Origin of the sequence: Nitrosospira sp. Nsp2, from assembly GCF_003050965.1 — a bacterium.
Classification (GTDB): Bacteria; Pseudomonadota; Gammaproteobacteria; order Burkholderiales; family Nitrosomonadaceae; genus Nitrosospira.
Genome location: NZ_QAOU01000002.1, coordinates 1 through 230,686, shown reverse-complemented (window position 1 = coordinate 230,686; position 230,686 = coordinate 1). Strand labels below are relative to the sequence as shown.

General features: G+C 56.7%; 197 protein-coding genes and 1 pseudogene (1 of these 198 cut by a window edge). 107 read left to right on the top strand and 91 right to left on the bottom strand.

Features of this window, described 5'->3' with window-relative positions:
- Window positions 1–376: the 5' portion of an MgtC/SapB family protein gene (locus tag C8R31_RS05215; RefSeq protein ID WP_258192555.1), read on the bottom strand. 209 nt of this gene lie to the left of the window's left edge; 376 of the gene's 585 nt are visible here — the first part of the coding sequence; the start codon lies at window positions 374–376; its stop codon lies off the left edge, out of view.
- Window positions 377–628: 252 nt separating this feature from the next.
- Between C8R31_RS05215 and C8R31_RS05210 the strand changes: the two genes are divergently transcribed.
- Window positions 629–2,353, top strand: a complete 1,725-nt coding sequence (locus C8R31_RS05210; RefSeq protein ID WP_219907455.1) for a di-heme-cytochrome C peroxidase — start codon at window positions 629–631, stop codon at window positions 2,351–2,353.
- A 136-nt stretch (window positions 2,354–2,489) separates the two neighbouring features.
- On the opposite strand, the gene C8R31_RS05205 is transcribed toward C8R31_RS05210, so the two are convergent.
- Complete coding sequence (locus tag C8R31_RS05205) at window positions 2,490–4,223, bottom strand: YdiU family protein (RefSeq protein WP_107693008.1); 1,734 nt, start codon at window positions 4,221–4,223, stop codon at window positions 2,490–2,492.
- Window positions 4,224–4,313: 90 nt separating this feature from the next.
- Between C8R31_RS05205 and C8R31_RS05200 the strand changes: the two genes are divergently transcribed.
- Entirely contained in the window at window positions 4,314–4,583 is a 270-nt protein-coding gene (locus C8R31_RS05200; RefSeq protein ID WP_107693007.1) for a hypothetical protein, read from the top strand.
- 186 nt (window positions 4,584–4,769) lie between these two features.
- On the opposite strand, the gene C8R31_RS05195 is transcribed toward C8R31_RS05200, so the two are convergent.
- Both C8R31_RS05195 and C8R31_RS05190 read right to left on the bottom strand, forming a co-directional pair.
- Entirely contained in the window at window positions 4,770–5,339 is a 570-nt protein-coding gene (locus C8R31_RS05195; protein WP_107693006.1) for a glycine zipper family protein, read from the bottom strand.
- 13 nt (window positions 5,340–5,352) lie between these two features.
- Window positions 5,353–5,943, bottom strand: a complete 591-nt coding sequence (locus C8R31_RS05190; protein ID WP_258192554.1) for a hypothetical protein — start codon at window positions 5,941–5,943, stop codon at window positions 5,353–5,355.
- Between the two features lie 293 nt (window positions 5,944–6,236).
- Here C8R31_RS05190 and C8R31_RS05185 point away from each other — a divergent pair, with 293 nt between their 5' ends.
- Both C8R31_RS05185 and egtB read left to right on the top strand, forming a co-directional pair.
- The gene (locus tag C8R31_RS05185; protein WP_107693004.1) at window positions 6,237–6,545 is read left to right on the top strand and encodes a hypothetical protein; all 309 of its coding nucleotides are present in this window, start codon (window positions 6,237–6,239) and stop codon (window positions 6,543–6,545) included.
- 66 nt (window positions 6,546–6,611) lie between these two features.
- A complete protein-coding gene (gene egtB, locus C8R31_RS05180; RefSeq protein WP_107693003.1) occupies window positions 6,612–8,000 on the top strand; it encodes an ergothioneine biosynthesis protein EgtB in 1,389 nt (462 codons plus the stop codon).
- Window positions 8,001–8,143: 143 nt separating this feature from the next.
- Here the strand turns inward: egtB and C8R31_RS05175 are convergent, their stop codons facing one another.
- On the bottom strand, window positions 8,144–8,734 hold the full coding sequence (locus tag C8R31_RS05175; protein WP_107693002.1) for a hypothetical protein: 591 nt from the start codon (window positions 8,732–8,734) through the stop codon (window positions 8,144–8,146).
- 116 nt (window positions 8,735–8,850) lie between these two features.
- On the bottom strand, window positions 8,851–11,334 hold the full coding sequence (locus tag C8R31_RS05170; protein ID WP_181320444.1) for a mechanosensitive ion channel domain-containing protein: 2,484 nt from the start codon (window positions 11,332–11,334) through the stop codon (window positions 8,851–8,853).
- Between the two features lie 150 nt (window positions 11,335–11,484).
- Here C8R31_RS05170 and C8R31_RS16000 point away from each other — a divergent pair, with 150 nt between their 5' ends.
- From C8R31_RS16000 to C8R31_RS05155, 4 genes are all read left to right on the top strand, one after another.
- Window positions 11,485–11,637: a hypothetical protein gene (locus tag C8R31_RS16000; RefSeq protein ID WP_181320442.1), complete on the top strand. Its 153-nt coding sequence runs from the start codon at window positions 11,485–11,487 to the stop codon at window positions 11,635–11,637.
- Window positions 11,638–11,798: 161 nt separating this feature from the next.
- A complete protein-coding gene (gene treS, locus C8R31_RS05165) occupies window positions 11,799–15,095 on the top strand; it encodes a maltose alpha-D-glucosyltransferase (protein WP_107693000.1) in 3,297 nt (1,098 codons plus the stop codon).
- 29 nt (window positions 15,096–15,124) lie between these two features.
- Complete coding sequence (treZ, locus tag C8R31_RS05160) at window positions 15,125–17,053, top strand: malto-oligosyltrehalose trehalohydrolase (protein ID WP_107692999.1); 1,929 nt, start codon at window positions 15,125–15,127, stop codon at window positions 17,051–17,053.
- A 72-nt stretch (window positions 17,054–17,125) separates the two neighbouring features.
- Window positions 17,126–22,345: a malto-oligosyltrehalose synthase gene (locus C8R31_RS05155; protein WP_107692998.1), complete on the top strand. Its 5,220-nt coding sequence runs from the start codon at window positions 17,126–17,128 to the stop codon at window positions 22,343–22,345.
- 475 nt (window positions 22,346–22,820) lie between these two features.
- Here C8R31_RS05155 and glgX read toward each other — a convergent pair whose 3' ends face one another.
- Entirely contained in the window at window positions 22,821–24,920 is a 2,100-nt protein-coding gene (glgX, locus tag C8R31_RS05145; RefSeq protein ID WP_107692996.1) for a glycogen debranching protein GlgX, read from the bottom strand.
- Window positions 24,921–25,296: 376 nt separating this feature from the next.
- Window positions 25,297–27,666, bottom strand: coding sequence for a catalase (locus C8R31_RS05140; RefSeq protein ID WP_107692995.1), 2,370 nt, complete (start codon window positions 27,664–27,666; stop codon window positions 25,297–25,299).
- A gap of 368 nt (window positions 27,667–28,034) precedes the next feature.
- Here C8R31_RS05140 and C8R31_RS05135 point away from each other — a divergent pair, with 368 nt between their 5' ends.
- Entirely contained in the window at window positions 28,035–29,045 is a 1,011-nt protein-coding gene (locus C8R31_RS05135; protein ID WP_107692994.1) for an NAD(P)/FAD-dependent oxidoreductase, read from the top strand.
- Between the two features lie 99 nt (window positions 29,046–29,144).
- On the opposite strand, the gene C8R31_RS05130 is transcribed toward C8R31_RS05135, so the two are convergent.
- Together C8R31_RS05130 and C8R31_RS05125 are read right to left on the bottom strand one after the other, a co-directional pair.
- Entirely contained in the window at window positions 29,145–29,633 is a 489-nt protein-coding gene (locus C8R31_RS05130; protein ID WP_258192553.1) for a carboxypeptidase-like regulatory domain-containing protein, read from the bottom strand.
- Between the two features lie 126 nt (window positions 29,634–29,759).
- Window positions 29,760–30,119 (bottom strand): hypothetical protein, encoded by a 360-nt coding sequence (locus tag C8R31_RS05125; protein WP_107692993.1) that lies wholly within the window; start codon window positions 30,117–30,119, stop codon window positions 29,760–29,762.
- A gap of 189 nt (window positions 30,120–30,308) precedes the next feature.
- On the opposite strand from C8R31_RS05125, the gene C8R31_RS05120 reads away from it, so the two are divergent.
- From C8R31_RS05120 to C8R31_RS05075, 10 genes are all read left to right on the top strand, one after another.
- Window positions 30,309–30,884 carry an HdeD family acid-resistance protein gene (locus tag C8R31_RS05120; protein WP_107692992.1) on the top strand — a complete coding sequence of 192 codons (576 nt, stop codon included), beginning with the start codon at window positions 30,309–30,311 and terminating at the stop codon, window positions 30,882–30,884.
- A gap of 207 nt (window positions 30,885–31,091) precedes the next feature.
- Window positions 31,092–31,583, top strand: coding sequence for a PRC-barrel domain-containing protein (locus tag C8R31_RS05115; protein WP_219907454.1), 492 nt, complete (start codon window positions 31,092–31,094; stop codon window positions 31,581–31,583).
- 136 nt (window positions 31,584–31,719) lie between these two features.
- Complete coding sequence (locus C8R31_RS05110; RefSeq protein WP_107692991.1) at window positions 31,720–32,373, top strand: BON domain-containing protein; 654 nt, start codon at window positions 31,720–31,722, stop codon at window positions 32,371–32,373.
- 40 nt (window positions 32,374–32,413) lie between these two features.
- Window positions 32,414–32,971: a redoxin domain-containing protein gene (locus C8R31_RS05105; protein WP_219907453.1), complete on the top strand. Its 558-nt coding sequence runs from the start codon at window positions 32,414–32,416 to the stop codon at window positions 32,969–32,971.
- Window positions 32,968–33,492 (top strand): thioredoxin domain-containing protein, encoded by a 525-nt coding sequence (locus C8R31_RS05100; RefSeq protein ID WP_107692989.1) that lies wholly within the window; start codon window positions 32,968–32,970, stop codon window positions 33,490–33,492. Before C8R31_RS05105 ends, C8R31_RS05100 begins: the two co-directional genes overlap by 4 nt.
- A gap of 145 nt (window positions 33,493–33,637) precedes the next feature.
- A complete protein-coding gene (locus tag C8R31_RS05095) occupies window positions 33,638–34,066 on the top strand; it encodes a PRC-barrel domain-containing protein (RefSeq protein WP_107692988.1) in 429 nt (142 codons plus the stop codon).
- A gap of 283 nt (window positions 34,067–34,349) precedes the next feature.
- A complete protein-coding gene (locus C8R31_RS05090; protein ID WP_107692987.1) occupies window positions 34,350–35,339 on the top strand; it encodes a DnaJ C-terminal domain-containing protein in 990 nt (329 codons plus the stop codon).
- Complete coding sequence (locus C8R31_RS05085; protein ID WP_258192552.1) at window positions 35,336–35,713, top strand: chaperone modulator CbpM; 378 nt, start codon at window positions 35,336–35,338, stop codon at window positions 35,711–35,713. The genes C8R31_RS05090 and C8R31_RS05085 overlap by 4 nt, the downstream gene beginning before the upstream one ends.
- 247 nt (window positions 35,714–35,960) lie before the next feature.
- Window positions 35,961–36,167, top strand: coding sequence for a hypothetical protein (locus tag C8R31_RS05080; RefSeq protein WP_107692986.1), 207 nt, complete (start codon window positions 35,961–35,963; stop codon window positions 36,165–36,167).
- 30 nt (window positions 36,168–36,197) lie between these two features.
- Window positions 36,198–37,070 (top strand): hypothetical protein, encoded by an 873-nt coding sequence (locus tag C8R31_RS05075; protein ID WP_107692985.1) that lies wholly within the window; start codon window positions 36,198–36,200, stop codon window positions 37,068–37,070.
- Between the two features lie 50 nt (window positions 37,071–37,120).
- On the opposite strand, the gene C8R31_RS05070 is transcribed toward C8R31_RS05075, so the two are convergent.
- Window positions 37,121–37,933 (bottom strand): calcium-binding protein, encoded by an 813-nt coding sequence (locus tag C8R31_RS05070; protein WP_146164557.1) that lies wholly within the window; start codon window positions 37,931–37,933, stop codon window positions 37,121–37,123.
- A gap of 648 nt (window positions 37,934–38,581) precedes the next feature.
- Here C8R31_RS05070 and C8R31_RS05065 point away from each other — a divergent pair.
- The 3 genes from C8R31_RS05065 to C8R31_RS05055 all read left to right on the top strand — a co-directional run bounded on the left by C8R31_RS05065 (window position 38,582) and on the right by C8R31_RS05055 (window position 42,496).
- Complete coding sequence (locus C8R31_RS05065; protein ID WP_107692983.1) at window positions 38,582–38,944, top strand: hypothetical protein; 363 nt, start codon at window positions 38,582–38,584, stop codon at window positions 38,942–38,944.
- A 58-nt stretch (window positions 38,945–39,002) separates the two neighbouring features.
- Window positions 39,003–39,521, top strand: coding sequence for a DUF4142 domain-containing protein (locus C8R31_RS05060; RefSeq protein WP_107692982.1), 519 nt, complete (start codon window positions 39,003–39,005; stop codon window positions 39,519–39,521).
- Window positions 39,522–39,595: 74 nt separating this feature from the next.
- Complete coding sequence (locus C8R31_RS05055) at window positions 39,596–42,496, top strand: cation-translocating P-type ATPase (protein ID WP_107692981.1); 2,901 nt, start codon at window positions 39,596–39,598, stop codon at window positions 42,494–42,496.
- A 55-nt stretch (window positions 42,497–42,551) separates the two neighbouring features.
- Here the strand turns inward: C8R31_RS05055 and C8R31_RS15815 are convergent, their stop codons facing one another.
- Complete coding sequence (locus C8R31_RS15815) at window positions 42,552–42,962, bottom strand: hypothetical protein (RefSeq protein WP_146164556.1); 411 nt, start codon at window positions 42,960–42,962, stop codon at window positions 42,552–42,554.
- A 598-nt stretch (window positions 42,963–43,560) separates the two neighbouring features.
- Between C8R31_RS15815 and C8R31_RS15995 the strand changes: the two genes are divergently transcribed.
- Window positions 43,561–44,130: a hypothetical protein gene (locus tag C8R31_RS15995; RefSeq protein WP_181320440.1), complete on the top strand. Its 570-nt coding sequence runs from the start codon at window positions 43,561–43,563 to the stop codon at window positions 44,128–44,130.
- A 502-nt stretch (window positions 44,131–44,632) separates the two neighbouring features.
- Window positions 44,633–45,232, top strand: a complete 600-nt coding sequence (locus C8R31_RS05030) for a DUF1579 domain-containing protein (protein ID WP_107693458.1) — start codon at window positions 44,633–44,635, stop codon at window positions 45,230–45,232.
- Window positions 45,233–45,476: 244 nt separating this feature from the next.
- Here C8R31_RS05030 and C8R31_RS05025 read toward each other — a convergent pair whose 3' ends face one another.
- Window positions 45,477–46,766: a ribonuclease H-like domain-containing protein gene (locus C8R31_RS05025; RefSeq protein ID WP_107692977.1), complete on the bottom strand. Its 1,290-nt coding sequence runs from the start codon at window positions 46,764–46,766 to the stop codon at window positions 45,477–45,479.
- The gene (locus C8R31_RS05020; RefSeq protein WP_219907452.1) at window positions 46,763–49,258 is read right to left on the bottom strand and encodes a DEAD/DEAH box helicase; all 2,496 of its coding nucleotides are present in this window, start codon (window positions 49,256–49,258) and stop codon (window positions 46,763–46,765) included. Before C8R31_RS05020 ends, C8R31_RS05025 begins: the two co-directional genes overlap by 4 nt.
- A gap of 289 nt (window positions 49,259–49,547) precedes the next feature.
- Between C8R31_RS05020 and C8R31_RS05015 the strand changes: the two genes are divergently transcribed.
- Window positions 49,548–49,946 carry a hypothetical protein gene (locus C8R31_RS05015; protein ID WP_107692975.1) on the top strand — a complete coding sequence of 133 codons (399 nt, stop codon included), beginning with the start codon at window positions 49,548–49,550 and terminating at the stop codon, window positions 49,944–49,946.
- A 338-nt stretch (window positions 49,947–50,284) separates the two neighbouring features.
- Here the strand turns inward: C8R31_RS05015 and C8R31_RS05010 are convergent, their stop codons facing one another.
- The 3 genes from C8R31_RS05010 to C8R31_RS05000 form a co-directional block, all read right to left on the bottom strand.
- Window positions 50,285–50,719, bottom strand: coding sequence for an SRPBCC family protein (locus tag C8R31_RS05010; RefSeq protein ID WP_107693457.1), 435 nt, complete (start codon window positions 50,717–50,719; stop codon window positions 50,285–50,287).
- A 148-nt stretch (window positions 50,720–50,867) separates the two neighbouring features.
- Window positions 50,868–51,689, bottom strand: a complete 822-nt coding sequence (locus C8R31_RS05005; protein WP_258192551.1) for an aminoglycoside phosphotransferase family protein — start codon at window positions 51,687–51,689, stop codon at window positions 50,868–50,870.
- An 87-nt stretch (window positions 51,690–51,776) separates the two neighbouring features.
- Window positions 51,777–52,265 carry a DUF4385 domain-containing protein gene (locus C8R31_RS05000; RefSeq protein ID WP_107692974.1) on the bottom strand — a complete coding sequence of 163 codons (489 nt, stop codon included), beginning with the start codon at window positions 52,263–52,265 and terminating at the stop codon, window positions 51,777–51,779.
- A 271-nt stretch (window positions 52,266–52,536) separates the two neighbouring features.
- On the opposite strand from C8R31_RS05000, the gene C8R31_RS04995 reads away from it, so the two are divergent.
- Window positions 52,537–52,935, top strand: coding sequence for a hypothetical protein (locus tag C8R31_RS04995; protein ID WP_107692973.1), 399 nt, complete (start codon window positions 52,537–52,539; stop codon window positions 52,933–52,935).
- A 215-nt stretch (window positions 52,936–53,150) separates the two neighbouring features.
- Here C8R31_RS04995 and C8R31_RS04990 read toward each other — a convergent pair whose 3' ends face one another.
- Window positions 53,151–55,715, bottom strand: coding sequence for a hypothetical protein (locus tag C8R31_RS04990; protein WP_107692972.1), 2,565 nt, complete (start codon window positions 55,713–55,715; stop codon window positions 53,151–53,153).
- Window positions 55,716–56,374: 659 nt separating this feature from the next.
- On the opposite strand from C8R31_RS04990, the gene C8R31_RS04985 reads away from it, so the two are divergent.
- Window positions 56,375–56,791 (top strand): hypothetical protein, encoded by a 417-nt coding sequence (locus tag C8R31_RS04985; RefSeq protein ID WP_107692971.1) that lies wholly within the window; start codon window positions 56,375–56,377, stop codon window positions 56,789–56,791.
- 93 nt (window positions 56,792–56,884) lie between these two features.
- On the opposite strand, the gene C8R31_RS04980 is transcribed toward C8R31_RS04985, so the two are convergent.
- From C8R31_RS04980 to C8R31_RS04970, 3 genes are all read right to left on the bottom strand, one after another.
- Entirely contained in the window at window positions 56,885–58,066 is a 1,182-nt protein-coding gene (locus tag C8R31_RS04980) for an HAF repeat-containing PEP-CTERM protein (protein WP_107692970.1), read from the bottom strand.
- Between the two features lie 698 nt (window positions 58,067–58,764).
- Complete coding sequence (locus tag C8R31_RS04975) at window positions 58,765–59,265, bottom strand: VOC family protein (protein ID WP_107692969.1); 501 nt, start codon at window positions 59,263–59,265, stop codon at window positions 58,765–58,767.
- A gap of 297 nt (window positions 59,266–59,562) precedes the next feature.
- Window positions 59,563–60,615 (bottom strand): SDR family oxidoreductase, encoded by a 1,053-nt coding sequence (locus C8R31_RS04970; RefSeq protein WP_107692968.1) that lies wholly within the window; start codon window positions 60,613–60,615, stop codon window positions 59,563–59,565.
- 645 nt (window positions 60,616–61,260) lie between these two features.
- Between C8R31_RS04970 and C8R31_RS04960 the strand changes: the two genes are divergently transcribed.
- Complete coding sequence (locus C8R31_RS04960) at window positions 61,261–62,034, top strand: hypothetical protein (RefSeq protein WP_107692966.1); 774 nt, start codon at window positions 61,261–61,263, stop codon at window positions 62,032–62,034.
- A 127-nt stretch (window positions 62,035–62,161) separates the two neighbouring features.
- Here the strand turns inward: C8R31_RS04960 and C8R31_RS04955 are convergent, their stop codons facing one another.
- Both C8R31_RS04955 and C8R31_RS04950 read right to left on the bottom strand, forming a co-directional pair.
- Window positions 62,162–62,386: a hypothetical protein gene (locus C8R31_RS04955; RefSeq protein ID WP_107693455.1), complete on the bottom strand. Its 225-nt coding sequence runs from the start codon at window positions 62,384–62,386 to the stop codon at window positions 62,162–62,164.
- Between the two features lie 58 nt (window positions 62,387–62,444).
- Window positions 62,445–63,230: an SGNH/GDSL hydrolase family protein gene (locus C8R31_RS04950; protein ID WP_107692965.1), complete on the bottom strand. Its 786-nt coding sequence runs from the start codon at window positions 63,228–63,230 to the stop codon at window positions 62,445–62,447.
- A gap of 257 nt (window positions 63,231–63,487) precedes the next feature.
- On the opposite strand from C8R31_RS04950, the gene C8R31_RS04945 reads away from it, so the two are divergent.
- Together C8R31_RS04945 and C8R31_RS04940 are read left to right on the top strand one after the other, a co-directional pair.
- Entirely contained in the window at window positions 63,488–63,814 is a 327-nt protein-coding gene (locus C8R31_RS04945; protein ID WP_107692964.1) for a hypothetical protein, read from the top strand.
- A gap of 198 nt (window positions 63,815–64,012) precedes the next feature.
- Window positions 64,013–64,351 carry a hypothetical protein gene (locus C8R31_RS04940; protein WP_146164555.1) on the top strand — a complete coding sequence of 113 codons (339 nt, stop codon included), beginning with the start codon at window positions 64,013–64,015 and terminating at the stop codon, window positions 64,349–64,351.
- A 691-nt stretch (window positions 64,352–65,042) separates the two neighbouring features.
- On the opposite strand, the gene C8R31_RS04935 is transcribed toward C8R31_RS04940, so the two are convergent.
- On the bottom strand, window positions 65,043–65,279 hold the full coding sequence (locus tag C8R31_RS04935) for a hypothetical protein (protein WP_107693454.1): 237 nt from the start codon (window positions 65,277–65,279) through the stop codon (window positions 65,043–65,045).
- Between the two features lie 535 nt (window positions 65,280–65,814).
- Between C8R31_RS04935 and C8R31_RS04930 the strand changes: the two genes are divergently transcribed.
- Window positions 65,815–66,411, top strand: coding sequence for a phosphatidylcholine/phosphatidylserine synthase (locus C8R31_RS04930; RefSeq protein ID WP_258192550.1), 597 nt, complete (start codon window positions 65,815–65,817; stop codon window positions 66,409–66,411).
- Window positions 66,412–66,435: 24 nt separating this feature from the next.
- Here C8R31_RS04930 and C8R31_RS04925 read toward each other — a convergent pair whose 3' ends face one another.
- Complete coding sequence (locus tag C8R31_RS04925; protein WP_107692961.1) at window positions 66,436–67,236, bottom strand: hypothetical protein; 801 nt, start codon at window positions 67,234–67,236, stop codon at window positions 66,436–66,438.
- A 96-nt stretch (window positions 67,237–67,332) separates the two neighbouring features.
- Window positions 67,333–67,728, bottom strand: coding sequence for a surface-adhesin E family protein (locus C8R31_RS04920; protein WP_146164554.1), 396 nt, complete (start codon window positions 67,726–67,728; stop codon window positions 67,333–67,335).
- Window positions 67,729–68,023: 295 nt separating this feature from the next.
- Between C8R31_RS04920 and C8R31_RS16475 the strand changes: the two genes are divergently transcribed.
- A complete protein-coding gene (locus C8R31_RS16475; RefSeq protein WP_107692959.1) occupies window positions 68,024–69,664 on the top strand; it encodes an NYN domain-containing protein in 1,641 nt (546 codons plus the stop codon).
- Between the two features lie 54 nt (window positions 69,665–69,718).
- Here C8R31_RS16475 and C8R31_RS04910 read toward each other — a convergent pair whose 3' ends face one another.
- The gene (locus C8R31_RS04910) at window positions 69,719–70,153 is read right to left on the bottom strand and encodes a GFA family protein (protein ID WP_107693453.1); all 435 of its coding nucleotides are present in this window, start codon (window positions 70,151–70,153) and stop codon (window positions 69,719–69,721) included.
- A 403-nt stretch (window positions 70,154–70,556) separates the two neighbouring features.
- On the opposite strand from C8R31_RS04910, the gene C8R31_RS04905 reads away from it, so the two are divergent.
- Window positions 70,557–71,186: a PEP-CTERM sorting domain-containing protein gene (locus tag C8R31_RS04905; RefSeq protein WP_107692958.1), complete on the top strand. Its 630-nt coding sequence runs from the start codon at window positions 70,557–70,559 to the stop codon at window positions 71,184–71,186.
- Window positions 71,187–71,628: 442 nt separating this feature from the next.
- The gene (locus tag C8R31_RS04900; RefSeq protein ID WP_107692957.1) at window positions 71,629–72,255 is read left to right on the top strand and encodes a PEP-CTERM sorting domain-containing protein; all 627 of its coding nucleotides are present in this window, start codon (window positions 71,629–71,631) and stop codon (window positions 72,253–72,255) included.
- A 245-nt stretch (window positions 72,256–72,500) separates the two neighbouring features.
- On the opposite strand, the gene C8R31_RS04895 is transcribed toward C8R31_RS04900, so the two are convergent.
- Window positions 72,501–72,794 (bottom strand): EexN family lipoprotein, encoded by a 294-nt coding sequence (locus C8R31_RS04895; protein ID WP_107692956.1) that lies wholly within the window; start codon window positions 72,792–72,794, stop codon window positions 72,501–72,503.
- 443 nt (window positions 72,795–73,237) lie between these two features.
- On the opposite strand from C8R31_RS04895, the gene C8R31_RS04890 reads away from it, so the two are divergent.
- Window positions 73,238–74,359 (top strand): PEP-CTERM sorting domain-containing protein, encoded by a 1,122-nt coding sequence (locus tag C8R31_RS04890; protein WP_107692955.1) that lies wholly within the window; start codon window positions 73,238–73,240, stop codon window positions 74,357–74,359.
- A 143-nt stretch (window positions 74,360–74,502) separates the two neighbouring features.
- Here the strand turns inward: C8R31_RS04890 and C8R31_RS04885 are convergent, their stop codons facing one another.
- The 4 genes from C8R31_RS04885 to C8R31_RS04870 form a co-directional block, all read right to left on the bottom strand.
- Window positions 74,503–75,189, bottom strand: a complete 687-nt coding sequence (locus C8R31_RS04885; RefSeq protein WP_258192549.1) for a hypothetical protein — start codon at window positions 75,187–75,189, stop codon at window positions 74,503–74,505.
- Entirely contained in the window at window positions 75,190–75,810 is a 621-nt protein-coding gene (locus tag C8R31_RS04880) for a hypothetical protein (protein WP_107692954.1), read from the bottom strand. It abuts the gene before it with no gap.
- Window positions 75,811–75,909: 99 nt separating this feature from the next.
- Window positions 75,910–76,590 (bottom strand): DUF6475 domain-containing protein, encoded by a 681-nt coding sequence (locus C8R31_RS04875; RefSeq protein ID WP_107692953.1) that lies wholly within the window; start codon window positions 76,588–76,590, stop codon window positions 75,910–75,912.
- Window positions 76,580–77,659: a YdaU family protein gene (locus C8R31_RS04870; protein ID WP_107692952.1), complete on the bottom strand. Its 1,080-nt coding sequence runs from the start codon at window positions 77,657–77,659 to the stop codon at window positions 76,580–76,582. The genes C8R31_RS04875 and C8R31_RS04870 overlap by 11 nt, the downstream gene beginning before the upstream one ends.
- Before the next feature lie 192 nt (window positions 77,660–77,851).
- On the opposite strand from C8R31_RS04870, the gene C8R31_RS04865 reads away from it, so the two are divergent.
- From C8R31_RS04865 to C8R31_RS04850, 4 genes are all read left to right on the top strand, one after another.
- Window positions 77,852–78,388, top strand: a complete 537-nt coding sequence (locus tag C8R31_RS04865; protein ID WP_107692951.1) for a helix-turn-helix transcriptional regulator — start codon at window positions 77,852–77,854, stop codon at window positions 78,386–78,388.
- A 185-nt stretch (window positions 78,389–78,573) separates the two neighbouring features.
- A complete protein-coding gene (locus C8R31_RS04860; RefSeq protein ID WP_107693451.1) occupies window positions 78,574–78,813 on the top strand; it encodes a hypothetical protein in 240 nt (79 codons plus the stop codon).
- A gap of 129 nt (window positions 78,814–78,942) precedes the next feature.
- On the top strand, window positions 78,943–79,269 hold the full coding sequence (locus C8R31_RS04855) for a hypothetical protein (protein WP_107692950.1): 327 nt from the start codon (window positions 78,943–78,945) through the stop codon (window positions 79,267–79,269).
- Window positions 79,270–79,609: 340 nt separating this feature from the next.
- A complete protein-coding gene (locus C8R31_RS04850; protein ID WP_258192548.1) occupies window positions 79,610–79,843 on the top strand; it encodes a hypothetical protein in 234 nt (77 codons plus the stop codon).
- A 63-nt stretch (window positions 79,844–79,906) separates the two neighbouring features.
- On the opposite strand, the gene C8R31_RS04845 is transcribed toward C8R31_RS04850, so the two are convergent.
- The 5 genes from C8R31_RS04845 to C8R31_RS04820 form a co-directional block, all read right to left on the bottom strand.
- The gene (locus C8R31_RS04845; RefSeq protein WP_107692948.1) at window positions 79,907–80,290 is read right to left on the bottom strand and encodes a glyoxalase superfamily protein; all 384 of its coding nucleotides are present in this window, start codon (window positions 80,288–80,290) and stop codon (window positions 79,907–79,909) included.
- 191 nt (window positions 80,291–80,481) lie between these two features.
- Entirely contained in the window at window positions 80,482–81,009 is a 528-nt protein-coding gene (locus tag C8R31_RS04840) for a DUF4142 domain-containing protein (protein WP_107692947.1), read from the bottom strand.
- A 297-nt stretch (window positions 81,010–81,306) separates the two neighbouring features.
- The gene (locus C8R31_RS04835) at window positions 81,307–82,857 is read right to left on the bottom strand and encodes a hypothetical protein (RefSeq protein ID WP_107692946.1); all 1,551 of its coding nucleotides are present in this window, start codon (window positions 82,855–82,857) and stop codon (window positions 81,307–81,309) included.
- 9 nt (window positions 82,858–82,866) lie between these two features.
- Complete coding sequence (locus tag C8R31_RS04830; RefSeq protein ID WP_107692945.1) at window positions 82,867–84,348, bottom strand: MBOAT family protein; 1,482 nt, start codon at window positions 84,346–84,348, stop codon at window positions 82,867–82,869.
- A gap of 1,040 nt (window positions 84,349–85,388) precedes the next feature.
- Window positions 85,389–86,168 (bottom strand): calcium-binding protein, encoded by a 780-nt coding sequence (locus tag C8R31_RS04820; RefSeq protein ID WP_181320438.1) that lies wholly within the window; start codon window positions 86,166–86,168, stop codon window positions 85,389–85,391.
- Between the two features lie 359 nt (window positions 86,169–86,527).
- On the opposite strand from C8R31_RS04820, the gene C8R31_RS04815 reads away from it, so the two are divergent.
- The 3 genes from C8R31_RS04815 to C8R31_RS16465 all read left to right on the top strand — a co-directional run bounded on the left by C8R31_RS04815 (window position 86,528) and on the right by C8R31_RS16465 (window position 87,691).
- Window positions 86,528–86,959 carry a hypothetical protein gene (locus tag C8R31_RS04815; RefSeq protein ID WP_107692942.1) on the top strand — a complete coding sequence of 144 codons (432 nt, stop codon included), beginning with the start codon at window positions 86,528–86,530 and terminating at the stop codon, window positions 86,957–86,959.
- Window positions 86,960–86,963: 4 nt separating this feature from the next.
- Entirely contained in the window at window positions 86,964–87,221 is a 258-nt protein-coding gene (locus C8R31_RS16470) for a hypothetical protein (RefSeq protein WP_181320436.1), read from the top strand.
- 65 nt (window positions 87,222–87,286) lie between these two features.
- The gene (locus C8R31_RS16465) at window positions 87,287–87,691 is read left to right on the top strand and encodes a PEP-CTERM sorting domain-containing protein (RefSeq protein WP_146164553.1); all 405 of its coding nucleotides are present in this window, start codon (window positions 87,287–87,289) and stop codon (window positions 87,689–87,691) included.
- A gap of 15 nt (window positions 87,692–87,706) precedes the next feature.
- Here C8R31_RS16465 and C8R31_RS04800 read toward each other — a convergent pair whose 3' ends face one another.
- Entirely contained in the window at window positions 87,707–88,195 is a 489-nt protein-coding gene (locus C8R31_RS04800; RefSeq protein WP_107692939.1) for a hypothetical protein, read from the bottom strand.
- Between the two features lie 376 nt (window positions 88,196–88,571).
- Here C8R31_RS04800 and C8R31_RS04795 point away from each other — a divergent pair, with 376 nt between their 5' ends.
- The 3 genes from C8R31_RS04795 to C8R31_RS04785 all read left to right on the top strand — a co-directional run bounded on the left by C8R31_RS04795 (window position 88,572) and on the right by C8R31_RS04785 (window position 91,006).
- A complete protein-coding gene (locus C8R31_RS04795; protein ID WP_107692938.1) occupies window positions 88,572–89,759 on the top strand; it encodes a DUF1624 domain-containing protein in 1,188 nt (395 codons plus the stop codon).
- Window positions 89,760–90,025: 266 nt separating this feature from the next.
- Entirely contained in the window at window positions 90,026–90,292 is a 267-nt protein-coding gene (locus C8R31_RS04790) for a hypothetical protein (RefSeq protein WP_107692937.1), read from the top strand.
- 282 nt (window positions 90,293–90,574) lie between these two features.
- Complete coding sequence (locus C8R31_RS04785) at window positions 90,575–91,006, top strand: OsmC family protein (protein WP_375136121.1); 432 nt, start codon at window positions 90,575–90,577, stop codon at window positions 91,004–91,006.
- A gap of 193 nt (window positions 91,007–91,199) precedes the next feature.
- Here the strand turns inward: C8R31_RS04785 and C8R31_RS04780 are convergent, their stop codons facing one another.
- The 4 genes from C8R31_RS04780 to dapA form a co-directional block, all read right to left on the bottom strand.
- Complete coding sequence (locus tag C8R31_RS04780) at window positions 91,200–92,582, bottom strand: DASS family sodium-coupled anion symporter (protein ID WP_107692935.1); 1,383 nt, start codon at window positions 92,580–92,582, stop codon at window positions 91,200–91,202.
- A 412-nt stretch (window positions 92,583–92,994) separates the two neighbouring features.
- Complete coding sequence (locus C8R31_RS04775; RefSeq protein ID WP_107692934.1) at window positions 92,995–93,942, bottom strand: F0F1 ATP synthase subunit gamma; 948 nt, start codon at window positions 93,940–93,942, stop codon at window positions 92,995–92,997.
- A gap of 82 nt (window positions 93,943–94,024) precedes the next feature.
- Entirely contained in the window at window positions 94,025–95,137 is a 1,113-nt protein-coding gene (gene bamC, locus C8R31_RS04770; RefSeq protein ID WP_107693450.1) for an outer membrane protein assembly factor BamC, read from the bottom strand.
- 38 nt (window positions 95,138–95,175) lie between these two features.
- Complete coding sequence (dapA, locus tag C8R31_RS04765; protein ID WP_107693449.1) at window positions 95,176–96,084, bottom strand: 4-hydroxy-tetrahydrodipicolinate synthase; 909 nt, start codon at window positions 96,082–96,084, stop codon at window positions 95,176–95,178.
- Between the two features lie 442 nt (window positions 96,085–96,526).
- Here dapA and C8R31_RS04760 point away from each other — a divergent pair, with 442 nt between their 5' ends.
- The 16 genes and pseudogenes from C8R31_RS04760 to C8R31_RS15810 all read left to right on the top strand — a co-directional run bounded on the left by C8R31_RS04760 (window position 96,527) and on the right by C8R31_RS15810 (window position 110,157).
- Entirely contained in the window at window positions 96,527–97,693 is a 1,167-nt protein-coding gene (locus C8R31_RS04760; RefSeq protein WP_107692933.1) for an ABC transporter permease, read from the top strand.
- On the top strand, window positions 97,687–98,613 hold the full coding sequence (locus tag C8R31_RS04755) for an ABC transporter ATP-binding protein (RefSeq protein WP_258192547.1): 927 nt from the start codon (window positions 97,687–97,689) through the stop codon (window positions 98,611–98,613). The genes C8R31_RS04760 and C8R31_RS04755 overlap by 7 nt, the downstream gene beginning before the upstream one ends.
- Entirely contained in the window at window positions 98,613–99,551 is a 939-nt protein-coding gene (locus C8R31_RS04750) for an MlaD family protein (RefSeq protein ID WP_107692932.1), read from the top strand. The genes C8R31_RS04755 and C8R31_RS04750 overlap by 1 nt, the downstream gene beginning before the upstream one ends.
- Window positions 99,548–100,243, top strand: coding sequence for an ABC-type transport auxiliary lipoprotein family protein (locus tag C8R31_RS04745; RefSeq protein ID WP_107692931.1), 696 nt, complete (start codon window positions 99,548–99,550; stop codon window positions 100,241–100,243). Before C8R31_RS04750 ends, C8R31_RS04745 begins: the two co-directional genes overlap by 4 nt.
- Window positions 100,244–100,429: 186 nt before the next feature.
- A complete protein-coding gene (locus tag C8R31_RS04740; RefSeq protein ID WP_107692930.1) occupies window positions 100,430–100,870 on the top strand; it encodes a hypothetical protein in 441 nt (146 codons plus the stop codon).
- Between the two features lie 384 nt (window positions 100,871–101,254).
- On the top strand, window positions 101,255–102,442 hold the full coding sequence (locus C8R31_RS04735; RefSeq protein ID WP_258192546.1) for a sensor histidine kinase KdpD: 1,188 nt from the start codon (window positions 101,255–101,257) through the stop codon (window positions 102,440–102,442).
- Window positions 102,443–102,517: 75 nt separating this feature from the next.
- Entirely contained in the window at window positions 102,518–103,804 is a 1,287-nt protein-coding gene (locus C8R31_RS04730; protein ID WP_107692929.1) for an RNA polymerase sigma factor, read from the top strand.
- A 176-nt stretch (window positions 103,805–103,980) separates the two neighbouring features.
- A complete protein-coding gene (locus C8R31_RS04725; RefSeq protein WP_107692928.1) occupies window positions 103,981–104,361 on the top strand; it encodes a YciI family protein in 381 nt (126 codons plus the stop codon).
- Between the two features lie 59 nt (window positions 104,362–104,420).
- A complete protein-coding gene (locus C8R31_RS04720; RefSeq protein ID WP_107692927.1) occupies window positions 104,421–104,810 on the top strand; it encodes a YciI family protein in 390 nt (129 codons plus the stop codon).
- Between the two features lie 183 nt (window positions 104,811–104,993).
- Entirely contained in the window at window positions 104,994–105,446 is a 453-nt protein-coding gene (locus tag C8R31_RS04715) for a VOC family protein (protein ID WP_107692926.1), read from the top strand.
- 1 nt (window position 105,447) lies between these two features.
- A complete protein-coding gene (locus tag C8R31_RS04710) occupies window positions 105,448–105,861 on the top strand; it encodes a YciI family protein (RefSeq protein ID WP_107692925.1) in 414 nt (137 codons plus the stop codon).
- 110 nt (window positions 105,862–105,971) lie between these two features.
- Window positions 105,972–106,328, top strand: a complete 357-nt coding sequence (locus tag C8R31_RS04705) for a DUF1428 domain-containing protein (protein WP_219907450.1) — start codon at window positions 105,972–105,974, stop codon at window positions 106,326–106,328.
- A 268-nt stretch (window positions 106,329–106,596) separates the two neighbouring features.
- Window positions 106,597–107,250: a glutathione S-transferase family protein gene (locus C8R31_RS04700; RefSeq protein WP_107692923.1), complete on the top strand. Its 654-nt coding sequence runs from the start codon at window positions 106,597–106,599 to the stop codon at window positions 107,248–107,250.
- Between the two features lie 229 nt (window positions 107,251–107,479).
- Entirely contained in the window at window positions 107,480–108,169 is a 690-nt protein-coding gene (locus C8R31_RS04695) for a glutathione S-transferase family protein (protein ID WP_107692922.1), read from the top strand.
- 453 nt (window positions 108,170–108,622) lie between these two features.
- A pseudogene (locus C8R31_RS04690) lies at window positions 108,623–109,913 on the top strand (arsenic transporter).
- Window positions 109,914–109,989: 76 nt separating this feature from the next.
- A complete protein-coding gene (locus C8R31_RS15810; protein ID WP_146164552.1) occupies window positions 109,990–110,157 on the top strand; it encodes a glutathione S-transferase C-terminal domain-containing protein in 168 nt (55 codons plus the stop codon).
- A gap of 145 nt (window positions 110,158–110,302) precedes the next feature.
- Here the strand turns inward: C8R31_RS15810 and C8R31_RS04685 are convergent, their stop codons facing one another.
- From C8R31_RS04685 to C8R31_RS04675, 3 genes are all read right to left on the bottom strand, one after another.
- Window positions 110,303–110,863, bottom strand: coding sequence for a DUF4142 domain-containing protein (locus C8R31_RS04685; RefSeq protein ID WP_107692921.1), 561 nt, complete (start codon window positions 110,861–110,863; stop codon window positions 110,303–110,305).
- A 484-nt stretch (window positions 110,864–111,347) separates the two neighbouring features.
- Window positions 111,348–112,757: a carotenoid oxygenase family protein gene (locus C8R31_RS04680; RefSeq protein WP_107692920.1), complete on the bottom strand. Its 1,410-nt coding sequence runs from the start codon at window positions 112,755–112,757 to the stop codon at window positions 111,348–111,350.
- Between the two features lie 136 nt (window positions 112,758–112,893).
- Window positions 112,894–113,292, bottom strand: coding sequence for a hypothetical protein (locus tag C8R31_RS04675; RefSeq protein WP_107692919.1), 399 nt, complete (start codon window positions 113,290–113,292; stop codon window positions 112,894–112,896).
- A 455-nt stretch (window positions 113,293–113,747) separates the two neighbouring features.
- Here C8R31_RS04675 and C8R31_RS04670 point away from each other — a divergent pair, with 455 nt between their 5' ends.
- Window positions 113,748–114,977: a hypothetical protein gene (locus tag C8R31_RS04670; RefSeq protein WP_146164551.1), complete on the top strand. Its 1,230-nt coding sequence runs from the start codon at window positions 113,748–113,750 to the stop codon at window positions 114,975–114,977.
- Between the two features lie 130 nt (window positions 114,978–115,107).
- Here the strand turns inward: C8R31_RS04670 and C8R31_RS04665 are convergent, their stop codons facing one another.
- Entirely contained in the window at window positions 115,108–116,040 is a 933-nt protein-coding gene (locus C8R31_RS04665) for a hypothetical protein (RefSeq protein WP_107692917.1), read from the bottom strand.
- A 396-nt stretch (window positions 116,041–116,436) separates the two neighbouring features.
- On the opposite strand from C8R31_RS04665, the gene C8R31_RS04660 reads away from it, so the two are divergent.
- Together C8R31_RS04660 and C8R31_RS04650 are read left to right on the top strand one after the other, a co-directional pair.
- Window positions 116,437–117,630 carry a hypothetical protein gene (locus tag C8R31_RS04660; protein WP_107692916.1) on the top strand — a complete coding sequence of 398 codons (1,194 nt, stop codon included), beginning with the start codon at window positions 116,437–116,439 and terminating at the stop codon, window positions 117,628–117,630.
- Between the two features lie 774 nt (window positions 117,631–118,404).
- Complete coding sequence (locus C8R31_RS04650) at window positions 118,405–118,626, top strand: hypothetical protein (RefSeq protein ID WP_107692914.1); 222 nt, start codon at window positions 118,405–118,407, stop codon at window positions 118,624–118,626.
- Window positions 118,627–119,204: 578 nt separating this feature from the next.
- On the opposite strand, the gene C8R31_RS16460 is transcribed toward C8R31_RS04650, so the two are convergent.
- Together C8R31_RS16460 and C8R31_RS04645 are read right to left on the bottom strand one after the other, a co-directional pair.
- Complete coding sequence (locus C8R31_RS16460) at window positions 119,205–119,348, bottom strand: hypothetical protein (RefSeq protein ID WP_258192616.1); 144 nt, start codon at window positions 119,346–119,348, stop codon at window positions 119,205–119,207.
- Window positions 119,323–120,591: a bifunctional diguanylate cyclase/phosphodiesterase gene (locus C8R31_RS04645; protein WP_258192545.1), complete on the bottom strand. Its 1,269-nt coding sequence runs from the start codon at window positions 120,589–120,591 to the stop codon at window positions 119,323–119,325. The genes C8R31_RS16460 and C8R31_RS04645 overlap by 26 nt, the downstream gene beginning before the upstream one ends.
- Before the next feature lie 413 nt (window positions 120,592–121,004).
- On the opposite strand from C8R31_RS04645, the gene C8R31_RS04640 reads away from it, so the two are divergent.
- The 10 genes from C8R31_RS04640 to C8R31_RS04600 all read left to right on the top strand — a co-directional run bounded on the left by C8R31_RS04640 (window position 121,005) and on the right by C8R31_RS04600 (window position 129,939).
- The gene (locus tag C8R31_RS04640) at window positions 121,005–121,223 is read left to right on the top strand and encodes a hypothetical protein (RefSeq protein ID WP_107692913.1); all 219 of its coding nucleotides are present in this window, start codon (window positions 121,005–121,007) and stop codon (window positions 121,221–121,223) included.
- Window positions 121,224–121,838: 615 nt separating this feature from the next.
- Window positions 121,839–122,360: a hypothetical protein gene (locus tag C8R31_RS16175; protein WP_219907449.1), complete on the top strand. Its 522-nt coding sequence runs from the start codon at window positions 121,839–121,841 to the stop codon at window positions 122,358–122,360.
- 92 nt (window positions 122,361–122,452) lie between these two features.
- Window positions 122,453–122,764 (top strand): hypothetical protein, encoded by a 312-nt coding sequence (locus C8R31_RS16170; RefSeq protein ID WP_219907448.1) that lies wholly within the window; start codon window positions 122,453–122,455, stop codon window positions 122,762–122,764.
- Window positions 122,757–123,218: a hypothetical protein gene (locus C8R31_RS04630; RefSeq protein ID WP_107692912.1), complete on the top strand. Its 462-nt coding sequence runs from the start codon at window positions 122,757–122,759 to the stop codon at window positions 123,216–123,218. Before C8R31_RS16170 ends, C8R31_RS04630 begins: the two co-directional genes overlap by 8 nt.
- Window positions 123,215–125,266 (top strand): AAA family ATPase, encoded by a 2,052-nt coding sequence (locus C8R31_RS04625; RefSeq protein ID WP_107692911.1) that lies wholly within the window; start codon window positions 123,215–123,217, stop codon window positions 125,264–125,266. Before C8R31_RS04630 ends, C8R31_RS04625 begins: the two co-directional genes overlap by 4 nt.
- 323 nt (window positions 125,267–125,589) lie before the next feature.
- Window positions 125,590–126,255 carry a hypothetical protein gene (locus tag C8R31_RS04620; RefSeq protein WP_107692910.1) on the top strand — a complete coding sequence of 222 codons (666 nt, stop codon included), beginning with the start codon at window positions 125,590–125,592 and terminating at the stop codon, window positions 126,253–126,255.
- Window positions 126,256–126,672: 417 nt separating this feature from the next.
- Window positions 126,673–127,482, top strand: a complete 810-nt coding sequence (locus C8R31_RS04615) for an SLATT domain-containing protein (RefSeq protein WP_219907447.1) — start codon at window positions 126,673–126,675, stop codon at window positions 127,480–127,482.
- Window positions 127,483–127,880: 398 nt separating this feature from the next.
- Window positions 127,881–128,333: a carboxymuconolactone decarboxylase family protein gene (locus tag C8R31_RS04610; protein WP_107692909.1), complete on the top strand. Its 453-nt coding sequence runs from the start codon at window positions 127,881–127,883 to the stop codon at window positions 128,331–128,333.
- 501 nt (window positions 128,334–128,834) lie between these two features.
- Complete coding sequence (locus tag C8R31_RS04605) at window positions 128,835–129,395, top strand: cytochrome P460 family protein (protein WP_107692908.1); 561 nt, start codon at window positions 128,835–128,837, stop codon at window positions 129,393–129,395.
- A 79-nt stretch (window positions 129,396–129,474) separates the two neighbouring features.
- The gene (locus C8R31_RS04600) at window positions 129,475–129,939 is read left to right on the top strand and encodes a cupin domain-containing protein (protein ID WP_258192544.1); all 465 of its coding nucleotides are present in this window, start codon (window positions 129,475–129,477) and stop codon (window positions 129,937–129,939) included.
- Between the two features lie 144 nt (window positions 129,940–130,083).
- Here the strand turns inward: C8R31_RS04600 and C8R31_RS16455 are convergent, their stop codons facing one another.
- From C8R31_RS16455 to C8R31_RS04585, 3 genes are all read right to left on the bottom strand, one after another.
- Entirely contained in the window at window positions 130,084–130,428 is a 345-nt protein-coding gene (locus C8R31_RS16455; protein ID WP_107692907.1) for a PEP-CTERM sorting domain-containing protein, read from the bottom strand.
- A gap of 790 nt (window positions 130,429–131,218) precedes the next feature.
- On the bottom strand, window positions 131,219–132,334 hold the full coding sequence (locus C8R31_RS04590; RefSeq protein ID WP_107692906.1) for an HAF repeat-containing PEP-CTERM protein: 1,116 nt from the start codon (window positions 132,332–132,334) through the stop codon (window positions 131,219–131,221).
- A gap of 483 nt (window positions 132,335–132,817) precedes the next feature.
- On the bottom strand, window positions 132,818–133,966 hold the full coding sequence (locus C8R31_RS04585) for an HAF repeat-containing PEP-CTERM protein (RefSeq protein ID WP_107692905.1): 1,149 nt from the start codon (window positions 133,964–133,966) through the stop codon (window positions 132,818–132,820).
- Here C8R31_RS04585 and C8R31_RS04580 point away from each other — a divergent pair.
- The 3 genes from C8R31_RS04580 to C8R31_RS04570 all read left to right on the top strand — a co-directional run bounded on the left by C8R31_RS04580 (window position 133,965) and on the right by C8R31_RS04570 (window position 137,045).
- Entirely contained in the window at window positions 133,965–134,234 is a 270-nt protein-coding gene (locus tag C8R31_RS04580; RefSeq protein ID WP_107692904.1) for a hypothetical protein, read from the top strand. The two genes, C8R31_RS04585 and C8R31_RS04580, sit on opposite strands and share 2 nt — an antisense overlap.
- 310 nt (window positions 134,235–134,544) lie before the next feature.
- On the top strand, window positions 134,545–135,705 hold the full coding sequence (locus C8R31_RS04575) for an HAF repeat-containing PEP-CTERM protein (RefSeq protein ID WP_107692903.1): 1,161 nt from the start codon (window positions 134,545–134,547) through the stop codon (window positions 135,703–135,705).
- A gap of 116 nt (window positions 135,706–135,821) precedes the next feature.
- Window positions 135,822–137,045, top strand: coding sequence for an HAF repeat-containing PEP-CTERM protein (locus C8R31_RS04570; protein WP_107692902.1), 1,224 nt, complete (start codon window positions 135,822–135,824; stop codon window positions 137,043–137,045).
- 57 nt (window positions 137,046–137,102) lie between these two features.
- Here the strand turns inward: C8R31_RS04570 and clpB are convergent, their stop codons facing one another.
- Complete coding sequence (gene clpB, locus C8R31_RS04565) at window positions 137,103–139,700, bottom strand: ATP-dependent chaperone ClpB (protein ID WP_107692901.1); 2,598 nt, start codon at window positions 139,698–139,700, stop codon at window positions 137,103–137,105.
- Window positions 139,701–139,925: 225 nt separating this feature from the next.
- Between clpB and nadC the strand changes: the two genes are divergently transcribed.
- Window positions 139,926–140,777, top strand: a complete 852-nt coding sequence (gene nadC / locus C8R31_RS04560; RefSeq protein WP_107692900.1) for a carboxylating nicotinate-nucleotide diphosphorylase — start codon at window positions 139,926–139,928, stop codon at window positions 140,775–140,777.
- On the opposite strand, the gene C8R31_RS04555 is transcribed toward nadC, so the two are convergent.
- Window positions 140,763–141,200: a DUF1810 domain-containing protein gene (locus C8R31_RS04555; RefSeq protein WP_107692899.1), complete on the bottom strand. Its 438-nt coding sequence runs from the start codon at window positions 141,198–141,200 to the stop codon at window positions 140,763–140,765. The genes nadC and C8R31_RS04555 overlap by 15 nt on opposite strands.
- 403 nt (window positions 141,201–141,603) lie before the next feature.
- Between C8R31_RS04555 and C8R31_RS04545 the strand changes: the two genes are divergently transcribed.
- From C8R31_RS04545 to C8R31_RS04535, 3 genes are read left to right on the top strand one after another with little or no spacing between them, the layout of a single operon-like run.
- A complete protein-coding gene (locus C8R31_RS04545; RefSeq protein WP_107692897.1) occupies window positions 141,604–142,812 on the top strand; it encodes a cation:proton antiporter in 1,209 nt (402 codons plus the stop codon).
- Window positions 142,809–143,924 carry a YbdK family carboxylate-amine ligase gene (locus tag C8R31_RS04540; protein WP_107692896.1) on the top strand — a complete coding sequence of 372 codons (1,116 nt, stop codon included), beginning with the start codon at window positions 142,809–142,811 and terminating at the stop codon, window positions 143,922–143,924. Before C8R31_RS04545 ends, C8R31_RS04540 begins: the two co-directional genes overlap by 4 nt.
- Window positions 143,925–143,948: 24 nt before the next feature.
- Window positions 143,949–144,725 carry a gamma-glutamyl-gamma-aminobutyrate hydrolase family protein gene (locus tag C8R31_RS04535; protein WP_107692895.1) on the top strand — a complete coding sequence of 259 codons (777 nt, stop codon included), beginning with the start codon at window positions 143,949–143,951 and terminating at the stop codon, window positions 144,723–144,725.
- Between the two features lie 1,076 nt (window positions 144,726–145,801).
- On the opposite strand, the gene C8R31_RS04530 is transcribed toward C8R31_RS04535, so the two are convergent.
- From C8R31_RS04530 to C8R31_RS04515, 4 genes are all read right to left on the bottom strand, one after another.
- Entirely contained in the window at window positions 145,802–146,110 is a 309-nt protein-coding gene (locus C8R31_RS04530) for an HU family DNA-binding protein (protein WP_107692894.1), read from the bottom strand.
- A gap of 387 nt (window positions 146,111–146,497) precedes the next feature.
- Window positions 146,498–147,913: a threonine synthase gene (thrC, locus tag C8R31_RS04525; RefSeq protein ID WP_107692893.1), complete on the bottom strand. Its 1,416-nt coding sequence runs from the start codon at window positions 147,911–147,913 to the stop codon at window positions 146,498–146,500.
- Window positions 147,914–148,109: 196 nt separating this feature from the next.
- Window positions 148,110–149,426 carry a homoserine dehydrogenase gene (locus tag C8R31_RS04520; protein WP_107692892.1) on the bottom strand — a complete coding sequence of 439 codons (1,317 nt, stop codon included), beginning with the start codon at window positions 149,424–149,426 and terminating at the stop codon, window positions 148,110–148,112.
- Between the two features lie 115 nt (window positions 149,427–149,541).
- Window positions 149,542–150,768 carry a pyridoxal phosphate-dependent aminotransferase gene (locus C8R31_RS04515; RefSeq protein ID WP_107692891.1) on the bottom strand — a complete coding sequence of 409 codons (1,227 nt, stop codon included), beginning with the start codon at window positions 150,766–150,768 and terminating at the stop codon, window positions 149,542–149,544.
- 253 nt (window positions 150,769–151,021) lie between these two features.
- Between C8R31_RS04515 and C8R31_RS04510 the strand changes: the two genes are divergently transcribed.
- A complete protein-coding gene (locus tag C8R31_RS04510) occupies window positions 151,022–151,390 on the top strand; it encodes an Mth938-like domain-containing protein (protein ID WP_107692890.1) in 369 nt (122 codons plus the stop codon).
- Between the two features lie 68 nt (window positions 151,391–151,458).
- On the opposite strand, the gene C8R31_RS04505 is transcribed toward C8R31_RS04510, so the two are convergent.
- The 5 genes from C8R31_RS04505 to C8R31_RS04485 form a co-directional block, all read right to left on the bottom strand.
- A complete protein-coding gene (locus C8R31_RS04505; protein WP_107692889.1) occupies window positions 151,459–152,703 on the bottom strand; it encodes an EAL domain-containing protein in 1,245 nt (414 codons plus the stop codon).
- Window positions 152,704–152,759: 56 nt separating this feature from the next.
- Window positions 152,760–153,155 carry a VOC family protein gene (locus C8R31_RS04500; protein WP_107692888.1) on the bottom strand — a complete coding sequence of 132 codons (396 nt, stop codon included), beginning with the start codon at window positions 153,153–153,155 and terminating at the stop codon, window positions 152,760–152,762.
- Between the two features lie 120 nt (window positions 153,156–153,275).
- Window positions 153,276–157,391: a PAS domain S-box protein gene (locus tag C8R31_RS04495; protein ID WP_107692887.1), complete on the bottom strand. Its 4,116-nt coding sequence runs from the start codon at window positions 157,389–157,391 to the stop codon at window positions 153,276–153,278.
- Window positions 157,388–158,659, bottom strand: coding sequence for an ABC transporter substrate-binding protein (locus C8R31_RS04490; protein WP_107692886.1), 1,272 nt, complete (start codon window positions 158,657–158,659; stop codon window positions 157,388–157,390). Before C8R31_RS04490 ends, C8R31_RS04495 begins: the two co-directional genes overlap by 4 nt.
- A gap of 404 nt (window positions 158,660–159,063) precedes the next feature.
- Window positions 159,064–159,996, bottom strand: coding sequence for a histone deacetylase family protein (locus tag C8R31_RS04485; protein ID WP_107692885.1), 933 nt, complete (start codon window positions 159,994–159,996; stop codon window positions 159,064–159,066).
- Between the two features lie 380 nt (window positions 159,997–160,376).
- Here C8R31_RS04485 and C8R31_RS04480 point away from each other — a divergent pair, with 380 nt between their 5' ends.
- The 4 genes from C8R31_RS04480 (at window position 160,377) to C8R31_RS04465 (ending at window position 166,560) form a co-directional block, all read left to right on the top strand.
- Window positions 160,377–162,518, top strand: a complete 2,142-nt coding sequence (locus C8R31_RS04480) for an EAL domain-containing protein (protein ID WP_107693445.1) — start codon at window positions 160,377–160,379, stop codon at window positions 162,516–162,518.
- A 263-nt stretch (window positions 162,519–162,781) separates the two neighbouring features.
- Window positions 162,782–164,944, top strand: a complete 2,163-nt coding sequence (locus C8R31_RS04475; protein WP_107692884.1) for a hypothetical protein — start codon at window positions 162,782–162,784, stop codon at window positions 164,942–164,944.
- 232 nt (window positions 164,945–165,176) lie between these two features.
- Window positions 165,177–166,196 (top strand): class I fructose-bisphosphate aldolase, encoded by a 1,020-nt coding sequence (locus C8R31_RS04470; RefSeq protein ID WP_107693444.1) that lies wholly within the window; start codon window positions 165,177–165,179, stop codon window positions 166,194–166,196.
- Between the two features lie 37 nt (window positions 166,197–166,233).
- Entirely contained in the window at window positions 166,234–166,560 is a 327-nt protein-coding gene (locus C8R31_RS04465) for a DUF190 domain-containing protein (protein ID WP_107693443.1), read from the top strand.
- 94 nt (window positions 166,561–166,654) lie between these two features.
- Here C8R31_RS04465 and C8R31_RS04460 read toward each other — a convergent pair whose 3' ends face one another.
- The 11 genes from C8R31_RS04460 to C8R31_RS04405 form a co-directional block, all read right to left on the bottom strand.
- The gene (locus tag C8R31_RS04460) at window positions 166,655–167,761 is read right to left on the bottom strand and encodes an HAF repeat-containing protein (protein ID WP_107692883.1); all 1,107 of its coding nucleotides are present in this window, start codon (window positions 167,759–167,761) and stop codon (window positions 166,655–166,657) included.
- 269 nt (window positions 167,762–168,030) lie between these two features.
- A complete protein-coding gene (locus C8R31_RS04455) occupies window positions 168,031–169,146 on the bottom strand; it encodes an HAF repeat-containing PEP-CTERM protein (protein WP_107692882.1) in 1,116 nt (371 codons plus the stop codon).
- 674 nt (window positions 169,147–169,820) lie between these two features.
- Window positions 169,821–170,975, bottom strand: coding sequence for an HAF repeat-containing PEP-CTERM protein (locus C8R31_RS04450; RefSeq protein WP_107692881.1), 1,155 nt, complete (start codon window positions 170,973–170,975; stop codon window positions 169,821–169,823).
- A gap of 270 nt (window positions 170,976–171,245) precedes the next feature.
- Window positions 171,246–172,352 (bottom strand): HAF repeat-containing protein, encoded by a 1,107-nt coding sequence (locus tag C8R31_RS04440; protein ID WP_107692879.1) that lies wholly within the window; start codon window positions 172,350–172,352, stop codon window positions 171,246–171,248.
- Between the two features lie 343 nt (window positions 172,353–172,695).
- On the bottom strand, window positions 172,696–173,802 hold the full coding sequence (locus tag C8R31_RS04435) for an HAF repeat-containing PEP-CTERM protein (RefSeq protein WP_107692878.1): 1,107 nt from the start codon (window positions 173,800–173,802) through the stop codon (window positions 172,696–172,698).
- 66 nt (window positions 173,803–173,868) lie between these two features.
- The gene (locus C8R31_RS04430; protein ID WP_258192543.1) at window positions 173,869–174,984 is read right to left on the bottom strand and encodes a PEP-CTERM sorting domain-containing protein; all 1,116 of its coding nucleotides are present in this window, start codon (window positions 174,982–174,984) and stop codon (window positions 173,869–173,871) included.
- A 134-nt stretch (window positions 174,985–175,118) separates the two neighbouring features.
- Entirely contained in the window at window positions 175,119–176,279 is a 1,161-nt protein-coding gene (locus C8R31_RS04425; RefSeq protein ID WP_107692877.1) for an HAF repeat-containing PEP-CTERM protein, read from the bottom strand.
- A 165-nt stretch (window positions 176,280–176,444) separates the two neighbouring features.
- Window positions 176,445–177,563 (bottom strand): HAF repeat-containing PEP-CTERM protein, encoded by a 1,119-nt coding sequence (locus C8R31_RS04420; protein ID WP_107693441.1) that lies wholly within the window; start codon window positions 177,561–177,563, stop codon window positions 176,445–176,447.
- A gap of 186 nt (window positions 177,564–177,749) precedes the next feature.
- A complete protein-coding gene (locus tag C8R31_RS04415; RefSeq protein WP_181320434.1) occupies window positions 177,750–178,148 on the bottom strand; it encodes a PEP-CTERM sorting domain-containing protein in 399 nt (132 codons plus the stop codon).
- Entirely contained in the window at window positions 178,126–178,878 is a 753-nt protein-coding gene (locus C8R31_RS04410; RefSeq protein ID WP_107692875.1) for an HAF repeat/PEP-CTERM domain-containing protein, read from the bottom strand. Before C8R31_RS04410 ends, C8R31_RS04415 begins: the two co-directional genes overlap by 23 nt.
- 170 nt (window positions 178,879–179,048) lie before the next feature.
- Window positions 179,049–179,783 (bottom strand): PEP-CTERM sorting domain-containing protein, encoded by a 735-nt coding sequence (locus C8R31_RS04405; RefSeq protein ID WP_107692874.1) that lies wholly within the window; start codon window positions 179,781–179,783, stop codon window positions 179,049–179,051.
- Window positions 179,784–179,866: 83 nt separating this feature from the next.
- Between C8R31_RS04405 and C8R31_RS15990 the strand changes: the two genes are divergently transcribed.
- Window positions 179,867–180,004 carry a hypothetical protein gene (locus C8R31_RS15990; RefSeq protein WP_181320432.1) on the top strand — a complete coding sequence of 46 codons (138 nt, stop codon included), beginning with the start codon at window positions 179,867–179,869 and terminating at the stop codon, window positions 180,002–180,004.
- 539 nt (window positions 180,005–180,543) lie between these two features.
- Complete coding sequence (locus tag C8R31_RS04400) at window positions 180,544–180,738, top strand: hypothetical protein (RefSeq protein WP_107692873.1); 195 nt, start codon at window positions 180,544–180,546, stop codon at window positions 180,736–180,738.
- 185 nt (window positions 180,739–180,923) lie between these two features.
- On the opposite strand, the gene C8R31_RS04395 is transcribed toward C8R31_RS04400, so the two are convergent.
- Together C8R31_RS04395 and C8R31_RS04390 are read right to left on the bottom strand one after the other, a co-directional pair.
- Window positions 180,924–181,586, bottom strand: a complete 663-nt coding sequence (locus C8R31_RS04395) for a hypothetical protein (RefSeq protein WP_107692872.1) — start codon at window positions 181,584–181,586, stop codon at window positions 180,924–180,926.
- A gap of 361 nt (window positions 181,587–181,947) precedes the next feature.
- Window positions 181,948–182,442, bottom strand: coding sequence for a Spy/CpxP family protein refolding chaperone (locus C8R31_RS04390; RefSeq protein ID WP_107692871.1), 495 nt, complete (start codon window positions 182,440–182,442; stop codon window positions 181,948–181,950).
- A gap of 215 nt (window positions 182,443–182,657) precedes the next feature.
- Between C8R31_RS04390 and C8R31_RS04385 the strand changes: the two genes are divergently transcribed.
- From C8R31_RS04385 to C8R31_RS04370, 3 genes are all read left to right on the top strand, one after another.
- Window positions 182,658–183,356: a response regulator gene (locus tag C8R31_RS04385; RefSeq protein ID WP_107692870.1), complete on the top strand. Its 699-nt coding sequence runs from the start codon at window positions 182,658–182,660 to the stop codon at window positions 183,354–183,356.
- 1 nt (window position 183,357) lies between these two features.
- Window positions 183,358–184,725, top strand: a complete 1,368-nt coding sequence (locus C8R31_RS04380) for an ATP-binding protein (protein ID WP_107692869.1) — start codon at window positions 183,358–183,360, stop codon at window positions 184,723–184,725.
- Between the two features lie 443 nt (window positions 184,726–185,168).
- The gene (locus C8R31_RS04370) at window positions 185,169–185,369 is read left to right on the top strand and encodes a hypothetical protein (RefSeq protein ID WP_107692867.1); all 201 of its coding nucleotides are present in this window, start codon (window positions 185,169–185,171) and stop codon (window positions 185,367–185,369) included.
- A gap of 127 nt (window positions 185,370–185,496) precedes the next feature.
- Here C8R31_RS04370 and C8R31_RS04365 read toward each other — a convergent pair whose 3' ends face one another.
- A complete protein-coding gene (locus C8R31_RS04365) occupies window positions 185,497–185,991 on the bottom strand; it encodes a VOC family protein (protein WP_258192542.1) in 495 nt (164 codons plus the stop codon).
- Window positions 185,992–186,347: 356 nt separating this feature from the next.
- On the opposite strand from C8R31_RS04365, the gene C8R31_RS04360 reads away from it, so the two are divergent.
- Window positions 186,348–187,670, top strand: a complete 1,323-nt coding sequence (locus tag C8R31_RS04360; RefSeq protein ID WP_107692866.1) for a hemolysin family protein — start codon at window positions 186,348–186,350, stop codon at window positions 187,668–187,670.
- Between the two features lie 595 nt (window positions 187,671–188,265).
- The gene (locus C8R31_RS04355; protein WP_181320431.1) at window positions 188,266–191,523 is read left to right on the top strand and encodes a hypothetical protein; all 3,258 of its coding nucleotides are present in this window, start codon (window positions 188,266–188,268) and stop codon (window positions 191,521–191,523) included.
- Window positions 191,524–191,773: 250 nt separating this feature from the next.
- Here C8R31_RS04355 and C8R31_RS04350 read toward each other — a convergent pair whose 3' ends face one another.
- Window positions 191,774–192,760, bottom strand: coding sequence for an NAD-dependent epimerase/dehydratase family protein (locus C8R31_RS04350; protein ID WP_107692865.1), 987 nt, complete (start codon window positions 192,758–192,760; stop codon window positions 191,774–191,776).
- Complete coding sequence (locus C8R31_RS04345; RefSeq protein WP_107692864.1) at window positions 192,757–193,761, bottom strand: ketopantoate reductase family protein; 1,005 nt, start codon at window positions 193,759–193,761, stop codon at window positions 192,757–192,759. Before C8R31_RS04345 ends, C8R31_RS04350 begins: the two co-directional genes overlap by 4 nt.
- A 966-nt stretch (window positions 193,762–194,727) precedes the next feature.
- Here C8R31_RS04345 and C8R31_RS04340 point away from each other — a divergent pair.
- A complete protein-coding gene (locus tag C8R31_RS04340; protein WP_107692863.1) occupies window positions 194,728–195,942 on the top strand; it encodes a DUF2252 family protein in 1,215 nt (404 codons plus the stop codon).
- Between the two features lie 547 nt (window positions 195,943–196,489).
- Here C8R31_RS04340 and C8R31_RS04335 read toward each other — a convergent pair.
- Window positions 196,490–196,702: a hypothetical protein gene (locus C8R31_RS04335; RefSeq protein WP_107692862.1), complete on the bottom strand. Its 213-nt coding sequence runs from the start codon at window positions 196,700–196,702 to the stop codon at window positions 196,490–196,492.
- Window positions 196,703–197,425: 723 nt separating this feature from the next.
- On the opposite strand from C8R31_RS04335, the gene chrA reads away from it, so the two are divergent.
- From chrA to C8R31_RS04320, 3 genes are all read left to right on the top strand, one after another.
- Window positions 197,426–198,817, top strand: a complete 1,392-nt coding sequence (gene chrA / locus C8R31_RS04330) for a chromate efflux transporter (protein ID WP_375136114.1) — start codon at window positions 197,426–197,428, stop codon at window positions 198,815–198,817.
- A 324-nt stretch (window positions 198,818–199,141) separates the two neighbouring features.
- Entirely contained in the window at window positions 199,142–200,470 is a 1,329-nt protein-coding gene (gene msrA, locus C8R31_RS04325; RefSeq protein ID WP_258192541.1) for a peptide-methionine (S)-S-oxide reductase MsrA, read from the top strand.
- Between the two features lie 93 nt (window positions 200,471–200,563).
- Window positions 200,564–200,824 (top strand): DUF3309 family protein, encoded by a 261-nt coding sequence (locus tag C8R31_RS04320; protein WP_107692860.1) that lies wholly within the window; start codon window positions 200,564–200,566, stop codon window positions 200,822–200,824.
- Here C8R31_RS04320 and C8R31_RS04315 read toward each other — a convergent pair.
- The 3 genes from C8R31_RS04315 to C8R31_RS04305 form a co-directional block, all read right to left on the bottom strand.
- The gene (locus tag C8R31_RS04315; RefSeq protein ID WP_107692859.1) at window positions 200,770–201,174 is read right to left on the bottom strand and encodes a hypothetical protein; all 405 of its coding nucleotides are present in this window, start codon (window positions 201,172–201,174) and stop codon (window positions 200,770–200,772) included. The genes C8R31_RS04320 and C8R31_RS04315 overlap by 55 nt on opposite strands.
- Window positions 201,175–201,295: 121 nt before the next feature.
- Entirely contained in the window at window positions 201,296–201,901 is a 606-nt protein-coding gene (locus C8R31_RS04310; protein WP_107692858.1) for a polysaccharide deacetylase family protein, read from the bottom strand.
- A gap of 448 nt (window positions 201,902–202,349) precedes the next feature.
- Window positions 202,350–203,150 (bottom strand): polysaccharide deacetylase family protein, encoded by an 801-nt coding sequence (locus C8R31_RS04305; RefSeq protein ID WP_219907446.1) that lies wholly within the window; start codon window positions 203,148–203,150, stop codon window positions 202,350–202,352.
- A 294-nt stretch (window positions 203,151–203,444) separates the two neighbouring features.
- On the opposite strand from C8R31_RS04305, the gene C8R31_RS04300 reads away from it, so the two are divergent.
- Together C8R31_RS04300 and C8R31_RS04295 are read left to right on the top strand one after the other, a co-directional pair.
- On the top strand, window positions 203,445–204,005 hold the full coding sequence (locus C8R31_RS04300) for an NADPH-dependent FMN reductase (protein WP_107692857.1): 561 nt from the start codon (window positions 203,445–203,447) through the stop codon (window positions 204,003–204,005).
- 124 nt (window positions 204,006–204,129) lie between these two features.
- Window positions 204,130–204,441 (top strand): hypothetical protein, encoded by a 312-nt coding sequence (locus tag C8R31_RS04295; RefSeq protein ID WP_107692856.1) that lies wholly within the window; start codon window positions 204,130–204,132, stop codon window positions 204,439–204,441.
- Here C8R31_RS04295 and C8R31_RS04290 read toward each other — a convergent pair.
- Window positions 204,430–205,620 carry a PEP-CTERM sorting domain-containing protein gene (locus C8R31_RS04290; RefSeq protein ID WP_258192540.1) on the bottom strand — a complete coding sequence of 397 codons (1,191 nt, stop codon included), beginning with the start codon at window positions 205,618–205,620 and terminating at the stop codon, window positions 204,430–204,432. The genes C8R31_RS04295 and C8R31_RS04290 overlap by 12 nt on opposite strands.
- A gap of 378 nt (window positions 205,621–205,998) precedes the next feature.
- On the opposite strand from C8R31_RS04290, the gene C8R31_RS04285 reads away from it, so the two are divergent.
- Both C8R31_RS04285 and C8R31_RS04280 read left to right on the top strand, forming a co-directional pair.
- Window positions 205,999–208,350 (top strand): S8 family peptidase, encoded by a 2,352-nt coding sequence (locus tag C8R31_RS04285; protein WP_107692855.1) that lies wholly within the window; start codon window positions 205,999–206,001, stop codon window positions 208,348–208,350.
- A 191-nt stretch (window positions 208,351–208,541) separates the two neighbouring features.
- Complete coding sequence (locus tag C8R31_RS04280; RefSeq protein ID WP_107693435.1) at window positions 208,542–209,003, top strand: PA2169 family four-helix-bundle protein; 462 nt, start codon at window positions 208,542–208,544, stop codon at window positions 209,001–209,003.
- A 262-nt stretch (window positions 209,004–209,265) separates the two neighbouring features.
- On the opposite strand, the gene C8R31_RS04275 is transcribed toward C8R31_RS04280, so the two are convergent.
- The 5 genes from C8R31_RS04275 to C8R31_RS04250 form a co-directional block, all read right to left on the bottom strand.
- Entirely contained in the window at window positions 209,266–210,681 is a 1,416-nt protein-coding gene (locus C8R31_RS04275; protein WP_107692854.1) for an adhesin, read from the bottom strand.
- Window positions 210,682–211,742: 1,061 nt separating this feature from the next.
- Window positions 211,743–212,201, bottom strand: a complete 459-nt coding sequence (locus C8R31_RS04265; protein ID WP_258192539.1) for a hypothetical protein — start codon at window positions 212,199–212,201, stop codon at window positions 211,743–211,745.
- Between the two features lie 262 nt (window positions 212,202–212,463).
- On the bottom strand, window positions 212,464–213,120 hold the full coding sequence (locus C8R31_RS04260; RefSeq protein WP_107692852.1) for a response regulator transcription factor: 657 nt from the start codon (window positions 213,118–213,120) through the stop codon (window positions 212,464–212,466).
- Window position 213,121: 1 nt separating this feature from the next.
- On the bottom strand, window positions 213,122–214,555 hold the full coding sequence (locus tag C8R31_RS04255) for a sensor histidine kinase (RefSeq protein WP_107693433.1): 1,434 nt from the start codon (window positions 214,553–214,555) through the stop codon (window positions 213,122–213,124).
- 208 nt (window positions 214,556–214,763) lie between these two features.
- On the bottom strand, window positions 214,764–215,780 hold the full coding sequence (locus tag C8R31_RS04250) for an NAD(P)-dependent alcohol dehydrogenase (RefSeq protein WP_258192538.1): 1,017 nt from the start codon (window positions 215,778–215,780) through the stop codon (window positions 214,764–214,766).
- Between the two features lie 379 nt (window positions 215,781–216,159).
- Here C8R31_RS04250 and C8R31_RS04245 point away from each other — a divergent pair, with 379 nt between their 5' ends.
- The 4 genes from C8R31_RS04245 to C8R31_RS04225 all read left to right on the top strand — a co-directional run bounded on the left by C8R31_RS04245 (window position 216,160) and on the right by C8R31_RS04225 (window position 222,749).
- Window positions 216,160–217,434 carry an NADH:flavin oxidoreductase/NADH oxidase gene (locus C8R31_RS04245; protein WP_107692851.1) on the top strand — a complete coding sequence of 425 codons (1,275 nt, stop codon included), beginning with the start codon at window positions 216,160–216,162 and terminating at the stop codon, window positions 217,432–217,434.
- A 1,417-nt stretch (window positions 217,435–218,851) separates the two neighbouring features.
- Window positions 218,852–220,498, top strand: a complete 1,647-nt coding sequence (locus tag C8R31_RS04240) for a hypothetical protein (protein WP_219907445.1) — start codon at window positions 218,852–218,854, stop codon at window positions 220,496–220,498.
- A gap of 264 nt (window positions 220,499–220,762) precedes the next feature.
- Entirely contained in the window at window positions 220,763–222,076 is a 1,314-nt protein-coding gene (locus C8R31_RS04235; RefSeq protein ID WP_107693430.1) for a tetratricopeptide repeat-containing protein, read from the top strand.
- 376 nt (window positions 222,077–222,452) lie between these two features.
- On the top strand, window positions 222,453–222,749 hold the full coding sequence (locus tag C8R31_RS04225; protein WP_107692849.1) for a hypothetical protein: 297 nt from the start codon (window positions 222,453–222,455) through the stop codon (window positions 222,747–222,749).
- Window positions 222,750–222,886: 137 nt separating this feature from the next.
- On the opposite strand, the gene C8R31_RS04220 is transcribed toward C8R31_RS04225, so the two are convergent.
- The gene (locus C8R31_RS04220) at window positions 222,887–223,480 is read right to left on the bottom strand and encodes a trans-aconitate 2-methyltransferase (protein WP_107692848.1); all 594 of its coding nucleotides are present in this window, start codon (window positions 223,478–223,480) and stop codon (window positions 222,887–222,889) included.
- A gap of 238 nt (window positions 223,481–223,718) precedes the next feature.
- Between C8R31_RS04220 and C8R31_RS04210 the strand changes: the two genes are divergently transcribed.
- Window positions 223,719–224,108, top strand: a complete 390-nt coding sequence (locus C8R31_RS04210; RefSeq protein WP_107692846.1) for a four-helix bundle copper-binding protein — start codon at window positions 223,719–223,721, stop codon at window positions 224,106–224,108.
- A 264-nt stretch (window positions 224,109–224,372) separates the two neighbouring features.
- Here C8R31_RS04210 and C8R31_RS04205 read toward each other — a convergent pair whose 3' ends face one another.
- Both C8R31_RS04205 and C8R31_RS04200 read right to left on the bottom strand, forming a co-directional pair.
- Entirely contained in the window at window positions 224,373–226,130 is a 1,758-nt protein-coding gene (locus C8R31_RS04205; RefSeq protein ID WP_107692845.1) for an AIPR family protein, read from the bottom strand.
- 242 nt (window positions 226,131–226,372) lie between these two features.
- On the bottom strand, window positions 226,373–226,633 hold the full coding sequence (locus C8R31_RS04200) for a S1 RNA-binding domain-containing protein (RefSeq protein ID WP_375136120.1): 261 nt from the start codon (window positions 226,631–226,633) through the stop codon (window positions 226,373–226,375).
- Between the two features lie 286 nt (window positions 226,634–226,919).
- Between C8R31_RS04200 and C8R31_RS04195 the strand changes: the two genes are divergently transcribed.
- Entirely contained in the window at window positions 226,920–230,498 is a 3,579-nt protein-coding gene (locus C8R31_RS04195; protein WP_107692843.1) for a tetratricopeptide repeat protein, read from the top strand.
- Window positions 230,499–230,686 lie beyond the last annotated feature (188 nt).

Below are 230,686 nucleotides of genomic sequence, written 5' to 3'. Positions count from 1 at the left end.
ACCCGATACCCGTCACCACGCCCTGGATAATGCGGGACAAATCGGCATCGGACATGTGCATCTGCTGAGGAACGAGCACCAGAAGCGCGGCGCCGACCGCGACCAGCATATGCGTGCGCATGCCGGCCGCCTTGCCGCTGTGCTCCCGCTCCAACCCCAGCAAGGCCCCTAGCGCGGCAGCGATCACGAGCCGCAAGGCAACGCGTATGAACTCGGCCGTGGTCGGCAGATCTGAAAATTCTGCTGCCACAACTTCCCAGATTTCTTGCCACCCTTCGCTCATAGATACCTCGCTGTTCATATCCTCTCGACCGGACGGCTGCCAGACCTGACGCGATCCGACAATCCTGCGCCGAATAACTGCACCGTTCGGCATATCGTTTCCGCCGCTTGCGGTGCGCGCGACGTCCGGAAAAGTCCCTCACGTAGCGCCGCCCGTGACAGAGGCCTCGCCCCTGCAGTTTGCGCATTGTTCGGCTTGCTGACTATCTATTCTAGTCGCATCTCTGCCTCTTCACTGTCACGGCGTGTCCATTTTAGCTCACGCTTCATTTTATTGATGAGCTGCCGTTAACCGGAATAAGGCAAATTCCAGATCAACGCAAAGACAACTCGAAAGGGGAAAACAATGAAAGCCGGACTTGCATTCTTGATCGCCGTGCTCCCGCTGCTTGCGCCACTGCCTGCATTGGCGGGCGCGCCGGTAGACACGAATCAGGGCACCAGCTGGACTGCCGATACGCGCAAAGACTTCTACAGTCGCGATCAGGGTTCTCGCATCATGCCGTTACGCTGGATCGCTGCCCTGAAGCAGCCCAATGGCGAACCCTTCATGGCGGCAAGCCTCGGCCGCTATGGTTATCTGCTCAACGAGGAAAGCCGGCCCGCCGGGCTGCCGGTCGGCTTTACCGTCGCCGCCGGGAGCAATGGCCAGGAAATCGGCATGAATTGCTCTGCCTGCCATACCCGTCAGATCGAGGTCGATGGTATTCCCTATCGCATAGACGGCGGTCCCGGGATCGTCGACTTCCAGGGTTTCCTCGCCGATCTGGATCAGGCGGTCCATACGGTGCTTACGGATGCGCGGGCGTTTGCCGATTTCGCCCGCGCGGTGCTGGGGCCGTCGCCGACGCCCGATGAAAAAACAGAGTTACGCGCAGCGGTGCAGGCGTGGCACCTGCCCTATCATACCCTCATGAAGCGAGCCTTGCCGTCGCCCGCATGGGGCCCGGCAAGGCTGGACGCCGTGTCGATGATTTTCAATCGTCTCACCGGCCTCGATATCGGGCCGCCGCCCACTTACATGATTCCCGAGAATATCAAGCCCGCAACCGCCCCGGTCCGCTATCCATTCCTCTGGAACGCGGCGATTCAGGACAAGACTCAGTGGCCCGGCTTCGCGGACAACGGCAATAATATTCTGGGGCTGGCTCGTAATCTCGGGGAGGTTTACGGCGTGTTCGGCGTGTTTCATCCGAAAAAAGATTCCTGGCGACTGCTGGGCATCGATTACCTGCACCATAACTCCGCCAATTTCCAGGGCCTGCATGCGCTGGAGGATCTGGTGCGCAAGATCGGGGCACCCAAATGGCCATGGCAGATCGATCAAGCACTTGCCAGCAAAGGCAAGGAGATTTTTGCCCGCACGACCGCACAGGGCGGCTGTGCCGATTGTCATGCGATCCGCCCCGGCGAAACCCGCTTTTTCGACCAAAAAACCTGGGCGACACCCGTACAGGACGTAGGCACCGATTCGCGCGAATACAGCGTGCTCGGCTGGACGGTGAAGACGGGGGTGCTGGAAGGCGCTAAAATCCCGTTTCTCGATGAACCGCTCAAACCCGTCGATACCGCGTTCAACGTGCTGGGAACAGCGGTAATCGGCTCCATTCTCCAGCACTATGTGCCGGTATTGATGCAAGCGGAGGGTCAGCGCCAGACAACGGGCGCACTCAAAGATGCGCCATCGCCCTTTCCGCCGGAAACAGCATCGCTAAAAGGCGCTTTCAGGGTACCCGCGGCAGTGGCAAAGGGAACGCCTTCGTATGCCTATGAAGCGCGCGTGCTTGAGGGCATCTGGGCCGCAGCTCCGTATCTGCATAATGGCTCGGTGCCAACACTGGCCGAGCTACTGAAACCGGCAGCCGAACGCGTCAGTTCGTTCAAGATCGGGCCGGCCTACGACCTGGTCAATGTTGGCCTCGCCGCCGAACAGACCAGGTTCGACTATACCTTGCAAACCACGGACTGCAGCGACCGCAATTCGGGAAACAGCCGCTGCGGCCATGAATTCGGCACTACCCTTTCGCCGGAAGAGAAAAAAGCGTTGCTCGAATATCTCAAGACCCTTTAGTCTTGCAGCCCTCGGCAGCTTCCGGCGCTCTCACGCGCCAGGAGCTGCCCCCATTTACCCTTCGATTTTTTCGGTCTGGACAGGCGTTTGACTGCGGATCCGTTATCCCCTGTTGCATCTCATACTGCAGCAAGCATTACGAACTGCATGACAGCGCCGAGCATCCCGCCTTGTGGCGTGCCCATTCAGGGCGCTTCTCCGCCAGTTCGTCATGCTCGGGTTGCTCGTCATACGGATTGCGCAACACATTCATGAGTCGTTCAATTACCGTCGCGTCGTCCCTTTCCAGCGCCTCGATCGCCTGCTGCGCTAGATAGTTGCGCAGCACATACTTGGGGTTGGCGCGACTCATACGCTGATAACGCACATCCCTTGACTCCGGGCCCGGCCCATCCCGCCGGTCCAGACGGGTGCGGGCGACATAACGGCGCAGCCAGGAGGCGAGCCGCGCCAGGTGCTCGGGTGCAAAAGCCTGCGCCTCATCATAGAACGCCCGCCGCAGCATGCCTGCCAGGGCGACTTCGCCGCCTGCACTGTCGATCGTTTCAAATGAGCTATCCAGGGGAATGTTCATCAGGCCGCGGAAAAAAAGCGTCATGTCCGTTTCCACCTGCTGCAGCAATTCGAACATGTCGGACAGCAAGGCGTCATCCCCTTCCTGCCCCAGTGAGACCAGCCCGAGCTTGTCCGCAAGCATGCCACGCCAGGCTTGCTCGAAGGTTTCGGCAAAAACCGCCAGTCCTCGCTCCAGTTCCACATCATCGTTGATCAGTGGGGCAAGCGCGTTCCCAAGCCGGACAAGATTCCATTGCGCAATTCCCGGCTGGTTTCCAAAGCAGTAACGTCTTCCCTGTGCGTCCGTGGTATTAGGCGTCCAATGCAGATCGAATCCCTCCAGCCAGCCATAGGGGCCATAGTCGATCGTGAGGCCCAATATCGACATGTTGTCGGTATTCATCACGCCATGGACAAAGCCGACTCGCATCCAATGCGCGATCAGCGTCCCCGTGCGGCCGCAGATTTCTTCGAACCAGCGCGCATACACAGATTGGTCGGGCGACGACGACGGCAAAACGGATGCGGCAACGGAAGCTGCGGCGGGACCAGGCAGGCGCAATTCGGGAAAGTATTCAGCGATTACAAAGTCGGCGAGCCTTTTGAGCAGCTCCAGCTCCCCGTGGGCGGAAAATATCTCGAAATTGCCGAAACGAACGAATGAAGGGGCGACCCGGCACACGACCGCGCCCGGTTCGGCCTGGGGATTACCATTGTAAAACATGTCCCGCACCACGGCGTCTCCGGTCGCGACCAGACTCAACGCCCGTGTAGTAGGTACGCCGAGGTAGTGCATGGCTTCGCTGCAGAGAAATTCCCTCACCGAAGAGCGCAATACCGCCCGGCCGTCGGCGGTACGAGAGTACGGCGTTCTGCCTGCGCCCTTGAGCTGCAACTCGCGGCGAATACCGTCGGGACCGAGCACTTCCCCAAGAGTCATCGCCCGCCCATCCCCGAGCTGGCCCGCCCAATGGCCGAACTGATGTCCGCCGTAGCGCGCGGCGTAGGGCTCCATGCCGGGTAGAATGCGATTGCCGGCCAAGACCTGGGCCTCCGGTCCAGTAGCCGAGAGCGGACGCGCGATGCCCAGCATTTCCCCCACCGGATCCGACCAGGCGAGCAGCCTTGGCGCGTTCACGGGCGTGGGCTCCACGCGTGTATAACAGGCGTCTCTCACCTGCCGCGAACCGTTGCGCGTCTCCGGATCTCCCGGCAACTCCCGGACGAAGCGGTTGTCGAATTTGAGATCGTTCAGGGCGACGAGCTTGGCCGCAGGAGCGGGAGGAGTGCTAGGCTGAAGGTTGCTCTGGCTCATTTGTTTTCATGATGAGAATGGAACGCAATAGTTGACACTCATAATTGATGAAAATTCAAACAGAGACGTATAGGAAGCAGAGGAAGCCGCATGCCCAAACTCTCGGACTATGTAAAAATGGCGGCGGACGAGTATGCGCGGGAACACGGAGACAGCGAACCCGGCGCGCGCTGGGTCGCGGACTTCTTTCATGAGTGCGGGGTACAGGACGAGTACCCTCGACAGGACCTGGTGGCCTTCGCACAGATGGTGCAAAAAGAGTTAATCAAGAAAAACGAACAAGCCGCCAAGAAAGCCCGCATCGAACTGGATAAGCTGGACAAGATGATCCACCGGCTGAAGTTGCCGCGCAAATCCTGATACTTTGCTCTGATTAAGGCAAGTTTGTCCAGGTTCCGCACCCATAGAGAGTGTCGCAACGAGATCGCGCTCTCGAACTGGCGCCTCTACGCCGAATCGCCGAATGCCTGATCGCGCTTTTTGCCCCTCGGCAAAGACACTACTACATATCCCAGTTCCTCACGCGATTCGACCAATCCTGAAGAACTACTGGGGGGGCGGAGGCGGGCTGCCCGGCGGCGGGGGAGGAGGCATGGAACTGGATGAAGAAGGCTGCGATGGCGAGTCGTATCCCCGGTTTGCGCCGCTGTCCAGGATCTGGCCGGAAACCGGCACCCGATGACCTTTGCCGTACATGCACTGGGTGTACCCGATGTCATAGCGTTGCTGCCGGATATCTCCCGAGGCCCTGGAGGTGCCCGATCCCATCAGGGTGCCTCCCAACAGGCCGCTGCCTGCTCCTATCGCTGCGCCGCTTGCCCCTCCGAATGCCGCGCCGGCCGCGGCGCCCACCGCGGTGCCAAGGGCCGCAGTTCCCGCCCCGCTCAATATCGCGGCCCGGTTGGGCGTCATTTCCTGCACTTGTTCAAGCGCATACTGCTTGCAGTACACATCGTCGGTGCGAAACTGGTCGAAGGACTTGCCCGAGCCAGGCAACGCCATGATGCTTGGACCGCTCGGTATGGTTGCGCAGGAGGCCAGCAGCAAGACCAGCAAAATGGGGGCTACTCGCTGGAAGGCTACTCGATGGGAAGCTGCTTTAAGCGTGGATGACATGATTATCCCTTGTTTATTGATCTGCCGGCTGGGGCGCGACCTGCATCCAGCCTCCTGGGCATTTCTTCACGTAGGGGTAGTACCCGTCCGGATTCCTGCAATAATACCAATAATTGGCCGGTTTCTGGGGTGGGTTTGGAGGCCGCGCCTCCTCCCGTTGAATATAAACGGGGGGGGTGACGGGCACCGTGACCACAGGTGGGTAATATGGGGCGCCGAAGCCGAAACCATAGCCTCCATATCCCCCATATCCGCGATAGCCGCCGTAATACCCCGGGCCAAAGCCATACCCGAGGCCCCAGCCGTATCCGCCATAGCCCCCATATCCGCCATAGCCCCCATAACCCCAGCCGGGATAGAAGCCGCCTATGCCATAAAAGCCCACGCTCGTATGGTGATGATGCCCCCCGTGGTGGTGCCCCCCATGGTGGTGCCCCCCGTGGTGCCCGCCCCCATCGTGGCCGCCGTGGTGCCCGCCGCCACCTCCGTGGCCGCCATCGTGCCCCCCGCCCCCTCCATCACCGCCGTGCCCGTCTGCCCATGTGGACCCCGCAGAGAACAGTCCGAGCATGGAAAGGATGAGGCATGCTGATTTAATCGTCACATAGACTCCTGTTCCCGTCAGCGCATTCGTAACTTACAATGGTGCCTGAGATGGCTTGTTACAGGCCGCGCTTGCATAGATTGGATCCCGCCAGATCCTGCCATCGGTATCCTTCGCTTCGTTTAACTAACCCCAAAACCGATCCAGCTTCATGCCTGATCCACGATTCGAACCCGGTTTGCATCGCTACGCCAGACTATGACTTTGGCTTGATTTTGCGGAAAAAGTTCGAATTTCAGGCTGAAGTGTGATATTAAATCCAATCGACCAAAACCCGGAGCAAACGAGACCACATGTACATGGCCCAACTCTTGCTGCCGCTGTGGAGCAACCGCGGTGAGCGCTTTTCGAAGGCGCTGTTCGAGCAGGTTCGGGAAGAACTTGTGAAACAGTTTGGCGGACTAACCGCTTATACCCGCACCCCTGCGAGCGGGGTATGGCAGGAGAAGGATGGGGGCACCGTTCACGATGAGATTATCGTGTATGAAGTCATGGTGGAGAATCTGGACGAGACCTGGTGGAACAGCTACCGCAAACAACTTGAAAAGCGGTTCAGGCAGGACGAGCTGGTGATACGGGCCCACGAGATCCGCGTCCTATAATTGCGATTTTAGGTGAACTGTTTATTGTGAAGTTTTACCGGCAAGCATTTACCTTAGGAGAGCCTTATGATCACTTCTTCGATGACCTCTTCGCCGAGGACCTCTTCACTATTCGATAAATATTCCGCGATCCGCGGCCGGACGCTGGGCTTGATCGAGCCGCTGCTTGACGAGGATTGTTGCGTTCAGTCGATGCCGGAAACCAGTCCGGTCAAGTGGCACCTCGGCCATGTGGCCTGGTTCTTTGAAACTTTTGTGCTGCAGCACTATGAGCAGGGGTTCAAGCCTTATCACCCGGCTTTCTGCGCCATGTTCAGTTCCTACAACAAATCGGGTCAAACCCATCCAGACCCCAAGCGGGGGCTCTTCACCAGGCCCTCCCTGTCCGAAACGCGCGATTACTGCCGCAACGTGGACGAACGGATGGCGCAGGTCCTAAATCAGGGCGGCCAGGCAGGCCAGGCAGGCCAGCAAGGCAAGGAGGCGGCCAGGGATAAAATGCTGGGCATGCTGACGGTCCTGGGCATGCACCACGAGCAACAACATCAGGAACTTATCCTCGCCGACATCAAGCATCTTCTCTCCCAAAGTCCGCTCAATGTCTCCTATGCAAGGTCCAGACCAGCATGGACAGCGGCTCGGGTGGCCCCTTCCCCCGCTCCCCATGCGCTGGAGTGGCGCAGGTTCGAAGGCGGTCTGGTGGAGATTGGCTACGACGGCGATGGATTCAGCTACGACAACGAATCCCCGCGGCACAGGCAATTCCTGGAACCCTATCAGCTTGCTTCACGCCTCGTTACCAACGGCGAGTATCTCGAATTCATGAATGCCGGAGGGTATAAAGACCCTAGTTTCTGGCTTTCGGAGGGCTGGGACTGGATGAAGGCCCACGAACAGCGGCATCCGCTTTACTGGCGGGGCGAGGACGGCGGATGGCGGGAATTCACGCTTGCCGGGCTGATCCCGCTGGATCCGAACCTGCCCGTGATCCACATTTCCTTGTTCGAGGCTGACGCCTATGCCCGCTGGGCCGGCGCGCGGCTGCCGAGCGAAGCCGAATGGGAGCATGCCGCATCGCAACAGGAAATAGACGGATGTTTCGCCGACAACGATCGCTTTCATCCCTGCCCGGCTGCCACGGCTCGCCCTGATGCGGGCGCGGGCCCCCGCCTGGACCAGCTGTACGGGGACGCGTGGGAATGGACGCAGTCGAGTTATTCCCCCTATCCGGGTTACAACCCCGCCAAGCCCAACGAAAACGAACCGATGTCGGTGGTCTGGGATGAAGCGGTGGGTGAATACAACAGCCGGTCCATGGTGAACCAGTATGTACTGCGGGGCGGGTCCTGCCTTATTCCCCGCGAGCGCATTCGCGCCAGTTTCCGCAACTTCTTGCCCGCCAGCACCTGCTGGCAGCTGTCGGGCATTCGCCTGGCGCGCAATGTAGCGATGTAGCAAAATAACGCCATCGGTTCAGTGTTGTCCTGGCAGGGATCTGGCGCCGAAAGGGAACCGCAAGCCGCCACCCGGCCGGCCTGGGGCGGCAACCTCCGGTCCCTCGCCCGAGAGGGCTTGACGTCCGTCGCGACCCGCGGAAACTATTTCCGCGGCGCCTTCGTCGCCCGAATCACGTCGCGGGCGGCAAGCCCCGCGGCCAGCGCGACAAATACCGCGAACAGCGATTTTCCCGAGAGGCGCTTTTCGAAGCCGGGCGTGAAGCGTTTAGGGACCAGATAATAGTCGGTAACATAAGCGGCCGCGGTCACCGCTGCCGCATCCAGGATGGGCTCGAGCATGGGCCTGGCTTGTGACGCGATATTCGATGAATCATGGAGCGGACCTTCGTTCCAATTCGTCGGGTGGAGGGCACCCTGGTCCGCGCGGCTCTCACCTCTCCCCAGCAGCTTCTCGTAAAATAAAGCCCAGAATATCGCCGAGGCATGATTCAGCAAGAAGCCGGTAAGCGTGTATTTCAGCGATGGCTTATCCTGATGTGCCGCTTCGTCGCCCCATATGATGTGACTGGTGGCGTTGAGGGGCGCGGCATAATGATCGTCTTCGCGCTTTCCCGCCAGCGACGCGGCCGCCGCAGCGGCTAGCCCGCCGACCGTTCCTGAAATCACGGCTCGCCCGAGTACGGTCCGCGAACCATCATGTGAATCAGGTTTTCCTGGTAATGAGCGTTTCATGCTGATCTCCTTACAAAGTGGTTAATGCCCGGTTGCTGCTCAATTGCTCCTCAATCACGGTTTTTCCAGACGATCCAAATCTTCTGCAAGTGCAGAAGCCTGGTTGAAGGCACGTTCTACCGCATGGATGCATCCCGGTCTCGTGGGAGCGCCAGTTCCGGCGTGCGATCCGGCTGCGGCTGCAGCCGAGCGGGAGACAAGCGCGGCTGGGTCACGACGTGCCGCTCCTGCGGATTTACGAAATGTATGTCCAGCTCGCGGAAGCGCTCGAGAATCCGCTGGTTAAAGGCCCGCTGCACTGGCCACCGCCCCTTGTCCAGCGTGCGTATCTGCCCGAGCACCGTGATCATCGCGCCATCAACCTGATCCACGCCCCAGATTTCCAGGTCCGCCAGAATAAGGTCTTTGAGTTGAGGATCGGCGCGCATTTCTTCGCCCACGCCACGGATAGCGGCAAACACCCGATCGACGTCCGAGTCCGCCTTGACACTGACGCGGACCGAAGCATTGCCAAGCCCGCGATTGGTATTGGTCACGGTGGAAACTGAACTGAACGGCACAACGTGGAGAGAGCCGTCCGGCGCGCGCAGCCGGACGGTCCTGATCGACAGATATTCCACCGACCCGGAAACGTCTGCGACGGTGATGAAATCCCCGACCTGGATGGCATTTTCCATCAGCAGAAAAATACCGGTGATGAAATCCTGCACCAGTTTTTGCGAGCCAAAGCCCAGCGCGACGCCAATGATGCTGGCCCCAGCCAAAAGGGGCCCGATGTTGATGCCCAGCTGGTGCAGCGCCGCGAGCAGCACGACCATTCCGATGACGAAGAACAGACAGGCGCGCAGCATCGGCACCAGTGTCCGCAGGCGCGCAGCCCGCGCAATGTCGCCCTCCTCCGACCATAGCTCGATACGGTTGCATACCGCTTTGTTCAGCGCTTCCCACGCCGCCAGCGCCAGCATGCAGGTGACTGCGATGGTGACAAGCGCTGAAGCCAGGCGTCGGCCGATGGAGCCTTCCTCGAACCATGAATGCGTATCCACGCCCCACACCTGCAACAGCAGGATTAACGCGACGATGCCGATTATCGACGAGACCGCGCGATACACCAGCATGTGATAGGTGGTTTTGGGCGCCGCCTCCGGCTCCAGCTCGCCCGGCGGTCGCTGTCCGAGTTGCTGCTGCATATTCTCCCGGTTGCTGATGAAGGCGCGGTCAATCGCCCCCAGGACGAAGATCGATACCAGACTGGCTACGACGATGACCGCGGCCGACCAGCCAAATACATGAAGCACGTGCTGAAAACCGTTTTCGGTTCCGGCCGACCACAGCAGCCAGGCCGCGGCGATCAGAAAGGTCGCGACAAAAAGCCAGCTATCGGCCAGCATGCCGCGCAACCCGGACACATCATGACCGTCGCCGGCCCTGCCGCGAATGGCGGCCGCAGTCGCCTCCCGGCTGCGAAAAATCATGATCAGCAGCATCACGTGCACGGCGAGCGCCACCAGTTTCGTCAGCGTGTCATGAGTGTTTTGCGTTGCGCCGGTTTCCAGGGAGATGTCCGCGATAGCGGTGCCGAACACCGCGACGACGACGACCCATCGCAGCCAGCGATACAGGAAAGCCGCCACCCCATCGCTGATGTGCATCAGCCGCAGCCCTTGGCCCAAGGGTGACGCCATGAGCTGAATCACGCTCAGCACGAAGCGTGTGGTTGCATAAGCGCTGACGGCCACAAGGGTCGGGCCGTAAAAAGGTGCGGAGCGGCCGCCGGCCGCGTTCAGCAGTACGATCGCCACCACGAAAAAGACCACCAGCGGAATGAGTCCCAGCACCCAGTGGGCGAACGCGAAAGGGAGCCGTCGCAACAGCCTCCAGTGACGGTCGGCGGCGCGGGTCTCGGGCACAGCTTCGGCACGATGCCGACCTTCCGGCGCCGCGGTGCGGGCGGATTCTATTTTTTTCTGGTCGATGGCTGCCTTCCGGGCCGCTGCCCGATTCTCGACCAGTTTGCGTAGCCGCGCGAGCACTCGTCGCGCCAGCCACTCGGCCAGCAGGGCTCCGGCCAGCGTCAGGATCACCTGCCACAGGGCATCCAGCACGACGGCGCGGCGTTCCGGCACCCCCAGGTTATACTGCCACCATTCGCCGACCGTTTTCACCTCCAGAAACATGCGCCCGGTCAACCGCAGTTGATCCACAACCACATCCAGCCGCGTCGCGATCAGGTCGAATACCTGTGCCACCAGTCCATTCTCGGTCAACTGGATCGGCAGCGGCGCCTGCTCTCCTGTCGATGGGCTCCCCGCGGCACGTGGCGGCGACGTAGCGGGAGCGCTGGCCGGGGCGATGGCTGTGGCTTGGGCGATCGCGGCAAGTGTTTCTTCGAGCTCCGTGCGCTTCTTTTCGTCCTGAAGAATCGAAAGCGCGCGCTGGGCCTGTGCTGGCGTGACGGGTGGCGGGGACGCGGAAATTTCCCCACCGGTCCCCTTGGTGACTTCCTTCGTGACTTCGTTTGCAAGCGCGTCAGGGGGCGTCACTATGGCGAGTGAAAATGCCAATGAAAACGGAGCCAGAATCGCGGCAAAAAGGTTCATTCGAGAAAACATGGGCAACTGGAGAAGAGGGGAATACCTGCACGGGCAGCCGACGGCGCTTTGCAACTTAAGCCGGCAACCGGTTCTCCGTAAAGTAATGGATGAGTATGAATGGGGATGATGCGCCCCTGGCGCCCGGGAGTCAGTGCGTTGGCATACATTGAAGAACCAATCGCCACGTCCGCTACGGGGGCGCGTCGCTGGCAGACCCGGGTGGAACCTTCCGGCCTGAGCCGCTTGCGCATGGACCCGATACCCGTCCGGCGGATAGAATCCCTGGCACGACCAAACGAGGCACTGTAAGCTTTGTACGATATGGCACAGACCTTCCGGTGCATTGTTGGCAAGCTGGCCCCTTTATGGATGGGGTGCAGTTAGTGCTTGGAAGGCGACTGCCACGGCTCCAGCGCCACGAGCGCCATGAGCGCCATGATACGTAACGACACACGTCACGACAGATAACTATGCAACAAGAAGATTCACTGTGGTACAAGGACGCTGTCATCTACCAGTTACACGTCAAGACGTTCTTTGACAGCAACGGTGATGGTGTCGGCGATTTCGCGGGCCTGATCTCCAAGCTCGACTATCTGCAGGAGCTGGGCGTGACTGCGCTCTGGCTCCTTCCGTTCTATCCCTCGCCGGGACGCGACGACGGCTACGATATTGCCGATTACCACAATGTGCATCCGGCCGTTGGCGATATGGCAGACTTTCACCGGTTCATCAATGAAGCCCATCGGCGCGGCTTGCGGGTGATTACTGAACTGGTGATCAATCACACTTCGGATCAGCATCCCTGGTTCCAGGCAGCGCGGCGTGCGCCCCCCGGATCGGTCAAGCGCGACTACTACGTCTGGAGCAGCGACAACAAGAAGTACAGCGGCGCGCGCAGCATTTTCACCGATACCGAGGGCTCCAACTGGCAGTGGGACGAGGAAGCTAAAGCTTACTATTGGCACCGTTTTTTTTACCATCAGCCCGACCTGAATTTTGAAAACCCCCACGTCTTCAACGCCATCATGCATGTGATGCGCTTCTGGCTCGATGCCGGCGTGGACGGGATGCGGCTGGATGCGATGCCGTACCTGTGCGAGCGTGAAGGCACCAACTGCGAGAACCTGCCGGAGACGCACGCGGTGATCAAGCGCATGCGCGCAGAACTGGATGCGCACTACCCCGATCGCGTGTTCCTGGCGGAAGCTAATCAATGGCCGGAGGACGTGCGCGAGTATTTTGGCGATGGCGACGAATGCCATATGGCCTTCCACTTTCCGCTCATGCCCCGTATGTACATGGCCATCGCGCGCGAGGACCGCCATCCGATCGTGGAGATCATGGAACAAACCCCGGACATACCCGAAAACTGCCAGTGGGCGATATTTCTGCGCAACCACGACGAACTGACCCTGGAGATGGTCACCGACCGCGAGCGGGATTACCTTCATCAGACCTATGCGGTGGACCCTCTGGCCCGCCTCCACCTCGGCATCCGCCGCCGTCTGGCCCCTTTGCTCGAAAACGACCGGCACCGCATCGAACTGATGAATCTGCTGCTCGTGACCATGCCCGGCTCGCCGATTCTCTATTACGGCGACGAGATCGGCATGGGCGATAACCTTCAGCTGGGCGACCGCAACGGCGTGCGCACCCCTATGCAATGGCTGGGCGGAGTCAATGGGGGGTTTTCAACCGCGGATCCGGAATCGCTGTTCCTTCCGCCCATTGTCGATCCGGTGTACGGCTTCGCCGCAGTGAATGTGGAAAGACAGCGCCACAACGCATATTCACTGCTCAACTGGACGAAACGCGTCATCGCCGTGCGCAAGGCTCACCGCACCTTTGGTCGCGGCGCACTGCGTTTTCTGCGCCCCGGCAACCGCAAGATCCTCGCCTATCTGCGTGAATACGAGGGCGAAACGATCCTGTGCGTAGCTAATCTTTCCCGGGCGCCTCAGGCGGTGGAGCTGGATTTGAGCCAGTACAAGGGCAGGGTGCCGGCTGAGTTGATGGGGCGCAGCGCATTTCCCCCAATCGGCGCCCTGCCGTACCAGCTCACCCTGAGCGGGCACGGCTTCTACGGCTTTCGCCTTGCTACCGACGTGACGGCACCCGTGTGGCATGAAGAGCCCCAGGTGTTGCCGGATCTCGCGGTACTGGTACTGGTCGAGAGCGGATGGGGCACCCTGGCCGGGAACCACGCGGAAAGCGGACCCAGGAACCAGTTGATGGTCGAACGCGCGCGGCTGCAACTTGAGCGTGAAATCCTGCCGCGCTTCTTCAGCTCCCAGCCATGGTTCGCAAGCAGGCCGGACGTGGAAAAATTCGAGCTTGGCGAAACGCATGAATGGGTGACGGAGCATGGCAGCTGGCTCCTGGCCATCGTCATCCTGACGCTTGCCAGCGGCGAGACATATCGTTATGCAATGCCGCTCGCACTGGCGTGGGAAGACGAAGGCGAGAGCCGCCTGATCCCCCTGCTGCCTGCGATCCTGGCCAAGGTACGGAGCCGGGCCCGAATGGGCGTACTGTTTGACGCGTTCTGGGACGATGCTTTCTGCCGTACCGTGATCTCCAATATGGAGACGGGCGCGTCATTTGCGTTCGAGCGGGGACAGGTGCGCTTCCATGCAACCAGCGCTTTTCCCGGCGTCGTCGAGGAAGGGGGCGCGACGAACATAACCAGAACGGTATCGGAACGGGGCCGCCTGCTGGTGAACCTGGGCGATCGGCTGATATTGAAGGGTTACCGCTGGCTGCTCGCCGGCGTGCACCCGGAACTGGAAATGTCGCGATTCCTGACCGAGACCGCGAACTTCACCCACATTGCGCAACTCGCCGGCACCGTCGAGTACGTTGATGCCGAGGGGCAGTGCTCGACGCTCGCCATCCTGGAGCGGTACGCCGCGAACCAGGGCAGTGTTTGGGTCTATACCCACGACTATCTCGCACGCTACCTGGACGACTACCGCACAAGGCAAAAACGTCCCATCGATGCGCGCCACGCGGTTTACACGACGCTGGCGAAAACTCTGGGGCTGCGCACGGCCGAGTTTCATCAGGCGCTCGCGCAACCGGACCCGGCCGGCGCCTTCGGGATGGAACCCATCACCCTTGACGATACCGCCGAGTGGGTGAACAGCGTGCGCGCGCAGATGGACCAGATGTATACCTTGCTGGAGGCCGAATGGCCCCTATTGTCCGAGGCAGCGCGAGCGGCCGGCAGAGACCTGTTCGCGGCCCGGCCCCGGTTCTACCGGCGCATCATGCGTACGGCCGCGGCCGGCACGGTGGCCATGAAGGCCCGTTGCCACGGCGATTACAATTTGCGCCAGGTATGGCTGTCAAACAATGATTTTCTGATCACGAATTACGGCGGCGGTCCTGAGCGTGCCTGGCGGGAACGTCGCTGGAAACATACGCCGCTGCGCGACGTGGCAGGCATCCTCGTTTCGTTTTCGGAAGTGGCGGCAGCCGCGCTCGCGCACGTGACGACCGAGTATCCCGATGCAGGCCCGCTATGTCAGGAGCAGACGGATAACTGGAAGGCGCTGGCCACCGGCGCTTTCTTTAAGAGCTATCGCCGGGCGATGAAGGAACACCCTTTGTTGCCTTCCAACCCGGCGACAGTGGATACACTGGTTACGCTGTTCATGGTGGAAAAGGCGGCTGCAAGCCTGAGCAACGCGCTATCGCAACAATCGAGAACGGTCGAGATCCCGATTCGGCAGTTGATTGGCCTGCTGCGGCGCAAACGGTAGAAAGCGACGTGCAGATCCGAGCGCATGACATGCCCTACGGGGCGCAAATGACAGACCAGGGAACAGACCAGGGGGTGCGCTTCCGTCTGTGGGCGCCCAGTTGCAAAGAGGTGGCGCTTTGCCTTGCCAGTAAACAGGCTGATGGGCAGCATGAACAAGTACTGCCCATGAACGCTGGTGCCGGTGGCTGGTTCGAATTGACGGTCTCCGAGGCAGCGGCGGGAACGCGCTACGGGTTCGAGGTGACAACGCGGGCTGATAAGGGGGCACATGGCAAGATTCGTGTCCCGGACCCCGCCTCCCGCTTCAACCCGGAGGACGTGCATCGTGCGAGCGAGGTGATCGATCCCGCCGCCTTTGCCTGGCAGGACGCGGCATGGCGCGGACGCCCTTGGGAAGAGGCGGTAATTTATGAGCTGCACGTCGGCACGTTCTCGCCCGGGGGAACCTTTGACGGCGTTACCCGGCGGCTGGATTACCTCGCGGAGCTAGGGGTTACCGCCATCGAACTCATGCCCGTGGCGGATTTTCCCGGCGCCCGAAACTGGGGTTATGACGGCGTACTGCCCTATGCCCCGGATAGCCGCTACGGCCGCCCGGAGGATCTGAAGACGTTGGTCCAGGCGGCACACGCGCGCGGCCTGATGGTTCTGCTCGATGTGGTCTACAATCATTTTGGACCGGAAGGGAACTATCTCCACCTTTACGCCAGGGAATTCTTTACGGAACACCACCACACGCCATGGGGCGCGGCGATCAATTTGGATGGCCCTGACAGCCGGCAGGTGCGCGAGTTTTTCATCCATAACGCGCTCTACTGGCTGCAAGAGTACCACCTTGATGGCCTGCGCCTCGATGCGGTGCATGCCATTATCGACGACTCCAGCCCGCATTTTCTGGTCGAGCTGGCCGAGCGCGTGCGCGCAGCAGTCGACCCGCAGCGTCACGTGCACCTGATCCTGGAAAACGATGCCAATCAGGCGCGCTATCTCGGACGGGGCGGAAATGGGGGCGGTGGTGGGCGGCACGATAGGTATACGGCACAATGGAATGACGACATCCACCACGCCCTGCACGTGCTCGTGACCGGGGAGAAGGATGGGTACTATGCGGACTACGCGGACGATCCGGTGCGCCACCTCGGGCGCTGCCTGGCCGAAGGGTTCGCCTATCAGGGACAGCTATCGGCCTACCGCGACCACGGCCCGCGCGGCGAGGACAGCGCTCATCTGCCCCCGCAGGCCTTCGTATCCTTTCTGCAATGTCACGACCAGGTTGGCAATCGGGCATTTGGGGAGCGGATCACGCATATAGCCCAGGATGTGGCGGTTCGCGCCGCGGCTTCCATCTACCTGCTGGCACCGGGCATTCCCATGCTCTTCATGGGCGAGGAATTCGCTGCCCGCGCGCCTTTCCTGTTTTTCTGCGACTTCGGCGCGGAGTTGCGCGACGCGGTGACGCAAGGCCGGCGGCGGGAGTTCGCCCGCTTTGCGCGTTTTGCCGATACCGGGACACAGGCGGAAATACCGGACCCGAATGAAGAAAAGACTTTTCTTGTCTCAAAGATAGACTGGGATTCTCTCCATGAGGAGGCGCACGCTGGCTGGCTGGGCTATTACCGCGACCTTTTGAAGTTGAGAAAGGACTTCATCGTCCCCCGCCTGGCGGGGATGGAAGGCCACTCTGCGCGCTTCGAAGTGTTTCCTGCCGGCGTCCTGAACGTTGACTGGCGCCTGGGTGACGGCTCCACCTTGCGGTTGCTGGCGAATTTTTCGGACCGGATCATACGCCGCGCCGCGGCCGCCGCTCAGCCGGAGACGGTGTTTGCCTCCTCTGTGGAAGCCGGCACAGGGTTGCTGGCTCCCTGGGCCGTAGTGTGGACGCTGGAGCCGCCAGCCACCATCCCAGGCTCCGTGCCTGCCGCCACCGCCGAGGGTGAAGCAAGCGATGTCCAATAAGATACTTCGTTCCCGAACCCGGCGCCCCGGGGAAAAACGACAGAAAAATCTGGGGAAACCCAAGGGAAGAGCTTGAACAATCCGCTTGATCAACTGTGCAATCTGTATGGTGTGCTGTCGGCTTACAACGATATCTGGGGAAACAGCCACCATGCCTCTGCCTCTTCCAAGGCCGCCCTGCTGGGCGCGATGGGCGTGCCGGCAAACAGTGAGGATGAGATCGCGGCGTCGCTGCACGCTTTTGAGCGAGGTCGATGGAAAAATCCCCTGCCGCCGGTACAGGTGCTGCGCGAGCCGCCAACTGAGCCGCAAACTGAGCCGGCTCAGCCATGTCATGTTCCCTATCGTGTCGCGGTTACTCTCCCGGTCACCGACGATAAGGCCACCTATCGCTGGCATCTGCGCCGGGAATCCGGCGGTGAGGACTGGGGCGAATTCATCCCCGGGAGAATGGAAGAGGTCGAGCGAGGACAGCTGGATGGGCAGCAGTTCGTTTGCCGGGCGCTTCCGCTGAATCTCACACTCGAACAGGGCTATCACCACTTCGCCATCGAGCGGGCGGACGGCCACGGTGTCGCTGGTGAGATGCAGCTCATCATCGCTCCGGCCACCTGCTACCAACCCCCGGCAATCCAGGGGGAAGGCCGCACCTGGGGCTTCTCGCTCCAGCTCTATGCGGTACGCTCGGAGCGCAACTACGGCATGGGCGACTTAGGAGATCTGCGCCGTCTGGTCGAGTTTTGCGCCGAAGGCGGCAGCAGCACGCTACTGCTAAACCCGCTCCATGCGTTATTTCCCGATGCGCCGGAGCACGCGAGTCCTTACAGCCCCTCAAGTCGCGCCTGGTTCAATTCGCTTTACCTTGACGTGGAGGCCATTCCCGATTTCACCGAAGCCGAAGAGGTCCGCTCCCTGGTGCTTGCGCCGCAATTTCAGGCGCAGTTGAGAGCCCTGCGCGCGGCCGAACAGGTGGATTACCGCGGCGTGGCCGACGTGAAGAGCAACTTGTTCAACCGTCTGTACCGCCATTTCCGCGCTGTCCATCTGATGGAAAACACGGATCGTGCACACGCTTTTCGGGCATTCCAGTCCGAGCACGGCGAGAGCCTGCGCAAACAGGCGCTGTTTGAAGCTCTCCAGGAACATTTTCGTGCGCAGGATGACGCGGCGTGGGGCTGGCCCGTTTGGCCGGAGCCCTGGCGCGATCCCGGCGGGCCAGAGGTAGCGGCGTTTTGCGAAGCCCATCTCGACCGCGTGGAATACTTCGAATACCTGCAGTGGCAAGTCTCCATTCAGTTGGCCACGGTCGCGAGGCATTCGCGGGAACTGGGGCTCGGGGTGGGGGTGATGCTCGATCTTGCGATTGGCGTGGCGGAAGGCGGTGGCGCCACCTGGACCCGTCGTGGACTTTACGCGCTGGACGCGAGGGTCGGCGCCCCGCCCGACGACTTCAACCGTCTCGGCCAGGATTGGGGGCTGCCGCCGTGGATACCCCATCAACTCACCGCGCTGGCATACGCCCCCTTCGTCGAAACGCTGCGGGCCAACATGCGCCACTCCGGGGCGCTGCGCAAAGACCACATCATGGGCCTGTACCGCCTGTTCTGGGTACCCCGGGGTCAGTCCGCGACCGAAGGCGCATACGTGTGCTACCCGTTCGAAGACATGCTCGGCATCCTGGCGCTGGAAAGCCAGCGCAACAAGTGCCTGGTAGTGGGCGAGGACCTGGGCACGGTGCCGAACGAGGTGCGCGAAGCCTTGCAACCCATGAGGGTCCTGTCGACGCGGCTGCTGTATTTCGAGCGGCGCGACGACGGCAGGCTGAAGCCACCGCAGGAGTATCCGGTAGAGGCCGTGGCCGCGGTGACGACTCACGATCTTCCGACCCTGGCCGGTTTCTGGCAAGGGCTCGACATTGACCTGCGGGACCGGCTGCATCTGTTCCCGGATGAAGAGACCCGCCATCGCCAGATCGTGGAGCGCGCGGCGGACCGCGCGCAACTATTGGTGGCGCTCGAGAGCCAGGGTCTCCTTCCGCCGGGAGCGGGGGTACATCAGGTCGGCTTCCCGGAAATGACGGCAGAGCTTGCCGCAGCAGTGTACACCTATCTCGGGCAAGCCCCGTCGAAGCTGCTGCTGGTCCAGATGGAAGATGGCTTTGGCGTGCGCGAACAACCAAATCTCCCCGGCGCCGACAATGCCGCCTACCCCTCCTGGCGGCTCAAGCTACCCCTCAACCTCGAGGAGTGGCCCCAAGGCCCTTATCTGCAAGGCATTCTGCACGCACTGCAGCGCGAACGCCCGGTGGCGCAAACGCCCGGCTCCGGCGTCGAGCCTCCACAACAAGGAATCAAGCTGTCGATTCCGCGCGCAACTTACCGCCTGCAACTGAATCGCGACTTCAACCTGAGCCGCGCCGCGCAATTGATTCCTTACCTGGATGAGCTGGGCATCAGCCATTGCTATCTCTCGCCCATCCTCAAGGCGCGCCCGGGCAGCCGGCATGGGTACGATATCACCGACCACACAAGCCTCAATCCGGAGGTCGCAAGCCTCGCCGACTTTGAAGCGTTCTCCGCGGCGCTGAAGGCGCGCGGAATGGGCCAGATCCTGGACGTGGTGCCCAATCATATGTGCGTCACGGGCGCCGATAACGGATGGTGGCTCGACGTGCTCGAAAATGGTCCTGCGTCCCGTTTTTCCGGCTACTTCGATATTGACTGGTATGTAACCGGAGAACACGTGCCGGGGCACGTGCTGCTGCCCGTGCTCGGCGACCACTATGGCGTTGTCCTGGAGAATGGCGATCTCAAACTTGCGTTTGACGGCGAGCAGGGCTCGTTCAGCGTCTTCTATTATGAGCACCGGTTTCCGATAGACCCGCGTGAATACCCGCGCATTCTCGGCTACGGCCTGGAACGCCTGGAGACGCGCATGGGCGAGCAGCATCCGGGTTTCCTCGAGCTACAGTCCCTGATGACCGCGTTCAGTCATCTGCCATTGCGGGACAATGTTTCCCCCGAGGCCGTAGCCGAGCGAGCGCGCGACAAGGAGATACACAAGCGCCACCTGGCGTCGCTCTGTGCGATGAGCCCCGACATCGAGCAGTTCATCCAGGAGAATGCGTCCATGTTCAATGGCGGCGGGCCGGATGGCGCCAGGAATCTCGACCTGCTGCACGACCTTCTGGATGCCCAATCCTACCGCCTGGCTTTCTGGCGCGCGGCTGCGGACGAGATCAACTACCGCCGCTTTTTCGACATCAATGAGCTGGCGGCGCTGCGCATGGACAACCCCGAGGTGTTCGAGAGCACCCACCGGCTGCTGCGCGACTTGCTCGCGGCGGGGCACGTTGAGGGTTTGCGTATCGATCATCCCGACGGTTTATACGCGCCAAAGGAATACTTCGAACGCCTGCAAGCCATGGCGGCGGCGTTTTCTCCCCGAGATCCCGGAAAGACCGGGGATGACGCCCAGCCGCTATATATCGTGGTGGAAAAAATCCTCGCTTCCCACGAGCATCTTCCCCAATCGTGGCCGGTGCATGGCACCACGGGCTATGACTTTGCGGCTATTTCCACCGGCCTGTTTGTCGATACCCGCACCGAGGAGCATTTCACTCGCGTTTACCAGGGGTTTGTGCGGGTACGAATGGATTTTGACACGATGGTGCGGACGAACAAGCACCTCATCATGGAAACCGCCCTGGCGGGCGAACTGCAGGTTCTGGCCACGCAGCTCGCGCGCATCGCCAAGGGCGATCGCCACACCTGCGACTTTACCTTCAACAGCCAGCGAAGCGCGCTGGCCCAGGTGGTGGCGAACTTTCCGGTTTACCGTACCTATGTTTCCGGTTGCGAGAGCTCCGCGGAAGACGCCCGCTACGTGAACTGGGCTGTAGGGATCGCAAAGAAGCGCAGCCAGGCGCCCGATCCAAGCATCTTTGATTTCATCCAGGACGTGCTGCTGGCCCGGCGGGCCGAGGGCAAGGACGAAGCCTACCGGGATGCTGTATGCACCTTCGCCATGAAGTTTCAGCAGTACACCAGCCCGGTAATGGCCAAGGCCGTAGAGGACACGACCTTCTATCAGTACAACCGGCTGGTGTCACTGAATGAAGTTGGCAGCGAACCACACCGTTTCGGCGTTTCGCTGGCGGCGTTTCACCGCGCGAACCAGGCGCGGGCGACGCGATGGCCCCATGCGATGCTGTCCACCTCAAGTCATGACAATAAACGATCGGAAGACGTGCGGGCGCGAATCAGCGTGCTCTCCGAAATGCCCCGCCAATGGAATCTCGTCCTTACGCGCTGGCGCAAGCTCAACCGCCGCAACCGCCGCAGGCTGGATAAGGGGGGCCACGCGCCCAGCCATAATGACGAGTACCTGCTATATCAAACCCTGCTCGGCATATGGCCATTTGAAAAACCGGACGATGCGGCGCTGGAGCAGTTGGGTGAGCGCCTGAGCGCGTACATGCTGAAGGCAGGGCGCGAAGCTAAAGTGAACAGCTCGTGGATCAATCCCGACACCGAATACGAGGCCGCAACGCAGGAATTTGTGCGCGCCCTGCTCTCTCCGCAGCCCACAAATCTGTTCCTGTCCGATTTTCTGCCATTCCAGCAGAAAGTTGCGCGGTTTGGCGCATTCAACAGTTTGTCCCAAGTCCTGCTCAAGCTCACCGCGCCCGGCGTGCCGGACATATATCAGGGCAACGAACTATGGGACTTCAGCCTCGTGGACCCGGACAACCGAAGACCAGTTGACTATGACGCGCGCCGGACGGCCCTGCGAGCCGTCAGAACCATGCACGCGCAGGAGGGAGCAGCGGGATGCGCTCTACGTCTGCTGGACAACATGGAGGATGGCCGGATCAAGCTCTATATCACCTGGAAGACACTCGCGTTCAGGCGCGAGTGCGAGCCGCTTTTCCGTCGCGGCGACTACGTGCCATTAAAAACGGGCGGCTCCCGCGCAGAGCACGTTTGCGCCTTCGCCCGGCGTAACGGGAACGAAATCCTGCTGGTCGCCGTCCCCAGACTGCTCGGCGCCCTATTGGGAGAGGAACCGGAAGACAGAAGAATTCCGGTCGGCGAGAGCGCATGGGGTGACACCTGGCTCGAGTTGCCGCCCGACCTGAACTCCACACACGAGCAATGGATCAATGTACTGACGGACGAGACCGTGCCGATCCTGACCCTTATGGAGGGGGAAAAACGTGGACTCGAATTGGCCCAGCTTTTCCGGACGTTCCCCTATGCGCTGCTGAGGCCACATCAGCCGGAGGGATGAGGAGCTTGAACGGCGAACGTGAACCGTGCGCTGCCGTACCGAAAAATTTTAAGTAATTTCCTAGAATGGTGTCGTTGTTTCGCGAAAGTGACCTCGAGCGGTAGTGCGAGGGTGACCAGTAGCAGAGCGTTAAAAGCTCAGGTCACGTGGTCCCTTAAAACCTTTTCTAGGAGAACTGTCATGGGCAGATACTTGATTGCCTGGATGCTGGGTGTACCCGCGATCGTTTTATTATTCATCTATCTCTTGTAAGACGAGCTTAACGGGATTACAGAAAACTGAAAGCTTCCAATAGCAAACCCAGCCGCTCGGCTGGGTTTGCTATTTCGCCCCGATTTTCTGCCTTCTTGCGCCACCCCATGAGCCCGATCGAACCCAACCCGGCGAGCATAATGGCGTAGGTTTGCAGTTCGGAAGCCCTGTAGCGACCACTTGTCCGGCATCAAGTAAGCGCCTATTGGCTACGGGCAGGTATTCACGCCCGCCGCTGAAGCAGCACGAACGACCGCTGCACGACCGACAGCGTAGCGCCGGCTTCGAGCCCAGCCCCATCCTCCGACCATCCTTCCGCAGTATCGAACACTTTCAGCCAGCGCATGCCCCAGCGGTTGGGCGGCAGGATGAAATCCACGTCTTCGAAGTGCGCGTTGAAGATCAGGTAGAAACTGTCGTCCGTGACCGGTTCGCCGCGGGCATTGGGGTTGGGGAAGTTTTCACCGTTGATGAAAATCCCCAGGCTCTGCACCACCCCCCCTTCCCATAACTGCTCGCTCGCCTGCTCACCGCACGGATCGAACCAGGCGATGTCGTCCTTGCCCTCGCCGTGAATGGCCTGCCCCTGGAACCAGCGGCGGCGGCGAAAGACGGGGTGAGCGCGGCGGAACTGAATCAGGCGGCATGCGAAGTCCCGCAAGTCCTTATCCACATGATCCCAGTCCAGCCAGGAGATTTCATTGTCCTGGCAGTAGGCGTTATTGTTTCCCTGCTGGGTGCGCCCTGCCTCGTCCCCCGCGACCAGCATCGGGACACCTTGGGACAGCATCAAAGTGGCCAGAAAATTGCGTTGCTGCCGGGCGCGAAGGGCGAGCACATCTGGATCGCTGGTAGACCCCTCGACGCCACAGTTCCAGGAACGGTTGTCGTCGCTGCCATCGCGGTTGTCCTCGCCGTTGGCCTCATTATGTTTCTCGTTGTAGGACACCAGGTCGCGCAGAGTGAAACCGTCGTGCGCGGTGACGAAGTTGATGCTGGCGAACGGACGACGCGAATTGCCCGCGTAGAGGTCGGGGCTGCCGGTGAAGCGATAGGCGAACTCGGTCAGGGTGGGTTCCTGCGTCCGCCAGAAGTTTCGTATGCAGTCGCGGTACTTGCCGTTCCATTCGGACCAGCCTGACGGGAAATTGCCAACCTGATACCCCCCTTCGCCCAGATCCCAGGGTTCGGCGATCAACTTCACCTGGTTCGTGACCGGATCCTGCTGGATGATATCGAAAAAGGCGTTCAGCATCTGTACCTCGTGCAGTTCGCGCGCCAGGGCCGAAGCCAGGTCGAAGCGAAAGCCATCCACGTGCATTTCCAGCACCCAGTACCGCAGTGAATCCATGATCAGTTGCAATACGTGGGGCTGGCGCATGTTGAGGCAGTTGCCGGTGCCGGTGTAATCCCGGTAGTAACGCCGGTCCTCCATCAACTGGTAGTAATAGGCGTTATCGATCCCGCGCAGGCTCAGCACCGGACCCAGGTGGTTGCCTTCGCCGGTATGGTTGTAGACCACATCGAGAATGACCTCAATACCGGCCTGGTGCAGCGCCTTTACCATCTGCTTGAACTCCGCGGCGGCGGCGCCGGGCCGCTTGTCGGCGGCATACGCGCCATGCGGAGCGAGGTAGCAGATGGAGTTATAGCCCCAGTAGTTGCTCAACCCCTGGTCCAGCAGGTGCTTGTCGTTCGCGAAATAGTGCACGGGCATTAGCTCGACAGCAGTGATGCCAAGTTTCTTCAGGTAGTCAATCGACTCGGAATGGGCTAGTCCCGCATATGTACCGCGCAATTCGGGCGGAATGTCGGGGTGGCGTGCAGTAAAACCCTTTACATGCGTCTCATAGATGATCGTTTCGTTCCAGGGCCGTTGCAACTGACGATCGCCAGTCCAGTCGAAGAAGGGCTGGTGGACGATGCAGCGGGGCATGAAGGGTGCGCTGTCCCCGCCATTGGCCGCGTTGGGATCGGCATTGAAATGGTAGGGAAATACAGCTTGGTCCCACGCAATATCGCCATAGACGCCCTTTGCATAGGGGTCGAGCAGGAGCTTCCCGGGATTGCACCTGTTGCCCTGCTCCGGCGCCCATGGGCCGTGCACGCGGAAGCCGTAGCGTTGCCCCGGTTCCACGCCGGGGAGATAGCCATGCCAGCAGTGGCCGGTGACCTCGGGCAATGCCACCCGCGTTTCGCGGCCTGCCTCATCGAACAGGCACAACTCGACACGCTCGGCCACTTCGGAAAATACCGAAAAGTTCGTCCCCGCGCCATCATAGGTCGCGCCAAGCGGATAGGGTGTGCCGGGCCAGACTTTCATTCGAAGGACTGGCCCCAGGGCCTTGAAGACTGCTCACATCGCATGAAGCAATGATAACAGTGTCCAACGGCCGTGTTGAGTCCCTCCGCGTCCGGTTCCCTTGGGAAGCGCCAAACAAATCTCCGCTGGCGCGACGGCGGCTTTGCGGGATGGGATGTGCGAAAGGCGACGACGCGAATGGCTGATCCCCTTCGCTAGGAGCCGGACAAGGCAGACCACCCGCAAAGCCCCGTCCCATTCGGGTTGCGGTAAAATCGGGCGCTCACGGCGTTGCGCTCCTTGGCATCGTAGTCCCGGCTACGACCAGCGTCGCGCACCTTACGATCATCCCAATTTTAACTGCAACGCGCTCAGCGAGGATTTGTTCGGCGCTTCCCTAGACCTGCGGAGGGTCTGTCTCCCTGGCGAAATGCCGGTGGGCGGCGATTGCTTCCACAAACTGCGGCAGGACATCGTCGAAGTTCTCATCCTGGAAGTAAAGCACGCCCGAATCCAGCTCGCCGGAGGGAAGCACGAGCTTTACGCCTGCCCGCTCTGCCAGCGCCCTGCCATTGCCCAGAACCAGGATCGGCTTGCAATGACGGTATTGCTGGCCGATAAATTCGAGCACCGGGCCTGTGCTGGCCAAGACTCTCATGTCCTCGTGTCCGCCGGGCACCACCAGGGCATCAAAGAGCACGGAAGGCATGGCCTCTACCGTAACATCCACCTCGATCTGATTCCCATCCGTGCTTTGGACCCGTCCCAGCCGAACGCCGACGAAACGAGGCACCGCTTCCTCCCTGGCAAGCCCGGCATGAATCGCTCTTGCGCTCGCGCCGTTCACCCCGTCAGCAACCAGAATGGCGACCCTGCGCATGCGGATATTGCGTTCGCCGGGCCGGGCAAAAAGCGAGAGCGCGGGAGAGGATTCGACCTCGGGTACGACGCGCGTTTGCAAGGCTTTAGGCTGGGCCGGCGGCAGGTCGATGCCCAGCCCCAGCGCGACCGCTTCCGCGAGCTCCAGGGAAACGTTCACCAGCACCGACACCATGCGCTGCCGTATCGCCGGGGTTTGCACGCGCGTCAACTCGAAGCGGAAGGCCCTGATGATGTGTGCCTTTTCCACGGGCGTCTGGCTGTTCCAGAATAACGTTGCCTGGGTGTAGTGGTCCGCGAAACGCTCGGGACTGCCGCGCACCTTGTCCCCGGCCAGGGGCTCGCGATAGGAGGAAAAACCGGCTGCGCCCGCCTGGAACGGACATCCGCCGGCGAGAGAATTCGGCTCATACGCAACGCGTCCTCGGTTGATGGCTTGCCGGTGCATGCCGTCGCGCTGGTTGTTGTGGACTTGCGCGACCGGCGAATTGATGGGGATTTCATGGAAATTGGGCCCGCCCAGCCGTGATATCTGGGTGTCCACGTATGAATGGATGCGGCCGGCCAGCAAGGGGTCGTTGGTGAAATCGAGCCCGGGAACGATATGCGCGGCGCAGAATGCCACCTGTTCCGTTTCAGCGAAAAAATTGTCCGGGTTGCGGTTGAGAACCATCTTGCCCACGGTCCGAACCGGAACCAGTTCTTCCGGGATGATCTTGGTGGCGTCGAGCACGTCGAAGCTGAATTTTTCCGCCTGTTCCTCGGTAAAAATCTGCATGCCGAGCTCATATTCCGGAAATGCCCCGCACTCGATGGCTTCCCAAAGATCGCGACGGTGAAAATCCGGATCGGCTCCGCTGATCTTTACCGCTTCGTCCCAGTCGAGCGAATGCGTCCCTGCCAGCGGACGCCAGTGGAATTTCACGAAGTGCGAGCCACCATCCGCCGCAATCAGACGGAAAGTGTGCACGCCGAAACCTTGCATCATCCGGTAGCTGCGCGGTACCGCCCGGTCCGACATGACCCACATCATCATGTGGGCCGATTCCGGCATCAGCGAGATGAAATCCCACAAGGTGTCGTGCGCAGTGGAGGCTTGCGGCATCGCAAAATGGGGCTCGGGTTTGGCTGCATGCACCAGGTCGGGGAATTTTATCGCGTCCTGGATGAAAAACACGGGAATATTGTTTCCCACCAGATCCCAGTTACCTTCGTCAGTATAGAACTTGACCGCGAAGCCCCGCACGTCGCGGACAGTATCCGCCGAGCCGCGCTCGCCGATCACCGTCGAGAACCGCACGAAGACGGGCGTCTTCTTCCCCTCTTCGGCAAAGAGCGTCGCCCGGGTGTATCGCTCCAGCGACTCATAACACTCGAAATACCCATGGGCCGCAGAGCCACGCGCATGCACGATGCGCTCGGGTATGCGTTCATGGTCGAAATGCGTGATCTTCTCGCGCAGAATGAAATCCTCCAGCAGCGCCGGGCCGCGTAACCCCGCCTTCAATGAATGCTGGTTGTCCGCCACCGGGACCCCCTGATTGGTGGTCAGCGCGCGGCCGCTCGAGTCGGCGCGTACGCGGTCAAGCGACTCATTGGTGGCATTGAAGCCCAGTTGCGGCTCCCCCATGCCGGTCTTGTCGGAACTGGTGTCCTCGGTCAAGGTGCTGCCGGTCGCGTTCGGATCGGATGGTTCCACTGTTTGCCCTTTTTCCGGTGCGGGGGAGACCTCGCCATACTCAAGCGCCTTGTTGGCGTTGTAGGGCATGGCGGCGGCGAGTTCCTGAGCTGCCGCGAGCTTTGCAGTGAACTCGTTTGCCGGCGTTCCGTCCGGGCGTGACGGGCCGCTCACGGTCGAGCGATTGTCATTTTCATTAGCAGTTTCCATAGTGATCCTTTCAAAAAGATGAATTGAACTGGAGGGTTTAGCTGGATAAGCAGGGTTTACTGGGGTGCGTTTGCTGAGGTGCGGGTAAGACCCTGATGATGAGGTCTTTTTCTGTCGCCTTCAGTGCGGCATCGAACATACCTCATCAGCATCGTGAATACGCCGCGCGCGTCCTTCCTGTCCGTCGCATGCAGAGACACCACGCCTGGCTTTGTGCCTTGCCGTACGGAATCCAGCTAGCGCCGGGCATATGCTTCGATCACCGTGTAAGTGAGTGACCGTGAAAGAAGCGCGCGAGCATCCATTCCAATCCTGTTCTGTTCGCGAGTTATTGAAGAGATAAACATAAAGATAAAGCGAGCATAACAATGTCAGCCGTGCCACCCCCGCGCAATCCACCTTCCCTCAACCGCGGCCAGAACGACAATTACGGCCGCGACCTCAATGGCGGCAAGGACTGCCTGATCATCGGCGGAGGACCCGCGGGGCTGACGGCGGCGGTTTATCTCGCCCGCTTTCGGCGCAAGGTCGTGGTGATCGATAGCGGGTGCAGCCGCGCGTCGCTTATACCCGCAAGTCACAATTGTCCCGGCTTTCCAGACGGGGTCGGGGGTGATGAACTGCTTGAGCGTCTCCGCTGCCAGGCGGCGCATTACGAGGTGGAGATCGAAGCTGCCGAAATCTCTGCCCTGAAACGGGAAGGACATGTATTCGAAGCGATGCGGGCTGGAGACGGCGGAGGTTTCCTCCTTCACGATTTGCCTGCGCTTCGCGCCTCCACGGTTCTGCTCGCAACCGGCACCGCCGACGTCGTGCACAACATTCCCAACTGGACCGCAGGCGTTCGACGCGGCCTGGTTCGTCTATGCCCGATTTGCGACGCGTATGAAGCGAGAGACCAGGCAATAGCGGTCATGTCGAGCTCGGCCAGGGATGGCGTGAGCCATGCCTTGTTCCTGCAAACCTACTCACGAAAAATCACGCTTATATACATGGGCGATACCACGTTCCCACCAGCAGAGCGGAAAAAGTTGCGGCAGGCGCGAATCGATGTGATCGAGGATGCGCAGGCGGAAGTGTCGATAACCGGGCAGCCCCGGGCAGCGATCCGCCTTTCAGGCGGGAAAGAAGTCTTTTTCGACGTCATCTACCCAATGCTGGGGGAGAGCCCGAGATCGGAACTTGCCATCGGACTGGGCGCCAGGCGCAACAAATGTGGAAATCTGATCGTCGACCGCCATCAGCGCACGACCGTGCCGGGGTTATATGCCGCCGGCGACGTGGTCAATGAATTGAGCCAGATCAGCGTCGCCATGGGCCATGCCGCCATTGCCGCGACTGATATACACAACTGGTTGAGCAAGGGTCTGGGGGTCTGACCGCCTGATACGCATCATCGGCCCCGGCCGCCCAACCTCATGGCGCCTTCGGAACCGGTCTGGTGATTGAACCCGGAAGCGAGCGCCATGAGGTCACCCTTACTGCGTAGTCTTATTCCCGGACGGAGGCCAGAGCAACGTGATTTTCCTGTTCTGCCCTTTTACAAGCTTCAGCTCCCGATGAAGCGTGACCGACTCATGGGTGGCGTATAGGGAATATCTGCCCGGAGCAAGCCTTATCAGCATGTAGGGCCCTTCCGCATTCGCCTCCAGCATCACGTTTCCCGATTTGTCCTTGATTGTGACCTTCGCATCGCTGATGTACTCGGGACGCGGAGTATCGGCCTGGGCAAACTCAAGCATCAATGGCCACGAACTTCCTTCCTTCTTTATCGCCTCGGATTCGTCCAGGCCTATTCCTCCCGTCATGAATTCCGTTTGGCCCTGCGACTGAACCGGTGGCAGCGAGGGGCTTGCAGCCGGCGAACCCGCCGCGGGCTCATCCGCCTCGGCGAAACCCGGAGTGACGACAGCACCAGCCAGAATCAAGGCCAGCATCATTTTTTGAACAAATTTCAGAGGGTGCATGTGATGAGTCTCATTTGAACCGGTTGATAGTTACAAGACGAGTTATCTGGAACAGCGCATGTGCATTCGTATAAAACCGCAATAAAAAGCGAGGAAGCGCGATGCGAGCATCCTTGCATCATCGCTTCATTTTTTCTTTTTTCTTGCCTGCTCAGGCACATCCGATCCATGTTCTGAACCAGGCACGTCCGATTTCACGATGTCCGATGGAATGCCTCGGCGGTCGGTGTCTTTCAGGCCATGCTCCGTGTCTTCCGCGGCCTGCCCGATGACGGCACGGGACATCTCATTTTCATTCGGTTGGCTCGTGCCTGCGGACCTGGTGGTCTGATCACGCTCGTGCGGCAACAACGTTTGCTCCTCTGCTTCCGCTTCTTTCGTGGTTTGATTCACCGGATTGGACAGGTCTACCTGCTCTGCCACTTCTCCATTTTTCTTTTTGGGTGAAACACGCTCGGGGGCTCGTTTCTTATCTACTGCATTCATCGGTTTATCTCCATGAAAACGTTGTAGAACCATACTCTGCAGCAGCGCTTCCCGCTGTGCACCACCGCACATAAGCTTGATTAACTCAGAAGAAAATCATATTGAACAATGTGCGCTTTCGAACAGAAGGTGGGGTGGCCACTCCGCCATTGTGGTCACTTGCATTCCTGAAAATCGAGAGGTGACATCATGAATGAAATACTTTTGGCATCCTGGAAGGTATTGGCTATACGCGGTGCAGTCTCCCTGTTGTTTGGCGTGCTCGCCGCATTTTGGCCAGGTCTTACGCTCATGTGGCTGATCGTCATGTTTGCCGCTTATGCACTGGTCTCGGGCGCCGTATCCATCACGGCTGCTGTGCGGAATCGAAAAAGCATCGACGATTGGTGGCTGCTGCTGCTGCTGGGATTAGTAGGACTTGCAGGTGGCGCAGGCGCCCTCCTGTATCCAGGCCTGACCGCATTAATGCTGGTGCTCGTGATCGGTGCGACCGCGTTGGCAAGCGGGATTGCCGATATCGCCATGGCAATTCGCCTGCGTAAGATTATCCGCGGCGAGGCGTTCCTGATTCTTAACGGCGTTGTTTCCATCGCCTTCGGAGTATTCGTGTTTTTCTTCCCTGGCGCCGGAGCGCTGGCCCTGGTGTGGCTGATCAGCATCTACGCCATTGTTTCGGGCGTGCTGCTGCTCGCGCTGGCATGGCGCGCGCGAGACTGGGCTGGTGGTCACGGCACACCGCCGGAGAGTCTTCCCGCGCACGGTTAGTCAGCGGAGGGCATTTGGCACGGGTAAGGAGAAGGTAAGAGGAAGGGGAACAAAGGGGAACACGGCAGGGGGGAGCACGACTTGGAAAACGCCTGGTTCGGGATGGGACAGATACCCGATACCCGGACCCAGGCGTCAACCAGGAGGCGTTGCCAGCCCTGCTCGTGCATTTTAGTAACTAGTAACGAATTTCGACAGGAGCAAACCATGAACTTGAAATCTATAAAGGCAATTGTCATATGCGCTGCTTGCAGCGTTGCGTTGATGGGAGGCGCAATGGCGCAGCAGCCCAAGGACAAGGCTGCGGAAAAGGATAAGGGTTCGGAATCCAAAACCAAAGAAGAGAAGGCGGTGATGCCCCCGGCGATCGCCGGCAAAGTAATCCTTGGTGTCGAGGTTATCGAGGCTGACCTCGTTGCAACCGGATGGCGTGCCTCCAAGCTGATTGGCGCTCCCGTGTACAACGAGTTCGATGAAAAAATCGGCAAAATCGAGGACGTGATTACCACGCCCAAGGGAGACCTGTCCGCGGCAGTTGTCGAGGTAGGAACCTTCCTCGGCCTTGCCAAGCATCGGGTCGCAATCCCCATACGGCAGTTCAAACCCCTCGCGCCAAAGGCGATTCTCCCCGGAGCGACCAAGGCCGCATTGAAAAACATGCCAAACTTTGAGTACGCCGCCTACGTCCCGTCCCCATGACGCATCCCGCCGGTTCGAGCACATCTTCAGCAATCCGACTCAACGATTCTGGTTCGGATTGACGAAGCCGTGCTTATGCCTCTGAAAATTCCCAGCAGCATTCATCGACGTCCGCAGGTTCATATCCGGAGGCAACGTGAGATCCGATAGTGAAATCAAACAGGACGTGGAGTGGGAACTCAAGTGGGATCGCGAAATCGACGCCACCGATATCGCGGTGGCGGTAAAGGATGGCGTTGTTACCTTATCCGGCTTTGTTCGAAGCTACCTTTACAAGCCTCAAGCCGAAGTCGATGCCAAACGCGTTCCCGGCGTTCGCGCCGTGGCAAATGATATCCAGGTACGGCTGCCCACCAGCAGCATGAGACCGGACCCCGAGATCGCGCGAGACGCGGTTGCGGCGCTTCAGCGGGAGGTGCCGGGTTCAGCGGACCGCATCAAGGTCATTGTCAAGGATGGGTGGGTCACGCTCGAAGGCACTGCGGAATGGGACTGGGAGCGAAAGAAAGCTGAACACGCGATCCGGCAACTGCGGGGGGTGACTCGCGTCACCACCCTGATCAGTCTGCAGCCGAAGGCTGAGCCCAGCGACATCAAGCGCAAGATCGAAGATGCGTTCAGGCGGAATGCGGAAGTCGACGCGAAGAACATCATCGTCATTTCAAACGGAAGCGAGATCACCCTGCGTGGAACCGTCCGTTCCTGGGCTGAACGCAACGAAGCGGAAAGAGTGGCATGGTTGGCCCCGGGTGTAACAAGAGTGATCAACGAGATCACGATAAATCCATAGCCCAGCGTGATGCCCCGCCCCCAAGGTTGAGCAAGCATGAATGTGCAGGTACCGGCATGCGAGTGGACGCGGGTCCCTCGTTTGTTTCTCGTTTGACGTGAACATCAATGGAGGGCAGAACCTTATGGAAGCATTAAAGGCGGGCACATCCGCTCCCGAATTCTCATTACCGAGCACCCCCGACCAGCAGGTCGCTCTCTCCGAATTGCGCGGACGGCCTGTCGTACTGATTTTCTACCCGGCCGACTGGAGCCCGGTGTGCGGCGACGAGCTCGCGCTGTTCAACGAGCTTCGCGATGAGTTCGCCAAATTCGACGCCTCGCTGCTGGGGATCTCCGTGGACGGCGCATGGTGCCATACCGCCTTCGCCAAGGACCGGGGCTACCACATGACGCTGCTGGCCGATTTCGAACCCAAGGGCGAAGTTGCGCGCCAGTATGGTGTCTACCGAAGCAAGGAAGGCGTGAGCGAGCGTGCTCTGTTCGTCATCAAGCCCGATGGTGTGATCCATTGGAGCCACGTCTCGCCGATTGGCGTTAACCCGGGCGCGGACGGCGTTTTGCGCGCCCTGGAATCGCTTTCCGGAGGTGCATCATGAGTCTGGTCGTTCCGGTGGGTAAGGATGATCACATGCAGGGTTCTGAGACCGCGCCGGTTACGTTGGTCGAGTATGGCGATTATCAGTGCCCGTACTGCGCAGCCGCGTCTGCGATTGTGAAGCTGGTCCAGGACCAGCTTCACAATCAGATACGCTTCGTATTCCGAAATTTTCCGCTCGCCCAGGTCCATCCGCAGGCTGAATTTGCCGCCGAAGCGGCTGAAGCCGCTGGCGCGCAGGGCCGGTTCTGGGAAATGCATGACGCGCTTTATGAAAATCAGCCAGCGCTGAGTCCTGCGCTGATAGCAGCGCTTGCGCAAGCACTGGAGCTAGACATGGAGCGCTTCGAAAAGGATCTCGCATCAGGGCGATTCCGCGAGCGCGTTAAACGCGACTTCATGGGCGGAGTGCGCAGTGGCGTGGCAGGTACCCCAACTTTTTTCATCAATGGGGAGCGTCATGACGGTGGCTGGGATGAAGCCTCCCTCCTGCGTGCGCTACGGGCAGCAGCATATGTATAAGTAACAGGTATTCGTGAGGCGTTCCGGCTCGGCATGAGACAGATTCGGGCCCGGGGGGCAGCGAGTAGGTGGCGGGTCAGCTCATGCTGGCGCGCTCTAGTAGTAAGTGAACGTTGACAAAGTGAACTTTAACAGGAGTTAAATCATGAACCTGAACCTCGGAAGAAGCATAATCATCCCTGTATTTTTCAGCCTGGCATTGATTGGTACGGCCTTTGCCGAAAGTCATGACAAGGGAGCTGTAGTACCACCGGTACCGGCGGGAAAGGTAACGCTGGGTGTCACTGTAGTTGAGACCGAGCTTATTGCTACCGGCTGGCGGGCTTCCAAGCTGATCGGTACCAAAGTCCAGAATGAATCCGGCGATAAGATCGGGGAAATTGAGGATCTGATCCTGAGCCCGGACGGGAAGTTGTCCGTGGCAATTGTGGAGGTTGGAGGCTTTCTCGGGATGGGGAAGCACCGGGTCGCGATACCGGTGCGCCAATTCACCCAGATCGCCCCAAAGGCGATAATTGCGGGGGCCACAAAGGAGGCATTGAAGAAACTGCCTCCCTTTGTGTACGCTCAATAGCAGGGTAGCCGATAACGAGAGCAGTTCGTCGAATCTACAATATACGGGGGCTGCTCCCCACCGCCAAGCTCTCGATCCTCAAGGAATGGCCTGATGATCGTGCCGGTAAGAACCGCTGCCGGTGCAATCAATTGTCACTATCACGGTCACGGCAGTCTCAGCAGGCTTGCATTCCCGATGAGAGATGTATGGGCTGGAATCTGTTCGTGTTTGTAATAGAGGAGAGTTACAGGGTATGCTTGAGTGAAATCCGAACGCTTGCGTTGCTTATTGCGAATCATAAATGGAATTCAAGGATTATTACAAGATCATGGGTGTGCCGCGGGATGCGTCCCAGGACGACATCAAGCGCGCTTACCGGAAGCTGGCGCGCAAGTATCATCCCGATGTAAGCAAGGAACCCGAGGCGGAGGTTCGCTTCAAGGAACTGGGCGAGGCTTATGAGGTGCTGAAAGATCCGGAAAAGCGGGTGGCCTACGACCGGCTCGGCGCGGAATGGAAGCCGAACCAGGAATTCCGCCCGCCGCCGGACTGGAACGCGGGCTTCGAGTTTTCCGAACGCGGGTTTGGCGGGGCCGATGCATCGCAGTACAGCGATTTTTTCGAATCCCTGTTCGGCCATGGTTTTGGCGCGGCCCATGGAAGACAAGGCAGGCAAGGCGGAGCAACGGGCGCTCGGACGGGCGGGACATTTAGTGTGCCGGGCCAGGATCATTACGCAAAGATAATGATCGACCTCGAAGAAGCGTACACCGGTGGTACCCGCTCCATTACCCTTCAGGTACCCCAGGTAGACGCTGGTGGACATGTGTCGACGCGGGAGCACAAGCTGAATGTCGTCATTCCGCGAGGCATCCGCTCGGGGCAGTATATACGCCTCGCGGGCCAGGGCGCGCCAGGCCACGGCCAGGGCAAACCCGGAGACCTGTACCTTGAAGTTGCATTTCGCCCCCACCCCTTCTATCGTGTAGAGAATGCGGACGTTTACCTTGATCTGCCAGTGGCCCCGTGGGAGGCGGCGCTGGGCGCGACGGTAAAAACACCCACACCGGGTGGGGTCGTTGAACTCAAGATTCCTGCTGGTTCAACAACAGGACGCAAGCTCAGGTTGAAGGGCCGCGGCATTCCCGGCAAAACGCCGGGGGATTTTTTTGTGGTGCTGCAAATCGTGGCTCCTCCCGCCAATGATGAGGCGGACAAGGAGTCTTACCGCAAGATGGCGGAGCAGTTTAAATCATTTAATCCGAGAGCCAGGCTGGGAGTGAGCGCATGAGCGGTGAAAATGGGCTGGACAATATGTCGACCGATCCTGAATCCGGGTCTGCAAACGGGCCCGGCGCACTGAGCGGAATCATTCTCGACGAGGAGAGCGTTCTGACCCTGACCGAAATCAGCCATGCCTGTTCGGTGCAGACCGGTTACATAATAGAACTGGTGGACGAGGGCCTGCTGATGCCGGAGATGCCCACCGAAGAAAACGAACCCCAGCATTGGCGCTTCTCCGGCGAGCAGATGCGTCGCGCGAGAACAGCGATGCGCCTCCAAAGCGACCTCGGCGTCAATTTGGCGGGCGTCGCCCTGGCCCTGCAACTCCTCGACGAGATCGAAAATCTCCGCGCCCAGGTCAAGTCAATGGGCGGCGAATAGAAACCTTGCAGGCCGGGCAATCCGGCTCCGCCACCTTCCACTGCTTCGACCCCCCGGCTTTTCCCTGTATCCCGACTTACTTCTCGACTTGCTCCTGCCGTTAGCGGTTGCGGCGCCATAAATCGCGATCCAATGCATTTTCTGCGCTGGCACCCGGAATCTTCGAAATACACTCTTGACACCCATCCGCTATTATGCTAATAATTCAAACATCATTTAACGGAATAATCGGAGCGGTGGGCGAACAATGCGGGTTCTCAAGGATAAAGACCGGGTCTTGTATGACAAGCTGGTGCGCCTCGCGGGCGGCAATTCGGAAATCGTGATCAAGGTTCTTTCCAATCCGCATAGATCTTCCGTCGATCTGAGAACCGCCATCAAGGAAATAGAAGCATTGCGCAACGGTCAGAAAGCCGCAGCGGCGCCTTCCATTTCTGAGGCCGCAACGGCGTAATCCCGCCCTAAACCATCCCCCAAGCTATCCATGTCCATCGCCTGGGCAACGGTTGTCATCGTTGTCCTGCTGCTTCCCGGCTTCGCTTTTTTCTGGGGACTCTACTCCCCGAACCAGGTAACCCGGGAGGTATCCCCTGCAAGCCCACTCGCGCAGCTGGCGGGCGTCGTCATCATCAGTTTCCTTATCCACGCTTGCGCCTACTTTGTCATCAATACCCGTCTGTGTCTTGGCACCGGCCCGGGCGCTCTACCCACGCTGGCCGGCATGCCCTGCGTGGATTTCGACGAATTTGCCGCCTTGCTGCGCATCGAAGCCTTCACGCTCCCCGGCACCCCTCCGCGCACATTTCGCAGCATGCTCGACCATTATGCGGGCTGGATCCTGGTTTACTTCGGCGTCACGGGCGCGATCACCGGGTTGCTGGGGTTCGGCGCAGGTAAACTGATCGAGAACGGCTATCTCAGCGGCTTCACCCGTCACCGCTACCTGTTCATGCTGGAGAGAGGGAGAAAGAAGAAGGGCGCTGAACTCGTGCGCGCCCATGTGCTGTCCCGCACGCAGAATCTGAACAATGTAATCTTCTATGACGGAATTCTGCAGGATTTTTTTGCCAAGGCGGACGGCACGATCAGTTACATTGTTCTGCACGACGCCAGAACCTCAACGATCGAGATAACCGGCAGCGGCACGCAGCACTCAAGCACATCCATTCCCCTCGATATTGGCGGCGAAAACCTGGGAATCAAGCCCTTGCTGGTAATCACCAGCGATAATATCGCGAATGTGTATTTCGAGCCGCTCAACGCGGTCAGGATCGAAAGTGGCGCCGATACGGAGATTCTCGACCGGGCGATAGACGAACTGGAACAGTCGGGCAACGGCATCCTCCGGGGCCAGTAGCCGACGGAAGAAACGCCTCCGCCGCCCGCAGACCTTCGGAAATTACACCCTCATGCAATAACATCCAGACTCGGATTGAATGCCGCGGTCGCCACCAACTGTATCTGCAGGTCTCCCCCGCCAGCAACATGGGCAGTCAGAACGCCGATAGCCGCGTTGTATGAAAGCTGGCTCGAACTGAACGCCTGGTTGCCCGCCACTTGTGCATTCGCATCAATGGTGGAGAGATCGAGCTTATCCCCTTCCGGGCGGTTGAAGCCCGAGATGATGTCATACTGCGGATTGAACCCGAGCGGATGGGGCTTGAGGCTGTCACTCACCCGATCGAAATCGAAGGTATCTTTCCCGGTGCTCCCAAAAAGATAATCCTTTCCGCTGCCGCCGTTGAGATAATCATTGCCGTTGCCGCCGTTGAGGACATCGCTGCCATCGCCACCGAAAAGGTAGTCGCTGTCGTTGCCGCCGCTCAACGCATCGTTGCCCGTTGAGCCGTCCAGATGATCGTTGCCGGCTCCGCCGCTCAGCGAATCGTTGCCTTCGCTCCCGCTAAGCGCGTCATTGCCGGTAGAACCTTCAAGACTGTCATTACCGGCGCCGGCGTCCAGATAGTCGTTTCCGCTGCCGCCATCGAGCACGTCATTACCAATGCCGCCATAGAGCTTGTCATCACCCTCGCCCGCGTGAATCCGGTCATTGCCATCCTGGCCATACAGGCGGTCGTGCCCCCGATAGCCGTAAATGACGTCGCTTCCCGCGAGGCCGTAGATATTGTCATTGCCGTCCCCGCCACCCAAATAGGAACGATATTGCCCGCCATTCCAGCCGCCGTTATCGTTGTAGGGTGTGCCAAAAATTGTAGCCATGATGATCTCCTCATAAGGAATCGAAAAAATGAATACCGGCACAATGATGACTTGAATACGCTCTCCGGCAAAGGCAAAGGCAAAGGCAATGATGCACACGAGCGGCGTGGCGATCCCCGGAGAAATTTCTTCTACTCGATTTGATCAGGGGCGAGACTCGCAATGCTTCCCGATCAGTCGCGCCGCCGCATTTTCGGTCACCGCGGGAACTCATAAACAAGTTCATCAATTGAAAAATAGACGGTTTCAGCGATAATAACAAGCGCATGGCGATATGACCGACCGAACCGGGAATTCCTTTGTGCCCTTGCAAGCCTTTGAACAAGTCCTCACAACAGGTATTCACGGGGCGACGGTAGATTTTGAGGGATGGGAAGCAGGACCGGCGACGACGAGAAGGACAACAGTTCCCTTCGTCAGGAGCATGACAAAGTAACTGCCCGGAGAGACCGTCCCTTCAGCGGAGGATTTGTCCAGAGGTTCCTTCTGTACTGAAACGAACGGAGATGCAGGGTTGCGATCGCCCATAATGATGGGTATGGCGGCCGATAGCGGATAATTACAGAAGATGATGGATGGCCGGTTGCAGCTTGGTTACAAGTTCAAGGTGGCCTGGCGTTTCCAGCCGATGACAAACGAGGGCAAAGAATGGAAAAAGAACCGCTGATCACATTACCCTGGCACGGACACGAAACGATCGAGTCCATACCGGCGCTGCTGGATGATGCGCTGGAGATCGAGATTACGCTGCCCGTGAACTATAATCATTCATTGTTTTCCCTGTTGCACGGTGATGACGCGCCCGGTCGGGTGGAAGAGGTCCGCGCCTCAGGCGGCCCCGAACTGCTGGCGAAGATCGCAAGCGTGAAAGGCCTGGAAGAACTGTCGTCGCTGATCGAACCCCTGACGGCGGCAGGAGCTAAAGTGCGGGTCCTCAGTCCCCCCAGGATAGTCATCACCCTGCCAGCCAACGCGAAAAAGCAGGAACAACTGAAGCGGGATATACACTAACTGAGACGCTGACTGAGACACTGGCTTGGACGCTGGCGACGATCCTTCGAGGAAATTCATGAAAAATATATCCGTTTTTGCCGCCGGACTGATCGCGCCTGCGCTTGCGTTTGCCGACTTCCGGGAGATGGACGATGCGCAGATTGCCCAGGTGGTGATCACCGCGCATCGCATGGCCATCGAGACAGGCCTGCTCGCCGCGACGAAATCTTCCAACCTCGAGGTCAGGACATTCGCACAGCGAAAGATAAGCGACCACGAGGCCCTCAACAAGCGGGCTACCGAGTTGGTGGATAAACTTGAATTGCCGCCGCGGGACAGCACCATCAACCAGGAGTTGCGGCTGGATAGCGAGACGGGCTTTCCCCAACTCGCGGTGATGGACGGCACCGATTTCGATAAGGCATACATCGACCATAACGTCATTCTTAACCAGCACATGCTCGATACGATAGACAACAGGCTGATGCCCCGCGCCAGCAGCGAGGAATTGAAGGCGTTGCTGTACAACATGTTTGCGCCCCTGTCGGACCACCTTGAGCATGCCCAGCAGCTTCAGGGCTCCCTGAATAATTAACGCGCGGGGGGCCGAACCGCATCTGATCCTTTTATACGTCATCCCTGGGCTGCAACGTCATGATGAGATAGCGCATGAGTGTCGCTGGTGCCCAGCAGGAGCGGAAGAATCCTTATCAGCAGCCCGTCGATGAGGTATTGGCTGCCTTTGTGTCCGATACCAGGCACGGCTTGAGCGAAAGCGAAGCGCGGGCGCGGCTGGACAGGTACGGCGCAAATGAGCTGGAGGCCGAAAAACCGGTTCCCGGCTGGAGAAAATTTCTCGCCCAGTTTCAAAACGTGCTGGTGGTCCTGCTGCTGATCGCCACCGCCATCTCGGCAGGGGTGTGGCTGTACGAGCGCGACTCGGCCTTGCCATACGAAGCCATCGCAATTTTTGCCGTGGTGCTGCTTAACGCCCTCATGGGCTATGTCCAGGAATCGAAAGCGGAGGAGGCAGTCGCCGCATTGCGGCAAATGTCGGCGGCTCAGGCCAACGTCCTCCGGGATGGCGCGCGGCGGAACATTCCAGCGGCTCAACTCGTGCCCGGCGATATTATCCTCATTGAAGAAGGCGATACCGTTCCGGCCGACGCGCGGCTGATACATTCCGTCGCGCTGCAGACGGCGGAGGCGGCCCTTACCGGCGAGAGCACGCCGGTTTCGAAGTATACCCAGCCGATCACTGAAGAAGCCGAAATCGGCGACCGCCGCAACATGCTGTTCAGCGGCACCAGCGCGACGTTTGGCCGCGGCCGCGCAGTAGTCGTCGCGACGGGCATGCACACCCAGATGGGCCACATCGCCGGCATGCTCGAAGAAACGCCGCAGGAAACGACTTCCCTGCAAAAGGAGCTCGCGCACGTAGGCAGACTGCTGGGAATAATCGTCGTCGTCATCGCCGTGGTGATGATCGCAACGATTATCCTTGTCGAGCATGTAAGTGGCTTCGCCGCGATTATGGATGCGCTTATCCTGGGCGTGGCCCTGGCAGTCGCGGCGATACCCGAGGGGCTGCCAGCCGTGGTCACGGCTGTCCTTGCGCTGGGCGTGCAGCGGATGGCGCGCAGGAACGCCATCATACGACGTCTCGCGGCGGTGGAAACGCTGGGGTCGGCCACCACGGTTGCTTCCGATAAAACCGGCACGCTCACCAGGAATGAGATGACAGTGCGCGCGGTTGTGACGGCAAGCGGACGCGTGGCCTTCGGCGGCTCAGGCTATTCGCCGCAGGGCGAAGTGCTGCGCAAGGAAAATGCGGGGACCGCGGGCGCCACCGTGGATCAGCAGTCGGCCATCGCGGGTGCATTGCAAACCGAACTGGAGCGGGCGCTTGCCGTAGGCGACCGGGCCAGCAATGCCGTTCTGCAAGAGCATGAGGGGCATTGGACAGTGCAGGGCGACCCTACCGAGGGAGCGCTTCTCGTCGCTGCACGCAAGGCTGGGCTGGAAAAGGAAGCGCTGGACGCCCGTTTCGAGCGCGTGGGAGAAATTCCCTTCTCCTCCGAGCGCAAGCTGATGACGACGATTCATACCGATGCCGATGCCCATCCTCAGAGCCGGGAGCGGCTGCTTGTCTTCACCAAGGGCGCGCCAGACCTGTTGCTCGGGTGCTGTTCGTGCGAACTGGTAGGAGACGAGACGAAACCGCTGACCGAGGAGCGCCGCGCGGCCATTTTGAAGCAGAACGAGGAACTTGCGGGCGAAGCGCTGCGTTCGCTAGGGGTGGCCTTCCGCTCGATGCCCGCCGCTGCGCTGGTTACGCTCGAACTTGGTGGCGTCGATGAAAGCCTCGAACAGGATCTCGTATTCGCGGGCTTGATCGGCATGATTGACCCGCCGCGCGAGGAAGCGAAAGAAGCGGTCGCCCGCGCGAAAATGGCGGGCATCCGCGCGCTCATGATCACCGGCGATCATCCCGTCACCGCGGCCGTTATCGCCGCCCAGCTCGGGATCATCGGGGAGGGGAACACCCGGGCGGTCACCGGCTCCGAACTGGAGAAAATGACGGACGAGACGCTGGATCAAACCGTCAGGGAAGTGTCTGTGTACGCCCGGGTGAGCCCGGAACACAAGCTGCGCATCGTCAAGGCGTTGCAGCGCGGGGGAGAAGTCGTGGCGATGACGGGGGATGGCGTAAACGATGCGCCTGCCCTTAAGACGTCGGATATCGGCGTCGCCATGGGCATCACGGGTACGGACGTGTCCAAGGAAGCCGCAGACATGGTGCTGACGGATGACAATTTTGCGTCCATCATCGCGGCTGTCGAAGAGGGGCGCGCCATTTTCGCTAACATCCGCAAGTTTTTGCGCTACCTGCTCTCCTCGAACATCGGCGAAGTACTCGCGATGTTCTTCGGCGTGGTTCTGGCGGATGCCATCGGACTGCACGCCGAAGAGCAGCTTATCGTGCTCCCGTTGCTGGCGACCCAGCTCCTGTGGATCAACCTGGTAACGGATGGCGCACCCGCGCTTGCGCTTGGCGTGGATCCGCCGGATGCCGATGTGATGCGCAGACCGCCGCGCGCTAAAGGCGAAGGGGTCATTACGCGCCAAATGTGGTCCGGCATTGTCTATGTCGGCGTGATCATGGCCGCGAGCACGCTGCTGGTGCTGGACGCCTCTCTTCCCGGAGGATTCATTGAAGGCAGCGGCAACATGCGCTATGCGCAGACCATGGCGTTCACCACGCTGGTGCTCGCCTCGCTCTTCAACGTGATCAACGCGCGCTCGGATGAGCAGAGCGCATTCGCCGGCCTGTTTTCCAACAAATGGCTGTGGGCCTCAATCGGCCTGTCCATCCTGTTGCAGATAGCGGTTGTTTACCTGCCCTTTCTGCAAAAGGCGTTTTCGACCGTGAGCCTGAACCTCGACGACTGGATGCTGTGCACGCTGGCCGCGAGCTCGGTGCTGTGGCTGCGGGAGCTAAGTAAACTGGCGAGGCGCGCCATGGGTCGATCGTCAACCCGTCTTGCGCCTCCAGCCCGGTCCATCTGATCCGGCAGCCCGGGCCAATCCTGTCCAATCGCGGCCAATCGGGCCGATCGGGGCGTCAGGGGCACGCGGCGTTCCTTGGAATGCAAAGGGTGCACTCGCCGTTGTCGCCCCATTCGCAGCATTTATTGGGGAAGCAGGTGCCCCCGGCGGGGCTTCCGCCACCGCCGCCCCCACCGCCACCACCGTTCTCAGGGACGTCAAGCACGTCTATGCACTCGCGGCAATAGCCGAAAAACCCGCCCAGACAAGCCGCAAAGCACCCTACGACGGCAGGCACGTTCGGCGTGAACGCGGCGCAACCGACGCAGCCCAGAATCAAGCCGTTACACGCCAGAGACTTTAACGCTCCGCACGCCTGCGGCGAAACAAGCGCGTGACGGCCAAACCCGCCGGCGTACTTCACCACCGTGTAGCGGCCCCTGCTCCGATATAAGGATGCTTCCGCAGCAAACCCCGGTATAGTCATTTTTTATCCCTCTTCAGTTGAGTATTTCCCTACGATCCCTTCCCGCTCCTTTCACCTTAGTCGTATCTCACCTCCGTCATATCGGAATCCACGCCGGGATTGACCGGCTGCGGCACCCGACCAGCGAGACCTTGGATTGGGATCGCATTTTCGCGGGCACGGGCCCTTGTATGAGTCCTCCGCGCCTGCAACTTCGCAATGCTCCACGGACAGGTGCCCCATCTCTCCATGTATAGGATGGCGTCGACCGGGGCGCCGGTCTGTTGGCAGGCCAACATACCATCCTGAAAACCGGAATCCCCAAGCGGCACGCTGTTTCTGATCAATGCTCGGGTTCGCGGGCCGCCTTTTCCCGCGTTTAGTCATTTCGCTCGGCAGCGAATTTGTTCCCCCACGCCCTGTCAAAGCAGCCGCCGGAAGATGTCATCGAAAAAGCAGGGCCGTGCGTTAATTCATTGACACAGTTCACGGGACGATACACGCCATTGCCTGAACCGATAAGAGACGCGCCTCACTCGCACAAAATTGTTGCGGTTTTCATTTTGGCCACCCTTATGCAGAAACAGCAGCATATGCATAAGCAGCAAATGGGACTTTAATGAAAAAGATCACTCAGTCATGTCTCGCATTGTTCATGGTCGCCGTGCTCGGATTGACTCCTTCAGCGCCGGTATGGGCTGACGATGGAGGAGACGATGGCGGATTCGACGATGGAGGATTTGATGATGGCGCGGGGGACGACGACGGCGAGGGAGACAACGATCAGGACAACGATCAGGACAAGGACGGAGATGGGCGCCCGGACAAGGATGGGCACGGGCATCAGGATGGACACAGGCACTATGGGCGGCATCATCACCACCAACATATCCATTCGTACGGCGGTTGGCCAGCGTGGGGGTTCGGTCCGGGGTTCGGCTTTGGCGCATTCGGCTATATGCCGCCCTATTACCCCCCCGCTTATTACGGCTACCCGCCGGTCGCCGTGCGGCCCGTTCCCCCAGCGGTCTACATCGAGCGGAATGACACGGCCCAGCCCGCCACCCAATCTCAAGGGAATTTCTGGCACTACTGCCGATCCGCCGAGGGCTATTACCCGCAGGTGAAGGAATGCCCGGATGGCTGGGAGCAGGTAGCTCCGCAAGCGAAGGAAGATAATCAGGAATAATCCCCGCAAGGGGTTAGCGCCGTCAGCACAGCTGATCCTGCAATAATCTCCAGCGGCTTCGCCTCATGTTATCGCTTGCCGCCAGCCGTTCCGATTTTTACATTTGCAACTGGAACGACAGTTTGAAAACGTCTGCCTTCTCGCCGACAATGTCCGGGGCATACATAGTTAGAACCCTTTGCCCGCAGATCCCCATGCTGGTAGTTCGCGGCAATACGCGCATTAAACCCATTGATAATTCTGTTCATCCTGCCGCTGAAACCGGTACAGCTCGGCAAGGAATAAAAGCGCCTGATCCCGGGCTATTCTGTTATGAGACCGCACGGAAATTTTTTTAAGTAACAGTAATATAGTACCAAAGGCAGCTTTTTTCCCCCTATGTCCCTATGTTACTGGTTACCCTAGCGGCTATGCGTAGGAAGTAACAAAAAAAAAGGGCAAAGGCAGTATGGAAATTGCTGAATTGGCGCCATCAACCGAGTCACTCTATAAGGAGGATATCATGCGTACCATACAATTTACCCTCGCCACTCTCTGCGTTGTGCTGACGACATCGCTTGCCTACGCGAAGGATGACAAGGCGGCGCATCCTAGGGATCCGCAGGCCGAGATGGAACTCTATAAGAAACTGGCCACGCCGGGCGAACCCCATAAGCTGTTAGCCAGCCTTGCCGGAAGTTGGACTACCAAAACGAAAGAATGGATGGAACCCGGTAAACCGCCGATGGAATCTACCGGTTCCGCAGAAATGAAGATGTTGCTGGACGGGCGTTTTCTTCAACAGGAATACAGCGGCCAGATGATGGGGCAGCCCTTCTCCGGACTTGAGATAATCGGCTACGACAATCTTCTCAAGCGCTATGTAACGTCCTGGATGAGTACCATGGGTACCGGCACCTTCATCATGGAAGGTACGGCGAGCGCCGATGGCAAGACCATCACGTTGAAGGGAAAACATGCCGAGCCGGGTGGAGGACACATGACGCATCGCGCCGTCTGGACGATTGTCGATAACAATACCCAGACTTTTGATATGTTCGGGACTCATCATGGTGGCAAGGAAATGAAGATGATGGAGATCATTTACACAAGAAAGCCATAGTGCGAGGAGATAGCGACGCCCGCGTGCTCAATCCCAGTTAATCAGCAACTGGCTGCTGCCAAACGCTGTAATAAGGTTTGAACGTCGACCGGATGCTTTTGCGGCACGGTCGAGGGCCACTAGGGTCGAGGTCGAGGTCGTTAGTGGAGCGATTCATCGCCTGGTCATTTCCCCATCGGGCTAGGCCACGGGATCCCGAGGTTTCCCCTTTGGCCGTTCCGCGGTTCTCTCCATTACCCATTCTTCATGCCTTCGGCCTTGCCAGACGCTGTCGCAGACGGTCGCGTCGCTTCGCATGAAGATCCCTGGCCGGTTGGAGGCTTAACAACTTCTCCGCAAGCTCCAGCGCGACTCCCAGATCGCGCGTCACGTGTTCATGGTATTTGGCCAGGGCCTCTATTCCGGCAACGCAGTTGTTCTGCCTGAGCTGATGCCAGATGGCGAGCGCCTGTGCATCCTGCCGCTGCATCCGGTGCAGCTTCGCCAGGAATAAAAGCGCTGCCTCATCCAGGTCGCCCGCAGAATTGGTGAGGTGTTCTATCGCATGCTGCGCATGGCCGCGACGTACATGGATCTCCGCGACTTTCAGTGCGTGTGCTGCCTCATGGCCAGGTTCGGCATAGATACGGGCAAGCATGGCCAGCAACGCCGCCAGCGACAGCACGTCGCGGCGGTTGTGTTCCGCGATGGCGGCCAACGGCTGGACGGCGCCGCCCCTGACAAACTCGCTCCAGGCCTGAGGAATAAGATGGCTCGGAAAATCGTCCTCTCGCCTGAACCCCAGCAAGCGCTGCTCCGCGGTCTGAAGGCGGCAATCGTCCCAGCCGTGGCCACAGGCACGGCGCGTGAGATGCAGAAGATCGATATGCGGCTTGTCGGCAAACGGATGGGTCTGGCGGACCAGTCGGTAACGGGTGATGAGCAGCGGCACATCGAAACTCTTGCCATTGTATGAAACCAGGTGGGCCGAGGGCTTGATCCAGGTGAAAACTGTCTCCAGCAATGCCGCCTCGCCGGCGAACCCGGTCAGTATCCATTGCCCCAGCTGTATCTCTTCGCCCTGGATTCGCGCCAGGCACACCATGAAAGGCAGGGTACCCGTGCCTCCGGCAAGGCCGGTGGTCTCGGTATCCAGAAACAGCAATCCCCCAATCGACGCTTCATCCTGCAAGCCCAGGGCTGCGAGCGGGCTACAAGCCAACTCTGAAAACGCAACCCTGCCATGCCAGCTTGCAAGGGGGATGGCCTGTATCACCTGGATCAAACCCGGCGCTATCACATCCCCGCGAAGGTGCCGGGCGACCTCGATATCGCTGAGTTTGGTCCGTCCGGACGTGTTGCGACTACCATCGCTGCTGCCGTGTAACCGCTTCAGGCGCTCCATCAGTGAAACCGCCGCGGGCTCGGAAGGAAGGGAAGCGGGCGTGGACGAGTCGCCGGCCAAGTCGCTCCCCGGCTTGCCGGTCCTGTCCTGCCCCTCCCGTGCATTATTATTTTTACCTTGCAGCAGGGCCAACCGCTGCGCCAGCGTCATAGCGTCTCCGCATCCAAAGTCCGGCTTTGGCGTTCGCGTGAGATCGAGAGCAGATTCAGCACTGTCAGGGCAGCCTGCTTGGGCACATATGTCCGGCTTTCGTCCGAGGCGAGGATAGGTCCCACGCACGAAGGGCAGCCAGATGGGCAGCCGCAGTCCTGCACCAGCTCTATCGTTCGCGAAACAATTTCGTGGCGCAGGTCAAACAGCGGCGTCGAAAGCCCAATGCCTCCCGCGTAGTTGTCATAAAGGAAAACGGTGGGAATGAACTGCCGCTCGTTGAGCTCCACCGTCTCGCCGGAAATGCTTCGGGGGCTGCCGCGGCCATTCTGGTCGATACTGGCAAACCAGGTGCCCTCGCCATCACCCACGGCCCTTCCAAGGTCTTGCCGATCCGATAGCGTGAGCAGCGCGGCAACGTGATGCAGCGCATACGCCGCGCCGAGGAACCCGTCCAGCGCCTGCCAGCGGGCCGGGAAGGCCACGGCCAGCGCAGCGGGACTCATCTGCCACCATACCGCCGTTGTGTGCATCTCGTGATCCGGCAGGTTGACCTTGCCGTAGCCAACGTTTTCGTGGCTGTAGTAGCGTATCTTCTTGTAGCCCGCGACACGGCGCACCAGATGCACTTCGCCACGGCTGCACAGGCCACCTGCCCCCGCCCCGTTTGATCCATTCGGCTCATGTAGAGGTTTGTCTTCCCTATCCTCTTCGAAGCAGTCCAGTATCTTGAGCTTCGTAAAGTCGATGGAGTCAGTGTAATAATCGGCCTGCGTCCGGGTCACGAAGGCCTTGCGTCCTTCCCAGTCCAGCTTTTCCACCTGCCACGGGCTGGCCTGGATCAGGTAGATGGCCCCCTCGTACAGCGTCGATGCCGCCCTCGAATAATCGACCTCGGCAATAACGTCCTGCTTGCCCCCGGTCACATCCACCACCACGAAATTGCCATCCGCAACCGAGCGCAAGCTGACACTGTTGGCGGGATAGCTGTCCGCCATCCAGTGCCACCGCTGCCCTTCATGGTGCAGCACGCCCTCCGTCTCAAGGTAGCCGAGCATTTCCGCCAGCGGCTCCTTGCCGAAGCGCTCGCTGTCCTGGAATGGCAGCTCGAATGCAGCGCAACGGATATGATCCATCAAAATCAGCAATTGGTCGGGATCGATGCAGCCGCGCTCGGGAGATGCGGCAGTGAAGAATTCTGAATTGCGGATAATGTACTGATCGAGCGGGTCGCTGGTCGCAATCAGCACGCCCATCGCCGGCCGGTTGCGCCGCCCTGCCCGGCCCAGCCGCTGCCACGTTCCCGCAATGGTACCCGGAAAGCCATTGAGCAGGCAGACATCCAGGCCGCCGATATCCACCCCCAGCTCCAGTGCGTTCGTCGCCACCACGCAGTCGAGCTGCCCTGCCCGCAGCCGGGTTGCGGTATCGCGCCGCTCCGTCGGTAGATAACCGCCGCGATATGCCGCGATACGCGGCGGCTGGCGTGGATCGCTGTCGAACACATCCTTCAGGTACTTGGTCAGCACTTCCACCATCAGACGGGTATTGGCGAACACGATCGTCTTGAGCCCGGCCTTCACCGCACTGCGGGCAATGCGGGTGGTCTGGGAGCGGGCCGAGGCGCGCAGCCCCAGGTCGGGATTGATGAGGGGCGGATTCCAGAACAACAGATGCTTTTCCCCGGCCGGGGCGCCGGACTGGTCGATCGCGGCGACCGGCTCGCCCAGAAGGCCGCTCGCCAGCTGCGCGGGATTCGCAATGGTTGCCGAGCAAAAAATATAAGTGGGCCTGACACCGTAAAAAGCACAGATGCGGTTCAGGCGGCGGATGACGTTGGCAACGTGCGAGCCGAACACTCCCCGGTAGGTATGCATCTCGTCGATGACGACGAATTTCAGGTTCTCGAAGAACTGCGCCCACTTCGTATGGTGCGGCAGTATGCCCTGGTGCAGCATATCGGGATTCGATATCACGATATCTCCATGCGTGCGCACCGCCTTGCGCGCGTCGCCCGGCGTATCGCCATCGAAGGTGTAGGCCCGGACCCCAAGGTTGCCCACCTGGTTGAGTTCCAGCAGTTCCGTGACCTGATCCTGGGCCAGGGCCTTGGTCGGAAAAAGATAGAGTGCCTTCGCCCGGTTCTGTATTGCCGCCTGGATCACGGGCAGGTTGTAGCACAGCGTCTTTCCCGAGGCCGTCGGGGTGACGATCACAACGTGCTCGCCTGCCGTGATCCGATCCCACGCCTCGCGCTGATGGCTGTAGAGCTGGGTGATGCCGCGCTGCACCAGGCCCTGCGCGATGCGGCCGTCGAGGTCTGCCGGGAATTCCGCGAAGCGCGCAGCGCGGGCCGAAATCACGAGCTCGCCGGTAATACGTTGCGCATGGCGGCGTTTCAGCGCGGGCACCAGACCGCTCACGTCCGCCAGCCCCGCCTTCCGCTCCGCCAGCGTGCCACGCTCCCGCCCGAACTCCACTAAATCGTTCAATTCCACTCCCGGCGCGATAACAGCGAAACCATTCGTTTCACGTAACAAACCATGCTTGCCGCATCCGCACATCCGCATTATACAGAACGATTGTTCTGCTCCCTGAATTTAACCAAAATGCCATGGAGAGTCAACTCGATTGCGCCTCCTGTTCTCTTCAATGTGCGGATGCCACCGTTTTCGTATTGTCGAGTCACGCCTTGTTATTTCATGCCGCCAGTCTATAAACGAAAGAGTGTCGAAAGGAGCAGCGCCTTCCGCTGCGCGCGGTGAATAAAAGGAGCTACCAATGGAACAGAAGCATGCTACTGGTCAAACCCCAAATCATTACGACCTCAGCGGCAGGAATCTGCATGTGGTCTATTCAACGACGGGGATCGACGGAGAACCGCATTTCAGCTACCAGGACCTGCAGCAGACACTCAATTTCAGTGGTGACGAGATTCGTCTGGCGGCTACGGAGATCGGCACGCTTGTCAGCGTCACAACCCGTATGACGGTCGATACCGGCGGAACCACCTTTAGCGTTCTATTGCCCATGGTAACCATTCCGGGGGAGCAGACGGTGCCTGTCCGTACCATCGGAATCACAACCCTGCACCGGTTCTCGATCGTTCTTGCGGCCGGACAGCGCGATTTTTATACGGTAACGCCCTTGAATGGCAGCGCCTCGCGGGTGTTCTTCTAGTCTTCGCGATCGACGCTATGTGCGCTGGCGCGCAGAAAATAATCTTACGGAAGAGTAACGTTAAAGCCGTTCAATATTTTTGCGATTTTCAACCTAAAACTACTATTAAGGAGACGCTAATGAACAGCATTATCTGGTGGGTAGGACTGATCGTAGTCATTATCGCCGTTTTAAGTTTCCTGGGACTGCGTTAAAAAGAAGCAAAAAGACCGTCCTCGCTCAAGGTCCGCCAGTCAGCGCTGGCGGACCTTCATGACCTAACATCCCCGCTTTATCACTAAGCGAATGGCAGCTTATCCCCACTCTGATCGTTAGACAGAGCGGATGATCTTTCGCCGCTAGCGTTTGGCGCCAAAGCCCGCTGCGAGGTCGGCAAGGAGAGAGCGGTACACGCCGTTCATGTACTCGACCGCATCCGTATTTTCCGACTCCCACATCCCGGACCATTCCGCGAACGTCGTGTTGTCGGCGGTAATCGGCAGCAGGTGCAGGTTGCCCACATAATCACGGATTTCCCTGGATGAGAGCGGCGATGGTCCTTCATCAAGGGAATACATCATCCGCCTGTCAATTGCGCTGTACGCAATCAGCGTATCCAGTAACGCCCCATTCAGACGCCGCTTTGCGCCTACCGAGCGCCCATCGCCATCGCCCACTTTTTCGCACGAAGTGATCACGGACGGCGCCCAGGAGAAGTCATGAAAGTCGCGGATTCTCGACCATACCTGCTCTATCGGAGCAAATACGATAATTGAGTTGTATACTTTTGGCATGTCGTGCTCCTCTCTGTTTCCTTGTGCGAAGCCGCTGATAAAGTCCAAGGCAAAGGCCATTGCCCACGGAAACATCAACCTTCTAATGTTGAATCAAGACTCGCCATGGCCGCTAACGGCTAAGCGCATTTTCCGGTCATGGCGCCGTTCACGTCAATTCTGCTGCCGCCAGCTCAGCAACGGCAAGCGCGGCTTTTGCAGGCTCCCATTCCCCATCCCCGATAAACCACGCGGCGGAAAGACCTGCATAAGCCATGATCCACTTCAATAGCCGCTCCCGTTCAAGACCCGCCGCCTCGGCTACCACATCGGCCTGGCGGGTCAGCCGGCCCGGCGCTAATGCAATCGCCGCCTCGGGGTTGCAGAACAGATTGGCGTAGTCGAAGCCGCGTTCTCCAGTCAAACGCTTGGGGTCGATGGCCAGCCAGCCGCGAGGGCCGAAGTCGAGAATATTGCCGTGGTGGATGTCGCCATGCAGCGGCACGATATCGCGCTCCGATGCCAGCAGCCGACGAGCGGTTTCCGCGCACGTGGTCAAAATGCCGCCATGCCTTGCCGCAGCTAGCTCCAACTCCCGGAACCAATGCGCAAGCGGCACAAGGTCCGGAAGCGGACGCGATCTCGCCGCCGGTGCATGCAACTGCTCCACGACGCGGCAAATGAGCCTGCTGGCTTGATCGTCCCCGTCGTCCCTGTGACCCCGGGCCATGTCAGCCAAAGATGCAGGACCCTCGGCCCTTTCCATGAGTAATGCTACACCCTCATGCGCGAACACGTGTGCCGCCCCCTGCCCATCCCACCACTTCAACAACAACCCGCCGAATTTCTCTTCGGTATCTATCGCTATCTTCAGCATGGCTGGGGTCCCGTCCATGCGCACGGGCAAAAGCCTGCTACTGCGGGTAATGATGGGGTCGCCGTCAGGCAACAGCCGCCATCGAGTCAGATATCTGCCGAATATTTCGCTCAATATAATTCCTGGCGGGGGAAGTTTTCTTTTTTCCATTCTCGCGCTTCGGTATTCAAAGGCAGCGCTCCTTCGAATTCTGCCTGACCTTCATCCATATTGCTCACGCCATGCCTTTTTTCGACGTGCATACTCGGGTTGCGCTTCCGCCTGCTTCCATTTCTCGTAGAAAATAGCCGCGCTTTCGGCTTTCGCCGGGTCGCCGGTGCCTCTTTCGTTTAAAGCGTAACTATTGTTTTTGTCATATTTGACGCCCCCTTTGAAATTTGCATACCGCCTCGCGCGGGTGTATCCCATCTGCAGGAATTTTCGGGCCATATCGGCGCCGACGAAATCCCCGGCTTCTAGATATTCTTCGAACATTTGGTAAAGAACCGCGCTGCTTTGGCTTGCCAGCTCTGGTGTCCTGAAACGCCAGTGAGGCGTTAGTTCGCTTTTATAGGGCTCGCATATCAACACGCCCTGCTCGCCTTTGCCCACCCGATACTTTTCCGGCTCCTTCCGATAGTCGATGTCGGGCTTCCAGGGATAGCTGTGTTTATCGAAATTGAGGTAAGACGGCGCGCGTTGTCGGGTCATGAGTTCCTGTCATTTCCCCCGGACAGAGACATCGGTTCGCTTGGTGCGCCACCGAACGGAAAGCCTGCGGTCTGATGGATACTTTGCCTCATGTAGGCTCTGTCGTAGATCAACTTGAAATGAAGACGGACCAGCCCGGATTAATCGCGGCAGCGTCGCTACACCGAGGCAACCCGCATTAAGCGGCATTCGCAGGTATGGCCCTTCCGCTGTGGCGGTCGTTTTCTGACCTGGCGCATTTGATCGACTAACTTCATAAGGGGTATTTGTCATGCAAGAACTTTCTGAAGAGATCCCAGCCAACCTATTCAGCCTCCGTGGAGATTCCATAAATGTGGAATACGCGACCGGCACGCTTACCGGTTCGAGCCTCATCTATCACGATGACCAGTTAGACCGAAGCTTCGGCAACGACGAACTGACGGTTGAAGATACTTCGCTTGGGCAGTTGATAACCGTAACACTAAGCCAGATTCCAGATTTGGAAGTAGTGACCTTTACGCTGGTTTTGCCTTCAATTACCGTGACGGAGCATAACGCGCCGCTAGATGTCGAGGTTGCCGGAATTACAGCCACTCATCCAACCACAATTGCCGGCCCGGGGCCCGGGCAGCAGACATTTTATTCGCTCGTCACACTGATCGGTACTGCAGAGGCTGCCGTTTTTTAGAAAATTCGCTCCACGCCTACCGTGCGGAAGCGGGAGTGGCGGAGACCGCTACTCCCCCTGGCCTGCGGTTTTCTCATCTGGGTGTCCGATTTCTCCGCCGGTTTGCTCAAGTCTAACCTCGTTCTAAAATCGGGGTAGCAGGCCACAATTGACCAACGACTGGCTGACTGTAAATGCCAGTTGACCTGGGCACGTCGCCGTTATCGCCCCTTAAGCTATTTGTAGCCATCCTCTCGAAGGGGGGTGGTGGCGTCGTCCCCAGCCACGGGCGGCAATGGCAGCAATGTTTCAAGCGCTGCATCCTCGATGCGGCTCTCCTCGAGCAGGCGTATGCGGCGTTCAATCTCGTGCCTTTGTTCGGGCGGGACCACGGCGCAAGCATCGCGCAGCGCGCGCACCTGGATAGCCCGGCGCATGCTCAGGAATTCCGCGCGCCGCAGGCGCTGGAAGGGCGCCTGCTTCAGATAACGCTCGGGAGGCCCGCCGCGATCAAGCTCGGCCAGTTGTTCGTTCATCCGTTGAATGATGACGCTGGTTTCCTCGATCGCCGCGCGCAGCATAAAGGTTCTCAAACCCGTGCTATAGCGCTGCTGCTGCTTGAAACCCGTGATTGCCTTCTGCCTCGCTCTGATCGCCGGCATGAGGTTTTCCCGCTGCCAGGCGGGATCGAGTTCGAAATACGCATGCCTGTTCTCGACTCCCGAGCACCCGTCGCTGATATTTCCTAATGGAATGCCTGGGAACTGCGACACATACTCACGCCGAAACTCTTCATCGGAATGGATCAGGTTGGGTCCGCGCTGCAGCACCTGGAGCATTCCTTTCCGCCGATCTGAAACATTCCCGGGGAGCTTGCCCGCAAGGTTCTCGAGATCGTGCGCGACCGTGCCTTCGATGTCCTGGTTGCTTTCGTCACCAGGACAGCATGTCGTATCGTTCGACCAGAATTCCGCCCATCCTTCATGGAATGCGAACCCCGCATTGGCTGAGCCTGTCACCGGGGCGATGCATGAGCCATGCCCGCGTCCATACACATAGAGGAGGTCGTCGCCATGCCAGTGCGATTCGGGACCATCCAGCACGTCCCTGAAGACGTGGGAGAACTCGTGCGTAGTCGCCCTGTATGGATTCCCAAACTCGCCCGTGCGATAACCGTGAGCCCAATGGACTTCGTCATACCATGTCAGCGGCGTGAGATGGCCGCGCCAGATCTGGACCTTGAAAAATCCGCCGGGAACGGCCTCGCCAAATTTGTCCGGGAACTCGCGCGCGGCATTGCGGAAGCCCTGCCAGACAGCGGCTCGCGGCGTCCCTTCGCCGCCGTCGCGGGAAATCTGGATGGTTCCAACTTCGATGAGGCCGCCGCTGTTTGACTGGTGCGCGGTGTCGATCGACCAGACACTGGAGTTATCCGCATCCTCGACTTCCACCTCGGGGCTGAACAACCGCAGGCGCGCATAATAATCTCCGTCGATGGAGGCGTAGAGATCGAGGCTAAAACGCCCTTGGTCATCCGTGGATGTCTCGCCGACTTTGTCGTCGTACCAGTCCGAGCGGTAGCGGAAAAACTCCACTTGCGCGCCTATTAACGGTTGAAAACCCACTCCTGGCTCCACGCTGTTGGCGTTGAGATAGCCAAACTGACCGCGGATGACGAAGTTGCGGTTCTGCTGGGGACAACTGCCATGAACCAGAACTGTAAACGGCAGGTCGATTCCGCTGCCGACCAAGCGCAGCGTTACCGCCGTGTCGGGCACCGTCGGTCCGGCTATCGTGTTTATATTGACCGTGACACGTTCACCAATCGCGCCGCCGGGGAACGTGAGCGTCTGTGGATCGGCCGTTCCGGAAACATCCGCAGGCAACCCTTCAAGCGAGACAGTCAACGGCCCGCTTATGCTCGGGTCGCGGATCACCCAGTAATCGCGGGTCACGCTGCCATGCGCGCCTTGCGGGTTGCAACCGGCAAAGTCTATATCCGCAGGCCCGAATATGCGCAGCTTCGGCGTCGTCGCGATAACCATCGCCAGGCTGCGCGGGGCCGGGCCAGCGCTGGGAGTGGGCGTTCCGGTAAGAACGACCAGCCGCGTTTCCGGCATCGAGCTGGCGTCCGCCTGCAGGTGCAGGGTGATGCCCGTGCCAAGCGAGGGATTGGGATTGACGCTGCCGGTCACGCCTGCCGGCAGCTGGCTGAACGTAAACCCGATGGCGCCGCTGGATCCGCCGATACGCATGATGGTGACGGGAATATCCGCCGCCGCGCCACCCTGGACCAGCGTCTCGCCCAAAGGACCTACAAGAAAGAAATCGGCCTGTCCGCCGGTTGTCTCCTCGAAAGTAATGTCGCGCACCGCAATAGCGGCCAGCAATGCCGGATCGTTGACCGCCTCGAGCACCACCGTGGCGATTCGAGGCTCGGCGATGGCAAGATCGAGGGTCGTGTCAAAACCGGTTCCCGCGGTCACGTTCGCGATTGCCGTCGCGACTGCCATGCCGCCCGCATCGAGACCGGTCAGCCGCAAATCCTGCTGGACGGTAACTCCGGTCACAGGCAACAGGCCGACATGCAGGCTTACGCTGCGCTGTAACGCGGAAAATGAGATCCTTGCTCCACTGCCGCAAAACTCGCAGCCGGGCGCGTCGTTGAAGCTTGCCACATGGCCGCTCACGGAATCGACGACGATTCCACCCACCATTCCGCCATACTTCAAAAACTTTATTCCCGGCAGCTGGTCATCGAGCCGCGTGCCGACGGGCAATCCGGTAAAGTCATCGGTCATATGCCTCCAGTCAGCCGGTAGAGATGCCCCGCCTGATCAGTTCAGTCGCTTACACCAAAATATCCGTGTAGTCTGCCCCGCATGCGAGCGGGTTTGCGGAAGAAAACAACGGGCTCGCATACTATTTCAGACGAGATGAATCAGCTTAGTAACCGGAGAATGGAAGAGCAAGCCCAGCAGGCTTGAATTTTGGGAAAAAATTCTGCGCGGACTTCCAATAATTTGAGGAAACCTATCCTCCTGATGCACTCCTTCGGTTTCTTTTTTTTTGGATGCCACTCGCCTTCACAACCTGCCTTGCGTTCCTGTATGGCGTAATCTATGTTGAATTATGGCTCTTTGGAACCATGACCCTTAAGGACCATGGCTCGTTTGGAACGGCCTTTCCACGCAGCTTTTCGCGTTTGGAAAAACTGTCTGGGACTTTTCCACCTGTAAGAACTTACAGCTATTCGGGTATCCCTCTCCGTTATCTAATGGGCCGCAAGGATAAATGATGAACCCAGCAGCCAGGGACAAACGGAGGCTGCCGAGTTGACTACCCGGTGTAGATTGAACCTCCGCCAATCTTCATAGTATCCATTATTTGCAGCTATTCACTTTGCTTTAATACTTAAAAAAATGCGTAGTCTTGGACACGCTTATGGAGGGAGAAAATAATGGATGGAAAAACCAAACTTAGCATTAACTTTGACGAGATACATGTCATTGCGAGGGAAATCGTTGCGCTGCGACAAATAGTTGAAATGAAGCCCAACCCTGAGGTTCAGGATAAAATTTCTAAATTACAGGAGCTTGCAGCTACAGCTCAGAGCGCCGCGATGCGCATTCAAAGGAATTGTGAAGGACTAAGCAGACAAGTGGTAGAGCTTGAGAATCAATTGGGCAGGATGTCGGATAAAAATAACATCGTTGAACAATATCCTACGCCTCTTGAAGAGTTGGAGATGTGCCATTCACTCTGTGAAGAGAACTATCTGCTTGTTTTTCGCGATACAGCAGGATCACGACTAACTTTACAGCTTCACAGCGAAGCGATACCTCATCTCCTGGAAAAACTGAAGGCATGTCAATAGGCTGCTAGAACGAGGGCCGAAAACTTGACTTAAGTTAGGTCGTGAAGCGATATCTAACCTAGTGCAGGCGCTGAAATCAGGCCGTTCGCTTGATCACTTGGGCCTGATCGGAGTTTGGGCCAGCGAAAGCCTCCGCTGGTTGCGGTTTCGCGCCATGAAGCCCACCATGCCCAGTCCTGCGAGGAGCATGGCATAGGTTTCAGGTTCGGGAACAAGAATCCCTACCCCTACCGCGACGACTTGTCCATAGTTGTTGATACCCATGGCCTCCGTTAAAATTACCCCCTGCGGCAGCTCTACCAGGGAATTGAGGTCTGTCAGGTCCGTTCCATTTGAACCGGTGAAAAAGGCGCGCTGATGGCCTTCGGCCGTTACGGATGTCCCCACTACCTGCCCGGCATCGTTGATGTCCCAGGCAGAGCTGGAAACATCCCCGTCTAACGTACCAAGGGCTCTCATGCCTAATCCATCGGGGCCGGTGATGAACGCATGGGAAAGGCCTGCGGCTGTGAGAGATCGTCCCACCACCTGCCCAGCATTGTTGATGGCCCAGGCATCGCTGCGGTAATCCCCGGCCAACGTGCCAAGGTCTCTCATCTCCACTCCATTGGGGCCGGTGATGAAGGCGCGATGACGGCCTTCAGCCGTGACGGAATCTCCTACTACCTGCCCCGTATCGTTGATATCCTGGGCGCCGCTGGAACCTCCGCCCAAGGTGCCAAGTGGCCTCATGCCCACCCCATTCGGACCGGTGATGAAGGCATGAGCAGGCGGCGCCGGGTTTCCATCTGATACAGAGATTCCCACTACCTGCCCCGAGTTGTTGATGCCCCAGGCAGAGCTTTGGGTATCCCCGTTCAGTGCGCCAAGCGCCGTCATCCCCACCCCGTTGGGACCGGTAATGAAGGCACCGGCAGGGCGTCCGGCTTCATCGGTTTGTCCAATCGCCTGCCCGGCGTTGTTGATCCCATTAGCTTCACTGAAAACTCCGCCTAAACTGCCGAGGTCTCTTATGCCCACCCCATTGGGGCCGGTGATGAAACCATGAGAACCTTCTCCGGATGTGAAAGAAGACCCCACTACCTGCCCAGCATCATTGATGCCAGAAGCTATGGCACGCTCGCCTATCGTGCCAAGGAGCGTTACGGTCCGGGTGTTGAGGTCGACAAGAAACGAGCGTTGCTGTGCTGCCGCGTGGGTAACAGGACCCAGACCGGTAACGAAGACCGCGGCCAGGATGCAGTGGCGGACTTTGAAGCATTCTTTGATTATCATTATGTGCCCCCCAGAAGAGCGCGGTTAAGGTTAAGTGTTATGAAAGAGTTCGCACCCGGATTGCCGGGACTTGAACAGGTTGGGGGACGCGAAGCGCTCGCAGTCCATCCCCGCTCGCCCGATCGCGCCTAAGCGGATCTCGCCATTCTGGAAGGGGAGAAGCAGGTCTCTCCAGCGAATGCGTTTCGTTGCTTGTGATTTTCATGGTTTTAAATGGATTCGCGTATCGGTTTCGGCGCCGCCTGCCAGTTATTGCCTGGATCGGGCGAGGTTTAATGCCCTGTCCACTTTTACCAGACAAAGTCGAACTGAACAGAATTAAAACGAAACGGAAGCAAGGAGACGAAACGACCGGTAAGCCTTTATCCTGGCGCCTTCACTAGGGCAACAGTAAAGAAAGCCCAAGCTGAGCTTATACCCCTGGGGAAAGCAATAACAATAGTCCGAATGACTATCTGACTGTCGGTGCGAAAACGGTGAATCTCCGGAACGTCAGGCGGGTAAAGGGATGTCACGCTGTGGAAAGAGTATGGAAGATCGCCTGGGCACAGGATGAATTGAACATACGGAAGAGCTTCCGGCTTGAGTTCCAATCTTTATATTCCGAAGTCAAGCCGGGAGGCGCCGCGGGATCGATGACAATATCCCGATAAGCTCCAGGCCCTGAGCTACCTCGACACTACTTTGACAAAAGCAAGCTATTCCGCGACTGCGGCTCGATGCAGTTCGGAGATGTCGATTTTCTTCATTTGCAGCATCGCTTTCATTACCTTTTGGGATTTCTGCTTATCGAGATCGTTTAGCATTTTCATCAAAACGACGGGAACGACCTGCCACGACACGCCGTATTTGTCCTTGAGCCAGCCGCACTGCCGCGCTTTCTCGTCACCGCCCTCGCCCAGCTTCTCCCAGTAATAATCCACTTCTTTCTGATCGTCACAATTGATCTGGAATGAAATCGCCTCGTTGAACTTGAATATCGGGCCGCCGTTGAGCGCCGTGAATTCCTGCCCGTCGAGGTCAAAAACGACCGTCATTACGGTTCCGTGCGCTTGCCCATGGACATCCTGCCCCGCCTCTCCATAGTAGGAAATGTTCAGGATCTTTGAATTCGGGAAAATCGCGGTATAAAACCCGGCCGCCTCTTCAGCCTGACGATCGAACCACAAACACGGCGTAATTTTCTGAATGCTTTGCATGACTTCCTGTTCCTCCGGCCTGTTAATATGACGTCAAAATTATGACGGTATATGAAAACGGAATGAACACTTCAATTCAGCCTTAAAGCATCCCGAACGCCGGCCAACCTCATGTCGACCTTATGGTGACACTTGTGCGGTGGCCTCCACCCTTCCAGTCCAATACTGCCTTATGCTCACAGGCGAGAGCCCGGCGCGCTCGCGTCGCGCCTTCGGCAGACCCTACCTGATTTGTCGCAGACTTCAGACTACTTTTTGGCAGGCGCTACCATCGGCACAAAGACCGCCCCGGATACGTTACGGATTGCCCTCCCCGCCGGAGGCCCCGTATACCTGCCCGGTCACGTAGCTCGCCTCCTGTGATGCAAGGTATACATACAGGGCGCCGAGTTCCGCCGGCTGGCCTGGACGCCCCATGGGCGTATGCTCCCCGAACGTCGTTATGTTCTCGGGGGGCTGCCCGCCGCTGGGCTGCAAGGGAGTCCAGAACGGCCCCGGCGCCACCGCATTTACCCGGATGCCCTGGTTGGCAACCTGCTTCGCCAGCGATTTTGTGAAGATCACCATGCACGCTTTTGTCTGCGCGTAATCCAGCAGCGCCGGGGACGGATCGTAAGCCTGGACGGAAGATGTATTAATGATTGCCGCGCCCGGTTCAAGGTGCGGCATCGCTGCTTTGGTTATCCAGAACATCGCATAGACATTGGTCTTGAACGTCGAATCGAACTGCTCGGTGGTGAGGTCAAGGATCGAATGTTGCGCCGCCTGCGCCGCCGCGTTGTTGACCAGGATGTCCAGCCCGCCCAGTTCGCGCACAGCGTCGGCAACCAGCTTTTTGCAAAACCTCTCTTCGCGAATGTCGCCCGGGATCGCAACCCCCTTGCGCCCTTCCGCCCGGATCAGCTCGATGACCTCGCGCGCATCCGGTTCCTCCACCGGCAGATAGTTGATCGCAACGTCCGCGCCTTCACGCGCGAAGGCAATCGCAGCAGCGCGGCCAATGCCGGAGTCGCCCCCCGTTAGTAGCGCCTTCCTGCCGACGAGTTTACCGGAGCCCCGGTAGCTCGTTTCGCCGTGATCCGGCCGCGGGTCCATTTTGCCGGCAAGGCCGGGCGGGTCTTGCTGCTGCGGCGGAAAAGGCGGGCGCCGGTACTGGGTCGTCGGGTCCTGTTTGCTCGATTGTGTCGCAGGTCGCCCCGCATGACGCCGGGGACCCGCCGAGGCGCCGGGCGCCGCAGGTGTGGCTCCCTGCTGTGCAAACGCCGGCGACGTCAGCGCGGCAGCCAGCCCCGCGGTTACCCCGCCGACGAATTGCCGTCGGGAGGCCATGGCGTCGTCTTCTGTTTTCATACCCGTTCTCCTATGAATTTGCTGAAAGGTGATAAGGATCGAGCCCCCCAGTACCCGCGGATTAGCGGGAAGCTTTCCACCGACCGTCGTGGTTCTGAATCCAATGTATCAACCTAGGTCATGCATCCACACCTGTCAAGGCGGAGTTGCCAGACGGAAAGAGGCTGGCGGTATCGCTAAAACTGCTTTCGCGAAAGTTGACTTTGGTTCGCCTGGTAACACCGTGCCGCCCGACAATACGACTTGAGATAGCTGTTCACTGGCTAGCGGCAAAATTGCCAACCTGCCTCATCATTTGTTTAAAGGTCTGGAAGGGCCCGCCCCGAAGGACCGGGCAATGTCCTGGCCGCGCTGCGTCCCGGCCAACAGCAGCTTTTAGAGCCTCGCGCAGGATAAACGAATAAAGAATGGAAAATTTTGGGTAGCCCCGCTATTTTGACGTAGCCCCGCTAAACAGCATCCCGGACACTTTTAATAACCGATTGGGCATTTATCGTTTTAACAACCGTCCCTTTTGCTACACTGAAGATCATATCCATCCATTGCGCCCGCGTCCGGCCGTTTTTGATGCCGTGAGCTAAAGGTATGCGAGGTGTCGCAGGTGTGGGGAGTGTCTTTTCGATCCCAAAAAGGAGGCCGTTCAACATGCGTACAAGAAAAATACTGATCTCTGCCGCTTTTGTGTCCGTTCTCCTGAGCGGATGCGCAAATGGTCCGACGGGATCAGGCGGGTCAGGGGGATCTGGAGGACCTGGTGGATCGGGCGGGCCGGACATGAAGCCCGGCAAGGAAATCGAGGTGAATTTCAATAACACCTCTACCGACTGGCTCGGTGGACACTCGGACTATACATCCGACACGCAACCCACCGATGTTGTCGTCCAGCCCCGCCGGTTACCGGGAATTTTTGGCGGCCACGGCCTCTACACCGCCGGCACCAACCGGAGCGACGATCTTTTCATCTACATAAAAAAGAAATTCACCGGATTTGCTCCTGACAAGGACTACCTGCTGAATTTCAGCGTCACGTTTCTTACCGATGCTCCCTCGGGCTGCGCCGGGGCCGGCGGCGCGCCCGGCGAGTCTGTGATCGTAAAGGCGGGAGCCGCAACGGTTGAGCCTTTGACAGTAGCGATCGACAGTCAATATCAAATGAACATCGACAAAGGCAACCAGGCCCGGGGAGGAAAAAATGCCGTCGTGCTGGGCGACATCGCGGGAACCAATACCGATTGCAGCCGGCCAAAATTCGAGTGGAAAACGCTGACCAGTCCGGCTCCGCTCAAGGCCCGTAGCGACGCAACCGGAGCGGTGTGGATGATGTTCGGCATTGATTCAGGGTTCGAGGGAACCAGTGAAATCTACTACCGCTCGGCCACCATCAACGCATCGCCAGCGGTATCTGCTACCCGGAATTGAGCCTTGGCCGGGACTGGGCTTTCTTGCATGAACGCCACAATCACTGCGGTGTCGGCGGCACAATCACCGCCGGACGCCAACAAAGGGCATCCCTAACGTCCTGCCCGATTACCAGATCATATTGAGGTCAGACGTCGCGGCGGTATGCGGCAATCTCCCAGGTCCCGCTTGCTTCGTCATGCCGGAGCACGTACATGCTTCCATCATCGGCATGGACCCTGAACCAGCGCTGCTCGGGCGCGTACCAGCGGTCGGTTAGGGCATGGACCGCGAGCCGGCGCTCGCCCAGCCAGAACGCCAGCGGCTCCTGTGCGCCGCGATAGCCGCTTTGGCACTCCACGCGTATGCTCACGCCCGGGCCCGGCACACCTTGCCGGTCAGCCGAGGACAGCTTGCAGCGAATGGATAACTCACCACATCCACCATCGTCGGCGCTGTGGCGAAGGCGCCGCTCCAAGCTGGTCCTCACGCGCCGTCAGCACCGCCGGCAGGAATGCGGCGCGTACTTCCGAGGCTCCCCTCAGGCTGGGTTCGATCGTGCGCGTAAACCAGGAGGGGTCGCCCCGTAGAAAGTGACCATGCACGTCCACAAGCTGTCCGTAATGCGACGCGAGTTCCGCGATAATGCCGTTGATGCGGTTCAAGTTGGGTCGGGCGATGCGGGCGTCGACACTCAGAAAGTTGCGGGAGTCATCACCAAAGGTTGGGTCGAAAACCGTGCCGAGCAGAACCGGGCGCACGGGCAACGCTTGCAGGAACGCATCGAGCGCCCGCTCAAAGCGCATGATGCCGCCACCCCGGTCCGCGGCAAGGCCGGTGAGGAGATCGTTCCCGCCAATCGTTACCAGCGCAACCGCGGGACCGGGGAGGTTGATCCCGCGCGCCTGCCGGGACAGGTCACTGACTATGGCCCCATCCTGTGCGCGATGGTCGAGCTGCGCAGGCGCTGACGATGACAAGTCACGACCCTTGAAATCGGGGAATAAATAGTCGTCATTGCGCACGATCAGCTGGCCGGGGTGGACTCCATGTTCGTTATACCGTGCACAGTCGAGAATGGAATCGCCGAACGTGCAAACAGTAAACACCTTGTCCGGCATGGGCGATCCTCTGGCATTGAATGCCACCACCGCGGCCCCGGCCGCAAGCGTCTTCAATAACCGGCGGCGGGTATCGTCAAACTCATCATCTCTCATTGCTCTAGTCTCTAGTCACCACGGGGGTGGCTTTACCGAAAGATTGTCGGTATAGAGTTCGCCAGAAGCTTCCAGTTCCCAACCATAAAGAGCAGGCACCTATCGTGCGGCAACGTACGGAACGGACCAACGGATTTTCATATAACTGCCGCTTCCACCATTTATCTCGCAGGGCCGGTCTGATATCCGGTGCCCGGCTCAACTTTAATATAAGGCGAGGCCATCGCTCGGGCCCTCGCTTATACAAGGAGCTTAAAATGAAAAACATGACATATATGCTTTTAGCGACTAGCACAGCCATTATATTCAGTTTCTCACCGCTAGCGCTTGCGGAGGAAAGTCCCGGACTGGTCAGGGTCGATATCCGCGACGTCGCCAAAAATATTGCGAAGAACATCAATGTTGACGTGAGCCGCATTCCCGACACGGTTGAAATCCCGCCGGGGGTCGCTACCGGGGTATGCCAGGTAAAAGCTGAAACCCTGTGGGCCGTGCAACAAGGACACTCGGCTTGCGCCGCCAAAATGACTACGCCTGATCTGGACCGGATAATTTACCGGCGGATAAAGGGAGAGACACGGTAACAACGCGGTAACTTGGGGTTGGGTAAAAACCGGGCGCCTCTGCAGCGAGGTTACGAGGTGCCGGCGTGCGCCACCGAACGGAAAGACCTTCCGTTCTCAACTATAAACAGATGACCCGGCGACTTTTCCGTGGAAGGCTGTAGCCGGGCAACATCGATGAAAGGTAGTGCCGACCTTCCATTGCTCAAGGAGGATAAAATGAAAACGATCAAAAACATATCTGTATTCGTACTGACGAGCCTGATAGCCATCGTCGGTTTCGTGCCTTTCGCATCTGCTCAGACCCCGTCGGGGTTGATTAACGTCGATACCCGCAACATCGCGAAAAATGTTGCCAAAAACATCAATGCTGACGCTGGCCGGATTCCCTCAATTGTGCAGGCTCCGATTGATGTTGCTGCGAACATCTGTCACGTGGGAGCAAACGTCTTGGCAGATCAAGCCAAAAAGGTCGGCGCAAGCTGCACGGCTGAAGCCACTTCCGCCGAGTTTGACCAGATTGTGCAACGACAAATGAAAGGTACGGAACGGAAATAAGTTTTCCTGCGCCGTATGATGCTCCCGGGAGACGTCCCACTGGTGGCTCAAGACCAGAGCTTCGAATAATACAGTGCTTCGGCTGCCAATCGCATGTCGCTGCACAACCGCCACTTTCACCAGATCCCCTTGAGATTGCGCACTTGCGACGATTTGCGCTTTGGAGTTGGCGGCGCACGGCAGAACCCGTGCCCGCCGCGCCGCAGGCGCATAATGTGTGAAAAAGAGAATATTTTTGAGATAACGCTTGCTTCCTTTTCGAGTTTATGTATAATGCGAATCATTCTTATTATCATTAATAATACTTAAGCAATAAAGTACTAATTTGGCGGGATCGACGACATCTTTATGCCGCCACCCTCAGCTAGCGCACCCAAAGTCAGCCAGAGGCCGATCCCCGTATTATTGACCTTATCCGTTGCCACTGGGTTTCTCCTACGCCAGTGGCCTTTCAGCCAGCCAGCCTGTACTCCCCGGGCAAGCCAGCCAACTTTTTTATTCCAGGAAATTGCCGCGGTGCCGCAGGGTCGGGCTGCGGCAGTTTCCCCAATCCCGTCCAGGCACCGAGTGGCCGCAGATCGGCCACGACGCCTGACGGAGCCGAAGCTCACGCCTTCCCTGCGTCACCCAGTACCATACAGATGCAACGCGGGGGCGAGTCCCCCACCCCCTCGCCGTCCCAGCAGGACTATCAGCAAACCAGGTGACGCGCCTCGGCCTGGAGGCCTTTAGCCCGGTTCGCCAGATCGCGCGACTTGGCATCTATTTGCTTTCGCGTCCTGCGCGCCATGCTGTTCATCTTGTCCTTGGCCAATGCCCGGCGCCGATTGCCACGGTCGGGATCCATAAGAAACATCGTCAACGCGCCAAGCGCAGCAGCGCCGAGAACCCACTTTACCCGCGACACTTCGGTTGTATATTGATTCATGGTCATCTCCTTTCTCAATGTTGACTCGGGGCTATGTGCCCAACGCAGTCGTTTATACCCAACCAATTCCTAATAGCCCCGAACCGGCGACCAGTATCACTATGTACGCTATCCAGGATGCGATGCTATTCATTGCCGCTCTCCTTTCTAAAGAGTTAACGCACTTATATAAAAAAGCGCTTATATCTTCACGCTTTTGACACATCACATCAGTGCGTTGAGTAACATAGAACGCAAGCACAGCTGAAAGCCACCGGGGGGAATGGAAAAACTCCTGCTTCGCATTGCTGGAACGGCGCCGCGCTCTGGTCTGCGCCTGAGCTCCTGCTCTGCGCTCCTGCTCTGCGCTCTTGCTCTGCGCTCGTACCCTGCGCTTTTGTGCTGATGAGCAGCACTGCAATCGTTTACTATAATCAATATCGTCCACCAACCGGGCTATAGCGGAAGCTTATGGATGCGGCCCCGCCCCGGAGCCTGTTCAGATAAATAAACTCACCCAATGCCCTCCTCCCCCAGGCGTTCCAGACATTTCTCAATGATCCGCGATTTCCAGCTCGCGGACTTCTTCACGCTCGGAAACGCCGGCTGCGGCGTCGCCGCGGTGTTCTTCGCCATGCTTTATCTGGACGGGCGCTCGGTGTTGCATTTCTACAGTTCCGCCGGGATGATCGCCGCCGCGTTCGTATTCGACGTGCTCGACGGGAGAGTCGCGCGATGGCGCCGCGCGCATTCCCCGCTCGGACGGGAGCTCGACTCTCTCGCGGACATCCTCTCGTTCGGCATGGCTCCCGCCGCCCTCGGTTTTGCTTCGGGGATGCGCGGCGGCTGGGATTGGATCGCGCTGGCTTACTTCGTATGCTGTGGGGTAAGCCGGCTGGCGCGATTCAACATCACGGCCGAAACGCTCTCTGCAGGGGCGGATAAGGTGACGCATTTCGAGGGCACGCCCATTCCGACCAGCGTTGTCCTGGTCGCCGCGCTGGTATTCGCTGCCTGGACCGGGCGTATTGGGGAGCAGCTTTATTGGGGCGTCTGGATGATCGGTCCGTGGGAACTGCATCCACTGGCGCTGCTGTTCGTACTCTCAGGCACTCTGATGATCAGTAAAACCCTTCGAATCCCGAAAATTTGAACCGTGATTCTCCTTGCGCTTCGCTCATATCCTGTCCACATAGTTGACCGGCGCGTGATCAGCCAATGGTTTTGGCGGGCCGGCAATAAAAGCCTCCCAAAAGGAACGATCTTCCTGCGGCGCTCTTAACAACTGGAGCGCCCCCACATGCCGGAAGCCGAGCAGCTTCGGGGGGAGTGACGTGACTGCGTCCTGATCGTCCACCACGCGATAGATGGGCACATCCGCCAGCGAAGCGACAAACGCCTCATTGCCGATCCGTGGCGAGGCAAATGAATAGACGGCCTGTGGCGCGCGCCGGGATGCCGCGAGCACGGCAAGCGCCGCCCCCAGACTGTGCCCGGTATAGAAGAGCGGACAGACGAGGCCGGAAAGTTGTCGCTCTATATCGTCCCAGACTGAATCCAGCGCAGCCCCAAAACCCGTGTGCACCCGAATTTTACCCTCGCTCGACCGCGGAATCCCACAGTGAAGGTCGGTCCTGGCATCCTTGTAGCTCCGCTGCGTGCCGCGAAATACGAGCACCGCGAACGCTGGGGGCCCGAGGGGCTCCACCAGCATCGCCTTGGTATTGGTTTTCTCCGAAATGAGAAAGGCACGCTGCTTCAACCCGCCCCGTTTTAGAAAATGACTGCGCCCAGGCAGTGGAGGGAAATTGTCTTCCTCGACATCGTGACGGTAAACCAGCCGGCTTAGTTCAGCCAGCCATAGCGCATTAGCGCGGCTGTATGCGGCTGCTTGCGGATCGAATGGGGGAAATTCCTTTCGGGCAAAGAAATCGGTCGCGCTACCGGGGCGGAGAAGATCATCCCAGGTGGTGGGCATCAAATGCGCATGAAGTCAGGTTGATTGTTGTTGTCCACTTGCGGTAAGGCAGCTTTGCGTTAGCGCGGAACGCGCAGCTGAAAGATTAGCGCAAATTTATTTCTTTTCGCAAGCGATCTTCCATGCAGCCTCGTCGGCGGACTTCGGGGCAACTGGCAGCTTGGTACCCAGGTCTTTGTAGGAATAAATTAGCTCACCCTCTCCGTCATGGAGCGAATACCAGTAGAATTCCAGTTTTCGGAATTCGCGGTTTTCGCAGTCAAACTCGACCAAGGCCTTTTCCGACAGGTGTTTCCTGCCGGCCACGCCCTTGGGGCGCTGATAATTGGTCAGCGACGGCATCTGCGCCAACGGTCCTATCCTCGCGACGTTGCTTTTATCTATATATGTTTTTTCGCCTGATTTCGCATTGTCCTTGACCAATGTCCATTCCGCAGACCACGCAGAACCAGAAAAGATCGCCATGGCCAGAACCAGAATACCTGTCCGCATGATCATTCCCCCAAATAAGTGTTCCGCCCCTGATTAAGCCGTTGTGATCGAGGGGACAGCCGCCTCCACCCCCTCGCATCACGGAACCACGGACCCTGCATTAACCATAGCAGACCCGTACTGGTTCATAAGCTCACGCCGACAATAAAAATAAACCGCCCGAATAACCGCATATTTGGCCGCATTTCGGGGTTGTACTATGTCCCGGATCGCACTATACCTGTACTATCATGTCGCGAACCAGCTCGCCGCTCTAATTCAGCGAGCGGGCTCATATTGGAGAGTAAAACACTTTATGGCTGCACACCACGAAAACATCAGCATGGCCGTATTCTGCGACTTCGAAAATGTCGCGCTGGGCGTGCGCGACGCGAAGTATGAGAAGTTCGACATCGAGCCCGTACTTGAACGCCTCCTGCTCAAGGGCAGCATTGTCGTTAAGAAGGCGTATTGCGACTGGGATCGATACAAGACATTCAAGGCAACGATGCACGAGGCCAATTTCGAGCTGATCGAAATTCCTCACGTGCGTCAATCCGGCAAGAACTCAGCCGACATCCGCCTGGTTGTCGATGCGCTTGACCTTTGTTACACCAAATCCCATGTCAATACGTTTGTCATTATCAGCGGCGACTCCGATTTTTCGCCGCTGGTTTCCAAGCTGCGCGAGAATGCCAAGCAGGTAATCGGGGTAGGCGTCAAGCAATCAACCTCCGACCTGCTGATCGCGAACTGCGACGAATTCATTTTTTACGACGATCTGGTGCGCGAAATCCAGCGCGCTGCGGCCAAGCGCGACAGCAAGGAAACGCAGCCTTCGGCCAGGCGCCAACCCGACGCGGAGAAGCTTCCTAAAGAAGAACTGGAAGCGCGAAAGAGCAAGGCAATTAATCTCGCTGTGCAGACCTTCGATGCGCTGGTATCGGAGCGGGGCGATAGCGGCAAGATATGGGCGTCCACGCTGAAGCAGGCGATCAAGCGCCGTAAACCGGACTTCAATGAGACTTATTTTGGCTTCCGCGCCTTTGGCAACCTGCTCGAGGAAGCGCAGGCGCGGGGCCTGCTCGAACTGGGCCGTGACGAGAAATCCGGCACGTATGTCTATCGAGGCAGCGGTGAAATGGTCGACCGTGAAACAGCGACCGAGCCGGAAACAGCTCACGAGCCGGAAACGGCGCCCGTAGGGAACGAACTGGGGCCGAGCCGCGAGCCCGAGGCTGCTACCATAACCGCTCCCGAAATTACGGCACCGGCAGCAGCCGAGGATACCCTCGCAAGACATGAAACGCGCTCGCGCCGGGGTGGCGGTCGCATACCGAGGGACAGGAAGGCAGAAACCGCCTCAGCCCATGTCCCCCAGGTTGCACCCAGCGTGCAGACCGAGCAGATCGAGCCCCAGGCAGCAGCAGTGGGAGCGGAGGCGGCGCCCGAGGATACCGCGGTTCCCGTTGCAACGGCAACGATTGAGGAGACTATCGGAAAAAACGAAACGCGCCGACGCCGGCGCGATGGCCGCAAGCTGAGGGACAGGAAGGCAGAGGCCGCCTCACCCCAGGTTCCCCAGAGTGCGCTAATTGCACAGGTCGAGCCCGAGTCAGCCGCAGTGGGAGCGGAGGCGGCGCCCGAGGATACCGCGGTCCAGGTTGCCACGCCGACGATTGAGGAGACCATCGGAAAGCACGAAACACGTCGGCGCCGACATGATGGCCGGAAGTTAAGGGGCAGGAAGGCAGAGGCCGCCCGTGTGGATCCAGCCCCGAGGGAAACAACGGTCCAGGCCACGCCCGAAGCTTCGTCCTCCACCTCGTCCCCCGCCTCGTCCTCGATCGCGACCGCCACCGCGCCACTGGAAACAGTGGCCCCGACAAAACCGAAGACGGCGGCGCGCAGCCGGCGCCCTCGCAAAACAGAAACGACCGCGGACGGGACCGGCTAGCAACGACCAGCTAGCAACCGGACCGGCAGTCATGAAATCGAACGGCTGGCAATATTATTCCGCCATGCTGATACCCGAGCCGCCCATTTCCTCGGGGAGGTCCTTCATCTTCGGTAGCCCGTCCCTGATTGGCAGCACTGTCTCCTGGTAGTGCACGTGCACCGCAGGGCGATACGGAAAGCCCGGAATGACAGCCGCATACACATCCACAAGCCCCAAGCCTGGGTGCTCGGTGAGGATGTGGCCGCCGCAGGTTTTGCACCACTTGCGATAACTATTCGGCGTCTTGCTGTAGGTACCGGTGTTTTCCGCCCCCTGCGTAACCTGCAACGCTTCGGTTTTCCACAACGTGAAGGCATTCACGGGCCCCGCGGACCAGTGCCGGCAGGACTCGCAGTGACAGTAACCCATTCCATCCGGCTCCCCGCTGACCGTGAACTGAACCGCACCGCAAAAACAGCTGCCCTTGTAGATTTTTTCGTCATTCATATATGCATCTCCTGAGGTGATGGTGCGACGGAAGCGGCTATCTTGCGCTGCGGTCCTTTTCGATCTGAAAATGAGAATCCAGGAAAAATGACGTTCTTGCGTTAATGCAATGACATTCGCCGCCGTAAACAATAACAGAAGCTGCTGAAGCGAATGGGCTGACACGACCATTTATACGCCACTTCCTCGTATCGCTTCAACCACATCGAGGAACCTGCTTCCTGACCTTCTCATTTCACCGTTTTCTTTCTCCGGGGCTTCAATTTGCTGGCAGGGAACGCGGTATTTCCTTAAACGGCATCTACAGGTCGCATCCGCATTCTCGTTCGCATTCACATCCGCAGTCTCATTCGTATTGCCGCCGCCTCACCGCAATCATACCCACCAGGGAGCGAATCTCAATATGATATTAAAGAACATTGTGGCCCTCACCCCGATTCTTCTGGGTTGCTCGCTTACGCATGCCGCATCCCAGGTATTTTCCGATGATTTTAATAACTACGTACCCGATCAATTCACTTGGTCGCCCCCCGTATCGAGTGGCTGGAGCGTAACGGACGGCACTGTCGATTTGAATGGGGCGGGTGGCAACTACGACTTTCTTCCCGGCAACGGAAGTTACGTCGATCTGGATGAGAGCAGTTTTGTCAGCGGCCTGTTTTCAAACCATGTCAACCTGGTCGGAGGCACGACCTATCTGCTTTCATTTGACCTTGCCGGCAGCCATCGCGGCACCCTGGCCGACACGGTGCACGTCGGTTTCGGCAGCGCGACCGCATCCTACATGCTCGACAGCATGGACGCCTTTTCGACCTATACCTTGAGCTTCACGCCGGCCACCAATGGCACTTACAGCTTTAGCTACCTGGATGTCAGCGGGGACAATAGAGGGCTGTTTCTCGATAACGTATCAGTGACTGCCGTCCCTGAACCGGCGACTTCCGCCATGCTGCTCGCCGGGTTAGGGGTACTGGGTTGCTGGGTGCACCTTAAAAACTGCAAAACCCGGCGTAGCCAACCCTCCGGGGCCTGAGGTCGACACTCCACTGCCCCCTGTTAAAGGCCCGGAGTACCTGACACAACAGCACGCCCACCCCCCGAGACTCCAGCCAGCGCGGCTGCGGTAGCAAGCCCGCGGGATTCATCCATCTTCCGTCCCGGATTCAGCACAAGCGGGTCCGCTCAATATCAAGTTGGCGCCCCCCTGCCCCCTGCCCCCTGCCCCGGTCGCCTGGGCCCGGTGCGAACATGCCAGAAGTTCGGCCCCCCTTCCTTCGCCTGGCCTCCCGCACCGGCTTGTCATTCCACTTACCCACTCATGCCTCGCCGGATCTGTCGAGGTATCTTTCAACTTGCCCGCCCTGATGGCGCCGGGGAGTCGCACGCTCCTTCAACATGCTGATTCAGCGGTACTAAATATAAAGGCACGCATATTGCTTTATCTAACTCTGCCATAACAATAAAAGGAGTTACAAATGAAATTCAAGAATCTTGCCGTAGTTGCTGCACTTCTTCTCGGACCCTCCCTTACCCATGCGGCGACCATCTTTTCAGATAATTTCGATAGCTACGCACCGGACCAGCTTAATTGGGTTCCACCTGGTATAAGTGGTTGGACGATAACGGGCGGCACCGTTGACCTGCACGGCGCTGGAGGGGGCTATGATGTTCTTCCGGGCAATGGAAGTTACGTGGATCTGGATGGCAGCAGTTTCGCCAGCGGCCTGTTCCTGAACAACGTCAACCTGACTGGGGGTACAACCTACCTGCTTTCTTTTGATCTGAGCGGCAGCCAGCGCGGGATCCACACCGACACGGTACACGTCAACTTCGGCAGCGCCACTGCCTCGTACCTGCTCAACAGTACCGACCCATTCTCGACTTTTACCTTAAATTTCACCCCAGGCACCGACGGCGTGTATAGCCTGAGCTACCTGAATGCCGGCGGCGACAACAGAGGGGCTTTTCTCGATAACGTATCGGTGTCTTCTGTTCCGGGAGCAGTGTCGAATGTCCCTGAACCCGAAACCTACACCATGATACTGGCGGGATTGGCGATGATGGGGCTCGTTGCGCGCAGGCGCAAGGCGGGGACTGCTTAAGTAGAGAGATGCTGATGAGCTACAGGGCGCCGAGCTGATGGGAAACGCCGGGGAATGCAGTTGAGCCGCGCCTTGTAGCCTTTTGTTTCCCGGCATGCAACAGTCTCCGTTTGGGATCACATCTTCGTTAGTATCAACTCTTGACCACTTGACCTGATATCCCGGAAGTTCCCGGAACCGGTAAAGCCCGACCTGGCATGCGGATCGCATTCCGGGAACGCGGGGCCATTCGGACGATGAAGGGCTCAGGGATAAACCGGAACTGGCGGCTCGGTCCTGATCCCTTCGCTGTTCGTGACCCACTTTGCCCGTGCCGTTGCCTCGTTTTCGGCACGGCTGGCATTGACGCAGTTGGGGGTCGCATCAATTGTCCCCGGTTTGGATTGGCACTCTATCAGCTTCGCAGCGCGGTCCGACTCGTTCTTCAGGTACCATTCCACCGGCCGGACTTCCTCTTTGGGCTGGCTTTCGCAGCCTGCCAGCGCTGACAGCAACAGCGCGCTTGCCGCAGCCGAAACAATGAACGCTTTCTGCTTCATGGCTCACCTCAGCAATGCATCAGGATTCTGGATTGACGGAGGATTTAATCTTCCGTCATTGCTTTCTTGTTGTGACCCTTCCAAGCATTGCACGGCAAAACACATCGCTCTGTGCGCTGACTAACCCAGACTGCACAGGTCGGGGATTGGCACAGCTTATCCAGACAATGTACAGACAATGAATGAGTATGGCGACGGAATAGACTGATTGGACTATTGCTGAAGCGCATCAGCGCGGAGTACGCTCGAATAGCATGCCGAGATGCATACGAATTGCGGGGCTCGCTTTTTGCGTGAAAAAACAACTTCAGGAACAAAACTGCATCAGGAGCATGCGGCTCAACATTCGGGACACCAGCTACCAGTTTCACAGATATTTCAATCGGAACTTTTCCTGACCCAATTCCTAACTAATTTTTTTAACCTTCTCAAGAGGCAAAATAATGAAAATAATGGGCCCTAAACTATCCAGTCTTGTTTTGTTCACTGCGGGTGCTGTGGCAGCCACCGCAAGCCAGGCAGCCACGTTCTATACCTTTGCCGACCTGGGCACGGAAACCACCCAAAGTTATGCCCGCGCCATCAACGATACCGGCAAGATCGCAGGATATGCCTTGTTTCCTGACGAAACCGCTTACGACGCTGTGTCCTGGGATGGCACGAAAGTGACCGGCCTGGGCACACTGGGCGGGAGCTTCAGCTCTGCCCTTGGGATTAATAGCGCCGGCCAGATTGTGGGATATTCGGAAACTGCCAACCATAGACAACATGCAACCTTGTGGAATGACACCACCGCCACCGATCTGCAACCCCAGCGGCCAGAGCATGGCGAGGCCCAGGCCATCAATGACGCGGGTCAAGTGGCAGGCGCTGTCTTTACCTCTGCCACGGGCCGGCAGGCCACGGTCTGGAACGGCACCACGCCGACTGACCTGGGTTCGCTTGGCGGGCAATCCAGCCAGGCTCGTGCGATCAACAACGCTGGCCAGGTCGCGGGGGATTCCTATCTCGAAGACGACACCACCAAACGCGCCACCGTGTGGAATGGTACCAAGGCGACGGATCTGGGCACGCTCGGTGGTCGTAGCAGCATCGCTAACGATATAAACAATAACAGCGAATTAGCTGGATATGCATATCTCTCCGGCGATTCCGCCTATCACGCCACCTTATGGAATGGCACAAGCGCTACCGATCTCGGTACCCTGGGCGGAAATCTTAGCGAAGCTCGCGCGCTTAACGATGCCGGTCTGGCTGTTGGATGGGCCCAGACCTCCAGTGGCGTTACCCACGCTACCCTATGGGATAACACAACAGCAATCGACCTCAATAGCTTTCTCGACGCCAGCACGGCACAGGCTGGCTGGGTGCTGGAGCGGGCGTACGATATCAATAGCACCGGCTGGATTGTCGGGGACGCACACAACGCAATATCCGGCGCAAATCATGCGTTCCTGCTGACACCCGTTCCCGAACCTGAAACCTACGCACTGTTCATGGCTGGACTCGCGTTGATGGCAACGGTCATGTCGGCACGACCCTCTACCAGGATCAAAACATCCTGACGGCTCTTCCCTGTCTTGCACTGGACTCTGAAGCGATTGGAAGCAGTACAGGCTGCTTCCAGCTTCCTCCGCGCCTATGTGCGCGCATGCCTTTCCAGGATTGTTAAGCCCGTGAGCGAAGCGTAACGCGGCAATAGGGCAACTTATGCCCTTTCGAGCGCATCGGCTGTTCGCAACAGGCCCCGGCTGTGCATTTCCCTCTCCAGGATATCCATGGTTTGCACATGAATCAGATCGAGCGCGTCATATCCGCCGTTGCGCAGTGCAGCCGCCTTGAGCGTTCCGCAAGCCATGCATTTTCTTATTTCGCGCAACCCTATTTTTTCGCCGCAATAAGCGCGAATGATCTGTTCGATGCCCCGGCGGCTGTGCAGTCCGGTGCCAAAATTTGCCGCCAGATGACGCGCCAGCAAATTGAACCCCCCTGCTTCGCGACCGAACTGGACCCTTATGTACGCCATATGCAGTGCCGGGAGCGCGCGTTCGCACAGGCTCACAATCAACGCGGCCTGGGCATGCCGGTCATACGGGGTCAACTCCCCCTCCGGGACACCCCCTGCCCCGTCCGGCCCGCGCATCGCGTTGACAGAGGAAATTTTGATGATCGGAGTATTGATGGTTTCATACGCCCATCTCAGGGCATGCCGCGGATTGTTGAATTTCATGATCAGATTCCCCTTGGTTGATATGACGCTTGATTTCTTCCATGTGCCTTCCATGTGCCTTCCATGTGCCTTCCATGTGCCTTCCGTGCTTTCGTGCTTCCCGGCGCTCGAGTTGCAGGCTGTGTTCTCCGGCTTATCGGGGTTCCGGCGTACATCCCTTCCCATTTATTGCTCCGGCGCACCGAGATTCCGGTCGCGTATTTGGGCGGAACGCGCGTTGAGCTCCCTGGCCGCTTTCAGCCGCTGACAGGTCGGAGCGATCTCTTCGACACCTTCGATGGCGCACCACATGGCGAGCCCATCATCGATAAAACCGGCGCGCATGAAAGCCGCGCCGATATCCTGCCAGCGGCATTCACGGTCGGCTTTCGACCAGCCCAGCGCCCCGCCCATGCCTGCCGCCGAGGCCGCAACCGAGTATGTGTCGCGGCACGGCGCGGTCGGGACCATCAACCCGAGCCCGATGTTGGGATTGTTGCGCGCGCCATAGCCGCCCACGCCGCCGATATTCATGATCTGGCTGTTGCCCGCATTGTGCGCGGACCCGCCCTCCCCACCCATCGCGTTGGACACCGAGGTCTGGGACTGGATCTGGCTTTGCGTCTGGTTCTGTGCCTGATTTGAAACAACAGACGCGGTTGACGACGCCGCCGCCTGTGCAACGCTATGCGAATCAAGCTCTGCCGTTATCCCGGCGGCCAGGGGCGCCTGCGCACCAGCCTCGGCATGCGCCCCTAGCGCCATCACTGCTATTGCTGCGATTGCTGTTAACCCGAATGTCTTCACTGCCCCCTCCTTTCGTCGCTTTCGCGGTTTTTCAGGCTTCCCTGTTGCTCTGCTGTCGTTCAAGTTCCCGGCCCCCTGCGGCTGATGGCTTACTCAGACTTAGCCAACCCCGTGCCCCCCGCTCACCCGTTTTTCGCTGTCGATGCGAAAGGCTTCATTAATGCAGTCACCGCTACCGGCACGCATGCGATGCAATCCGAGTTGCGGCTGGTCGGTTCCCCCGCGCAACACCTGACGCGCGGATTGCTCATTCCCGATCAGTACCAGCGTCTCCGGCGGGTATCCCTTGCGGCTGTTGTGCGCTGTTGCAAGACCGATCAGCGTGGCCGGATATGACGGCCGCTCGCCGCGCGCACTGAAGCCGCGATAACGGTTCTCGAACTCCTTCGCCACGAACGGCCATTCGTCCTCGCTTCTGGCCCCAAAGGAAATCCAGCCGCCCATGTCCTGGATGACGCGATGAATCAGCCCATCGTCGAATACCACGTCGCAATATGTGCCCACCCTGCGCACCGCCTGGTCCACCTTGGCCCATGCGCGCAAGGCCGAGTCCTGCGTCGAACCCTGCAACATGCGGATAATGTCGGCCGGCTTGGGCGCGAACTGACCGGTGTCGGGATTAGCCAGATGACGATTGAATGCATCCACGATCGCCTGCAGGTCAAACCTCCTGAGGGCGGTCCACCATACGTCCAGCGCAAACCGCGACACGCTTTTGCCATAAAAGCTCATCACCCCGGCAATTCCGTCATGAAATTTCTGAAAGTCATCAATTTCCATGCTGCGCCTCCTCCACATGCGCCTTCACATCTGCGTTCACATTTGCCCTCGCATCCGCCCTCGCATCAGCCTGCCTCAGTTCGGGCGGTACCCACCCATCGGCTGCGGCGCGGTTGGATGACTCAAGCAATTCCTGGATGTTGGGCATCCGGCCACGGTGCAGGACCAGTTTTGCCGCCTCTTCCCGCTGCCGCTTTACGGTACCAAGGACATAAGCGAAGCTCGCTTTCCCCCTGGCAACCGCGTTTCTCGCGGCCTGCGCAAACTCATCCTCCACCGCACCCGCATTTAATAGCGCAAGCAATACGGGATGGTGCGGATTACACCCTTGCACCCCAAGCCGGATCAGCACCTTGCAACAGGCGCCGGCGATCCCCGGTTGCGATGGGTCGCAGGTTTTCGTCTCCCGGGGAACGGCAGCGGCGAAATCATGCTCATGAGGACAGGAATCGGGATCAGGCGCGGCATCCGCTACCCCCCGCTGCCCTCCCGTGGCATGAACAACGGCGCGAACAGCCCGCCCGGTATCGCCCTGCGGGTTTTGACCGGGTTGGCGCTGGTGCTGGTGCTGGTGCTGGTGCTGGTGCTGGTGAGCTTTGCCGCCGGGTTCGCGCCAGGTTGACCCGGTGCTTATGTGGCCGCTTATGTCGCAGGTTGTGTTGGGAGTTATGCCGCGGAAACCTGTGGCTAACCCGCCGGGTTCCGTCGGGTTTTCCGTCTCTTGCTGATGCGCTACTTGCCTGGGGGGACGACCGCCCTTGCGCCCGTTATTTCGGGCTGCCTCGATCTTTGGCCGGGCCTTGGCTATTTCGCGGTCTGCACGCTGGTTATGTCGGAACCCATCAACCGCAGAAACCGGGAAAAACTGCTCGGCCACCGACTTCACGGCCTGCTGCTCAAGCCGCGTCATCGCCCGGCAGACGCGGTAGAGGCTCGGCATATCGCTGGGCAGCGGCTTTTCTACGCTAAAATAGGTATCCAGCAACATCGTATAAGCACCGTGCTCAGCCAGAGACAAGTGCGCCGTGTCACGCTGGTAGTCGCCGCAATATCGTTCGTAGTAGTTCATGAGGAGAACTCCCGTTATCTGGGGGTTTTATGCGTCAAAACCCCTTTTCGCCAGTCAAAACTGCGTTTTTACCGCTGAGTTGGAACTTTCCCTGTATTTGCCTTTCCAATTCGGCCATTATTACAAGCATTACTTGTATTCGTCAAGGGATTCTTGTAAGCGAATCACAAGCATTGCTTGTATTATCGATGTATGGACATTGCGAAAATAATTCGCGAGGGGCGGGAGAAGCTCAATCTCAACCAGTCTCAGTTGGCGGAGCTAGTAGGTGTTTCCCCCCAGGCTGTCCAGCAATGGGAATCGGGGGCTACCCAGCCGCGCGGCAAACGGTTGAACAAGATTGCAGAGGTGCTGAAATTACCTCCGTCGCTCACGCATTTCGGCGCACCCGCCGAACCGTCAGGCGCGATGGCGGCGGCCGTTGCCAGGACGCAGGAGAATGCAACCGCTGCGCCTGGGGCTGAGGCTCCCCTTGCGGAGAACGACCCGCTTATCAGCCAGGTGGTTGAAGCCATGCGGCGCATGTCGAAGGAAGATGCTGTCCGCCTGGTGACAATAAGCAAAGCGCTTATCGGCGAAAACGTAGCTGAAGGAGTTCGCGGGCAAGCTGAGGCAAACGCAAAGCCATTGCCCGTACCCGACATGGCCCCTCATCCACCGCCAGCTTTTCCTCCGCGTCGGATGCCCGAGGGGAGATCGAAGACTCGAGGAAAGGCGGCAGTCCGATAGACGCCGGTTTGGCCGGCATGTGGAGGACCGCCGGAAATTCAACAGGCGCCAGCCCTAGCCCGGCCGGTTACCTATAAGTTTTTAATAATCAGGGGTGACGTCTGATATGAACAGCAAACTTCACAGTTCTTGCCGCGCAGCAGATCGTGGACGCGGTGTTGGAACCATCCGCGGGATTCGCTAACATGAAATCTCCGGAGAACCGATTGCCGTACGACAGCCTGGAAATGCTGTTTGCGTTTCACGTTTCGGAAAAGGCGCGCGCCAAGCGGGAAAAATATCTCATGGATTTTCCTGAAGACCAGCGGGAATTGGAGAACCGGCGGTATTCCCTCGAACGAGCGGTAAAGGAAGTGCTGGCCGAAATAGCCGAGGTCGCAGTACTTATCAAAGAATTGGAATGTCAGGGCGCGCCGGGCGAGTAAGAGTCGGAAACCAGCAGAATAAGCCGCTGAACCGCGCTGAACCGGGGGCCGCCTATAAAAAATACGGGGCGCCCATCGGAGGTCCTGCGCGTTCGGCAAGATTTTAATTCATGTCCTTGGGAGTACATTATGAAACCTGCTATCTTGGCTCTGCTCAGTATATTGGTCCTTTCCTCATGCGCCACGACAGGCAAAATGGCCGGTGTCCGCGCAGGGATGACGAAGACGGAGGTGATCGATGTCGCTGGAGATCCCGACGGCTACCAGCGCAGCGGCGATTATGAAGCATTATTCTACGTTGACCGGCGTGCCGCTCGCTCCCTCTTCAGCAGCTCGTACCGGGATGTCGTCGATTATTCCATTATCCTGAAAGATGATCAGGTCGTGGAGTACGGCCCGGGAAGAACGCATCAGCGGGAAGGCGAAGTGCCTTTCGTACGAGTGCCGATGCGGTAAGGTTGATACGCCAACCGTCTATTTTTCACCTGTCGCAACCTTCACCCCGTACAAGTTCTGTATTGACAATTACAAGTTTTACTTGTAGACTCTCCCCATGCTGCAAACACCGGGCTGATCCAGTCCAGGTATTTGCAGCATCCGCGAAACCGATGTGCAGCCCAACCCGGCATAGCCTCGATCCAGTAAGTCCCCGGCGGCGTGGAAAGACAAGCGGTCAGGAAGGGAAAGGCGCAAAGAAATGTCCAGGCCGTGCCTGGCGCGGAACTCGGCCCGTTTAAAGGGCAACATGGAGTAAGGAGAGAAGGACGTCGCAATGGGAAACGGGGCCGGAAGGTGGATGACCTGGGCACAATCAACTTGGACAGAACGCTGTCCGGCCCCCCTGGATTTCTCGGATACGGAAATACTCGACTGGTTGAGCGAATACTGCGACCAGGCCGTCTACAACCGCCCCACCCCCCAATACCGCGGCGGCTTCACCCTCTACTGCGACGAAATCAAAACCAGCGGTGCAACTCTGCGCGAAGCGGTCTGCCTCGCGGCAGCCAAGTGGAAAGAGGCGAACGATTAACAAGCGGAAGGAACGGACGGGTAATCCTTTCGGGTTACCCTGCGCTAATTCGACCTTTGTCTGTTACGGATTGGCCGTCACATCACTTTTCGCGGCTTCGGAAAATCGCAGCCGGTTTCCGAATGGGTCCGAAATCTCCATTACCCGCCCCCATGCAAACGCTTCGATCGCTGGCTTGGCATACCTGTACTGCTTCGCCCGGAGCTCGGAACAGAGAACATCGATATTTTCTACTGGCACAAAGATCGTCGCGCCCGGGGTGGCGTCACCGTAGTGCTCGCTTAAGTCGATTATTAATTCAGACCGCTTTATTCGCGCATACAGTGGAAAGTTATCTCCAAACCGATGCTCCCATTCGAGTTTGAAACCAAGAAAATCCAGATAAAATTCCTTCGCTTTATCTTCCGAGAAGATGCGCAAGACGGGAATGGCTGGGGACAAACGCATGAGTTGATTTAATCAGAATTCATGGATATAAATTATGGCCATTAGCCGGGCTCGCCGCAATTTCGTGCCCTGGAGATGACGGCCAAATGGCCGACCGTATGCCAATCAGTAAATGCTTCGCTTCAATTCTTCGTTTGGAGGCTACGGATCAATCAGGTCGGATTACCTGGTCGCAATCCGGCGACAGGCAGCTACTTTTTTCTCCCCAGCGAACTCTTGAGTTTCTTCGCGTCTTCAAGATGCTGGGCAATAACCCGGCGCAGGTCGGTCAATAAACGCTTCAATTCTTCGTCCTGCGCCTGGGGGATCAGTTTTTCATCCCACAAGTCCAGCATTTTCTGGTGAAACTCCACCTCATGACTTGCGTAGTCCAGATCAAACAAAATCCCCCGCTGCCGGTCAAGGCTTTCAAGATGTTCTTCTTCAACTACCTTCACCCTATCGCTCAGTGAGCTGTTCTGCGGCACTATATTATGCTTGGCTGCCCAGTCCTGGACCGACGAATAGGCTTCAGAATGTTCCTTGGCTACCCGCCGGCTGTACGCCTTTACGTCCGCATTGGACGAGGTGGCGTCGGCCAGCCTCCAGGAATCGACCTCGGCCTGGTTAATGGCCTGGACGAGACCAATGATCTCCGCATCGTTCAGCGCTTTTGTTTCGGCAGCAACTGCAAAGGACGGGGCGACTACGGCAACCGCAAGCATGAATAGGTTTTTCATGGGGATCCTTTATTATTGATGGGGGATCATTGCCGGTAACAGAAAATGGAAAATTCATGAACACCGGTACACCAAGCGTAGCCGATCGAAGGCCCCATGTAAATTTTCACGCAGTAGTTGAAAAATGAGTTGAAAAAAGCCGGCAAAAGCCGCCCGCAAATCTGCCGGCAGCAATTGGAGAACGCATGCAAGCAGCCTGATACTCGATAGATAGGCACGTAACGTGTGTGGGAGTACGGGGAATGGGATAGGAAAGCCGCTGAGCGCGGCAAACAGAAGCCGGCCTTGGGCCTGCTTCTATATGGCGCTCTGGTCGCCGGCGTCTTTACCCAGCTCAAGGCTGCTGATGGCCACGATGGGGCAGGCGCTAGCGGAATCGATATCAACCCGAATATCGGTGACGGCACCTGCCTGAGCCCAGGAGGAAAGCGGCGTCAAATTAATCGCCGTCATGCCCGGCTGCGTGGTGAAGCGGACGCTGTTGGCTTCGCTGAACTCTCTGCCGGCGGAATGCCAGGATATCTGGACCTTAACCGGCTCGGTCTTTTCGCCGCAGTTCAGGTCCAGCACCAGTTGCGACACGTCACGAGCACGAACCGGCTGGTCGAGTGAAAAGGTGACATATGGATCAGCCCCCGCCACGCGGTATGCCTGCCTGTTCCTGGTCTTGATGAGGTCATGCGTTTCGGTAGGGAGTCCGTGACTCACGGAGGTGAAACGCTTCGGTTTTTCCGAGGAAAAAATGAGTGGCGGGAGGCTTCCAAACCGCTTTCTCCTGGCCGCCCTCTCAACCACGGTAACGAAGACATAATCCGGTTTGAATGTGTCCACCAGCCGCGCAAGCGAGGCAGTGTCGGCGGACTCGTAATGAATCTGCAGCGTTTCCGAGAACGTGGCCGCCATGAAGGGAGCCATCGCGGTGCCAAACGAATCGCGCAACCACAAAACCTTTTTATCGTTCAGGGCGTGTTTGGACTTGACCAGCAATGGCTGCCGTGCCGTATGAATTTGAGGGTTGCCGCCGGCTTTTTTCAGGCGGCCGGTATCGAACTCATACTGCTCGATTTCAATCGGGCGCTCGCTGACGATATCCACCACCACCTCGCTATCCCGCAGCGTCTCCTTCAATCTCAGGAATTTCGCCAGGTCGCCCCCCTGGCGCTCATTCACCTTCGTAATACGCACCTCATGATCGGAAAGCAGGCGCAATCCCGGCTCGGCGCGTGCAATCTCCGCTTCGAAAGCGCGAAATGCCACCCATGCGCCCAGGCTATTCCAGTGCGTATCCGTCTTGTAATAAAGCGATTCCGCAAACCGCGACTTTGCAGTTCTCATCGCATTCCGGATGTCAACGTAGAGCCCCTTGCTGTCATTCGCCAGTAATGTGTCGGTTGACGACCTGGATGCCTGCTGCGCCCAGTCGGGCAGGAACTCCGGGTAGACGGTATTTTTGTCCGGACCGAGCATGACCCGGAACATCCTGACGCCCTTCAGGGTCAGCCACTGATCCCAGGATCTGGTCGCGCTCGCGATAACCTGGGCGGCCTCCGCATCCAGGGCCGTCGGCTGATGACGCCTCGAGGTAACCGTTTTTTCGTACTGCTCCCCGAGGTAGAGCCAGTCGTCTTTCCCGATGAACACCTGGCTCGGGTTGGTTGAGATCCCGTGCGGATAAAAAACACGGCCCAGAAACGCTGAAGCGAAGTCGAAGTTGTAGAGCACGGAGTCGCTCCACCATTCCTGCCCTTCCTTTTTCGGGCCATTCCACGCGGAAAGATTGATAAGCGGAACAATCGCCAGCGCGAGCAGGGCCACCCCGAGAAAGACAAAAACCCTTTTCTTTATCACGACAGCCGCCTAGAAATTGAAGTAAAGAAATATCGAGCTCGTCGTCACCATGGTCGAATACATGGCGATGCAGAACAGCACCAGCGCGCCCGAAAATTTGGCGGTTCCCTGGCCATTGACGCCGACCATCAGCTCGAACGAATTCTTCCGGCTTATGATCCCCAGCGTGAGCAGGATGGCAATGAAGCAGAGAATGTTGGCAGCGAGGCCCGCGGGCAGCCACCTCAGGAGGTAATCCGAGAACCATCCGCCCCACACCAGGCTATCGGTAGGCACATGCAACGCCGTCAGGTTAAAGACCGAGTTGATGTCCGCCATCCCGCGGATGATCCTCAAGGCACTCTCAAGGGTATCGGCACGGAAAAAAATCCAGGTGAGGTTGATGAAATTGAACGTCAGTAGCCACGCCATTGCCCTGGGCATGCGCAGGCCGAACCCGCTCCAGGCGCGATGGATCACCAGCGCAGCACCGTGAAACGCCCCCCACAGCACAAACATCCAGCTCGCGCCGTGCCAGAGCCCGCCCAATATGAAGGTAGCCATGAGGTTCAGGTAAACGCGCGGCGTCGAGCAACGGTTCCCGCCGAGCGGAATATAGAGGTAGTCGCGGAGGTAGCGGCTGAGCGTCATGTGCCATCTGCGCCAGAAATCCTGGATGTCGAGCGCCTGGTACGGAGAATTGAAATTGATCGGCAACCAGATGTTGAATAGGAGCGCCGCCCCGATTGCCATATCGCAATAGCCGCTGAAATCGAAATAGAGCTGGAACGTGTAGGAGAGGCTGGTCCCCCAGGCGCTGAAAAAGTCGAGCGTTTCGCCGCCCTCGAATCCTGCGTTTGCCCACACCGCGAAGGTATCGGCGATCACGACCTTCTTGAACAGGCCGATGCTGAAAATGAACAGGCCAAGCGCGATGTTCCGATAGCGCATGACCAGTGTCCAGCGCGACTTGAATTGCGACATCATTTCGCCGTGATGCAGGATCGGACCGGCTATCAGGTGCGGGAAAAAAGTGACGAACAGCGCATAGTTGAGGAAATCGTATTCCCTGGCCTCGCCGCGATAACTATCCACCAGATAGGCTATTTGGGTGAAGGTGAAGAAACTGATGCCCAGCGGCAGCAGAAGGTGAGGCGAAATAACGCCGATATCGAAAGCAGCGTTGATGTTATCGATCAGAAAGTCGGCATACTTGAAATACCCGAGCAGGCCAAGGTTGCCGATGATTCCGAAGGCCAGGACCAGGCGGCGCGAGAATCGCGCGGGCTTGTCCGGATTCGGCGCCAGGGCGGTGCCGATCGCGAAGTTGAACAGTATGGAGCCGACGAGGAGCGGCAAGTAGGCGATGTTCCAGTAAGCGTAGAAAAAAAGGCTTACCGCCACCAGCCAGGCCTTGCCCGCGAGAACAAGCCGAATCCTGTTCAGGTAGAAGTACCCGAGGAAGGCGATCGGCAGAAACAGCAGGATGAATTTTGGCGAGCTAAAAATCATTTATCCGCGGGTTTTCCATAACGAGCCCCATGAGAGTCATAGGCGCAGGTGCGCGATTATTCGAGGTTGGATTCTTTGAGGTCGAATGACGCGGGCAGTTTGGGATGCGAATTGTGTATGTACATGCGTGCATCCCGCCTGCGGTGGCTCGCCCCGCTGATACTGAACCGCCGCATTGTACCCGAGGTTTGATTTTTTTGCTTGGTGGGGCGGCTTTGATCACTTTGATCAATTAGCCCGTCGCTGGCGCTACGCGTTTTCCTTCCGTCCTGCCACGCGCGAGGTTCCCTTAAGGCATGCCCAAGGCAGCAGCAGTGCGGCAGAACGCGATTGATCACTCGCGAACGCGCGAGCAGCAAGCCTTCAAAACCGACTGCTGCCGAACAGTAAAGGCGGGATGGCGCAGCCCCGTACCAGGCATCCTGCTCCACTCACGCTCCACCGGCCGCTGCTGGAAGATTGATGACGACAACTGTTTGGGGGCAACCTTGTTGCGCATCAACTTTTTTAAAAAATATTTGCTTCACGCATGAACTTTTTATTTCAGCTTAAGTCGAACTCAAGCGGGCATTTGGAGTTCGGCTCGCTGATGTCTTGTGTTTTTGACGTGTTTTTGATCAACCTGGTAGTACAACCGTTGTACTGGTCATCAATGTAGTCATATTCTTGAGCATCTAAATCCTTAAGGAGGTAATCATGGAAATGGCAATCCTCGTGGTAGGTATCGGAGCAGTCGCCCTCTGGTTCTTCATGTCAAAGGACGGACACAGGGATTAATCTACCGAAGAAATTGAGTAGTGCTACCAAGCAGTAATTCTTCTGATTACAAAATAACGAACCCAACTAACGAGTCAATTCGCCGATGCTCACCCTGCGCTCCGCGGTGGCATCGGCATCTTTTTTGTGGGGGCGGCGCAGCCGCTACCCGTGGCCCCGGATTCTGCCCCGGCCTGTCGAACCCTTGACCCGGGCCTTATTACCTGATTGTTCTATACAAGCGCTTGCCACTCGGACATCCGGGACATCCACCCGCCTCCCCGTCACAGGATGATGTCATTCGTTTGACCGACCAGGTCCAGAGGCGGGTTGCCCACCAGACGGACCTGCAAATCGAGCGAACCGGGAATCCCGAATCCAATCACCGTTGCCGTCAGTATCCCCTGGCTATACGTCAACTGGTTCAGGTTGAATGCCTGGTTGCCAGCCACCTCCCGGTTCGCGTCAATGGTCGAGAGATCGATGCGGTCGCCCAAGGCGGCTCCCCTGCCATCGAAGCCGATAATATTGTCGCGAACCACCAGCGGACTGGTTTCCTCGAATCCCGGGCTGTCAGACAGCGCGTCATAATCGAACACATCATTTCCCCGCCCGCCATTCAGGGTATCCGTACCGCTACCGCCGTTAAGGGTGTCGTCGCCGCTTTCACCGTATAGCCTGTCATCTCCGGCTTCTCCCCGTAATTTGTCGTTGCCTTCGCCACCCAGGATAATATCGTCGCCCGCTCCCCCAAGAATTCTGTCCGCTCCTCCACGTCCAAGCAAAATATCGTTACCTGCCTGTCCATCGAGGCGATCATCACCGCTTCCACCGTCGAGACCATCATGACCGGCTCCGCCCAATAGCGTATCGTCGCCGTGATCGCCGGACAGAACGTCGTTACCATCGCCACCATCCAGGGTGTCGCTGCCATCGCCCCCGTCGATGACATCGTTACTGCCGTTTCCCGAAAGCCTGTCGTTTCCTCCAAAACCAAACATGAAATCGGAGGCATTGCCGAGTGATGCGGTGTTTGCTGATTCGTCTCCAAAATAAAAGGCCATGATGGATCTCCTCTGGTTCAGGTTAAACAGGTAGGAACGCCCGTTGCCGGCTGGTACTGGAATTACCATCTCCCGCAGCCGGCTCTATTAATCTGTAGCACACCGCGCGCAGTTAGCAAGCGTCCCGCGATTCATCTTGCATGCAGACCACTTGCCTCGCTGAGCCTGGACGAGGTTTTCGCGCGTGTATTAAGACGGCCGTAAGGTTGGAAGGAAACAACGCTTGATTCGTTCTGTAGCACCCATCCGGAAAAGCCGATGCCGCGATTTCGCTGCCTTGTCAAACGCAATTCATCAACTAGAATAAAAATGAATCCAGCCTGACATCTCAAACAGCTCTTTCCACCAGAGGGCTCGCCATGAAAATGAGCTATTACCCTGAAATCCGCCGCTTTGGCCTGGCCGCCGTCGTGATAATGGCCCTAAGTTTCGCTCCGCCCCCCGTGGCTGCGGCCCCCTTCTCCCTCACCGGATGGATTGTGGATTCCAATAGCAAGGAGCTGATCAAACTAGGCAACCTGGGAAGAACTCCCCCTACTACTACTGTTGCGGCGATCAACGACTCCGGCCAGGTAGTGGGACAATCCTACACAACCCACCCCTTTTACCCTCAACGCGCTTTCATCACCGGCCCTAATGGTGCAGGCATGACTGCTATTGCCTTGGACGGAGACCACAGTAGCGCCTCCGACATAAACAATTCTGGACAGGTAACAGGACTTTTCGGCACAGTCGCTGGTAAACCAGCCCTTTTCTCACGGGCCCCAATGGGGTTGAATCCGCGATCTTAGTACCGTGCTGGGAGACAGGAGTTATCCCGTCGGCATCAACGATGCCGGGCGACTGGCGGGAAACACCCTCGTGCTGTCCAGTTTAACTAACCGCGCGTTCATAACAGGACCCAATGGCGTCGGGAAGACCGACCTCGGCACGCTGGGTGGAAGTGAAAGCACCGCCCTTGACATCAACAATGCCGGACAAGTGGTGGGAGGGTCCACGACAGCTCTAGGTGAGCACCACGCTTTTATCACCGGTCCAATGGCGCCGGCATAACCGATCTGGGCCCCCTGCTAGGAGATGCGAGCATCGCCCTCGCAGTAAACAACATCGGACAGGTGGTGGGATCTTTCCACGACGCGGCTTCAGGTGAAGAGCATGCTTTTGTCACCGGCCCCAATGGCGTGGGTATGCGGGATATTGGTATTGGGTTGCCCTTTGGCGTCAATGACATCGGACAGGTGGTGGGATATTTCTACGACGCGGTTGCAGGTGAATACCATGCTTTTGTCACCGGTCCCGATGGGACGGGCATGACTGATCTCAATATGTTAGCGAGGCCACCGGACGGGACTATTCTAGCGAACGCTTATGACATCAACAATTCGGGGCAGATCGCGGTTACTGGCACCATACCCGAGCCGGCAACCTATGCCATGATGCTTGCCGGCCTGGGGATAGTGAGTTTCATGGGAAGACGCACGAGGTTAAACAGGTTCCGTGCGGTTAGCCGATCTGGTTGTTAAGCTGGAAGCTACTGCTCACCCAATCGATGCCAGCTTGGCCAATCGGGCTTGGATGTCCTTGTCACCAGCAACAATTATGAGCCACTGTTCAACCGCCTCGGTAACATCAAGGCAAAACCGATCCACTTGCAACTGGAGAACGTTATTGACGTGGTTCATGTGAATGAAAGATCCCTGGCGCGGAATGTCGAAGTGAAAGCGTTCCAACGCTTGCCGCGCGCGCTGATCATCGATTCCAAATTCGCCCTGGTGCAAAAAAGCGCAGCGCAAGGCGTAGCAATCCAGGCCGCTGAGGAAAGTGTGAAGCGCTCGATTCGGGCCGATATTCGCCTGATAGCGCTTCAGTAAAAATCGGTCATACCAATCGACGAACCGCGCCCGCGAATTCTTTGATGGATTCTCGGTCCTGCCGCAGATGTCAGGCATGGTGAGCGCTATCGCAAGCGCTGCATACCAGTTACCTTGTGCAACTGCCGCTTTGGTAGCGGTAACGAACTGATGCATTTCATGCTTCCATGGTCGCTACCTTGCGATCGGGAAACCATGTTTTTCCCTTCTGGACGCGGCTGATGGGATGATATCTGATCGGCTCCGAGAAGCCCGGCGGCAGGATTACTGCCGCCGGGCCGGGCTCCCTCTTGTAGGTATACCCTGGTGGAGGAAAACTTCTCCTCCACTTCCTATGATACAACCATTCTGCGGCTTGGGTATTGGACTGAGGTACTATCCGCCCAATAAATTTTGAGCGGCATCCGCTGGATTACTGGAGGCGCGACCTGCCGGTGAGCCGTATCATCTCCCCGCAGGACGCTCCCAGCTGGCAACCCCATCGGAAGCGACACTAATTCGACCGCTGGATGAAACAGGGAATAAGGCACGCATGTTGACCACAAACTCTCCATATACTTCGGCGCCCTCGCCCTACATCGTATCGGTGGACCTGTTGCGTGGCTTGGTGATGGTGCTGATGGCGCTCGATCATGTGCGCTGGTTTTTTACCGAAGCCGACTTCTCTCCTACCGATCTGTCCCGCACCGATACAGCCCTGTTTTTCACCCGCTGGGTAACCCATTTTTGTGCACCCGCCTTTGTCTTTCTGGCGGGAACCAGCGCTTTTCTTTCTGCCACGCGCGGTCTCACGCGCCGGCAGCTCGCCCGCCGGCTGTTCACCCGCGGTCTGTGGCTGGTATTTCTGGAAGTGACGGCTGTTCGCCTCGCCTGGGATTTCAACCTGGATTACAGCCAGCTGGGATTGGGGGTTATCTGGGCGCTGGGATGGTCGATGGTAGCGCTTGCCGCATTGGTTTATCTCCCGCGATGGGCAATCGCCTGCACCGGTATCGGCATGATCGTGGCCCATAACCTCCTGGACGGCCTACGGCTTGACAACTTCCGCGCCCTCGACGGCTCGCTGCAATGGCAGGGATGGCTGCTGAACGTGCTCCACGTGCCCGACTCCCCTATTTCGTATCCGCTGATCCCATGGATCGGGGTCATGGCGGCAGGGTATGCTTTCGGGCCCATCCTGCTGATGCCGCCAAGCCGGAGACAACAATGGCTGCTTGCAGGGGGAACGGCGATCATCACCGCCTTCGTCCTCTTGCGCCTCTATAACGGCTACGGAGACCCGAGGCCATGGGTCTCACGGGAAACGGCCTTGTTCACGCTACTGTCCTTTCTGAATACGAGCAAATACCCCCCCTCCCTGCTCTTCCTGTTGATGACGCTCGGACCCACGCTCATACTGCTGGCGATGTTCGAGCGACGGCAGGCCCCGCAAGGGCCGATATCGAGCCTGCTTATCGTCTTTGGACGCGTGCCGCTCTTCTTCTACCTCCTGCACCTGTACGGCATACACGGGCTGGTGCTCGTTTTCGCCTTTGCCATGAATCGCGACATCGAACCATTCCTGGCATCTTTCGACGCTTTCCCGTCCTGGTGGGGGTTCAGCATGCCCACCGTCTACCTGTTCTGGGTCGCAGTCACCCTGCTGCTCTACCCGCTTTGCCGCTGGTTCGCTGCTGTTAAGGCGCGCCATAAGGATAGCTGGTGGACACCCTACATATAGCCCTCGGCTTGAGTTGCTGACCGCCGCGCCTCATCCTTTTTTATTACAATCGCGCCAGCGGGAAACTCACTAGGCTTGAAACCATAGCCTGCACCCGTCGCCCGAAAAAATCGCTTTCGACCGCCGATCCTGCGAGACACGGTTTTTTTGATTAAAAAAACCTGCTTGGCGCGGCCATATGTGCGGTATCTAACGAAGTTTGAACATCCTCCTTTGGTAAACTATTTTTGCGGCTTTTTTTGCAATTTTTGGAATCAGGAGTTGTTATGGAAAACAATCTTTTTCAATTTCCCATAACTGGATGGGAAATAAAATCCGAGCCGGTTGATGGCCTGCTTTCTGTCCGCTTTCCGTTTTTGTCGCACGGACAGCAGAACCTTGCCGAGGCTGACCCCGGCAGGCCGTATGTCATGCAGGCCGAGCAGGCGCGCGAGCTCAGGGATGCGCTGTCCAGGGCCCTGGAACACATGGACAACCACGCGCACGAGTCTGCATCGTCACCGGCTTCACCCAGCAGCTTGTCCATCTATTGAAAGTCGGCCCGTTCCGATGATTTGCCACCAGCCAAGCGGGTTAGCTAGCGCATAGCAACTTGAGCCGGGCCGCACCTCTCGCGAAAACAGCGGACGGACATGTAATCGCCGGGCCGCAGCGTTCGGTTTCGGACGCGACACCGAAACCCGCCCAACCGGCTTGACCGGCAGGCCTCGCCCCGTGCGGCGTCGTGCCTGCGTTCGGAAGCGCACAGACATGCGGGTGTCAAATCCGTAGTCTTGCAGCATTCCCCGCGCTCACTCTCATCTACTCAAGGAAAAATCATGACAGTCAAAAAGGCATGGGCAATCTGGAAGGGCAGCATCAAGGAAGGTGAAGGCACGATTTCCACCGAGACGGGGGTGCTCAAAGAGGCACCGTACGGGTTCAAGTCACGCTTCGAAGATGGCAAAGGCACCAACCCGGAGGAGCTGATTGCGGCTGCGCATGCCGCCTGCTTTTCCATGGCCCTTTCCATGATGCTGGGCCAGGCCGGCCTCACGCCGGACCGGATCGAAACCCACGCCGAGGTCACGCTTGAGAAAATTGGCGAGGGCTTCGAGATAACGGCCAGCCATCTGCGCGTAGTCGCAAAAATACGGGTCGCGAGCGAGGAAAGATTCCAGGAAGTCGCGAACAGGGCGAAAGAGGGCTGCCCAGTATCCAAGCTTCTGAAGGCCAAAATCACGATGGATGCGAGGCTGGCGGAGTAGCGCGCAACGAATACGCCGCACTGGCGGTATTACCGGGGTGGAACTGACAAGGCATGTCAGGTTCCCCTTCGGGCTTTCAACACCCCGTCAACACCCTTTCAACCCTCTTTCCACATCTTTATTCCCTGCCGCAAATCCCGGACGCGCTGACCCGCAGTCCTGTCTTTTCATCGCCGCGCTTTCCGGGAAGACGCTACGCCACGAGAAAATAGCAAACAAGCGTGATAACCGCGGCCCCGATGAAATTAAGCGCCAGCCCTTCGCGCGCCATGGTGGAAATGGGTACTTTTCCGGTACTGAACACGACGGCATTGGGCGCCGTCGCAACCGGCAGCATGAAAGCGCAACTTGCGCTCATTGCAGCCGGTATCATCAATAACCGGGGGTCGATGCCCGCTGCAAGACCTGCGGGCGCGAGAATCGGCATCAGCAGGACTGTGGTCGCGGTATTGCTGGTGGTTTCGGTCAGGAAAGTGACCATCAGCGAAATGCTCACGATAACGATCAACGGATGCAGGCCCGCCAGACCCGACAGGTGAGCGCCGACGGAGTTCGACAGCCCTGACTCGACGAACGCCTGGGCGATGGCAATTCCTGCCGCAAAAAGAATGAGAATTCCCCACGGCACCCGTTCCGCCGTCTTCCAGTCGAGCAACTTTCCACCGCGCCCGTCGGGAACCAGAAACATCACTACCACCGCGGACAGGGCGACGATCGCGTCACTGGCGCCCTTGAGATTGAACCAGCCGCTCCAGCCGCCAAAGGGTTCAAGCCGCGTCACCCAGGCGAGTATGGTAATCCCGAACACAATCAATACCCGCCGCTCCTCCGGGCGCCACGCCCCGCAAGGGGGAATAACCAGTTGGCCCTTATAATCCAGGTTACGCGTCAGCCATAGCCCTGCCAGTGGCACGAACAGCAGCACGACTGGCAGACCCCAGCTCATCCATTCGGTGAAGCTGATTGCGGAACCTGTGAACAGGGCATACTGTTGCATGAAGATGAGATTGGGCGGCGTCCCGATCGGCGTGCCCAGACCGCCTATGCTCGATCCATAGGCGATACACAATAACAACGGCGCCGCCAGTTTGCTGTCCGGGCTCTGCGCAATCACCGCGAGTGCTATGGGCAGCATCATCAACGCGGTCGCCGTGTTGGATATCCACATGCTCAAGGCAGCACTGGCGATCATGAAACCGAATACGATGCGGCGGCTGCTGTGGCCGCCCACCAGGTTCACCATGCCCAACGCAATGCGATGGTGCGCGCCGGAGCGTTCCATCGCGGTAGAGATAATGAATCCCCCCAGCAGAAGCAGAATCAGTTCGTTGCCGTAAGCGGCGGATATCTTTTCCTGGGGCAGGACACCGGCAAGCGGGAAAACCGCCAATGGAATGATCGAGGTGGCCGGAATGGGTATGGGTTCGAATATCCACCATACCACGCACAAAACTGCAACCGCGCCAGTCCAACAGGCTTCTGCTCCCCAACCGGAAAAGCTCATTGCCAGGGCGACGCTCGCCGCTAAAAGCGGGCCGGCAATAAGCGCCCACCGGCGAATGGCTATGATGCGCATGAATTGGAGGGCGGGAGACCGCGGCCGGGTTAGCTGAACAACGCAGCTTGAAACTTTACAGGAAAACCCGGGCTAGCATGGCTTCTTCTGCTATTCACCCGTCCCCCTGGCCGACGCATTTGCGCTTTCCTCGTCAATCGTTACCGGCCGGGAACTGGCAAAATATACGTCGTATACGTCGGATGGGGTGCTTCAGGAGACCGATGCCCAAGAAAAAGCCCGGCGCAGGATCGCTGCCGCCGGGCTACAGGCACCCGCTACGTTGGGGAGTCATTGGGTCACTCCCGAGTCTTCATCTTACCCACTTTTCGTGCCTTTCCAATTGGACCAAAGTACACCTTTTCCAATCAGATCTTCATGACCCCATTACAAATCGTGCCTTCCTTCGCTCCTTCGTTCGCTCCGCGCGCGATTACCGATACTCGCGCCGCTTTCCAGCTTGCTCTCCCGTGAGCGCCTCCACCCCCGCGATAACGTCGAATAATTCCTCGTCGATCTTGCTTTGCCGCTGCCGATAAAACGTTTTCTGAAGATCTTCAAGCAGCTCATCAATGTTGCGCTCGGCGCGCTCCATCGCAGTCAGCCGGCTTGCGTTCTCGCTCGCCATCGATCCGGCACAGGCGCGGAAAAGCGATACGAACAGATACTCGCGGACCAGCGCCTGGAGCGTAGAGGCAACATCCCCTGCAACCTCGGGAAGATTCTTCGATGGCCAGGGAAGTTCAGCCAGTGAGCGACGCCACGTTTCATCCAGTGGTAACAGGCGCTCGGCGACGGGTTCATATACCATACCCGGGCCGGAGCGATTGTAAAAGAGATAAAGCCGCTCCAGTCTATTTTCGGGGCCATTCTTATGCTGCGCCACGCTCTCCAGCGTGCCCGGCACCATGATCCGTAACAGAAGTTCACCGACCAGCGGCGTTATGCCCTTGATCGACAGTGGAACGTCAAAACGCCCGTTCAGGGGCAGTTGCATATCGCCAAGACGGTCGTGCACGCGCTCGCCTATGGCCCAGATTTTCTTTCTACCGGACAGGGACGCCAGCGTGTCGCGGGCATAATCCGCAACGACATCGTTGAATTGCCCGACCAGTCCCTGGTCCGAACCGAATACGATCGCGCCGGTTACTCCGGCGTCCTCCTTTGCTCTCGGTGCCGCCATCGTTGCCGGCGGTGTCCTACCGCGAAAGCAAACGCTCAAGCCAAGCTGCACCACGCGGTAGTAGTCGTCCAGCGAACGCGCGGATTTTTCGTATTGAACCAGGTTCGCCGTGGCCAGCGCCTTCATTGTACTCACCACCGAACCCAGATCTCTGGCCCGGTCAATTTTTCGGCGCAAATTCGCGAGAGTATCGCTCATGGCTGATGCACCTCCATCCTGCACGTCCTGTCCGTCCCGTGAATGCAGAACGCGGAGCCCTGAAACGGTTGCCCTTCCGTGGTTACTTCAGCTGCTCATACAGCAGCTTCAATATCCGGCTGGCATTGCTCGACGTCTCGGTCGCGCCCTCCTTGTTCAGCACCTTGACTTCCGTGCTGTCCCCGGCTTCGCTCAGCAGTATGCGATACTGGCCTGCCGTTTCGGTAGCGGTTTCGTCGCGCCAGAAAGCAAGCTTGGAAAAGAAACCTGCTCCCGCCGCGCCACTGTCCACATCCGGGTCGATATAGCGCACGTAGTAGATGCCCTGCGAGCGGTTGCGGTCTTCCACCGTGAAGCCGACCCGGTCAAGCGCGAGCCCGACCCGGCGCCACGAACGGTCGAATGCTTCGTTCACTGTCAGCACGCCCCCTTTCTCCTTGAGCCGGGCGCGCTCCTGGGGCGCGCCTGTGCTGGTCACCGCTGACCTGGCGCGCTCTTCCCCCACCCCGAAACGCATCATCAGCCTTGAAAGCATTTCTGCTTCGAGATCGGGGTCGGCCGGGCGAGGCTGCCAGACGGTGCGCACATCGCCCTGCATCACTTCATACATTCCGCGGTGACTGATGTAGATCTCCGTCGTGCCGCCCTCTCCGCGCTCCATCCGCGTGCGGAACTTGTCGCGCTCGGAGGTTGAATACATGGAATCGAGTAGTTTCCCAAGAGTATTGCGGATGATGTCCTCGGGAATTTTCGCGCGGTTTTCCGCCCAGTCCGTCTCCATCACGCCGGCTTCGGGCAGCTCCACTTTGACGAGGAAACCGAGTTCGTGCCAGAATTCCTTCACCACCGGCCAAATCTCGTCGGGTTCGCCCCTCACCACCAGCCAGCGCTGCGTGCCCGCGCGTTCCATGCGCACCCCGCCCTCCTCCAGCGAGGGCAGAATGGCTGCCCCGGAGGGGTTCGGTGTCTTGTTGCGCTCCGCATTGTAGGCGGAAAAAGTTGCGCTTCCGGTCGGGCTGATGTCCGGGACGGTATAACGTTCGTCCGAGCCGGGGGCCGTCAGATCAGGCGGCATTTCCAGTGGAGGCAGCTTGCCCGCCGATTTATAACTGATCTTTTTACCTTCCGGCAACAGGTTGCACCCCGTCGCCATCACCACCGTCAAGCATAATGCAGCCGCTATACGCAATCTCATGTGCAACGTTTTACCCTTCGTCATTCGTCGTTGAATTTCTAGATTGGCCAGCCGTTAATATGTTTTGTCCCCGCGTCGCGCATCGCTTCCATTACTGCCTGATGGTGCTTATCCGATAGCTGCGTCAGAGGCAGGCGCAAGCCGGGCCCGATCAAACCCATTTGCGCCACGGCCCACTTTACCGGAATGGGATTCGCCTCGATGAATAAATCCGCATGCAGGCTCAGCAATTTCCCGTTCGTGGTCCGGGCTGCCGCAAAATCCCCCGTGAACGCCGCTACGCACATCTCGTGCATCAGTCTCGGCGCGACATTGGCAGTGACCGATATCACGCCGTGACAGCCCAGCAACAGCAGCGCCAGGCCGCTCGCATCATCACCGCTAAAAACGGCAAAGTCCTGCGGCACGCTGCTCAGCAGTTCGAAACCGCGCCCCATGTCCCCGGTTGCATCCTTGATGCCGACGATATTAGGGATCTCCGCCAGCCGCAGCACCGTTTCATTGGCCAGGTCAGCCACAGTCCTGCCCGGCACGTTGTACAAAATCTGCGGAATCTCCACTGCTTCGGCCACCGCGCGGAAATGCCGGTACAACCCTTCCTGGGTTGGCTTGTTGTAATAGGGAACCACCGACAGGCTCGCGTCCGCGCCGGCATCCTTGGCAAAAATGGAGAGATCGATCGCCTCCCGGGTGGAATTCGCACCCGTCCCGGCGATGACCGGGACGCGCCCGGCGGCTCGCTCCACCGCCGTCCTGATCAGCAGATGATGCTCCTCGAAATCCACTGTAGGGGACTCGCCGGTCGTACCGACCACTACGATGCCGTCGGTTCCCTCCGCCACGTGATAGTCGATCAGGGCGCTGAAACGCTCCAGATCCAGTTCCCCATTTTCATGCATGGGCGTGACGATGGCGACAAGGCTGCCTTTTATTGCAACACTATTCATGAAGTGTCCATCGGGTGAAAAGGGATATTTTACCTGAATCTCGCCTTCGCCAAGAATATTCCCTGAACCAGTCGGGGTTTCCCGCAGCAGCGGGCCCACCCGGCGCTCAGGCTCGTCGCAACGCGCCCCTGTTCCCACCGGCACGGCAGCGGGCGCGGTTCCGGCGTGGAGTCTGGATTGTGACAATGCCGTTGGTATCTCGTTCCCCAAGCTCGTCATTTTGTCCGTTTGTAAAAACATCGTTCCCTTATTATTACGGTAGTCTCGGGCAAGTTCTTGACGTCACACGCCCCTTCAGGTATCTCGTCCATCAGCGGCCTTTCGAACGCCTGAAGGTCACCGCTCAATGAATAGTTCGCCGTTGAACTCCGCCGGGTGCTATAAACCAAATTGAAACAACAAGATCTGCTTTGGACGTCTAAAGTTATGGAGATAGGGGTCTGTGACAACCACGGCTGACTCAGAGCTTCTGGCATGGGACGAGTCCGGCGGGCGGCCTACCCTGATCGTTCGCGGAGACTGGACGCTCGACAAGTATGTCGCACTGGGCGAGCAGATCGCCCGCCTGCGCGCCGAGGCTGGCGACCTGAGCGCGGCCCAGTATGACGCGGGCAACGTTGACCTGACCGGTCTGGAAGCGCTCGATACGGCCGGCGCTTCACGGCTATATGAATTGCTCGGCGGCGAGCTCGCCGGAAAACTCTGCGGGCCGGAGTCCGGGCTGAGCGCCGAACGCGGTGCGTTGCTGCAAACCGTCGCCAGCGCGATGGAAGCAGCCGGACAACCGGCGCGCAAGCGCCCCCGAGGGGCGCTCATCGAAATGCTGGGCCGGGCTGGACTTGCGATGGAAACCTTCTGGCGGGAAATTCGCGCCCTGCTCGGATTCATGGGTTTCACCCTTGAAGCGCTGGCCCATGGCCTGCTCCGGCCCCGGCGCTGGCGCGTTACCTCCGTGGTTGCGCAAATAGAGACGACCGGGCTCAATGCCGTACCGATCATTTGCCTGCTCAATTTCCTGGTAGGTGCGGTGGTTGCTTTCCTGGGCGCCACCGTGCTGGCTGAATTCGGCGCTACCATTTATACCGTCAACCTCGTCACTTTCGCTTTCCTGCGCGAACTTGCCGTGCTGCTCACGGCCATTCTCATGGCCGGGCGTACCGCGAGCACGTTTACGGCGGAACTCGGGTCGATGAAAGTCAACGAAGAGATCGACGCCACGCGGGTGCTTGGGCTGAGTCCGGTCAACCTGCTCGTGCTCCCCCGTGTACTGGCACTGCTCGTATCCCTGCCGATTCTCACCTTCCTGGCGATGATTGCTGGGATACTGGGAGGGGCAGTGGTGTGCGCATTGCATCTCAATATATCTTTTGTGATGTTTCTCAATATTTTTCATGATCAAATAGAGCTGAGGCATTTTCTGGTGGGGATGTCCAAGGCCCCGGTGTTTGCCTTCGTCATCGCGGTGATCGGTTGCCTGGAGGGCATGAAAGTAAGCGGCAGCGCGTTATCCGTGGGACAGCACACGACTGCCAGCGTCGTGCATTCGATTTTCGTCGTCATTCTTCTCGATTCGGTCGCGGCGCTATTTTTCATGGAAATGGAATGGTAGATAGGCAGGCAGGGACCTCGGACGAGGTGGCGAGCGAGTCGGCAAGAACTGCGGCCGGGCACATGGTCGCCAAAAGCAGGGAGCCCGGGCGCGCCGCATCTACAGGCGAGGCGCCAGGGGACCAAGCTCAAGGGCAGGAAACGGTCATCGAGGTCAGTGATCTGACAAACCGCTTTGGCAAGCAGGTGGTGCATCATAAGCTGAATCTGGATGTCTACCGCGGCGAGATCCTGGGTGTCATCGGCGGTTCCGGATCAGGAAAATCGGTGCTGCTGCGCTCGATTGTCGGATTGCAAACTCCTGCCTCAGGCCGCGTGCGCGTGCTTGGACAGGACGTTTCGAGCCTGCCGCCTGAACGCCGCTCCACCCTGGAACGACGCTTTGGCGTGCTGTTCCAGGGTGGAGCGCTTTTTTCATCGTTGACGGTGATCGAGAATGTTGCCCTCCCCCTGATCGAAAATGCGCGGCTCCACCGGCCGGAGGCGGAAAACCTGGCGCAAGTGAAGCTGGCGCTTGCCGGCCTGCCCGCCGACGCGGGACAAAAATATCCGGCGGCCCTGTCGGGGGGGATGGTGAAACGGGCCGCGCTGGCCCGCGCGCTTGCTCTCGATCCTGACATACTGTTTCTGGATGAACCCACGGCCGGGCTGGACCCCATCGGCGCCGCCGAGTTCGACCAGCTCATCCTTACGCTTCGCGACGCGCTTGGTTTCACCGTTTTTCTGGTCACGCACGACCTGGATACCCTGTACACCATCTGCGACCGAGTCGCTGTGCTGTCGGACAAGCACGTCCTGGCGGCCGACAGGCTTGACGCGGTGGAGGCAATCGAGGATCCCTGGGTGCAGGCATATTTCAACGGCCCCCGCGGGCGGGCGGCCAAAAAGGCAAACCGCCAACTCACTATGGAAACCCATTGATGGAACCGCGCGCAAATCATGTCCTGATCGGCTCGTTCACCGTACTGGCGGTCGCGGCAGCACTGCTCTTCGCCTTATGGATGGGCAAGGGGCCGGGCGCCGCCCAGCAGCGTTACTACACGGTCATCTTCAACGAGGCAGTCAGGGGCTTGTCCGTCGGCAGCGAGGTCCAATACAGCGGAATAAAGATTGGCGAGGTGGCGGCGCTGGAACTCGACCCGAGCGATCCGCGAAAAGTGCTGGCGCGGGTGCGGGTGGAAGGCAATATCGCCATCAAGCGGGATACCAAGGCGCGCCTGGCGCTAACCGGCATCACCGGCACCTCTGTGATCGAATTCAGCGATGGATCGCCGGAGAGCCCTGACCTGGTCGCCAAGGATGACGGCGATCCCGTCATCGTCGCGTCTCCCTCCCCTTTCGCCAAGCTGCTGGAGCAAAGCAGCAGCAACCTCGCGGGCATTACAGAGGTTATCCAGCAGGCGAAAACCATACTTTCCCCCGCCAATGTGCAGAATCTGACCAAAACGGTGGCCCATCTGGAACGGGCTTCGGGCGCGATAGCCAGCCAGGACGATAATGTCAAGGAGCTGATCCGGCAACTGACCGCCGCCAGCAACCAGGCAAACGCTATCCTCCAGCAGGCTTCCGGCATGGTGGGCGATGCGCAGGCGCTCGTCGACAACGAGGGTGTCCACGCCTTCAGGAGCGCGGACCGCGCCATGGCTTCCGTGGAGAAAAGCGCACAGTCGATTGATCAGCTGCTGGCCGACAACCGGGCGACGCTGAGCGGGGGGATCCGGGCTTTCGGCGAACTGGGTCCCGCCCTGCAGGAGCTTCGCGATACCCTCGTCTCGATCAGGAGAATAACCCGCCGGCTGGAGGACGACCCCGCTGAATACCTCACAGGCCGTCAAAAAATAGAGGAAATCGAACCATGAGTGCCCCCACATCGCGGCGATCCCGGCAATATCTGCGTTGGTTCGGCTTCATCGCTGCGCTCGCATGGCTATCGTCCTGCTCGATCCTGCCTAGTGAAACCATCGCGATATACCAGCTCCCACCTTCGTCAATCGTCCCGGCGACCGCACCGGATCGGCTGCCGTTGACGCTGCACATTGCCAAAGGGGACAGCAGCCGCGTCACCGACAGCCAACGCGTGCTGATACTGAACCAGGACAACCGGATCAGCGCCTACAAGAGCGTGCGCTGGAGCGATCCGCCTCCCGTCCTCCTGCGCAACCAGCTCGCAAGCGCTTTTCGCGCTGATGGCAGGCTCAGCCTCGTGAGCGATAGTAATCCCAACCTGACGCGGGACCTCGAGCTCAGCGGCGATCTGGATGCGTTCCATGTCGAACATTCCGCTGGAACGACGGTCGCAGTGGTCCGGTTTTATGCCGTTCTCGCGCAGCCGGCACGCAACCGTATCCTCGCCGCGCGCGGCTTTGAATCCCGGCAGCCGGTGAACGGCAAAGGAATGCCTGAAGTGGTCGCAGCGTTCGGCAAAGGCGCCGATGAGGTTGGAAGGGAGATTATCGGCTGGACGATCCAGCACGGCAATTCCATGCAAGCAGGCGGGAATGAGATGCCCGCGTCTGCCGGAAGAACAAACCCGCCGGAAGAAAAGCCCTGATCCGCACCCCGGTCGACGTACCGGTGCTCAAGGGGAACGTCCGCTCTTGTCGGCTGAAAGAAAACAATCAATAATTTCTGTCGCGAAATACAGAACACGTAATATTTTAAATAATTCCCTCGAATATAAATGCCGGAAAGAACGGGTGCCTAATTGCAAAGAAAGTTCAGTAAATGCATAGGAGCGATGCTGGCCATGATCGTGTTTTGTTCAGCAGGCGTGAGCGCGTCCTCGATAGACCCTCCAATGCTGGGAAATGCGAAGCGCATTTCCGGGAAATGGGTTGGGCACTACGAATGCTTTGATGGAAAAACCGGCGTTACCTTAATGCTTACGGGCCACAAGAATGGGAAGGTCGAGGGTAGCTTTTCGTTTTACCCAATGTCATCAAGCGCTGACATGGCTACAGGCCGTTTCGCTCTCGTTGGTTTTTATTATTATGACGGCTCCATGATTCTGGATAGCGGTGCATGGATAGAAAAACCCGAGGGACATGAAACGATCAGCCTGAGAGGGAAAGTTAATCCTGAATTTGATACATTCACAGGGACGGTGCCGGAGTGCTTCAATGCCGAATTCAGCTTGGAAAAAATGCAACGATTACATTACGACAAGACGCTTGATTAAAAAATCGCCAGAAGGTGAAGTTCTAATGAAACGCCCTGATCTGTACATTCACAATTATTGTCCAGGCTCGAATCGGCCAACACCCGGCTGTTCCTCCAAATGCCGCAGCCGGCGCTAGTCTCCCCCAATCCCCGTACTTCGACTTGAGGTAGAACGTTGGTAGAATGTTGCATCGCTGATGCTCATCTTCCCGCAGACCTCTTCAACCGGCTTGCTAAGCTCGGCCTGCCTCAGCGCAAAGATCGAAAGAAAAAGCCGGACGAGACGGATGCGGACGCCCACCCGCACGAACCACGCTAGTACGCTAGTGCTAGTACTATGTGATTTACGAAAATGCCGAAATGGGACCGCAACCTTTTTTAAATAAGATAAACAAGGAGAGCTATGGTGACCCTGTCCACCGATCAAAATCTTGACCCTGGCAAACTTTCTGCAAATGGTAGAAGGATGCTCGCCCTCAAAGAGGAGGTACTGGCGGAATGGACAAAAAGACTGCGCCAAACGGTCAAGGAAGCCGAACGGCTGGCTCAGCCTATCCTGATCAATACCTTCCCCGCGCTGTACGACAATCTTGCACAAGCTATTTCTCCGGGCTACCCCAGAGTCACGGCAAATGAAGGGAACACCGTAGCAAGTGAACACGGCAGCGAGCGCGCACGCCTGACAAACTACAATGCGTATTCAGTCATCTCCGAGTATCAACAACTGAGATGGACTATTTTTGACGTTCTGAAGCTGAATGGTATCGAGCTCGACGAGAGTGAAGTTTTTGTGGTTCACACTTCTATTGACGGATCGATACGTGAGTCGGTGAATGGTTTCGCTCTCGCGCAGGCGGCGCTACGCCAAAGATTCATCGCAGCCCTGACGCATGACCTGAGAAACCCATTATCGAATGCCCACGCATATGCCCAACTGATCGAGCGCACCACGGATCCGCTCAAGACAAAGGAGTTTGCAAGGAAAATTCTGGACAGCCTGAACCAAATGGATGGAATGATCCAGGAGCTGCTCGATTCTGCCGCATTACATAGCGGAGAGCGGCCACGCCTTCACCTGGAGGAATTCGACCTGCAAGAGGTCATTAAGGAAGTTTGCGATCAACTTACGGCCGAACATGGGTGCCGCTTCCAATTCATGGGCAATACGGTCACGGTCTGGTGGGATCGATCAGCAATCCGCCGCGCATTAGAAAATATGGTGGGCAATGCCCTGAAATACGGTACGCCTGATACCCCTATACGAGTCAACATTGCTTTGGTAATCGAGCGCACGATACTGTCCGTGCATAACGAAGGAGAACCCATTCCCCCGGATGAGATGGAGTCCATATTCCACGTATTCATTAGAGCAGAGGCTGCGAAAGAAGGAAACAAGGAAGGCTGGGGGATAGGCTTGCCTTACGTACGTAGCGTGGCAGAAAGCCATGGTGGAAGCGTGACCGTCGATAGCGCAGCGGCGCGAGGAACGACATTCATAATGGACATGCCGCAGGACGCGAGGCCCTTTCAAGATGCTCCGATATTGGGAGAAGCTTGGCACGTGGAAGCCGCTCGATCTGCTCGTTCATAGCGCAGCTGGAACCCTGCCCGGTGGCTCGATCCCGCCACTTGCCGGGCTTGTCATTTGAGACTCGCGGAGGTGCGGATGGACGACCGTAAGCAGTCACCAGGGGACGTTCCCATTGCGGCCGGGCTCTCCGGGACCATCGGGCTGCATGAGCAGTTGGAGCCAATCTACCGGGCGGAATCGCGTCGCGTGTTTGCGACGCTGGTCCGCCTCCTCGGCGACTTCGACCTCGCCGAGGAGGCGCTGCACGACTCCTTTCGCGCCGCGCTGGAGCAATGGCCGCACGAGGGCGTGCCGGCCAACCCGCGGGCCTGGCTGGTATCCACCGGACGTTTCAAGGCGGTCGACACCTTGCGGCGGCGCGCACGTTTTAGCCTCGTGGAAGACTTCGACGATCGCCCCGATCCGGCGAGCGAGGACGTGCCGGACCAGGACAGCGTCGAGGACGACCGCCTGCGGCTGATCTTCACCTGCTGCCATCCCGCCCTGTCGCCCGAGGCCCAGGTTGCGCTGACGCTGCGCGAGGTGTGCGGCCTCACCACCGAGGAGATTGCCCGTGCCTTCCTCATTGCGGCGCCCGCGCTCGCGCAGCGCATCGTGCGTGCCAAGTCCAAGATCCGCGACGCACGCATCCCCTATGAAGTGCCCGAGCATGCGGAGCTGCCAGCCCGGCTCGACAGCGTGCTGCGCGTGATATACCTCGTTTTCAACGAAGGCTACTCGGCATCGGCCGGCGATCTGCTGACGCGTGCCGACCTGTCGGGCGAGGCAATCCGGCTCGGCCGGCTGCTTGCTGAACTCGTCCCCGAACCCGAGTCGATCGGGTTGCTGGCACTGATGCTTCTTCAAGAGTCGCGGCGCGCGGCGCGCACTACCCCGGCGGGCGATCTCGTGCTGCTCGACGAACAGGACCGGTCGCTATGGAAACAGGAGTTGATCGCTGAAGGCTCCGCGCTGGTCGAGCGCGCGCTCGTCTCGGGCCGCGTTGGCCCTTATGCGCTGCAGGCGGCCGTCGCCGCGGTTCATGCCGAGGCGCCGAATGCCGCTGCAACGGACTGGGGGCAGATCGTCGGCCTCTACGATGTCTTGCTGCGGCTCGATCCGTCGCCTGTGATCGAGCTGAACCGTGCGGTGGCAGTCGCCATGCGCGACGGTCCGGCGGCGGGACTGGCGTCGGTCGACCAGATCCTCGCGCGCGGGGAACTCGCTGACTACCACTTGGCGCACGCCGCCCGGGCTGATCTATGCCGGCGTCTGGGAAGGGTTGACGAAGCTCGGGCAGCCTACCGGCGGACGCTGGAACTGGCTCGACAGGCGCCTGAGCGTCGGTTCCTTGAGCGGCGACTCGCTGAATTGCCTGAGTGAGGCCCCGTAGTGATGCCGTAGAGCGATGTCGCGTAGTCATGTTGTGGAGTGATATCGCGAAATAATGTCGCGTAGCAGTGTCGATTTGGCAGCGCGCCGTTCGACCAGGAGTACGTACGCCCAACTAAACACGCAAACACGCAAACACGCAAACACGACAGAGAAGGAGGAAGGCAATGAAATACTTGTGTCTCGTCTATCTTGATGAAGGTCGCCTCGATGAACTGCCCGATGAAGACTGCGTCGCCTACGACTCGGCGATCCGGACGAGCGGCCACTGCCTCGCCTCGGAGGCACTGGAGTCAGTCCGCACGGCGACGACCGTGCGCGTGCGCGACGGCAAGGTGTCGATCACCGATGGGCCCTTCGCCGAGACCAAGGAACAGCTTGCAGGCTTCTACATGATCGAGGCCAGGAATCTCGATGAGGCGATCGCGCTCGCGGCAGGTATCCCGCCTGCGCGCGTGGGCAGCATCGAGGTGCGCCCGATCCGGCCCATCCGCGAGACTGTCGCCGGAGCCGATACCGTCCCGCACGCGCACCCGGAGAATCGCTGAGCGCTGCGACTATCAAGTGCCAATATCGGGTGAATCCGCCATTCACGAGGAGAAACAGCATGAAATACCTGTGCCTGATCTGTGCCGAGAAGGTGATGGAGCAAATGCCCCCCGCCGATGCGGACAAGCACTTTGAGGAATACCGCGAGTTTACCGACAGCATACGGCGCAGTGGCCACCTTATCGGCTGCAACCGGCTGTTGCCGCCTGACGCCGCAAGTACGGTTCGGGTGCGCAACGGCAGGGTCTCGGTCACGGACGGTCCGTTCGCCGAGACGAAGGAGCAATTCGGTGGCTACTATCTTATCGAGGCCAGGGACCTGAACGAAGCAATTCAGGTCGCATCGCGGATTCCGGGCGCGAAACGGGGTTGCGTCGAGGTGCGGCCTGTCGCAGAGGATTTACAGACTCTGCGTGCGCTTGGAGCTGACGGTCCGGAATTTGCATGATGGCGAGAGCGCCATGTCGATTTGGCGGCCCGTCATTCGACTATCGGATGCAAGCAACTGTATTACCCGCTCAAAGGAAAGCCTGTCATGGACACCGCGACCACTCTTGCAAGTACCACGGCCGGTGCGAGTTAAGAAACGATCCCCGACCCTTCAACTTCATTTTTAACCAAGGAGAGCACCATGCGAATTGACCCTTATCTCATGTTCAACGGCCAGTGTGAGGCCGCCTTCAAGTTCTACCAGCAGTGTCTCGGCGGCACCCTTAAGGCGATGATAAAATTCTCCGAAGCGCCCAAAGGCGAGCACGGCGAGGACGCCGCCGGCGGGTGTGGCCCGCTTCCCCCCGGATCAGAAAACCTTATCATGCATGCTTGCCTGTCGTTCAACGACCAGCTTCTGATGGCGTCAGATACGCCCTCCCACTGTCCTTACGAGGGCATCAAGGGTTGCGCGGTTTCGCTGAACGTCGATTCGGTTGGCGAAGCCGAACGCATCTTTGCCGCGCTTTCCGAAAATGGCACAGTGCAAATGCCGCTCGGCAAGACCTTCTGGGCTGCCCGCTTCGGCATGTTCATGGACCAATTCGGCGTGCCCTGGATGATAAACTGCGAAGCCGGCAAGGAGGGTCAGTGACATGCGATTCATGATGCTTGTGATCCCGAAGGGCTATGAGAACGCGGCCGCCGGAACGATGCCGGACGCGAAGGCGGTCGAGAAAATGATGAAATACAACGAGGAGCTGCAGAAAGCCGGCGTCCTGCTCGCGCTCGACGGGCTGCACCCGCCGTCGATGGGGGCGCGCGTATCGTTCTCCGGGGGCCGGCCGACTGTCACCGACGGCCCCTTCATCGAGACCAAGGAGGTGCTCGGCGGCTACTGGATGATTCGCGTCGATTCGAAGGAGGAGGCGATTGCGTGGGCGTCCCGCTGTCCGATGGCTGACAATGAGATTATCGAGATCCGCCAGGTGCAGGAGCTGGCGGACTTTCCGCCTGACGTGCAAAAGGCGGCGGAGGGGTTTTCTGCGATGCGGCAGGGGCAGTCCTGAGAGATGGCTGGCATGCGTTTCATTCGGGGAAGCAAGGCCCTCGCGCCAATACCCAGGAACGACCACAGGCTTGGCTTGGGTCGTTTCAATTCAAACAGTGAAGGAGATCAATGATGAACTACGTGGATGGATTCGTTGCTGCCGTACCTACGGCAAATCGGGAAATCTTCCGGCAACATGCGGCAGCAGCTGCCGTGGTATTCAGGGAATACGGCGCACTGAACGTTGTCGAGTGCTGGGGCGATGACGTGCCCGAGGGCAAATTGACGTCCTTTCCGATGGCGGTCAAGCGTGAGGCGGACGAGACGGTGGCGTTCTCGTGGGTGACATGGCCCTCACGCGAGGTGCGCGACGAAGCCTGGAAGAAGATGATGGCCGACCCGCGAATGCAGCCCGACGTGAACCCAATGCCGTTCGACGGCAAGCGCGTAATCTTTGGCGGATTCGAGGTGATCGTAGAGGCCTAACGCTTGGCACAGGCTCATCTCTTGCGGGCAGACTTCGGACCCAGGATGCAGAGGCAGGATAATAAGCGATCGGACGAAGCCTGTAGCATCGGCGACAGCTCGCAGGCTTCCCGTCCTTGTTTTATCCAGCGCGTGTAAATCAACTCAGCTTGCCCATCGGCTATTTTATGCTGTTGCCATAGAACTGGGTCGTCTTCAATCTCGGTAAGTTTGCCTTGACAGCTTCCAGCCCCGCAGCCCATGATTTTGGCCAAGGAGGAGCCTCACGATGACCATCACCATTACCGCCTTTGAACGGTCACCCGACGGTGGCAAGGGAGTGGCGCGTGATACGCGTGTTCGCTGGGCGCTTGAAGAAGTGGGCCAACCTTACGAGGTTCGCCTTGTTTCGTTCCGTGCGATGAAGGAACCCGCGCATCTGGCGCTTCATCCTTTCGGCCAGATTCCGACCTATGAGGAAGGCGACCTCGCCCTGTTCGAGACAGGGGCGATCGTATTCCACATCGCCGAGCGCCATGCGGGCCTGCTGCCAGATGATGCCAATGCCCGGGTGCGCGCAATCACATGGATGTTTGCCGCGCTCAACACGGTGGAACCGCCGATCCTTGAACTTGGAACCGCGAGGCTGCTCGAGAGCGACAAGCCCTGGCATGCGGAGCGCCTTCCTCTGGTGGAAGATCGCGTTCGCGGTCGGCTAAACCAACTTTCTGTTCGCTTGGGTGATGCCGACTGCCTCGATGGTACGTTCAGCGCCGGCGACCTGATGATGGTGTCGGTGCTGCTCAGGCTGAAATCCTCGGGCATTCTGGACGAATTTCCGAACTTGGCCGCCTATGTCGTCCGCGGCGAAGCGCGTCCTGCCTACAAGCGGGCTTTCGCTGCCCAATTGGCAGTTTACACCGGCAAGCCACCGACCAGTTGATTGAGGTCCATCCCGGGCTCAAAGTCGTCATCCGAGTTTTTCGTTCAGTTTATGGGTCCTGACCCTAGGTTGGCTGAAGCCCTCGCGTGCATTCGTGTCTTGCGGTAAGAATACATGAATAGAAAAAGGTTGGCGGAGCGCGAAAAAAGTTAACAATCAAGGAAAGCTTAGCTTGCACCCTTATTTGCAGCAGGTATGCTTGGCCTTTTAAAAAACCATTAGAGGCATCATGGCCCTGACACTCTATTCTCACCCCCTGTCCTCCTATTGTTGGAAGGTTCTGATCGCCCTCTATGAGAATGGCACGCCCTTCGATGCGCGAATGGTCAATCTCGGCGATCTGGAGGCGAAGGCGGCGTTCAAGACGTTGTGGCCGACCGCGAAAATTCCGCTTCTCGAGGATGGAAACGAGATCGTCCCCGAGACCTCGATCATGATTGAGCATATCGAGCAGCGATATCCCGGAAAGCTTCGTCTCATCCCGCAAGACCCGCCTGTGCAATTAAGCGTGCGGCTATGGGACCGCCTTTTCGATCTCTACGTCATGGCCCCTATGCAGCGCTTCATCGCCCAGCAGCTGCGGCCGGCGGCGGAGCGGGACCTGGGAATCATTGGCGAATCGCTCACGGAGCTGCGAAATGCGTATGACATGATCGAGGACAGGCGCGGCAACCACAACTGGGCGGTGGGGGAAAGCTTCAGCATGGCAGACTGTGCTGCGGCCCCGGCGCTGTTCTACGCGCGTATCGTCGCGCCATTTTCGTCCAGCCACGTGAACCTGGCCCGCTACTTCGACCGGCTGATGGCACGCCCATCTGTCAAGCGGGTAATCACGGAGGCGCGGCCCTACTTCCAATACTTCCCGCTCCACGATGCCATCCCAGCGCACTTCCTTTCGGATGCGCCGGAGACAGCCTGACGCAAAGCAGGGTCGCCTTGCCCGGCTCTTCGCCGCGCTCGCGAATGGAAGCTCTGGTGCACAATCATCGACCAGCTCGGTGCCGGGTTTGCATCCGTATCCGGCCCGGCTCGACCGCTCCATATCGCCCTCCCGTTTGGCGCAGAAACTCCGCTCTTGACTTTCCCTCATATTTATATGATTCAGCGCATTAACTTACTCGTAAACCGCAATCCCGACGCGGCTGGCCGCATGGCTACAAAGTAGGAAACTTCAAGTGATCGGTGAAACGCGATGCGACGGTGTCGAATCCTGAAATATTACTGAATATCGCTTCTACCAAGCTCCAACCCTCCCGGACTTCCCCGAACACGCCGTTAAGCACGTTCTAGATTTTCCGACTGTCTCGGCTGCCAGAGCCGATAGTCACAGCGAGCGGTACCCGTTTAGAGGGCCGCTCAAAGGGAGAATGAAGTGCTTGTCGCCGTATTGATTTTTCTTGTCACCATTATCCTGGTGATCTGGCAGCCGCGCGGGCTCGGTATTGGTTGGAGTGCAACGCTCGGTGCTGTCCTGGCGTTGCTGTCAGGCGTGGTCCATCCCGCCGATATTTTGACGGTGTGGCAGATTGTCTGGAACGCAACGGCTACCTTCATCGCCGTTATCATCATCAGCCTGCTGCTGGATGAAGCCGGTTTTTTTTGAATGGGCGGCCCTGCACGTGGCACGGTGGGGCGGCGGACATGGACGGATGCTATTTGCCTCGATTGTCCTGCTTGGCGCAGCGGTTTCTGCCCTATTTACCAATGATGGCGCGGCGCTGATCCTTACACCTATCGTAATGGCGATGCTCCTGGCGTTGGGATTCAGTCCGGGGGCCACCCTTGCATTCGTAATGGCAGCTGGCTTCATTGCCGATGTTGCCAGTCTCCCCTTCGTCGTTTCCAACCTGGTCAATATCGTATCAGCCGATTTTTTCAGGATCGGTTTCAGGACATATGCCGTCATCATGGTTCCGGTGAATATCGCTGCCATCACGGCGGCTCTCGTGGTGTTATTGCTCTATTTTCGCCAGAGTATTCCGGCACGCTATGACGTGAATCAGCTTAAGCGGCCAAATGATGCCATTCGGGACGGAATCACTTTCAGCACCGGCTGGCTGGTGCTTATGCTGTTGCTGGTCGGATTTTTCGGCCTCGAACCTTTAGGCGTGCCGATCAGCGCCGTCGCCGCCCCCGGCGCGCTGCTTTTGTTCGCCGTTGCCGCGCATGGGCATGTCATCAGTACCCGCAAGGTGCTTCGAGAGGCTCCATGGCAGATCGTCATTTTCTCTCTCGGGATGTATCTCGTGGTTTATGGCCTGCGCAATGCGGGGCTTACCGACCACCTCACCCGGCTGCTCGATTACTTTGCACAGGGCGGGATATGGGGAGCTGCGTTTGGAACGGGTGTTCTTGTCGCGCTGTTGTCCTCGGTCATGAACAATCTGCCGACGGTGCTGGTGGGAGCCCTTTCAATTGATGCCACGAATGCCACAGGTGTGGTCAAGGATGCGATGATCTACGCCAATGTGATTGGCTGCGACCTGGGACCCAAGATCACCCCCATCGGTTCATTGGCGACACTGCTATGGCTTCATGTCCTGGCACGTAAAGGCATGAGAATCACCTGGGGCTATTACTTCAAGGTTGGCATCGTACTGACCATGCCGGTGTTGCTGGTTACACTGGCGGCCCTTGCATATCGTTTGAATCTCAATCAATGAATACGGGCGCTAGGGTCAGCAAAAATATAGGCGTAAGCATGCAAACTATTAACTGACTCGCTGACGGAGCTGCGAGATGCGAGATGCGTACGGCATGATCGAGGACAGGCGCGGCGACCGCAACTGGGCGGTGGGGAAAAGCTTCAGCATGACAGACTGCGCTGCGGCGCCGGCGCTGTCCTACGCATCGTCGCGCTATTTTCGGCCAGCCACGAGAACCTGGCCCACTAGTTCGACTGGCTGATGGCACGCCCATCGGTCAAACGGATAGATCGGAGGCGCGGCCTTACTGCCAGTACTTCACGCTTCACGATTCCAGACCGGCGCGATTCCTTTCAGAGGCGGAACCAAAACCACCGTAAACCGGAGCGTTCCAACCCTGCATCTCGTTAATGTGCACAGCACTGGTATTTCTGGCGGGGCGGTTCCTTCTTCAAAATGCTTTCCACCCGGATAGCCTGCTCGTAGGTGTGAAAAAAAAGCGGACGCGTCTTGACTAGCGCGCCCTTCAGTTGCTCATTCTTGACATTGTGAATCAGTTCGTTATCAATCATCTCGAGCATATGCTCATGAAAGGGGATTTCAAAATTGATGTACTCCTTGTCAAATGCCTCCCCTCTCAGCGGTTTCAGTCTTGCAATATTTTTGTCCGCGCTGGATTTCAAGCCCTGACTGATAGTATTTTCCCGCGGCGTAATTCCAAGCCGCGTGATCAGTTCAGTTAATGATTCAAGCGCCGTCGTATGATCAGCAACCATCCGTTGCGCGAAAAACCGTACTTCCGCGCTGGATGACTTGAACTGAGCAAGCGTGCCGGACTCGATATCCAAGGCATGCGCTGCGGTGATGATGGCCGCAATTTGATGATCATCCAATGCTGATTGTGCCTGGGCCTGAGTCCAAAATATAGGGGCGATAAACGCACTGGCAACCAGAAGGAGGATTTTCATAAGACTCCAGAATGTAGATTTCACAAGCCTCCGCAATGTCCGATTTGCATGAGAGTGCGTTGTGTTTCACGGATAAAACCTAGAATCGGTAGGTTTTACGCAGCCATTCCGGGCGAGTCTGTTAAATGTCCCACATACGACTGGGAATCGTTAGCCTTAAAGCGCTACTAATGGAGCGATACACTAGCAATTACATCCGTAGGAACTATGCTTCGGTAGCCAGTAGTCAGCGGTGCTAGGAAACAGGTCAAGAACGATATGAAGCGGGGCCTGGATCAGGTTTAACGCCACTCATTTTTTTAGTTACTTGCGGGGACCGCGACGCTTTGTTCGTGGCAATCAGTGCGCTAACGTATTCTGGCTCGGTTATCGCACTATATTCGGCCCAGGCCGGCCGCGCACTCGATTATTCGATCCAGTGAACGGATCACCCGCTCGATGCAAGCCAGGATGGGATGGTGGCGACCTGCGCCAAGCCCCGAAGCTACGAACGAACATAAGCACCGTGAAAGCCGAACGGCACGTGCTGGGGAACAGTCGCGCGGGCAACCTCCGACAAGTCACGCGCGTCGAGCAGCAAAAGATACGAATTGTTTGCAGGTGCATCCAGCACAACCGACAGCAATATGCCCTCGTCCTCCAGTTGGGCGTCTGGCCGTGCGACAAACACCGGCTCGCCAGGGTATTGGTCCTCCTGCTTCCACTCCCTGACGTCGCCCGCCAGATCGAATTTAACAACACTGTCAAAAATGGCTGATTCACCCCCTTTTGTAAGGCCGGCAGCATAAACATACTGGTACGTCTGGCCGTTGCACCGCTCATAGTTGATGCGCGGCAGCTCTCCCGAATAGTCCGCCAGTCTGCGGGAGCTGACCGTGCCGGCCGACACGTCAATCGTAAATCTCCGCAATTCGTTTTGCGGATAAACCTCATGGTTCGGCCTGTTGAGCAATGAGTTCAGGTAGAAGTACTGCACCACATCGGCATCCGGATACACGATCATGTCGAAATCTATTTTGCCGTCCCGATCGGCTGAATTAACGTGGTGAAAGCCGAACCAGGCTTCGTCGGTATGTGCATGGCTGACTTCGCCCGTATCGCGATCAACCAGCGAAAAACGGGTGCCGCGCTGTGGTTGCCATGTGTAGTTGGCAATGAACGGCTTGCCTCGCAACAACATGCTTAATGGATTCACCACCAGGGGAAACTCCATCAAAACGACATACTTCTGGCTGAGCCCGAAGCTGTGCATATACGATGGCCTGTCTGTCTGGTAGCTGCCAACCAGTCGACGTTCACTGCTGCCGTCAGGCAACGTGTAGATGTTGTATGTGGATTGGCGCCCAAAATTGAGCAGGTAGTTGAACTGGCTGCCGTGATCGTAATGCGGGTGAGCGGTGGTCAATTGGCCCTTCAGCGTGTCGCCGTAGCTGACGATACCTATGGTTTTCAGGGTTTCTTCGTCGAAAGCAATCGGCACGGGGCCTTCAGTTTGAGCGACGAACCGTCCGGCAATCTTGCCGATCGAGACATTGGCATTGGCGCCGGGTGCCGATCCCGTAAAGACCTGGGCAATACGTTTGAACAGGGAACGGCAGGGATCAGTTGCAAATTCCGCATATTGCATTTTTCCATCTTCAGCCGCTCGAAAAGCAGGGCTGTCGAGGAACTTGTTCGCATAGCTGACCCGGCCATTGGCGATATGGAACCTGTGCAGCATCGCCAAGCCGTCGAACCAGTGATTCAGCGTTTTGTCTTCCAGGCCGAACCGGGCGGGACCGTTACGCAGAAGCGTGCCGGATAGCCAGTCAGGTATGATCCCCTCTACGTTTAGCGAAGGAGCGATGATTTCTTTCGTCTGATCCGCAAACCCTTTTCTGTAGTCATCTCTCATTTCAGCACCTCCTCATTTCCGAGATTGAAACGGTAGTAGTCACGCTGCCGTACGGTTGTAAGGCTCAGGAGAGATATGTATTGCGTTCTTAGCTAATAAGAAGATAGAAACAAAGAAGCACTTACTAATCGGAATGCTAACCGTTTTCTTTTATCAAGTTTGTTATTCTCTCCATCCGCTTACGACTTAAATCGCACCAGAGGAGGTAACAGAGGAATAGCAGAGCCGACGCCAAAACAAGGCTCAGGCTGACTCCGTACATTCTAGCGAATGGCAAAACGACTTCATCTAAACCAGTAATAGCTTTAGAAGAAAATTGAAGTGCAAAGGAAAAAAATAGTAGAACGGAACCAAAAACAAAGTCAGTTTTTTGTTGAGCAAGCTCTTTCGCGACCGCCGCGCCGCTATCGTAAAAAGCAACAGCAATTACATCCAGCGAGGCATCTTTTATTCTAAGGACACCCATCGAAAAAGCTACTCCACTACCCAGACCGACAACAAGAGCAAACAGATCAAGGAAAAGCCCGAGCGTCATAATTTCCTAAATTAGAAAAGAGTAATGACTGAGATTTTATTCGTTTTCATCGACGTGATGTACCAGGAAGCAATTCTTTGCTAACCACCTACACTACATTTCCCTTCCCGTTTTTTTGAAATACCCACACTGATTCTCTGGTGTACCTCAGTACACTGGTAAATACTGCCGAGTTCGCTAAAATTACCCGGACAGCGTCCATGTATCGGATGCGAAGATATACTTAGCGGTGAACGGATTCTCTTCGTACGGTGATACTTAGGTATGAGCCTCGGTATAGAAATCCAAAAACCAGCTGTGAAAAGATTATCTCTACCGAGATTCCCGCTTTTCCATAGTTACTACCATCACCTACCCAGGGGAACAGCTACATGTCGTTTCCAGCCCAAGTATTCCGAATACTGATCGCGTCGCCCTCGGACGTTATCGTCGAACGAGATATCGCAGTCAGAACTATGCAAGAGTGGAATGACTTAAATGCGGCAGAGCGCCGGTTAGTGCTACTGCCTTTAAGGTGGGAAACACATTCCGCACCAAAGTACGGGGAGCGGCCTCAAGAGATCATCAATCAACAAGTCGTTGACCGTTGTGATTTATTAGTTGGGATCTTCTGGACGCGCGTGGGCAGCCCTACTGGAATGGCTGATAGCGGCACCATTGAAGAGCTTGAACGCGTCGCATCAGAGGGAAAGCCTGTAATGCTTTATTTTTCCCAAGCAAAGCAAGATCCGGACAAATTAGACCTTGAGCAATTGGCTAAGCTGCGGGAGTTCAAGAAAAAGACATTCCCGCACGCTCTCGTAGAAAGCTACTCTGATGTTATCGAGTTTAAGGATAAATTATCGAAGCAAATAGAGATGCAGTTAAGAACGCTACTGGCTGAACGCGCTGAGAGCGACTCAGAAGCAACGTCTGTTCGACCTGTTACCGATATTATTCTCCGTTTCGCGGATCCGGATAAAGGTGAGGACGTAGGAGCAATATTGATGTTGAAAACTAAAGTGGTTGATGTCACGGATTTTGAATCAATTCCTGATTTTACCCCACCGAAGACCGAGAAAAAAAACTCAAGCGTAGAACGTATTACGGATGTACTTACGCAAAGTTGGCTTACAAATCTACAGATATCCGATTCCAATAAGAATTATTATCGTCAGCGAGTAACTGCATTGGTGCTGAAGGAATTTTTCCGCCCAATACGCTTTTGGCTTAAGAACCGTGGCGGTATCGGTGCGCGAGACGTTTATATAGATCTCAATATTCATAGTAACAATGGTCGAATAATTGTGGTCTCAAAACACCAGCTTCCAACTTCATTACCTTCAAGATCTTCATCTCGTTCAGGGCTTTTGGGCGATCATCATCCAGAGTCCCCTGATGAACTTATCTCAAGCGGCAGTGATAGTTGGAACACCAAAATCGAGGTTCGGGCGTTGCAACCTCAACGAGAGTTGAGCCCAGCTACGGAATTGTTTATTGGCACCCCCGAAAGCTGTGACGTAATCATCACTGCAAAAATATTTGCTGACACACTAGCACAGCCTGAAATTCAGGAATTAGCGTTGCGAATAGACGTTGATAAAATGGTTGTTCAGGCAAGTGAAATAGTTAGCGAAATAATTCTTCCGACAACGGAAGCTGATCAAGCGCGCGACATAGAGCTAGAACTCGGTGGCAGCAAATAAGCTAGAAGACACCGCTGTTACCAACAGCAGACCTGTTAAATGGGTGAGAACGGGGACAAAAAGTCTATAAATCTCCTGCCATCTTACGAATTCCACGGTAGGGGGGACGCTAAAAGCACTATTCAATCCATCAGAACCTTACGCGCCAGTCATCTACGTAACCCCGGATGAAGTCGGTCCGAAAGCCACCTGTGCCATTGGGAAAACGACTACGGGCGTAGTGAGTGGTGGTCAGGGTCTTCTTATAGTCATCCGACGGACGGGTGACGGTGAACGTCAACTTCACCCCCGGCGCGCCGGTGGCGGGATGTTTCACGTCTTCAGCGCGGAAAACGAGGTTGTACCAGTTTTTGGTGCTGACGGGGCTCCCGAACGTATCGTCCTTCAGAAGGATGTAGTTATTATCCTTACAAAGCTTTTGTTTGATGAACATCCCCCCATCGGTTTTTAACGACGCCACATAGTGATCATTTGTAGTTCTGTACCGGGCGTACATCGACATCCCTTGATCGCTTTCCTCCCCTGGCTCCTGCTTGTCTAGCGAACTGAGATAGAGCCGAATTCTGTGCTCCTGGTTCGTCCAGAGCACGCGCTTTCCATGCGGGTCGAGGCTGAACGTCACCGCGCGAATTTTTCGGTACTCCAAACCCCGGGGTAAATCGAGCAATGCGTGTTCGACCGAGGCTGCATATCCCGTGCGGCCGTCGCTGATGGTCTGCTTGCGCAGGCACTGAGAGCTAACATCAAGGTGTGGCCGGAGCGATTTGCCGGAAGCACACTCAACTATTTCATTATCCGCGTATTCATTGAACGTCTCGCTCCACTCATCGCCAGGGCCGGCGGCCCGTTCCGGGTATGGGGCGGTTCCGGGGTATGCGTCGTAGGTTGGTGCTGAAGATCCTTTCGGACACCAACTTCTTACTGAGTCCTCAATTGCATCTACCTCCGCGTCGTTAAACTCAGACTCAGACGCCTGGACATCGTTGGAGAGGCTGCGGCTGAGCAGTAATACGAACACCAGCGCGAGTACTTTGTGTCGGTAACTGGTAGTCTTTTCATCCATAATAAATCCTCCCTCCCCTGAAGGGGGCAGTGTGACAAGGGGTTAATCATATGGTGCGCCGCCGTGTCTCGCCAGATGATACATCTTTGACCATATACCACCGCGTCCCGTATTTCCTTTGAAGATAGTATTTTTGTATATCTCCGAGCGTCGATGAGGTTGCAGTTTTTGGTAATGGAGGCTGGTCGACTCACGCGCCGGCACGATGTCTCCACTCCATGCGAACGATTGGATGCACAGATGGATAGCGGGGTGCGACAAAATGCCGCGCGGCAATTTGCCGCATTCTCAAATCGACGCTTTCGCACTATGCTTTGGCTTGGCTTCCCTACACTAGCTTGCGGGTGGTGATAAGTGACCTACAGCTTGCATATCACAGCTATTCTAGGTTTACTAATGGCAACCGCCACCTTGGGCCAGGCGGCCCAGCCGGCAGCAAAAATACGGAATATTGCAAACCCTGCGGCCCTCGGCGCTCAGTCCCCTCACTTTGCCGTGCTCCCTGCTGGGGGCATATTGATGAGCTGGGTAGAACCGGTTGCCGACGGCCATGCTCTCAAGTATGGCGTATTGCGCGATGGACGATGGATCCACAAGGGCGAAGCCGCGCGCGGTAATGACTGGTTCGTCAACTGGAGCGATTTTCCGTCTGTGGTACCCATTGACGAGTCCTTTTGGGTGGCGCATTGGCTAATCAATAAGGAAGGCGAGAACGTCTATCACTACGATATCGCCATATCCATTTCCCGGGATGCCGGCATAACGTGGAGTGCTCCCCGTCCACCCTATCGCGGCGCTACCGCGGCGCAATATGGTTTTGCCACGATATTCCCCGTGAATGACAGTGCCGGCGTGATCTGGCTGGATGGACGCGATCGGCGCAAGCGGAATGGCGGTGGCAAATCGGCTTTCACTTTACGCTATGCACACATTCATCGCGACGGCAGGATGGATAGCGAGCAGATCATCGACAGCAGTACATGCACTTGCTGCTGGACAACAGTATCCGTAACACCAGTCGGTCCAGTTGCAGCCTGGCGTGGCCGCACGGAAAACGAAATCCGCGATCACCGGGTAGCGCGTTTGCTTGCTGATAAATGGTCAGCACCTGCACCGCTGGGTAATGAGGGATGGGAAATTGATGGGTGCCCGGTCAACGGCCCCATGTTGAGTGCCCACGGCATGCAAGTTGCCGCTGCGTGGTTTACCGCCCAAGGTGATCGCCCCCGCGTGAACGCCGCATTCTCCTCTGACGGCGGGCAGAGTTTCGGCCAGACAATTGAAGTGGATGGCAAGAACCCGACTGGACGCGTTGGACTCGCCTGGATTGATAACCGTACCGCAGTCATTTCCTGGATTACGGCGCCAGACCTGGCAACCATGAAATCCCACCTGGTGCTACGCAAGTTGTATACCGATGGCTCATCCGGTCGGATGATACGCCTCGCGGAAATCAGTGCCGGACGAGATAGCGGCGTGCCGCAAATGGTTGCGGACGGTTCAAATTTCTTATTGGCATGGACAGGTGAAGCTCCGGATCATGGCGTCCACATGATATCCGTCTCCCGGGACTGGCTAAGAAACCTCTAAGAAATCTCTAAAAAAGTTCGATGTAGAAGGGTTTTAGAAAAAAGGGGCCTTGCTTTCGGATTCCCTGCCATTTTTAGTCACAAGCTATACTCTCCCACATCTCATATCACTTCCTAATCTCGCCAACTAGCCGTCTAGAAATCATGGCCAAGCAGCGGCGGCTCGATTCCGCCCGACGTATGTCGGTTGGTTCTCTTCAGTTCTGGCAAGTTGTGTAATTTTCCTTGCTCAATTACACAGGATTTACACAACCATTTTCAACTGCCATTACGCCCCCCTTAGGCCACTGCGTGTTTGTGAACGGCTCAACCCGCAATGCGCCCGTCCCATAATGTCGACGAATCAATAAAAATTACAGTGTATTTTGATATGCGTAGTGCGTAGCGCGCTTTGATTTTTTTCGAGGTTAGCATACCTCTCGAAATTTCATTGAAGATTCCAGCCAAACAGCGGAAATCAGCCGCGCAGAACCGATCCGCCGAGCGGCGAAATTGGCAGATCAGAAGAGCCAACCAGGACGCCATAGACGCTGAAATCAGGTAGCAAATGCTGGGCTGGGCTCGAAGTTACGTTTACGAACATTACGTCAAAAAAACATCAAGAAAATGTGAATTTTTTGCGAACTAAATTTATCCATGATCGTCTTAGTGGTATACCATACGGTACTGTACGGTACGGTACGCGGTACGGTACGCGGTACGGAGCGGAGCGGTACGGAGCGGAGCACCACTTAATTTAATTACTTTCGTAAGAGCAACCACAGGAGACTTGAGAATGAGTAAATATGTTACGTATTTGCGGACCCTCGAAGGCAATATCGAGCGCTTGCCAAATGCCACCGCCACGCAACTCGGTCCTTACCATTATGAAGAAACCCTCGTGGGCTGGCCCGAATCAAAGGTATATTGGGCGAACGACAGAGGGCCCGCCGTGGGTCTGGCGCCGCTGGATGCAACTTCGAGATCAGATGATCAGTTGGGCTTCGTATCGGGATAACTCCATTCCGTTTTTCCGGGAATCGATGATTTATTACTGCGAGGCTCGAAAATAATTTGCCTCGCGGATGGGTCCGGGCCGCGACCCCGGACAAGAATCGAACCGGCGTTAATGGTACAAAACAATAGGGACAGACTCGACCTGTCCCTATTGGCTCGGTAGTGCGTGTTGGGTTTACCCCTCGCTACGTGGAAATTGTGTATGCAGAACTGCCCGACGATGTTTAAATCAGTTATTCCGTCGATCGCCCAATTGATTAGTCCTTCCTCCAAACTCAATCTCCGCAAGCCTCCCGTGCCTCTTTCCACCGGAACGTGACAGACATACCGTTGTAGCTGGCGACTTGTTCTAACCAAGCCCATCTGATGCTACGCAAGTTGTATATCGATCCGATGGCTCATCCGGTCGTTTGATACGTCACGGAAATCAGTAACGGACGAGATAGCGGTGTGCCGCAGCAAATGGTTGCGGACGGTTCAGATTTTTTATTGGCATGGACAGGTGAGGCTCTCGATCATGGCGTCCACATGATATCCGTCTCTCGGGACTGGCTAAGAAACCTCTAAAAAACTCCTCTTTTATGATGCCGATTTCGTGCGGACGCCGTTATAAACGCCCTGTGCAAGGCCCTTATCACTCTTCTTTTTCTCCAAATACATCGCCTCATCAGCATGTCTGAGAAGTTGTTGCGCCTCGTCACCATGCCGAGGGTAGAGTGCAATTCCTATGCTTGGGCAGTATGCACAAGCTGCGGCCTCTTATTTTGATGGGTTGGCTGATAGCACTGCGGATTTTTTTGGCGATATTCGAGGCGTGCTCAGGCATCTGGATGTTTTCCAACAGCACCACAAACTCGTCACCGCCCATGCGCGCGACCGTATCCAAACCGCGCAGGCACCGCTTTAGACGATTGGCAACCTCTTGCAGCAGCTCATCGCCTGCAGCATGACCCAAAGAGTCATTGACTTGTTTGAAATTGTTCAAGTCCAGGTAGAGCACTGACATTTGCCCTTGTTCACGTCGTGTTCTTGCGAGCGCCATTTTCAGGCGATCATATAAAAGTGCTCGGTTGGGTAGGCCGGTCAAGCCGTCGTATTGAGCCATGTGTTTTAGTCGGGCATGTAACTGTTTTCGCTCGATAGCAGTAGCAACTTGACTGGAGACGAATTGCACCAGTTCCTTGTCCTTCCTAGTGTAGCGTGCTCCGTCCGGGTTGCCTTTCAAAATCAGGGCACCGATAGTACCCGTATGCGAATTGAGCGGGACGACCAGCCAGTACACCACATTGCTATCCTTGATAGCACCTGATCCATCGGGAAAGGTCGCCAGCGAGTCAGGTCCCAGCAGCAGGGACTGTCTGGTACGAATGACTTCTGCGCAGAGAGCACCTAGGGCTGTTTGCTGCGGTTCAGACGCCTCGCGGAAGTCACCGGTGTAATAGGGAAAGCTCAGCTGATCATTTCTCTCATCGTACATCGCCACGGAAAAGTTAGTCGCTGACAACAGCTTGCCGATTATTGGATGAATTAGCTGAAACAAAGAGGGTAGATCCTCTGCATTATGCGCGGCTTCAGAAATGGCATAGAGCGCGGCCTGCAGTGCTTCAGCCTGTTTGCGCTCGGTGACGTCTCGAGCAACAGCAATCCTCACCTTATCGGCTTCCAGCCAGCGGGCTGACCACATAATGTGCACCACTTGTCCGTCCTTGCGTATATAGCGGTTCTCAAAATCAAGTTTGGGATGCCCTGACATGATTTCATTGGCCGCCCGGAGAGTTATCGCTCGATCCTCCGGTACCACCATCTCTAACATAGCCTTGCCGATCATTTCTTTCGGTGTGTAGCCAAAAATGCGCTCGCATGCGGCACTGACAAAGATAAAACGCCCCTCTCTATCAACAATGCAAATAGCGTCAAGCAGGTCATCTATAAATCTAGTCAACGATGGGTAAGGTTTTATATCCATATGTGAAGGATACTACTTGGGGTTAACTATGGCCAAGGCCATACTCGGCCCCGAATGTGACGACAATAGGAAAACGGGCATATGCGAGAAGCGCGTGCCCCGCCGTGCTCCGATGTGTAGTTGGCTACGAATGGCTTACCTCGCAACAACATGCTTAGCGGATTCACCACCAGGGGAAACTCCATCAAAACGACATACTTCTAGGAGTGCGCGCGGTATGCAGGTTGCCGCTGCGTGGTTTACCGCCCAAGGCGACCGGCCCCGCGTAACGCCGCATTCTCCTCTGACGGCGGGCAGAGATTCGGCCAGACAATTGAAGTGGATGGGAAGAACCCGTCTGGACGCGTGGGATTATCCTGGATTGATGACCGTACTGCGGTCATTTCCTGGATTGCGGCGCCAGACCTGGCACAATGAAATCCCACCTGGTGCTACGCAAGTTGTATACCAATGGCTCATCCGGTCGGTTGATACGCCTCGCGGAAATCAGTGACGGACGGGATAGCGGCGTGCCGCAAATGGTTGCGGACGGTTCAGATTTTTTATTGGCATGGACAGGTGAAGTTCCGGATCACGGCGTCCACATGATATCCATCTCGGGAGTGGCTAAGAACCCTCTGAAAAACCGCTAAACAAGTTCGATGTAGCGGAGTGCTTTAGATAAAACGGGCCTTCCTTTCGGATACCCTGCCATTTAAAGTCACAAGCTATACTCTCTCACATCTTTTGTCCCTTCCTGGTCTCGCCAACTAGCGGTCTAGCCGTCTAGCCGTCTAGTCGTCTAGTCGTCTAGTCGTCTAAAGATCATTGCTGAGCAAGCCATAAAGAGCACATTTTAGCTACAGACCCAGCCCCGTTCTCGCTGAGTCCATCCGTCCGCTACTCGATAAACCAATTCCAGCACTTAGCACCGCTCACTTAAGAGCGTCTGCTTCATCCCTAAATTCGGAATAACCATATTGATTCTCTGGTGTACCTCGGTACACTGGTAAATACTGCTGAGTTAGCTAAAATCACGCGGTGCATCACTTGCGCGACGGCCATAACAAAAATGTGCTGCAATGTGCAGTGGCTAATCAAAAACAACAAGTTTGTCGTTGGGGAATAATATGACTGCAAGCCTCTCTGGTTTCTCTTTGTGCGGTTCCGGCACGGAGTCTCATCGTTCATGCCCTCTCGAAAATAAATTTCCCCCTTTGACGTTGATAGAGCCAACTAAATCCTGCTATTGATAGACTGCAAATACGGTGTTTAAAACAAGTTTTGGTGTTTTCGACGGAGACGGATGGGAAGCACTTTGCCAACAGGTCTTCAAGAAAAAATTCGCGAAGGAAGGCTATCAACCGATACCAGCATCTCCAGGCGATTTTGGGCTCGAAGGCTTCACAATGGTCACGGGCATTGGGTTTCAGTGTTACTGCCCAGATAAACACTATACCAGCCAAGAGTTGTATGAGGCGCAGCGCAACAAGATAACGAGGGATCTATGTAAGCTGAAGAAAAACGAAACAGAGCTAAAGCGGCGATTTGGCTCCACTACGTTGAGCGACTGGTACTTCGTTACACCAGAAATTAACAAGAACGATTTGCTTGCTCATGCGCGAACAAAAGAGGCAGAAGTAAGAAGCTGGAATCTTTGTATTCTGCAGCCCAACTTTCGCGTCCATCTGCACGACGCGACCACTATCTCATCGAAATCAACGAAATTCAGGCGGCTACTGGCGAAGCTCTGGATTTTGGCATTAGCCCTTCGGTTCTGCCCGCCTTAACAGAGCAGATAGAGATCTATGAAGACAATGTACTTCGTAAATGCAAAGCACTACTCGTGTCGAAACAGACGTCGGCACGGTACGACTTCCTCGTGAATCAAATTAATCAGCAAACCCTGAAGAGCTTTCTTGAGTCCGACGCCAGCTTTCGGAGAATCCAAGAGACGGCGCCGACTTTGTATTTCAAGCTTGTTCGTCTCATCAACGAGTTCGAGAAGTTTGTTGTGGAGACAAGTGCCATTTGGGATGGCACTGCGGATGAGTTAACAAGAACTGTGCGAGATAAGTTGACGCAACGGATAGTGCGTGATCTCTCGCCGCTGCTCGATGAAACGAACGCCAGTCAGATATCTAGGCATATGGTCGCACGCTGGCTGGCTATTTGTGAGCTCGACTATGACTGAGGCCAAAATGCGCCTGCTTTTCCAACGTAGGCCTGCTCCGATCATGGCGGATCACAGGCCACTGTATAAGATTTGTCAATTTCTACTCGTGCTTCGTATGGCATCCAGAAGTGGTAAGTCCAGCCTGACCCGCATGCATTTATTCAACTGGGCTTTCAAGCGCAGTGATCGTAGCGCACGCATCATTGAAGCAGCAAAGTCGAAGGAGTTGCGCGTCACTGCTTGGGGTTTTGACCCAGCGCTTGCCATTGCTCTGAAATATGGTATTGCTGAGGGGCTAGTGCGGACAGTATCCACTGGCTATGAGTTAACAGACCGTGGCATAGCACTCGCGGATGCAGTGGTTAAAGATAAAGATATCTTTGGTTCAGAAAAAGCCATTCTTATATCGATAGGTAAGGACATTACCGAGGGGATGGTCGAAGCGGTAGCCAAGGATTGGGAGGTAATATGATTATTCGCGCAATCAAGCTTCGCGCCATAACCAGCAAAGGGGACTATGGCTTCTATTTTCCATTCGCGCGTGGCCTGACTGTTATCCGTGGCGGCAACTCCAGTGGTAAGAGCACGCTATTCAACTGTCTGCTGTACGGGCTTGGAATGGAAGAGCTTGTCGGAGGTAAGGGTGAAAAAGTTCTCCCCTATGCGGTAAAAGAATACTTCGAATACAACAACCAACAAATTAATATTGTTGCATCTGAGGTCTATGTTGAGCTCGAGAACAACACTGGCCGCATTGTTACACTCCGACGTGCCATTCGTGATGAAGTTAGAGACACTAAGCTTGTTGAGATTTTCGAAGGTGCGCACTTAACGACAAAAGCAGAGCGTGGGGCAGCAACCCCAACTTACTTGCACGATGCCGGAGGTGCCATGAAGCTTGAGGGATACCATCGCTTTTTGGAAAACTTTCTCGGGCTAGAGTTGCCCCCTGTGGCAAAAACGGGCGGTGGTGAATGCAAGCTTTATCTACAGACGATTTTTGCGGCGCTGGCTGTTGAGCAGAAGCGCGGCTGGACGGACTACATCGCGAACATTCCGTTCTATGGCATCCGTGACGCTCGCACGCAGGTCACACAATTCCTGCTTGGACTCAGCGTCTTTGAAACTAATGTCCTTCGAAACCGCTTGGATGCGGATGCGGTTGCTATCGACCTTAACTGGCGCACTTTTAGCGACGAACTGCGGCGTGAGGTAACCGGCATGGGTGTTGTCGTTGAAGGGATTCAAGGGCGACCAGGCGCATTGTTTGATACTGCGCTTGTTCGCTTGGTCAAGCAGATCGAAGGGGCTTCTATGCCAATTTCAGAGTACGTTGTTCAGCTACGAAACGAGCACACGGCACTGACGCAGCAAGCTGAGGGCTATAGCCGTAGCAGTGGAGCGCATATTCTCAAGGTGCTCGACACGATGAGCGAAGAACTGCAACACCTCAGCGTCTTGCACGAGCGGGCGACAGCGTCGCTTACCCTGCAGCGAGCATCTCTGCTGGAGTACGAGATCTTGCTCATGGAGACAAAGGAAGACTTGGAGCGCAACAAGACCGCAGCTAAGCTTCGTGATCTCGGGGCGCAGCATGCAGTAGAGCTTGCGATTGGGCAATGCCCGACTTGTCATCAACATGTCGACGATACGTTGTTGGGGGGTATGGTCTCTGGCCCCCAGATGGATCTGCAGGCAAACATCGATTACTTGGATAGTCAACGCCGTATGCTTCAGAGGCAAATCGCTGGGATGCAGGAGGCAGTTCGCAAATCGGAGGTTGATGTGGCCAATCTTGCTACCAGAGTTGCGGCAAAGCACGACTACCGGAACGCCCTGCGAGGTGACGTCAGCAATGGTGCATCAGAGTCTCGTGCCATTGTCCGTCGCCAAGTGCAGATTGAACTTGAGGTCGCCGCTATCGAGAAACTAGAAATTCAGATGACTACACATTTGGAGCGGTTAAAAGGTGTTGCGGGTCGGCTCGCAGAGAACCAAGCGGCACGAAAAGCTTTGCCGAAGGACACCTATACCCAGAGCGACACAGCGCGCATTTCGCTGTTCCAGAAGATGTTCCGGGCTAATGCGGGTTCGTTTGGATACGAGAGCGCGACTATCTCCGAAATCAAAATAAGCTTAGACAATTTGACGCCGACCCTGTCGCAGTTAGAACTACGAGAAATCATCACGAAGGTGCCAAAGGCTGACATCAAGGCGGACTCAAGTGCAAGTGACTTTGTGCGACTTATTTGGAGCTACCTACTTGCTCTATATCAGACATCGGCGCAGCACAGCACGAAGGGCAATCATCCAGGAGTTCTTCTTCTGGATGAGCCGGGGCAACACTCAATGCGGTCAAGCAGTCAACACGCGCTACTGCAACTGCTGAGCGCTGAGACGAATCTGCAAAGCATAATCGCAGCGTCATTCGACGAGAATGAGTCTGTTTTTAAGGAGGCGACGGATGGACTCCAATACAAGCTTATCGAGTGGGATGGAAAGCTGTTGAGTCCTCTTTGAAATTCTGCGAGATTTTTACTTGAGCCGTGCTAAATGCGGAATAGAACGTAACCGATGAACTGGACCTTACCCGGTTTCGTAGACATTTCGGAATGACTACTTTCGAGAAACATGAGGGGCTGCATCGTGCCAGAAGCAGCCAATCGATCCGCTGTTACTGAAATAGGCTGGAAGATTCAATAATACCCTCCGTTTCTATATTAATATCATCATGGTAGAGATACTCATATTTTTACAGTGAATGTTAAATCCTCACAAAAGGTAATAAATGAGCGGAACTATCCAAATCCGTGAAAACTTAATTGGTTAGGGCTAGGATGCCTATGAGAGAAATACTTGAGGTAATTGAATCAAGAATAAAAAGCCCTGTTTTGGGTTATTTCATATTTGCGTTCGTTGCTATAAATTGGAAGGTTATTTTTTATCTTTTTGTTGAAAATAAAAGTGCTCTAGATCGAATATCTTATTTCGAAAGCAACACAGATTTCGTTTTTCTTCTCATTCTTCCCGCAATCGCAGCCGGAATATTTTCCGTTGCTTACCCGTGGATTAATTACTTTTTCTTGCATTTATGCATTAAGCCCACCGAGCTCAAAAATAGTGTCCAAGCCCGAACAGAGCATAATTTATTAGTAGTGAAGCAGGGGCTCGAAAATATTCGGTCCGAGATACTTTCACGCAGGGAAAGAGAATTGATCGATAGAGCAAAAAGAGACGAGGAGTTGAATAAAATTGAAGATCAAGAAATAAAAGAAAAGCTAAAATCGGAAATAGGCGAGTTGAGAATAAAGGGAGGAGCAATCGCGAATCCCCCGATAAATCCTGCGGGTTCTACATCGGTTACAGAACTTTTGGATTATGCAGCTAGATATCGGGAGCTTGCTAAGACCGCAGGCCCGAAAGAGAATCTAGATTATTTAGCCCGCGCTCGTGAGGCGGAGCTCCGGGCCCATCAAATTGTTATGGGTTCAAAACAAATCTCTGTCTGATCGCCTTTCGGGCGTTTTGCGGCCTTCGCCCGACTAGCACGCCCATGCCGTGCTCAGGTCAAGCGGAGTTTGAAGCGTACCGCTTTTAAATTCCAATTTCTCTTTCGGCGAAAACTATCCGTCCGATTTGTGTGAGTGTGCGACTTTCGTTACAGGGGGAAACATGTCCGACTCGAACCGAGGACCTACGGGTTCAAGGTTCACATCGATATCGTTCTAGTATCTACATATCGTCTACACAAATAGCAATGGTGCCGACACCAAGATTCGAACTCGACCTTCTGATTACAAATCAGTGGCGTCTTCCCTACGCTCGTTGTGATGTTTCTTCTCTAATTTGGGAAGAAGAAACTTTTTCACTCTTTATGTAGGCTGCATTTCCCCCCGCATTTTTTGAAATCCCACACTGATTATCTGGTGTACCTCGTCACACTGGTAAATACTGCTGAGTTAGTTAAAATCACAGTACCTATGAGACGACCGCCGAGCTTTCGCCTTGTGGGCGTCGAGCCTCCCACGCCGATAAACTCGCTTGATACGCGCCGTTTAAGCTCCATCGAAGTGAACGGCGGGGTGGCCATTGGAATCAAGTATATTGGACTTAAATTGAAGAAAGAAGCTGATTTACTAAATCTTTATAAGAAAGTTGACGCCACATCCAAGATGCGCTTTCACTCATCTCGTCGTTTGAAATTACACACAAGACTGTCAACAGCAACGATTGTCTTTATATCGTTAGTATTAATTCTTATAGCGCTTATGCAGGCATATAGCTTAGGAGTCAATATTCATTCGAGGCATCTCGCTTTAATTCAAGTCTTTTCTTCAATAACAGTGCTTGTGTATTCCCTGCTAATTGACAAAAATGGTTTTTCAAGCCTATCTGAAAGAATGTATTCCTGTGCGTCTCGTTTAGGCGAGTTGAAGCAAAAAATGTATCCCTTTTTGGAATCTGGAACTCCTGAGCAATACGCGGGTTTTAGAGATGAATACCATGAGATTCTTAAACTATATGAAGCAGCAGCTATTAATGATTTTAATGCCGATTACATGCGGGCTCAACTCGATATGCCGGAAAATTATAAGTTTAGTTTGCATGTAAAAGCGTGGTTAAAGACAAAAGTCGCATTTATGTATATCCTAAATTTTTCTCAGTACTTCGTGATCTTGGTAATTTTTGGCTGGTTGCTTTATTGGCTATGGTTTGGACCAGCGGTCATAACTTAGGCTCTCGATCGATCAGCATGTTTCTTCTTCACTTTCGGGGTAGCTTGTACTGAGGGTCGACTCGACCGCTTACCCTGCGCCGCCCGCCTCTTTCGCGCTTGCCGCCAACATGACGCAAGCCCCTCGGCGCCGCGTCATCCCTTCGCATATATCGCTTAGGATTTAATAAACGTTGTTCCCCCATTCCTGCTATCCACGGTAATGGAATCCTTGGGCCAAAGCTGCCTTCAAGTATTTCTGACATCTCTAACTTCTTGCCTTTTCTTTATCGTCATCTATAACTGAACTGAAAATGCAGAATGGCGATGGCGGGCGGTGGCTTGTCGCCATGGTGCATGTTGCGCGGCCGGGTTGGTGAGCTTGTTCATCGGCGTTATACATACAGATAAGGAGATTTCATGTCAGAAAGAATCAATCTTGGTAAATCCGCTCCAGCGCTTTACCAGGCAGTCATGGGCCTTGAGAAGCTGTCGGCTGAGGCCGTTGCTTCCGCAGACATTCAGGCTGGCTTTGCAAATCTATTGCGCCTTCGTGCATCCCAGCTCAACCAGTGCGCATACTGTGTGAGGATGCATACTCGCGATGCCCTTTCCAGTGGCGAGTCAACCGATCGCATAAGTGTCCTGCCAGCCTGGCGGGAAAGTGGGTATTTCACCGAAAAGGAACGCTCATCATTGGCACTGGTAGAAGCAATAACACTGATCTCTGACGGGCAAGTACCAGAAGCCATCTATGAGCAAGCAGCAGCCAATCTGTCAAAGGATGAAATATCGGCTGTCGAGTGGCTTTCGATAGTCATCAATGCCTGGAATCGCATTGCCACTTCCAGCCGTTATCCTGTGAAGCCGTGAGCATGGCCGGCAGTTCATTCAGCCAAAGCCGCTGCTCGGCTCGGTTTAAGTCAGGCGTTAGGCATGACGATTTCAACCGAACAGGAGAGCAATGTAATGAAATAGCATCGGATTTTCGGTGGTAGGTGGTTTCGGGGCGCGCAGGCCCGCAGCCTTTTGAAGCAGCTAGCTGATGACGGTCACTCGGTCCGTGTGACATCCAGCAAGAAAGTGACACACAACGCTGGAGGAAAGGTTGAGCGCATTCATGTGGACCTTTTAACGGCCGAAGGAATGACAAGTGCTCCTGATGGGATTGGTCGCGCGTTTTTGAAGGCGCCGGCCACGCACCCCGTGTAAAACTCCGGCTCCAGCTTGCTCGGTGGGCTGTGTATTGGAAGCCTGATCCTGGTGGCGACTGGAGAGGGAAAGGCGCAAATCGCAGGAGACTCTGCCCACCATGAAATCAAGGAAAGATAGCAACAACCGCAATAATCAAATCTCGATGATGAGAAATATACAATGAACTATTTTTTAGCTGTATTCCTGGGCTTGACCGGGGTTCTGTTTACCTGTCAATCCCAGGCAAGTGATCTTGCGACTAAAACCTATGCAACTTATGTCAATAAAACCGGGGAAATTAGTCTGCCCGCAAACCACAGACACCATTGGAGTCATTTGGGCTCATGGGCGGTTAATGATGCCAAGGCGCCGGGCTACGGTTTCCACGATGTTTACACACAGCCGGAGGTAGTCAAGGCATTCCTTGAAACCGGCCAGTTTCCCGATGGGGCAGTTTTAATAAAGGAAGTCCGCAAGATGAACTCACGTGCGTTGACCACTGGACCGGCGGTATGGGCAGGCGATATATCCGTATGGTTTGTGATGATCAAGGATACAAAAGGTCGTTTCAAAGGCAATGCCAACTGGGGGGAAGGTTGGGGATGGGCGCTGTTTGAAGCCGAAAACCGGAAAATAAATACATCCAAAGGTTACCTGGAAAGCTGTCTTCCCTGCCATGTGCCGGCAAAACAAACCGGCTGGGTATATATCGAAGGCTACCCCACCCTCGAACCACAATAAACGCACTGGAGAACCATTCGGTGAAGGCATCCTGCGGTGGATTTGTATCGTTTAATTTTTAGCAACGAAGGAGAACACGATGTTTACTAGATTTCTCTGCGGAGTTGCCCTCGCAGTTCTCTCGGTGAGTGCAACATCTGCCGATAACTTGCCTGCTGATAAGTCCAAGGTAACGGTCGTCTTTGATCACGTTCTTCCGAATGTGCCCGGCAAGAGCATGAAAGGCGTGCTCGTCGAATATCAGCCGGGTGGCTCATCGCCAGCACATACCCACCCAAAATCGGCTTTCATCTACGCAACGGTCCTGGAGGGGGAAATTCGTAGCAAAGTCAATGACGGTCCGGAAAAGGTTTACCGCGCCGGCGAGAACTTCGCGGAACTACCAGGCGATCATCATGGCGTCAGCGCAAATAACAGCAAGACTCAACCCGCACGCCTGCTGGCCGTCTTTAAAGAACCGAGTCTTGCAGTCACGCCCGCGGCCTGGAGGATAAGGCTGGATGTGGGAGGGAATAAAGGGATCAAACCGGTCCAGCATCAATAACGTCAACCAATAACGTCAAGAAGACGTCGGCTGACCGGATTGCACGGTTCAGCATCTCACCCAGCAGGAAGCGGCCCTCAGGCATCGGTAACAATAAGCAACGAGGGCGCATCTTCCCCTTTGTGGCTCGGCATCAAACGCTGCTCAAGCAGACTTGCGGTGGCGCGCGATAAAGCCCAGCAGACCCAGACCGGCCAACAGCATGGCATAGGTTTCGGGTTCGGGGATTATTACGCTAATGGCGGCGACTTGCCCATGATTATTGATCCCCGTCGCCATGCTTAGAACAGCTCCGCCCGGCACACTCACCAACGAGTTTAAGTCGGTCATGCCCGCGCCATTGGGGCCGGTGATAAAGGTGTGGTCAGCACCTGCGGCCGTGTTGGACTGCCCCACCACCTGCCCGGCGTCGTTGATGCCATGGGCGAAACTGGAAAATCCACCCAGTGTCCCGAGCTCGGTCAGTCCCTTGCCGTTGGAACCTACCATATAGGAATGGAACTCCTGCTGTGCCGAGACGGGTCTACATTCTTGGCGACTAGCAGGCGCGCACGTAATCGTCGCAATTGCGTCTAATGCATGTTCTAGATCGGCCTGTTAATGAGTCTGGGTCAGCTAAACACCGCCCGCAACTCGGACGACAAAATGGACCGCCGCCATCACCTCCTCCGCCTCCACCTGTTTGGTCCAAGCAACGAAGTACACAAACGCTTCTTAAAAAACTATCCTGAATGCGGTCACAATTCGCTTGGCAGAAACCTATAGGTAATTGAGGCAAGACCTCGCGACTGCTTCTCACGTCATTGGGAGTATTAGCTATCGCACGATAATGATCACTCGTTCTGTAAATAGATTTTTCTGCAGTAAATCCTGGCATGTTCATCGTATTCATTTCATATCTCCCTTAGATTGTTCGGGTGGTCCAGACTTTCCGTGAGCACATGCTCTGCGATTTGCCCGGTTCGAGTACCCCACAACCTCCATCTATTTGTATACCAGTTCATCCTAAAAACAAGGAGTCGCATTGGAAATCGGTTAATAAAGCCTAGGCCGAGACGTTGCCCCACCCATCGACATTTAGCGCTGAGAAGGCAGGATCAAAGCTGGCAAGACCCTTCCCAGTACTTAGCCTTGACCGAAAGCAAAGATGCTGGATTTTGCCAAAGATCCGATGAACGGCAGGTGTTACAGGCTATTACGCGAGCCAAGGCGATTGGCTGACCAAGCAACTACCGTTACAGCAAGTGAAAGTGTTTGACTAGTTAAGGGCTACCCCAGGCTAAGGCCTCACACTCATCTTCTTTCGCCGCGAAGTGAATCCGATCAGGACCAGGCCCGCAAGAAAGAGCGCGGAGATTTCCGGCTCCGGGATGGCGAGGGCGATGACCTGCCCCGCGTCGTTGATGTCGGTAGCTTGGGCTAGAATCACCCCGCCAGGCACATCAACCGGCGAATTGAGGTCCATCATCCCTCTGCCACCGGGGCCGGTTATGAAAGCATGCGCCACGCCTTCAGCTGTCTCTGCCAAACCCACCACCTGTCCGACGTTGTTGATGCCGAAAGCCTCGCTGTTGAAACCACCTAAAGTGCCAAGATCTTTCATGCCCATCCCATCGGGGCCGGTAATGAATGCATGCGAAAGAGTATCTCCAGCGAGGTAAGACTCACCCACCACCTGCCCGGTGTCGTTGATGCCTAAAGCCTGGCTGAAAGCACCACCCAACGTGCCAAGGTCGCGCATACCCATCCCGTTGGGGCCGGTAAGGGAAGCATGGCTCCCAGATTGACCCACCACCTGCCCGGCGTTGTTGATGTCATTAGCACCGACCGCGCCAAGGTCCCTCATGCCCATCCCGTTAGCGCCGGTGATGAAAGCATGGTAAGCGCCTCCAGTCGTCCAAGAATAACCAACCACCTGTCCGGCGGCGTTGAGGCCGTTAGCAGAGCTGGTGTCAATGGAGCCCGTACCGCCCAAAGTGCCAAGGTCTCGCATGCCCATCCCATTAGGGCCGGTGATGAAAGCATGGTAGTCGCCTCCAGTCGTCAGAGAATAACCGGCAACCTGACCGGCGTCGTTGATGCCATGAGCCTGGCTGAGAGGACCGCGCAGCGTGCCAAGGTCTCTTAGACCCACCCCGTTGGGGCCGGTGATAAAAGCGTGGTGAGAGCCTTCGGCCGTCCGAGACCAACCCACCACCTGCCCGGCGTCGTTGATGCCATGAGCCTCAGTAAGACCACCGCTCAAGCTGCCAATATCGGTTGCCGTCTTGCTGTTGAGGTCGATGAGGTATGAACGATAATACTGGGCGGAGGCACTGGTGCCGAAACCAAAACCAGTGAGAAATACTGCAGCCAGGATAAAGCCATGGACTTTGAGGCCAGGGGTAATTTTCATGATGAATCCTCTTCAGTCTTTCTTCAACAACAGGATAGAACTGCCAGGCTGTCGAAACGCAATACTCTTGCTTTAAAGATAGATAAAGGATTGGCATTAACAAGGTGGACGAAATCGAGATGCCCCTGGAAGGCAACAGCAAAGGCATTTAGCGGGTTCCTGAGGGAAAGGGCAATCTTCCTCATTTAACGCTCCGGCGGCTTTAAACGCGCCGCCTGGTTCTCGGCAAGGTTGTGGGAAGCAGGGTATTTGCGCCAAGGGAATTTAGCGCTTAAGGCAGACAAGGCTGACGAAAAGTAGCCTGCAGCGCCTGGCCTTGACGCTACCGAAACCGAAAACACTCGATTTTTGCCAAAAGTGGCGATGACTAAGGAGCGTCGGACCGACCTGACCGAACCTGCTCAGATACGCGAGGCTAAACAACAGTTGCCGCTACAGTGTGTTCGAAGTTATTTGACCCGAAGGTATTTGACCAGTACCGGGCTACCCTAGGTTCAAGGCCATCGCACTCGTCTTCTTACGCCGCGCAGTGAATCCGATCAGTGCCAGGCCCGCAAGAAAAAGCGCAGAGATTTCCGGCTCCGGGATGGCGAAGGCGATGACCTGTCCCGCGTTATTGATGCTGGTGGCTCGCTCTAGAATCACTCCCGGGGGCAGATGGACCACCGAATTAAGATCCGACATGCCTGCGCCATCGGGGGCGGTAATGAAAGCATGCGAATCACCTCCGGCCGTGTAAGAATAACCCACCACCTGTCCGGCGCTGTTGATGCCAAGAGCCTCGCTGTAATTATCGGTGCCAGCACCGCCCAAAGTGCCAAGATCTCTCATACCCATTCCATCGGGGCCGGTGATGAAAGCATAATGGCTCGCGTCTCCAGCCGTGCTAGACCAACCTATGACCTGCCCGGCATCGTTGATGTCAAAAGCAATGCTGATAGTCCCACCCAAAGTGCCAAGGTCTTTCATGCCCGTCCCGTTGGGGCCGGTGATGAAAGCATGGCGAGAGCCTCCAGCCGTGTCGGAATAACCCACCACCTGCCCCGCTTCGTTGATGCCAGAAGCAATGCTGATAGCCCCGCCCAAAGTGCCAAGGTCTTTCATGCCCGTCCCATCCGGGCCGGTGATGAAAGCATGTCTAGCGCCTCCGGCCCTCTCAGACCAACCTGTGACCTGCCCGGCGTCGTTGACGCCGAAAGCCCAGCTGGAAGTACCGCCCAAAGTCCCAAGGTCCCTCATGCCCATCCCATCGGGGCCGGTGATGAAAGCATGCTCACCGTAAGCCGTGGAAGAAAAACCCACCGCCTGCCCAGTGTCGTTGATGCCATAAGCGTGGCTGACAACACCGACCCCCAAAGTGCCAAGATCTCTCATGCCTAGGCCATCGGGACCGGTGATAAAAGCATGCTGAGCGTCAGCCGAGTAAGACCAACCCACCACCTGCCCTGCGTCGTTGACGCCGTACGCCTCAGTGAAACTACCGCCCAAGGTGCCAAGGTAGGATACCGTCTTGCTGTTGAGGTCGACGAGATATGAAAGTCGGGCAGAGGCACTGGTGCCGAAACCCAGACCAACAAAAAATGCTGCCGCGAGGATAAGGCTGGGGATTTTAAAGTTGTGGGCATTTTTCATGATGAATCCTCTTTTTTTTCAACAAAAGTATGCACAGCCATACGTAAAAAACAATAATCTTGCTCTAAAGATAGATAAGAGACTGAAAATTATCAAGGCCGTGATGGGCCTCAATCCGGTTAGTGATCTGCCCGGCGAACTGGTTCTCAAGCAAGCTCCCGGCGTCAATAACTCAAGTCAAGTCATCGCCAATCGTCCCGAAGCCGGATATCTCTGCGCTCTTTCTTGCGGCCTGGTCCTTGTTTCTTCGCGCGGCGAAAGAAGATGAGTGGGGAGGCTTTTAGCCGGGTAACCGGGTACTGGTCAAATAGCTTACAGAATGCGGTAGCGGGATGCCCCTGCTTCCCACAACCTTGCCTAGAAACGGGCAGCGCGTTTAAGGCCACTGGGGCCTTAAACGAGGAAGATTGCCCTTTCCCTCAGAAACTTCCTAAAGACCTTTGCTGTTGCCTTCCAGGGGCCTTTCGATTTCGTCCACCTAGTTAATTCCAATCCTTTATCTATCTTTAAAGTAGGAGTACTGGGTTTCGACAGCATGGTAGCCCCATCTTTGTTTAAAAAACTGGAGAGGAACCATCATGAAAATTACACCTGGCTTCAAAGTCCGTGGCTTTATCCTCGCAGCAGTATTTTCTGCTGGTGTGGGCTTCGGCACTAGTGCCTTAGCACAAGTACAACATGCATACCTCATCGACCTCAACAGCAAGACGGCTACCGAGTTTGGTGCTCTGGGCGACGCCCCCAACTCCAGGGGGGCCAGTGCCATCAATGACGCCGGACAGGTGGTGGGCGGATTTGTCGCGGACGACGGTACTCGACATGCTTTCATCACCGGCCCCGATGGGGTTGGCATGAGAGAACTTGGCACTTTGGGCGGTGATTACGTCGCTGCTACTGGCATCAACGATGCCGGGCAGGTGGTGGGGGCTTCTAGCACCGCTGGAGGTCGCACCCATGCTTTCATCACCGGCCCCAACGGGATGGGCATGAGGGACCTTGGCACTTTGGACGGTACTGGCAGCAGTATTGCTAACGGCATCAACGACGTCGGGCAGGTGGTGGGGACTTCTTACACGGCTGACGGCGCTCGACATGCTTTCATCACCGGCCCCGATGGGATGGGCATGAGAGACCTTGGCACTTTGAGCGGTACTTCTTACAGTGTGCCTTTTGGCATCAACAACACCGGGCAGGTGGTGGGTCAGTCCACCATACCTGAAGTCGCTCAACATGCTTTCATAACCGGCCCTGATGGGACGGGTATGAGGGATCTTGGCACTGGTGAGGCTGTGGGCATCAATGAGACCGGGCAGGTGGTGGGTTATTCTTACACGGCTGACGGCTCTCACCATGCTTTCATCACCGGCCCCGACGGGATGGGTATGAGAGACCTTGGTAGTTTTGGGGGTGCTGGCCCATATGTCTCCTCTGCTTTGGATATCAACGACGCCGGGCAGGTGGTGGGTTATGTTTCTAGGGAAAACGGCCTCCCTTATCAACAACATGCTTTCATTACCGGCAGCAACGGCACAGGCATGATAGACCTCAATTCCCTGATTCATCTGCCTAAGGGGGCGATTCTATTCTCGGCCTACGACATCAATAACGCCGGGCAGGTCATCGCGATTGGAGTTATCCCTGAGCCGGAAGTTTATGCGCTCTTTCTTGCAGGCCTAGCCCTTGTCGGGTTTGTCGCGCGGCGAAAGAAGATGGGTGGGGAAGCTTTTCGCCTGGGGTAGGCCTGTAGTTGAGGTAAAGACACGATTCGCGCTTTAAAGCACGCTAAGCCGCTGCATTGCTTTTTGACAGCTTGGCAGTCCCGTCCTTTCATCGAGAAAATTGAGAAGGATTCATCATGAAAATCATCCGTGCCTTCAAAGTCCGTGGCTTTATCCTCGCTGCCGCATTTTCTGCTGGTCTGGGTTTCGCCACCAGCGCCTCCGCACAAGCAAGACATTCATACCTGGTCGACCTCAACAGCAAGACCGTAACTGATATTGGCACCTTGGGTGGTCTTTCCAGCTATGCTATCGGCGTCAATGACGGCGGGCAGGTGGTGGGTTCGTCTGATACGGCTGGAGGCACCCATGCTTTCATCACCGGCCCCGATGGGATCGGCATGAGAGACCTTGGCACCTTAGGTGGGACTAGCAGCGATGCTTTTGGCATTAACGACGCCGGCCAGGTCGTGGGTTATTCTTACCTGGGTGGAGGCATGGCTTCAGGAGGCGCCTACCATGCTTTCATCACCGGCCCCGATGGGATGGGCATGAGAGACCTTGGCACTTTGGGTGGTAGTATTTCCAGCCATGCGTTCGGCATCAACGACACGGGGCAGGTGGTCGGTTCGTCGATGAGTCTGACTGATCAAGGTGGTTATAACCAACATGCTTTTATCACAAGCCCCAATGGGATGGGTATGAGGGATCTTGGTATTGTGGCGGGCTCTTACAACGAGGCTCGTGGCATCAACGATGCGGGGCAGGCGGTGGGATTTTATTATGGAAACACGGGAGCCTTCAGCGTCCATGCTTTCATGACAGGCCCCAACGGAATGGGCATGAGAGAGCTTGACACTTTGGGTGGTGATGCGAGCGCTTCTGGCATCAATGACGCAGGGCAGGTCGTGGGTTCCGCGGGCGGTTCTGTTTTTTCTGACCAGCCTAGCCATGCTTTCATCACCGGACCCGCCGGAGAGAGCATGAGAGACCTCGGCACTTTGGGCGGTCCTGGCAGCTATTATGATTACAGCTATGCTTCCGGCATCAACGACGCCGGGCAGGTGGTGGGGACGTCCTCCATCGGGGCCACTTGCTTCGCCTGCGAGCTGCGGCCGATTTCCCATGCATTCATCACGGGCCCTAACGGGGCAGGCATGATGGACCTCAATTCGCTAGTTGATCTGCCTGGTGGAGTGGTTTTATCCTCAGCCGCTGGCATCAATAATATGGGACAGGTCATCGCAATCGGAATCGTCCCAGAACCGGAGGTTTATGCGCTCTTTCTTGCAGGCTTGGCGCTGGTCGGATTCATTGCGCGGCGAAAGAAGATTAGCGCGGACGCCTTTAGCGTGAGGTAGGCCGGTGGGGAGACGCGGCCCAGGGACTAGCCGCGCCACCCCGAAGCAACACACAATTTAAGATTTAGCGAACGTCATCCCGCCATTCCTGCTGTCCACGGTAATCGTCTCCTTGGGGCCAAAGCGGCCTTCGAGTATTTCCTTTGCCAGCGGATTCTCAATCTGCGACTGGATCGCGCGCTTTAGCGGACGTGCGCCAAACACCGGGTCAAAACCCGCCCGGGCGATTTCATCCAGGGCCGCGTCGGTGACCTCAAGTTTCATCTCAAGCTTTGCCAGCCGCGCTTCGAGGTATTGCAACTGAATCCGCGCAATGGAGCGGATATTCTTCTCATCCAGTGCGTGGAACACAACCACCTCATCGATGCGATTGATGAACTCGGGGCGGAAATAGGTTTTAACCTCGCCCATCACCGCCAGCTTGATGACCTGGTAATCGTCCCCCGCCATCTGCTGGATCATTTGCGAACCCAGGTTGGAAGTCATGACCACCACGGTATTCTTGAAATCCACCGTGCGCCCCTGCCCATCGGTCATGCGGCCGTCATCCAGCACCTGCAACAGGACATTGAACACGTCGGGATGAGCCTTCTCCACCTCATCCAGCAGGATCACCGAATACGGTTTGCGACGCACCGCTTCGGTCAGGTAGCCGCCCTCCTCGTATCCGACATAACCGGGTGGCGCGCCGATCAGGCGGGCTACCGAATGTTTCTCCATGAATTCCGACATGTCGATGCGGATGAGATGGTCTTCAGAATCGAACAGGAACCCGGCCAGGGCCTTGCACAACTCCGTCTTGCCCACCCCGGTCGGACCCAGGAACAGGAACGAGCCGTAAGGACGGTTGGGATCGGCGAGACCCGCGCGCGAGCGGCGGATGGCATCGGACACCAGGCGCACGGCTTCATCCTGCCCGACCACGCGCTCGTGCAGCTTCTCTTCCATATGCAGCAGCTTTTCGCGTTCGCCCTGCATCATTTTGGAAACAGGAATGCCGGTCGCGCGCGACACCACCTCGGCGATTTCTTCCGCGCCCACCTGCGTTCGCAACAGCTTGGGCTTATGTTCGGCGCCCTGTTCGCGCTGTTCGCTCTCTGCGCTGAGTTGTGAATGCAGCTGCGCTTCCAATTGCGGCAAACGGCCATATTGCAGCTCTGAAACCTTCTGCCAGTCTCCCTGGCGCTTGGCGGCTTCCATTTCCAGCTTGATCTTCTCCATCTCTTCCTTGATGTGCTGGGTGCCGTGCACCTGGGCTTTCTCCGCATTCCAGATCTCTTCGAGATCAGCGTATTCACGCTCAAGTTTCGCTATTTCCTCTTCCAGGAGGGCCAGGCGCTTTTGCGACGCTTCATCCTTCTCCTTCTTCATTGCCTCGCGTTCGATCTTGAGCTGGATCAATCGACGGTCGAGCTTGTCTAATGCTTCCGGCTTTGAGTCGATCTCCATGCGTATTCGCGCCGCCGCTTCATCGATCAAGTCGATCGCCTTGTCAGGCAAAAAGCGGTCAGTGATGTAACGGTGAGACAGTTCCGCGGCGGCGACAATCGCCGGGTCGGTAATGTCCACCCCATGGTGAACTTCATATTTCTCCTGCAGGCCGCGCAGTATGGCGATGGTCGCTTCCACGGACGGCTCATCCACCAGCACCTTCTGGAAGCGCCTCTCCAGCGCCGCATCCTTCTCGACGTACTTGCGGTACTCGTCCAGCGTGGTCGCCCCCACACAGTGCAGTTCGCCGCGCGCGAGCGCGGGTTTAAGCATATTCCCGGCATCGATCGCGCCTTCCGCTTTGCCGGCACCCACCATCGTATGAAGTTCGTCGATAAACACAATAATGCCGCCTTCGGCCTGCGCGATCTCCTTCAAGACCGATTTCAGGCGTTCCTCGAACTCGCCGCGGTATTTGGCGCCTGCAAGCAACGCCGCCATATCCAGGGAAAGCACCTTCTTGTCCTTCAGGGTCTCGGGCACTTCGCCATTAATGATCCGCTGCGCCAGGCCTTCCACGATGGCGGTCTTGCCTACGCCTGGCTCGCCGATCAGGACGGGATTATTCTTGGTGCGCCGCTGCAACACCTGGATGGTGCGGCGGATCTCGTCATCCCGCCCGATAACGGGGTCGAGCTTGCCCATGCGCGCCCGCTCGGTCAGGTCGAGGGTATATTTCTTCAACGCTTCGCGGCTGCCCTCAGCTTCCGCGCTTCGTACATTCTCGCCCCCGCGGACCGCGCTGATCGCCTCCTCCAACGCTGCGCGGTTGGCGCCGTGCTGCCTCAACAGATTTCCGGTTTCGCCTTTATCCTGTATCGCTGCCAGCAGGAACATCTCCGATGCGATGAACTGATCGCCCCGTTTCTGCGCTTCCTTGTCGGCGAGATTGAGCAAATTGCCCAGTTCCCGCGAAACGGTGATTTCTCCGCCTGTCCCCTCCACCTTGGGCAGACGCTCGATACTTTTCTTCAGCGCATCGCGCAGCGGAGGCACATTGGCGCCCGCGCGCTGCAACAGCGAGGTAATACCGCCATCTTCCTGCTGCAAGAGCGCAAGCAGCAAGTGCTGGGGCTCGATATAGGGATTATCCAGGCCAACCGCGATGCTCTGCGCCGCCCCCAGCGCCTGCTGGAATTTGGTGGTTAACTTGTCGAAACGCATAAGGAAGCCCCCGGTTCGTTTTGAATAGGTTTTATATTAGGGGCGGAGACGGGAATTTCAAGGTCAGCAAGGGATTCAATATGATGCCGCAACCGGCCGGCCTATTACGCCCTACGCCCCTCCCCTACCCCCTACGCCCCTGCGCCCCCGCTGGTTGCCACTGGTTTGCACAGGCCATATTCGATTAGAATGTCCGCCCGAGCATCCTCTTAGACTCGAATCTTCATGGATTTAACCGCAGAAATCGAGAGAAACGTCAGCCAGGCCCTGGCAGAGGACATCGGCACCGGCGACCTGACGGCAGCCCTGCTTTCCGCTGATGAGGCCGCGGCCGCGACGGTGATAAGCCGCGAGACGGCCGTGTTATGCGGCGCCGGATGGTTCGAAGCGGCTTTTACGCAACTGGCGCCGCAAGCCGCGGTGCGCTGGTTCGTGCAGGATGGCGAGACCATCGGCGCCGGACAGAAACTTTGCGAGATCACGGGACCGGCGCGCGGGCTGCTTACAGCAGAGCGCACCGCCCTGAATTTCGTGCAGTTGCTCTCCGCGGTTGCCACCCGCACCCGGCTTTACGTCGACGCGGTTGCGAAAACCGGCGCGGTCATCGTCGATACGCGCAAGACACTACCGGGATTGCGGCTGGCGCAAAAGTACGCGGTCAGATGCGGCGGTGGCACCAATCATCGGCTGGGTTTATACGACGGCATACTCATCAAGGAGAATCACATCATTGCTGCGGGGGGCATCGCACCCGCCCTGCGCGCGGCGAGAAAGATTGCGCCGCCCGGGGTATTCGTCCAGATCGAAGTGGAAACCCTCAAGGACCTGCACACCGCCCTGGACGCCGGAGCGAAACTGGTGCTGCTGGACAACTTCGACCTCGACGGAATGTGCGAAGCGGTGATATTGAACGCCAGAGTGACCAACCGTGCCGCCGCGCTGGAGGCATCGGGGGGGATTACGCTCGACAACGTTCGCGCCGTGGCGGAAACCGGCGTGGACCGGATCTCGATCGGCAGCCTCACCAAGGACATCAAGGCAGTGGACCTGTCCATGCGCTTCTCATCGACCGTTTAAGGAAACTAGCGCGGCAAGCGTCCCGGGATCGGGTTCCCCCTGGAAATATTTTTCCAGGCATTGCTGGAATATTTCATTATTCGCCGTGACCTGCGCGAACAGGGACATCGACGACCGGAACTTCATATCGTCCGGATAACCGAAAATATCCTCCACTGAATGGCCCTTAAGATCGGCGACAATGCGGCTGCAGTCCCGCAACCGCGGCCCGAGGATGGGGTGCGCTAGATATGCTTCGGCTTCTTCACGGGAAGAGATGGCAAATCTTTGGGCCATTTCGCTGCGGCCCAGGCCCTGGACCTGTGGAAAGATGAACCACATCCAGTGGCTTTGCTTCCGTCCCTGCCGCAGTTCACGGCAAGCGCTCTCGAACACGGGCCGCTGAGCATCGACGAAGCGTTGAAGATTGTGGGGATCATCCATTTTTCGTCACAAAAACTGGTTAGCGGTTATATTATCGAGCCCGCCGCCGTTACTCATTGAAAGGGGAAACGAATTCCGCGTGGATCGGAAATTGGCCCCAGGTTAAACAGGCCGCGCGCTCCGTGCCCACCGTCGTTTCCGGGCACTGCTCAGCGGTTGGGTTTTTCTCGTCTCGTTCATAGTTTATAATGATTCTCCTTCCACTTGGGATCCAGCACCAAATGCGGGCGCCGCGCTGAACCAACGGAAGCATTTCCGGGGCCCGGCTTGAGGCCCTCCGAGTTTCTTCGAACCATTCAAACATCGGTTTTAAACCAATCACCCTCGAAGGAGACCGGATGCAATTGATAAGATTTTTCGCTGTCGGGCAGGGCGTTTCCCTGCAGTCCCTTCCCGGTACCGCATGACTTGGTCTGACTATCTTCCCGTATGGCCGTTTGCGGTGAGTCCGGCGCTATGGCTCGCGCTCACGCTCGTTATCGCGGTGCTCGTCAGCGAAATGATGGTGCGGCACCTGCGGTGGCCACGCATTGTCGGCTATATCGGCATCGGCATACTGTTGGGTCCCGGGGGGCTGAGCCTGATACCCGAGGTGTCGGCTGCCGAATGGCGGCTGGTGGTGGACCTGGCGCTGGGCATCCTGCTGTTCGAGCTTGGAAGCCGGGTGAACCTTCGCTGGCTCAAGGCCAACCCCTGGATTTTGGCCACCAGCCTGCTTGAAGCGACTGCCACGTTTGCCGCTGTTTTCGGGCTATTGAAATCGTTTGGCTATGCTGGGGCTGCTGCCGCCGTCGTCGCCACTATCGTCATCGCCACCTCTCCCGCCATTGTGGTGCGAATCGTTACCGAAACGCGCGCCCAGGGGCAGGTGACCGACCGGCTTATGCTCATGACCGCGCTCAACTGCATTTATGCGGTCATCTTTCATAAGCTGGCCGTCGCAGGCCTGCATGGAGCAACGGGGGCTGAACTGATCCATACCATATTGCCGCCCCTCTATCTCCTCGGTGGTTCCGCGCTGCTGGCCTGGTTGTTCGGTATTACCTTCGAGCGCATCCATCATTATCTGGGACAGCACGAAGAAACCTTTTCCTTTGTCCTGTTCGGCATGATCGCATTCGCGACCATCATGGCCTCGACGCTCAAACTCAGTCCAATTCTGGTGCTGCTGGCCGCGGGCCTTATCACGCGCTACCGCCGCAAGCGTCCGCGCACCTTTCCGCCGCACTTCGGCTCGGCGGGGGCTGTGCTCGTGGTGATGATGTTCATCGCGACCGGCCTCGCAGCCGACCTCGGCGGCTTGAGCGACAGCTTCCTGCTGGTATTGCTGCTCATCGTAGTGCGGGCGGCGGCCAAGCTCCTTTCGGTGCTGGCTCTGGCCAATTACAGCGGCATCGGCCTGCGCCAGGCTCTCGCATTGGGCGTGGCGCTGACGCCCATGTCCAGCGTCGCGCTTCTGCTTACGGTGGATACGGGAACGGTTTTTCCTGGCTTCGCCTCGGGACTGGGCCTTGCGCTGATGAGTTGTATTGTCATTCTTGAGCTTGCCGGCCCATTTCTGGTGCAAGCCGCCCTGCGGAAAGCGGGAGAGACGTCGGAGAACGGAAGATGAGCCTGATGCCCTTTGCTTCCTCGCGCCCCCTGACCTTGGGCGTGGAGCTTGAGCTGCAGCTGCTCAGCTGTAATGACTATAACCTGGTTTCCTCAGCCCCGGATATACTGCGCCGCCTGGAGAAATCCACGCACCCGGGCGAAATAAAGCCGGAGATGACCCGCAGCATGATCGAAATCAACACCTCTGTGCAGCAGGAGTACGGCGAGCTTGTCGAGGAACTGCTCACCCTGCGCAGCGCCGTTACCGATGCCGGTCGCTTTCTGAATGTGGCCGTGGCGGGCGGTGGCACCCATCCGTTCCAGCATTGGAGCGAACAGAAGATTTACGATGCGCCGCGCTTCCATTACCTGTCGGAACTGTACGGCTACCTGGCGAAGCAGTTCACCATCTTCGGCCAGCACGTCCATATCGGCTGTCCCGGACCGGATGAGGCGCTGCACCTGATGCATATGCTGTCGCGCTATATTCCCCACTTCATCGCGTTATCCGCCAGCTCTCCATTCGTACAGGGACACGATACCGGGTTTGCCTCGGCGCGGCTGAATTCGGTGTTCTCGTTCCCCTTGAGTGGACGTGCTCCGTTCGTGCTACGCTGGGAAGACTTCGAACAGTTTTTCTCGAAAATGACCGGCACGGGCGTGGTGGAATCAATGAAGGATTTTTATTGGGATATCCGACCCAAGCCAGAATTCGGCACCATAGAAGTCAGGGTGTGCGACACGCCTCTCACGGTAGAGATAGCGGCCGCCATTGCCTGCTATATTCAATCGATGTCACGATACATCATGGTGGAACAGCGTACCCCTCCGGAAGAGGACGATTACCTGGTTTATACCTTCAATCGTTTCCAGGCATGCCGTTTCGGCCTCGACGGCGTCTTTATCGATCCGCGCACCCACGTGCGGCGCAGTATTCGCGAGGATATCAACGACATGCTGGAACGCATCAGCGATCACGCGCGCGAACTGCGCGCGAGCGAGGCGCTGGAGCGCATCCGTGAAATACTCATTGTCGGCAATGGCACCAACTGGCTGCGCCAAACCTACGCGCGCGAGCACAATCTCGGCGATGTAATGCAATTGCAGGCCGAATTGTGGATGGGCAATTGAGGGCCAGCCTGGCGGCCCCCTACCATGCCCCGCCCGCTACGGATTGGCCTGTCGCCACGAATCCTGCATAACCCCCCGCCCGAACTCGGCTTTCGCAACAAGACCCTGCAATACCTCGAGCAAACGGTCGCGCACTGGATCATGCGGCGCGGCGCGCTGGTATTCATGTTGCCGGCGATCGAAACCGGGGGGGTTGAACGCTCCAAGGTACGCATCAGCGACTACGTGAGGGAAATAGACGGCCTGGTTCTGCAAGGAGGTGCGGACGTAAGTCCCGTCTCATATGGCGAAACGCCGGTGCGGCCCGAATGGTCCGGCGACCGGGTGCGCGATCTCTATGAAATGGAGCTTTTCTGGGAATGCGTGGTGCAGTCAAAGCCTGTGCTGGGCATCTGCCGCGGGCTGCAGCTGATCAACGTCGCGCTGGGCGGAAGCCTCTACCAGGATATCGTTACCGAAAATCCCGACGCCATGGCGCATGTGGACGCAGACTTGTACGACCAGCACCGGCACACGGTCCTGATCGAGGAGAACTCGCGCCTGGCGAAGCTATACGGGGACCAGCATCAGCATCTGGTCAACAGTATCCATCATCAGGCCATCAAGCGGCTTGGACGCGACTCCGTGGTCGAGGCTGTTTCCGCAAGCGACGGCATTATCGAGGCAATACGCATGCGCGGCCAATCCTATGTGACCGGCTTTCAATGGCATCCCGAGTTTCACGGCCTGGGCAGCGAACTGCTTGATTCCGGACCCATCCTGGACGACTTTCTTGCCGCTGCGGAAAAGCAGCGCAAGTGAACCAGGCACGCCGGTTATCAATGGACCCGCATACAGAACAGAACACCGGAAGTCCTCCGATGACCTTTTTTGAAATCGCTCCCGTTGAACGCTATGGAACTCGCAGGTTGGATTAGCACAGTATAATCCGACAGCACGACGCTCATGCGCCCGAGATCGGCGTCGAGTTATGCTGCGCCAGCCCAACCTGCGTTTCTGCGTTTTTCTGGCAAATTCCCTGTTAACTTAGCTTGCGAGGCGCAAAAAGCGAGGGTCATACAGCGACAAAATTTGCAACTTGTAATTTATCGTCTACAAAGAGTTGACTACACCTGTTTTCTCGATAGATGGGGCTTCCGGGAAGAGCAAGGAATAGGAAAAACCAGCAGTAAGCGAAAATGTTGTTCCGACGTGACACAAGATTCTTCGCTATTTAGAAATCTTTGTACTATAAATCCAAGGCAGCGTGCATGACATGGGTTGGAGCTATTACCAAAACTTGTGTATGACGAGTAATTGGAAGATTCGTGGTTGCATCAAGGAATCGCCGCCTGATCGTGCGGGCGGATTGAATTAGGCGAATAAATAGACTAAGAGGGGAAAATGCTGGGGGCAAGCCGGCAATTGCCGGACACATTAGAAGGTAGCTAATGTGTCCGGTCAGTCGGTTATCCGCGGGAATGACCTGCTCTTGTTTATTGGCTTCATTACGTCGAGTGCGATCCTTGAAAAAAGGAGCGGACTCCTGACGAAGCAATCAGTGAACAGGTGATTGGTTCCTGAAGAGAATAGAGGCGGACGTGCCTGTGCACGGGACGCACCCCCCCACCTGATTTTTGGATGCCCTCCTGTTACAAGTTGAGGGCCAGGCTGCGGGGGGCATGAGTGTCTGAGGCCAGGCGATTGAGCGCCCTTGAAGAGAAAGCAGAACAGCAAGCTCAAGCATCTGATGGCCGATGCACTGCTGGACACCGCAGCGGTACGTGGAGGACGTGGGGTGGCGCTATCAACGTCGGCATGGGCTGATGGGAATTTCCGCTTCTGTGTTGCGGAATCAGCCACTAGCCCGAGCGTTGAAACGCGCACATTTGCTTGCGCTAACCCTGGCGCCTATTGCCGTCCTTACCCTTGCCCTCATTGAGCGCAGCCTTAAATGCCGCACCCGGTTTGAATATAGCAACCTTGGAGGCCGCAATCGCGAGTTCTTCCCCTGTCTTGGGATTTCGGCCAGTACGGGCAGAACGCTCGCGTATTCCGAAGGAACCAAAACCGGGTAGCGATAAGGAATCCCCTTTTTTCAGGGCATCCGAAATAACCTCGATCAGCGCAACAATAGCGCGTTCCGCATCGACTTTGCGAGAGCCGGTTTTAGCGGCCATCGCATCAATAAGTTCTTTTTTATTCATGACTTTGACGAACCTGTTTCATTGTAATGGGCCTTTCAGCTTACGCGCTTGACGAGTGAGAGCAATAGTCTCAAAGTGCCATCCTGCCTGGTAGCACCGCCAGGGTTCCGGCTGTTGTGAAAAGCGCGAATTATCAGGCTGAAAATTCGCGAAATAATCCCCATGGAATCGCCCTCGAGAAGGCGAGAAGTGCCCCCGATTCGGGTGGCATGAATAACTTTTATCGGTAACTTTTATCGCAAGGTTTAGGCCGGGGGGAAATCGATACGGGCGGGGAAGGTCCGGCGGGGATCAGCGGACGAGCGACGAGATCAACGAAGGCAGGAAGGCGCCCAGGCAGGAAGGTGTCCCAAGGCAGAGTGGGAAGCCGGGAAAGTGCAGCTCCCTCTAATCCTGGCGGGCCTGCTCGGCAATAAAGGCCTTGACCACGTCCGGATCGGCATTCATGACCACGTACCGTTGCGGCAGGTCTTCGATATTCTCATAGCCGGCGGGACGGGCGGGTTCACTTCCGATAGCCTCGACAATGCTCTCGGAAAACTTGACCGGGAGGGCAGTTTCGAGGCAGACCAGCGGCACGCCGGCCTCACGATGCTCCAACCCCACTTTCAAACCGTCGGCGGTATGCGGATCGACCAGCAGGCCATACATTTCGCGTACCTTGCGTATCATCTCAATCCGGGCCGAATGGCTGCTGGTACCGGACACCATGCCAAAATCATTCATTCTCTCCCATAAGGGGGTTCCGGCAAGATCAAAGGCCCCACCCGCGTCCACCACGTCCCATAATTCTTTTACCCTTGCCGCGTCCCGTCCGGTAAGGTCGAAAATGAAGCGCTCGAAGTTGGACGCTTTCGAAATATCCATTGAGGGACTGCTGGTGTGCAGTGTTTCGGCGGTTTCCCGGGGGCGATAGCGACCCGTCCTGAAGAATTCATCCAGCACATCGTTTTCGTTAGTGGCAAGAATCAGGTTCCTGATGGGCAATCCCATCATGCGGGCAACATGCCCCGCGCAGATATTGCCGAAATTGCCGGATGGCACGGAAAAGGACACCTGTTCCTCGTTTGAGCGGGTCGCGGCAAAGTAACCTTTGAAATAATAGACAATCTGCGCTGCAATCCTGGCCCAGTTGATCGAATTGACGGTGCCAATGCGGTACTTCTGCTTGAAGGCAATATCATTGCTGGTTGCTTTGACGATATCCTGGCAGTCGTCGAATACCCCCCGAATGGCGATATTGAAAATGTTCGGGTCTTGCAGGGAAAACATCTGCGCGGTCTGGAAGGGGCTCATCTTGCCTTGCGGCGACAGCATGAATACGCGAATGCTGCGCTTGGCGCGCATGGCGTGTTCCGCGCTCGGACCCGTATCCCCGGATGTCGCGCCCAGGATGTTCAGGCGCTCTCCTGTTTTTTCGAGGGCATATTCGAACAGGTTGCCCAGCAGTTGCATGGCGATATCCTTGAACGCCAGCGTCGGGCCATACGACAACCCGAGGATATGCAACCCCGGCTCCAGCGTTTTGAGCGGCGTGATTTCGTCGCTTTGAAACGCTTCCGCGCTATAGGTGCGCGCGATCATGTCGCGCAGGTCATCCGTGGGGATATCGTCCGCAAACCGGGAAATGATCTCGAACGCAAGTTCCGCGTAACTCAGGCCGCGCAGTCTGGCCAGCCCGGCCGCATCGATTTGCGGATAGGTTTCGGGCATGGCAAGCCCGCCATCGGGCGCGAGCCCGCCCAGCAGGATTTGGGAAAACTTCTTTGGCGGCATTCCGCCGCGAGTGGAAATGTAGCGCATTCGTTCACCGTCAAGGAATACAGAATGTTCTTTAACTGAAAAAATTGCATGGCGGCAGCGTTTTGGCTCGCTCCCCCAGGCTTTCCTAAAGGCCTTTCATGAAGGCTGTTATTGAGCCGGGCCGCCGTTGAAGCCGTTTCAAAAGATTACAGGGGGCTCCCCGCGACTCGGCGGCCAAATGTGTCCAACGCCGCCATTATTTGCTGTTCAAGTGTTCCAGCCGAATTCGCGTGACCTTGCCGGTCATTGTCGGCAGCTTCGTGATTTTGGCGATGGCCGCATTAATTTGTTTTTCGAGCGTCACATGGGTGAGCATGATGATATCGACCTGTTCTTCCCCTTCACTGGGCTCTTTCTGCACCATGGCTTCAATGGAAATGCCCAGGTCCGCAAGTATGCGCGCGATATCCGCGAGCGCCCCCGGCTTGTCCAGGACCCGCAGCCGCAAGTAATAGGAAGTCTCCACTTCCTCCATCGGCAGGATCGGCGTATCCGATAACAGGTCGGGCTGGAACGCGAGATGGGGAACGCGGTGCTTGGGATCCGCAGTATGCATGCGGGTCACATCCACGAGATCGGCCACGACTGCGCTGCCGGTCGGTTCCGCACCCGCGCCCGCGCCATAATAGAGTGTTGCGCCCACCGCATCGCCTTTTACCACGACCGCGTTCATCACGCCCTCGACATTGGCGATCAGCCGCCGGGCCGGAATGAGTGTTGGATGAACCCGTAGTTCGATCCCCCCCTCCGTACGGCGGGTAAGGCCCAGGAGCTTGATGCGGTAGCCCAGTTCCTCGGCGTAGCGGATATCTTCGCGCGTCAGTTTCGCGATGCCTTCGGTATAGACCTTCTCGAACTGCATGGGAATGCCGAAGGCAATCGAAGCCATGATAGTAAGCTTGTGCGCGGCATCGATGCCTTCGATATCGAAGGTCGGATCGGCCTCGGCATACCCCAGCTTTTGCGCCTGCTTCAGCGCGGTATCAAAAGTCAGACCTTTGTCGCGCATTTCGGAAAGAATGAAATTGCTGGTGCCGTTGATGATTCCGGCAATCCATTCGATGCGGTTTGCCGTCAATCCCTCGCGCAGCGCCTTGATGATGGGGATGCCGCCCGCGACCGCCGCCTCGAACGCAACCATGACCCCCTTTTTCTGCGCCGCGGCGAAGATCTCGGTGCCGTGCGAGGCCAGCAAAGCCTTATTCGCGGTAATGACGTGTTTGCCGTTGTCGATGGCCTTCAGTATCAGTTCCTTTGCAACGGTGTAGCCGCCGATCAACTCGACCACGATATCGATATTCGGGTCCGACACAACCTCATTGGCATCGGCCGTGACAAGCACGCCTTCGCCCGCGAGCTGGCGCGCCTTCTCCACGTCGCGATCCGCGATCATGCGGATGACAATGCCTCTGCCGGCCCGGCGCGTAATTTCTTCCTGGTTGCGTTCGAGGACGGCATACGTACCGCCGCCGACAGTGCCGATGCCTATTAGTCCTACATTGATGGGTTTCATAGCGTGAGTAATATTATTATTCAGATAAATCGGTTGATTGGCTGGGAGGCACCGTTTTCATTTCCCTCCGCCATGCTTTCGTCCGCTCTCAGGTCCCGCAAGTCCCTCACGATTCTCAGGTACGGTGCCGCTTGCGGTACCGCCCGAGAAAATCGGCGACGCGGCCCAGCGCTTCGGTAAGGTCATCGCTGTTAGGCAGGAAGACGACGCGGAAATGATCCGGTCGCGGCCAGTTGAACCCGCTTCCCTGCACCACCAGCACCTTTTCTTCCAGAAGCAGATCCAGCACGAACTGCTCGTCGTCCTCGATCGGATACATTTTTGGATCGAGACACGGGAATAAATACATCGCCGCGCTGGGCTTGACGCAGGAAACTCCGGGAATATCCGTCAGCAGTTTCCAGGCGAGATCGCGCTGCCGCATGAGCCGCCCGGTGGGCAGGACAAGATCGTTAATGCTCTGGTATCCGCCCAGTGCGGTCTGGATGCCGAATTGCGATGGAACATTCGCACACAGGCGCATCGAAGCCAGCATGGTGAGTCCGGCAATGTAGTCGCGGGCATATTGTTTTGTTCCTGAAACCACCGCCCAGCCGGAACGGAAACCGGCGGCGCGATAGTTCTTGGACAAACCGTTCAGGGTGACAAATAGCACGTCATCCGCCAGCGAGGCGATCGATGTGTGCTCAGCGCCGTCGTACAGTACTTTATCGTAGATTTCGTCCGCATAAACGATCAACTGATGCTGGCGGGCGATCTCGATGATTTCGAACAGCATCTCGTCCGGATAAAGCGCTCCGGTCGGATTATTCGGGTTAATGATGGCGATTGCGCGAGTGTTCGAATTGACCTTCGAGCGGATATCGTCGAGGTCGGGGAGCCAGCCGGACTGTTCATCGCAAACATAGTGCCGCGCCGTGCCTCCCGCGAGCACCACGGCCGCCGTCCATAGCGGATAGTCGGGGGAAGGAACCAGTACCTCATCGCCAGTATTGAGAAGCGCCTGCATGGCCATCACAATCAGCTCGGAAACACCGTTGCCGATGTAAATGTCCTCCATCCGCACGTCCTTGACGCGCTTCTGCTGCGTGTAGTGCATGATCGCCTTGCGCGCCGCGAAAAGACCCTTCGAGTCGCAATAGCCCGATGCGGCGGAAAGGTTATGAATCACATCCTGCAGGATCTCCTCCGGCGCGTCGAAACCGAAAGACGCGGGGTTGCCGATATTCAGCTTGATGATGTATTGCCCTTCCTCCTCCATTTGCCGGGCACGGTCGAGCACCGGCCCGCGGATGTCATAACAGACATTCGCCAGCTTGCTGGATTTCAGGATGGGCCGCATGGATGGGAAAGCGTGATCGCGTGATCGCGTAGTCGCGTAATGGGATAGGGTGCCGGTAATGCCAGTCAAGCGCCGGTAGGAATAACCAGTGACGGATTTTTACCGCTTCAGGACCTCGCGGCTCGTCCGTCAATCAGGAAAATGCTACTTTTTCCGCCATTGTTTACACTTGAGCAGGCACAAAAACTTTATCACGGCACGAAAAAGATGTAATGTTACCCGACCAGCCAACCTGCCGCAAATGGAGCCTTGATTGAAGCTGCATCTTTCCGGAATGACCGGACAGAATATGTTCACCGGCTATGGGGCCGGGCATGTCATTATCAACCACCAGCGTTACGAGCACAGCCTGATCGTATTGCCTGACCGCATCATCGAAAACTGGGATGCGACCGCCTTCGAGGACGTCACGGCGGAACACTTCGACTTCGTGAAGTCGCTGCAACCGGAAATGGTGTTGTTCGGCACCGGGGCCACGCTGCGTTTTCCGCACCCGCGGCTGACCCGGAGCCTGCTCCAGGCGGGCATCGGCGTAGAGGTGATGGATACCGCGGCCGCCTGCCGCACCTACAACATCCTCACCGCGGAAGGGCGGCGGGTTGCGGCGGCGCTGCTGATCTAGCCTCTTGCCGCATTACTCGGTACGCTGCGCGCTAATCTGGCGGCCGGTCGGGTGGGCTATTCCTGCGTCTATTCCTTCGTACCTTCGCGCGTCGGCAGGGATGAGAATAACTCATTCCGCACCCGTTCGCGCCAGCTTTCAACCCACCCCGGCAGATCCGCGGGCAACATGGGACGCGACATAAAATTTCCCTGGGCCAAGTCACACCCGGTGCTGCGCAGAAGCTCCCAGTCGTTGCGATCCTGAACGCCTTCCGCCACCACTTCCATTCCCAGCTGCCGTGCCAGGGACAAGCTCGCGTCATACATGGCGCGCAGGGTCTCATCTGCCCATGCGCCGTGCACGAAGCCCTGGTCGATCTTCAGTTCATCGAACGGAATATCCCTCAGCTGAGCCAGCGAAGAGTGCCCGGTGCCGAAATCGTCGATGGACAGACGGAAGCGCTTCAGGCGCAGCCGGGTGAGGATCTCCAGCGGAGCGCGCGTGTCCTGCATCAGCTTTGTTTCCGTCACTTCCAGCACGATGCCCTGCGGCGCGATACCGGCTTCTGCCGTCAGCTCAGCGACAAAATTGAGAAAGTCCAGGGATGCCAGATTATCCATGGACACGTTCACCGCGACCCGCAAGGGTAGCTGCGCCTCGCGCCAGATTTTCGTCTGCTCGATCGCCCCGGCGAATACCACCCGTGTGAGGGCGTCGATCAGGCCCCCGGCTTCGGCCACATTGATGAACTGATCCGGAAAAACGATACCATCGACCGGATGCCTCCATCTCACCAGCGTCTCGACGCCGACCACGTCGCCGGTGGCAACCGACACCTTGGGCTGGTAATAATTGATCAGCTCGCCGTTGTCGATCGCGGCCCGCAACTCATCCACGCTATATGCTTTTTTCGCCGGTCCACCGGTACTGGTTGCGGAAGGGACCCATGTCTCGACCAGTGCGGCCAGGGCCTCAGGCTTGACCGGCTTATGCAGGTAACCAAGTATGGGAATATGATGGGCCTGAACCAGTTTCTCGGCGGTTCGCAGCATGCGCTCATCTTCCCCGCTGACCAGAATGAGGCTGCCCTGGTAGTGCAGGCCGACCAGGTGCCTCACGAACTCGATCCCATCCATTTTGGGCATGTTAAGGTCCAGCAGGATCACATCCGGCCCCCCCTGCAGGCCGGCAATCCGGTCCAGCGCAGCCTGCCCGCTGTCGCACAGCGTGACATTGGTAAAGCCCGCGTTTACGAGCACGCGCCTCAGCAGCTTCAGCATGAAGGACTCATCGTCCAGTACCAGAATTCTGATTTCCGATCTTTCAACCATTGCTTTTATCGCCTGAATTACGCCGACCGCGAAGCGACTTCGGCTTGAATGAATTATTAGACGGCATGGTTGAGCTGCCAGGAAACACCAAAGCGGTCACTTACCCAACCAAACCGCTGGCTAAAACCATAGTTGCCCAGCGGCATAAAAACCTTGCCTTCATCCGACAGTATGTCAAATGCACGGTCAAGCTCCTCTTCAGTAGAGAATTCCACAAAAATGGAGCTTGAAGGTGTAAACGTAAAATCATGTTTGACGGGACTATCCGAACACATGAACTCGCGGCCACAGAGAGCAAAAACTGCGACTTTGACTGTATGGACAGGGCCGGGCTCGCCTTGCCCGTAGCGCTCAACGCGCATAATGCGGGAATCAGGGAGAGTGGCGACGTACAGATCCATCGCGGCTTGCGCGTTGCCCGTAAACATCAGGAACGGCCTGGCAGTTGCCATCAAGTACCCCCAGAAGTCGATTGCCGACTCACTTTATGTTATTCGTTGACGGGAAAAAAACCGCGATGTACCTGGTGGAAGCACGGTGGAACCCACGTCCGACCCTACCGAGAACGCCTATTATGCCAATGATTCGATATATTTATCCACGGTCGCCAACTCCAGTTCAAAACGCGACAAAAGCGAATTCAACGCCGCGGCATCCCCCGCCTTTCCCGCCCGCTCCATCTCTGCGCACAACTCACCCAAGCCCAGGGCGCCGACGGAACGGGCCGACGATTTAAGCTTATGTGCGGCGGCGGCAGCCGGCACGGTATCCCCCGCGACGATGGCAGCACGCAGTTCGGTTCCAATTTTTGCCGCACTGATGCGGAAGTCCTGTAAAAATTCTCCAATTACCGCAGGGTCATTCCCGACCAACTGTTCCAGAACCTTCACGTCTACCGGTTTTTGCAAAACCGGCGTTGCCGAAGGAGTCGCAAGTTTGATCAGCTGAGCGGTTGCGGCTACTGGTGGCATCCATTTTTGCAGTATAGCTTTTAGATGCGCAAGCTGCACGGGCTTGCTCAGGTAATCGTCCATGCCCACCGCACGGCAATGCTCGGCCTCTCCCTTGAGCGCATTTGCGGTAAAAGCGATAATGGGCGCGCGGCGCACCTCCCCCTCCGCCTGACGGACAGCCGCCGTTAATTCGTAGCCGTCCATCTCCGGCATGTGGATATCAGTCAGCAGCAGGGAGTAGTTCCCGCTTTTCCAGCGTTCCAGCGCTTCGCGGCCATTGCTGGCAATGTCTGCGGCATATCCCAGCAAGGTCAGCTGTTGCCGGATCACTTTCTGGTTGATTTCATTATCCTCCGCCACCAGAATGAGCCTGCCCTCGCTCATGGCCTGCTCGCGCGATGGCACCGCCACCGCCTCCACCTGCTCGGGCGGACGCACTTCGGCTTCTTCCTGCAGACGTCCCGCCGCAAGGGCGACCGCCCGCAGGAACGCGTCCCGATGCATGACATCTCCGTCAACCGTGACGGTATCCACGGTTTCGGTACGCTCGTGACGGCGCCGCCCGCGCCTGATCACAACAAAGCGCGGTTCGATGTCGGGCTGATGATGCCCATGCTCGAGCACCACGAAGTGGGGATCGACGTCGGGCCGGGCATGGAAAGCGGCGCGTACAGTCTCGAGTGGCGGAAGGTCGTGTCCCGCATCGATGATGACCAGCCACAAGCCGGGGGGAAGTTTCCCGATCCGTTTAGTTGCCTCCGCCACATCCACCGCCCGCTCGGCCGTCGCCCCGCTATATGCCAGATAGATCGCCAGATCGTCCGCCAGCCCCTTCGGGTCGCCGATGACGAGACACGAGATCCCGGTCAGATCCACAACCTTGCTCGCGGCGGGGGCGGCAAGCGGAGACGTAAACGGCAGACGCACCGTGAAAACGGACCCCTCGCCCAGCGCGCTCGTCACGCTGACCGACCCCCCCATCAGTTGAATCAGATGATGGGAGATTGCCAGCCCCAGGCCCGTCCCGCCGAACCGGCGGGTGGTGGATGCATCGCCCTGGGTAAAGGAGGTAAAAAGCCGCGACTGGGTTTCCTCGTCCATCCCGATGCCGTTATCGATAATCTGAAACTCCACCGTCGCCTGGTCGAGGCTGCGCTCCATCAGCACCGCGCGCACGGCCACCCGGCCGGGCTCCTGCTGGCCGCTGGAGAATTTGATCGCGTTGTTCGCTAGGTTGACCAGCACCTGGCGCAGGCGCAAGGCGTCGCCCCGCACCTCGTCGGGTATCGCCGGGTCCAGGAACATCGTAAGTTCAACGCCCTTTCTGACCGCCAGGCTTTCGAGCATGCCGCATGCCTTTTCCACCACCTTTGCCACCGACATGGGGGCCTGCTCGATTTCCAGCCTGCCCGCCTCGATTTTGGAAAAATCAAGAATATCGTCGATGATCTCCAGCAGGGCGAAGGCCGACTCCCGGATGAGATCGACCATCTCCGTCTGGTAACCACTGAGGCTGGTTTGCTGCAATACGTCAGCCATGCCGATCACGCCGTTCATGGGCGTGCGTATTTCATGGCTCATGGCGGCAAGAAAGATCGATTTTGCCTGATTGGCCTGTTCGGCGTCGAGGCGTGCCTGCTGCAACTCCTTAAGGATGCGCGTCCGCATGCTGATGTCGATTGCAGAAGGAATTATTTTCACGACCCGGCCTTTGGGGTCGAGAACCGGCACCAGCATGCAATCAGCTGTCATGAGACCGCCATTGGCAATGCGTATCTCAACGTCACGGCGAACTATTTCCCCGGCTTGCGCCCGGTTGATGTCTTCTCGAATCTGGGCCTGCACCTCCGGCTTGTAGGAAAACCATCCCGTTTCGTCCAGCGTCTTGCCAATGACATCCTGGCTCCGCAGGCCGCCTACCTCCAGTGCGGTACGGTTGATATCCACCACGACACCATCAGGGGTCATTTCGCCAACAAGCGCGGCTAGGTTGTCCACGATGGCGCGAAAACGCTGCTCGCTGCCGCGCAGCGCCTGTTCCACGCGCTTGCGTTCGCGGATATCGCGCAAAACGCCGGTGAAATAGCGGTTTCCGCCGACGAAATATTCGCTCACCGCGACATACAGGTCGATGAGCTCTCCATTCTTGTGCCGCCCTTCGACCTCCCGGCCCATGCCTATGTTATGCATGCCCTCGACTTCAAGCGAGAGGATATGATCGAATTCGCAGCGCCCTCGCCCGGTGCGGTAATACCTGTTGATGTACGAGTCGTGGCTGCTCCGATGGGGTTCGGGCATGAGCATGGAAATATTCTGGCCAATCACCTCATCGCGCGTGTATCCAAAAAGTTTTTCTATTACCGGATTGACCGACCGGATGATGCTCTTGTCGTCGATAGTGATGATGCAATCCACCATATGCTCCACGATGGAGCGCATTTCCTCTTCCTTGCTGACCAGGATCGCATTGGCGCGCTCGAGGTCAGCGGTTCGGACTGCCACCCTTTCTTCCAGTTCCTGGTTGAGTTGCCGCAGGTTGTTTGCGGCAATGTCGCGCTCGCGGTTGCTGGCGTTGAGGCGCTCGGTCATGGTATTGAAAGTCCTCGCCAGCTGCCCTATTTCGTCCCATCCTTCCACCGGCACGCGCTGCTCAAGGTTTCCCGCCGCAATGTGGCGGGCGCTCTGGCTGAGATTTTTCAACGTGGTGACGACGCGGCGGCTGAACAGGAGTGCGCCGAGTACAGCCGCAACCAGGGTCAGACCGGAGATCAGCAGGCCGAAGGTGCGCACGCGCTGCATGAACGCAAACACCTCGTCCGCATCCATCTTTACCTCGATGCTCCAGTTCATGCGCGGCAGATATCGCCATGCCGCCACCACTTCCTTCCCGCGGTAATCCGTTTTCAGGCCACCCCCGCGCTCGCCGTGCAAGCCACTCTCTACCGCAGCCGAAGAAGGCGGGTTATTGAGCGGCACCTTGAACTCCAGCGCCGCATTGGGTTCATGCTTGAGGGGAGCCATCACCAGGCCGGTGCGTTCATCCAGCAGTCGCGTCAGCACCGTTTCGCCGCTCGCCCCGAGCCCGACGTTGTCCGTCACCACCTGGAAAACGCGCTCGCTGTAGATCTGCAGCGCCAGCACGCCCTCAAGCTTGCCCTGAATCACGATCGGGAACGCCATGAACGCAGCGATCTTGCCATGGGATGGCGCATAACGTTCAAAATCGGAAACGCCGTCCTGTAGGGTGTTCAATGCCTGGCGGGTCACCATGCCCAGGCCGGTGTTTCGAAACGGACCGGTGATCAGGTTGGTGTCAAAGTCGGCCTCATGAGCGTCGGTATAGACGATTTGCCCCTGCCGGGAGATCAGGAACAGGTCATAATAATCGGCTTCCTCCACAAACCGTTTGAAGTGCTCGCGATAGCGGGCGTCCAGGCGATGATAGGCATCCGAGTTCACGCCCCACCGGGCATGGACCTCGGCAAACTCGCGCACCGCCTGGCGCGTGGTGCTTGCCGTCTGTATGACACGCGCATCGAGGAGACGCTCGCGCAGATAACTGTCGATCTGCTCCGCTTTCATATCGGCCATCGCGGAAACCTGCCGGATGGCGGTTTGTTCCATCTCGGTTTCAAAAGTCCGAAGCAGCGTATACCCGATGACCAGGATAGGCAGCAGGGAGACCGCGACAAACCAGACCGCGAAGCGCTGCGTGAGTGAGGTGAACCGCATCATGTTTTCGGCTCCCCAGCCAACCCGAGCGACTTGAGCAAAGAATCCCACTCTTCGCGCGACCGGTACGAGGGAAATGGCGAAGGCTCAAGCGGCCGGCCCGATTCCCAGACGATGTCAAACTGACCGTCCGGGCGCGCCCGGCCGACCCGCGCCACTTTCCATGCATGGCGCGTAACCGGATCGAGCGAGACCACACCCTCGGGCGCAGGCAGGCTTTGGCGCAAGATGATGCGCTGCACGCGGGTCAGCTCGCCGGAACCTGCTTCCCGCGCCGCATCAATCCACATTTTCATATTGACATAAGAAACTTCCGCCGGGCTATCGACCATGGCCTCGGAACCGAAACGCTTGCTGAACCTTTTCAAAAAAGCCTGGTTCTCGATGGTAGGAACAGTCTGGAAATAATTCCGCGCCGCAAAATGGCCGGCCATCCGTGCGGTATCCTCGGCGGTCAACACCTCGGTGATGCTGAACGAGAGCACGGGAACCTTGTCGGCGGTGAGCCCCTGCTCCCGCAGCGCGTTAAAGAATGCGGCATTGTCGATGCCGCTGATGGTATTGAGCACAACGTCCGGTTGCTGACGGGCGATATCAGCTACCAGGTCGTCCATTGCAGTGCTCTTCAGTGGCTCATAGCGCTCGCCCACCACCTCCGCGCCGTGCGCAGCGAGTAAATCCTTCATAAGGACATTCAGCACGCGCGAAAAAGCGTAGTCCGAGCCGGCCAGATACACCCGTTTACCCCCTCGGCTCGGCCCCCCGGCCCTGCTGAGATTTTCCAATGCCCAGTGAACCGCCGGCATGACCAGCTGATTGGGTACAGCGCCGCCGTAAATGATGTTCGGCGACTGTTCCATGCCTTCATACCGCAGCGCGTAAAAGAGCAGGTGGCGATGCTTCTCGACGACCTGCCCCACCGCTTTCCGGCACTCCGACGTCCAGCATCCGAACAGGGCCTCGACATAGTCTTGCGTGATCAGCCGCTCCGCGTCCTGGGCGCAGTCATCCGGATCAGACCCGCAATCGATTACCCGAGCTTCTATTTTCCGTCCGTTTATTCCGCCGGATGCATTGGCCTCGTCGATGGCAAGCTGGATTGCATTCACTAATGGCCTTTCGCTCACGGCCATCGGACCCGACAGTGAATGCAGTACGCCGACCCTGATGCTGGTCTGCGCGCGAGCGTTGTGATGCCATATGACGAAACCGACGCCCAGCAGAACAATCAGCAGAACAAGGGCCACGCCCGACTTATAGCTGATCTTCACCGCGTGTTTTCCGCCATGACCATGAGGTGCCGGTTGAAAGGCTGATAATCAAAGTCTGAATAACCTTGTGGTGAGTACGTCCTTATCATAGACACAATGGTCGTGTTGCGAAACAGATCGGTAAAATTAAAGAAGAAACGCTAATAATCCCCAGCCAACCCACTTATAACCTCTTGCGCCGCGTAGATCCGCCATGGGTTCCCGTCTGAGGCCTACCTTTAATCGAGGCCCGTTCGGATTCTGGTTCTGGTTTGGCCCTTAAGTTGTGCTGAGGTTCCCCAAGTTCCTTCAGGTTCCACGCCGCATGCGGCGTGGCGCGCTGCATCAGCGCGGCACCGCTCTGGTTCATTTATAAGGAGGGCTCGGGGAACGACCGGGAACGGCGGGGAACGGCCGGAGCATGCTCATGGAGCATTCAGGGCCTGCAGATGAGCCGCCACGCTCCGTCGCAGCGCCTTCAGGTGATAGCCGCCCTCGAGAACCGATACCACCCGATCACCGGCAAAGCGGCTGGCAACTTCCCGTATTATCCGGGTTACCCAGGCGTAATCCTCTTCCACAAGATTCAACGAAGAAAGATCATCGTCTCTATGCGCGTCAAAGCCGGCCGAGACAAACAGCATTTGCGGCCGGAAGCGCTCCAGCGCGGGCAACCAGAACTCACGCACGGCGGCGCGAAACAGCTCGCCCCCGGCGCCAGCCGGCAGCGGGATATTGACCATTCGGTCGGAGCGCCCCTCGAGGCCCTGGTAGGGATAGAAGGGGTGCTGGAATGTGGAAACCATCATGACCCGCGCATCGTCCCGAAAAATATCTTCGGTGCCGTTGCCGTGATGCACGTCGAAGTCAGCCACAGCGACGCGCTCCAGCTTATGTGCCTCCAGGGCGTGCGCCACTCCGACCGCGACATTGTTGATAAAGCAAAAGCCCATGGCCTGGCTGCGTTGCGCATGATGGCCCGGGGGACGGATGCTGCAAAACGCGTTATCCGCCTTCTTTTGCACTACGAGGTCCGTTGCGAGCACGACCGCGCCCGCCGCTCGCAACGCCGCCTTCATGGAATGGCGGTTCATCGCGGTGTCAGGATCGAGATATGCCCCGCCGGTTGCAGATGCGCGCAGGCTTGCTGCCTCCAGCATTTTGATGTAACCGGGTGCGTGCACGCGCTGCAGTTGCTCGAGAGCTGCCAGCGGCGCAAGATGACGTTCCAGTTGCGGCATAAGGCCGCATGCCAGCAGTTCATCCTCTATGGCCTGTAGCCGGGCCGGGGATTCAGGATGATATGGACCGCATTCGTGCAACAGGCAGTCGGGGTGCGAGATGAAAGCGGTACGCATCGATGTTTTTCAGGCGGCAGACCCGTGGGCTGACATTGAGCTCACCCGGGCGGATGTTGTTCTCGCGCTCGATCTTCCTCTGAAATTGAACCACCGTCCAGTCCGTGATAATCTCGAGTGCAATTTCTAAATCGGCCCGCCGCGTGCGCGTTGCAGGTAGAATCAGAAAAAAAGAAAAGGCGCGCGAGCAGGATCCCTGACTCGGTCTGCGATCTCCCCAGGGATGGCGGGAAGGTGCCCCCGGCGGGCACCTTCCTCCGAAGATGCTGCTCCGCCCGCGGGCTCGCATCCGCTCGTCGCCTTTCGCGCATTCTGTTCGGCAATGCGGAGGTCTCGCGGTCGTCGGTATATTTATCGCTTCCCTAACATCAGGCGTTGCAATGTCACTTTTTCGACAACTCTGGCTGGCCGTCATTCTGGTTACGCTGACAAGTTTTTCCGGGAGTATTTCGGTAAGCCTGCTCAGCACCCACCGCTATCTGGAGCAGGAGTTGCACCGAAAAAATGTCGATACCGCCAATGCCCTCGCTCACTCCATTTCCCGTCTGGGGAAAGACCCGGTCACTGTCGGCCTGCAGATCGACGCATTCTTCAGCAGCGGCCAGTACGCGACGATTTCAATCACGTCCCCAGATGGCAAGGTCATCATCGAACGGGTGGCGAACCCGGTAGCGACCGGTGTTCCGGATTGGTTCGTCGAACTCTTCCCCATCAGCGCCCCCGCGGGACTGGCCCAGATTCCCGATAGCTGGATCAATTTTGGTGTGATAAAAGTCGTGAGCAGCGCCAGTCTCGCCCATCAGGCCCTATGGGAGCAGACCGAAACCCTGCTGCGCTGGTTTCTGGCTGCCGGCATCCTCTGCGGATTTATCGGCATGCTGATACTGCAACGTATCAATAAGCCGCTGGCCGCGATGGTTGCCCAGTCCGAGGCCATTCTTGACCGGAGCTTTCTCACCGTCTCCGAACCGCGGATTGCCGAGCTGCGTACTATCGCACGCGCCATGAACGACCTGGTAAGACGTCTGCACAACAGAACCCTTGAGGAAGCCTTGCGGCTGGACGCGTTTCAGCAGCAGATCAACCACGACCCCATCACCGGACTCTCCACGCGCGAGTATTTCATGGACCGGTTCGGTAAATTGCTGGATGTTGATGAGACCGGGCCAGAGGCGCAGAGTCAGCAGGCTCCGCAGACGCAGGGCGATGCTGATACCGTGCCTGCTGCCGGTGGCGAAAGCATCAGTGCAGGCAGTGGGGCTAATGGCGCAACTGGCGAAGAAGCTCCGGCGAGCGATGGCGGGCATCCCGTTTCTGCCGCGAACACGGGTACCACCCCAGTCATTCCGGATGAGGCAGCAGGCGGCGTACTCTTCCTCATACGCCTGCATGGGCTGGAGCAGATCAACCAGAAGCTTGGCTACAGACAGGCAAACAGGCTGCTGCGGCAGATAGGCGATCTCGTCAGCAGGATTGCCGGCGAAGGGGGTGGCGAGCCCGCCGGTCGCCTCGCAGCGCGCCTGAACGGCTCGGATTTCGCCCTTATCGTCCCGCATATGGAGGATGCAACGGAATTCGCGAACCGGTTGATGGGCGAGCTCGCCGCGCTATCGTCTCAGCTTAGCCCTGACTCAGCCAACCTCTACCACATCGGCGCCATTCATTATCATCGGGGGGATAAACTGGGTGACCTTCTCGCCAAGGCAGACAGCGCGCTGGCGACGGCCGAGCGAGCGGGCGCCAATGCCTGGCATATCAGCAATCCCTTATCCGCAGCCGCACCTGCTCGCGATATCAGCAACTGGCGCGATATCTTCGGCGAGGCGCTCGCCCAGGATCGCTTTAAACTGGTTCTCTTTCCCGTGGCTGGCGCCGCTGGTGCCGTGTTGCACCAGGAAGCCTTCGTGCGCATGCAAGCCCAGCCTGATGGGGGCTGGCTTGACGCAAGCGATTTCATCACTATTGCGGCGCGCCTCAACCTGACCGGCGCGCTCGACCTGACGGTCATCCGTCACGCGCTCCAGCTGCTGGAGTCGAGCACAGACGACCTGGCGATCAACCTGTGCATCGAATCGGTCGCCGCCCGGGATGATCGCGACAGGCTCGTAGAGTTGCTGCGCCAGCACTCCGGCCTGTGCTCGCGCCTCTGGGTCGAGGTGCCGGAGCAGGGGGCGTTCGGGAATATTGAAGCGTTGCGGGATTTTTGCCAGATCTTCCGGGAACTCGGATGCCGCACCGGCATCGAGCACTTCGGCCACCACCGGGATGAGTTTGGGCAGTTGACCGGCCTGGGCCTGCATTATCTGAAGGTCGATCCCAGCTTTGTGCACGGCATCAATCAGAACAAGAGCAATCAGAAATTCCTGAAAGGGTTATGCACCCTGGCTCGCGGCAACGGTATCATGGTCATTGCCGGCGGTGTCCAGACCGAAGCAGAGGTGAAAACGCTCACAAGACTGGGATTCAAGGGATTCACCGGGCCCGGAGTGAAGCAAGCACCGCCGGTTCCCTCCGTACCTTGACGTTGCTCCCTGACTCTGCTCGTCCATCAGGTCTTTATCGCCTGCTTGCAATACTCGCGCGCTGCATCTATAAAACAGGAATGCCGGGCACGTCCATAATGGCATAACCGGTATCACCGCAGGCTTTACCTGGACCTTTTCAAACCCCAGCGTCAGCGTCGGGCTAGGGAATTGGCGCATCCGGGATTATTCCAGGACTGCGTGACAAGAAGCGGCGGAAACAAGCGCTGTTTGGCATAATCAATAAAAAAGAAGGATAAATCATGGCCACGCCCTCACTCCTACCCCCACACGCATGGAATTTTTTCCGCGCCGGTGGTTTCGACCAGGTGCAGATCGATACCGGCGCCGACTTGCTGGCATTAAAAGAGCTGGATCAGAAGCTATGGGTGGCGCTGAGCTGCCCGACAAGGGGCATAGAATTCGATACCAGGACGCTTGACCTGATCGACACTGATGATGATGCGCGCGTGCATGCAAACGAAGTGCTGGGTGCGATTGGCTGGGCAGGCGGCTTGCTGAGAAACCCCGATCTGCTGGTGCAAGGCGGAGATAGCCTGGCGCTTTCGGAAATAAACGATAGCACCCAGGAAGGCCGGCAGGTGCTGGCTTCGGCGCACTACATCCTGAAAAATCTGGGCAAACCCAATGCCGCCACCATTTCCATGGCGGACATGGCTGATATCGAAAAATTCGTCGCCGGGCTGGAATTCAACGGCGATGGCATCATTTCCGCCGCGCGCATTGCCGACGAGGACGTGCGCGCAACGGTCCTGGACATGATCAAATGCCTCGGGCCGGCAGTCGACCTGAGCGGAGAGCCCGGCGTCAACCAGGAAATGAGCGATGCATTTTTCGCGGAAGTTGCCGCCTACCTCGGTTGGCAGGCCAAAGCGGACGGGGACGCAAATATCCGTTTCGTTGGGGAAAAGACCAGCGCCGCGGCGGATGCGTTTCACGCGGTAAAGGAAAAAATCAGCGACTACTTCACACGCTGTAGCCTGGCTGCTTACGACGTACGCGCTGCCGTGCCGCTCAGCCGATCCGTGGAAGATTACCAGGGCATTGCGGCCCAAACGCTGTCCACGGATAGCAGCGATATCGCCAATTTCCCTCTGGCGACAGTGGAGCCGGACAAACCCCTGCCGTTGGTTGCCGGCATCAACCCAGCGTGGCAAAAACCGATCGAAGCGTTGCGACAACTCGTCATCATTCCCCTGTTCGGCAAAAAGGAAAGCCTGTCGAGGTCGGAGTGGGCAACGCTTTGCGCCCGATTTGAGCCATTCGAGGCATGGCAGGCGGCCAAGCCCGCGGGCAGCGTCGAGCAGCTGGGCCTGGCGCGTCTGCGCGAGATCGCGGCCAGCGACCATCGGGACGCGATCGATGGGTTGATCGGACTGGATAAATCGGTGGAAACCGAGGTAAAGGCAACCCACTCGATGGAACGGCTGCTGCGCTACCGCCGCGATCTGTACAAGCTGGTGAATAACTTCGTATCGTTCCGCAGCTTTTACACCGGACGGGAGAAGGCGATATTCCAGCTGGGAACCCTTTATCTCGACGGCCGCAGTTGCGATCTCTGCGTACGGGTCGAGGATATCGCCAAGCACGCGGAATTTGCCAATATGAGTGGCTTGTACCTCGCGTATTGCGATTGCGTGCGCAATGGCGGCGCGGAGAAAATGAGCATCGCTGCTGCCTTTACCGCCGGCGATTCGGACTTTCTCATGGTGGGCCGCAACGGAATTTTCTATGATCGCAAGGGCAATGACTGGGACGCTTCCATCGTGCGCATTGTCGACCACCCCATCAGTATCCGGCAGGCGTTCTGGTCGCCGTATAAAAAACTGATCAGGTTCGTCAACGATCAGTTACAGAAGCTCGCCGCAGCCAGGGCCGCGGCGGCGGATGCAAAGCTCATCCAGACCGCCGTCGCCACCAGCACGCCTGTGGTGGCGGGCGCTCCCCCGCCACCGCCGAAGCCACCTTTCGATGTGGGCAAATTCGCCGGTATTTTTGCCGCGATCGGGCTGGCACTCGGCGCCATCGGCGGTGTGCTCGCATCCATTGTCGGCGGAATACTGGGGTTGAAATTCTGGCAGATTCCGCTGGCCATCCTCGGCGTCATCCTCATCATTTCCGGTCCGGCAATGATCATTGCATGGTTCAAATTGAAAAAACGCAACCTTGGCCCCGTGCTGGACGCAAATGGCTGGGCGATCAATTCGAGGGCGCTCATCAACATCTCCTTCGGCACCTCCCTGACTAAGCTCGCCCGCCTGCCGGAAGGCTCGCATCGCTCCCTGACCGATCCCTACGCCGACAAGAAACCGGTGTGGCCGTACTATGTCATCATCGCCGGGGTCGTCGTTGCCATTATTCTCCTATGGCTGATGGGCCTGTTCGACGGGCCTCGAACGCCTTAAACAGCACTGCGCCCGACTGCAGGGCCGCGTGTCGGGGTCCCCTGTTGATTGCCCGCAAGTCTGGGCATGCGACCGGTGCTTGGTCTATATTGACTCTATCGGCCGCTGCCTGCTTTCTCCACCCCAGAGCGGACAACGATCAGGAGCGGCTGCGATGGCCGGATTCAATCCATCGCCATGCTGCCATCTTCCGGAAATATACAATGGGGCGGGTCAAGAGGAGGATAAGCCAATGAATATCCATGAACTCAGGTCAACGGCTGAACAAATCGTCGCGCCGCCGAAAGGGATTCTGGCGGCGGATGAAAGCGGTCCGACCATCAAGAAGCGCTTCGAACCGATCGGGGTGGAATCGACCGAAGAAACCCGCCGGCGGTATCGCGAAATACTTTTCACCACCGAAGGCATCGAACGTTATATCAGCGGCGTCATACTTTATGACGAAACGCTACGACAGAGCGCCAGCGATGGCACGCCCTTCCCGAAACTTCTCTGGAACCGGGGCATCCTGCCCGGGATCAAGGTGGATAAAGGCGCGAAGCCGCTCGCATTGCAACCCGGCAACAAAGTGACCGAAGGACTGGATGGCCTGCGCGACCGCCTTGCCGAGTATAAGCAGCTCGGGGCGAGGTTCGCCAAATGGCGGGCGGTCATCGACATCGACGAACGTGACGTACCGTCCGCCTGCGCCATCCACGCCAATGCCCATGCCCTGGCGCGTTATGCAGCCCTGTGCCAGGAAATCGACCTGGTGCCGATCGTCGAACCCGAAGTGCTCATGGACGGCGCCCATGGCATCGAGCGATGCGAAGCGGTCACCTCGCAAGTGCTTGAATGCGTCTTCGCCGAACTTGATGCTCACGGAATCCTCTTCGAAGGCATGCTGCTCAAGCCGAACATGGTGCTTCCAGGGAAGAAGTGCCCGCAGCAGGCCAGCGTTCCCGAGGTTGCAGAGGCCACAGTGCGCTGCATGCGGCGCTACGTCCCGGCAGCGGTGACTGGCATTGTCTTCCTGTCGGGCGGCCAGACCCCCGAGGATGCGACCGACCATCTCAACGCCATGAACGCGATGGGGGAACACCCATGGCAGCTCAGTTTCTCCTATGGCCGCGCGCTGCAGGAGCCGGTTCTCTCCACCTGGCGGGGACGGGACGAAAACGTTGCCGCTGCGCAGCGTGCCTTCTCCAAGCGTTGCCAGCTGAATGGCCTGGCTCGCGAAGGCATATACAGCCGCGCGATGGAAACTGCCTGAACCGGCATTCACCCCGACCGTAAAAGCCGATGGGACAATGCAAACCGCACACGGAACATACCTGAAGTTCTACGTAAGCGAATACCGCGAACACAAGGGCATTCTGATGTTCGAATGGCTGCTTGAGCGTGGGCGCAAGTTCGGCCTGGAGGGGGGCACGGCGATGCGTGCCGTGGCCGGTTTCGGGCGCCACGGCACGCTGCATGAAGCAACTTTTCTCGAACTCGCGGCGGACCTCCCGGTGGAAGTAAGTTTTATCCTGACCGAAGATGATGCCGCGCTTTTCCTCGACTTGCTGGAAACGGAAGCTATAGACCTGTTTTATGTCAAATTTCCGGTCGAGTATGGGTTTCTGCCGGATTGATCGTACCTTTCGAGCTCGGCCCATCGGTCAATAGCAAAGGGCACGGCGCCGCCCCGGCTTCACTCACCGGAACCATCTCAACTTCCCACCGCGTTTACGCGTGCATCGACGTTCGCCGTCCCATTAACGCGATCATGAAGAGCCCCGCAAGCAACATGACATAGGATTCCGGTTCGGGAATACCCAGCGCGATTACCTGGCCCATGTTATTAATATCCATGGCTCGGGTGAGAATAGCGCCGCCCGGCACGTCCACGAGCGAATTCAGGTCGATCATGCCAGTACCATCAGGATTGATGATAAAAGCGTGGTCAAGGCCATCGATGGAGGTAGCGGAAAATCCCACCACTTGCCCGGCTTCGTTGATGTCATTAGCCACACTGGAATTGCGCCCCAGGGTGCCCAAGTCCCTCATCCCCACCCCGCCGGGGCCAGTGATGAAAGCAAACCCTCCCTGACCCGAATCGTCTTTTGAGGAAAATCCTACGACCTGCCCCGCACCGTTGATAGCATTAGCGTGGCTAAAGCTTCCGCCCAAAGTCCCAAGGTCTCTCATATTCGCGCCACCCGGGTCGGTGATAAAAGCGTGTGAATTCCCTGACACCGGTGTCCACCCGACCACCTCGCCACGATCATTGACACCAAAAGCCACGCTGTAATTTCCCTCCAGGTATCCTAGATCTTTCACGCCGATGCCATTCGGGCCAGTGATAAAAGCATGAAAATCATCGCCGGTTCCGCCGACGACCTGCCCAGCCGCGTTGATGTCCTGAGCAACGCCCCCGAAAAGATCCCTTATACCCATCCCGCCGGGCCCGGTCATGAAAGCACGGGGAGCGCCTTCGGGCGTGGCCGAAAATCCAACCACCTGGCCCGCATTATTGATGCCATAAGCTTGGCTCCTCGAATTCGCGCTTGGGGTACCGAGATCAGTCATGCCCACGCCATCTGGGCCGGTGATAAAAGCGCGTTGCGTGCCGGCAGACGTGTTGGAACTTCCTACTACCTGTCCAGAATCGTTAAGGCCGTAGGCCCTGGTGAAACCGCCCCCCAGATCTCCGAGTTCGGTCACCGTCCTGCTATTGAGATCGATAAGGTAGGAGCGTTCCTGCGCAGCGGCATGAGCAATAAAACCGGGCCCAGCGAACAAGGTTGCAGCGAGAATAAAGCTTCCGACGTTAAAGCCGCGCGTTTTTCTCATGATGAAGAACTCCTCGGGAAGGGGTACTGCCCAGCGGAAAGCACGATCTCAGAATAGACAACCGGCCTGCGTTGTCAAGCAGGATGAGCCCCGCTTCGGCCAGTCGACAACCAGCACAACAGCGTTTGGTCGCCTGCTTCTAACGGTGAGGCCCCCATTCCGCTCAACCGCTTTTAATTGAGCCACCCAACGAACTATCCTCAAGAACAAGTCGCTCGGACGCGGCGCTTCGCTGTTCGCCTCTTCCTTTACCCATTTTTCGATATCTTTTATGCCGGCCGCCACTTTCGCCGAGCCATGAACCCGACCAGCCCCAACCCCGCGAGCAACACGAGATACGAGTCCGGCTCCGGGATAAATGCGGTGGCGATGACTTGGCCCGTGTCATTGATGCCAGTAGCTTGCGATAGAACCAGCCCATCAGGCAGATCAAGCAGCAAATTGAGGTCCATCATGCCTTCCCCATCAGGACCGGTGACGAAGGCATGGAATAAACGATCTTCATCAGTGTAAGAACTTCCCACCACCTGCCCGGCGTCGTTGATGCCCAAAGCTTCGCTGGAATTAAAGGGAAAAATACCGCCCAACGCGCCAAGGTCTTTCATACCCATGCCATCTGGACCAGTGATAAAGGCATGGAAATTGGACTCTCCCACTACTTGCCCGGCATCATTGATGTCACGGGCGACACTATCCCCGCCTAACGTGCCAAGGTCTCTCATTCCCATGCCGTCAGGGCCGGTGATGAAGGCATGGGAATCGCCAAATTCACCAGTGCTAGACTCTCCCACCACCTGTCCGGCCTCGTTGATGCCCCGAGCAACGCTATAATACCCCCCCAACGTGCCAAGGCTTCTCATCCCCATGCCATCCGACCCAGTAATAAAGGCATGGGAACCGGACACTCCCACCACTTGCCCCGCATCGTTGATGCCCGTAGCGAAGCTGTGAATACCGCCGAGCGTGCCAAGGGGTCTCATCCCCCTCCCACCGGGGCTGGTGATGAAGGCATGACTATCCAATTCAGGCGTGCTCGACCAACCCGCCACCTGCCCCGCCTCATTAACACGCCATCCAATGCTGTTATAATCGTATGGCGCACCTAACGTGCCAAGGTCCCTCATACCCATCCCGTTCGGGCCGGTGATGAAAGCATGGGCAGCCCCTTCCACCGTTGAAGAATAACCCACCACCTGCCCCTCATCGTTGATGTCATATGCCACGCTGAAATTCCCGCCTAAAGTGCCAAGATGGGTAACTGTCTTGCTGTTGAGGTCGATGAGGTATGAGGCCTGTTGGGCAGAGGCTCCGGTGCCCAAACCCAGACCAAAAAATGCTGCAGCGAGGATAAAGCCACGGACTTTGAAGCCAAGGATGATTTTCATAATGGATCCTCTTCGGTTTTTTTCTGCAAAAGGCCTATCCCAGGGCTAATGGCCTCTCTCATGCCCATCCCGTTAGGCCCGGTGATGAAGCCATGGGATTGGGATTACCTGTGGTCGGATGTAACCACCCTCCTACCTGCTCCGCATTGTTAATGCCGGCAGGATAGACGCCTACCCCGCCTGAGGTACCGAGTTCCCGCATTCCCCTGCCATCGGGACCGGTGATGAAACCGTGCAGGAAAAGCTTCCTCTCCTCAACTTGTCAGACTGCCCCACCACCTTCCCCCCATCGTTGACATCATAAGCTTGGCTGAAACCCCCGCCCAAAGTGCCAAGGTCTCTCATGCCCTTGCCGCCGTGACCCGGTGATGAACGGATGCCGGTCGAATTCAGACGTGATCGAATATCCCGCAACCTGCCCGGCATCGTTAATGCCCGAGGCGACAGTACGATTGCCGCTTAAGGTTCCAAGTTCGGTTACTGTCCTGCTCTGAGGTCGACAAGGAACGGGCGTTCCTGGGCAGTGGCATGAGTAACGGGGCTGAGACCCGCCATCAGGGCTGTGGTTAGAATGAGACTGCGGACTTTGAAGCAATGTCTGAGCGTCATCGTATCCTCCCGCAAGGCGGCGTTGGCAATCCATTGCTTCAAGGTAGGTGATGGAACTTAAGCTGTCAAAGGCGACCCATGTTCATCCAGGGGTTTTCTGCCTTCTTGCGGCGTGCAAAGAGTCCGATCAAACCCAGTCCGAAAAGAATCATCACATAAATCTTCGGCTCGGGAATTTGAGGGTAAGCAACGACCTGGCCGGAATTGTTGATGAGTACCGCTTCGCCAAGAACAACTCCGCCTGGCAGGTCAACCAGCGAATTGAGATCAACCATAGCGTTGCCATCGGGACCGGTAATGAAAGCACGCGAAAGAGCTCCCTCAGTAGCTCTGAACGATCCCACCACCTGACCCGCATCGTTGATATCACGGCCAACGCTATTAGCCCCGCCTAAAGCGCCGAGATCCCTCATACCCATGCCGTCGGGGCCGGTGATGAAAGCATGAGCTTCGCCGCCCGTCGTATAAGACAGTCCCGCCACCTGCCCCGCATCGTTAATACCAGACGCCAAGGTAAAATCGCCGCCGAGCGTGCCAAGGTCTCTCACTCCCGTTCCATCTGGACCAGTGATGAACGAACCAGTCTCGTACGGAGACGAGCCTACTATCTGTCCGGCATCGTTAACGTGAGTAGGGATGCGTCCGACTCCGCCTAAAGTGCCAAGGTCTCTCATGCCCACCCCATCCGGGCCAGTGATGAAAGCATGCTGAGTTTCTCCGACTATGGTGGATACACCCACCACCTGCCCGGAATTATTGATGTCGCAACCCTCGGAAAAGGTTCCCCCTAAACTCCCGACATCCCTCATGCCCACCCCATCCGGGCCAGTGATGAACCCACGGTATTCCCATGCGGAAGAATCGGCGGCATATCTGGTCGAAATTCCCACCACCCGGCCCGCATTGTTGATGCCATGAGCCACGCTGTAGGATACGCCTAAAGTGCCAAGGTCCCTCATGCCCACCCCATCCGGACCAGTGATTAAGGCATGGTAGTCCTTCCCCGGTGTCAGGAATATTCCAGCCACCTGCCCCGCATCGTTCATCGCCCGTGCAGGTTCCAGGAAGAGATCCGCGACTTCAAGCTCGGTCACTGTTCTGCTATTAAGGTCAATAAGGTAAGGATGCAGCTGCGCTGCAGCCGGAGTAATAAAACCGAGACCAAATAGGGCTGAAGCGAGGATAACGCGCCGCACCCTGGAACGACGGGTAATCTTCATGATGAAGGTCTCCTGGGGAAAGGCAGGCACTGCCAGCAAAGCATGTTCTAAAATTAGACCGCAAAGCGGGATTGTCAAGGCAACACAAAATTCGCGTAGAGTGCCGATTACGGCAGCCCACAAAGACATCCGGACTGCGGTGAAGCGCTGGGATTGCTACGGTAGGGCTTTAGGCGGGCATCAGCAGGCTAACAACCACCGGCCGCCTGCCGGCGACCACCGTGAAGGCGCCGGTGAGATGGGGAGTACCCAGGAGTTCCTGGAGAGTTTCTAGAGCAACAGCCGCTTCCGCCGCTCTATCAACGCGATCAGGCCCAGCCCGGCAATTATCATGACATAAATCTTCGGCTCGGGAATTTGGGGGGACGCAGGGTACGCAATGACCTGACCCGCGTTATTGATCTCCCTCGCTTCGGTAAGAACAACCCCATCAGGCAGGTCAACCAGTGAATTGAGGTCGGTCATGCCATCGCCATTAGGGCCGGTAACAAAAGCATGCAAAGAACCATCTGCCGTAATACTGGATATTCCAACCACCTGGCCCGCATCGTTGATGTCCCAGGCCGAGCTGTAATCCCCTCCAAGCGTCCCAAGTTCCTTCACATCGACGCCGTTCGAGCCAGTAATGAAGGCGTGAGGTCCCATCGACCCCACGACTTGACCCGCATTATTGATCCCGGTGGCCTCACCCCAGGCGTCACCAAGGGTACGCACGCCAACCCCATTTGGGCCAGTGATGAAAGGACGAAAAAAAGAATCGCCTCCCGGCGGCAAGATACCTCCCACTACTTGGCCAGCATCGTTGATGTCCCAGAAGCGCACAGAAGCTCCGAAAATTTCACCAAACGCCTCAAGTTCTCTCATGCTGCCGCCATCGGGGCCGGTGATGAAAGCACGTGTACCACGGCTCGCCGTACTGGACGTGCCCACCACCTGCCCGATATCATTGACCGCGTCCGCCCAGCTGAAATCCCCCCCAAGCGTCCCAAGGTCTCTTATACCCACTCCATCCGGCCCGGTAATGAAAGCATGTGACTCACCAGTGGGAGGGGGAAAAAAAATATTTCCCCCCACCACCTGCCCGGCATTGTTAATATCCCAAGGGCTTGCCCAGGGGCCAAGGTCCCTTATGCCCATTCCGTCGGGGCCGGTAATGAAAGCCCCGCGATCAGATGACCCCGCCACCTGCCCCGCATCGTTGATCGCCGCTGCGTGAGTGCTTATCCCTCCCATCGGGCCGAGCGTGGTTGCTGTTCTGCTGTTAAGGTCAACGAGGTAGGGCTGTAACTGGGCTGCAGCAGGAGTAATAAATCCGAGGCCGGCGAGCAAGGCTGCGATGAAGGTTAAGCTCCCGGGTTTGAATCCATATGTGCGCATGACCTGCTCTCCTTAATAAAGGACGGGCTGCTACGAACAAAACCAGTTCTAACCGTAGACGACAGGCCTGAATTGTCAAGGCGGGAAAAATTTCCGCTTGCGCCTATCCAGGCTCAGCCAGGGCTCGAACACATCGGCGGATTTGCCCTGCTTTGCTGGAAAAGTAAGGTGTCAGGTGGTATAAAACGCGGAGGTCAGGCGGGAGGCGCGGGACGACTCAGACCGGATAAGTGGAGCTTCTCCGAACGTTTAGACCAGCACGCATTTTCGCCGCGCCATCGATCCAACGGTCGCTCACTGGCCTGAGGCGGTAATCGGATACGGGGAGAGTATCTAAGAGTTCCTAGACCAGCAGGTGCTTCCGCCGCGCCACGAACCCGATCAGAGCCAACCCCGCCAGCAACATGATGTAGGATTGGGGTTCGGGTATACCCATCGCGCTGACCTGGCCTGCGTTATTAATGTCGATCTCGTAAACCTGAACCAATCCTTCTGGCAGCCCCACCAGCGAACTCAGGTCCGTGAGGCCCTCGCCACCGGGACCGGTGATGAAAACATGCTCAGCGCCGGTGGAGATAGTTGATCGTCCCACTACTTCCCCGGCATCGTTAATCCCCTGTGCGACGCTAAACCCTCCACCAAGCGTCCCAAGGTCTCTCATACCCACGCCATCGGTCCCGGTAATGAAAGCATGCGTAACACCCGAGGAAGCGCGGTAAGCCCCCACCACCTGCCCCGCAGCGTTAATATCGTAAACATCGGTTATAGCGCCACCCAACGCACCAAGGTCCTTCATGCCCATTCCATCGGGACCGGTAATGAAAGCGCCCTGCGCACCGGCGGATGTCACGTAATGCCCTGCCACCTGGCCAGAATCGTTGATAGCCAATGGAGTGCTGGTTCTCCCACCCGAAGTGTCAAGGTCCCTCATGCCCATGCCATCGGGGCCGGTAATGAAGCCATGATAACTACCCGCGGATGTGAAGGACTGTCCCACCACCTGTCCCGCAGCGTTGATATCGTGAGCAGAGGTACTTCCTCCTCCCAAACTGCCAATAGGCCTCATGTTCCTGCCATCAGCCCCGGTAATGAAAGCCTCGCCCGAATGCCCCACCACCTGTCCGGCACCATTAATCGCGGTGGCAGAGCTTTGGTCTACAACCCCAAGTATACCCAGGTCCCGTATGCCGATACCGTCGGGGCCGGTGATGAAAGCATGATATCGGCTGGCAGAGGTAACGGATTGCCCCACCACTTGTCCGAGGTCGTTAATTCCCGTTGCAACAGTGCGTCCGCCCCCCAAACTTCCCAACTCTGTCACTTCTCTACTGTTAAGATCAATCAGGAAGGAACGCTCTGGGTCAGCGGCATAACCATCAAAACCGAAGCCAGCGAACAGGGTTGCACCGAGGAAAAAGCTTCGAACTTTGGAACGATGGGCAATTTTCATACGAAGTTCTCCTTAGGAAAAGACAGGCTGCCAAGCACAAAGCGTGTGGGGCGGATTACCAGGTTCCTATGCCAAAGGTCGCTTTCGGCGAGCCGCAAACACAACCATACCCAGTCCTGCCAGCAGCATGAGATAAGATTCCGGCTCCGGAACACCCGTTGCGATGATCTGTCCCGCGTTATTGATGTCCATGGCGGCAGTTAGAAGAACCCCTTCCGGCAGGAAATCCAGTGAATTAAGGTCCGTCATGCCTGCGCCATCGGGGCCGGTTACAAATGCATGAGTAGCGCCGGCAGAGGTGGAAGAACTTCCAACCACCTGCCCCGCATCATTGAGTCCTTCAGCATCGGTGACGTCGGTACCAGACGCGCCTAACGTGCCAAGTGTCGTCATACCCATACCATTGGGACCCGTGATGCCAGCACCGCCTGCTACCTGACCGGAAGCGTTAATGTCGGTGGCAACGTCGCCACGCCCTCCAAAAGTGCCAAGAACCACCGTCCCGGCGCCGTTGGGGCCGGTTATGAACGAAACAAAATCGCCCCCCGAAGTTACGGATAACCCGAGCACCTGCCCGGCATCGTTTATCGCAAAAGCATAGTTCGTCGCCCCTCCCGAAGTGCCGTCAAGATCCCTGATGCCCTCACCGCCGGGACCAGTAATAAAAGCATGCGCATCACTACCGGTCTGCGTATCGGTTTGTGTATATCCCACCACTTGGCCGGTATTGTTGATGCCTTCAGCCACGCTTTGATCCCGGCCCAAAGTGCCTAAGTCCCGCATCCCGACGCCATTGGGGCCAGTCATAAAGGCACGACGCGCGCCAGTCGCCGTGTCGGCGAAGCCTACCACTTCCCCCGAATCGTTAATCCCTAATGCCCGGCTGAAGTTGCCGCCTAGCGAACCAAGATTTCTGATGCCCTGGCCACTCGGACCGGTGAGGAACGCGTAATGACCCCCTTCAGGGGTAGTCGCTCCGCCCACCACTTGCCCTGCATTGTTTATGCCGCCGAAGGTGCTGAACCCGCCGAAAGTCTTAATCTCGCTCACTGTCCTTTTGTTAAGGTCCATGAAATAGAGAATTTCCGCATCGGCATGAGTAGCAATGCTCAGGACAGCTAAAAGCACCGGACCAAGGACGAAAATGCCGACTTTAAAGCCCCCGTTTTTTTTCATATTCATTTTGGGCACTCCTTGCAAAGAACTGAACCGCAACAGAGAAAAGCACGTTTTTAGAGTAGACGGCCTAGGCGAATTGTCAAGAACGGGCGACTTCCGGCCAGCCCGGGTAAAAGCTTGGATTAGATCTCGTAGCCTCAACACTCAGGCCCTTTTATATCCGCTTTTTTATACGGCAGGCGCTTCGGCCGCGCCATGAACCCAATCAAGCCCAAGCCGACCAGCAGCAACGCATAGGTCTCCGGTTCCGGAACGCCGGTAGCAATCACTTGTCCACTGTTATTGATATCCACGGCATTCATTAGAAGCACCCCCGGGGGCAGATCAACCAGTGAATTGAGATCGGTCATGCCTTCGCCGTTGGGACCGGTTATGAAAGCATGCTCTCCGCCTTCAGCAGTGCTGGTAGTTCCCGCCACCTGGCCCGCATCGTTGATGCCGGAAGCCCAGCTAATGCCCCCGCCCAAAGCGCCAAGATCCATCATGCCTACCCCATCGGGAGCCGTGATGAAGGCATGGTGACCTTCAGCAGCAGTATCAGAACTTCCCACCACCCGGCCCGCAGCGTTAATGTCATTAGCATAGCTGTTTCGCCCGCCTAAAGTGCCAAGGTCCCTCATGCCCATCCCATCAGCGCCCGTAATGAAGCCGTGGAAATATTGTTCAGCTGTGGTAGAATGCCCCACTACCTGCCCCGCATCGTTGATCCTGCTTGCCGAGCTGAAATTCCCCTCTAAAGCGCCGATATCTCTCATACCCGTCCCATTTGGACCGGTGATGTAGGCATGGGAATCGCGTTCAGCCGTCTCAGATTCACCCACTACCTGCCCGGCGTCGTTAATACCTTGAGCGGCGCTGAAATCCCCACCTAACGAGCCAAGGTCCCTTATGCCCTCGCCATTAGGCCCAGTGATGAAGGCAGTTGTAGAAGAAGGAGTTGGAGTAGAACGTCGTCCCACCACTTGCCCCGCCTCATTGATGTCCGCGGCGTCATCGGCGACACTGCTACCTGCCAAGCCCAGATTTCTCATCCCCATGCCATCAGGACCGGTAATGAAGCCATGGAGTCCCTGACCTGGGGGAAAATAATATCCCACCACTCGTCCGACATCATTCAACGCCCTAGGTACGGTCGTGCCTCCATCCAGGCGTTCGAGTTGGGTTACCGTCCTTGTGTTGAGGTCAATCAGAAATGGAAAGCGTTCCTGGGCGACGGCATGAGTACCATGGCCCAGGCCGATAATCAGGGCAACGCTCAGAATGAGGTTGCTCACTTTGAAGCAACGGTTCAGTGACATGGCATCTCCGGCAAGGCATGTTTAGGATCGCTTACTTCAAAATAGGTGATGGAAGTTAAGCTGTCAAAAGGCAGCCTCTATTTATCCCAAATTTTCGCCTTCTTTCGCCTCACCATTATGTGCTCCGCATTGTGTTTAAGTATGAAGAGTCCATTACTCATTAGTTCATGCAGCTGCTCGCCCGCGCGCTAAAAAGCCAATCAAGCCAAGGCCTGACAACAGCATTGCATACGTCTCGGGCTCGGGAACTACCACTACTGCCGCCGCAGCCACTTGCCCATGGTTATTGATGGCAGTGGCGCTGTTAAAGTACTTAAAGCCAGGCGTCGGGTCCACCAAGGAGTCAAGCTCGGTCATGCCTACGCCACCAGGGCCGGTGATGAAAGCATGGGCCGGCGCGAACCCGGTCTGGAATACCCCTACCACCTGCCCCGCGTCGTCGATCCCGAAAGCGAAGCTATAGTCTCCACCCAGCGTGCCGAGATCGGTCATGCCTGCGCCATCAGGGCCGGTGATGAAGGCATGAATCTGCCCATTGGCAGTTGCCGAGTACCCTACCACCTGCCCCGCGTCGTTGAGCCCGAAAGCGTAGCTATAGTCTCCACCCAGCGTGCCGAGATCGGTCATGCCCATGCCATTGGGGCCCGTGATGAAGGCATGGCCAGCCCCGTTTACCCCTACCACCTGCCCCGCATCGTTGATCCCTCTAGCAACGCTATAGTCTCCACCGAGGGTGCCGACGAGATCGGTCATGCCTTCGCCATCAGGGCCGGTGATGAAGGCATGGGTCTGCCCGTTGGCAGTCGTGGATTCCCCTACCACCCGCCCCGCGTTGTTGATCCCGAAAGCTTGGACCCAGGTTCCGCCCAGCGTGCCAAGTTCGGTCATGCCTACCCCATTAGGGCCGGTGATGAAACCAGCGAACTGCTGATTGCCAGTAGCGTACGATTGCCCTACCACTTGCCCCGCATCGTTGATCCCGTAAGCGATGCTCCTGGCTCCGCCGAGCGTGCCGAGATCGGTCATGCCAGCGGCATCAGGGCCGGTGATGAAGGCATGGGTCAGCCCGCCGCCTATATCGGATTCCCCTACCACCTGCCCCGCCTCGTTGATCCCCAAAGCACGGCTATTGAACCCACCGGGGAGGATGCCAGGGTAGGTTACTTCCTTGCTGTTAAGGTCAACCAATAAAGCAACCTGGGCGAGCGCGGAGGATGCGAACCCAATAGTCAGGACCGCGGTCAGGATAAGGTTGCGCGGTGTGTAGCAGCGGTGAATGTTCATCAGATCCTCCACAGAGATCACGACAAGATCAGCGTGTTTTCGATATTCAGGATAGATCACGAATGTTAGAGCGGATGTGATACGTACAGCGATTGAAAGCTGATGCATCGTTTTTTGAGCAAAAAGACATGAGATAACAAGGAAGCGATCGAGGGACACCAACCTTTATGCTTGCGGTGGAAATTCCTATGCAGTTGCTCGCCCGCGCGCTAAAAAGCCGATCAGGCCAAGGCCTGACAGCAGCATTGCATACATCTCTGGCTCCGGAACTACTACTGCCACTGCAGCCAGCTGCCCGTGGTTATTGATGGCATTAGCGTCCGTAAAGTTGTAAGTAAAACCAGTCGGCGGATTCACCAAGGAGTCAAGACCAGTCATACTTAAGCCATTGGGGCTGGTGATGAAGGCGTGGAGCCCCCGGTTATCAGCATCTTGGGCTGCCCCTACCACCTCTCCCGCGTCGTTGATCCCGTAAGCGACGCTTTGGTTTCCACCGAGTGTGCCGAGATCGGCCATGCCTGCGCCATCAGGGCCCGTGATGAAGGCATGCTCCTGACCGTTGTCAGTCCTGGATACGCCTATCACCTGCCCCGCGTCGTTGATCCCAGTAGCCCAACTCGTTGTCTCCACCGAGCGTGCCGAGGTCGGTCATGCCGGCGCCATCAGGGCCCGTGATGAAGGCATGGGTCTGCCCGTTGCCAGTGTAGGAGTACCCTACCACGCGCCCCGCGTCATTGATCCCGGTAGCGTAGCTCACGTCTCCACCGAGTGTGCCGAGATCGGTCATGCCTAGGCCATCAGGGCCGGTGATGAAGGCATGGGTCAGCCCTTTGTCAGTCTCGGAGTACCCTACCACCCGCCCCGCGTCATTGATCCCGTTAGCATAGCTGTCGTCTCCACCGAGTGTGCCAAGATCGGTCATGCCTATGCCATCACGGCCCGCGATGAAGGCATGGGTCAGCCCTTTGTCAGTCTCGGAGTACCCTACCACCCGCCCCGCGTCATTGATCCCGTTAGCATAGCTGTCGTCTCCACCGAGTGTGCCAAGATCGGTCATGCCTATGCCATCACGGCCCGCGATGAAGGCATGGGTCTGCCCGTTGGCAGTCCCGGAGTACCCTGCCACCTGCCCCGCATCATTGATAGCGTTTGCATAGCTCCGGTCTCCACCGATTGTGCCAAGGTTGATTGCTTCCTTGCTGTTAAGGTCAACTAAAAAAGCACGCTCCTGGGCGAGCGCGGAAGATGCGAACCCAATAGTCAGAATTGCGGCCAGGATAAGGTTGCGCAGTGGGTAGCAATGCTGAATGTTCATCAGATCCTCCGCCAAAGATTACGACAAGGTTGACCAGCGTGTTTTCGATATCCCAGTATAGGTTATGAATGTTAGAGCGGATGTGACAGGTACAGCGATTGAAAGCTGATCTATCGTTTTTTCGAGCAAACGCATGAGGTGACAAGGAAGCCAAAGAGGGAAATCATCCTTTATGCCTTGGATGGTAAATTCCATGCAGTTGCTCGCCCGGGCGCTAAAAAGCCGATCAAGCCAAGGCCTGACAACAGCATTGCATACATCTCCGGTTCGGGAACTACAGCTACTGCAGCCAGTTGCCCATGGTTATTGATGGCTGTAGCGTGGGCAAAGTAAGCAAAACCGGGCGGCGGACTCACCAAGGAGCCGAGGTCGGTCATGCCTCCGCCATTGGCGCCCGTGATGAAGACATCGAACTGGCCTTTGTCAGTGTACGAGTACCCTACCACCTGCCCGGCGTCGTTGATCCCGGAAGCGAAGCTATAGTCTCCGCCGAGTGTGCCGAGATCAGTCATGCCTACGCCTTCAGGGCCGGTGAGGAAGGCATGGGTCCCCCCGTTGACAATATCGGATCCCCCTGCCACTTGCCCGGCGTCGTTGATTCCGTAAGCGATGCTCACGTCTCCACCGAGTGTGCCGAGGTCGGTCATGCCTACGCCATCAGGGCCGGTGATGAAGGCACGGACCTGCCCGTTGTCAGTCACGGATTCCCCTACCACCTGCCCCATGTCGTTGATCCCCCTGGCGAAGCTAAAGTCTCCACCGAGTGTGCCGAGGTCGGTTGCTTCCTTGCTGTTAAGGTCAACTAAAAAAGCACGCTCCTGAGCAAGCGCGGAAGATGCGAACCCAATAGTCAGGACTGCGGCCAGGATAAGGTTGCGCAGTGTGTAGCAGTGGTGAATGTTCATCAGATCCTCCAACGAAGATCAGGACAAGGTTGATCAGCGTGTTTTCGATATTCAAGTATAGGTTATGAAATGTTACAGCGGATGTGACACAGTACAGCCCCTGCTGGTGGCCGCTGGATGCCGATGTGGACGAACCCGCCACTTCACCGCTATTGTTCATTCCATATGCCGAGCAAGGAGACCGAGCCGAACTGCCAAGGCAGGATGAATTCCTGGTTTAGGTCAAGTTAGGCCAACCAGCACATAAATGCATCTGCAATGCTGTAGTAGTCCGTTTGCAGAGTCAGGCAGGGTAAAAGCCCGGGGCTCCTCCAGCACATGGGCGCGCGAAAGCATCGATCGTGTAATGGTAATAGTTTCTGAGGCGTGTTTTAGACGAGCACGCGCTTTCGTCGCAACATGGTCCCATCAGGCCGCTCCTACCAGAGGCATGACAGGTCTTCGACTCTTGTCCAGCAGGAATCCGGTGCTGCTGACTGTGTACTTCCGTCGCCGTGCTGCTTCGGTAGTGCGTGCGTTCTTAGGGGATCAGGTAGCTTAATACTGAAGCCCAATCGGCAGACAGAGCACGAACGTTTATAAAGCCGTCCACTGCCTCATCGATTCACTAAGTGTACTTTGGTCCAATTGTTATAGTTCCGAAAAACCGTAATATCAAAACCGTGTGCAGGAGAAGCGGGGTTCGTTCAATTCAACCGGCTATTCGCGGTTTGGGCTTTTAACTGGAAGGAAGAGCAGTTCAAAATAGAGGAGCGATACTATGGAACTCAGGCTGGAGATTAACTCTGATATTGAATCAAGGCTGAACCGCCTGATCGAGCGGTATGGGCACGACAGGGAATACTATCTGTCTGAGCTGACACGCACGGGCATCAGGAACCTTGAGAGCGCATACTGGGCCGAGAGCAGCATCGACTCGAACGACGTGATGAGCCGATACGCGTTGGAGGATTAGCCTAAGTAATCCTGTAGCGGCAAGCAAACAGGGCTGCGGCGCGCACAAAGCTGGGGATTCTGTAGCGATGGGTGACCTTCATGATGAAGTTCTCCTGAGGAAAACAGCGCTCCCGCTGACCCTACAACCGGGGCGCTTCGTTTTCAATATAGAAGACCGCTCAAATCATGCTCAAAAATTTCGGATCAGGTATACCCCTCCTCCCATTTAACCGGCGCAAACCGGATCAGCGGCAACGGTGGGTCTCCAACACTGCCGAGGTCCTGAAGCGCGCGGGAAAGATCGAGCAAAATGTCGGGGGACTTGGGCGACGGAACGGGAATGTCGAATTCCAGCGACAATCGATACCGTTTATGGGGCTCGGTGAGGGACACCCCTCCTCCGACATCGCGGTGATCCCATACTCCGCCGGTATTCGTCTGCTGTCCCTCCGCATCCCACATACCAAACTCAAACCCCCGCACTGCTGGATAATGCGTGCTGCCGATCACGAGCGATGCAAGTAGCGGCCGGAACACAAACCCGCCTGTCCGCGGCGTCACGTCCACAAAGACCCGGGTCTTCCCGGGCCGATAATTTTTGGGATATAGATTGCGCGGGTCAACAGAGAGCGGCAAGCCGAAGAAAATCTGCGTGTCGTAAGTTTGCAGCCGGTTGTCGATACCGACATGCAGATTCAATCCGGGGAGGTTCAGCTCAGGCCCCTCGGTCGAACGCTGCCGCTGGGGTGCGACGGGAGCAGTACCATCGAAATAAGCGGCACTTTCCCAGCCGCCGCGAAATCCTGCGCAGCCGGTAACGATGACGCATAGCGGCAGGATGATGCAAAGTCCCGATAGTCTGTTCATACCAACCTATTGATATATGAAAACAATTGTCGAGGTGCGGCACATCCGCCATGAGTTGAAGGTGTGGTCCGCATTGTGAAATACCGGCAGACGAACCTAACCCTTAGTTACCTTGGCTCAGTTACCTGGTTCCGTTAACTCGCCATGGCGGATTCCGGCGATTTACGCGCGCCTGATATTGACCCTCCCCTATTCCGGATTGCGCCCGTCCTTAGGAACCATTAGGCGACTCCCCAAATAGGCCCTGCCTGTCGGCAGGGCTCGGGCTTATCCCGGGGGCAGGATCAAATCTCCTTCGGCTGGCGGCCATTGTTCCACAGGTCGCGCAGACCCGGATTATATTCCCTGGACCGGTTGCGTTTCAGGCTTTATTGCGATGCTCCTGCCGATGCTTCTCACGCATCTGTTTCATCTGCTCCCGCTGGGCATCGGTGAACACATTATTTATGTCATTACGTGTCCGGCTGCGCTGAATGGTCAGGTCGGCCACCAGATTACCCCGCTCCCGTGCCAATGCCTCCAACCGGCTTTCGTCACTGTTTCCGGCTCGCCCAAGTTCTTTTAACGCTTTTCGATTGGTCCGCATTTTTTCCTTTAGATCTGCAAATCGGGGCTTGGCGTTTTCCACAGCCGCTTTAACCGATGCGCGCTGCGCCGTCGTGAGTTGGAGGCGATCCGCCATCTTTTCCCAATACAGCCCTTTGCCCTCCATACCTTGCCCTATCTTTCCGGAACGTGCCCCGTGATGGCATCCTCGCGCGCCGTCTTTCAAATACGTGTCCGAATGCGGATCGGCCAAAGCCATACTGCTTGCCAGTAACCCGCCGATCAATGAAATTTTGACGATTGTTTTCATTTAGCCAGTCCTCTTGATAGTGTTGTCGGAGAATATCGCCGCGAATGTGTACGGCTTGAACAAAGAATACGACCGGGCAATGTCAAGAAGGGTTACGGAAGCGTAAAGTTGTGTAAAGAGTCCGGGGGGCGCTGTATTTGGCCGCATTAATTTGGCAATATCCGTAGCAGATACATCAGGCAAGCCTTTGCAAACGATTAACCTGGAAAAAACGGATGGCCCACATACTGTTGGCGGATGACGATATCGAATTGAGCGGCATGCTGGTGGATTATCTTGCGGTAGAAGGCTTCGATGTCGATGTGGCGCATGATGGCGACATGACGTTAAGTAAAATCGCGGCCAACCAGTATGATCTGCTGATACTCGATGTGATGATGCCGCGCCGAAATGGTTTCGATGTATTGCGTGAACTGCGCACCCGGTCCCAACTTCCTGTGCTTATGCTGACCGCGCGCGGGCATGACGTCGACAGCATCGTCGGGCTTGAGCTTGGAGCAGACGACTATCTCGCGAAACCCTCCAATCCCCGCGTGCTGTTGGCGCGAATTCGCGCAATTTTAAGAAGAGCAGAGGCGCAAGGCGAGTTCCAGAATGGAAAAGATCGGCCCGATCAAATAGTACTTGATGATATCGTCATGCACAATGGTTCCCGCACCGTTACGTGCGGGAACCATTCCATAGCGATGACCAGCACCGAATTCAGTCTGTTGCATGTGCTGTTGCGGGAAGCGGGTCAGGTTGTTTTGAAAGCAACCCTCTCACAGCAGGCGCTCGGCCGCAAGTTAAGCCGTTATGACCGCAGTCTCGATATGCATGTAAGCAACCTGCGCAAAAAGCTGCGCCCGCTGCCTGATGGCCAGGAACGAATCAAGACGGTCCGTGGGGTCGGTTATATTTATTCACGGAACTGATGTGCACAGATTATTCTGGAAAATATTTCTATCGTTCTGGCTTACTTTGGTAATTTTTGCCGCGTTACTCCTGTTCGCGGTTTCCAGCTATCTGGAACACACGCGAACCCAGCAGGATATCGGCAGCATGCGTGCGCGCCTTGCCGAATATCTCGATCAAGCCCAAACAGCAGCAAAACAAAACGGTATCGAAGGCCTTGAAGCATGGCTTAGCCGCCTGGACCGTCGCGAAGCGATACCGATTTTCCTGATTGATGAAAGCGGACAGGACCTTCTGGGGCGTGAGGTTCCCGCTTATATCGTCACAAGGCTGGACAGGAGGCGCCAACATGCGGAACGCATGGAACGAAAGGCCCCGGCTCACCTGCGGTCAATCCGCCTGGCGGATGGAAGCTCGTATCGCATGGTGCCGGACTTCCAGAGCATCACATTGCTCAGGGTGTTGCAGCGGCCGAGAGTTATTGCGTTGCCGGTGACCATTGCAGCCCTGATAAGCGCGCTGGTTTGCCTGTTGCTCAGCCGGTACCAGACGTTCCCGCTGGAGCGGTTGCGGCGCGCCGCCCAACATATCGCAGCCGGCGACCTTACCCAGCGTGTTTCCCCATCCATGGGTACGCGCCGCGATGAAATCGCCGACCTGGCAGGCGCATTCGACAAAATGGCTGAACGCCTCGAAAAAGTCTTCAGTTCGCAACGGCAACTGCTGAGCGACGCCTCCCATGAACTGCGGTCACCGCTCGCACGCATTCAGGTTGCATTAGGTCTTGCTCGCCAGCGATCAAATGGACAGGCCGAAAACGAGCTCGACCGCATCGAAATCGAGATAGAACGCCTGAATGAACTGATCGGCCAGCTTCTTGAGCTCTCCCGCCTCGAAGCGGGAGTGGATGCCGGACGTACTGACAAGGTGGATATACGGGAACTGCTCGAAGGGCTTATAGAAGATGCGCAATTTGAAGCAGCGTCACGTGGTTGCAGGGTCGAATTGCGCGAATCCTTTCCGGCGATTGTCCAGTCCAGCGCCAGGCTGCTGCACAGCGCGATTGAAAACGTCGTGCGCAATGCCATCAGGTACACAAAACCCGATACGACCGTAGAAATAAGCATGCTGCCCGATACAGATCGCCAGGATCGCATCCTCGTTCGGATTCGGGATCGCGGACCCGGCGTACCTGACGAAATGCTGCTCCACCTTTTCGAGCCCTTCGTCAGGGTGGAAGAAGCGAGGGACCGCACAAGCGGTGGATACGGACTCGGGTTGGCCATCGCTGAACGGGCTGTTCGGCTGCATGGCGGCGAAATCATGGCGAGAAATGAACCCGACGAAGGGCTGAGTGTTCATATCCGCTTGCAGCTCGCCGGAACTTGAGGAGCATTTGACCAATCGAGGCCTTTTTCCTCTTATCCTTCTTCCCGAGCCTGGCATTGGAGACCGGTTTAAAAATCGCGGTCGCCTCCCCCTGACGCAGTCGCAGGTGCAGCCACCTCCAGCCCAACGAAAAGGCCCGGAAGCAGGATCGCTGCGACCGGGCCATGGCGTTTGCTTCTATTTCCACTTTCACTGGGAAAGCGACCACCCCACCATTGCTTCCCCGATTGCATGTTACCAATCCTGGGGCACTTTCCTATTGTACTGAAGTACAACCCGACCCTGTCGGACCATGCAAGGCTGCGTCGGATCGATGGATCCCGTCCCTGGGCTCACGTCTATTTTTTCGCGCTTTCGCTCGAATTCACCCCGAATCCCCCTAAACCGACATTGATATTTTGCTTAAAACCCAATACGCTCATCATCTAATCTGGAGGACAAACATGAATGCTGAGTACAAGGGATACAAAATTACTGCCTGGGCGGAGCGTGACGACACAACCGGTCTCTGGAATGGTCGCTACCGGATTCTTGACGAGAAGGGCGTGGTTGCCTACGAAAGCTTCGCCGAGCCGACGGATGATGAAAGCAAGGCGCACGAGGCCGCGAGTGCAAAAGCCCGCGCATGGGTCGATGAGCAATAGCCGTCACTAACTGATTCACCCCGCGGAGTACATCAATCCCGGCCGCCATTACAAGAGTCAGCCTCGTATAACTCGAAAACCAGAAGCCTCCCGGCTTTTCGCGCCGGCTATGCGCGGCCATTCGCCCTCAGTGCTCGATACCCTTTGCGCGCAGTTCAGTCTGCGCCTCCGCGGTCTTTTCCAAGTCCAGCCCCATGTACTTCAGCACCGCGTCCGTCTTGGTAAATTGCAGGTCACGGTATTCAACCACCTGAACACGGTTGCCCCACGGGTCGAGGAAGTCCAGCCTGCCGCCTTCCAGCATGGTTGCCCCTGCCGCTTGGGCGAGCTCCCGCACGCGCGAACGGTCATCAACCACCAGGCCGAAATGCCGCTGGTCATCCGAGGGCTGTTTCCGCCCTCTCATCAGGGCGATGAACTGATCGCCCATGTCGATAAAAGCGGCGCTCTGGCCTCGGCCCCGTAATTTGAAGGCGAAGATGCGGCCGTAGAAGTCCAGCGCCTCGTCGATATCTCCCACCTCAAGGGCAATGTGATTGACTCCGACGATGTGCGGTTTGGTCTTTTCGTCCGCGCTTCTCTCGCTCATGTCTTTCTCATCCATGGTTTCCTCGTCTATCATGCTTTCCCGACTGCACTGGTTTGATTGCACTGGTTTGACTTCCCCCGGTTGATTGCACTTTATCCTTGGCTGCGTCCGCGAATATCTTCATGCCGCCTCATGATATCCCTACCCAACCTGAATTGCCATTGCGAGGCATCACCACGGGGTCTGGCTGCCTGTTAAAGCGCTCGTTGCTCAGGGGTAAATCTTGGGGCAGGTGAATCTTCCCTAAATCTCATCTAACCTGAAGATGATGGTTCGCGGAAATTGTCTTACCCTTCGGTCCAGCCGCTCCGCCGAATATTGCGTTGCCTATTTTCGCTAATCGAGTCGCCTGTTTTCAACTACGGTGTTCGTTCGAACACATATCGCTCATGGAAATCTCTTTACTGTTTGCCCTCATTATTCTCAACGGCGTGTTCGCCATGTCCGAAATCGCGTTGATAACTTCGCGTAGAGCCCAGCTTCAAAACCTGGCACAGAACGGTGACAGCGGCGCAGCCGCAGCAATACAATTGGGGGAAGATCCAAACCGCTTTCTCTCCACTGTCCAGATCGGGATTACCTTCATCGGCATTATGAACGGGATCATCGGCGAGGCCGCGCTGGCGCGTCCCTTCACCGGGTGGATCGAAAACCTGGGAGTTCAAAAACCCCTCTCGGAATATCTCGCCACCGGCGTGGTCGTGGTCGGCATTACCTATTTCACCATCGTGCTGGGCGAACTGGTTCCCAAACGGCTGGGCCAAATTAATCCTGAGTCTGTCGCCCGTTGGGTGTCGCGACCGATGCTGTGGCTGGCGGTTGTCTCCAAACCGTTTGTGAGGTTGTTGTCCGCGTCGACCGCGCTGATATTAAGCGCCCTTGGAATCAAAGAGCAGGGCAGGCCAAGCGTGACTCAGGAGGAAATCCACCTGATGCTTGCGGAGGGCTCGAGCGCCGGGGTGATCGAGCATGAAGAGCACCAGATGATCCGCAATGTGTTCCGCCTGGATGACCGTCAGATTGCATCGCTTATGGTGCCGCGAAGCGACGTTGTCTACCTCGATATCGAGGAACCGCTGGAAGAAAACATCAAGCGGATTGAAGCCAGCGAGCATTCGCGCTTCCCGGTGCTCAAGGGCAGCTGGGAGGAAATACTGGGGGTAGCCAGAGCGCGGCAATTCCTCACTCAGACATTGCGTGGCGAGAAACCAGATCTGACCGAAAATCTGCATCCACCGGTATTCGTTCCGGAGTCCCTTACCGGTATCGAGCTACTGGAAAACTTCAAGAATTCTGGCACCCACCTCGCATTCGTCATAGATGAATACGGCGAAGTGCAAGGCATCGTCACCCTGGAGGATGTGATGGAGGCCATTACCGGCGAGTTCAAGCCGAAACGGCCCGAGGACGCATGGGCAATGCGGCGTGATGATGGCAGCTGGCTCCTGGATGGTTTTATTCCCGTCCCCGAGCTAAAGGACCGGCTCGGCCTTAAGGAGGTGCCAGAGGAAGAAAAGGGACGTTACAACACGCTCAGCGGAATGGTTATGCTGCTCGTGGGAAAACTGCCGCAGACGGGAGACCGCTGCGAATGGGAGGGATGGACCTTCGAGGTTATCGACATGGATGGTAATCGCATCGACAAGGTGCTGGCGACACCAAGAAAGGCAACTCCTGCCGATACCGCTCCGCCGGATGAGCCCGGAAGGTGAATGGGCTGTTTCGCGGAGCAGGATGTATCGTCATCCTGCCCTTTGTCCTCATTCGGTGTATGGGCGAGCCATTTTCGCGATGGGATGGGCATTTCGTTCTCACCGTCCCTCACAACGAATAAAAAACCCGGTAGCAGCAGTGCTGCGACCGGGTCCAAGGCGTTTGCTTCCGTTTACTTGCTTTATTTGTTTCCTTGCTTCTGTTGCTCGTTGCTTGCTGCTTCTGCTGCTTTCACTTGCGTCAGTGACTCTATTTTCACTTAGGGAAGCCTCCCTGCTGCATCAGTGCTTCCCGGGTGATATATTCGCCAATTCCAGGCGGACTGGCTATTGGACTGAAGTACAATGCCGCCTCGAGTTCGACAGGCTCGACAGGTTCGAAAGGCTACCTCAATCGAAGCCGAACCGATCCGTCAGGCGCCTTCCACTTTCCACAGCCACGGCCTCCGTTCCCACTCGGACGCGCCGCGCTTGAGCTACCTGCTTTATAGTTTTGCAGTCCTTTACTATAAATAATGGCAACTCGGCCATTTTGACATTTACTCTCTCGGACCTTACTGCCGCGGCGCAACGCCGCCGTTGAAAGGCTTCTCATATGGCGGAAAAACAGGACGAAAAATCGAAGCTGCCCCTGGCCGGGCTTATTGCGCTGGTTGCAATGGTAAGCGGTTACCTTTATTACGAAGGAATCACGCTTAAAACAGTGCGACCGATCGACAAGGAAAAGGCAACGAGCATGTTCCAGAGAAAGGGCCTGGTTCAATCCCGTTTGTGGCAGGACCCTTTTGAAGCGATCGAGGCACACCGGCAGCTGGAACAAAAGCGTCCAACGCAGCCGGGGGTAAAAGACGACGTGCATACACTCGACAGGCTGGTGGAATCCCTCGTCGGGTCTAGCATTTCCAGCCTGCGGGTGCTCCCGGTATTCGTCGATGGAAGCCCGTACGTCAATGGCGGCGAATCGAGGCTCAAGGATCGTTATGCGGTGGTATCGGCTCTCGGGGCGGCGGGCTACGTGCCGGAATCGGGAGAGTATCTCCGTTTTTTCAAATGGAACCCGTTCAGCGACAGGGATAAGGAAGCAACGGCGGGGCCGGAAGCAGGCATTGGCGACATCGACGTGCTTGTTCCAGTCGAATTGTTTCTCCCAAAGGCGAAATTTCACGGGCAGCCGCATGCTAAACCTGTGCTCATCCTGTGGCTCAAGGAACAGGATGCTGGCGCGCATCCGCTGACGTTCCTGGATGATCTCCTTGCGTCGCTTCACAAAACCTTTGCCAGGCATAAGTCAAAAGTAGACCCGACCTACGAGGTACTCGGGCCCCGAAGCTCCGCGGCGTTAAGCGCCATGCTGAAGGAATTGCAGACCGGACAGCCCGGCGCTTCCCCTCCTGCCTTCGACCGCCTGAAAGATGTTCGTTTCTTTTCCCCATGGGCGACAGCCGAGGATACGTTTCTGCTCGACCGGCCGCCCGCCCTCCCTTCCCGGCAGCAGGACGGTCAGCAAACAAACGAGTCGGTGCAGAAACTGTTCGCAAGGGGGCAGATCAGGCTGACGAGAACCATTGATACGGATGCAGTATTGGCGGAGCAGCTTCTGCAGGAGCTGAAACGCCGCCAGGTCGATTTGAAACCCTGCGCCGACAAAAACTGCAATCCCAAAGTTGCGCTGATCTCCGAGTGGGACACGCTCTACGGACGCTCGCTGCCGCGCACTTTTGCCGCAGTGGCGATGAATAACGGCTCCGGCGCCACGGGTGCGCCCCTGAAGGGCGAAATCGACAAGCTGCGCAGGGATGAATGGCCGGGCTGGGTTTACCGGCATTCGTATCTGGCTGGCCTCGACGGGGAATTGCCAGCCACGGCAAACGATAAGGACAGCGATAAAAAGGACGACAGCCAGGCGAGAATCAGGGCATGGTACGAGGGGGAGCTTCCCGGTGTCGAGCAGAACGCGGGCCAGCGTCCGGAAGGGCGTGCGCAACTCGACTATGTCCTCAGGCTCGCGGCAGCGCTTAAGGAAGAGGAAGCGAAGAACGGGGAGGAGTTCAGGGCCATCGGCGTGCTTGGCAGCGATGTCTATGACAAGCTGCTCATTTTGCAGGCGCTGCGCCCGACATTTCCCCGCGCGATATTTTTTACCACCGATCTTAATGCCCGCCTGGCCTATCCCGCGCAATGGATATCGACGCGCAACCTTATCATTGCTTCGCATTATGGGCTTGAACTTCAATCGGCGCTGCAAACGCCGATTCCGCCATTCCGGGACAGTTACCAGACCTCGCTGTTCTATTCCGCCTTATGGGCGCTGGAACATTTCGTGCCCTCGCAAAAGGTAGATTGTCCAGGCTGCTTCCAGTTGCGCGAAGCGATGGATAAAGCAGAGCCGCTGCTATTTTCCCCTCATGTACAGCCCAGGTTGTATGAAGTCGGGCGGCACGGCGCTTTCGACATCAGCACAAATCCGAATCCGCGTTCGCAATCAACCGGCGACGCCATCAGCATTCACCCTCCCCGTCCCGATTTGAATCGCTTTCCATTCTCCCCTGCCCAGAACTGGCTTGCGCAGGCAGCATGGGTGGCGCTCACCGTTTTCGTCCTGATTGCGGGGGCCATGCTGATCAGCAGTTCGGTGGCGAATGCTCTTCTCAGGCTCGGATCCGATAAATTATTGTGGCTGGCAGTGGCGATCGCGGCGGCAACCGGCTACGCCATCATAGAATGGATAATGTGGAGAGTGCCGAACGCAGCGGAGAACGAGCCATTTACCTTCACCGAAGGAATCAGTGCGTGGCCGGCCGCCATCTTCCGGCTACTCGCGCTAGTGATGAGCCTGGCCTTTCTCTGGTATTCCTGGCGTAAGTTGCAACAGAATGAGCGCACCCTGGCGCAATGCTTTATGTTTGAAGAAAAAAACGAACCTTTGGGTAATAACACACGTGAGGAATCCAGCCCCCGCCCCCTCGGGGCTTGGGGAATTTTCTCCAGCGCCCTCTCCAGCCGGCTGCGCCGCTGTATCGGCCTGCATGTGTGGCGCCCTCAAACCGCGGAGCAGATTGATGCCGGTCACCTGTGGCATGAATACATCACCCTTGGTCAATGGAAAAATTTCGCGGCACGCGCGTTGCCGCAACTGGCTGTCGCCTGGCTGGCCGCCCTGCTGCTGATGAAGCTGCTGGGTTTTCCTCAGACCCCCTGCCGGGGAGATGCCTGCGTCGAGATCAATAATGTAGCTGTCATTCTTGCCGTGATCGCGCTGATGGTTCTGATCTTTTATATCGTGGATTCGACCAGGCTCTGCCGGCGCTGGGTCAACTGCATCGCTATGAAAAAAATCCGGTGGTCTGGCGGGACGCTGGACAAACTATCCGCGGAACGAAACATGAGCAAGCAGACCCTGGAGGAATGGCTCAGCATCGAACTGATTGCCGAGCGCACCACCGTGATCGGCAACTTTATCTATTTCCCGTTCATCATCATGTTCCTGCTGGGTATGGCCCGCCACCGCTACTTCGACAACTGGGATTTTCCCACCGCGCTCATCATTATCTTTACCCTCAACGCCGCACTCGTCATTATCAGCAGCATGGCATTGCGGCACTCGGCGGAGATCGCCAAACGCGAAGTCGTCAAACGGCTTGAGAGCAGGCTCATCCGCTCCCGCCAGATGTCGGATGACGACCAGAACAGACAGGAACTGGAATGGGCGATCCAAGCCATAAAAAACAATCACAGAGGTGCATTCCTGCCGTTTACCCAACACCCGGTATTCGGCGCCGCCGTCGCCTTGCCGTCGGGCGCATACGGCGTGGTGCTCCTGGCCGAGTATCTAGCCACGGGTTTCGGAGGGTAGCGAATCTTTGACAGCCGTCCTTTGCGTCAATATATGAGTGACAATAGTGGACTGTTCCAGGTCTATGTAACAACTCCTAGGCTCAGAGGCCCCTCTGCGTCCCGGCTGGTCTGGGATGATAATTTTCATATTCCAAAAATTTCCGGGAGCATTGGCGGAGTCAGCAGCCGCCTCCCACTCGAACCCTGTTAGTAGCCGCGTAGAAACCCTATGCACTTGCAACGCATCTTCCAGCCACGATTTTGCTGGTTTAGATCCAATGCTGCTTGCGGTACCAACTCACCGCATCCCTTGCAGATTCCTCTATGGGCCGCGGGGCCTCCAAACCAAGCTCGTCATAGGTCGCCGAAGGATCGAAGTGCATGGTACGTTTTGTCAGTCGCACACCCGTGACCGTCGCGCTAGGCATGCGATGTGAAATATGATCGGCCCACAACTCACTGAACCAACCAATCGCCAGCGCTACCGGATATGGAATCGTCCATCGTGGAGCGGGGCGATTCACAATGTCTCCAAGAATTTGAAGCCACTCGATTAACCGACAGTTATGTCCTGCGAGCAGATATCGAACGCCAGGTCTGCCCCGTTGCATTGCGCGCACCAATCCGACAGCCACGTCACGGACATCGATCAGGTTCAATTTACAATCCAGATAGACTGGAATTTTGCCCTGACAGAAGGCGACCGAGAGACGGGTGGGAGGCGTTTGATTTCTATCCCCTGGCCCCATAGGCAATGTTGGACTACATACAATGACCGGGGCGCCAGCTTCGGCAAGTTGGAACGCAGCCTGTTCCGCCTGAAATTTGCTCAAGCAATAAGGTCCGATCATGTCCTCTTCACCCAGGCGGACGGACTCAGCGGCTCCACCGCTGAACTCGTCCGATGTAAGAATACTTTCGGTGCTTACGTAGAGCACTCTACTCACACCGCTGTCGAGTGCGGCCCGCATGACATTGAGAGTACCTTTATGGTTGATTTCGTCAAATTCACAACGATTGCGTCGCCAAAGATTGGGATCAGCCGCAAGATGATAGACGCGGTCGCAACCGTGCATCATATTTCGCATCGCTCCGAAGTCTCGAATATCTGCGCGAACAAGTTCAATGCGTTCAAGGGGTAAATGATTTACTACCGCCTCAGGATGTTCAAGAACGCGGACAGGCTCGCCGCTGGCGAGCAGTTGATGCACGAGATGCGAACCGATAAACCCGCCGCCTCCGGTTATCAAATTCATTTTAAAACACCATTGGGGAGAGATGCGGCGAGATGACGAAGGTGCGTTCGTGTCTTGGCGAGCCGGTCGCGTGAGATTCGATCAACCAGATTGATAACGGCATTATTAATAGGGCAAGGAAAGGCTCCTGCAAGTCGAACAAGATGTCCGTTATAAGCATCAATTTCAGTCTGTCCGCTTCCCATATCCGGACTCATGGAACAATATGCCCCTCGCAAGGAAGGACGGAAGAACAACCCCATGATTTTGGGCAAGAGCGGTGTCCGCAATATACGCATTACGGTGTGGGGGTGAAATGGGCCAATCGTTTCAAGCGGCAGACCGGCGTGATGCAAGATTGCGTAGTTTTCTTTTAACAGAGCGAAGAATAGTTTTTGCGCGAGCGGATCAGTGAGGAGTTCTGCATTATCGACACCGGCGCTTGCCGCCAGCGGTGAAACAGCTGCGTTGTACATCAGTTTAGTTGCTTTGAATGGCCGAATATCAGAAACACACTTGACGGGAAATAGTTTGCTTTCAGTAAACGCGGAGGCGAGGGCGCTGATGTGTTCATGTTCGGCGCTAGTTGTCTTTCGCCGCGCGCCTATGTGCAAAGACCCCGCGCGGGTAATGCGAGCGCTCAGGCGATCACGCGGGCACTCAGAAACAAATGAAGCAATGGCTTCCGCAGGATGGTCACATTGCTCAAGTTCCATGTCATAGCCGTTTTGAATGGGTACCAACGCTTGAGTATTCGCGATTCGTTGCAGGACCGGCGCGTTATCGAATGTTTTCGTGCATAGCAACACCACCTTGTCCGTTGGCGGCACCCATTCATCAAAATGGATGAAGTGCGCCCCCTGAATGGGCTGGCCGTCGAGCGTCATTTCATCGCGGCGCCCAGCGGAGAGCTTCCGGGGGTTCGACTCGATCATGGTGACGTCCCAGCCAGCACGGATGAGGCATGCCGCTGCTGCAATGCCAATACCTCCGGCGCCAATAATATGGGCTGATGATTTCATATCGAAAGATGTTGACAATGGGAACGAGTAAGGCTTGCAGGGCAGGTTTGGAAGCGACGGTGGATTAGCATAACCGCGTCCACTCCTCCATCGAGGGAAGTTCGATATACGAACCACACGGCACCACACGGCACCACCCGCTATGACTGCCCTGCCCGGTCGACCGATGACGGCATGTTACTGGGCAACTTAACTTCGCTCTGTACGCTAGCAGACAAGACGAGTCTCCAATCAATCAGAGAACGGGTTGATTAGGCTGTGCAGGAAAATCAGGACACGTAAGGATAACAATTCCAGGCAGTTTCCCAGCTTCTTCCTGCACCTTTCCAGAGAGGTCTTTTGCAGAACCGTGGACTTGACTTCTTTTCATTGATCTCCTGATAAGGGGCAGGGGTCGTCTCAGAAAATGGATCGCAAAGTACTTTAAGGGTGCGGAATCCTGAGGGAAAGCGCTGGATTTGATATCCCAAGCTGTCTGGCCACATCTCTTGGCAGTGCGGCCATTGGTCCGCAGTTTCTGTGTGCCGGGACTTGAATGTCGCGTACCTGCAATGTGCTATACCGAACGGCACGAAGTCACAAAAAAGCATTAATCTGGTTTTTAAGCTGTCCTGCAGTAATCTGTTACACGAAATCAAAACGTATGCACTCAAGAGGAGATCGATTTTGAATAAAGATCAATTAAAAGGGTCGGATAAAGACTTCGCTGGAAAAATTTAAGAAGAAAAAAAAGCACAAAAGAATATATGGGATGCGAACGAAACGGTAAACGATGCATGCAGTGGATAAATCCTAACCCCTGCTCAATATTTCCCCCCTAACCCGCTTCGGCGGGCTTTGTTATCCGGATATGCGGATCAATTTCCTGCGAAAATCACCGCCACTGCAGGAACAATTATCGCAGCGGACCCTCTCACCTTTCCTTAATATTAATGGCGCTTGCCAGAGCGATAATTCAACCTGCACATGAAGAGTCCAGAATTCACGCCCCCTGCTCCTGGTGAGCGAAAAAACATTCTTTCCGAAATGCGCAATCGGAAAATGGCTAGATCACCTCATGCTTATGTACGAGGAAACACGGCCAAGTTTTACGAATGGCTGGAAGAGAAGACGATGCGATTTCCATCAGGCCCCGCCATTTGGATCTGCGGCGATTGTCACTTGGGGAACCTCGGACCCATCGCCAACCATGAAGGAGAAGTTGATATACAGATCAGGGATCTTGACCAGGCCGTCATCGGAAATCCGGCACACGACTTGATACGGCTCGGATTATCTCTTGCTTCGGTTGTACGGGGATCCGGCTTGCCGGGTGTTATCACCGCACAATTAATAGAACACTTAATGTCAGGTTATGAGCATGCATTCGATGAATCAGAATCGAAGCCCATAAAAAATCCAGCATCTATAAAAATCGCAAAAAGAAAAGCAACCAGGCGGACCTGGAAGGAGTTAGCCATTGAACGGCTGGAACTATCCTCTCCGCTTATTCCGCTAGGAAAAAACTTTTGGCCACTTTCTCGCGAGGAGAGAGCGGCGATCGAAAAATTATTTGAGCAAAAAACCATAACACACCTGGCGACTTCGCTAAATGTAATGGATGACAATTCGGTTATAAAGCTCCTCGATGCCGCATATTGGCAAAAAGGCTGCAGTTCGTTGGGAAACCTTCGCAATGCTGTGCTGCTCTATATAAAAAATGGTGCTTCCGATGAAAAAACGTTTTGCTTAATGGACATCAAGGAAGCAACGTTGCCGGTTGCGCCGAAGCAAGCGAGTCAATTGATACCGCGTGAACATGCTGATCGGGTTGTCACAGCCGCCCGGCATCTTTCGCCCTACCTCGGAGAAAGAATGGCGGCAGCTCGCCTCCTGGATACATCGGTGTTTCTAAGGGAGCTACTTCCCCAGGATATGAAAATTGAAGTAGACAGCTTGACGGAAGACGAAGCCAAGAAACTCGCAAGGTATTTGGCGGCGATTGTTGGAAGGGCACATCTGCGGCAGATGGATGTTTCAACCAAAAAACTGTGGTTTAGGGAACTTCAGAAAAATCGCTTCAAAACCTTGGATGCCCCTTCGTGGCTTTGGACCAGTATCGTGCATTTGATTACAAATCATGAAGGGCAGTACCTCGAGCATTGCCGAAAATACTCGGTGGGGAAGAACGAGCGCAACTGATTCAATACTATTTCTGATCATTCAAATTTGATCTGCATAAGTGGTTTACAGCCATTTCGAAGAATCGTCAACCTCTACCCCGCATTTGGTCGGGGAAAATCCTATCCATCAGGCTGCGGCAGGCCATGATGAGGCGGTTAATAATCGCTGGAGCCCACACTAGGAAGCTTGTGCAAGCACAGATTTTTAACTTATAGCTTGTTCAGATCCAGGCCCCGTCTTCTGCACTTTAAAAGGCAATCGTTCGCCGTACCTCGATCACTTGGCAATACTATAACTCTGCCCTGTAAAGATTAAAGGTGGCGTGAGGTTCAGACAGAGGTCTTGCATGCGGGAGGTTTATCCTGTGGTCGCGGGAGTGTTCTCGAGAGTATTGCTGTTGCGGGCGGTCTCTCCTGGCAAAAACCCCGCCCTTGAGATTGAGGGATACAAATCACCAAAAGGAGTAACTATGCAACGGAATCAGTTTTCCTTGGCGAACTGGCACGACCTCCGCGGCAAACATCTTCGTGTTACCTGCCTGCTCATGGTACGGATACCGACCAGTTTAATCCTCCCTTTTTGTAGCGCTATTTGTCGTGTCGTATAGTTGATTTATCACGTCAATCTCACTTTCCTCTTCGTTGGCAGTTTCGTCGGATTCGTAAAACTCCATCAGTCTTCGAAGTGTCTCGCTGCGATTTCGCTCCGGGTTGCCGTCATTGTGGCTCGCTTCGAGTACGGCCTCCACCGGCCGGTGCACGCTTTTTTCTTGAACCATAATTCGGAAGCCTATCGATTAAGGTAGTTTGGATCACCGATAGGTTTATAAGCAATATACATTCCCGCTCAAAAGAATGTATGGGATCAAAGTGTAAGAAGTATTTCCTGCCGAATTGTAAAAAGTTCCGACTAGGTTTTGCCCAGGAAGCTCGCGCAAAGCTGCTTATGTCGCCGTGTCTGGAGCAAAGCTAGGCGTTAGGATAGAAGGATATCAAACGTCACATTAAGCGCCAGCCCCAGTTTCCTAAGCCGAAATATTTTCTTGTGAGGAGTTTCCTGCAACTTCGTACTACGTAAGCTTTTCTGAAGTTTTGCATGGTCAAAATTCATTTTTCAGCACCTTCCATTTTTTTGATTACGGCGGTGGTGCGATGATGAAGGGTTGAAGAGGCTACACCTGTTCACTAGCAGACAGGCTGGCAAAGATTTCGCTTGATGGATTTTTCAGGAGTCCAAGATGGACGGGTGGGTCTAGAAGCTCGACCATGGTTTTAAATCAAAGTCCGCGCAATGATCGTCGCAGCAATATGATCGCCGCCCATGCGCCTTAGGATGTTCTCCTCAATATCGTTTATAAGTTACCGCGCGCATGTTGAACTTGCGTTTTTTGGCGAGAATAATTAGCATCGTTTATCGGGGATTTGGCAGCCTCCCCATTCAAGACGCTTGCGTCCAAGGCTTGCTCAAACCTTAGCGGGTAATTCCCGATAGAGGAGAGTGCTTGGACGTCCTGCGCGAAGGTAACAACGTACCCAATTCTGATACATCCCCTCCCGTTACGCTTGCGCAGGCCACTTTATACTGGCTAAAGCTCGGATTCATGAGTTTTGGTGGCCCTGCCGGGCAGATTGCGATCATGCACCAGGATTTGGTCGAGAAAAAACGCTGGATTTCAGAAAGCCGTTTTTTGCACGCCCTGAATTATTGCATGGTCCTGCCTGGCCCTGAAGCACAACAGCTGGCAACCTATATCGGCTGGCTCATGCATCGCACTGCAGGCGGTCTTATCGCCGGCACGTTCTTCGTATTGCCCTCTTTCTTCATTCTCGTGGGGCTGGCATGGGTATATATGGCTTACGGCTCGGTTCCCGCCGTTGCCGGCATGCTCTATGGCTTCAAACCCGCAGTGGTGGCCATTGTTCTATTCGCTGCTTACCGGATCGGATCGCGCGTGCTGAAAAATGGAGTGACATGGAGCATTGCCGCGCTCGCATTCCTGGCGGTCTTTATTTTGAAATTACCGTTTCCCTTTATCATTCTGGGGGCGGGTCTGATTGGCTATTTGGGCGGACGCATCACGCCGGGTCATTTCAGGATAGGCGGTGGACATGGTGACGCCAGAAAAGAATCTGCAAGTGCCTGGATAGATGACCATACACCCACGCCGGCCCATGCCTTGTTTAGCAGGACAAAGTTTATTCGAGTGGCCGCCGCAGGTCTTGCCATCTGGGGGACTGCTATGGGCGCTCTTTTCCTCGCCTTTGGCGGGAACAGCATATTTATCCAGATTGGCTGGTTCTTCACCAAGGCGGCCTTGCTTACTTTTGGTGGAGCATACGCCGTGCTGCCCTATATTTATCAAGGGGCAGTTGAGCATTACCAATGGTTGGCCCCCCATCAAATGATTGATGGGCTTGCATTGGGTGAAACCACACCCGGACCCCTCATCATGGTAGTAACCTTCGTCGGGTTCGTGGGTGGGTGGGTGAAGGCAGCTCTGGGTCCGGATGCGCTGTTTGCCTCAGCTTTTATCGCCTCTACCGTAGCCACTTTTTTTACCTTTCTGCCGAGTTTCATTTTTATCCTGCTAGGCGGTCCTTTTATAGAAACCACCCATGGGAATCTGAAACTTACAGCTCCACTTACTGGCATTACCGCCGCAGTCGTGGGTATTATCGTCAACCTCGCCCTGTTTTTCGCCTACCATGTTTTCTGGCCATCTGGCATGAGCGGTCCCCTTGATGTACTTTCCGTCATGCTTGCCGCTATCGCAATGATTGCTTTGTTTCGCTTCAAGGCAGGAGTCATTCCCGTCATTCTGGGATGTGGAATCATCGGTATGGCGCTGAATCTGCTAACTCCTGCAATTATTGCCTCGGGCTTGGCTTTTTAATCAGGGAGGAACTGCGATGTCTAATCCCGAACGTTTTCCAAAGAGAGGAAGCCTGAAGATTTTTTCGTTGTAGCCGGCCGGGAACGTATTTTCGCTGGAGGATTAACAGGCGTCTGTTCCCTCGCGGAGGCGGGTAGAACAAGCAACATGAATCGTACTCATCGATAAGATCGACGGGTGCACTAAGATAGGGCGTGTATTGGCATTATCTGTTTTAACGATAAGCGACAGAATTTTTTGAAGGATGGGTATTCTAAGTATTACAAAACAGGATCGAGATCTCACGATCGCGATTAATGGAGGTGCCATGAAATGAAGGCGGCCATGGCTATGGCAGCAGGGTTGAGCGTTATCACGGGAGCATATGCAATGGAGAAAATCACGACATTACATCCGGCGACGGAGTATATCGTTCTGGGCATGGGTTGCTTCTGGGGAGTGGAGAAGCGCATGGGTGAAATCCCCGGTGTTGTAGACGTGGAAAGCGGCTATGCGGGTGGCGATCTTCCCAGCGCCGGTTATCAGGACATCCTTAATCACGAAAGAGCGCTTCGCACCGGTAAAACTACAGCACGCAACCATGCGGAAGTGGTCAAGGTGATTTTCAATCCAGCCGAGGTAACCCTGGAAACAGTGTTAGCCAAATTTTGGGAGAACCATAACCCCACTCAAGGCGACCGCCAGGGGAACGATGTAGGCAGCAATTATCGCAGCGCTATCTATTACCATGACGCGAACCAGAAGGCTGCGGGACTTGCAACCCAGGCAGTTTATCAAAAAGCACTCAATGCTGCGGGTTACGGCAGGATCACCACCGAAATCTTGCCGCTGAAGAATTACATTACCGCTGAGGAATACCACCAGAACTATCTGAAAAAGAATCCCGATGGCTATTGCGGACTGGGGGGTATCGGAGTGAAATACCCCGATTCCGCCAAAAAAATTGGGCAGGCGGAGATATCCTCCATCTCCTCCGGTACCTCTGCGGACTCGGCAACGTCCAACCCCATAGCGCAGCCGCTGAAGAGCGGCGATCTGGACCTTGCTCGACAGTTGGTGGCATTCGAGGCCGAGCATTGCGAATTTTGCGAGCGCTTCGAAAAGGACATCATGAGTTCCTGGCAAGCGGAAGTGCCCATTGCAAGGACGCTGAACTCAAGTCCGCCCAGCGGCTGGACATTGGAGAAACCCTTGTTCGCGGCACCCACCATCGTGCTGTTCAAGAACGGCAAGGAAGTCGCCCGCTACACGGGATACAACGGCGAGAAATCCAATTTCTGGAAATGGCTGGGCTTTCAGCTACTGTCGCCCGAGCAGCAGAAAATCGCCTTCACGCAAGGCACCGAGCCTCCTTTTACCGCATCCAATCTGGATGAAAAGCGTCCTGGGAGATTTGTCGACCCCGTCACAGGCGCAACGCTGTTTTACAGCAATACCAAATTTGACAGTGGAACAGGGTGGCCCAGTTTCTTCGATCCCGTGGAAGGGGCCATCACCCTGCACGAAGACAACTCGCACGGCATGAGGCGGATCGAAGTGCGTAGCGCAAGCTCGGGCATTCATCTCGGCCATCTATTCAACGACGGGCCACCGCCGAGCCACAAGCGCTATTGCATCAATGGAAACGTCCTGAAATTCGTCGCCGACCGTTAAGTCCGAACGGGCCATATAACCAAGGCAACGGAAACGAGGTTTGTCTTTGTATCCAGCTCCGAGTCCTCCACGCCCGTTCCCAGTGCTTGCGCTGTGGGCGTCACTCCGACCTGGGGCTATAGCAGCAACTGGGGTTATGGTCCTCCAAGTGGCGGCCTTGGTCTTTTGCTGTCGGGGGCAAGCCGGCGCAGTCAGCGGCTGGGGCGCGGTGGGCATCGGGGGCCGGCACGGGCAAGGCGAGGGATAGCGGGGTGCGGAAAAAAGACAAAATGCGGTTCAAGCGCAAAACTGAGTCTCTTTTACCGGACCATTATGCACTGGCCCATCTCCAGCGCCAGCCCTTCGCTTCCATAGCCCCAGACGGCGATAAATCTTGCTGCTTCTCCTTCCCCCGGCACAGGTTTAGCCTTATTGCTGGCTTTGATTGTCAGAGAAACAATGATGGGTTCATTTCCGGGGTGAGCCACGGGCATTAACGGCCCGATTGCCGTGAACGTCCCGGTCGCGGTGTTGGCAAACACGGTCGCATTGCCTGCATAGCAGTTCGTCCATAAACACGCGGCTAGCTCATGGTTTTCCGGTCGATAAGTGAACGACTCCGCATGCGAGAAATCGTTATTCATGGTTTCGCAGCCCGCCGCCGTGCATTCATGCTTGATATCCGGAGTGCAGCGATATTCCGAAATCACGGCCGGTGAGCCCATCGCCGGGCTCAGGAGCAACGTTGTCGCCGAGCCCGAACACAACGCCGAACACAAAGCCCGGCGCAGCCAGCACGGCCGAATGCAGCCGTTTAGGAGTCCCGGCGGATCGTCGCGGCAACTCTCACGAGTTCTCGGGGTCCACAATCTCGAATCCCCATTCCCTCAACTGGGCAATGAAAGAAGACAGGCCCCTGGCTGTTCCTCTTTGCACATGCATGAGGACATTGAACAGGAGTTTACGCGACTGTTGCGTGAACTGGCTCTCGATCATTGAAATCTTCTCCGCGCCCAACCCCTGGGGCGTCTTCCAGTCCTCGGTATCAATATCCCAGGTGACGATAGTCAGCGAGAGTTCTTCGGCGACCTCGGCCAATTCGGGATCAATGTGGCCGCGAAACCCACCCCCACCATACGGGGGCCGGACTTTCGTCGGAATTACTCCTGTGGCATCGACAATAACAGCCTGAGTATCCTTCAGCTCCAGTCTCACGTTCTGCGCTGGCGCTCTTGCCAGGTCAGCATGGCTCCAGGAATGGTTCTGGATGGAATGCCCCTCGCGCACAATCATTCTCGCCGCGTCAGGATACTGCTCCACCTCGCTCCCAAGTACATAAAACTCTGCCTTGATTTCGTTCAGACGCAGCGTTTCGAGGATACTTTCAAGCGCGCTCAATGGGGCGGGTCCATCATCGAACGATAGTACGACCGATTTGCCATCACCCAGCATGTTTCGCCCTCTGCAATAAAGTCAACGATCAACTATTACCCTGGTTACCACAGACCGCATCGGCATTCAGGCGAACGTAACGGCGGTTCTGCCATCCGTCGCCGGGCACTTAAAATTGCCGTGAACGTCGCCATCGCTGAATCCCGCGAACACGGTTGCCCTTGTTGCCTTACAGCAGTTCGCCGATAAGCAGGCGGATAACTCGAGCTGTTCGGCCCATAAGCGAACGGCCCGGAATGCTGAAATGCGTTATTCATGGTTTCGCGCCCGGTCGCAGTACGCTCATGCTTGATATCGGGGCTCGGCGATATTCTGAAATCGCGGACGCAAGGACGATCACCGGGCCCAGGAGCAACGCTGCCGCAGCCCCCGGGTGCAACTTCCCGCTCAACCAGTGTGGGCGAAGCAGACCGCCAATAGCCTGGCGGTCCCCGTTCGAAAGCCGCTGTCAGAAGATTTCAGGTTCCCCAAACGTGAATCCCCATTCCGACAACTGCTCGATGAACGCGGGGAGTTGCGCCGCTGTCCCTTCGTTCACATGCACGAGGATGTCGTACTCGGTTTTGTCAGGTTGTTGGAGGAACTGGTTCTCGATATCCGAATACTTTTCAGGGCCCGGGCCCTGCGGCAGCAACGTGTCCCTTGAATCGATATCCCAGGTCACGATGCTAAGATCGAGTTCCTTGGCCACAGCGGCCAATTCCGGATCGATGTTGCCCTCAAAGCCCCCGGCTCCAAATGGCGGACGAACTTTCGTCGCGGTTACCCCGGTGACATCTTCAATGACATCCTGCGTTTGTGACAGCTCCAGCCTCACCTGCTCCTCGCTCGCAGTGGCCAGGTTAACGTGACTCCAGGAATGGTTTTGAATTTCATGCCCTTCGCGCACGATCATTTTCGTTTTTTGGGGATTCTCCTCCACCTCGCTGCCGATGACGAAAAACTCGGCTTTTATGTCTTCACGGTGCAGCGTCTTCAGAATATCTTTAAGCGCTCCTATAGGCGCGGGCCCGTCATCGAACGTCAGCACGACCGTTTTGCCGTCACCCAGTTTGCCATCACCCCCGTTGCCATCATCCCCTTTGTCATCATGCCGTTTGTCATCATGCCGTTTGTCATCACCCCGTTTGTCGTCACCCCATTTGTGGTCACCCCGTTTGTCGTCATCCCGTTTGTCATCATCCCGTTTGGCATCATCCCGTTTGGCATCATTCCGTTTGGCATCATCCCGTTTGTTATTGTTGCTCATGTTTCCTCCACTCAGAAAAAGTCTACAATGAATGCTACTTAAGAGTCAGGCATCCCTGAAGTCTTTGAGGCAAGCCTGACCGACTTTTCCCTCTTTGTTGTTGGGCACTCCGGCCCATTTTGCTCTATAAAGGACATGTGCAGGCGTAGTGCCATCCCTGCGGTGCTACGCTTTAATTTCTAGACCAACTCAAACAGATAGTCAAGGTTGGCGATTTCGCACCCGACGCTATCGTAAGGTAAGCTGGTCCGCTGGACTCTCTGCATTATTTTGCAATTACCAAAAGGAGACGACATGAGTGATTATCGAGTTGGCGTAGTGGTAGGCAGCCTTCGCCGTGATTCCTTCAACCGCCATCTGGCTGAAGCCATTGTGAAACTGGCGCCGCCGGAGTTCTCGTTCAGGCAATTGCAGATTAGCGGCCTGCCGCTCTACAATCAGGATGACGATGCCACCCCCGCCGAACCGGTCAGGCGCCTGAAAACGGAAATCGCAGATTCGGATGCCATCTTGTTCGTCACCCCGGAATACAACCGGTCAATGCCCGGCGTCCTGAAAAACGCGCTCGACCATGCCTCGCGGCCCTACGGCCAGAGCGCCTGGGCGGGCAAGCCGGCGGGCGTTATCGGAACTTCGCCCGGTTCCATTGGGACTGCCATCGCGCAACAGCATCTGCGAAACTCGCTCGCCTATCTGGATATGCCGACGCTGGGGCAACCCGAAGCTTTCATTCAGGCAACAGAAGGGTTGTTTGACGGGGCCGGGAATATCGGCAATGAAGATAGCAGGAAATTCCTCCAGAACTGGATGGACCGTTACGTGGCCTGGGTAAAGAAACACGTCGACAAGCACTGAATTTCCGCCGTTGCGACGGTGGTCCCGGCTGGCAAGACAAGAAACGGGCTGGGCGCCTGCTTATCGCGGCGGTAGGGGAGCAACTGATCGACAACGGGCAAGGCTATAAACAAAGGAGATCGATATGGAATCGGGACCTATTACCAATACGGCAGACCTCATACATACTGATGATCTGTTCGCGCGTATCAAGTGGCTGGAACAGGAATTGAATTACCGCTGTACCGACGAGTACTCCGAAGAATTAAAGGCCCTCAAGTCCCTGGCGAGAAACGTCGAAAACATCACCTCGGAACACACCTACCAGCGCAGCGCGGAACTTATCCGCGACGGTTACCTGCCGGAATACAGAAAAGGCCTGGACGAGGCAGCGAGAGGTAACGCGAAGTTCAGTTCGGTCGATTTCGATGGCGTGACGTACTGGCTACGCCATTGAAGCCCAACGGCCATTAGAGCGGCGATTCGAGCCCGACTTCCTGCTGGCCACGACGCCGAGCAGGACAAGCCCGGCAAGCATCAGGGCATAGGTGGCGGGTTCGGGAATAATCGCAGCGGTGGCAACCAGCTGCCCCATATTATTAATGCCCCCCGCTTCAGTCAGGATTACTCCATCCGGCAGGTGCACCAGCGTATTGAGATCGGTCATTCCTACCCCATTGGCGCCGGTTATAAAAGGGTGCGTCACCCCCGGCGTGCCGTCAAAAAAAGAATCTCCCACTACCTGCCCGGCATCGTTGACGGCCTTTGCGAAACTGAAATTACCGCCGAGCGTCCCCAGGTCGGTCATGCCGACGCCATCGGGACCCGTAATGAAAGCATGGCGATCCCCTCCGGTCGTATCGGAAAACCCCACCACCCGACCGGCGCCGTTTATCCCGAGCGCGGAGCTGAACCCGCCACCAAGGGTGCCAAGGTCGGTCATGCCGGCGCCGTTCGCGCCTGTGATGTACGCATGGCTATTGCCGGTTGCCGTGCTGGAATACCCTACCGCGCGCCCGGCAGCGTTGATGCCAAACGCATAGGTTTCCGCTCCCCCGAGCGTTCCGAGATCAGTCATGCCCACCCCGTTGAGGCCGGTGATGAAACCATGCCTGCCCCCTGAGCTTGTATCGGAATATCCCACGACCTGTCCGGAGGCGTTGATTGCCTGAGCAGCGCTATACGGCCCACCCAGCGTCCCGAGGTCGGTCATGCCCGCCCCGTTGGCCCCGGTGATAAAGGCGTGGGAACTGCCTTCCCCCACTGTATCGGACCATCCAACCACCCGGCCGGCGCTATTGATTCCTTCAGCCACACGGTTCCGCCCCCCCAGCGTGCCAAGATCAGTTATCCCCGCCCCGTCGGGTCCGGTTATAAAAGCATGCTGATCACGCCCTGCTGTGACGCTATAGCCGATCACCTGTCCCAGATCGTTGACTCCGCGGGCAAAGGTGTCTCTTCCGGGAAAAACAATCTCGGTAGCTTGCCAACTGTTCGTATCAATGAGGTAAGAGGTCGTCCGTGCCGTTTGGGCAAAGGCTGCCGACCCCATGGTCAGGCCAACGGTCAGGCCGGCACCCAGCAGTGCCGCGAGAGCAGTCTTGCGAATTTTTAACCCGTAATCGATTGAGTTCATGTGAAAGGCCCCAGCTAAAGTAAGATGCGGTTAGAGACCGAAAGACAGTTCATTAACGATGGAGCGGCCTGCACGGATACATGAAAGCACGCATTCATGCCTCAGACTAGTTCACACACACGATTTGTCAAGCGGAATAGCAAATGAAATAGCGGGGAGATGGGCGACAGGCCGGCCTTCCTGCAGATCAAGTGAGCACTGAATAAATGCAACAGCGCAAAATGGATATTCATTTTCTCCGTAACCGGCAACGTCCGGGATAGCTGTCGCGCTATCGAAAATAGCGAACAGACTACGTTTTAGGGCTGTTCTCACTCGCGCAACACGGCAATTCTGTGCTATACATTATTCATAACAATCAACAAGGGGAGTTCGATAATGGCGACGAATGAAGGCGAAAGCTCTGGCGTGCCCGGGACTGAACAAGCGCGACCCGGCCCGGGATTTCGCCGACGGGTGGTGGTGAAATTCAAGGAACATGTCCAGTTACCCCGCGAGGACACGGCCCGAGCGTTGGAAAGCATGGGGGCGGGTCCATGGAACGCGCTGGCAGCCCAGTTCGAGGGGATCACGCTTGAACCCCTCCTCTCCATTCAGCCTGAGCAGTTTGCCGCGCTGGCCGAGCGGGCGCGGGCGCTGGATCCGTCCTTCCGCGCCGCGAACCTCGGTGCTTATTTCGCGGTGAATCTGCCACTTGGAACGAATGCTGAAGAGCTGGTGAGGGCGCTGCTGCAATGGGATTCAGTCGCCATTGCCTATGTCGAACCGCCGCCCGTCGAGCCTCCGCTTGTAAACCCCGCGGACGATCCCCGCTTCGCCAACCAGGGATACCTCGACCCCGCTCCGGACGGCATCGACGCAGAGTACGCCTGGAACTTTCCCGGCGGGGATGGCGCAGGACAGGCGCTGGTGGATATGGAATGGGGTTGGACCTTCAACCATGAAGATCTGGCGGCGCATGGCATCACGCTTATCTCGGGGCTGAATCACTCCTATTTCTTCCACGGGAGCGGCGTGCTGGGAGAAATCGCGGCAGCGGACAATGCCCTTGGATGCGTGGGCATCACGCCCGCGCTGGCATCCATCCGCTGCGTGGGCCAGCATCGGGACGGCGGCGGCTACAGCACGGCGCAGCCAATACTCGACGCGATCGCCGTCATGCAATTTGGCGACGTGCTGCTGCTGGAAGCGCAAACGAACCTGTTCGGCTACAACCTCGTTCCGGTCGAGATTGAGCCGGCGGTTTTCGATGTGATTCAGCTCGCAACCTCCCTCGGTATCGTAGTGGTGGAGGCGGGAGGCAACGGCGGCGTCGACCTGGATACCGTGGTCAATCCCGGCGGCCAGCAGATATTCAATCGCGCCAGCCCCGATTTTCTGGATTCAGGGGCCATCATAGTAGGGGCGGCGAGCGCCACCGCGCCGCATGCCCGGCTCGGCTTTTCCTGCCACGGCAGCCGGATAGACTGTTATGGATGGGGCGAGAGCGTGGATACCCTCTCTTCCGACGCCACCAACACCGCAACCAACCTCTATACCACCGGGTTCAACGGCACCTCCAGCGCCTCGCCCATCGTCACGGGCGCGGCCCTTGCAGTTCAGGGCCTGATGCAGGCGGCCAGCGGCGGCCGACTGGCGCCATGGCAACTGCGCATGATTCTCTCCGACCCCGCAAACGGGACCTCATCCCAAAACCCAGCCGTGGACCGCATTGGCGTCATGCCCAACTTGCGCGCCATCATCGATGGCATGGTGCTCAATCTGTCGCCCGATATTTATCTGCGCGACTTTGTGGGCGATAACGGCGACCCCCACTTGGGCGCCATTGCGTCGAGCCCCGACATCATTCTGCGCCAGACGCCCGTGGCAGACCCTCAGGCGGCTTTCGGCGCGGGCAGCGGCACCGAGAACGATGTGACGCTGGGCTACGAGGCTGAAAGCGGGCAGGATAATTTCGTTTACGTGCGCGTGCGCAACCGCGGCGGCACGGCGGCCTCCAACGTAACCGCCACCGTCTATTGGGCGCCACCGTCAACGCTGCTTACCCCTGACCTGTGGACCCTGTTGGGAGCAACAACGCTGCCAAGCGTGCCAACCGGCGACTTGCTGACCGTCTCAAGCGCCATCACCTGGCCAGCGGCGGCCATCCCTGGCCCAGGGCATTATTGCTTTATCAGCATCCTCAACACCCCGCGCGATCCCGGCCCCACGCCAGCCGATTTAATGGTCTGGAATAACTTCACCACCTTCATCCGCAACAATAACAATGTCACATGGCGCAATTTCAACGTGGTTGATAACGTCCCGCCTCCGCGTGCCGAGCCCCCCGGTTATGTGGCCCTGCCGTTCATGGCCGCGGGTGCGCCTGACATGGCCCGCCGCATGCAGCTTGAGATTGTGTCGCGGCTTCCGGCCGGTTCGGAAATCATGCTCGAATTGCCTCCGGAGTTCGCTGAACGGCTGCGCGTATGCCCGCATCACATCGCTTCCGCCGCCTATCCCAGGCCCGACTCTCAGCGCGTGGTTCACATTGTCATGAATCCCTGCGGACGCGTAAGTTTTCCGCCGATCGCCTTCCCCGCCAAGGCGCGGATTCCGCTACGGTTGCTGGTGAAAATACCCGAGCCCATGCGGAAGCATGAGTTCGAGCTGTTTGCCCGGCAGACTTATGAAGGCGAGGAAGTCGGGCGAGTAACGTGGCGACTCGCACCGCCGCGAAAACCAATGTAAGAGCACCGTTTACGCCGGGTTCATTTTTATCGCTGCTTTTTGGCCCCGCCACCGCCACGCTGGCAGGAAACCGGACAGGCGGAGCGCGCCCCGGGCGCAAAGCGACGGAATGTGCTTCACCGAACAGATCAGGTACCCACCTCATCCTAAACTGGTGGAAAGCCCCTGCCTTTCACTTTCAGGAGAATAAAATGGATAATGCCAGAATCGTAAGCATGCTCAACGGCCTGATCGACATTTCACGGGATGGCGCCGCAGGGTTCAGGACCTGCGCCGATGACACGGACGACGCCACCCTGAAAATGTATTTTCAGAACCGCGCCCAAAGTTGTGATGACGGGGTTCGCGTATTAAGCGCCGAGGTGAGACGCTACGGCGGCGACCCGGACAAAAGCGGGAGCCCGGCGGGCGCATTGCACCGCGCCTGGGTGGATCTTAAAGCGATGTTGACTAATAACGATAACGTCGCCGTTCTGGAAGAATGCGAACGGGGCGAAGCTGCGGCGTTAATGGCCTACGAGAATGCATTAAGGGAAGAGTTGCCCGGCGACCTGCGCGCTATTCTTGATCACCAGTTTGAAGGCGCGAAAAGGAACCACGACCGGGTGCGGCAGCTGCGCGACACGGCCCGGCATCGCGCCGGGTCCGCCTGAACACCGGAGGCCGGGGAAGAGGCTAGTTGTGCGTCAAAAAACGGGCTTGTCCGTGTCGGACTCAAGCTCGCCCCGCTTTTTATAAATTTCCTTTATAAATCCATCCGGCACATGAGCCGAAACGCGCGGGGCTCGTGCGCGGCGACCCATACGACTGAATTGTTTGGGCGGGACAAGGTCATCCAGCCAAAGCTGCAAGTTATGGTTTCTTCGCCCTGTCTAGCGTGTCGAAACACAAATACCCCGGTTGACCCGAACGGTGCTATTTCGATATGCGGTGAAGCGTAAGCGTGCTTTTGTCCTGCATATTCAACGTTGCCGTTTTGCCATCCGCGCTGATGCTGAAGGATACCGGGCCGTTGGTGGAAAAACCGGCGCAACCATTGGTATCGTAGGTAAATCCCTTGATATTCAGGACCTTGCCGCCTGAATCATAAGTATATGAGGCAAACTCGACACCCGGGTCGCCGCAACTCTCGTGATCGGCCGTTTTTACATCACCCACGGGATCGACCATCATGTATTTCCCGTTCGAAAAGAACAGGTACATTGGCGTCTTCATGCTGGCGGGGTCCGCAATCCACGCCCCGGTAATACCTTTCGGATCGTTCTCCATCGGGGAAAAATGGATTTCCTTGACCTCGGTCTTGATGGGCTCCTTCGAAGAGCTGATCTCGAGCGTACCGGCAATATGGAAGAGTTCACCGAAGAGACTTTTCTGTTCCCGCTTCCTTTGCACGGTGAAAATATCCGAGGTAGTCAGGTTGTAGCCATCGCTACGAACTCGCCAGTTTGGGCGCGGATTCGACAGCCCAGCCTGAAGATTGGTATCGATTACAGGTTTTGCAGCGAATTTGAAGCCCCTGTTATTCACCCCGGAAAGGTGCGCGGTGCCGTATTCGACACCGGCTTTGCTGACCAGATTGCCGCCGCAGACGCGGTTGGTGTCGCAGGAGTCATCCGGCGTGGCCTCGCCTTGCAAATACTCGGCGCCGTTCGCGCCGGTACCCGCAATACGGATAATGGAAGCCGTCCCATCATCCTGCTTGACCCAGACCTGGTTGCTGAGCATGGCCATTCCCTGCGAAAGAAAGTGACCAGTGGCCTGCACGGGGGTTTTTACGGGCCCGGAAATGCCGGCCGCCTCTCTCGCCTTCTGCAACTCGGGGGACGCAACAAACGCAGCGGGTTCACTATCCAGTTTGATCGAGGCACTGAGGGCAGATGCGGCAGCGGCCGGGATAGAAATGCCGTTCGCCGGATTCCCATCCGCGTCCAGGGACTGAAACAGGACAAGGAGGTTTCGCAACCTGTGATCGTTATCCCCCGCCAATTCCATCGGCGTAATAATGGCCGCCCCCGGGACCTTGCCGAGCACCAGGCTGCCCAGCTTGAACTCTACCGTGTCGCCATGGTTAAACTTGAAAATCCCGTTCTCATCCGTGGTTCCGGTAGCTCCGGACGCCGCCGCGTACCCCACGCCACTTACCGCCGCATCCAGCAACTTTCCCGTCGTAGGGCCTTTTTCCGTCTTGCCGCCACCACCGCCGCTACCACTGCCGCTGCCGCCGCTTGCTGAGGGTCCGCTTCCATCGCCGCACGCACCAATACTCATCGCGAGCGCCAGAGGCAGCAAATGTTTCCAGGAGATCGCTTTTTTCTTCCCATCGCACTTCATGCAGGTAATCCATTCCGTTTAGATTGAGCAATTCTAAACTATAACGGCGTAGTCGTGAAAATCACCTTTCAATGTCGTCTCCATATGTCCTGTGCCGGGCCGATGACCGCGGCCCCCGCGGCGCGGCAGGATCATACTTGCGAAATGCGGTCTACCGCACAGAAAACGGGCCCACACTTATTTAAATTGGGAGATGTTCTGTTGACTAACCGCGTGTAAAAAATGGTTGAATACGTCCCTTACATCAGATCCGCAGAAGGCCAGATAGAGCGGATAGCCCACGCCATCTTCAAAACCACCGGAGAATCCCGCGACCCATACGTGCATGAAGAATCGCTCGTGGGTTGGCCGGAATCCAGGGTATTCTGGGCGAAGTCCGCAGGGCCTTGCTTAGGCATCGCTCCTTTCAAGCTTTAGCGCCGGTATAACGCCTGACGGACTGGACACTGGTCGAGGTTGAAACCCGGCGGATCGCGGGGACGGGAGTATATTGCCGCCGGCAGATTAAACGAACCTGACAAGGTTCCTCGACCCCAACCATAAAAAGAGCGTTCGTCTCTTATACTTCTTGTTGAAATGTGTATCCCCGGAATCGCCTGCCAGGCAACGATATTTCAGCAAGGCTGGTTGCGCAAACAGGAACGATCTGGATTTATTCTCTATCCCACGACCCTTTGCGCTTTAACCCGAGCCAGAAAATCCGTTTCCGTCCCTTATTCTTACACACCCTTCTCGTAGCCTGGCCTGTGCGCCGATTTAATACCAGGCCCCCTACTGAAACAGCATGTGCGCGGTGTCAGGTTATGCGAGCGGTTTTAAGTAGGTTTGATGCCGGTTTTGTGTATGTGTGAATGGCCGCGCGGGTGGGAACTGGCGGCTATCCGGATGCAAGCAATCGGCTTAAGGAATAAGGATCGCTGTAAGGAATTGCGATCAAGCAATCGCAATCAAGGACGGATGAAGGAATCACCCTGTTGAAGAAATTTACCGCTCACGCCGACCTGGTTCGACGTGAGCGGTATCCTCGTGACACAGTAAAAACGCGTTACACGTTAAAAGGTTTACAGACGATTGCCGGGGTCGGAGCTGACCTTCGCCTTGATCTCCCGGTTATCGTCCTGGCGCGGCGCGTCCGATGCCGCATAATTACCCTTTGCGAGTTCGGCCGCCATGTTCCGGTGATGAGCAGCCAGCTTCACGTTGTCCTCTACGGCTCGCTCGTACCTGGAAAGTAAAGCCGCGGTATGAGATTTGTTATCCTGAGCCTGCCTGCCGTAGAGATAGCTTTTCTCCTCGTAATGCTGGAGCAGCTTCTTTTGCTCCTCTGCTTTTACGCGCAATTCCTTGGCAGTGTTTTGATAACGCTGCGCCAGGCGATCATGGTCTGCATGGGTTCGGGCGCTCTGCGTCGCTTTGCGAGCAGTCGCGTCCTCCGCCTCGAGCGATCCCATCTGTGCGCATGCGGTGAGAAAACCGAGCATGGACAAAACCGCGAGATGCTTTCCTATCGTCGTTTTCATGAGAGTAATAAACCCAAAAGGATTGAAAGTGATGTCATCCTATCGCAGTCAACACTATGAGTATATTGGGGAAACCCTTGTTTTACGCTAAGGGAAACCCTTAGACAACATTTTTGTGCCAGAAGTGTAGAATGCAAGGGGTAGTTACATGTGGGCGGTTCAAGGTGATAACCGCCTGAAGTGGTGGAAATAACCGGGGATTATGCACGCGCGATTAAATCCCATGATTGCTGTATGGCAACGTGGCGCCGCGAGGACCGCGCTAACGCTCTTCCGAAATCCATTGGGTCGCATAACGTATCAGGTCGGCCCCGTCTTTCAAATTCAATTTGGACCGGATATTAAAGCGGTGCGTTTCGATGGTCTTGATACTCCGGCTCAGCAATTTGGCGATTTCCTGGCTGCTATGGCCCGACCCGATCAAGTGCAGTACTTCGAACTCACTCGGGGTCAGACTGTTGATCAGGGGCTCAGCCTGCCCGTTTCCGGTCGCGGCCCGGTTCAGCATCCGGGCGTGCATCTGCTTGCTCAGATAAACATTCCCTGCCAATACCTCGCGAATGGCGGTCACCAGCACTTCGCCCGGCTCCTGCTTCATCACATATCCGCGCGCACCCGCCCGCAGGGCGCGCTGGGCGTAAACCGTTTCATCATGCATGGAGACAACCAGCACGGGCAATGCCGGGGCCACGGCATGAATGCTTTTTATGACCTCCAGCCCGGAGAGCGTCTTGAGGGAGACATCCATCAGAATAATATCGGGATGAGGCTCTGTCTTGAGCCTGGCCAATGCTTCGGCGCCGTCGCCGGCCTCGCCAACGACCTCCAAGTCAGGTTCCAGATTGATGAGCATCGCCATGCCATGACGCAGCATGGCATGGTCATCCACCAGCATCAGTTTTGCTTTAGAGGCCGCCATATCAAACCGTCCGCATTTCAAGCCGCACTTCGGCGCCGCCCTCGGGGCGCCTCAGGAATTGCAGGGCGGCACCGAGTTGCCTGGCGCGATATTTCATGATCTTGATGCCCATCCCGGGCGTGGGTCCGGATCTCGTGCTGGTGCCGGCAAATCCGCGGCCATCGTCGCAGATGGAGAGGCGGAGCATGCCATCGTCCGACTCCAGCAAGATGATCAGATGTTGCGCGCCACCGTGGCGTATGGCGTTGTTGACCGCTTCCTGGGCGATCCGGTAAAGATTGAGCGCGAGATTGTTATCGGTGATGACAACCTCGTTTTTACACGAAAAATCACAACTGATCTTGTATGTGGCGGCTATTTGGGACGCAAACGCATGCAAAGCGGCCGTCAAGCCCTTGGTTTCAAGTTCAAACGGAAGCAAACCCTGGGCAAGCTGCTTGCACTGCATCACGGCCGTCTGAGCCTGGGCCGCGATGGACGCGGCGACGGTGGCAACATCGCTGCTGCTGCCCGACGCGGTTATCTTTTTCTCGAGGGCCTTCGCCTGGTATCCAATGGCCGCGATCTGCTGTCCAAGGTTGTCGTGCAACTCCTGTCCAAGCGTACGCTGGTGTTCTTCCGCTATCGAAACAAGCGTCTGCTCCAGCAGCTTGCGTTCAAGCCACCGCTGCAGGTCGCTGGCGACCGCATCGATCAGTCTCTGCTCTTCGGGCACCAGAAATGGTTTGTCGTCCGGATAAAACACGCGCAATTGGCCAAATACCTTATTGTTGGCGCTGATCTCAGACCGCAGCTCGTGCGTGCGCCGCTCGCTGTGGTTCGCGGATACAAACCGCCTGCCGCCCAGCTCGATCACGCCAGAGGCAAGTTCCGGAAATTGCATCGCGGGCAGCAGGTGCTCGAAAATCTGCCCGCAGGCCCGGTCAATTGAGAGCTCCTGCCCCAGGCCGCGGCGAATCTCATAAAGACAGGTGATTTCCTTGAGACGCTCGCGCAGGGCCTCGTCAATCTCCTTTCGTTCCAGCCACATCTCCAGATCGCTCGCGACCGCGTCGATCAACCGCTGCTCTTCCGGCACCAGGAATGGCTTGTCCGCCGGATAGAATACCTGCAACTGTCCGCAGACCTTGCTATTGACCCTGATCTTCGATTGCAGCGCGTTCGTCAATCCCTGGCGGTGATTCTGCGACGTGAACCGGTTGCCGTCGAGCTCGATCACGGCGCTGGCAATTTCCGGGAACTGCATGGCGGGTATGAGATGCTTGAAAATGTGCTCGCAAACGTCATCCACGGACAATTCCAATCCCATCCCCCGGCGAATCTCATACAGGCAGGTAATTTCCTTCAAACGCTCGTGCAACACTTGTCCTGCGCCTCCATGGCCTTCCGCCACGGCAACGCCCGCATCCGCGGGGCTATTTTCATTGCCGCTCATAGAGGATCCCAAGGTTTCATCGATTCCATAGTTCCGTTGATTCTGTGTCAGCAATTGCATCCCTCTGCATCGCCTGCTTCATCTGTCCGGCCTGAGCTCATCCCCTGCCCGGCTCCCTGTAGAGCGGCACGACGCTTCGCACCCGCGCCTCAGCCTTTAAACACCTTAAAAGCTTTTAAATGCTACCTGCTTCAGGCACTTTACACGCTCAAATATCAAGACATATCTTGCCGAAATGGCGTTTGCTCTCCTGATAGCGAAAAGCCTCGACGATCTGTTCCAGGGGAAAATGCCGGTCGATGACAGGGCGTAATCCAGTCGCCTCGATTGCCCGGATCATGTCCATTTGCCAGCGCCGGTTGCCAACTACCAGGCCTTGCAGGCGCAACTGGCGCGTAAGAACCGTGTGCAACGGCAGCGTTGCCGTCACGCCTGAAAGAATGCCGATAACGGCAATATGACCGGCGAGACGGGCCGCCACCAGCGACTGCGCCAATGATGACGGTCCCCCTACCTCGATGACGTGATCGACCCCCCGGCCGCCAGTCAGGCGGCGCGCCGATTCTCCCCAGTTTTCATCCTTGCGGTAATTGATCAGGTAATCCGCGCCCAGCCCTTTTAACCGGTCGAGTTTTTCATCGCTGGATGAGGTGGCGACGACCGTCGCACCGGCTGCCTTGGCGAACTGCAGGGCGAATACCGAAACGCCGCCGGTTCCCTGGACAAGCACGGTTTCGCCGGGTTTCAGGCCTCCATCCACCATTAACGCCCGCCAGGCCGTCAACCCGGCGCAGGTGAGCGTCGCCGCTTCCGCGTGGCTATAGCCCTTCGGAGCGCGCGTGAATGCAGTCGCCGGCATGGTTACCTGCTCGCGCGCGTAGCCGTCGATTCCGTCGCCAGGAACGGTGTGGAAATCGCCGATCTCTGATTCGCCATCCAGCCAGGTGGGAAAGAACGTGCTGACGACATGATCCCCAGGCGCGAACTCAGTCACGCCCTCGCCAACCGCGACGACCTCTCCCGCCCCATCCGACATCGGGATGCGCGGCACCTTCGGTCCCCACATTCCGCTCACCACCGCATAATCATGGTAGTTGAGCGAGCTTGCGCGTATTCTCACCGTCATCTCATTCGCTTTGGGCGGAGACGGATCGCTGCTGCCGAACGTGACGCGGTCAAACCCGCCACCCGGCTGTACATAAACCGCCTTGTTGGTCATAGTCATGATTGCCGTCCCGGAAACTGCAGCATCAAATTGAAACGATGCCGCATACTTTATCAGGTCGCGCACCACTATACGACCCCCGCGGAACACCCTCCCGCGGCGACATTATGTCTCTGCAGCGCCGCCCGGCGCTCGTGCACGGCAACAGCATAATAAAAACAGTTCCTTCCACACTACGTACTACACTTAGTAAGCGGTGGCTTGAATTCCGCACCGTGGCTTATCGAGGCTTCTTATTTGTCTCCTTATATTGTGTCTCTTATGGCACGCATCCGGCAGGCAGGTTCGCCGTCCGGTCCGGCAATTATTGTGTGACTGAACATCTGGATATTCCGTACCTTGACGGGATCGACAGGCGTTCTTCGATGAAGGAACGATCATGTCCCAATACGACGAAAACAGAGATGGCACGCACGAAAATCGGCTACCTGTAGATGAGACGGACAACGCAGCTGTTGCACTGGCCGAGCTGCGCAACGCAAGGGATGTCGCTACCGGCGGTATAGCCGGTGGAAGCCCCTCCGAAAGCATTATCCACCCCCAATGCCATAGCAGGCATGACCGCGAAATTCCGGAAGTCGATCTGTTGTCCCCGCTAACCATTCGGAGCATCAACTTCCGCAACCGGATAGCGATGTCGCCCATGTGCATGTACTCTTCCGAGGACGGTTTTGCCAATGATTTTCACCTCGTTCACCTGGGTAGCCGGGCCATTGGCGGCGTGGCGCTGGTGATGGTCGAAGCCACCGCGGTCACCGCCGAGGGACGTATCTCCCCGGCTGACATGGGAATCTGGAAAGATGAGCATATCGAGCCGTTGGCCCGTATCGCCCGGTTCGTCGCGGCGCACGGCGCAGTCCCTGGCATCCAGCTCGCTCATGCCGGCCGCAAGGCAAGTTGCGATAGTCCATGGAACGGCGGCAGCAGCCTGAAAACCCCTGAGGAGGGCGGCTGGCAGGTGTTGGGGCCCAGTCCCCTGCCGTTCGACGCCGGCGACCCCGTTCCAAAACCCATGTCCGCGGCGGACATCGCACATTGCATCAGTGCCTGGGAAGCAGCCGCGCGCCGCGCGCTGGCCGCCGGGTTCAAGGTCATCGAGCTCCACGCCGCGCACGGATACCTGATGCACGAGTTTCTCTCGCCTATAAGCAACAACCGCACTGATGAATATGGCGGCAGCCTCGAGAACCGCATGCGGCTACTGCTGGAGACCGCCACGCGACTGCGCGACGTCATCCCGCAGGAGCTGCCGTTGTTCGTGCGCATCTCGGCAACCGACTGGGCCGATGGCGGCTGGGATATCGCACAGTCCATCGTGCTTTGCCAAAAACTCAAGACGCTCGGCGTGGATTTGATCGACGTTTCCTCTGGGGGAACCACACCGGACGCGAAGATCCCCGTAGCCCGAGGCTACCAGATCCCGTTTGCAGCGCGTATCCGCGATGAAGCGGAGATCCGCACGGGCGGCGTGGGCCTGATTGCCGACCCGCAATTCGCCGATGAAATCATCACCAGCGCGAAGGCCGATCTCGTTTTCGTCGGGCGGGAACTGCTGCGGGAACCGTACTGGGCCATCAAGGCGCAACACGCGGTGGAAGTGGAGCCCTCCTGGCCTACCCAGTATGGCTATGCAGTCAGGCGCCGGGCAACATAGGCGGGTTGGCGGCGAAGTTCAGAAAAGAAATAAGGGAAAACGGTTTTATATCGCGGTGATCCGATCGGGCAGACTTTCTCTCTCCCCTTTCTCTTCGTGAGAGACCTGAAACGGTCCCCGGTGTTATCCAAGCGTCAATGACTTAAATCGACCCGTCGGGTTTACCAACGGGTCCTTATACTAACTCCCCCATTTATCAGGGTATCAACGCTACGGAAGAGATTGAATCGTTCGGAACGCCAACATCTTCCACCCAGTTGTAGAGGCCAGATCCAAAGATAGTGGAATCAGGCCCGCTATAATTAGCATCACGGGAAAACTGCCACTCGCCAGACACAACGATGTATTTGCTCTATCTACCAATCCCGATGCTATAGTTAACTTATAACTTGATCCGCAGGAAGGTTCGCAGAGGAGAGCAGTATCCCAACTCTCAGAGACAAGTCAGGAAAATTATGAATAAACATCTTTCCAAACTCTTGCTTGCAATCCTGGTATGGGCGAGCGCATTCGGGGTTCATTCCCAGGAGCGACCGCACAGACCGGCATTGAAAGAACATAAAAGTATTGCAGTCCCTATTTGGACCGTGCTTGATACGAAAGACAAGCCCCCTTCGTCTGCACGTGAGATGGAATCTCCTAAACCAATACCGCCAACCGTACCAACGGTTGTGGACAGAATCCCGCCCAAGAAAATTGGTGATCTGAGCTGCCCCCAGGTCGATGACGCTGCTAAACAGGCGTGCAATGACACGTGCGCACAGCATCCTAATACGCCCTGCGCACTGCTATGTACATATCGGAAGAATGATGAGGGGATATGCGTTTTGTGGGTCGAATGTACTTCTGCTTGCGGTGAGATTCCAGCAGAAGTCGAGACGCCTACTGGTCGATGAGAAAGGCGGCTCTGTTGCAAAAAAAGGACGAACCAGAAAACTATGCGTGTGATCTGATTAATCGCTTCTTATTTTTTGCAACAGAGCCTGTTATTTCATATACCTAGACAACCACTCTTTGCCCGCTTGTTCCCGCGTATGTCCGTAGCAAAATAATCGCCTGTACGCTCAAATAGAGCGATTCAACCGATCGACCGGAACCTTGAAAACAGCGATTCAAGATTCGACTTCGCCCGCCCTGGTTTTAGAGCGGACTTAATCAGACAGTAGTACAGATCCAGCGGGAAAGATGTGATGAATCTCACAAGTCACATGCTATAAGTGGAAGAAGAAGTACGGCGGACTGGCCTCTCAAAGGGAAAAAGGGAGAAAGAGAAACAAAAGTATCGTCCTAACAGACAGTCGCTCCGACTTGTTTTGCGCCGCAATCAAGTCTGATGAAATGTTTTAATGGGCCGCGGGACGTCCTTTGCGCTATTGCTAAGAAATAACGATGCTTTATCACGACTTCGGAAGACAATATGGCTCGGGCAAAAACAGCGTCATGGATACTTGCGATCATCCTCACCTTCGGGGCAGCAGGCGTGTGGGCGCACGATGAACATGAGCCCGTGGGTGGCGCTTCCCCCGAAAAACTCGGGGAGGTGAACTTCCCGGTAAGCTGTAACGCCGAAGCCCAGAAGGAATTCAACCGCGCGATGGCGTTAGCACATTCCTTCTGGTTCGATCCGGCGATCAACTGGTTCGGCACCGTGCTGCGCCACGATACTACCTGCGCCATGGCTTACTGGGGCGTTGCCCTGATGTCCCTGGGCAATCCGTTCACCTGGCCACCTGGCGCGAAGGCATGGAACGCCGGCGCAATAGCCTTGGCGCACGCCCGGCGCATACCCGCCCATACCGAGCGCGAACAGGATTATATCGCCGCGTTAGCCATCCTTTTCAACGATTGGGAGACAACGGATTACCGACCGCGGGCATTGGCCTATGAAAAAGCGATGAAAGGGGTGGCCTCGCGCTATCCCAGCGATACTGAAGCGCAGGTCCTCTATGCGCTCGCGCTCAACGCAACCGCAGTGCCCACCGACAAAACGTTCGCGAGTCAGCTCAAAGCCGCGAGTATTCTGGAACCGTTGTTCAAAAAATACCCTAACCACCCCGGTGTCGCCCACTATCTGATCCACACCTACGATTATGCAGAACTGGCTGAAAAGGGCCTGCCCGCAGCGAGGATCTACGCAATGATTGCGCCCTCCGTCCCGCATGCGTTGCATATGCCCTCGCATATCTTCGCCCGTGTGGGGCTCTGGCCGGAGATGGTGGAGAGCAACCAGGCCTCCTATCGCGCGGCCAGGAGCGAACTCAAGGACGCGACCCTCGGCGTTGGCGCTTATGACTCGCTGCATGCCATGGACTACATGGTTTTCGCCCACCTCCAGCAAGCGCAGGACAAGGCAGCCAGGCGCCTGGTCGACGAAGCCAGATCGATCCGCAAGGTCAACGTGGAAAATTTCCCCGCGGCTTATGCCTTCGCCGCTATCCCGTCCCGCTTTGCACTAGAACGCAGCGACTGGAAAGGCGCGGCTGCGCTCGAGCTGTCGCCCGCAGAGCTGGCCTGGAACAAATTCCCGCAGGCTGAAGCCATTCTCGTCTTTGCCCGTGGGCTCGGCGCCGCGCGGAGCGGAAACACTTCCTCCGCGCGCGAAGATGTCGCGCGACTGCAGGCGCTCAAGGAAGCGATGACCGCCGCCAAACTGGACTATTGGGCGGGACAGGCAGACTTTCAAATCAAGACGGTCAATGCGTGGCTTGCCCTTGCGGACAAGCGCAATGACGAGGCCGTGCGCCTGATGCGCGCCGCCGCGGAAGCGGAAGAAGCAAGCGACAAACATCCGGTGACCCCGGGCAATGTCGCTCCCTCCCGCGAACTGCTGGCGGAGATGCTGCTTGAACTCGACCGTCCGGCGGAGGCGTTCGCCGAGTTCGAGCGTTCCCTGAAGCGTGATCCCAATCGCTTCCGCAGCATTGCCGGCGCAGCTCGCGCCGCGGAAATGGCAGGCAACCGAAATGATGCCCGAGATTATTATGGAAAGCTTCAGACCGTGGCCGCCGACCATGATAGCGAGCGCCCTGAACTGGTCCGGGGAAAGGCCGTTCTAGGGAAATAGCGGCTCCGGTCGACGGTTCATGCAAGCCGCGCGCCACGGGAACTGCGGGCGTGAAAACGGGTCCATTATAAACTTGCCAGCTCGGCAGCCAAGCTTGCCCCGAGCTTCTGCCGATGGCCTTGGAAGGCGCGCAAATGCTGCACTGGAATAGATACATCACGCCACGTTTGTGAGAAAATGACCGGCGTTATCAGCGGGCGCAATGGGGCAAACCGTGGATTTGCAGCCTCGCGTTCACGCGATCCGGCGCTCATAAGGAAGGTTATGAAAACACTCCCGCTCGCTTTTATATTGCCTCTGGTGCTCGCCTTCGCGCACCCTGCTTATGCGCAGGAGAATAAGTGGAAGGCCATCAGCGAAGAGGCGATATCGCTTTATAAAAAGGGTGACTACGAGCGTGCTGTGGTGGCAGTGAAGAAGTCGCTCGCGGTCGCGGAAAAAACAGTTGGAACCGACCATCCCGACACCGCGACCAGCCTGAACAATCTGGCCGAACTCTATCGTGACCACAACCGATACGCCGAGGCGGAGCCGCTGTACAAACGCGCCCTGGCGATCCGCGAAAAATACTTCGGCCCCAACCATGCCCTTGTGGCGACCACCCTCAACGGGCACGCGGAACTTTACCGCTCTGCCGGCAGAAACACGGACGCGGAGCTGCTCTACAAGCGCGCGCTGACGATCAGGGAGAAGGCCCTGCGCCCCGAACATCCCGATGTGGGCCAGACCCTCAACAACCTGGCGGAACTCTATTGCCTCCAGGGGAAGTATGCATCAGCCAGGCCCCTCTACGAGCGCTCCCTGGCTATTCGTGAAAAGGCCCTCGGCGCGGATGATCCAAGCCTTGCGACCGGCCTGAACAACATGGGCTTGATCTACCATGCCGAAAATAGATTTGCGCAGGCCGAACCGCTCTACAAGCGTGCCCTCGCGCTCTATGAGAAAAAACTCGCTCCCGATCATCCCAACCTGGGGACAAGCCTGAACAACCTTGCGGCGGTCTATCACAATCAGGGCAAACATGCTGAAGCGGAACTGCTCTACAGACGCGCTCTCATGATCCGGGAGAAAACGCTCGGCGCGGGCCACCCCGATCTGGCGAGCGATCTGAGCAACCTGGCCGAAGTCTCTTACCATCAGGGCAAATATGCCCTGGCAGAGCCGTTCTACAAGCGCGCGCTGGCGATACGGGAGAAAACACTGGGTCCGGATCATCCCGAAGTGGGCAGGGACTTGAGCACCCTGGGAGAAGTCCATCGCGCACTGGGTCAATATGCCGAAGCTGAGCCGTTCTACCAACGCGCGCTGGCTATCTTTGAAAAGGCCGAAAAAGCCGCGGAGCCGTATCAGCTCAACATGGCCACCAGCCTCAACAACCTGGGCATGATCTATTACGCCAGGGGCCAGTATGCAGAAGCCGAACCTTACTACAAGCGCGCGCTGGCACTCTTCGAAAAAGCGCATGGCCCCAACCACCCAACCGTACAAATCAGCTGGAAAAACCTCACAAAGCTGTACGATGCAACCGGTCGCTCCAGCGGGGAGGCAAGCCACCGGGTGGCGGGCTTCCGGCAGTAAACCAATTCGGAGCATGCTGACCTCCACTGCGCTATCGAATGATTCCAGGCAGCAATTCCCAGCGGCCCAGCGGTAGAAAGCGCTGGTTGCCCGGCGAAGCAAAACCGCCATTGGCCGGACCGCAGAGGTTTGCAAAAGACCCGCCGCTCCTCGTGGCCAAAGGTACACTCGCAGACGGGGCGAACTATGTTGCGTGCGAACGTCGGTGCGGCTGGTAACAGACTGCTTGTGCGGACAGGGATATAAGTTCAGGAATCTACTTTGTGAATATATTTGTCAAACCTGTGGATAATTAAAAAAAACAGTGACTAAATACTATTTACTTCGAGGCCGCGAGGCAGTGCCCTGCTCTAACATGTTCAAGTGGGGGCAAAGCATGGCTAGCCGCGATCCGAAAATAGCCGACGATCACCTGGACGAGGTTCGGGTAAGCACCATATTTCTTGGTATGGATCATAATTCCGATGATGACGGCCCTCCCCTGTTGTTTGAAACCATGGTAGTGGGCGGAGCGCTCGATCAGTTCAGGATGCGCTGCACGACATACGAGGAAGCCGAAATCATGCACCAGATAGTTACAGCGATGGTAAAGAGAGAACGGGAGAATAACGACCAGGCAATGGAAATCGCCATGAACGCGATCGATGTGATTCGGCACCGGAAGGATGATTAATATTAAAAAGCACAACGCCGGAGCTTAATCGACAGCCCGTTGATTTTTTAGCATCCTCCACGTCTCCAACGCTACCTCGATTGCAATTCCACCAGCCAGTCTGTACTCATAGGGTTCCCGGTCCACGCGCGAGAAAGCTAAGCCTTTTGGGCAATGATATAAAGATGCTGCTCGGGATATTGGTCATATTCCAGGTGCCGGCAGACGCATCCGAAGCGCGTTAACAGCTCAAGTGTCTTCGGGATGCCCAGTGCGCTGTAATACACCGGCGGGCCCATGCATGAATCGCATTCTTCTTCTGCGTTGTCCAGTCCGCCCGTCGTGAACATGAACACTCCCCCCGGCGCCATGCCCTCGGAAATCTTCCGCAAGACAGGCTCCTGCCGGTCAAGCGGAATATGCCAGATGCTGTCCCAGGCAACGACAAAATCATATTTTCGCGGAAGATTCCACTCGCATATATCGGCATGGTGAAACGATATACCCGGATGGCTTTGTCTGGCCAAAGCAATCAGTTCTTGAGAAACGTCAACGCCTTCAACTTGAAACCCGTGCTTGCCTAGCACATCGAAGCGGCCGCTGCACCCGCAGCCAATATCCAGGGCAAAGCGGCGATTCCTTGCAAATCGGATCGCCCGCTCCAGCTGAGGTATGCCGTTCGATTGAATACGATCCTCACGCCAGATATGGGCGATAGCGTCGTAACTCTGACCAGTCTCCTTGAGATGCATTCAAAACCCGACTCTCAGCGTGAAAAGGATTCCCTTGAGTCTTCGCGGGAAGCGAGATCCGCCGAGCGAACCGCTTTTCCGGTTGCCGATTTCTCAGGAACCATCAAAAAAATACGTGTACGCCCCCGCACAGAACTTCCTGAAAGGGAAGCTTATCGTAATGTTGTTTTGCGCTCACGCGAAATATGAAGAATGGACCTGAAGAATCGACCTCTTGACCAACGTGAAGGAGACCGCCATGACTCATGCTACCGATCCCCAAATGCAAGCGTGCATCGATACCTGCACCAAGTGTCACCAGACCTGCCTGCACGAAGCGATGAACCACTGCCTGGAGGCAGGCGGTGAGCATGTCGCGCCTGACCATTTTCGCCTCATGATCAACTGCGTGGAGATGTGCCAGACTTCCGCGAACTTCATGCTGAGCGGTTCCGCTTTATCCAGAAGGGTCTGCGGCGTCTGCGCGGAAATTTGCGATGCCTGTGCTCAGAGCTGCGAGAAGATAGAGGGGATGGAAGAATGCGCCCGGGTCTGCCGGGAATGCGCAGAGAGTTGCCGGCGGATGGCCGGTTCTGGAGCCAACGCAAGCGCTGGGGCTCAGGAGCGCGTCCCTGCGGATGACTTGTAGAAAATCCTGGCCACATGAGCTGAGGCGTGGCAACCGACCGACACCAACCAATACAAAGTCAAAGCTGCGCAAGGCCGTGTTTGCCTTCTCAAGCGCAAAGGCGATCAACGCTAGATTAGCATCAGCATTTAAGCGTAAATTCGCCTGGGTTCAATCGACGAAGGCAGACGCTGAATGGCCTGCTTCTGAAGGCCATTCAGCAACGCGAAATCCGACAGATGTAAAGAGTCGGGTTCTTGACCAAGCGCGGTAGTTTAATACTGTTTACCTCGCGGTCAGGTGTGACTGAAAAGCCCTGTATTTCTTTTCGTTTGCATCTGCCGTTACCTCAATAAGTCCTTGAAATTTTTGCATCACTGTGTTGACTCGCTCTATACTTTTGAGCCCATCATTTACTGCTTCCTCAAGCTGAGCAGATAGAGGGGCTGTAACGTCCACGATTTCGCTCCAGATCTTCTGTGCGTCATGGGGCGAAACCTGAACTCCGAAAGATATGCGATAAAGGTTGGGGATCCTACGGCCTAAAAAGACCTCAAGACATGCAGCGATAGCGGAAACCAAAAGATAAATTGAACCACGCTTACGTAAGAAAGTGATTTGTTTGTCTTCACTCTGAGTAAGATTTGCGTCACCTTTTTTTGCTTTGTTCATGAGAATTAGTTTACGGTTCTCCACAGCACGCAGCAAGGAATAGGCGAATACAATATGCGCACCCGTTGTATCCTCGTTAAAGTATTTTGAATATAATCGATCATTAATCCATATATCGGTCTTTTGGTTATACGCAGTGACTGGATCACCATGCAACGCCGCAAGGCTTTGACCTACGGTATATGATGGCAAGAAATTTTGTCGACGTTTAATTGCATCACCAAAACCACCCCTCCTCCCACCCTCATATTCAGCGTTGGGAATCACAATAATTTCGTTTTTCAACCTCTTTTGGATTTTATCCGTGCTTCTAAAATCCGAAGCCGTTACTTTGTTTTGGCTGTTATTAAACTGAACGATATTTAGTACCAGATCCGGATTACTCGTTTGCACAAATCGAACCGGCACTTGAACTTCATCGGAAGGAGATTTCTTGAGAGAACCTATGGCACCGGTGGTCTGCGCGCCATTCACAATCGATATCCCCGAAATCGTAAGGTATTTCTTCCCGCGCTGGTTGTTATCCGGTTTTTCATAACTGTTGACCAGAACGGTTAAGCCGTTATTGAATACCCAAAAATTCAAGGGGTCTGACTCTGCGGTTCTTTTTATTCCATGATTTATGTTCGAATCGCTGGATCGAGAACCAAGGTAATCTCTAACATTTGCCGAGAATAATCGTGTTCTATATCTCTTGAACACGCGATGAAGGAAACGAGCGGACACAGAGGTAATATAAGCTGTCCAATCTGGTCCTGTAACTTCATACCCATTTATAACTTCAACATTAAAGGTGTCGTTCACTAAAATAGGTGAGAGTGTGTCCGTGTACCATTCATTAAATATGCTTTGACCTATTTCCAAAGCATGAACTTTGGTAGCGATACCCGGATAATGAGTTTTTAATGCCGCATTCGCAGAGGCTTCGACTGTCAGGAGTTCTTCTTTTACGTTTGTGGATTCATTGAGATTATGAATATACCAAATGTGTATGGTTGAGATTTTGTTGGCCGTAAGAGCATTTCGCAACTGATTTGCCGCCGAAACAATACGAGGTGGTAAATCACTGATGGGCCTCTGCAACAACCATGCGACAGCGGTGTTCAGATCCGAAGCTTTATTAGCCGGGGCCGTCTCTCGGTACTTCCGGGAGAGATAACATTGGCTAATAACTGCAACAGCCTCGTCTTCATCAATATAAACGATATCGCATTTTTTATCGTCGCTGCCATCCGTGATCGAATCGGCGGCGATCGTATCTAAATCTTCGATCCCGAATTTTAATCCGAGAGCGAATAACCCCAGAGCGTTATCACCATACGCCTGTAGGTCATCCCGTGCACTGAAAGCTGTTTCCCATGGCTGATTCATTCCATTTCCTTTTTTTGTTTTTTGTTTTCAACGCTTCATTTTATTTCAACGCGTCAATTAAACACGCTCGCTACTTGTAACTGAACAACGACGAAAAACCAGAAGACTTAACTAATAGGATTATTCCTACGCTCCCCACCCCTCAATGGAGAGTAAGCTGCCCAAATTCTAAAGCTCAGATGGTCCTTATCTATCTCTTAGCTTCGCGAATGCCGCAGCCATTGCGGTATCGGGTTTAGCCTCTACTTTTTGTTTCTGTTTCTGCTGTTGAGGCCGGGATTGCTTATTCCGGCCACCGGATCGTTCCGGCTTCCTGTTTTGCTGCCCACCCTGCATACCTTTGCCGCGGCCTTCGTCAGTCGCATGGTGAGCGCGATGCACTTACGCTTTTCGTCTATCTCCACCACCTTGACTTTCACCACCTGCCCCACCTTTGCGAAGGCATGCGGGTCTTTCACGAATGTGTCGGCCAGCGCGGAGATGCGCTCGAACGCGTCCGGCACGATACCCAATCACATCAACAGGTGTCCAGTTTTCAGGCGTGATCCGTTATGTGGTACATCGAACGGACGTGCTTGTGTGTGAGTGTCAGGCTTAGCTGGTCAGGCGAAGACTATCCGGGCCCGGACCCGTCCAGTCCCCGGCAAATGATCTGACAAACGTTGTCCTTTTTAACATTCGTGCTGGCTACTCGATAAGTGCTCCCAGGCAGGTGGCGATCCCACACGCGACTTCTGAAGATGAAACCATTCGATGTAGCAACAGACATTCCGCCTAAGAGACCCGATCATGAATTTGTTCGGCAATTTAAAAAAAACAATACTTTCTTTTGGTTTGGGACTGGCTCTTGTTTTTGCTCTCCTGTTTTATGAAGAGGATAGACTAAAGAAATTATTCCAGATAGCAAAGCCGGACCATCTCTCGGTGCTGTATTTAAGGCTCCTCTTGAATATCAAGCCCGATGACGCAGGTTTACGTACTGAACTTGCTCGACAGCATATAAACCTCGGGGAATTGCGCGAGGCCCGGAATGCTCTGGAACCACTACAGCTTGCAGGCCGCACGCCGGAATTAAGCGTCAGGCTATTAGTATTGGAACTCGACTTCTACGATTATTCATCAGTTGGCGACGACGGCCCGGATCAGAAAACAAAGTTGGCTAATCTTAAAAACAGCATTATCGAAATCAGTAAAACGGCGCTTCCACTATCCTTGTTACCAAGTTTCATTAAACTCAGCCTTGAGCTCGAACAGACTGCTGTGGTTGCAGATCTATATTATCGATGGTCCGCGGTTATTCCCCATTCTTCCGAGCGCATGGAGAAATTGAAAGAATCGGCACGATGGTACATCGCGGCGGAGATGCCGCGTAAAGCAGCGGAGATATATGACAAAGGTTATAAACTGGCCGAGAACAAAACTGAAGCTCGCGAATTCTCATTTCTAACCCTTAAGGCACTGCAAGCAGCGGGCGACAGGAAGCTTGCTCTCGAACATTTCCGTAATTATCAGCAGCTCTTCCCGGAAGATCCCGAACTGCTTGATGAGGCCATCAGTATTAATTTGGCGGACAATAACCCAAGGCAGGCATATGAAGTCGGGGTTTTGCGCTTGTCACTTGATCCGGACAATCCTGAACAAATCAGAAAGCAGGTCGATCGTGCGCTTGGGGTTGGTGAACTTCAGCCGGCTCTGGCGTTAGCCCAGCGTCTGGTGGAAATTGCTCCGGCAGACGGAAACGCTCATGAAAAGCTGGGAACGATCGCAGAATGGGCTTTAATGCCAGAGGTCGCGTTGAAGGAATGGCTATGGCTGGCGAAAAATAGAAAGGATGATGCCGCAATCACGAATGCGCTGCGACTATCAAAAGGGCTGCATTTTGTCGATACTTCCCTGGACCTGCTGCTACAGCTATCAAATACGAGGAAGTTAGCGCCCGAGGAGTTGAACAGTTTGTTGTTTGCATACAGCGAGGCAGGTACTTATTCAGATCATGTTGATTTTCTGAAATCATATTTGAAGCGCTATCCCGATAATTCACAAGCATGGGAAGCGCTGGCTAAAACACAGGAAGACGCCGGACGACTATCCGAGGCAATGGAAACCTGGGAACTCATTGGCGCTAATTTCAATCGTCGGCCAGAGGCTACGGCCCATCAAGCGAAATTAACCTGGAAAAATGGCCAGTCCGAGAAGGCGCTTTCCATGCTGCTGTCTCACAAGGATGATATGACAGCAAAAGAAACCCATTTCTGGGAGATTCTGGGTGAGCTTTCCTGGGAACTGAAAAGACCCGAACATTCGTTATCGGCTTATAGCGTAATGTGGAAATCAGGGAACGCGAACGTCGTTGTAGCGGAACGCTTGATTCAGTTGACGCGTGATATGGGTAGGCCGGAAGACGCCATTGCCATCGGCGAGGAAGCCTATCGTCGTTTCGACCAGTCTCGCTGGCTGCTGCTCGCGATGGATGCGGCCAACCAGGCCGGCTCTTCAGCTCAACTGAAGCGGCTTTTAAAAACGGCAAGGAGCAAAGAGTCGCAATTTCTGGATTCCGAAATGTACTGGCTGATGCAGGCTCAGTTGCAAACTCACGAGAGCAGGACTGATGCAGCTATACAACATTATCAGCAGGCTTTAAATGTTAACCCTGCATCGACCACTGCCAAAGAAGGAATCTTGTGGAACCTCATTGCACAGAATGACAAGCGGGCACTGCGGTCCCATGTTAAAGCGTGGCGGCCGGATGCCTCAAAAAACCAGGCATTATGGGGCGTTTATGGACTGGCATTGGTTAAGGTTGGTCAGCACAAAGAAGCATTGCCGTGGTTTGAGCGTAAATCGCGGATCAGTCCCGACGATTATCTCTGGCTGCTTACTTATGCCGATGTCTTAGGCAGGGCAGGACGCGCGGATGCGGCCTGGCGGTTGCGTAAATATGTCCTGTTCAACATAAGATCCCGCCTTAAGCAAATTAAAGAGGGGTCAATAAGCAAATTCAAGGACTTATTGCGACCTGAATATATGGCTTTAGTTCGTGATATGGAGGGAGCAAACGCCGACATATCCATATTAAAGCAATTTCTTGACAAGGGATACGATGACCCGGGGGTTCAGGAACTGCTCGTGGCGTCATATCTGACGCAGGAGAATTATACCGCAGCTCGTTACTGGCTTCTGCAGGAACATATTGCGCGACAGGAAACGCCCGCCTGGCAGCGCCTTGCATTAGCCCTGGCGGAAAATGACCGCGTTGTTGCCGAACGTATTCTTGAAAATGACAATGACCAACTTACCGATTTCAACAGGATGGAGACGCTCAAGCGTCTCGACAAAAACGAAGAAGCGCTGGCATTAACCTATAAGCTTCTCGCGTCCCATAAAGAGCCCACCACGGTGCAAACATACCTGTTCAATGTCAGAGATGATCTAATAGTAAAAACAAGCAAGCAGGTGGCGGGCGGCATCGAGTATAAAACGTTGGGCGATATAAACTTTGTCGAAAGCCGGGTGCGTTTGAACGTGCCTTATGGACGCGGCTTACTGGCCACTGAACTGAAGCATAACCTGCTCGATTCTTCGAATCCCGGGATTACTCTTCCGGCAAGGAACGAACTGGACATCATGACGGAATTTAAACATCCTCTGCGGGAAGGACTGTTTCAGGTGAATCTGGGAGGTAATCTTCGGGACGTCGATTCCCTCGTTTATGGAGCGGCAAGAGTCAGCCAGGATGTGACCAATCGATTGAAAGCGAGCCTGCGGCTTGGTGTGAATGAAATGAGCCATGAAACAGGGGCGTTACGGGCGCTAGGGAAAAAAGATACGATCTTATTGGGCGTATCCGCTCAACTGTCACAACAAACCTTTTTCAATGTGGATATGGATGGTCATCGTTATGCGAGCCGAGATGGAGGCAGCCTGGGGAAAGGCTATAAGCTGCAAATGATCCTTGGGCATTCCCTGCTGAGGGGCATCCAGGACTGGCAGGTCAGACTCCAGGGATCATGGGAAAACAATCAGCTTGCAGCGACACTCCCGTCCGACCTGAGTGGATCATTGAGCCCTTCCTTATCAAGCGTTCAAACGCTCATCCCAAAGAAATTCGCACTTATGGGGATAGGCACGTCTTTTCGTTATGGACCATCGGATCAAGGGGTGCTGAGGCGTCCGTTTATTCTTGCGGATGCATGGGTGGGCGGGGTATGGCCTGCGAACGATTTGGGGTACAACGGACGGCTTTCGATGGGAACGTCGCTATTCGGTCCCGATATCCTGAGCGCAGGCGCATTCTACAGCAACGTACAGGGCGGCAGAACTGACCAGGCTTTTGCGGGTGCAGGCCTTCAATATTCCTTTCGTTTCTGAAATCAAGATTTGCCGATCACTACTGCTGAACAACAAAAAAGCCCCCGGTTTTGCCGGGGGCTGATTTCAGCTCCTCATTTAGCAGGCGTGTGACTGTGCGACCCGTCAGGAGCGTGACTGGTCGTTGGCTCAGGCAAGGGTTTTTCCGCCTGGCTCTTGGATATGAGTTCAGACTGCTTCTCGAAATA

Bases quoted from the DNA above. Each gene is read 5' to 3' on its own strand.
- C8R31_RS16455 (WP_107692907.1), bottom strand. From the start codon at position 130,428: ATGGTAGGTTCCAACGGCAAGGGACTGACCGAGCTCGGGACACTGGGT.
- C8R31_RS04260 (WP_107692852.1), bottom strand. From the start codon at position 213,120: ATGGCGGCCTCTAAAGCAAAACTGATGCTGGTGGATGACCATGCCATG.
- C8R31_RS04895 (WP_107692956.1), bottom strand. From the start codon at position 72,794: ATGAAGCAGAAAGCGTTCATTGTTTCGGCTGCGGCAAGCGCGCTGTTG.
- C8R31_RS04845 (WP_107692948.1), bottom strand. From the start codon at position 80,290: ATGCGTTTGTCCCCAGCCATTCCCGTCTTGCGCATCTTCTCGGAAGAT.
- C8R31_RS04440 (WP_107692879.1), bottom strand. From the start codon at position 172,352: ATGCGCACATATGGATTCAAACCCGGGAGCTTAACCTTCATCGCAGCC.
- C8R31_RS04365 (WP_258192542.1), bottom strand. From the start codon at position 185,991: ATGATAGACGAGGAAACCATGGATGAGAAAGACATGAGCGAGAGAAGC.
- C8R31_RS04885 (WP_258192549.1), bottom strand. From the start codon at position 75,189: ATGGGAAGGGATGTACGCCGGAACCCCGATAAGCCGGAGAACACAGCC.
- C8R31_RS04755 (WP_258192547.1), top strand. From the start codon at position 97,687: ATGGTAGATAGGCAGGCAGGGACCTCGGACGAGGTGGCGAGCGAGTCG.
- C8R31_RS04245 (WP_107692851.1), top strand. From the start codon at position 216,160: ATGTCCCAATACGACGAAAACAGAGATGGCACGCACGAAAATCGGCTA.
- C8R31_RS04500 (WP_107692888.1), bottom strand. From the start codon at position 153,155: ATGGCAACTGCCAGGCCGTTCCTGATGTTTACGGGCAACGCGCAAGCC.
- C8R31_RS04555 (WP_107692899.1), bottom strand. From the start codon at position 141,200: ATGGATGATCCCCACAATCTTCAACGCTTCGTCGATGCTCAGCGGCCC.
- C8R31_RS04675 (WP_107692919.1), bottom strand. From the start codon at position 113,292: ATGACGCTCGGGCTTTTCCTTGATCTGTTTGCTCTTGTTGTCGGTCTG.
- C8R31_RS04450 (WP_107692881.1), bottom strand. From the start codon at position 170,975: ATGAAGATTACCCGTCGTTCCAGGGTGCGGCGCGTTATCCTCGCTTCA.
- C8R31_RS04255 (WP_107693433.1), bottom strand. From the start codon at position 214,555: ATGAGCGGCAATGAAAATAGCCCCGCGGATGCGGGCGTTGCCGTGGCG.
- C8R31_RS04925 (WP_107692961.1), bottom strand. From the start codon at position 67,236: ATGCCCACCACCTGGGATGATCTTCTCCGCCCCGGTAGCGCGACCGAT.
- C8R31_RS04945 (WP_107692964.1), top strand. From the start codon at position 63,488: ATGAAAAACATGACATATATGCTTTTAGCGACTAGCACAGCCATTATA.
- C8R31_RS04820 (WP_181320438.1), bottom strand. From the start codon at position 86,168: ATGGCCTTTTATTTTGGAGACGAATCAGCAAACACCGCATCACTCGGC.
- C8R31_RS04205 (WP_107692845.1), bottom strand. From the start codon at position 226,130: ATGAATCAGCCATGGGAAACAGCTTTCAGTGCACGGGATGACCTACAG.
- C8R31_RS04275 (WP_107692854.1), bottom strand. From the start codon at position 210,681: ATGAAGTGCGATGGGAAGAAAAAAGCGATCTCCTGGAAACATTTGCTG.
- C8R31_RS04350 (WP_107692865.1), bottom strand. From the start codon at position 192,760: ATGAATTTGATAACCGGAGGCGGCGGGTTTATCGGTTCGCATCTCGTG.
- treZ (WP_107692999.1), top strand. From the start codon at position 15,125: ATGCCCTACGGGGCGCAAATGACAGACCAGGGAACAGACCAGGGGGTG.
- C8R31_RS04680 (WP_107692920.1), bottom strand. From the start codon at position 112,757: ATGAGAGATGACTACAGAAAAGGGTTTGCGGATCAGACGAAAGAAATC.
- C8R31_RS04710 (WP_107692925.1), top strand. From the start codon at position 105,448: ATGCGATTCATGATGCTTGTGATCCCGAAGGGCTATGAGAACGCGGCC.
- C8R31_RS04335 (WP_107692862.1), bottom strand. From the start codon at position 196,702: ATGGTTCAAGAAAAAAGCGTGCACCGGCCGGTGGAGGCCGTACTCGAA.
- C8R31_RS04830 (WP_107692945.1), bottom strand. From the start codon at position 84,348: ATGATTTTTAGCTCGCCAAAATTCATCCTGCTGTTTCTGCCGATCGCC.
- C8R31_RS04465 (WP_107693443.1), top strand. From the start codon at position 166,234: ATGCAAACCGCACACGGAACATACCTGAAGTTCTACGTAAGCGAATAC.
- C8R31_RS04815 (WP_107692942.1), top strand. From the start codon at position 86,528: ATGAAAATGAGCTATTACCCTGAAATCCGCCGCTTTGGCCTGGCCGCC.
- C8R31_RS05130 (WP_258192553.1), bottom strand. From the start codon at position 29,633: ATGCACCCTCTGAAATTTGTTCAAAAAATGATGCTGGCCTTGATTCTG.
- C8R31_RS05170 (WP_181320444.1), bottom strand. From the start codon at position 11,334: ATGAACCTTTTTGCCGCGATTCTGGCTCCGTTTTCATTGGCATTTTCA.
- C8R31_RS04360 (WP_107692866.1), top strand. From the start codon at position 186,348: ATGGAAATCTCTTTACTGTTTGCCCTCATTATTCTCAACGGCGTGTTC.
- C8R31_RS04720 (WP_107692927.1), top strand. From the start codon at position 104,421: ATGAAATACCTGTGCCTGATCTGTGCCGAGAAGGTGATGGAGCAAATG.
- C8R31_RS04285 (WP_107692855.1), top strand. From the start codon at position 205,999: ATGGCGACGAATGAAGGCGAAAGCTCTGGCGTGCCCGGGACTGAACAA.
- C8R31_RS04540 (WP_107692896.1), top strand. From the start codon at position 142,809: ATGAGCCTGATGCCCTTTGCTTCCTCGCGCCCCCTGACCTTGGGCGTG.
- C8R31_RS05090 (WP_107692987.1), top strand. From the start codon at position 34,350: ATGGAATTCAAGGATTATTACAAGATCATGGGTGTGCCGCGGGATGCG.
- C8R31_RS04250 (WP_258192538.1), bottom strand. From the start codon at position 215,780: ATGACTATGACCAACAAGGCGGTTTATGTACAGCCGGGTGGCGGGTTT.
- dapA (WP_107693449.1), bottom strand. From the start codon at position 96,084: ATGAATAGTGTTGCAATAAAAGGCAGCCTTGTCGCCATCGTCACGCCC.
- C8R31_RS04725 (WP_107692928.1), top strand. From the start codon at position 103,981: ATGAAATACTTGTGTCTCGTCTATCTTGATGAAGGTCGCCTCGATGAA.
- C8R31_RS04265 (WP_258192539.1), bottom strand. From the start codon at position 212,201: ATGAAAACGACGATAGGAAAGCATCTCGCGGTTTTGTCCATGCTCGGT.
- C8R31_RS04315 (WP_107692859.1), bottom strand. From the start codon at position 201,174: ATGGGCTCACCGGCCGTGATTTCGGAATATCGCTGCACTCCGGATATC.
- C8R31_RS05060 (WP_107692982.1), top strand. From the start codon at position 39,003: ATGAAAAATATATCCGTTTTTGCCGCCGGACTGATCGCGCCTGCGCTT.
- C8R31_RS04745 (WP_107692931.1), top strand. From the start codon at position 99,548: ATGAGTGCCCCCACATCGCGGCGATCCCGGCAATATCTGCGTTGGTTC.
- C8R31_RS04370 (WP_107692867.1), top strand. From the start codon at position 185,169: ATGAATGCTGAGTACAAGGGATACAAAATTACTGCCTGGGCGGAGCGT.
- C8R31_RS04980 (WP_107692970.1), bottom strand. From the start codon at position 58,066: ATGATAATCAAAGAATGCTTCAAAGTCCGCCACTGCATCCTGGCCGCG.
- C8R31_RS05200 (WP_107693007.1), top strand. From the start codon at position 4,314: ATGCCCAAACTCTCGGACTATGTAAAAATGGCGGCGGACGAGTATGCG.
- C8R31_RS04930 (WP_258192550.1), top strand. From the start codon at position 65,815: ATGATCCGCGATTTCCAGCTCGCGGACTTCTTCACGCTCGGAAACGCC.
- C8R31_RS04300 (WP_107692857.1), top strand. From the start codon at position 203,445: ATGAGTGATTATCGAGTTGGCGTAGTGGTAGGCAGCCTTCGCCGTGAT.
- C8R31_RS04685 (WP_107692921.1), bottom strand. From the start codon at position 110,863: ATGAAAATCCTCCTTCTGGTTGCCAGTGCGTTTATCGCCCCTATATTT.
- C8R31_RS04730 (WP_107692929.1), top strand. From the start codon at position 102,518: ATGGACGACCGTAAGCAGTCACCAGGGGACGTTCCCATTGCGGCCGGG.
- C8R31_RS04535 (WP_107692895.1), top strand. From the start codon at position 143,949: ATGCCCCGCCCGCTACGGATTGGCCTGTCGCCACGAATCCTGCATAAC.
- C8R31_RS04840 (WP_107692947.1), bottom strand. From the start codon at position 81,009: ATGAAAAACCTATTCATGCTTGCGGTTGCCGTAGTCGCCCCGTCCTTT.
- C8R31_RS05120 (WP_107692992.1), top strand. From the start codon at position 30,309: ATGAATGAAATACTTTTGGCATCCTGGAAGGTATTGGCTATACGCGGT.
- thrC (WP_107692893.1), bottom strand. From the start codon at position 147,913: ATGCGCTACATTTCCACTCGCGGCGGAATGCCGCCAAAGAAGTTTTCC.
- C8R31_RS04235 (WP_107693430.1), top strand. From the start codon at position 220,763: ATGAAAACACTCCCGCTCGCTTTTATATTGCCTCTGGTGCTCGCCTTC.
- C8R31_RS04220 (WP_107692848.1), bottom strand. From the start codon at position 223,480: ATGCATCTCAAGGAGACTGGTCAGAGTTACGACGCTATCGCCCATATC.
- C8R31_RS04905 (WP_107692958.1), top strand. From the start codon at position 70,557: ATGATATTAAAGAACATTGTGGCCCTCACCCCGATTCTTCTGGGTTGC.
- C8R31_RS04505 (WP_107692889.1), bottom strand. From the start codon at position 152,703: ATGGTTGAAAGATCGGAAATCAGAATTCTGGTACTGGACGATGAGTCC.
- C8R31_RS04410 (WP_107692875.1), bottom strand. From the start codon at position 178,878: ATGAACATTCAGCATTGCTACCCACTGCGCAACCTTATCCTGGCCGCA.
- C8R31_RS04225 (WP_107692849.1), top strand. From the start codon at position 222,453: ATGGCTAGCCGCGATCCGAAAATAGCCGACGATCACCTGGACGAGGTT.
- C8R31_RS15995 (WP_181320440.1), top strand. From the start codon at position 43,561: ATGAAAAAGATCACTCAGTCATGTCTCGCATTGTTCATGGTCGCCGTG.
- C8R31_RS05070 (WP_146164557.1), bottom strand. From the start codon at position 37,933: ATGGCTACAATTTTTGGCACACCCTACAACGATAACGGCGGCTGGAAT.
- C8R31_RS04545 (WP_107692897.1), top strand. From the start codon at position 141,604: ATGACTTGGTCTGACTATCTTCCCGTATGGCCGTTTGCGGTGAGTCCG.
- C8R31_RS04425 (WP_107692877.1), bottom strand. From the start codon at position 176,279: ATGTCACTGAACCGTTGCTTCAAAGTGAGCAACCTCATTCTGAGCGTT.
- C8R31_RS04800 (WP_107692939.1), bottom strand. From the start codon at position 88,195: ATGCATCAGTTCGTTACCGCTACCAAAGCGGCAGTTGCACAAGGTAAC.
- C8R31_RS04660 (WP_107692916.1), top strand. From the start codon at position 116,437: ATGGCAACCGCCACCTTGGGCCAGGCGGCCCAGCCGGCAGCAAAAATA.
- C8R31_RS04305 (WP_219907446.1), bottom strand. From the start codon at position 203,150: ATGAGCAACAATAACAAACGGGATGATGCCAAACGGAATGATGCCAAA.
- C8R31_RS05025 (WP_107692977.1), bottom strand. From the start codon at position 46,766: ATGACGCTGGCGCAGCGGTTGGCCCTGCTGCAAGGTAAAAATAATAAT.
- C8R31_RS04985 (WP_107692971.1), top strand. From the start codon at position 56,375: ATGGATGGAAAAACCAAACTTAGCATTAACTTTGACGAGATACATGTC.
- C8R31_RS04575 (WP_107692903.1), top strand. From the start codon at position 134,545: ATGAAAATTACACCTGGCTTCAAAGTCCGTGGCTTTATCCTCGCAGCA.
- C8R31_RS16475 (WP_107692959.1), top strand. From the start codon at position 68,024: ATGGCTGCACACCACGAAAACATCAGCATGGCCGTATTCTGCGACTTC.
- C8R31_RS04475 (WP_107692884.1), top strand. From the start codon at position 162,782: ATGGCCACGCCCTCACTCCTACCCCCACACGCATGGAATTTTTTCCGC.
- C8R31_RS04695 (WP_107692922.1), top strand. From the start codon at position 107,480: ATGGCCCTGACACTCTATTCTCACCCCCTGTCCTCCTATTGTTGGAAG.
- C8R31_RS04530 (WP_107692894.1), bottom strand. From the start codon at position 146,110: ATGAATAAAAAAGAACTTATTGATGCGATGGCCGCTAAAACCGGCTCT.
- C8R31_RS04585 (WP_107692905.1), bottom strand. From the start codon at position 133,966: ATGAAAAATGCCCACAACTTTAAAATCCCCAGCCTTATCCTCGCGGCA.
- C8R31_RS04405 (WP_107692874.1), bottom strand. From the start codon at position 179,783: ATGAACATTCACCACTGCTACACACTGCGCAACCTTATCCTGGCCGCA.
- C8R31_RS04750 (WP_107692932.1), top strand. From the start codon at position 98,613: ATGGAACCGCGCGCAAATCATGTCCTGATCGGCTCGTTCACCGTACTG.
- C8R31_RS04295 (WP_107692856.1), top strand. From the start codon at position 204,130: ATGGAATCGGGACCTATTACCAATACGGCAGACCTCATACATACTGAT.
- C8R31_RS04435 (WP_107692878.1), bottom strand. From the start codon at position 173,802: ATGAAAATTGCCCATCGTTCCAAAGTTCGAAGCTTTTTCCTCGGTGCA.
- C8R31_RS05030 (WP_107693458.1), top strand. From the start codon at position 44,633: ATGCGTACCATACAATTTACCCTCGCCACTCTCTGCGTTGTGCTGACG.
- C8R31_RS04650 (WP_107692914.1), top strand. From the start codon at position 118,405: ATGAGTAAATATGTTACGTATTTGCGGACCCTCGAAGGCAATATCGAG.
- C8R31_RS05210 (WP_219907455.1), top strand. From the start codon at position 629: ATGAAAGCCGGACTTGCATTCTTGATCGCCGTGCTCCCGCTGCTTGCG.
- C8R31_RS04850 (WP_258192548.1), top strand. From the start codon at position 79,610: ATGACCTGGGCACAATCAACTTGGACAGAACGCTGTCCGGCCCCCCTG.
- treS (WP_107693000.1), top strand. From the start codon at position 11,799: ATGCAACAAGAAGATTCACTGTGGTACAAGGACGCTGTCATCTACCAG.
- nadC (WP_107692900.1), top strand. From the start codon at position 139,926: ATGGATTTAACCGCAGAAATCGAGAGAAACGTCAGCCAGGCCCTGGCA.
- C8R31_RS04890 (WP_107692955.1), top strand. From the start codon at position 73,238: ATGAAAATAATGGGCCCTAAACTATCCAGTCTTGTTTTGTTCACTGCG.
- C8R31_RS04455 (WP_107692882.1), bottom strand. From the start codon at position 169,146: ATGAAAATCATCCTTGGCTTCAAAGTCCGTGGCTTTATCCTCGCTGCA.
- C8R31_RS04990 (WP_107692972.1), bottom strand. From the start codon at position 55,715: ATGACCGATGACTTTACCGGATTGCCCGTCGGCACGCGGCTCGATGAC.
- C8R31_RS04865 (WP_107692951.1), top strand. From the start codon at position 77,852: ATGGACATTGCGAAAATAATTCGCGAGGGGCGGGAGAAGCTCAATCTC.
- C8R31_RS04970 (WP_107692968.1), bottom strand. From the start codon at position 60,615: ATGAAAACAGAAGACGACGCCATGGCCTCCCGACGGCAATTCGTCGGC.
- C8R31_RS04795 (WP_107692938.1), top strand. From the start codon at position 88,572: ATGTTGACCACAAACTCTCCATATACTTCGGCGCCCTCGCCCTACATC.
- C8R31_RS04345 (WP_107692864.1), bottom strand. From the start codon at position 193,761: ATGAAATCATCAGCCCATATTATTGGCGCCGGAGGTATTGGCATTGCA.
- C8R31_RS04430 (WP_258192543.1), bottom strand. From the start codon at position 174,984: ATGAATATGAAAAAAAACGGGGGCTTTAAAGTCGGCATTTTCGTCCTT.
- C8R31_RS04395 (WP_107692872.1), bottom strand. From the start codon at position 181,586: ATGAACAGACTATCGGGACTTTGCATCATCCTGCCGCTATGCGTCATC.
- C8R31_RS04620 (WP_107692910.1), top strand. From the start codon at position 125,590: ATGAGAGAAATACTTGAGGTAATTGAATCAAGAATAAAAAGCCCTGTT.
- C8R31_RS05000 (WP_107692974.1), bottom strand. From the start codon at position 52,265: ATGACCCGACAACGCGCGCCGTCTTACCTCAATTTCGATAAACACAGC.
- C8R31_RS04775 (WP_107692934.1), bottom strand. From the start codon at position 93,942: ATGAGCGATACTCTCGCGAATTTGCGCCGAAAAATTGACCGGGCCAGA.
- glgX (WP_107692996.1), bottom strand. From the start codon at position 24,920: ATGAAAGTCTGGCCCGGCACACCCTATCCGCTTGGCGCGACCTATGAT.
- C8R31_RS04590 (WP_107692906.1), bottom strand. From the start codon at position 132,334: ATGAAAATTACCCCTGGCCTCAAAGTCCATGGCTTTATCCTGGCTGCA.
- C8R31_RS04495 (WP_107692887.1), bottom strand. From the start codon at position 157,391: ATGATGCGGTTCACCTCACTCACGCAGCGCTTCGCGGTCTGGTTTGTC.
- C8R31_RS04310 (WP_107692858.1), bottom strand. From the start codon at position 201,901: ATGCTGGGTGATGGCAAATCGGTCGTACTATCGTTCGATGATGGACCC.
- C8R31_RS04640 (WP_107692913.1), top strand. From the start codon at position 121,005: ATGAAATCCCACCTGGTGCTACGCAAGTTGTATACCAATGGCTCATCC.
- C8R31_RS04700 (WP_107692923.1), top strand. From the start codon at position 106,597: ATGACCATCACCATTACCGCCTTTGAACGGTCACCCGACGGTGGCAAG.
- C8R31_RS04855 (WP_107692950.1), top strand. From the start codon at position 78,943: ATGAAACCTGCTATCTTGGCTCTGCTCAGTATATTGGTCCTTTCCTCA.
- C8R31_RS05115 (WP_219907454.1), top strand. From the start codon at position 31,092: ATGAACTTGAAATCTATAAAGGCAATTGTCATATGCGCTGCTTGCAGC.
- C8R31_RS04485 (WP_107692885.1), bottom strand. From the start codon at position 159,996: ATGCGTACCGCTTTCATCTCGCACCCCGACTGCCTGTTGCACGAATGC.
- C8R31_RS04860 (WP_107693451.1), top strand. From the start codon at position 78,574: ATGAAATCTCCGGAGAACCGATTGCCGTACGACAGCCTGGAAATGCTG.
- C8R31_RS04480 (WP_107693445.1), top strand. From the start codon at position 160,377: ATGTCACTTTTTCGACAACTCTGGCTGGCCGTCATTCTGGTTACGCTG.
- C8R31_RS15815 (WP_146164556.1), bottom strand. From the start codon at position 42,962: ATGACTATACCGGGGTTTGCTGCGGAAGCATCCTTATATCGGAGCAGG.
- C8R31_RS04645 (WP_258192545.1), bottom strand. From the start codon at position 120,591: ATGGATATAAAACCTTACCCATCGTTGACTAGATTTATAGATGACCTG.
- C8R31_RS04950 (WP_107692965.1), bottom strand. From the start codon at position 63,230: ATGAGAGATGATGAGTTTGACGATACCCGCCGCCGGTTATTGAAGACG.
- C8R31_RS05065 (WP_107692983.1), top strand. From the start codon at position 38,582: ATGGAAAAAGAACCGCTGATCACATTACCCTGGCACGGACACGAAACG.
- C8R31_RS04900 (WP_107692957.1), top strand. From the start codon at position 71,629: ATGAAATTCAAGAATCTTGCCGTAGTTGCTGCACTTCTTCTCGGACCC.
- C8R31_RS04630 (WP_107692912.1), top strand. From the start codon at position 122,757: ATGACTGAGGCCAAAATGCGCCTGCTTTTCCAACGTAGGCCTGCTCCG.
- msrA (WP_258192541.1), top strand. From the start codon at position 199,142: ATGGCTATGGCAGCAGGGTTGAGCGTTATCACGGGAGCATATGCAATG.
- C8R31_RS04735 (WP_258192546.1), top strand. From the start codon at position 101,255: ATGGTGACCCTGTCCACCGATCAAAATCTTGACCCTGGCAAACTTTCT.
- C8R31_RS04240 (WP_219907445.1), top strand. From the start codon at position 218,852: ATGGCTCGGGCAAAAACAGCGTCATGGATACTTGCGATCATCCTCACC.
- C8R31_RS04605 (WP_107692908.1), top strand. From the start codon at position 128,835: ATGAACTATTTTTTAGCTGTATTCCTGGGCTTGACCGGGGTTCTGTTT.
- C8R31_RS04610 (WP_107692909.1), top strand. From the start codon at position 127,881: ATGTCAGAAAGAATCAATCTTGGTAAATCCGCTCCAGCGCTTTACCAG.
- C8R31_RS05085 (WP_258192552.1), top strand. From the start codon at position 35,336: ATGAGCGGTGAAAATGGGCTGGACAATATGTCGACCGATCCTGAATCC.
- C8R31_RS04385 (WP_107692870.1), top strand. From the start codon at position 182,658: ATGGCCCACATACTGTTGGCGGATGACGATATCGAATTGAGCGGCATG.
- C8R31_RS04290 (WP_258192540.1), bottom strand. From the start codon at position 205,620: ATGAACTCAATCGATTACGGGTTAAAAATTCGCAAGACTGCTCTCGCG.
- C8R31_RS04715 (WP_107692926.1), top strand. From the start codon at position 104,994: ATGCGAATTGACCCTTATCTCATGTTCAACGGCCAGTGTGAGGCCGCC.
- C8R31_RS04780 (WP_107692935.1), bottom strand. From the start codon at position 92,582: ATGCGCATCATAGCCATTCGCCGGTGGGCGCTTATTGCCGGCCCGCTT.
- C8R31_RS04625 (WP_107692911.1), top strand. From the start codon at position 123,215: ATGATTATTCGCGCAATCAAGCTTCGCGCCATAACCAGCAAAGGGGAC.
- C8R31_RS04340 (WP_107692863.1), top strand. From the start codon at position 194,728: ATGAAGAGTCCAGAATTCACGCCCCCTGCTCCTGGTGAGCGAAAAAAC.
- C8R31_RS05205 (WP_107693008.1), bottom strand. From the start codon at position 4,223: ATGAGCCAGAGCAACCTTCAGCCTAGCACTCCTCCCGCTCCTGCGGCC.
- bamC (WP_107693450.1), bottom strand. From the start codon at position 95,137: ATGAGATTGCGTATAGCGGCTGCATTATGCTTGACGGTGGTGATGGCG.
- C8R31_RS05125 (WP_107692993.1), bottom strand. From the start codon at position 30,119: ATGAATGCAGTAGATAAGAAACGAGCCCCCGAGCGTGTTTCACCCAAA.
- C8R31_RS04600 (WP_258192544.1), top strand. From the start codon at position 129,475: ATGTTTACTAGATTTCTCTGCGGAGTTGCCCTCGCAGTTCTCTCGGTG.
- C8R31_RS04520 (WP_107692892.1), bottom strand. From the start codon at position 149,426: ATGAAACCCATCAATGTAGGACTAATAGGCATCGGCACTGTCGGCGGC.
- C8R31_RS05100 (WP_107692989.1), top strand. From the start codon at position 32,968: ATGAGTCTGGTCGTTCCGGTGGGTAAGGATGATCACATGCAGGGTTCT.
- C8R31_RS04790 (WP_107692937.1), top strand. From the start codon at position 90,026: ATGGAAAACAATCTTTTTCAATTTCCCATAACTGGATGGGAAATAAAA.
- C8R31_RS05015 (WP_107692975.1), top strand. From the start codon at position 49,548: ATGGAACAGAAGCATGCTACTGGTCAAACCCCAAATCATTACGACCTC.
- C8R31_RS04515 (WP_107692891.1), bottom strand. From the start codon at position 150,768: ATGCGGCCCATCCTGAAATCCAGCAAGCTGGCGAATGTCTGTTATGAC.
- C8R31_RS04280 (WP_107693435.1), top strand. From the start codon at position 208,542: ATGGATAATGCCAGAATCGTAAGCATGCTCAACGGCCTGATCGACATT.
- C8R31_RS04470 (WP_107693444.1), top strand. From the start codon at position 165,177: ATGAATATCCATGAACTCAGGTCAACGGCTGAACAAATCGTCGCGCCG.
- C8R31_RS04570 (WP_107692902.1), top strand. From the start codon at position 135,822: ATGAAAATCATCCGTGCCTTCAAAGTCCGTGGCTTTATCCTCGCTGCC.
- C8R31_RS04740 (WP_107692930.1), top strand. From the start codon at position 100,430: ATGCTGGCCATGATCGTGTTTTGTTCAGCAGGCGTGAGCGCGTCCTCG.
- C8R31_RS05140 (WP_107692995.1), bottom strand. From the start codon at position 27,666: ATGGAAACTGCTAATGAAAATGACAATCGCTCGACCGTGAGCGGCCCG.
- C8R31_RS04995 (WP_107692973.1), top strand. From the start codon at position 52,537: ATGCAAGAACTTTCTGAAGAGATCCCAGCCAACCTATTCAGCCTCCGT.
- C8R31_RS04920 (WP_146164554.1), bottom strand. From the start codon at position 67,728: ATGCGGACAGGTATTCTGGTTCTGGCCATGGCGATCTTTTCTGGTTCT.
- C8R31_RS04580 (WP_107692904.1), top strand. From the start codon at position 133,965: ATGATGAATCCTCTTTTTTTTCAACAAAAGTATGCACAGCCATACGTA.
- C8R31_RS04910 (WP_107693453.1), bottom strand. From the start codon at position 70,153: ATGAATGACGAAAAAATCTACAAGGGCAGCTGTTTTTGCGGTGCGGTT.
- C8R31_RS05055 (WP_107692981.1), top strand. From the start codon at position 39,596: ATGAGTGTCGCTGGTGCCCAGCAGGAGCGGAAGAATCCTTATCAGCAG.
- C8R31_RS05185 (WP_107693004.1), top strand. From the start codon at position 6,237: ATGTACATGGCCCAACTCTTGCTGCCGCTGTGGAGCAACCGCGGTGAG.
- C8R31_RS04975 (WP_107692969.1), bottom strand. From the start codon at position 59,265: ATGCAAAGCATTCAGAAAATTACGCCGTGTTTGTGGTTCGATCGTCAG.
- C8R31_RS04875 (WP_107692953.1), bottom strand. From the start codon at position 76,590: ATGGAAATTGATGACTTTCAGAAATTTCATGACGGAATTGCCGGGGTG.
- C8R31_RS15810 (WP_146164552.1), top strand. From the start codon at position 109,990: ATGCGAGATGCGTACGGCATGATCGAGGACAGGCGCGGCGACCGCAAC.
- clpB (WP_107692901.1), bottom strand. From the start codon at position 139,700: ATGCGTTTCGACAAGTTAACCACCAAATTCCAGCAGGCGCTGGGGGCG.
- C8R31_RS04670 (WP_146164551.1), top strand. From the start codon at position 113,748: ATGCAAGAGTGGAATGACTTAAATGCGGCAGAGCGCCGGTTAGTGCTA.
- C8R31_RS05135 (WP_107692994.1), top strand. From the start codon at position 28,035: ATGTCAGCCGTGCCACCCCCGCGCAATCCACCTTCCCTCAACCGCGGC.
- C8R31_RS05175 (WP_107693002.1), bottom strand. From the start codon at position 8,734: ATGAAACGCTCATTACCAGGAAAACCTGATTCACATGATGGTTCGCGG.
- C8R31_RS04940 (WP_146164555.1), top strand. From the start codon at position 64,013: ATGAAAACGATCAAAAACATATCTGTATTCGTACTGACGAGCCTGATA.
- C8R31_RS04460 (WP_107692883.1), bottom strand. From the start codon at position 167,761: ATGAGAAAAACGCGCGGCTTTAACGTCGGAAGCTTTATTCTCGCTGCA.
- C8R31_RS05105 (WP_219907453.1), top strand. From the start codon at position 32,414: ATGTGCAGGTACCGGCATGCGAGTGGACGCGGGTCCCTCGTTTGTTTC.
- C8R31_RS05075 (WP_107692985.1), top strand. From the start codon at position 36,198: ATGTCCATCGCCTGGGCAACGGTTGTCATCGTTGTCCTGCTGCTTCCC.
- egtB (WP_107693003.1), top strand. From the start codon at position 6,612: ATGATCACTTCTTCGATGACCTCTTCGCCGAGGACCTCTTCACTATTC.
- C8R31_RS04400 (WP_107692873.1), top strand. From the start codon at position 180,544: ATGGAACTCAGGCTGGAGATTAACTCTGATATTGAATCAAGGCTGAAC.
- C8R31_RS04870 (WP_107692952.1), bottom strand. From the start codon at position 77,659: ATGAACTACTACGAACGATATTGCGGCGACTACCAGCGTGACACGGCG.
- C8R31_RS04195 (WP_107692843.1), top strand. From the start codon at position 226,920: ATGAATTTGTTCGGCAATTTAAAAAAAACAATACTTTCTTTTGGTTTG.
- C8R31_RS04420 (WP_107693441.1), bottom strand. From the start codon at position 177,563: ATGAACATTCACCGCTGCTACACACCGCGCAACCTTATCCTGACCGCG.
- C8R31_RS04210 (WP_107692846.1), top strand. From the start codon at position 223,719: ATGACTCATGCTACCGATCCCCAAATGCAAGCGTGCATCGATACCTGC.
- C8R31_RS04390 (WP_107692871.1), bottom strand. From the start codon at position 182,442: ATGAAAACAATCGTCAAAATTTCATTGATCGGCGGGTTACTGGCAAGC.
- C8R31_RS04935 (WP_107693454.1), bottom strand. From the start codon at position 65,279: ATGAATCAATATACAACCGAAGTGTCGCGGGTAAAGTGGGTTCTCGGC.
- C8R31_RS04705 (WP_219907450.1), top strand. From the start codon at position 105,972: ATGATGAACTACGTGGATGGATTCGTTGCTGCCGTACCTACGGCAAAT.
- C8R31_RS05095 (WP_107692988.1), top strand. From the start codon at position 33,638: ATGAACCTGAACCTCGGAAGAAGCATAATCATCCCTGTATTTTTCAGC.
- C8R31_RS04665 (WP_107692917.1), bottom strand. From the start codon at position 116,040: ATGGATGAAAAGACTACCAGTTACCGACACAAAGTACTCGCGCTGGTG.
- C8R31_RS05010 (WP_107693457.1), bottom strand. From the start codon at position 50,719: ATGCCAAAAGTATACAACTCAATTATCGTATTTGCTCCGATAGAGCAG.
- C8R31_RS05080 (WP_107692986.1), top strand. From the start codon at position 35,961: ATGCGGGTTCTCAAGGATAAAGACCGGGTCTTGTATGACAAGCTGGTG.
- C8R31_RS05195 (WP_107693006.1), bottom strand. From the start codon at position 5,339: ATGTCATCCACGCTTAAAGCAGCTTCCCATCGAGTAGCCTTCCAGCGA.
- C8R31_RS04355 (WP_181320431.1), top strand. From the start codon at position 188,266: ATGGCGGAAAAACAGGACGAAAAATCGAAGCTGCCCCTGGCCGGGCTT.
- C8R31_RS04960 (WP_107692966.1), top strand. From the start codon at position 61,261: ATGCGTACAAGAAAAATACTGATCTCTGCCGCTTTTGTGTCCGTTCTC.